This window comes from Viridibacillus sp. KH_047, assembly GCF_057838945.1.
On record NZ_CM174479.1, the window covers coordinates 2,941,247 to 3,171,932 of the forward strand.

The 230,686-nt window shown below is 36.3% G+C and carries 224 protein-coding genes, 1 other RNA gene, 1 pseudogene and 1 riboswitch (2 of these 227 cut by a window edge); of the genes and pseudogenes, 29 read left to right on the top strand and 197 right to left on the bottom strand.

What is annotated here, in order from left to right; all coding sequences use genetic code 11:
* Positions 1 to 1,869 carry the 5' portion of a dynamin family protein gene (locus AC3IS5_RS14510; protein WP_489425061.1) on the bottom strand. 1,752 nt of this gene lie to the left of the window's left edge, so 1,869 of the gene's 3,621 nt are visible here — the first part of the coding sequence; its start codon is at positions 1,867 to 1,869; its stop codon lies beyond the left edge, outside the window.
* A 357-nt stretch (positions 1,870 to 2,226) separates the two neighbouring features.
* On the opposite strand from AC3IS5_RS14510, the gene AC3IS5_RS14515 reads away from it, so the two are divergent.
* The 4 genes from AC3IS5_RS14515 (at position 2,227) to AC3IS5_RS14530 (ending at position 5,259) form a co-directional block, all read left to right on the top strand.
* Positions 2,227 to 2,685, top strand: coding sequence for a chemotaxis protein CheX (locus AC3IS5_RS14515; protein ID WP_489425062.1), 459 nt, complete (start codon positions 2,227 to 2,229; stop codon positions 2,683 to 2,685).
* A gap of 227 nt (positions 2,686 to 2,912) precedes the next feature.
* Complete coding sequence (locus tag AC3IS5_RS14520; RefSeq protein WP_489425063.1) at positions 2,913 to 3,035, top strand: hypothetical protein; 123 nt, start codon at positions 2,913 to 2,915, stop codon at positions 3,033 to 3,035.
* 23 nt (positions 3,036 to 3,058) lie between these two features.
* Positions 3,059 to 3,541: a cytochrome c oxidase subunit II gene (locus AC3IS5_RS14525; protein ID WP_489425064.1), complete on the top strand. Its 483-nt coding sequence runs from the start codon at positions 3,059 to 3,061 to the stop codon at positions 3,539 to 3,541.
* A gap of 83 nt (positions 3,542 to 3,624) precedes the next feature.
* Complete coding sequence (locus AC3IS5_RS14530) at positions 3,625 to 5,259, top strand: b(o/a)3-type cytochrome-c oxidase subunit 1 (RefSeq protein WP_489427903.1); 1,635 nt, start codon at positions 3,625 to 3,627, stop codon at positions 5,257 to 5,259.
* 203 nt (positions 5,260 to 5,462) lie between these two features.
* Here the strand turns inward: AC3IS5_RS14530 and AC3IS5_RS14535 are convergent, their stop codons facing one another.
* From AC3IS5_RS14535 to AC3IS5_RS14545, 3 genes are all read right to left on the bottom strand, one after another.
* The gene (locus tag AC3IS5_RS14535) at positions 5,463 to 6,617 is read right to left on the bottom strand and encodes a PP2C family protein-serine/threonine phosphatase (protein ID WP_489425065.1); all 1,155 of its coding nucleotides are present in this window, start codon (positions 6,615 to 6,617) and stop codon (positions 5,463 to 5,465) included.
* Positions 6,618 to 6,831: 214 nt separating this feature from the next.
* A complete protein-coding gene (locus AC3IS5_RS14540) occupies positions 6,832 to 7,668 on the bottom strand; it encodes a CheR family methyltransferase (protein ID WP_489427904.1) in 837 nt (278 codons plus the stop codon).
* A gap of 26 nt (positions 7,669 to 7,694) precedes the next feature.
* A complete protein-coding gene (locus AC3IS5_RS14545) occupies positions 7,695 to 10,493 on the bottom strand; it encodes a response regulator (protein ID WP_489425066.1) in 2,799 nt (932 codons plus the stop codon).
* A gap of 364 nt (positions 10,494 to 10,857) precedes the next feature.
* Between AC3IS5_RS14545 and AC3IS5_RS14550 the strand changes: the two genes are divergently transcribed.
* Entirely contained in the window at positions 10,858 to 11,448 is a 591-nt protein-coding gene (locus tag AC3IS5_RS14550) for a peroxidase-related enzyme (RefSeq protein ID WP_489425067.1), read from the top strand.
* A gap of 78 nt (positions 11,449 to 11,526) precedes the next feature.
* On the opposite strand, the gene AC3IS5_RS14555 is transcribed toward AC3IS5_RS14550, so the two are convergent.
* From AC3IS5_RS14555 to AC3IS5_RS14600, 10 genes are all read right to left on the bottom strand, one after another.
* A complete protein-coding gene (locus tag AC3IS5_RS14555; RefSeq protein WP_489425068.1) occupies positions 11,527 to 13,026 on the bottom strand; it encodes a carboxypeptidase M32 in 1,500 nt (499 codons plus the stop codon).
* A gap of 290 nt (positions 13,027 to 13,316) precedes the next feature.
* Complete coding sequence (locus AC3IS5_RS14560; RefSeq protein WP_053417210.1) at positions 13,317 to 15,215, bottom strand: ATP-dependent DNA helicase; 1,899 nt, start codon at positions 15,213 to 15,215, stop codon at positions 13,317 to 13,319.
* 641 nt (positions 15,216 to 15,856) lie between these two features.
* Positions 15,857 to 16,993, bottom strand: coding sequence for a THUMP domain-containing class I SAM-dependent RNA methyltransferase (locus tag AC3IS5_RS14565; RefSeq protein WP_489425069.1), 1,137 nt, complete (start codon positions 16,991 to 16,993; stop codon positions 15,857 to 15,859).
* Between the two features lie 2 nt (positions 16,994 to 16,995).
* Positions 16,996 to 18,747, bottom strand: a complete 1,752-nt coding sequence (locus AC3IS5_RS14570; RefSeq protein ID WP_489425070.1) for a putative bifunctional diguanylate cyclase/phosphodiesterase — start codon at positions 18,745 to 18,747, stop codon at positions 16,996 to 16,998.
* A 66-nt stretch (positions 18,748 to 18,813) separates the two neighbouring features.
* Positions 18,814 to 19,203, bottom strand: an RNA gene (gene rnpB / locus AC3IS5_RS14575) — RNase P RNA component class B.
* A gap of 65 nt (positions 19,204 to 19,268) precedes the next feature.
* Complete coding sequence (gene gpsB / locus AC3IS5_RS14580) at positions 19,269 to 19,595, bottom strand: cell division regulator GpsB (protein ID WP_489425071.1); 327 nt, start codon at positions 19,593 to 19,595, stop codon at positions 19,269 to 19,271.
* Positions 19,596 to 19,707: 112 nt separating this feature from the next.
* A complete protein-coding gene (locus AC3IS5_RS14585) occupies positions 19,708 to 20,952 on the bottom strand; it encodes a ribonuclease H-like domain-containing protein (RefSeq protein WP_489425072.1) in 1,245 nt (414 codons plus the stop codon).
* 1 nt (position 20,953) lies between these two features.
* Entirely contained in the window at positions 20,954 to 23,233 is a 2,280-nt protein-coding gene (locus tag AC3IS5_RS14590; RefSeq protein ID WP_489425073.1) for a DEAD/DEAH box helicase, read from the bottom strand.
* Positions 23,211 to 23,591 (bottom strand): YppE family protein, encoded by a 381-nt coding sequence (locus tag AC3IS5_RS14595; RefSeq protein WP_489425074.1) that lies wholly within the window; start codon positions 23,589 to 23,591, stop codon positions 23,211 to 23,213. The genes AC3IS5_RS14590 and AC3IS5_RS14595 overlap by 23 nt, the downstream gene beginning before the upstream one ends.
* A 67-nt stretch (positions 23,592 to 23,658) precedes the next feature.
* Positions 23,659 to 23,838, bottom strand: coding sequence for a hypothetical protein (locus AC3IS5_RS14600; protein WP_489425075.1), 180 nt, complete (start codon positions 23,836 to 23,838; stop codon positions 23,659 to 23,661).
* 160 nt (positions 23,839 to 23,998) lie between these two features.
* Here AC3IS5_RS14600 and recU point away from each other — a divergent pair, with 160 nt between their 5' ends.
* Both recU and AC3IS5_RS14610 read left to right on the top strand, forming a co-directional pair.
* The gene (gene recU / locus AC3IS5_RS14605) at positions 23,999 to 24,601 is read left to right on the top strand and encodes a Holliday junction resolvase RecU (protein ID WP_053417216.1); all 603 of its coding nucleotides are present in this window, start codon (positions 23,999 to 24,001) and stop codon (positions 24,599 to 24,601) included.
* Between the two features lie 35 nt (positions 24,602 to 24,636).
* A complete protein-coding gene (locus AC3IS5_RS14610; protein WP_489425076.1) occupies positions 24,637 to 27,258 on the top strand; it encodes a transglycosylase domain-containing protein in 2,622 nt (873 codons plus the stop codon).
* 62 nt (positions 27,259 to 27,320) lie between these two features.
* Here AC3IS5_RS14610 and AC3IS5_RS14615 read toward each other — a convergent pair whose 3' ends face one another.
* From AC3IS5_RS14615 to AC3IS5_RS14675, 13 genes are all read right to left on the bottom strand, one after another.
* Positions 27,321 to 27,674, bottom strand: a complete 354-nt coding sequence (locus AC3IS5_RS14615; RefSeq protein ID WP_489425077.1) for a YpoC family protein — start codon at positions 27,672 to 27,674, stop codon at positions 27,321 to 27,323.
* On the bottom strand, positions 27,671 to 28,330 hold the full coding sequence (nth, locus tag AC3IS5_RS14620) for an endonuclease III (protein WP_489425078.1): 660 nt from the start codon (positions 28,328 to 28,330) through the stop codon (positions 27,671 to 27,673). Before nth ends, AC3IS5_RS14615 begins: the two co-directional genes overlap by 4 nt.
* Positions 28,331 to 28,340: 10 nt before the next feature.
* Complete coding sequence (locus tag AC3IS5_RS14625; RefSeq protein WP_489425079.1) at positions 28,341 to 29,063, bottom strand: DnaD domain protein; 723 nt, start codon at positions 29,061 to 29,063, stop codon at positions 28,341 to 28,343.
* Positions 29,064 to 29,379: 316 nt separating this feature from the next.
* On the bottom strand, positions 29,380 to 30,675 hold the full coding sequence (gene asnS, locus AC3IS5_RS14630) for an asparagine--tRNA ligase (protein WP_489425080.1): 1,296 nt from the start codon (positions 30,673 to 30,675) through the stop codon (positions 29,380 to 29,382).
* Positions 30,676 to 30,746: 71 nt separating this feature from the next.
* A complete protein-coding gene (locus tag AC3IS5_RS14635) occupies positions 30,747 to 31,940 on the bottom strand; it encodes a pyridoxal phosphate-dependent aminotransferase (RefSeq protein ID WP_489425081.1) in 1,194 nt (397 codons plus the stop codon).
* Positions 31,941 to 31,958: 18 nt separating this feature from the next.
* A complete protein-coding gene (locus AC3IS5_RS14640; protein ID WP_489425082.1) occupies positions 31,959 to 32,441 on the bottom strand; it encodes a cell wall elongation regulator TseB-like domain-containing protein in 483 nt (160 codons plus the stop codon).
* 9 nt (positions 32,442 to 32,450) lie between these two features.
* Positions 32,451 to 32,609 carry a hypothetical protein gene (locus tag AC3IS5_RS14645; RefSeq protein ID WP_489425083.1) on the bottom strand — a complete coding sequence of 53 codons (159 nt, stop codon included), beginning with the start codon at positions 32,607 to 32,609 and terminating at the stop codon, positions 32,451 to 32,453.
* A gap of 22 nt (positions 32,610 to 32,631) precedes the next feature.
* Positions 32,632 to 35,415, bottom strand: a complete 2,784-nt coding sequence (gene dinG / locus AC3IS5_RS14650) for an ATP-dependent DNA helicase DinG (RefSeq protein ID WP_489425084.1) — start codon at positions 35,413 to 35,415, stop codon at positions 32,632 to 32,634.
* A 266-nt stretch (positions 35,416 to 35,681) separates the two neighbouring features.
* Complete coding sequence (gene panD / locus AC3IS5_RS14655) at positions 35,682 to 36,065, bottom strand: aspartate 1-decarboxylase (protein WP_390393423.1); 384 nt, start codon at positions 36,063 to 36,065, stop codon at positions 35,682 to 35,684.
* Positions 36,066 to 36,068: 3 nt separating this feature from the next.
* Positions 36,069 to 36,920 (bottom strand): pantoate--beta-alanine ligase, encoded by an 852-nt coding sequence (gene panC / locus AC3IS5_RS14660; RefSeq protein ID WP_489425085.1) that lies wholly within the window; start codon positions 36,918 to 36,920, stop codon positions 36,069 to 36,071.
* Positions 36,917 to 37,756 (bottom strand): 3-methyl-2-oxobutanoate hydroxymethyltransferase, encoded by an 840-nt coding sequence (panB, locus tag AC3IS5_RS14665; RefSeq protein ID WP_489425086.1) that lies wholly within the window; start codon positions 37,754 to 37,756, stop codon positions 36,917 to 36,919. The genes panC and panB overlap by 4 nt, the downstream gene beginning before the upstream one ends.
* Before the next feature lie 222 nt (positions 37,757 to 37,978).
* Positions 37,979 to 38,962, bottom strand: coding sequence for a biotin--[acetyl-CoA-carboxylase] ligase (locus AC3IS5_RS14670; RefSeq protein WP_489425087.1), 984 nt, complete (start codon positions 38,960 to 38,962; stop codon positions 37,979 to 37,981).
* Between the two features lie 218 nt (positions 38,963 to 39,180).
* Entirely contained in the window at positions 39,181 to 39,318 is a 138-nt protein-coding gene (locus AC3IS5_RS14675) for a hypothetical protein (protein WP_489425088.1), read from the bottom strand.
* 491 nt (positions 39,319 to 39,809) lie between these two features.
* Between AC3IS5_RS14675 and AC3IS5_RS14680 the strand changes: the two genes are divergently transcribed.
* Positions 39,810 to 39,983: a tyrosine-type recombinase/integrase gene (locus AC3IS5_RS14680; RefSeq protein ID WP_489427905.1), complete on the top strand. Its 174-nt coding sequence runs from the start codon at positions 39,810 to 39,812 to the stop codon at positions 39,981 to 39,983.
* 80 nt (positions 39,984 to 40,063) lie between these two features.
* On the opposite strand, the gene AC3IS5_RS14685 is transcribed toward AC3IS5_RS14680, so the two are convergent.
* The 5 genes from AC3IS5_RS14685 to AC3IS5_RS14705 all read right to left on the bottom strand — a co-directional run bounded on the left by AC3IS5_RS14685 (position 40,064) and on the right by AC3IS5_RS14705 (position 44,013).
* Positions 40,064 to 41,254, bottom strand: a complete 1,191-nt coding sequence (locus tag AC3IS5_RS14685) for a CCA tRNA nucleotidyltransferase (protein WP_489425089.1) — start codon at positions 41,252 to 41,254, stop codon at positions 40,064 to 40,066.
* A complete protein-coding gene (gene bshA / locus AC3IS5_RS14690) occupies positions 41,241 to 42,383 on the bottom strand; it encodes an N-acetyl-alpha-D-glucosaminyl L-malate synthase BshA (protein WP_489425090.1) in 1,143 nt (380 codons plus the stop codon). The genes AC3IS5_RS14685 and bshA overlap by 14 nt, the downstream gene beginning before the upstream one ends.
* Before the next feature lie 76 nt (positions 42,384 to 42,459).
* Positions 42,460 to 42,864 (bottom strand): methylglyoxal synthase, encoded by a 405-nt coding sequence (mgsA, locus tag AC3IS5_RS14695; RefSeq protein ID WP_489425091.1) that lies wholly within the window; start codon positions 42,862 to 42,864, stop codon positions 42,460 to 42,462.
* 16 nt (positions 42,865 to 42,880) lie between these two features.
* Positions 42,881 to 43,678, bottom strand: a complete 798-nt coding sequence (gene dapB / locus AC3IS5_RS14700) for a 4-hydroxy-tetrahydrodipicolinate reductase (RefSeq protein ID WP_489425092.1) — start codon at positions 43,676 to 43,678, stop codon at positions 42,881 to 42,883.
* Positions 43,678 to 44,013, bottom strand: a complete 336-nt coding sequence (locus tag AC3IS5_RS14705; RefSeq protein WP_489425093.1) for a nucleotide pyrophosphohydrolase — start codon at positions 44,011 to 44,013, stop codon at positions 43,678 to 43,680. Before AC3IS5_RS14705 ends, dapB begins: the two co-directional genes overlap by 1 nt.
* 245 nt (positions 44,014 to 44,258) lie before the next feature.
* Between AC3IS5_RS14705 and AC3IS5_RS14710 the strand changes: the two genes are divergently transcribed.
* Together AC3IS5_RS14710 and AC3IS5_RS14715 are read left to right on the top strand one after the other, a co-directional pair.
* Positions 44,259 to 45,125, top strand: a complete 867-nt coding sequence (locus AC3IS5_RS14710) for a YitT family protein (RefSeq protein ID WP_489425094.1) — start codon at positions 44,259 to 44,261, stop codon at positions 45,123 to 45,125.
* Between the two features lie 115 nt (positions 45,126 to 45,240).
* A complete protein-coding gene (locus AC3IS5_RS14715) occupies positions 45,241 to 45,582 on the top strand; it encodes a hypothetical protein (RefSeq protein ID WP_489425095.1) in 342 nt (113 codons plus the stop codon).
* Positions 45,583 to 45,790: 208 nt separating this feature from the next.
* On the opposite strand, the gene AC3IS5_RS14720 is transcribed toward AC3IS5_RS14715, so the two are convergent.
* The 35 genes from AC3IS5_RS14720 to prsW all read right to left on the bottom strand — a co-directional run bounded on the left by AC3IS5_RS14720 (position 45,791) and on the right by prsW (position 76,878).
* On the bottom strand, positions 45,791 to 46,564 hold the full coding sequence (locus AC3IS5_RS14720) for a C40 family peptidase (protein WP_489425096.1): 774 nt from the start codon (positions 46,562 to 46,564) through the stop codon (positions 45,791 to 45,793).
* A 287-nt stretch (positions 46,565 to 46,851) separates the two neighbouring features.
* Positions 46,852 to 47,526: a zinc metallopeptidase gene (locus AC3IS5_RS14725; protein ID WP_489427906.1), complete on the bottom strand. Its 675-nt coding sequence runs from the start codon at positions 47,524 to 47,526 to the stop codon at positions 46,852 to 46,854.
* 42 nt (positions 47,527 to 47,568) lie between these two features.
* Positions 47,569 to 48,186 carry a lipoprotein heptaprenylglyceryl N-acetyltransferase LhaT gene (gene lhaT, locus AC3IS5_RS14730; protein ID WP_489425097.1) on the bottom strand — a complete coding sequence of 206 codons (618 nt, stop codon included), beginning with the start codon at positions 48,184 to 48,186 and terminating at the stop codon, positions 47,569 to 47,571.
* Positions 48,187 to 48,383: 197 nt separating this feature from the next.
* Positions 48,384 to 49,151 carry a c-type cytochrome gene (locus AC3IS5_RS14735; RefSeq protein WP_489425098.1) on the bottom strand — a complete coding sequence of 256 codons (768 nt, stop codon included), beginning with the start codon at positions 49,149 to 49,151 and terminating at the stop codon, positions 48,384 to 48,386.
* A 41-nt stretch (positions 49,152 to 49,192) separates the two neighbouring features.
* The gene (gene qcrB, locus AC3IS5_RS14740; RefSeq protein ID WP_053417239.1) at positions 49,193 to 49,867 is read right to left on the bottom strand and encodes a menaquinol-cytochrome c reductase cytochrome b subunit; all 675 of its coding nucleotides are present in this window, start codon (positions 49,865 to 49,867) and stop codon (positions 49,193 to 49,195) included.
* A gap of 21 nt (positions 49,868 to 49,888) precedes the next feature.
* Positions 49,889 to 50,392: a QcrA and Rieske domain-containing protein gene (locus tag AC3IS5_RS14745; RefSeq protein ID WP_489425099.1), complete on the bottom strand. Its 504-nt coding sequence runs from the start codon at positions 50,390 to 50,392 to the stop codon at positions 49,889 to 49,891.
* 155 nt (positions 50,393 to 50,547) lie between these two features.
* On the bottom strand, positions 50,548 to 50,997 hold the full coding sequence (locus AC3IS5_RS14750) for a YpiF family protein (protein ID WP_489425100.1): 450 nt from the start codon (positions 50,995 to 50,997) through the stop codon (positions 50,548 to 50,550).
* A 48-nt stretch (positions 50,998 to 51,045) separates the two neighbouring features.
* Positions 51,046 to 51,597 carry a ReoY family proteolytic degradation factor gene (locus tag AC3IS5_RS14755; protein ID WP_038190650.1) on the bottom strand — a complete coding sequence of 184 codons (552 nt, stop codon included), beginning with the start codon at positions 51,595 to 51,597 and terminating at the stop codon, positions 51,046 to 51,048.
* A gap of 14 nt (positions 51,598 to 51,611) precedes the next feature.
* On the bottom strand, positions 51,612 to 52,847 hold the full coding sequence (locus AC3IS5_RS14760; RefSeq protein ID WP_489427907.1) for a tetratricopeptide repeat protein: 1,236 nt from the start codon (positions 52,845 to 52,847) through the stop codon (positions 51,612 to 51,614).
* Positions 52,848 to 52,972: 125 nt separating this feature from the next.
* A complete protein-coding gene (gene aroA, locus AC3IS5_RS14765; RefSeq protein ID WP_489425101.1) occupies positions 52,973 to 54,265 on the bottom strand; it encodes a 3-phosphoshikimate 1-carboxyvinyltransferase in 1,293 nt (430 codons plus the stop codon).
* A gap of 16 nt (positions 54,266 to 54,281) precedes the next feature.
* Positions 54,282 to 55,382 (bottom strand): prephenate dehydrogenase, encoded by a 1,101-nt coding sequence (locus AC3IS5_RS14770; RefSeq protein ID WP_489425102.1) that lies wholly within the window; start codon positions 55,380 to 55,382, stop codon positions 54,282 to 54,284.
* On the bottom strand, positions 55,379 to 56,479 hold the full coding sequence (hisC, locus tag AC3IS5_RS14775; RefSeq protein ID WP_489425103.1) for a histidinol-phosphate transaminase: 1,101 nt from the start codon (positions 56,477 to 56,479) through the stop codon (positions 55,379 to 55,381). The genes AC3IS5_RS14770 and hisC overlap by 4 nt, the downstream gene beginning before the upstream one ends.
* A gap of 29 nt (positions 56,480 to 56,508) precedes the next feature.
* Positions 56,509 to 56,871: a chorismate mutase gene (gene aroH / locus AC3IS5_RS14780; protein ID WP_489425104.1), complete on the bottom strand. Its 363-nt coding sequence runs from the start codon at positions 56,869 to 56,871 to the stop codon at positions 56,509 to 56,511.
* The gene (gene aroB / locus AC3IS5_RS14785) at positions 56,868 to 57,959 is read right to left on the bottom strand and encodes a 3-dehydroquinate synthase (RefSeq protein WP_489425105.1); all 1,092 of its coding nucleotides are present in this window, start codon (positions 57,957 to 57,959) and stop codon (positions 56,868 to 56,870) included. Before aroB ends, aroH begins: the two co-directional genes overlap by 4 nt.
* A gap of 2 nt (positions 57,960 to 57,961) precedes the next feature.
* Positions 57,962 to 59,143 carry a chorismate synthase gene (aroC, locus tag AC3IS5_RS14790; RefSeq protein WP_489425106.1) on the bottom strand — a complete coding sequence of 394 codons (1,182 nt, stop codon included), beginning with the start codon at positions 59,141 to 59,143 and terminating at the stop codon, positions 57,962 to 57,964.
* Positions 59,144 to 59,329: 186 nt separating this feature from the next.
* Positions 59,330 to 60,100, bottom strand: coding sequence for a CheR family methyltransferase (locus tag AC3IS5_RS14795; RefSeq protein ID WP_489425107.1), 771 nt, complete (start codon positions 60,098 to 60,100; stop codon positions 59,330 to 59,332).
* Between the two features lie 173 nt (positions 60,101 to 60,273).
* Positions 60,274 to 60,693: a nucleoside-diphosphate kinase gene (gene ndk, locus AC3IS5_RS14800; RefSeq protein ID WP_390008754.1), complete on the bottom strand. Its 420-nt coding sequence runs from the start codon at positions 60,691 to 60,693 to the stop codon at positions 60,274 to 60,276.
* 91 nt (positions 60,694 to 60,784) lie between these two features.
* Entirely contained in the window at positions 60,785 to 61,759 is a 975-nt protein-coding gene (gene hepT, locus AC3IS5_RS14805; RefSeq protein WP_489425108.1) for a heptaprenyl diphosphate synthase component II, read from the bottom strand.
* Between the two features lie 20 nt (positions 61,760 to 61,779).
* Positions 61,780 to 62,484, bottom strand: coding sequence for a demethylmenaquinone methyltransferase (locus AC3IS5_RS14810; RefSeq protein WP_489425109.1), 705 nt, complete (start codon positions 62,482 to 62,484; stop codon positions 61,780 to 61,782).
* Between the two features lie 5 nt (positions 62,485 to 62,489).
* On the bottom strand, positions 62,490 to 63,278 hold the full coding sequence (locus AC3IS5_RS14815) for a heptaprenyl diphosphate synthase component 1 (RefSeq protein ID WP_489425110.1): 789 nt from the start codon (positions 63,276 to 63,278) through the stop codon (positions 62,490 to 62,492).
* A gap of 101 nt (positions 63,279 to 63,379) precedes the next feature.
* Positions 63,380 to 63,601, bottom strand: a complete 222-nt coding sequence (gene mtrB / locus AC3IS5_RS14820) for a trp RNA-binding attenuation protein MtrB (RefSeq protein ID WP_053417253.1) — start codon at positions 63,599 to 63,601, stop codon at positions 63,380 to 63,382.
* A 61-nt stretch (positions 63,602 to 63,662) separates the two neighbouring features.
* The gene (gene folE, locus AC3IS5_RS14825; protein WP_053417254.1) at positions 63,663 to 64,235 is read right to left on the bottom strand and encodes a GTP cyclohydrolase I FolE; all 573 of its coding nucleotides are present in this window, start codon (positions 64,233 to 64,235) and stop codon (positions 63,663 to 63,665) included.
* A gap of 551 nt (positions 64,236 to 64,786) precedes the next feature.
* Complete coding sequence (locus AC3IS5_RS14830) at positions 64,787 to 65,059, bottom strand: HU family DNA-binding protein (RefSeq protein WP_038190738.1); 273 nt, start codon at positions 65,057 to 65,059, stop codon at positions 64,787 to 64,789.
* Between the two features lie 191 nt (positions 65,060 to 65,250).
* Positions 65,251 to 66,753 carry a stage IV sporulation protein A gene (spoIVA, locus tag AC3IS5_RS14835; protein WP_489425111.1) on the bottom strand — a complete coding sequence of 501 codons (1,503 nt, stop codon included), beginning with the start codon at positions 66,751 to 66,753 and terminating at the stop codon, positions 65,251 to 65,253.
* Positions 66,754 to 66,810: 57 nt separating this feature from the next.
* The gene (locus tag AC3IS5_RS14840) at positions 66,811 to 67,527 is read right to left on the bottom strand and encodes a hypothetical protein (protein ID WP_489425112.1); all 717 of its coding nucleotides are present in this window, start codon (positions 67,525 to 67,527) and stop codon (positions 66,811 to 66,813) included.
* A 23-nt stretch (positions 67,528 to 67,550) separates the two neighbouring features.
* Complete coding sequence (locus tag AC3IS5_RS14845; protein WP_227752011.1) at positions 67,551 to 67,772, bottom strand: DUF2768 domain-containing protein; 222 nt, start codon at positions 67,770 to 67,772, stop codon at positions 67,551 to 67,553.
* Positions 67,773 to 67,958: 186 nt separating this feature from the next.
* The gene (locus AC3IS5_RS14850) at positions 67,959 to 68,975 is read right to left on the bottom strand and encodes an NAD(P)H-dependent glycerol-3-phosphate dehydrogenase (protein ID WP_489425113.1); all 1,017 of its coding nucleotides are present in this window, start codon (positions 68,973 to 68,975) and stop codon (positions 67,959 to 67,961) included.
* A gap of 29 nt (positions 68,976 to 69,004) precedes the next feature.
* The gene (gene der, locus AC3IS5_RS14855) at positions 69,005 to 70,315 is read right to left on the bottom strand and encodes a ribosome biogenesis GTPase Der (RefSeq protein WP_038190744.1); all 1,311 of its coding nucleotides are present in this window, start codon (positions 70,313 to 70,315) and stop codon (positions 69,005 to 69,007) included.
* 204 nt (positions 70,316 to 70,519) lie between these two features.
* Complete coding sequence (gene rpsA / locus AC3IS5_RS14860) at positions 70,520 to 71,662, bottom strand: 30S ribosomal protein S1 (protein ID WP_489425114.1); 1,143 nt, start codon at positions 71,660 to 71,662, stop codon at positions 70,520 to 70,522.
* 88 nt (positions 71,663 to 71,750) lie between these two features.
* The gene (locus tag AC3IS5_RS14865) at positions 71,751 to 72,341 is read right to left on the bottom strand and encodes a lysophospholipid acyltransferase family protein (RefSeq protein WP_340707526.1); all 591 of its coding nucleotides are present in this window, start codon (positions 72,339 to 72,341) and stop codon (positions 71,751 to 71,753) included.
* A gap of 1 nt (position 72,342) precedes the next feature.
* Positions 72,343 to 73,017, bottom strand: a complete 675-nt coding sequence (gene cmk, locus AC3IS5_RS14870) for a (d)CMP kinase (RefSeq protein WP_489425115.1) — start codon at positions 73,015 to 73,017, stop codon at positions 72,343 to 72,345.
* Positions 73,018 to 73,275: 258 nt separating this feature from the next.
* Positions 73,276 to 73,926, bottom strand: coding sequence for a flagellar brake protein (locus AC3IS5_RS14875; RefSeq protein ID WP_489425116.1), 651 nt, complete (start codon positions 73,924 to 73,926; stop codon positions 73,276 to 73,278).
* Positions 73,927 to 74,022: 96 nt separating this feature from the next.
* Complete coding sequence (locus AC3IS5_RS14880; RefSeq protein ID WP_489425117.1) at positions 74,023 to 75,309, bottom strand: PepSY1/2 domain-containing protein; 1,287 nt, start codon at positions 75,307 to 75,309, stop codon at positions 74,023 to 74,025.
* 11 nt (positions 75,310 to 75,320) lie between these two features.
* Positions 75,321 to 76,103, bottom strand: a complete 783-nt coding sequence (sleB, locus tag AC3IS5_RS14885; RefSeq protein WP_489425118.1) for a spore cortex-lytic enzyme — start codon at positions 76,101 to 76,103, stop codon at positions 75,321 to 75,323.
* 100 nt (positions 76,104 to 76,203) lie between these two features.
* On the bottom strand, positions 76,204 to 76,878 hold the full coding sequence (prsW, locus tag AC3IS5_RS14890) for a glutamic-type intramembrane protease PrsW (protein WP_489425119.1): 675 nt from the start codon (positions 76,876 to 76,878) through the stop codon (positions 76,204 to 76,206).
* A 79-nt stretch (positions 76,879 to 76,957) separates the two neighbouring features.
* Here prsW and AC3IS5_RS14895 point away from each other — a divergent pair, with 79 nt between their 5' ends.
* Positions 76,958 to 77,926, top strand: a complete 969-nt coding sequence (locus AC3IS5_RS14895; protein ID WP_489425120.1) for an asparaginase — start codon at positions 76,958 to 76,960, stop codon at positions 77,924 to 77,926.
* A 241-nt stretch (positions 77,927 to 78,167) separates the two neighbouring features.
* Here the strand turns inward: AC3IS5_RS14895 and AC3IS5_RS14900 are convergent, their stop codons facing one another.
* Positions 78,168 to 78,704 (bottom strand): nucleotidyltransferase domain-containing protein, encoded by a 537-nt coding sequence (locus AC3IS5_RS14900; RefSeq protein ID WP_489425121.1) that lies wholly within the window; start codon positions 78,702 to 78,704, stop codon positions 78,168 to 78,170.
* A gap of 214 nt (positions 78,705 to 78,918) precedes the next feature.
* On the opposite strand from AC3IS5_RS14900, the gene AC3IS5_RS14905 reads away from it, so the two are divergent.
* On the top strand, positions 78,919 to 79,566 hold the full coding sequence (locus AC3IS5_RS14905; RefSeq protein WP_489425122.1) for a LysE family translocator: 648 nt from the start codon (positions 78,919 to 78,921) through the stop codon (positions 79,564 to 79,566).
* A gap of 183 nt (positions 79,567 to 79,749) precedes the next feature.
* On the opposite strand, the gene AC3IS5_RS14910 is transcribed toward AC3IS5_RS14905, so the two are convergent.
* The 5 genes from AC3IS5_RS14910 to AC3IS5_RS14930 form a co-directional block, all read right to left on the bottom strand.
* A complete protein-coding gene (locus AC3IS5_RS14910; RefSeq protein ID WP_489425123.1) occupies positions 79,750 to 80,709 on the bottom strand; it encodes a YpdA family putative bacillithiol disulfide reductase in 960 nt (319 codons plus the stop codon).
* A gap of 295 nt (positions 80,710 to 81,004) precedes the next feature.
* Positions 81,005 to 81,151 (bottom strand): hypothetical protein, encoded by a 147-nt coding sequence (locus AC3IS5_RS14915; protein WP_489425124.1) that lies wholly within the window; start codon positions 81,149 to 81,151, stop codon positions 81,005 to 81,007.
* Positions 81,152 to 81,550: 399 nt separating this feature from the next.
* Positions 81,551 to 82,228, bottom strand: coding sequence for a LysM peptidoglycan-binding domain-containing protein (locus AC3IS5_RS14920; RefSeq protein ID WP_489425125.1), 678 nt, complete (start codon positions 82,226 to 82,228; stop codon positions 81,551 to 81,553).
* Between the two features lie 74 nt (positions 82,229 to 82,302).
* Complete coding sequence (locus AC3IS5_RS14925) at positions 82,303 to 83,745, bottom strand: RecQ family ATP-dependent DNA helicase (RefSeq protein ID WP_489425126.1); 1,443 nt, start codon at positions 83,743 to 83,745, stop codon at positions 82,303 to 82,305.
* 1 nt (position 83,746) lies between these two features.
* Complete coding sequence (locus AC3IS5_RS14930) at positions 83,747 to 84,778, bottom strand: YpbB family protein (protein ID WP_489425127.1); 1,032 nt, start codon at positions 84,776 to 84,778, stop codon at positions 83,747 to 83,749.
* A gap of 105 nt (positions 84,779 to 84,883) precedes the next feature.
* Here AC3IS5_RS14930 and AC3IS5_RS14935 point away from each other — a divergent pair, with 105 nt between their 5' ends.
* Positions 84,884 to 85,132 (top strand): ferredoxin, encoded by a 249-nt coding sequence (locus AC3IS5_RS14935; protein WP_038190800.1) that lies wholly within the window; start codon positions 84,884 to 84,886, stop codon positions 85,130 to 85,132.
* A gap of 232 nt (positions 85,133 to 85,364) precedes the next feature.
* Here the strand turns inward: AC3IS5_RS14935 and AC3IS5_RS14940 are convergent, their stop codons facing one another.
* Both AC3IS5_RS14940 and AC3IS5_RS14945 read right to left on the bottom strand, forming a co-directional pair.
* Entirely contained in the window at positions 85,365 to 86,030 is a 666-nt protein-coding gene (locus AC3IS5_RS14940; RefSeq protein ID WP_489425128.1) for a DUF1129 family protein, read from the bottom strand.
* Positions 86,031 to 86,104: 74 nt separating this feature from the next.
* Positions 86,105 to 86,431: a PadR family transcriptional regulator gene (locus AC3IS5_RS14945; RefSeq protein ID WP_489427908.1), complete on the bottom strand. Its 327-nt coding sequence runs from the start codon at positions 86,429 to 86,431 to the stop codon at positions 86,105 to 86,107.
* 216 nt (positions 86,432 to 86,647) lie between these two features.
* On the opposite strand from AC3IS5_RS14945, the gene fabI reads away from it, so the two are divergent.
* A complete protein-coding gene (gene fabI / locus AC3IS5_RS14950) occupies positions 86,648 to 87,430 on the top strand; it encodes an enoyl-ACP reductase FabI (protein WP_193738891.1) in 783 nt (260 codons plus the stop codon).
* 268 nt (positions 87,431 to 87,698) lie between these two features.
* Here the strand turns inward: fabI and AC3IS5_RS14955 are convergent, their stop codons facing one another.
* The 12 genes from AC3IS5_RS14955 to AC3IS5_RS15010 form a co-directional block, all read right to left on the bottom strand.
* Positions 87,699 to 88,229: a P-loop nucleotide/nucleoside kinase family protein gene (locus AC3IS5_RS14955; protein WP_489425129.1), complete on the bottom strand. Its 531-nt coding sequence runs from the start codon at positions 88,227 to 88,229 to the stop codon at positions 87,699 to 87,701.
* A gap of 19 nt (positions 88,230 to 88,248) precedes the next feature.
* The gene (locus tag AC3IS5_RS14960) at positions 88,249 to 88,728 is read right to left on the bottom strand and encodes a tetratricopeptide repeat protein (protein WP_489425130.1); all 480 of its coding nucleotides are present in this window, start codon (positions 88,726 to 88,728) and stop codon (positions 88,249 to 88,251) included.
* Positions 88,729 to 89,451: 723 nt separating this feature from the next.
* Positions 89,452 to 90,003: a hypothetical protein gene (locus AC3IS5_RS14965; protein WP_489425131.1), complete on the bottom strand. Its 552-nt coding sequence runs from the start codon at positions 90,001 to 90,003 to the stop codon at positions 89,452 to 89,454.
* A 207-nt stretch (positions 90,004 to 90,210) separates the two neighbouring features.
* Entirely contained in the window at positions 90,211 to 90,552 is a 342-nt protein-coding gene (locus tag AC3IS5_RS14970) for a cupin domain-containing protein (RefSeq protein WP_489425132.1), read from the bottom strand.
* A 49-nt stretch (positions 90,553 to 90,601) separates the two neighbouring features.
* On the bottom strand, positions 90,602 to 90,880 hold the full coding sequence (locus tag AC3IS5_RS14975) for a hypothetical protein (RefSeq protein WP_489425133.1): 279 nt from the start codon (positions 90,878 to 90,880) through the stop codon (positions 90,602 to 90,604).
* 49 nt (positions 90,881 to 90,929) lie between these two features.
* Positions 90,930 to 91,715, bottom strand: a complete 786-nt coding sequence (locus AC3IS5_RS14980; protein ID WP_489425134.1) for a class I SAM-dependent methyltransferase — start codon at positions 91,713 to 91,715, stop codon at positions 90,930 to 90,932.
* Positions 91,716 to 92,256: 541 nt separating this feature from the next.
* Complete coding sequence (locus AC3IS5_RS14985) at positions 92,257 to 92,949, bottom strand: AIM24 family protein (RefSeq protein WP_489425135.1); 693 nt, start codon at positions 92,947 to 92,949, stop codon at positions 92,257 to 92,259.
* Positions 92,950 to 93,028: 79 nt separating this feature from the next.
* Complete coding sequence (locus AC3IS5_RS14990; RefSeq protein ID WP_489425136.1) at positions 93,029 to 93,322, bottom strand: DinB family protein; 294 nt, start codon at positions 93,320 to 93,322, stop codon at positions 93,029 to 93,031.
* A gap of 367 nt (positions 93,323 to 93,689) precedes the next feature.
* Positions 93,690 to 95,360, bottom strand: a complete 1,671-nt coding sequence (locus tag AC3IS5_RS14995; RefSeq protein WP_489425137.1) for an acyl-CoA dehydrogenase family protein — start codon at positions 95,358 to 95,360, stop codon at positions 93,690 to 93,692.
* On the bottom strand, positions 95,357 to 96,862 hold the full coding sequence (locus AC3IS5_RS15000; protein ID WP_489425138.1) for a class I adenylate-forming enzyme family protein: 1,506 nt from the start codon (positions 96,860 to 96,862) through the stop codon (positions 95,357 to 95,359). Before AC3IS5_RS15000 ends, AC3IS5_RS14995 begins: the two co-directional genes overlap by 4 nt.
* Positions 96,855 to 97,244, bottom strand: coding sequence for a MerR family transcriptional regulator (locus AC3IS5_RS15005; RefSeq protein ID WP_489425139.1), 390 nt, complete (start codon positions 97,242 to 97,244; stop codon positions 96,855 to 96,857). Before AC3IS5_RS15005 ends, AC3IS5_RS15000 begins: the two co-directional genes overlap by 8 nt.
* 156 nt (positions 97,245 to 97,400) lie before the next feature.
* A complete protein-coding gene (locus AC3IS5_RS15010) occupies positions 97,401 to 98,429 on the bottom strand; it encodes an NAD(P)H-dependent flavin oxidoreductase (RefSeq protein WP_489425140.1) in 1,029 nt (342 codons plus the stop codon).
* A gap of 433 nt (positions 98,430 to 98,862) precedes the next feature.
* Here AC3IS5_RS15010 and AC3IS5_RS15015 point away from each other — a divergent pair, with 433 nt between their 5' ends.
* On the top strand, positions 98,863 to 99,636 hold the full coding sequence (locus tag AC3IS5_RS15015; protein ID WP_489425141.1) for a GNAT family N-acetyltransferase: 774 nt from the start codon (positions 98,863 to 98,865) through the stop codon (positions 99,634 to 99,636).
* A gap of 373 nt (positions 99,637 to 100,009) precedes the next feature.
* Here AC3IS5_RS15015 and AC3IS5_RS15020 read toward each other — a convergent pair whose 3' ends face one another.
* The 6 genes from AC3IS5_RS15020 to AC3IS5_RS15045 all read right to left on the bottom strand — a co-directional run bounded on the left by AC3IS5_RS15020 (position 100,010) and on the right by AC3IS5_RS15045 (position 106,514).
* On the bottom strand, positions 100,010 to 100,978 hold the full coding sequence (locus AC3IS5_RS15020) for an ABC transporter ATP-binding protein (protein WP_489425142.1): 969 nt from the start codon (positions 100,976 to 100,978) through the stop codon (positions 100,010 to 100,012).
* Positions 100,971 to 101,954, bottom strand: coding sequence for an ABC transporter ATP-binding protein (locus AC3IS5_RS15025; protein WP_489425143.1), 984 nt, complete (start codon positions 101,952 to 101,954; stop codon positions 100,971 to 100,973). Before AC3IS5_RS15025 ends, AC3IS5_RS15020 begins: the two co-directional genes overlap by 8 nt.
* Before the next feature lie 15 nt (positions 101,955 to 101,969).
* Positions 101,970 to 102,851, bottom strand: coding sequence for a nickel transporter permease (nikC, locus tag AC3IS5_RS15030; RefSeq protein WP_489427909.1), 882 nt, complete (start codon positions 102,849 to 102,851; stop codon positions 101,970 to 101,972).
* Positions 102,852 to 102,890: 39 nt separating this feature from the next.
* A complete protein-coding gene (gene gsiC / locus AC3IS5_RS15035; protein WP_489425144.1) occupies positions 102,891 to 103,811 on the bottom strand; it encodes a glutathione ABC transporter permease GsiC in 921 nt (306 codons plus the stop codon).
* Positions 103,812 to 103,887: 76 nt separating this feature from the next.
* On the bottom strand, positions 103,888 to 105,471 hold the full coding sequence (locus tag AC3IS5_RS15040; RefSeq protein ID WP_489425145.1) for a glutathione ABC transporter substrate-binding protein: 1,584 nt from the start codon (positions 105,469 to 105,471) through the stop codon (positions 103,888 to 103,890).
* A 17-nt stretch (positions 105,472 to 105,488) separates the two neighbouring features.
* Entirely contained in the window at positions 105,489 to 106,514 is a 1,026-nt protein-coding gene (locus tag AC3IS5_RS15045) for an asparaginase (protein ID WP_489425146.1), read from the bottom strand.
* A 606-nt stretch (positions 106,515 to 107,120) separates the two neighbouring features.
* On the opposite strand from AC3IS5_RS15045, the gene AC3IS5_RS15050 reads away from it, so the two are divergent.
* Entirely contained in the window at positions 107,121 to 108,845 is a 1,725-nt protein-coding gene (locus AC3IS5_RS15050; protein ID WP_489425147.1) for a helix-turn-helix domain-containing protein, read from the top strand.
* A gap of 50 nt (positions 108,846 to 108,895) precedes the next feature.
* Here the strand turns inward: AC3IS5_RS15050 and AC3IS5_RS15055 are convergent, their stop codons facing one another.
* Both AC3IS5_RS15055 and AC3IS5_RS15060 read right to left on the bottom strand, forming a co-directional pair.
* Complete coding sequence (locus AC3IS5_RS15055; protein WP_489425148.1) at positions 108,896 to 110,080, bottom strand: amidohydrolase; 1,185 nt, start codon at positions 110,078 to 110,080, stop codon at positions 108,896 to 108,898.
* Positions 110,081 to 110,090: 10 nt separating this feature from the next.
* Positions 110,091 to 111,620 (bottom strand): AbgT family transporter, encoded by a 1,530-nt coding sequence (locus tag AC3IS5_RS15060; RefSeq protein WP_489425149.1) that lies wholly within the window; start codon positions 111,618 to 111,620, stop codon positions 110,091 to 110,093.
* A gap of 476 nt (positions 111,621 to 112,096) precedes the next feature.
* Between AC3IS5_RS15060 and AC3IS5_RS15065 the strand changes: the two genes are divergently transcribed.
* A complete protein-coding gene (locus tag AC3IS5_RS15065; protein ID WP_489425150.1) occupies positions 112,097 to 112,801 on the top strand; it encodes a class I SAM-dependent methyltransferase in 705 nt (234 codons plus the stop codon).
* Positions 112,802 to 112,857: 56 nt separating this feature from the next.
* Here the strand turns inward: AC3IS5_RS15065 and AC3IS5_RS15070 are convergent, their stop codons facing one another.
* Both AC3IS5_RS15070 and AC3IS5_RS15075 read right to left on the bottom strand, forming a co-directional pair.
* On the bottom strand, positions 112,858 to 113,304 hold the full coding sequence (locus AC3IS5_RS15070; protein ID WP_038190892.1) for an SRPBCC family protein: 447 nt from the start codon (positions 113,302 to 113,304) through the stop codon (positions 112,858 to 112,860).
* A gap of 701 nt (positions 113,305 to 114,005) precedes the next feature.
* Positions 114,006 to 115,169: a C40 family peptidase gene (locus tag AC3IS5_RS15075; RefSeq protein WP_489427910.1), complete on the bottom strand. Its 1,164-nt coding sequence runs from the start codon at positions 115,167 to 115,169 to the stop codon at positions 114,006 to 114,008.
* A gap of 320 nt (positions 115,170 to 115,489) precedes the next feature.
* On the opposite strand from AC3IS5_RS15075, the gene AC3IS5_RS15080 reads away from it, so the two are divergent.
* Complete coding sequence (locus AC3IS5_RS15080; RefSeq protein WP_489425151.1) at positions 115,490 to 116,086, top strand: metallophosphoesterase family protein; 597 nt, start codon at positions 115,490 to 115,492, stop codon at positions 116,084 to 116,086.
* Between the two features lie 37 nt (positions 116,087 to 116,123).
* On the opposite strand, the gene AC3IS5_RS15085 is transcribed toward AC3IS5_RS15080, so the two are convergent.
* Positions 116,124 to 116,876 carry an alpha/beta hydrolase gene (locus AC3IS5_RS15085; RefSeq protein WP_489425152.1) on the bottom strand — a complete coding sequence of 251 codons (753 nt, stop codon included), beginning with the start codon at positions 116,874 to 116,876 and terminating at the stop codon, positions 116,124 to 116,126.
* Between the two features lie 305 nt (positions 116,877 to 117,181).
* Between AC3IS5_RS15085 and AC3IS5_RS15090 the strand changes: the two genes are divergently transcribed.
* Positions 117,182 to 118,087, top strand: a complete 906-nt coding sequence (locus tag AC3IS5_RS15090; protein ID WP_489425153.1) for a LysR family transcriptional regulator — start codon at positions 117,182 to 117,184, stop codon at positions 118,085 to 118,087.
* Positions 118,088 to 118,146: 59 nt separating this feature from the next.
* On the opposite strand, the gene AC3IS5_RS15095 is transcribed toward AC3IS5_RS15090, so the two are convergent.
* The 13 genes from AC3IS5_RS15095 to AC3IS5_RS15155 all read right to left on the bottom strand — a co-directional run bounded on the left by AC3IS5_RS15095 (position 118,147) and on the right by AC3IS5_RS15155 (position 131,189).
* Positions 118,147 to 118,455 carry a hypothetical protein gene (locus AC3IS5_RS15095; RefSeq protein ID WP_489425154.1) on the bottom strand — a complete coding sequence of 103 codons (309 nt, stop codon included), beginning with the start codon at positions 118,453 to 118,455 and terminating at the stop codon, positions 118,147 to 118,149.
* 95 nt (positions 118,456 to 118,550) lie between these two features.
* Positions 118,551 to 119,513 carry an oxygen-dependent tRNA uridine(34) hydroxylase TrhO gene (gene trhO, locus AC3IS5_RS15100; protein WP_489425155.1) on the bottom strand — a complete coding sequence of 321 codons (963 nt, stop codon included), beginning with the start codon at positions 119,511 to 119,513 and terminating at the stop codon, positions 118,551 to 118,553.
* Between the two features lie 489 nt (positions 119,514 to 120,002).
* Positions 120,003 to 120,422 (bottom strand): hypothetical protein, encoded by a 420-nt coding sequence (locus tag AC3IS5_RS15105; RefSeq protein ID WP_489425156.1) that lies wholly within the window; start codon positions 120,420 to 120,422, stop codon positions 120,003 to 120,005.
* Between the two features lie 210 nt (positions 120,423 to 120,632).
* Positions 120,633 to 121,214: an ECF transporter S component gene (locus tag AC3IS5_RS15110; RefSeq protein WP_489425157.1), complete on the bottom strand. Its 582-nt coding sequence runs from the start codon at positions 121,212 to 121,214 to the stop codon at positions 120,633 to 120,635.
* A gap of 159 nt (positions 121,215 to 121,373) precedes the next feature.
* A riboswitch (FMN riboswitch) is annotated at positions 121,374 to 121,511 on the bottom strand.
* Between the two features lie 89 nt (positions 121,512 to 121,600).
* Positions 121,601 to 123,382 carry an ATP-binding protein gene (locus AC3IS5_RS15115; RefSeq protein ID WP_489425158.1) on the bottom strand — a complete coding sequence of 594 codons (1,782 nt, stop codon included), beginning with the start codon at positions 123,380 to 123,382 and terminating at the stop codon, positions 121,601 to 121,603.
* Positions 123,375 to 124,091, bottom strand: a complete 717-nt coding sequence (locus AC3IS5_RS15120) for a response regulator transcription factor (RefSeq protein ID WP_489425159.1) — start codon at positions 124,089 to 124,091, stop codon at positions 123,375 to 123,377. Before AC3IS5_RS15120 ends, AC3IS5_RS15115 begins: the two co-directional genes overlap by 8 nt.
* 119 nt (positions 124,092 to 124,210) lie before the next feature.
* Positions 124,211 to 125,401 (bottom strand): c-type cytochrome biogenesis protein CcsB, encoded by a 1,191-nt coding sequence (ccsB, locus tag AC3IS5_RS15125; RefSeq protein WP_489425160.1) that lies wholly within the window; start codon positions 125,399 to 125,401, stop codon positions 124,211 to 124,213.
* Positions 125,401 to 127,089, bottom strand: coding sequence for a cytochrome c biogenesis protein ResB (resB, locus tag AC3IS5_RS15130; protein ID WP_489425161.1), 1,689 nt, complete (start codon positions 127,087 to 127,089; stop codon positions 125,401 to 125,403). The genes ccsB and resB overlap by 1 nt, the downstream gene beginning before the upstream one ends.
* Before the next feature lie 16 nt (positions 127,090 to 127,105).
* Positions 127,106 to 127,636: a thiol-disulfide oxidoreductase ResA gene (gene resA, locus AC3IS5_RS15135; RefSeq protein ID WP_489425162.1), complete on the bottom strand. Its 531-nt coding sequence runs from the start codon at positions 127,634 to 127,636 to the stop codon at positions 127,106 to 127,108.
* Between the two features lie 255 nt (positions 127,637 to 127,891).
* Positions 127,892 to 128,623 (bottom strand): pseudouridine synthase, encoded by a 732-nt coding sequence (locus AC3IS5_RS15140; protein WP_038190931.1) that lies wholly within the window; start codon positions 128,621 to 128,623, stop codon positions 127,892 to 127,894.
* A 196-nt stretch (positions 128,624 to 128,819) separates the two neighbouring features.
* Complete coding sequence (locus AC3IS5_RS15145; RefSeq protein ID WP_489425163.1) at positions 128,820 to 129,821, bottom strand: D-alanyl-D-alanine carboxypeptidase family protein; 1,002 nt, start codon at positions 129,819 to 129,821, stop codon at positions 128,820 to 128,822.
* A gap of 17 nt (positions 129,822 to 129,838) precedes the next feature.
* Positions 129,839 to 130,438 carry an SMC-Scp complex subunit ScpB gene (gene scpB, locus AC3IS5_RS15150; RefSeq protein ID WP_489425164.1) on the bottom strand — a complete coding sequence of 200 codons (600 nt, stop codon included), beginning with the start codon at positions 130,436 to 130,438 and terminating at the stop codon, positions 129,839 to 129,841.
* The gene (locus tag AC3IS5_RS15155) at positions 130,404 to 131,189 is read right to left on the bottom strand and encodes a segregation/condensation protein A (RefSeq protein ID WP_053417371.1); all 786 of its coding nucleotides are present in this window, start codon (positions 131,187 to 131,189) and stop codon (positions 130,404 to 130,406) included. Before AC3IS5_RS15155 ends, scpB begins: the two co-directional genes overlap by 35 nt.
* 56 nt (positions 131,190 to 131,245) lie before the next feature.
* On the opposite strand from AC3IS5_RS15155, the gene AC3IS5_RS15160 reads away from it, so the two are divergent.
* Positions 131,246 to 131,746 (top strand): DUF309 domain-containing protein, encoded by a 501-nt coding sequence (locus AC3IS5_RS15160; protein ID WP_193741176.1) that lies wholly within the window; start codon positions 131,246 to 131,248, stop codon positions 131,744 to 131,746.
* Here the strand turns inward: AC3IS5_RS15160 and AC3IS5_RS15165 are convergent.
* The 14 genes and pseudogenes from AC3IS5_RS15165 to AC3IS5_RS15230 all read right to left on the bottom strand — a co-directional run bounded on the left by AC3IS5_RS15165 (position 131,743) and on the right by AC3IS5_RS15230 (position 145,688).
* Positions 131,743 to 132,114, bottom strand: a complete 372-nt coding sequence (locus AC3IS5_RS15165) for a GNAT family N-acetyltransferase (protein WP_489425165.1) — start codon at positions 132,112 to 132,114, stop codon at positions 131,743 to 131,745. The two genes, AC3IS5_RS15160 and AC3IS5_RS15165, sit on opposite strands and share 4 nt — an antisense overlap.
* 184 nt (positions 132,115 to 132,298) lie before the next feature.
* Complete coding sequence (gene lysA, locus AC3IS5_RS15170) at positions 132,299 to 133,624, bottom strand: diaminopimelate decarboxylase (RefSeq protein WP_489425166.1); 1,326 nt, start codon at positions 133,622 to 133,624, stop codon at positions 132,299 to 132,301.
* 101 nt (positions 133,625 to 133,725) lie between these two features.
* Positions 133,726 to 135,186 (bottom strand): spore germination protein, encoded by a 1,461-nt coding sequence (locus AC3IS5_RS15175; RefSeq protein WP_489425167.1) that lies wholly within the window; start codon positions 135,184 to 135,186, stop codon positions 133,726 to 133,728.
* On the bottom strand, positions 135,183 to 135,971 hold the full coding sequence (locus tag AC3IS5_RS15180) for a SigF/SigG family RNA polymerase sporulation sigma factor (RefSeq protein ID WP_340708179.1): 789 nt from the start codon (positions 135,969 to 135,971) through the stop codon (positions 135,183 to 135,185). Before AC3IS5_RS15180 ends, AC3IS5_RS15175 begins: the two co-directional genes overlap by 4 nt.
* Before the next feature lie 4 nt (positions 135,972 to 135,975).
* The gene (spoIIAB, locus tag AC3IS5_RS15185) at positions 135,976 to 136,422 is read right to left on the bottom strand and encodes an anti-sigma F factor (protein ID WP_038190956.1); all 447 of its coding nucleotides are present in this window, start codon (positions 136,420 to 136,422) and stop codon (positions 135,976 to 135,978) included.
* Positions 136,415 to 136,768 (bottom strand): STAS domain-containing protein, encoded by a 354-nt coding sequence (locus tag AC3IS5_RS15190; RefSeq protein WP_427732646.1) that lies wholly within the window; start codon positions 136,766 to 136,768, stop codon positions 136,415 to 136,417. The genes spoIIAB and AC3IS5_RS15190 overlap by 8 nt, the downstream gene beginning before the upstream one ends.
* A 483-nt stretch (positions 136,769 to 137,251) precedes the next feature.
* Positions 137,252 to 138,736, bottom strand: coding sequence for an aldehyde dehydrogenase family protein (locus AC3IS5_RS15195; RefSeq protein WP_489425168.1), 1,485 nt, complete (start codon positions 138,734 to 138,736; stop codon positions 137,252 to 137,254).
* A 639-nt stretch (positions 138,737 to 139,375) separates the two neighbouring features.
* Positions 139,376 to 139,968 (bottom strand): annotated as a pseudogene (locus AC3IS5_RS15200) (YdeI/OmpD-associated family protein).
* A 473-nt stretch (positions 139,969 to 140,441) separates the two neighbouring features.
* Positions 140,442 to 141,746 (bottom strand): pyrimidine-nucleoside phosphorylase, encoded by a 1,305-nt coding sequence (locus AC3IS5_RS15205; RefSeq protein WP_489425169.1) that lies wholly within the window; start codon positions 141,744 to 141,746, stop codon positions 140,442 to 140,444.
* Between the two features lie 16 nt (positions 141,747 to 141,762).
* A complete protein-coding gene (gene deoB / locus AC3IS5_RS15210; RefSeq protein ID WP_489425170.1) occupies positions 141,763 to 142,947 on the bottom strand; it encodes a phosphopentomutase in 1,185 nt (394 codons plus the stop codon).
* Positions 142,948 to 143,030: 83 nt separating this feature from the next.
* Positions 143,031 to 143,936 carry a site-specific tyrosine recombinase XerD gene (gene xerD / locus AC3IS5_RS15215; protein WP_053417379.1) on the bottom strand — a complete coding sequence of 302 codons (906 nt, stop codon included), beginning with the start codon at positions 143,934 to 143,936 and terminating at the stop codon, positions 143,031 to 143,033.
* A gap of 75 nt (positions 143,937 to 144,011) precedes the next feature.
* Entirely contained in the window at positions 144,012 to 144,473 is a 462-nt protein-coding gene (gene fur, locus AC3IS5_RS15220; RefSeq protein WP_489425171.1) for a ferric iron uptake transcriptional regulator, read from the bottom strand.
* A gap of 94 nt (positions 144,474 to 144,567) precedes the next feature.
* Entirely contained in the window at positions 144,568 to 145,086 is a 519-nt protein-coding gene (locus AC3IS5_RS15225; protein ID WP_053417381.1) for a hypothetical protein, read from the bottom strand.
* Positions 145,087 to 145,148: 62 nt separating this feature from the next.
* Positions 145,149 to 145,688: an NUDIX domain-containing protein gene (locus tag AC3IS5_RS15230; protein WP_489425172.1), complete on the bottom strand. Its 540-nt coding sequence runs from the start codon at positions 145,686 to 145,688 to the stop codon at positions 145,149 to 145,151.
* Between the two features lie 69 nt (positions 145,689 to 145,757).
* On the opposite strand from AC3IS5_RS15230, the gene AC3IS5_RS15235 reads away from it, so the two are divergent.
* A complete protein-coding gene (locus tag AC3IS5_RS15235) occupies positions 145,758 to 146,654 on the top strand; it encodes an aldo/keto reductase (protein ID WP_489425173.1) in 897 nt (298 codons plus the stop codon).
* Between the two features lie 67 nt (positions 146,655 to 146,721).
* Here AC3IS5_RS15235 and AC3IS5_RS15240 read toward each other — a convergent pair whose 3' ends face one another.
* From AC3IS5_RS15240 to AC3IS5_RS15250, 3 genes are all read right to left on the bottom strand, one after another.
* Positions 146,722 to 147,207, bottom strand: a complete 486-nt coding sequence (locus tag AC3IS5_RS15240) for an HXXEE domain-containing protein (RefSeq protein WP_489425174.1) — start codon at positions 147,205 to 147,207, stop codon at positions 146,722 to 146,724.
* A gap of 253 nt (positions 147,208 to 147,460) precedes the next feature.
* Entirely contained in the window at positions 147,461 to 147,727 is a 267-nt protein-coding gene (locus AC3IS5_RS15245) for a YqkE family protein (RefSeq protein WP_489425175.1), read from the bottom strand.
* Between the two features lie 14 nt (positions 147,728 to 147,741).
* Entirely contained in the window at positions 147,742 to 148,926 is a 1,185-nt protein-coding gene (locus tag AC3IS5_RS15250) for an acetyl-CoA C-acetyltransferase (protein WP_489425176.1), read from the bottom strand.
* A gap of 82 nt (positions 148,927 to 149,008) precedes the next feature.
* Here AC3IS5_RS15250 and AC3IS5_RS15255 point away from each other — a divergent pair, with 82 nt between their 5' ends.
* Positions 149,009 to 149,905 carry a hydroxymethylglutaryl-CoA lyase gene (locus AC3IS5_RS15255; RefSeq protein WP_489425177.1) on the top strand — a complete coding sequence of 299 codons (897 nt, stop codon included), beginning with the start codon at positions 149,009 to 149,011 and terminating at the stop codon, positions 149,903 to 149,905.
* Positions 149,906 to 149,918: 13 nt separating this feature from the next.
* On the top strand, positions 149,919 to 150,869 hold the full coding sequence (locus AC3IS5_RS15260) for an alpha/beta hydrolase (RefSeq protein ID WP_489425178.1): 951 nt from the start codon (positions 149,919 to 149,921) through the stop codon (positions 150,867 to 150,869).
* A 10-nt stretch (positions 150,870 to 150,879) separates the two neighbouring features.
* On the opposite strand, the gene AC3IS5_RS15265 is transcribed toward AC3IS5_RS15260, so the two are convergent.
* The 6 genes from AC3IS5_RS15265 to yneA all read right to left on the bottom strand — a co-directional run bounded on the left by AC3IS5_RS15265 (position 150,880) and on the right by yneA (position 155,144).
* On the bottom strand, positions 150,880 to 151,101 hold the full coding sequence (locus AC3IS5_RS15265) for a YneF family protein (protein WP_038191006.1): 222 nt from the start codon (positions 151,099 to 151,101) through the stop codon (positions 150,880 to 150,882).
* Between the two features lie 93 nt (positions 151,102 to 151,194).
* On the bottom strand, positions 151,195 to 151,635 hold the full coding sequence (gene sirA, locus AC3IS5_RS15270; RefSeq protein WP_340707579.1) for a sporulation inhibitor of replication protein SirA: 441 nt from the start codon (positions 151,633 to 151,635) through the stop codon (positions 151,195 to 151,197).
* A gap of 144 nt (positions 151,636 to 151,779) precedes the next feature.
* A complete protein-coding gene (gene tkt, locus AC3IS5_RS15275; protein ID WP_489425179.1) occupies positions 151,780 to 153,780 on the bottom strand; it encodes a transketolase in 2,001 nt (666 codons plus the stop codon).
* A 93-nt stretch (positions 153,781 to 153,873) separates the two neighbouring features.
* Entirely contained in the window at positions 153,874 to 154,110 is a 237-nt protein-coding gene (locus tag AC3IS5_RS15280) for a DUF896 domain-containing protein (RefSeq protein ID WP_489425180.1), read from the bottom strand.
* A gap of 66 nt (positions 154,111 to 154,176) precedes the next feature.
* Positions 154,177 to 154,833 carry a YneB family resolvase-like protein gene (locus tag AC3IS5_RS15285; RefSeq protein ID WP_489425181.1) on the bottom strand — a complete coding sequence of 219 codons (657 nt, stop codon included), beginning with the start codon at positions 154,831 to 154,833 and terminating at the stop codon, positions 154,177 to 154,179.
* Positions 154,830 to 155,144: a cell division suppressor protein YneA gene (yneA, locus tag AC3IS5_RS15290; protein WP_489425182.1), complete on the bottom strand. Its 315-nt coding sequence runs from the start codon at positions 155,142 to 155,144 to the stop codon at positions 154,830 to 154,832. The genes AC3IS5_RS15285 and yneA overlap by 4 nt, the downstream gene beginning before the upstream one ends.
* A gap of 166 nt (positions 155,145 to 155,310) precedes the next feature.
* Here yneA and lexA point away from each other — a divergent pair, with 166 nt between their 5' ends.
* Together lexA and AC3IS5_RS15300 are read left to right on the top strand one after the other, a co-directional pair.
* Positions 155,311 to 155,931 (top strand): transcriptional repressor LexA, encoded by a 621-nt coding sequence (gene lexA, locus AC3IS5_RS15295; protein ID WP_193738834.1) that lies wholly within the window; start codon positions 155,311 to 155,313, stop codon positions 155,929 to 155,931.
* 433 nt (positions 155,932 to 156,364) lie between these two features.
* The gene (locus tag AC3IS5_RS15300) at positions 156,365 to 156,655 is read left to right on the top strand and encodes a hydrolase (protein WP_489425183.1); all 291 of its coding nucleotides are present in this window, start codon (positions 156,365 to 156,367) and stop codon (positions 156,653 to 156,655) included.
* 178 nt (positions 156,656 to 156,833) lie between these two features.
* On the opposite strand, the gene AC3IS5_RS15305 is transcribed toward AC3IS5_RS15300, so the two are convergent.
* Complete coding sequence (locus tag AC3IS5_RS15305; RefSeq protein WP_489425184.1) at positions 156,834 to 157,034, bottom strand: hypothetical protein; 201 nt, start codon at positions 157,032 to 157,034, stop codon at positions 156,834 to 156,836.
* A gap of 464 nt (positions 157,035 to 157,498) precedes the next feature.
* On the opposite strand from AC3IS5_RS15305, the gene AC3IS5_RS15310 reads away from it, so the two are divergent.
* The 3 genes from AC3IS5_RS15310 (at position 157,499) to AC3IS5_RS15320 (ending at position 159,585) form a co-directional block, all read left to right on the top strand.
* Positions 157,499 to 157,750: a hypothetical protein gene (locus AC3IS5_RS15310; RefSeq protein ID WP_489425185.1), complete on the top strand. Its 252-nt coding sequence runs from the start codon at positions 157,499 to 157,501 to the stop codon at positions 157,748 to 157,750.
* A 431-nt stretch (positions 157,751 to 158,181) separates the two neighbouring features.
* On the top strand, positions 158,182 to 158,319 hold the full coding sequence (locus tag AC3IS5_RS15315; protein ID WP_489425186.1) for a hypothetical protein: 138 nt from the start codon (positions 158,182 to 158,184) through the stop codon (positions 158,317 to 158,319).
* 726 nt (positions 158,320 to 159,045) lie between these two features.
* Entirely contained in the window at positions 159,046 to 159,585 is a 540-nt protein-coding gene (locus AC3IS5_RS15320; RefSeq protein ID WP_489425187.1) for a DUF7010 family protein, read from the top strand.
* 94 nt (positions 159,586 to 159,679) lie between these two features.
* Here the strand turns inward: AC3IS5_RS15320 and glnA are convergent, their stop codons facing one another.
* The 3 genes from glnA to AC3IS5_RS15335 form a co-directional block, all read right to left on the bottom strand.
* Positions 159,680 to 161,014, bottom strand: a complete 1,335-nt coding sequence (gene glnA / locus AC3IS5_RS15325; protein WP_489425188.1) for a type I glutamate--ammonia ligase — start codon at positions 161,012 to 161,014, stop codon at positions 159,680 to 159,682.
* Positions 161,015 to 161,059: 45 nt separating this feature from the next.
* Entirely contained in the window at positions 161,060 to 161,443 is a 384-nt protein-coding gene (locus tag AC3IS5_RS15330) for a MerR family transcriptional regulator (RefSeq protein ID WP_038184365.1), read from the bottom strand.
* Positions 161,444 to 161,616: 173 nt separating this feature from the next.
* Complete coding sequence (locus AC3IS5_RS15335; protein ID WP_489425189.1) at positions 161,617 to 162,867, bottom strand: methionine gamma-lyase family protein; 1,251 nt, start codon at positions 162,865 to 162,867, stop codon at positions 161,617 to 161,619.
* 140 nt (positions 162,868 to 163,007) lie between these two features.
* Here AC3IS5_RS15335 and AC3IS5_RS15340 point away from each other — a divergent pair, with 140 nt between their 5' ends.
* Complete coding sequence (locus tag AC3IS5_RS15340) at positions 163,008 to 163,625, top strand: trimeric intracellular cation channel family protein (RefSeq protein WP_489425190.1); 618 nt, start codon at positions 163,008 to 163,010, stop codon at positions 163,623 to 163,625.
* A 38-nt stretch (positions 163,626 to 163,663) separates the two neighbouring features.
* Here AC3IS5_RS15340 and AC3IS5_RS15345 read toward each other — a convergent pair whose 3' ends face one another.
* The 59 genes from AC3IS5_RS15345 to tsf all read right to left on the bottom strand — a co-directional run.
* Positions 163,664 to 163,963: a rhodanese-like domain-containing protein gene (locus AC3IS5_RS15345; protein ID WP_489425191.1), complete on the bottom strand. Its 300-nt coding sequence runs from the start codon at positions 163,961 to 163,963 to the stop codon at positions 163,664 to 163,666.
* A gap of 98 nt (positions 163,964 to 164,061) precedes the next feature.
* On the bottom strand, positions 164,062 to 164,292 hold the full coding sequence (gene hfq, locus AC3IS5_RS15350; protein ID WP_038184348.1) for an RNA chaperone Hfq: 231 nt from the start codon (positions 164,290 to 164,292) through the stop codon (positions 164,062 to 164,064).
* Between the two features lie 78 nt (positions 164,293 to 164,370).
* A complete protein-coding gene (gene miaA / locus AC3IS5_RS15355) occupies positions 164,371 to 165,285 on the bottom strand; it encodes a tRNA (adenosine(37)-N6)-dimethylallyltransferase MiaA (RefSeq protein WP_489425192.1) in 915 nt (304 codons plus the stop codon).
* Positions 165,282 to 166,202 (bottom strand): alpha/beta hydrolase, encoded by a 921-nt coding sequence (locus tag AC3IS5_RS15360; RefSeq protein ID WP_489425193.1) that lies wholly within the window; start codon positions 166,200 to 166,202, stop codon positions 165,282 to 165,284. Before AC3IS5_RS15360 ends, miaA begins: the two co-directional genes overlap by 4 nt.
* Positions 166,195 to 167,853 (bottom strand): glycerol-3-phosphate dehydrogenase/oxidase, encoded by a 1,659-nt coding sequence (locus tag AC3IS5_RS15365; protein WP_489425194.1) that lies wholly within the window; start codon positions 167,851 to 167,853, stop codon positions 166,195 to 166,197. Before AC3IS5_RS15365 ends, AC3IS5_RS15360 begins: the two co-directional genes overlap by 8 nt.
* 28 nt (positions 167,854 to 167,881) lie before the next feature.
* Entirely contained in the window at positions 167,882 to 169,783 is a 1,902-nt protein-coding gene (gene mutL / locus AC3IS5_RS15370) for a DNA mismatch repair endonuclease MutL (RefSeq protein WP_489425195.1), read from the bottom strand.
* 12 nt (positions 169,784 to 169,795) lie between these two features.
* On the bottom strand, positions 169,796 to 172,426 hold the full coding sequence (mutS, locus tag AC3IS5_RS15375) for a DNA mismatch repair protein MutS (protein WP_489425196.1): 2,631 nt from the start codon (positions 172,424 to 172,426) through the stop codon (positions 169,796 to 169,798).
* Between the two features lie 130 nt (positions 172,427 to 172,556).
* Entirely contained in the window at positions 172,557 to 173,153 is a 597-nt protein-coding gene (gene cotE / locus AC3IS5_RS15380; RefSeq protein ID WP_489427911.1) for an outer spore coat protein CotE, read from the bottom strand.
* Positions 173,154 to 173,283: 130 nt separating this feature from the next.
* Positions 173,284 to 174,798: a hypothetical protein gene (locus AC3IS5_RS15385; protein ID WP_489425197.1), complete on the bottom strand. Its 1,515-nt coding sequence runs from the start codon at positions 174,796 to 174,798 to the stop codon at positions 173,284 to 173,286.
* Between the two features lie 14 nt (positions 174,799 to 174,812).
* Positions 174,813 to 175,616, bottom strand: coding sequence for a cupredoxin domain-containing protein (locus tag AC3IS5_RS15390; RefSeq protein ID WP_489425198.1), 804 nt, complete (start codon positions 175,614 to 175,616; stop codon positions 174,813 to 174,815).
* A 183-nt stretch (positions 175,617 to 175,799) separates the two neighbouring features.
* On the bottom strand, positions 175,800 to 176,234 hold the full coding sequence (locus tag AC3IS5_RS15395) for a YlbF/YmcA family competence regulator (protein WP_390008851.1): 435 nt from the start codon (positions 176,232 to 176,234) through the stop codon (positions 175,800 to 175,802).
* Complete coding sequence (gene miaB / locus AC3IS5_RS15400; RefSeq protein WP_489425199.1) at positions 176,234 to 177,781, bottom strand: tRNA (N6-isopentenyl adenosine(37)-C2)-methylthiotransferase MiaB; 1,548 nt, start codon at positions 177,779 to 177,781, stop codon at positions 176,234 to 176,236. Before miaB ends, AC3IS5_RS15395 begins: the two co-directional genes overlap by 1 nt.
* 380 nt (positions 177,782 to 178,161) lie before the next feature.
* Entirely contained in the window at positions 178,162 to 179,028 is an 867-nt protein-coding gene (locus AC3IS5_RS15405) for a 2-oxoacid:ferredoxin oxidoreductase subunit beta (RefSeq protein ID WP_489425200.1), read from the bottom strand.
* Positions 179,015 to 180,766: a 2-oxoacid:acceptor oxidoreductase subunit alpha gene (locus AC3IS5_RS15410; protein ID WP_489425201.1), complete on the bottom strand. Its 1,752-nt coding sequence runs from the start codon at positions 180,764 to 180,766 to the stop codon at positions 179,015 to 179,017. Before AC3IS5_RS15410 ends, AC3IS5_RS15405 begins: the two co-directional genes overlap by 14 nt.
* Before the next feature lie 335 nt (positions 180,767 to 181,101).
* Positions 181,102 to 181,368, bottom strand: a complete 267-nt coding sequence (locus tag AC3IS5_RS15415) for a stage V sporulation protein S (RefSeq protein WP_489425202.1) — start codon at positions 181,366 to 181,368, stop codon at positions 181,102 to 181,104.
* A gap of 90 nt (positions 181,369 to 181,458) precedes the next feature.
* Positions 181,459 to 182,256 carry a TIGR00282 family metallophosphoesterase gene (locus AC3IS5_RS15420; protein WP_489425203.1) on the bottom strand — a complete coding sequence of 266 codons (798 nt, stop codon included), beginning with the start codon at positions 182,254 to 182,256 and terminating at the stop codon, positions 181,459 to 181,461.
* A gap of 138 nt (positions 182,257 to 182,394) precedes the next feature.
* Entirely contained in the window at positions 182,395 to 183,951 is a 1,557-nt protein-coding gene (rny, locus tag AC3IS5_RS15425) for a ribonuclease Y (protein WP_489425204.1), read from the bottom strand.
* A gap of 212 nt (positions 183,952 to 184,163) precedes the next feature.
* Positions 184,164 to 185,225, bottom strand: a complete 1,062-nt coding sequence (gene recA, locus AC3IS5_RS15430; RefSeq protein ID WP_053417410.1) for a recombinase RecA — start codon at positions 185,223 to 185,225, stop codon at positions 184,164 to 184,166.
* 175 nt (positions 185,226 to 185,400) lie between these two features.
* Positions 185,401 to 186,657, bottom strand: coding sequence for a competence/damage-inducible protein A (locus tag AC3IS5_RS15435; protein ID WP_489427912.1), 1,257 nt, complete (start codon positions 186,655 to 186,657; stop codon positions 185,401 to 185,403).
* A gap of 133 nt (positions 186,658 to 186,790) precedes the next feature.
* Positions 186,791 to 187,369 (bottom strand): CDP-diacylglycerol--glycerol-3-phosphate 3-phosphatidyltransferase, encoded by a 579-nt coding sequence (pgsA, locus tag AC3IS5_RS15440; RefSeq protein ID WP_053417411.1) that lies wholly within the window; start codon positions 187,367 to 187,369, stop codon positions 186,791 to 186,793.
* Positions 187,370 to 187,418: 49 nt separating this feature from the next.
* Positions 187,419 to 188,324, bottom strand: coding sequence for a helix-turn-helix domain-containing protein (locus tag AC3IS5_RS15445; RefSeq protein WP_489425205.1), 906 nt, complete (start codon positions 188,322 to 188,324; stop codon positions 187,419 to 187,421).
* Between the two features lie 7 nt (positions 188,325 to 188,331).
* The gene (locus tag AC3IS5_RS15450) at positions 188,332 to 189,132 is read right to left on the bottom strand and encodes a DUF3388 domain-containing protein (protein ID WP_489425206.1); all 801 of its coding nucleotides are present in this window, start codon (positions 189,130 to 189,132) and stop codon (positions 188,332 to 188,334) included.
* A 115-nt stretch (positions 189,133 to 189,247) separates the two neighbouring features.
* The gene (locus AC3IS5_RS15455; protein ID WP_489425207.1) at positions 189,248 to 189,505 is read right to left on the bottom strand and encodes a DUF3243 domain-containing protein; all 258 of its coding nucleotides are present in this window, start codon (positions 189,503 to 189,505) and stop codon (positions 189,248 to 189,250) included.
* Positions 189,506 to 189,547: 42 nt separating this feature from the next.
* Positions 189,548 to 190,276, bottom strand: coding sequence for an elongation factor P 5-aminopentanone reductase (ymfI, locus tag AC3IS5_RS15460; protein WP_489425208.1), 729 nt, complete (start codon positions 190,274 to 190,276; stop codon positions 189,548 to 189,550).
* Positions 190,276 to 191,607, bottom strand: coding sequence for an EF-P 5-aminopentanol modification-associated protein YfmH (yfmH, locus tag AC3IS5_RS15465; RefSeq protein WP_489425209.1), 1,332 nt, complete (start codon positions 191,605 to 191,607; stop codon positions 190,276 to 190,278). The genes ymfI and yfmH overlap by 1 nt, the downstream gene beginning before the upstream one ends.
* Entirely contained in the window at positions 191,604 to 192,875 is a 1,272-nt protein-coding gene (gene yfmF, locus AC3IS5_RS15470) for an EF-P 5-aminopentanol modification-associated protein YfmF (protein ID WP_489425210.1), read from the bottom strand. The genes yfmH and yfmF overlap by 4 nt, the downstream gene beginning before the upstream one ends.
* A gap of 171 nt (positions 192,876 to 193,046) precedes the next feature.
* A complete protein-coding gene (locus AC3IS5_RS15475) occupies positions 193,047 to 194,006 on the bottom strand; it encodes an ABC transporter permease (RefSeq protein WP_193738759.1) in 960 nt (319 codons plus the stop codon).
* A gap of 1 nt (position 194,007) precedes the next feature.
* Complete coding sequence (locus AC3IS5_RS15480; RefSeq protein ID WP_489425211.1) at positions 194,008 to 195,051, bottom strand: ABC transporter permease; 1,044 nt, start codon at positions 195,049 to 195,051, stop codon at positions 194,008 to 194,010.
* Position 195,052: 1 nt separating this feature from the next.
* Positions 195,053 to 196,600 (bottom strand): ABC transporter ATP-binding protein, encoded by a 1,548-nt coding sequence (locus tag AC3IS5_RS15485; RefSeq protein ID WP_489425212.1) that lies wholly within the window; start codon positions 196,598 to 196,600, stop codon positions 195,053 to 195,055.
* Between the two features lie 192 nt (positions 196,601 to 196,792).
* On the bottom strand, positions 196,793 to 197,854 hold the full coding sequence (locus tag AC3IS5_RS15490; protein ID WP_489425213.1) for a BMP family lipoprotein: 1,062 nt from the start codon (positions 197,852 to 197,854) through the stop codon (positions 196,793 to 196,795).
* A gap of 48 nt (positions 197,855 to 197,902) precedes the next feature.
* Positions 197,903 to 198,631, bottom strand: a complete 729-nt coding sequence (locus AC3IS5_RS15495) for a GntR family transcriptional regulator (protein ID WP_489425214.1) — start codon at positions 198,629 to 198,631, stop codon at positions 197,903 to 197,905.
* Positions 198,632 to 198,811: 180 nt separating this feature from the next.
* Positions 198,812 to 201,061, bottom strand: coding sequence for an FtsK/SpoIIIE family DNA translocase (locus AC3IS5_RS15500; RefSeq protein WP_489427913.1), 2,250 nt, complete (start codon positions 201,059 to 201,061; stop codon positions 198,812 to 198,814).
* Between the two features lie 141 nt (positions 201,062 to 201,202).
* Positions 201,203 to 202,870, bottom strand: a complete 1,668-nt coding sequence (locus AC3IS5_RS15505) for a ribonuclease J (RefSeq protein ID WP_489425215.1) — start codon at positions 202,868 to 202,870, stop codon at positions 201,203 to 201,205.
* A gap of 113 nt (positions 202,871 to 202,983) precedes the next feature.
* Entirely contained in the window at positions 202,984 to 203,877 is an 894-nt protein-coding gene (dapA, locus tag AC3IS5_RS15510) for a 4-hydroxy-tetrahydrodipicolinate synthase (RefSeq protein WP_489425216.1), read from the bottom strand.
* 13 nt (positions 203,878 to 203,890) lie between these two features.
* Positions 203,891 to 204,931 carry an aspartate-semialdehyde dehydrogenase gene (locus tag AC3IS5_RS15515; protein WP_489425217.1) on the bottom strand — a complete coding sequence of 347 codons (1,041 nt, stop codon included), beginning with the start codon at positions 204,929 to 204,931 and terminating at the stop codon, positions 203,891 to 203,893.
* Positions 204,932 to 205,009: 78 nt separating this feature from the next.
* Positions 205,010 to 205,597 (bottom strand): dipicolinate synthase subunit B, encoded by a 588-nt coding sequence (locus AC3IS5_RS15520; protein WP_053417424.1) that lies wholly within the window; start codon positions 205,595 to 205,597, stop codon positions 205,010 to 205,012.
* Complete coding sequence (locus AC3IS5_RS15525; protein ID WP_489425218.1) at positions 205,590 to 206,405, bottom strand: NAD(P)-dependent oxidoreductase; 816 nt, start codon at positions 206,403 to 206,405, stop codon at positions 205,590 to 205,592. Before AC3IS5_RS15525 ends, AC3IS5_RS15520 begins: the two co-directional genes overlap by 8 nt.
* Complete coding sequence (locus AC3IS5_RS15530) at positions 206,402 to 206,671, bottom strand: YlmC/YmxH family sporulation protein (protein ID WP_489425219.1); 270 nt, start codon at positions 206,669 to 206,671, stop codon at positions 206,402 to 206,404. Before AC3IS5_RS15530 ends, AC3IS5_RS15525 begins: the two co-directional genes overlap by 4 nt.
* A 101-nt stretch (positions 206,672 to 206,772) precedes the next feature.
* Positions 206,773 to 208,005, bottom strand: a complete 1,233-nt coding sequence (locus AC3IS5_RS15535) for a M16 family metallopeptidase (protein ID WP_489425220.1) — start codon at positions 208,003 to 208,005, stop codon at positions 206,773 to 206,775.
* Positions 208,006 to 208,154: 149 nt separating this feature from the next.
* Positions 208,155 to 210,266, bottom strand: a complete 2,112-nt coding sequence (gene pnp / locus AC3IS5_RS15540) for a polyribonucleotide nucleotidyltransferase (RefSeq protein WP_489425221.1) — start codon at positions 210,264 to 210,266, stop codon at positions 208,155 to 208,157.
* A 182-nt stretch (positions 210,267 to 210,448) separates the two neighbouring features.
* The gene (gene rpsO / locus AC3IS5_RS15545; protein ID WP_489425222.1) at positions 210,449 to 210,718 is read right to left on the bottom strand and encodes a 30S ribosomal protein S15; all 270 of its coding nucleotides are present in this window, start codon (positions 210,716 to 210,718) and stop codon (positions 210,449 to 210,451) included.
* Positions 210,719 to 210,875: 157 nt separating this feature from the next.
* Positions 210,876 to 211,823, bottom strand: coding sequence for a riboflavin biosynthesis protein RibF (gene ribF, locus AC3IS5_RS15550; protein ID WP_489427914.1), 948 nt, complete (start codon positions 211,821 to 211,823; stop codon positions 210,876 to 210,878).
* A gap of 15 nt (positions 211,824 to 211,838) precedes the next feature.
* Complete coding sequence (gene truB / locus AC3IS5_RS15555) at positions 211,839 to 212,753, bottom strand: tRNA pseudouridine(55) synthase TruB (RefSeq protein WP_489425223.1); 915 nt, start codon at positions 212,751 to 212,753, stop codon at positions 211,839 to 211,841.
* An 86-nt stretch (positions 212,754 to 212,839) separates the two neighbouring features.
* Positions 212,840 to 213,190 (bottom strand): 30S ribosome-binding factor RbfA, encoded by a 351-nt coding sequence (rbfA, locus tag AC3IS5_RS15560; protein WP_053417430.1) that lies wholly within the window; start codon positions 213,188 to 213,190, stop codon positions 212,840 to 212,842.
* Positions 213,191 to 213,209: 19 nt separating this feature from the next.
* Entirely contained in the window at positions 213,210 to 213,488 is a 279-nt protein-coding gene (locus AC3IS5_RS15565; RefSeq protein WP_193738743.1) for a DUF503 domain-containing protein, read from the bottom strand.
* Positions 213,485 to 215,929 carry a translation initiation factor IF-2 gene (gene infB / locus AC3IS5_RS15570; RefSeq protein ID WP_489425224.1) on the bottom strand — a complete coding sequence of 815 codons (2,445 nt, stop codon included), beginning with the start codon at positions 215,927 to 215,929 and terminating at the stop codon, positions 213,485 to 213,487. Before infB ends, AC3IS5_RS15565 begins: the two co-directional genes overlap by 4 nt.
* A 14-nt stretch (positions 215,930 to 215,943) precedes the next feature.
* The gene (locus AC3IS5_RS15575; RefSeq protein WP_489425225.1) at positions 215,944 to 216,255 is read right to left on the bottom strand and encodes a YlxQ family RNA-binding protein; all 312 of its coding nucleotides are present in this window, start codon (positions 216,253 to 216,255) and stop codon (positions 215,944 to 215,946) included.
* Positions 216,252 to 216,530 (bottom strand): RNase P modulator RnpM, encoded by a 279-nt coding sequence (gene rnpM, locus AC3IS5_RS15580; protein WP_038184222.1) that lies wholly within the window; start codon positions 216,528 to 216,530, stop codon positions 216,252 to 216,254. Before rnpM ends, AC3IS5_RS15575 begins: the two co-directional genes overlap by 4 nt.
* An 83-nt stretch (positions 216,531 to 216,613) precedes the next feature.
* Positions 216,614 to 217,756 carry a transcription termination factor NusA gene (gene nusA / locus AC3IS5_RS15585; protein WP_489425226.1) on the bottom strand — a complete coding sequence of 381 codons (1,143 nt, stop codon included), beginning with the start codon at positions 217,754 to 217,756 and terminating at the stop codon, positions 216,614 to 216,616.
* A gap of 20 nt (positions 217,757 to 217,776) precedes the next feature.
* Entirely contained in the window at positions 217,777 to 218,259 is a 483-nt protein-coding gene (rimP, locus tag AC3IS5_RS15590) for a ribosome maturation factor RimP (protein WP_053417436.1), read from the bottom strand.
* A gap of 133 nt (positions 218,260 to 218,392) precedes the next feature.
* Entirely contained in the window at positions 218,393 to 222,727 is a 4,335-nt protein-coding gene (locus AC3IS5_RS15595; protein ID WP_489425227.1) for a PolC-type DNA polymerase III, read from the bottom strand.
* Positions 222,728 to 222,800: 73 nt separating this feature from the next.
* Entirely contained in the window at positions 222,801 to 224,507 is a 1,707-nt protein-coding gene (locus AC3IS5_RS15600; protein ID WP_489425228.1) for a proline--tRNA ligase, read from the bottom strand.
* A 36-nt stretch (positions 224,508 to 224,543) separates the two neighbouring features.
* The gene (gene rseP / locus AC3IS5_RS15605; RefSeq protein ID WP_489425229.1) at positions 224,544 to 225,803 is read right to left on the bottom strand and encodes an RIP metalloprotease RseP; all 1,260 of its coding nucleotides are present in this window, start codon (positions 225,801 to 225,803) and stop codon (positions 224,544 to 224,546) included.
* A 47-nt stretch (positions 225,804 to 225,850) separates the two neighbouring features.
* A complete protein-coding gene (locus AC3IS5_RS15610) occupies positions 225,851 to 226,996 on the bottom strand; it encodes a 1-deoxy-D-xylulose-5-phosphate reductoisomerase (protein ID WP_489425230.1) in 1,146 nt (381 codons plus the stop codon).
* Between the two features lie 17 nt (positions 226,997 to 227,013).
* A complete protein-coding gene (locus AC3IS5_RS15615; protein ID WP_489425231.1) occupies positions 227,014 to 227,808 on the bottom strand; it encodes a phosphatidate cytidylyltransferase in 795 nt (264 codons plus the stop codon).
* A gap of 3 nt (positions 227,809 to 227,811) precedes the next feature.
* The gene (gene uppS / locus AC3IS5_RS15620; RefSeq protein WP_489425232.1) at positions 227,812 to 228,597 is read right to left on the bottom strand and encodes an undecaprenyl pyrophosphate synthase; all 786 of its coding nucleotides are present in this window, start codon (positions 228,595 to 228,597) and stop codon (positions 227,812 to 227,814) included.
* A 140-nt stretch (positions 228,598 to 228,737) separates the two neighbouring features.
* Complete coding sequence (gene frr, locus AC3IS5_RS15625; protein WP_053417443.1) at positions 228,738 to 229,295, bottom strand: ribosome recycling factor; 558 nt, start codon at positions 229,293 to 229,295, stop codon at positions 228,738 to 228,740.
* On the bottom strand, positions 229,295 to 230,020 hold the full coding sequence (pyrH, locus tag AC3IS5_RS15630) for a UMP kinase (protein ID WP_053417444.1): 726 nt from the start codon (positions 230,018 to 230,020) through the stop codon (positions 229,295 to 229,297). Before pyrH ends, frr begins: the two co-directional genes overlap by 1 nt.
* 87 nt (positions 230,021 to 230,107) lie before the next feature.
* Positions 230,108 to 230,686, bottom strand: partial view of a translation elongation factor Ts gene (gene tsf, locus AC3IS5_RS15635; protein WP_489425233.1) — the 3' portion only. It continues 306 nt past the right edge of the window; the window shows 579 of its 885 coding nt (coding positions 307-885); the start codon falls outside the window, past its right edge — the gene reads right to left on this strand; the stop codon is at positions 230,108 to 230,110.

Consider the following 230,686-nt stretch of genomic DNA (forward strand, 5'->3'; position numbering starts at 1 on the left):
AAGACGTTCTACTTTATTTTTGAGATAAGTTGATACCTCTTTAAAACCTTGTACATTCGCCACAGCATTAGCTGTATGTAATGCTTGCTTGACTGCAATAGCAGTTTGGATAGTCTCCACATCAGCAGCATCTTCAGTAGGTTTTTCTTCTATAAGAATATCTTCCTCTTGTTGTAACATAGTAGGGTCGAATAATCGTATTTGCGCAAATGCTTCTGAATGCTCTTTTGTCCACATTGCAACACAATTATCTGCATCCTTATTTAATACCGTTGTAGCTGCCGCTGCTTTTTTCTCATAAAACTGCTCCTGCTCTTCAACATGCTCGATTTCTTTAATAACTGTTACTTTTTCAGAAAGTACCTCTTGTTTTTTCTTCAACGGTTCAACAGAGCCAAAAGATAATTGCTCTACAAAAGTTGCCTTGTCATCTTTCCATTCATCAGTTGTTCTAATAAACCAACGCTTTGTTGCTTCTGATACACGGTTTGCAAAATTCAACAACCCGTCACCAGTTGCTAATGCATCTTTTTTCACTTGATCTTGAATTGTTTCAAAGGGTACGTTGAATTCAATTGTATCAATTTCAAGAGATACATCATCAGTTAGTGCTCCAACATCTTTTAACGAATTTTTCATCAATGACAGCATATGACCTGAGATTTGTGATGTAATAATCGACTGATAAAGTTTGTAAAGCTCTTCTTTACGTAATTCTTTTTCAGCAGCAGTTTTCTTTGCGGAGAAGAACATCCCTACCTTAAAGTCTTCTTGCATACTTTCTAAGTAGAGTTTTAGCTTATCACGTAGCTCATAAGGCATAATACCAGCATTATTGAGTAACTCTTCACGTTGTTGTTCAAAGGATTTTTTCCATTTCTCAACAGAGTAAAGTTCTAATTGACGCTGGATATTGTTGTATTGATCTTTTAACTCTTGGCGATTTTCCCAATCTGAAAAGGGCAGAATTTCTTCATTTGTATCGAAGATTTCTTGTTTTGTGGCTTGTAAATATTCTTCATGCTCTTTATTCAATTGTTGTAAAGTCTTTTTAGCTGTCTCAACTAACTGTTCTTGCCAACCATCCATACTGCTCATGACAATTTCTTTAACTGTTTGGAAATCATTATGTGGATGCTCAAGTTCACGTAGAGAAGTAAAGAAGATGCCTCTTGGAACAACTCCCCAATTTTCAAAAGAAGTATGAACAGACTGCTCAAATTCTGTAAAATCAAGTTCATTTTCTTTGTGTTTATCTATTTGATTGACGATTAGATAAACATTTGGATTGAATTTCATTAATTGTTTTGTAAATTGAAAATTTAATTCAGATTGAACATGGTTATAGTCCATAACGTAAAACACGATATCTGCTAAATGAAGTGCTGATTCAGTTGACATGCGATGAGCGTCATCCGTCGAGTCTACTCCTGGAGTATCCATTACTGTTACTCCATCAGGTAGCACCGATTTTGAATGGCCGATTTCAATTTGCGATACGAGCGCACCATTTTTAGCGAAGGCTTTGACTGTTTTAATATCATAATCTCCAGTGAATTTCACTGGATCTTGTCCTGTTAAATAGGCAATTGCGTAATCGTTTTCAGATTTATGTACTTTAACAACGTTTGCACTCGTTGGTATTGGACTAGATGGTAATAGCTGATCGCCTGTTAATGCGTTAATCATGCTCGATTTCCCTGCAGAGAAATGACCAGCAAAGCCAATCATATATTCTTTATTTAATAGTTTATTGGCAAAAAGCGTCGTTTTTTGCAGACGTTCCTCATCTGCGTTATTTTTGTAAATTAAATATTGCATTGCTGTTTGCTTTAATAATTGTTGAAGTTGCTGATCGAATACTGTCATGAAAGGCTTTAACTCCTTTTATATGTAATAAACTCATTCTAACATGTAGAAGGAAAACGACAAACAAAAAAAATCCTCCCGATTTCAGGAGGATTTTGTCGTTATTTTAAATGTGCGGTTGTTTGAGTGAAAACATATTTACTAACTGCTCCGTAGATTAATAATGTAGCTCCAATAAATGCAAATATCACTTTGACCGCTCCCTTATATTTGATCGTTAAGTATATGTAATGAATATGAAAATCATTCTCATCTACCTTAATGATAATGAAAATCATCCTCTTCGTCAAGTATTAATTCAATTTTTTAAACTCGCATGTTATTATAGAAATAAAGTCACGTAACTGGGGTGTTTAAATGAGTACTTCTATTCAAATACAAGCCGTCTTGAACGGTACTATAAACGCACTAAAATCAGTTATTCCTTATGAAATTCAAGTATCACCTCCAACTATTACATCAGATCCTTACGAACAAAATGAAATTGGCGTGCTAATTGGCATGGTTGGTGATTTAAGAGGGCGGATCATTATTGATTCAACACCTGATACATTTAGTGCAATCGGCGCAGGTATGTATGGCATGACATTAGAAGGCGCCATATTAGAATCCTTTACAGGTGAATTCGGTAATATGATTGCTGGTAACCTATGTACATTTGCAGCAGAAAAAGAATTGGATTTAGATATTACACCTCCAACTGTTATGGTCGGGCATACGAAATTATACGGTTTCCAACATGCTTTTAAACTACATATAACAATTGATAACATTGGCAAACTAATCATCTTATTAACTATAGATACAAATGAATAGTATTTGAGTGTCTTGTTCAATGAATTGAGCTAGACGCTTTTTTTTGCCCCAATATATTAGCATACCCATTTTCCCTTCAAATTTTCTACAATATTTTATGTCTTTTCACACTTCATTCACATTTCACATGCTTTAGTGTGATATTTATCACATCTCACTAAAGCTTATTTTTATATGATGAACACAAGGAATTAAGGATTTATTCAATTGATAAGGGAGGGTTCAATATGGCTAACAAAAATCATTCCGACGGCGACTTAAAAGGGACTTTTTACTTAGTTATGGCACTAGGTGCCTTTATAGTTGTAGTTTGGGGTCTTTGTTTCGGACTATTTCTTGATCGCTTTTAATCTGAAAGAAGGAAGGGAAAATTATGCATCTTCATAAATACGAAAAGTATTGGCTCGCATTCGGTGTTGGCTCACTTATAGTATTCTTATTAATTACTGGTATCATGGCCTTTCATAACGGTAGCCACCCACCAAGTGCAAAAAATACGATTAACTACGAAAAAGTGGATGAAATCGCTCCATTCAATAAACCAGGTGTCCATAAAGTGGCAGGAAAAGATTGGGATTACGAAGCCGTTGTAGTTGCTTCAGCATTTTACTATGATCCTCCAACTTTAGAAGTACCTGTAGGTGCTAAAGTTAAATTCATCGCAACTTCAAAGGATGTTGTTCATGGTTTCGAGGTTGCTGGTACAAATATTAATATGATGTTAGAACCTGGATACATTTCAGAATATGTAACAACAGTTGATAAAGTTGGCGAATATTTAATCGTTTGTAATGAGTATTGTGGTGTAGGTCATGCTCAAATGCATTCTATGCTTAAGGTGGTGGAACCAGAATGAGTCAAGCATTAGCTAATAAATCCAAAGCAGATGTAAATAAACAAAATATTGTTGGGAAGGTTTCCAATAAAGTTAATGATTTAATGCAAGTAGATCGTAAAGATTCCAAAATAGCGATGGCTCATATTTATGTAGCTATGATTGCCCTTTTATTAGGTGGAACTGCAGGTCTTTTACAAGTACTTGTTCGTTCTGGCGAATTTAAATTGCCATGGGGCATTGGTTATTACCAAGTTCTAACTGTCCACGGTGTTTTATTGGGTTTAATTTTAACGACATTCTTCATTTATGGATTCCAAATTGCTGCTGTTAGTCGTACTTCAGGTGCATTATCAGCAAAACAACGTCTACTTTGCTGGATCGGTTTCTGGACTATGACTGCTGGTACTGCAATGGCATCAGCTATGGTGCTATTAAATGAAGCATCCGTTCTTTATACGTTCTATGCACCGTTGCAAGCACACTGGATTTTCTATTTAGGCTTAACACTAGTAGTTGTAGGTTCTTGGATTGGTGGCCTTGGTCAAGCACTACGATGGATGCAATGGAGAAAAGAAAATAAAGGTCAAACTTCTCCTTTATTATCATTTATGGTCGTTTGTAACAATCTTATGTGGTTCGTGGCGACAATCGGTGTAGCTTCAGAAGTCCTATTCCAACTACTTCCATGGTCATTAGGTTTAGTAGAACGTGTTGATATTCTCTTATCTCGCACTCTATTCTGGTCATTTGGTCACGCACTTGTTTACTTCTGGTTATTACCAGCCTATATGATTTGGTATGTAGTTGTTCCTAAAGTAATCGGTGGTAAAATTTTCTCTGATGCATTATCTCGTTTGTCATTTATTATGTTTGTATTGTTCTCAGTTCCGGTAGGTCTTCATCACCAATTAACTGAACCTGGTGTTGACGGGTCATGGAAATTCTTACAAGTAATTTTAACTATGATGGTTGTTATCCCTTCACTATTAACTGCTTTTTCTCTATTCGCTACATTTGAAATACGTGGTAGAGCATTAGGTGGTAAAGGCGTATTCGGTTGGTTGAAACAATTACCTTGGGGAGATGCACGATTCTTTGTACCTTTCCTAGGTATGTTAGTATTCATCCCAGGAGGAGCAGGCGGTATCGTAAATGCTTCTTACCAGATGAACCAGTTAATCCACAATACAATTTGGGTAACAGGTCACTTTCATTTAACAGTTGCTACAGCCGTTGTACTAACTTTCTTTGGCGCTTGTTATTGGTTAGTACCTCACTTAACTGGCCGTACATTAACTAAAGAAATGAATAAGCTAGGTATTATTCAAGCAATCGTTTGGGTAGTTGGTATGGGAATCATGTCAAGTGCAATGCACGTAGCTGGTTTACTTGGCGCACCACGACGTTCTGCATTCTCTGATTACGGCGGTGCTGATATTGCTAGTACATGGGTATCTTATCAAATTGCACAAGCTGTAGGTGGCACTCTTCTATTCATCGGCATTCTGTTATTCCTTTATATTTTTGTGAAGCTTTGCTGGTTCGCACCTAAAGGTCAAGAAGAATTCCCGATAGCTGAAGTTGCGCCAAACGCAGAAAAAACTCCAGCAATTTTAGAAAACTTCAAACTTTGGATAGTGATTCTTGTTGCACTAGTATTAATCGCGTATACCTTCCCAATCTTCGATATTATTACAAATGCTCCATTGGGATCTAAGGGATATAAACTTTGGTAAATATATAAAACCAAATACCCCTTTAAAGATAAAAAGCACCCCCGTAAAGTGGACACTCATAAGGCCACTTTACGGGGGTTTATATGCTTCTTATATAAATAGTTCAGATAAATAGAGCATCTATAAAATCATCTAAATACAAATCTAATTTAACCTAACAAAGATATAAAAACCATTTTCCCTTATATATTACCAAGACCAATTTAACATAACGGACTACCTGCCTGAATTAAAACAACACACATATCATCCGGTTGATCATGTTGTAATGATTGAGGCATTATAATATCAATTGGTTCTATTACTTCACAATCTACCCAGCGCTCCGAAATGGCTTCTTTTATAGCACCCAACCCGTCAGTCTCTTCATTATCAAGAGATTCCATCACACCATCCGTAAAAATCAGAAGTTGAATTCTCTCATTGTAATGAACTATATCTTTACTTATTTTCATTTCATTAAAAAAACCAACTGGACAAGATCCTTTCGAAAGCGATACCACTTTTTCATCATCAACATAGGCAAAGCCAGGTGGGTGGCCTGCGTTAACGTACTCTAGTGTTTTTTCCTTCGTATCAATAATCATATAAATAGCTGTAAAATAATAATGCACAGGGTTTTCTTTTTTATTAAGTATGTTCATCCACCTGTTTAACTCAACAATAATTGCTTCTGGATCAGTATTCTTCCGAATGGCATCTCGCAGAACAGAAGAAATATACATACATACAAGTGAAGCTGAGATACCGTGTCCCATCATATCTAAAATAATTACCCCGTATCGATTTTCATCTATCCGTTGCCAATAATACATATCACCTGCAAGCTTGTTTGCAGGTAGATATGATGCCTTTATCATTAGTTGATCATTGATAATTGGCTCACTTAATAAACTACTTTGTACTTGCATCGATAAATCCAGTTCATCTCTTAGCTTTTTATCTTGTTCTTTATGCCAATCTTTTTCATACTTTAAACGCAGACCTACACGAATTCTAGCAAGTAAGTCAATTTTATTGATGGGCTTCATTATGTAATCTATTCCACCTACACCGAGTGCCTCCGCTACCTTATTCGAGTCTTCCAATGCAGTCACAAAAATAACTGGGATATCCTTCAAATGGGGAATATTCTGCAAGCGTCGGCAAGCTTCAATGCCATCCATTTCCGGCATCATAATATCAAGAAGTATAATGTCTACTCCTGTTTCTTTTGGATATTCTTGATCCGCCCCTAAATAGTCAAACATTTCTTGGGCTGATGAAAGTGAACGGAAATCGTTATACCCTGCGCGTTTTAGTATATTTTCAACTAAGAAAAGGTTTACTTGGTTATCATCCACGATTAAAATCGTCATTCTTTTAGTCCCCTTTAGCTTATGAATCCTACTCCACCCATAAGTACTTAACAATTCATAATATATATCAATCTAAATCTTGCTTTTGTTTGGGGGAGTTTCTATTGTTGTTTACTTATAATCAATTGTTATAACTATAATATCTTTTACCTTTTATACGGCTCCGCTAAACCATTTCTCAACAAACAAGGGCCGCTTTTGCGACCCTGAGTTGTTATATTTTTCGATAAATATTCTCTTGACTTGCTATCTCCTTATATTTTCTGGAGAAAACAGATGAACGTAATGTTTCTTTACTGCCTATACCGATAAAACCATCGTGGCAAAGGCTATCGTAAAACAACTGATTTACACTATTTTGTAGTTCACCTGTAAAATATATCATGACATTACGGCAAATAATAACATGAAATTCATTAAATGAGCCGTCTGTAACCAAATTGTGTTGAAAGAATACAATATTGTTCAATAAAGCTGCATCTAAGTAGGCATTTTGATAATCAGTCGTATAATACTCTGAAAACTCTTGTTTACCACCTGCAGCCAAATAATTTTTGGTATATGATTGCATCTGATTTAATGGTAAAATGCCTTCTTTAGCTTGTAATATCACTTTCTCATTTATGTCTGTTGCATATATTTTCGTACGATCATAAAGCCCTTCCTCTTTTAGCAAAATGGCCATAGAAAAAACTTCTTCACCAGTTGAACAACCTGCATGCCAAATACGTATTGTAGGAATTTCTTTAAGAAGTGGCACAACTTTTAATCGGAAAACCTTGAAAAACTCTGGATCACGAAACATTTCAGTAACATGTATGGAAAAGTCATCTATTAACTTTTCAACAAAGCCTTTTTCATATAAAACTTTTTCTACCAAAGAGCTAATTTTCTCCATTTTCTCTTGTCTCATACGATTGATAATTCTTCTTTTAATCGAAGAACGCATATACTTTTGAAAGTCAAAGCCAGAAACACTATAAACAGCTTGAAGTAACAAATCAATTTCAATATTCTCTTTTTCTTCAATAGTTAATAAGTCTTTCACAATAATCCCTTTCTAGCCTGCTCGATTAATTACTTAGCCAACCATACACGTAGAACAGATAATAACTGATCTATTTTCAATGGCTTACTGATGTAATCTGATGCGCCGGCTTTTAAGCATTTTTCTCTATCGCCTTTCATCGCTTTTGCAGTAAGAGCAATAATTGGAAGCTCTTGATAAACTTCTTGGCTACGAATATTGAGCATAGTTTCATAACCATCCATAACAGGCATCATTATATCCATTAATACAGCATCTACTGAATTATTCTCTTTAAGAATTTCTAAACATTCGAATCCATTTTCAGCTGAAATAATCTCCATCCCTTGAAATTCTAGAGCATTTCTTAGAGCAAAAATATTCCGGTGGTCATCATCCACAATAAGTACCGTCTTATTTGACAACATATTCATGTTAGCTTGTGTTAGTTGCTGTTTTTCCTGATTTATTTGATCTGGTTCTATATTTTCTGTAACCACAGTTTCATTTGTTGCTACAGTTAACACTGAAGAATCGACTTCTTCACCTAAAGGTAAGTCAATGCCACTAGGTAAATTTGGTAATAATAAAGTAAAGACACTTCCTTTGCCTTCTTCACTATCGACAAAAACCCATCCTCCAAGTAATTTAGCGAATTCCTGACTGATAGATAAGCCTAAGCCAGTCCCACCATATTTTCTCTCTGTAGCTCCATCAACTTGTTGAAATGCTTCAAAAATTATTTTTTGTTTTTCATTAGTAATACCTATTCCAGTATCTTTAACACTAATTTCAATCCATTCGTCCGTAATTTCAGTATGTGCCAACTTCTTAATATTTTCTTTTTCAGCATTTTTAATATGAACTGAAATAGCACCTTCATGCGTAAATTTAAAGGCATTGGATAATAAGTTTTTCAGAATCTGTTGAAAACGTTGTTGGTCAGTAAAGAATATATTTGGTACATTTTCATCCTTTTCAACAGTAAAATTTAAACCCTTTTTTAAGGCTACATGATCAAAGTTCTGATGTAGCAACTCTGGAACTTCACTCATATTCATTTCATCAAATTGAACTTTTAATTTTCCTACTTCAACTTTTGATAAATCCAATATGTCATTGATTAATTTCAATAGGTCTTGTCCTGATGAGTGGATGATTCGAGCAAACTCTTGTTTTTCCTCATCCAAGCTGTTATCATCTGGGGTTTCCAACATTTCAGATAGAATTAAAATACTATTTAATGGTGTTCTTAATTCATGCGACATATTAGCCATGAATTCTGATTTATATTTTGAACTCTTTCTTAGTTCTTCAGCTTGTTCCTCGAGGTTGATTTTTGCTTCTTCAAGCTCCCGAGATTTTTCTTCAGCATCATGAGTTCGCTCAGATAACTGTTCATTAATCATTCGCAATTCTTCTGCTTGAGATTGCAATTCTTCTGATTGTGCTTGTAACTCTTCAGACTGCGATTGCAATTCTTCTGACTGAGCCTGAAGCTCCTCTGTTTGAGCTTGTGATTCTTTTAATAGTCGCTCAATTTCCATTCGACCTTGCACACTATTGATAGTTATACCAAGTGTCTCTAAAACACGTTGTAAGAAGTTTTGCTGTAGGTTAGTGAACGGTTCTAGACTTGCCATTTCCAATATACCTACGACTTCATCTTCAAAAATGACTGGCGTTATAATAATACTTTTAGCATTCACATGGCCTAATCCAGTTGTGATGAACTGATAATTATCCGGAATATCAGCGATTATCTGTGATTTCTTTTCTAAGGCACATTGTCCAATTAAGCCTTCACCAATTTGAAACTCATTTCTACCAGCCTCAGTGCCTTCTCCAGCGTACGAAGCATTTTTAACAAAACGTGTATCTTCTCCTTGACCACGGCGGATATAAAATACGCCAAAGGATGCGCCGACCATGGGAGCTAGTCTTGTAATTAGTCGTTTCCCCAACTCTTCAACATCTACAATTCGTTGATACATCGTCGCAATTTCTGCAAGACCAGTTTGTATCCAATTCTGTTCACTCATTTTTTGGGTGAAATCTTTTTCTTTTTGGTTATATTCTTCTAAAGATCCGGCCATTTCATTAAATGAACTTGCAATTTCTCCAATTTCATCTTTCGTCTGGATCTTAATCCTAGGTATAACTGATAGATTTTTAAAATCTATCTTTTTAATCACTTTTGTAATAGATTGAAGCTCGCTTGTCGTACTTCTAATCATCCAACTAAGTATTATTGAAATGATAAGAATACTAAAAAACACAGCAAATATAGAAAATTTAATCATATCATTGTATGTTTGTTGCGAACTTTTTAAAGTATCATTCATAATACCTTCTTGATATTCTTTAAATTCATCAAGTGTAGATAACACTTCTAATCTCTTAGTTCTTTGTTCCTCCATCAATTCATTTAAAATTGTACTCGAACCATTTGCTTTAATCAGTTGAATGATTTTAGATTCTGTATCGGCATATGATGTATATTGCTTATCTAATTTTTTTAATAGTTGCTGTGACCTTGTTTGATTTGCAATAGTGGATAATTTAATAATATTTTCTGATATAGATGCGTGATTATCATTAATCGTTTGCAAACTTGTGTGAATATCCTTCCCATCTGCATTAATTGCTACATATAAGATTTCTCTATCTGATCGTGAAAATAACTGACGGATATCCATCACAGTTTGTACTTTATAATAGCGATCTTCTACAATTTCAGTCATATTTGATTTTAAATTATTTAAGGTAAATACCATTATTGACAATAAAACGATTAAAAAAAGCAAGATTAATCCAAATCCGATAATTTGCCGTTTCTTGAAACTCATATTCTCTTCCCCCTTTTAATCAAATCAAGGAAGCTGGAAGCTACTAGGTAAATAGCTGTCGAATTCTAGCATTGTCCTCAAAATATCTCTACTAATATTTTATCATTCTTAATTGAATGAATAGATTAAAAGTCTATTACAATAGTTTCAAAATTCCTCTTCAAATATTTTCTAATTTAATTGAATGTTAATGCATATAATACCTAATATCTACTACGAGGATTAACTTTTATCGAAAGTATATTTTCCATTTATAGGAGTCTTCAAAAATTGTTTATGTTCTTTTATTTCATCCCGAAAAGTTGTAATGTTATAAATATAGAATAATTTGATTTTTCTAATAAATAAAAGGAGTGTTATTATTATGTCAAAATATACAGAACAACTCTCATATTTACAAAAGCCTAATGAAAAAAATATTCCTGTTGAATTACAAATAGAGTTTGACAAACACGTAGATTTTCAACAAGAGAATTGGGGCTTTATCAATAATTTATTTAAAATACTTCCATTAAACCCACTACAATATAAAGGTTTTTTAGATTTCAAAAATACTATGTTTGATGAAAACACATGCTATTTGAATAATATAGATAAGGAAATGATGGGACTAGTTGTATCCTCTACTAATTGCTGCGCTTATTGTTTAACGACGCACAGTGATGCATTACGTGGTTTAACAGGAGATGCTACTTGGGTTGACCAGCTCACTTATAACTATCGATCTGCAACATTAACAAAGAAACAACGCGCACTATGCGATTATGCATATTTTGTTACTACTTATCCTCAAGAGACTACACAACAACAAGTAGACCTGTTACGTTTAGCTGGCTTTAACGACCACGAAATTTTGGAAGCTTCATTTATTGCTGGATTCTTTAATTTTACAAATCGTTGGGTAAGTACAATTGGTGCTGTACCAAATCCAGGGCATTTTAATCATAATAGATAATCAAAAAGCCAAAGAGTAGCTTATTATGAGCGCTCTTTGGCTTTTTTCAAGATTGAATTAATTGGTATTTAGACCATTTTATAAATTATAAATTCGCGTATACTTTTCTTTTAGATAATCAGCTAAATATTTGGCATTTAAACCTTCGCCAGTAGCTCCATTTAATAGTTCAAAAGGTTTTTTAAGTGCACCATATTGATGTACTCTTTCTGTTAACCATTCACGAATTGGTGTGAGATTACCTTCTGCAAGAAGTTCATCAAAGTTTGGAATGTCTTGATCCATCGCATGTTTAAATTGAGCTGCATACATAAAACCAAGTGCATAAGATGGGAAATATCCGAAACTACCACCAGACCAATGCATATCTTGTAAGATTCCTTCTGCATCATTTTCTGGTGTAATACCTAAATACTCTTTGTATTTAGCATTCCATACTTTTGGTAGGTCCTCTGCTTGTAGGTTTCCATTGAACAATTCTTTTTCAATTTCATATCGAATCATAATATGAAGCGGATATGTTAATTCATCAGCTTCAATTCGAATTAAAGAAGGTTGCGCTGCGTTAATTGCACGTAAAAACTTTTCTAATGAGACATTTTCGAATTGTTTCGGTGAGTGTTTTTTCAACATCTCAAAATTATGAGTCCAAAAGTTTTTATTGCGTCCTACAAAATTTTCGAAAAACAATGACTGAGATTCATGAATACCCATTGAAGTTCCTGTGCTTAGTGGTAAACCATCTAATTCTGGCATAATATTTTGTTCATATAAAGCGTGTCCGCATTCATGTACTGTACCAAGAAGTGCAGATCGGAAATCGTGCTCGTCATATTTTGTAGTTACGCGAATATCACCTCGGTTTAAACCGATCATAAACGGATGAACTGTTTCATCTAAACGACCTGCTTCAAAGTCGTAATCAAGTTGTTGTAAAATTTCTAAACATGCTTCCTTTTGCCCTTCTTTTGGAAAGAAGTCAAAAATGAAGCTCGTATCTGGTTGATTAGGTGATGCGACAATTTTTTGAACTAATGGGACAATGGTTTCCTTCAATTCTCCGAATACGCGGTCCAATATATCCGTTGTCATATCAGGTTCATATTGGTCCAATAACGTGTTGTATGGATTATTGTCCTTGATACCCCAATACGTAACAAACTTTTGTTGCGCTTCAATAATACCTTTTAAATACGGTAAGAAGAGACTGAAGTCTGATTTATCTTTTGCTTTTTCCCATACAGCTTCTGCTTTTGATTGGAGTACAACATATTCTTTGTATTCGTCTGCTGGGATTTTCTTATTTAAATCAAAAGTTTTTTGCGTTTCTTCATATGAACGACGAACAATTTCTGATAGTTCTTCTTTTTTTGTTGAAAGCTCTTGTAGAATTTCAGCTAATTCATCTGATGTTTGCAAACGGAATAGTTCTGACGAGATCGTTCCTACTACTTCTGCTCGTTGCTCTAGCCCCTTTTTTGGTGCTCCAGTACGCATATCCCAATAGATTACTGAAAGAGCTTCTTCATAATTATCAATTTTTTTTATGTAATTTAGAAAGCGTTGTTCTACTGACATTTTATTACCCCCTTATGTTCCTTCTATTTTATCACGAATACCGAAGTAAATCAGTTGAAAGGTATTGTATAGGATTGGTTTGTTGTGTTAACTCGGTTCTTTGTTGCGTTATCTCGGCTCTTTGTTGCTCTAACTCAGCTGTTTGTTGCGCTAACTCGACTGTTTGTTGCGCTAACTCAGTTGTTTGTTATTTAGCAGAATATTTACGTCATAATATCGCAAAAAATGCTAGTAATTCTTTTCACATTCAAAAAAGCCAGCTCATTTTATTCTGAGCTGGCTTTCCCTTATTAAACTTCTGTTGCTTCGACTGCGAAAATAGGTTGTATTTTCTCTTTATGTTTATATTCTTCTTCATTCAATAAAATATGAATGTCTCCGTGGTCTTTTGAAGTACGGATTAATCGACCCATCCCCTGCTGTAGTCTTAACAGCATGAATGGTAAATCAACTTCTTCAAATGCATCAGTAGCAAATGAACGCTTTGCATCAAACAATGGATCATTTGGTGGGAAAGGTAAATCGAAAATTATCACACGCGTTAATGATTCCTCAGGTAAGTCTAAGCCTTCCCATAAATGATATGAGCATAGTACTTTTACTTCGTCCGCTTGGAAATCACGGATAAGAGATGATAGTTCACGATCCCCTTCAAACGCAACATCTGCACGTAGTTCTTCAGCTAATTGACCTTTAAATTTCTGCATCGCTTGTTTTGATTTAAATAAGATTAATGTTTTTTCGTCATCTTGTAATAACTTCTCAACAGACGAAAGTTTCTCTTCTTGAGCTACTTTGTGCAATTGAATCTTCATAACTTCTTCATATTCAAATGGAGAAGAGACAGAGAATGATTGGAATTTGTTAATTCCTAAACTGTTTGCGATATATGAGAAGTCTTTATTGATTGATAGAGTTGCTGAAGAAAATACATAAGGTATTTTTTTCGAGAACAATTTTTCTTCAAGTACTTCTGTAATCAGTCGTGGCATGATGACAAGTGTCTCTTCACCATCTGTTTCCTCTAACCAGTCTACAGCATCTCCTTGCGCGATAAATATACGCATTGCAGCTTCGTATTGCTCTAAGAACTCCTCAACCATACGTAGCTCATATTCAGGAATAACATACATTTCTGATTCGAAAACAAATTCTTCAAGTAAAGATTCTACTGTATCAATTACTTTTTGACCAAGCTTTAGAAGTAGCGGTGATTTGTTAATGCGTTTACGATCTTCATCCGATTCAATGACATCATCACGAAGCTGGTCAAAGAATAATTCATGACCATCTTGTAATTTTTCCATTGTATAAAGCGTTTTTTCTCGTAAACCATCAACCATTAACATATCTAGAAGTTTTACGATTGTATAATCTTGCACTTTGTAAGTCATCGCTTTTTGTGCTGCGTACTCAAGTAAGTGACCTTCATCAAGTACAATCATGGATACTTCAGGTAGGAGTGCTAATTGTCCTTCGCGTTCACGCGATTCTTTTGTAGCAATATGCTCCATCAAGAAATCTTGTGAACAGATGATTAAATCCGTTGCTTGACGGTAATCTGCACGGTGTAGCGTTTGCCCACAGCGATTGCGAAGATCGCAAACCGAGCACTGTTGAATCGAGTTGTAGTTGACCTTCTGCCAATCAGCATCGCTAACATTTGGATAGTCACTACGTTGACCATATAAAGATAATGTTCCCTGGCCAAAGACGCCATCTGGTATCGTTTCTACGATATCATCTATATATTCGCCGTCATGAAACTTTTCAGCCTCTTCAAAGCGTTTTAAACATAAGTATTGATCACGTGATTTTGCTAAACGCACATCAATATTTAAATCAAGATATTGCTGTAATTTATGAATATCGCCACCATCTTTAACGAGCTGGTCGATTAAAGTTTCGTCTGCACATGCAATCAATGCTGGACGTCCAGTATAACGCGCATAAGAAATAGCTGGTAATAAGTATGCGATGGTTTTCCCTGTACCTACACCTGCTTCAGCAAATAGCACTGATTTTTCTCGTAAAACTTTTTCAATTTGATAAGCCATAAAAATTTGCTCATCACGACATTCTAGACCCTTTTCAGGTAATTCATCATAAAGCATATCGCCCATCCAATCACCCAACGAGTCGAAGAATGATTTTTCTTTTGATAGAGCAAATGGTATTGCTTGTCTCATCTTGTTCCCCCTCGTACGTCAACGAAAATAAAATTATATACAACTAAACGGTAATTGAAACCTTTGTTATTATAGCATTATTCTTAACTACCTTGTTAAATGCATGTATATGATTTAATTTTTTTTCAGTTTATGTGTTCAATTTGTGGTCATATCACGGCTATCGTAGTGTTACCCAGAAAAAAGGAAATTAAACACCCGGAAACTGGTGCACTTTATATAATAGAAAAAACTCTGTTAAATGTAGATGAAATGAGTTAACCAAACAGCCTTTTATTTTAATAAAATAAAACATGAGATGATGTTCTTTATTTACTTAACAAAAAAATTATATTGGTTATTGCTAGCAATTATTCTACAATCTAAAATTAAATACTTTTCATATAACTCTTAGGTGTAGAAAGTAATCTTAAATTGGGGGCTAAAAACGTTTTTCATTCTGCCCCCTCTTTCCTATGGGATTTAGCATTACCTTATATTAGTATTATAAGTTTAAAATTATTCGGAGGGAAAAAAGTGAGTAATTCAAGCAATCGAATTGTGTTAATTACTCACATGTACCGATACGAGTTCCAAAATCAAACCTAGAATAATATCTTTTCATAAAAAAATGGAATGGGATATCCCATTCCATTTAATATTTAGTTTCTCGGTGTACGTTGACCCCAGAATTGATAAAAATCTGTTCTGATGAATCCGTTGAATAATTTGCGTTTTTTTGTCGCTTTTCTGCCGTAAAGTGTTTCAAAGTTTTCCATTGATGATAGCATGTAGACTGACCAAGATGGATACTTCGCCATATTGTCGCCCATCTCACGAATCATTTGTTCAACCATTTCTATATCACCAATACGTTCACCATAAGGAGGGTTACCAATCATTACACCATCAGTTGATAATGTAGTAAAGTCCTTAACTTGCATTTGTTTCCAAGTAATCAAGTCCGCAAAACCTGCTTCAACAGCATTATTTTTTGCAATTTGAACCATACGATGGTCAATGTCTGAGCCAATGATTTCTAAAGGCTGATCGTAATTTGCAACATCTTCTGCTTCCAAACGAATATCATCCCAAATTTGTTGTTTCATCCAAGGCCATGCTTCTGAAATGAACTCACGGTTGTAACCAGGAGCCATATTTTGCCCAATCATGGCAGCTTCAAGTGCAATTGTACCTGAACCACAGAAAGGATCTACGAATGGACGATTTGGATTCCATTTAGAGATTTGGACAAGCGCTGCTGCTAGCGTTTCTTTTAAAGGTGCTTCACCTTGATCTAGTCTATACCCACGTTTGTGTAGGCCTGCTCCACTAGTATCAATCGTAAGAGTAGCCACATCTTTTAAAATTGAAATTTCAATTTTAAATTTCGGTCCAGTTTCTTCTAAGAAACCTAGACGTTTATAGTGGTATTTCATACGTTCAACAATTGCCTTTTTTGTAATCGCTTGGCAATCAGGTACACTGAATAATTTAGATTTCACGGATTTACCTGTTACAGGGAATTCTGCATCTACTGGTAAGAATTTCTCCCAATTGATCGCTTTTACTCCCTCAAACAATTCATCAAATGTGCGAGCTGGAAACTCACCTGCAATAATTTTCACTCGGTCCGCTACACGTAACCAAAGATTCGTTTTTGCGATTGCTTTCTCGTCACCTTCAAAGTAAACTTTCCCGTTTTCTGTTGTTGTTTCAAATCCTAGGTCCTGAAGCTCTTGCGCGACAATTCCTTCTAACCCCATTGCTGCGGTTGCTACTAATCGAAATGTTGTCATTGTTATTTCCCTTCTAACTGTTCTAATTCCCAAAATTCTAGGAACTCGATAAATTCATCTAAAGGTAATGGTTTTGAGTAATAGTATCCTTGGATCATATCACAGCCCATTTCACGTAATAGCTGAACCTGTTCCCTTTGCTCTACTCCCTCAGCAATTACCTTCATATGTAAACGATGCGCCATTTGAATAATGGCATCTACTACTGCTTGTTTATCATCTAACGAACATATATGTTGTATAAAACTACGATCAATTTTTAAATAATTTAATGGAAACTGTACTAAATAGCTAAGAGAAGAATAGCCTGTCCCAAAATCATCTATCGAAAGTTTAAATCCTAATTGCTTTAATAGTACTAATTTTCGAATCGTTTCCTTTTCACTGTTCATAACCGTGCGCTCAGTTAGCTCAATTTCAAAATAATGCGCAGGGCAATTATTTCTCTCTAAAATTTGCATTATGGATTCAATGAAATTATCTTGATGAAAGTGAATGCTCGATATATTCAATGCTATTGGCATATTTTTTATATTTTGTGATTTAAGTTTTAAATAGTCCTGGCATGCACGATTAATAATACATTCACTAATCGGAATAATTAAACCTGTTTCCTCCGCATAAGGGATAAATTCCCCTGGTGAGACAAAGCCTAATTTTTCATTTTGCCAGCGTACTAAAGCTTCTACTCCTACAATTGCACCTGTTGTAACGGAAACTTTCGGTTGATAATGTAATTCGAAGCTGTCATTTTCTATTGCTTTTCGTAACTCGTTATCTAGTAGCAACACACGTTTGCTATCTGTTTGTAGTTCGTCAAAGTAAAAAGAAAATTGACCTCTACCATTTTGCTTTGCAAAATACATTGCCTTATCAGCTTTGGTTAATAATACTTCCGTATCATCTCCATCATGCGGATAAATGCTAATTCCTATACTAGTGGACACATATAAATTTTGGTCTTCCACCGCAAAAGGTTGTCCCAATAATTGGATGATCATTTCAGCCAAATGTGCAGCTTCTCTAGGATGATGGATATTTGTTAATGTAATAACAAATTCATCACCGCCGTATCTGGCTAAAATATCTTTATTTTTCAATAGTGATTGTATTCTTTTTACTACTTCCACTAACAAATAGTCACCAACTGCATGACCAAGTGTATCATTTATTTGCTTAAAGCGATCTAAATCTAAAAATAAAACAGCATGTTGATATGAGCGTGTAGAGGATGATTCTAGTAAAACTCTCATTCGCTCATTATAGGCAAATCTATTTGAAACACCCGTTAATGAATCTGTCATTGCGCGTTTTTCAAGCTCATCTTCAACGCCCTTTTGTTCTGTGAGGTCGGAGAAAACACCGCAGTAGTTCGTAACTTCACCTTGCTTATTACGAACTTCCATGATTGATAGCCACTCTGGATAGGCATCACCGGTTTTACGGCGATTCCATATCTCACCTTGCCATTCACCTTTTGAGTACAGCTCGTTCCACATGCTTTTATAAAAATCACTGTCATGAATGCCTGATTGTAAGATAGCCGGGCTATGTCCAACAACTTCTTCTTTTTTGTAGCCCGTAACAAACTCAAAAGCTGGATTCACATTTATTATTTTCTTTTTTGGATCAGTTATCATGATTCCTTCAGAAATTGTTTCAAATACTTTTTGTATTAATTCATCAGAAAAGCTAGAAATAGTGTTTTGGTTAATAATCTCTTTTACAGATATTTCTTCCACATTTTTCACCATATTTCCAAAAGAAAGGCCCTCCAGGAACTGGAGAGCCTGACTGTTCATGTTTAACATCATTGAAAGTTCAATAAGCCATGTTTTGTGCCCGAGTACTCAAGCGATTTACATCTCGTACAACCGGGTAGTAATCATCTATCTACGTGAGATGCAAGCATTCACGTCTCTCCATCCATTCATTTCCTTCAGGAGAGTGCCCCTACCATAATTTGGGTTTCTCACTCGTGGGGTTTACCTCGTTCCACCTGTTACGTTTCCGCACCAGCTTCGTCACTGTGGCACTTTCAGAGAGTTTCAACCATATCTTATAAAAGACTTAGGTTTTCCTCCCGCCGTCAGCCAAAAGACTGCCTTAGCTTATTTATTCACTAAGCACGAACACTACGGTCATCTCAGAACCGTGCGAGCATGGACTTTCCTCGACAATGTCAAGCATTGCAGCGATTACCCGAAAATTCATGATGATGTTTTTTATTATAATATAAAAACATATTTAACCCAATGAGTCTAAAGACCTATATTCAATCGTATAGTTTATCTCCGAAAACATGTTTTTCCAAGTTTGAGATTCTTTTCAAAATATCAAAATTTGTATTAGCAGTATGTTGTGGTTGCTGTGGTTGAACTTGTGCCGGTGAGTGGCGCTTAGCATTTTGCGAAGCTTCAAGTTCTTGTTTCAACATGTTAATCTCTTCTTGCTTCTTAGCTAGAATTTTTTCAAAGTTCTCATAATCTTGAATAATTTCATCTAAAAATTGGTCCACATCATCTTGACTATAACCTCTTAAACCAGTTTTAAAATCTTTATCTAAAATCTTTTTTGCTGTTAATTTTGTATCCATATACATCGCCCTTCCATCGCAACATAAGTGTTCTTAGTATAGCATATTTCTCAAAGACAATGCTTAATTACAGCCATTTCCTAACGTTTTTTGTCGAAAACTGTGATTTCCCAGGAAATTATTTCTTCCTTTCAAGCCGATTTTTCCGTTTTTGTATGTCCGCAAGTCTTGAAGTTTTAGATTCCTTAGTCCACAGTGAGCTTTCGCTTACAAGCTTCAATGCTTGATTTGTCATTTCTATTGCAAACTCATAGTTTTTATCACGGTGTTCAAAAATTTTCGCTAGCTCAATAAGCGCAATAATTTGCTGTCTTCCTTGTAAATACGGCAAAGCTTGCTGAAATGACTTACGTGCTTCTATATAATTCTGTTGTTTTTTTTGCTGAAAGCCTAGATAGAAATAAGCATTGGCTGATTCTTCACTCGTATATTGATGCGTTATTTGCTGTAAAAGTTCCTCACTACGATCTATTTCTCTTAAATCAGCATACCATTTACCAATGTTTGTATATGTTGTAGCCGATTCTTCTGCAATATTTTCACAAAGTAAATTGGTCGCCTGCACATACAACGTCAATAATGATAATAAATCCCATTCATTATGTTGTAGTACTTTTAGTAAGGCATCAGGCTGTCCACTTTTGACTGCGTCCAAATAAATAATCGGCGCTAAATAACCCGGCACATCGTCTTGACGAGTGAAGCCTAATTTTTCTTCTTCTACTTGAGTAAGTTTCATACGTGCAATGTCATTTTTCCAAATACGTTTTGAGCCATGTAATAAATCGAGATGATCGTGCTCTTTTAATGGTGGTAGGTCTTTTTTGTTTAATGTCCAGCGAGTTTGTAACTGTGGCCAATCGAAACTTTTCCCATTATACGTAATAATGGTTTTCCTTCCTTGCCAAAATTTCGATTCAAACAAAAATGCAACCTCATTACTCGGGTCAGCTAGTACATACTGCTTTAATGTAAAGCCTTCCTCAGACTCCTCAAGTAAACCATTCAAGAAAATATGCGTACCTACGCCTTTTAATCCTGTTGTTTCTGTATCGTAGAATATAAGATTATTAGCATCCGTTAAAGATATAGGGTGTGAGTTTTGTGTTTGTTGCCACTTTTCAAAAGCATCATACAACTCTCCTAGATAAATAGCACCGTGCTTATAATCAAGAGGATAATGCTTCTCTAATAAAAAGACTACACCAAAATCATTTTCTATCATTTTTAAACCAGCATCTTGCCATATACCTGCATAATCAGGAACGTCTGGCCTCAAAATTGGTTCTTTTTCTATTACCTGTTGTGTATTATTTTTCTTTAATAGTTTTTTCATTTGAAGTATTTTATTTTCATACGACATATTAATCTTCCAACTCTTCTAATAGAAATGATTTCAAAAAATTCAATACTTGTTTTTTACCTTTATCACTTAAATCTTGTGCGCCTATACAAGAAGGACAACCATTTTGACATGGACACGCATCAACATGTTCAAACACATGCTGAATAAGTGGCTCCCAAATATCATACACCCTTTCGCTCAACCCAATACCACCCGGATAACGATCATAAACAAAGAATGTTGGTTTCTCCGAATGCACCGCCTTCACTTGAGGTATGACATGGACATCGCTGCGGTCACTTTGAATGAATAATGGAATAAAACTGTTCATCGCAAACGCCACACCTGTCATAGCACTTGTTAAATCATCTTCTGTCCAGTTTACAGGCTGCTCAAATGATAACCAAGTAGAACTCGTATGAAGTTCTTCAGGTGGTAGATGAATTGGGCCAGAGCCAATATTATCATGTGAGTCAAATCTAATTTTCTTAAATATAGTTGCAGTGGCCAAAATCATAACATCTCCAAATGCTGCTTCTGCTTGGCCAAGATGCTTTTGCTTATCTTCACTCATAACTTTTAATTCAATAGCTAGATTGGCATCTGTAAAATAATCAACATCCACTTCACGGACATAAGCTTTCTTCTCTTCCCAATCAAGCTTTTCTACCTGAAATTGCACACCTTGATGTAAATATATAGCTTCTTCATGAAGTAGTGTCAGCGCGCTATATCGATCCATTTCCCCAATTACACGAGTATTTGCAGGAATAGACTGATCTATGATGACGACATTTTCTTGCGAAGCTGAACGCAAACTAATTTCGTGTGCTGGGAAACTATCACTCATCCAATGCCACTGCTCGGACGTTTTAATAAGAACGCCTTCTTGCTGTAGATATTCCAGTAACTCTTGAATCTCGAACTCTCCGTACATATCTGTCGTTTTAAAAGGCAACTCAAAAGAAGCACATTTTAAATGATCCATTAAAATGAGCAAATTGTCTGGATAAATACGGGCTTCTTCCGGAGAACTTCCTAGTAAATAATTAGGATGATTTATAATGTATTGATCCAATGCCGTAGATTGTGCCACATAAATAATTAGCGCTGCATCTTGCCTTCTCCCAGCACGCCCTGCTTGTTGCCATGCACTCGCAATATTTCCAGGGTATCCCGTCATAATACAAGCTTGTAATTGACCAATATCAACTCCCAGTTCTAACGCATTCGTACTCACAACTGTTTGAATGGTCCCATCACGTAAACCTTTTTCAATTAACCTTCGCTCTGAAGGTAGATATCCTCCTCGATAACCTCGAATTGATTCATCTTGGATTTTCTTTTTCGTCAATTCCTTCATATACGTCACAAGCATTTCCACTCGCACACGACTTTTAGCAAATATAATTGTTTGAATTTGTGCTTCATATAATTTTCCAGCTAAATCTCTCACTTCTAAAATTGCACTTCTTCGAACACCGAAAGTTGGATGAATAATTGGTGGATTATAAAATAGGAATGTTTTTTTCCCTACAGGTGCTCCATTATCAGAAATTAGTTGGTGTGTTGTGTTCGTTAAATTCTCTGCCAGCTCTTTCGGGTTTTTGATCGTCGCTGAGGTACATATAAAGATTGGATTACTTCCGTAAAAACGGCAAATACGTTGCAAACGTCGAATAACGTGAGCAACATGGCTTCCAAATACTCCTTTATATGTATGCAACTCATCCAGAACAATATACTGTAAATTTTCAAATAGCGAAACCCATTTCGTATGATGAGGTAAAATCCCTGAATGTAACATATCGGGATTAGTCATAACAATATGACCAGCTTTACGAACCTTCTGACGTATACCAGGCGAAGTATCTCCGTCATATGTGTAGCTTAAAACTTCCTCTCCACTTTGCTCTATCAACTCATTCAAATCACTTTTTTGATCTTGTGCTAGAGCTTTAGTCGGGAATAGATACAGGGCACGTGAGGCTTTATTTTCTAAAATAGCTTGTAAAACGGGTAAATGATAGCAGAGGGATTTTCCAGAGGCAGTTGGTGTGACGGCCGTAAAAGATTGCCCAGTAGTCGCATAATCGAATGCTTGTCTTTGATGCGAGTAAAGCTGACTAATACCACGCTTTTGTAAAGCTTTTACTAAAGAAGGGTGTAATTTGTCGGGAAAAGGAACGAGCTTTGCTGGCTTGGCATCAATTGTATGTTGGTGCTCAATTCTCTCCATCATTTCCGGATACTGTTGCCACACTGCTAAAAGTTCATCAATCGTTTTTTTCTGCAACATGTTGTTCACCATCCTTACGCAAATAGCGTAAAAAAGTTTCTAATGTATATTTCACCGATTGTATTGATTGATAAAATCGTTTTTTACTCGTAGTTTTATAAAAAGACTGCACCACAAATTGATCCATCGCATCTAGCGCATTATCAATTTGTGTTTTGTGCATATATTTAGGTTTATTTAATAGTATCCATTTCTCAGACTCTGACTGCCAAGTTACTAATATAGCATGCCAAGCATCAGCATGCGGTTTCACTTCAAGAAAGAAATCCGGAGATGTGTCTTCTTCTCGCATACGTAAAAATCGTTGCCAACATGCATCGCATTCTTCTAATAATTTTTCTGTGGTAGATAATAGCATTTATACACACCTCCATTTTCAGTATTCATATAAATTCAGTGTATCAAAATATCGTAAAAGAAACTACTTATGCACGAACAAATATTCCTTTAGATTGTTTTTCAAGATTGCTTAGGCGGTGTTGAACTGTTGCAATGTCATTCATATGTTTTTGAATTTCGGTGTGACGTTCCACAGACATTTGTGCTTGTAGTAACTGATCGATTAATTCAAGTTGAGTAAGTAAATGAGATATTCTTTGCATCATAATCGCCTCCTAGCGTTATGATTTCCTTATAAATTGAAATAATCCTTTCCACAAGACAAAACAAGTGCGAGTTCGATATAAATAGAAAAAATCTCTGTCATTTCTGCTATAATTTTTGTTCATAAAAATATGTTATTATTATTGTTAACGAGGTGGTTAAATGGCAATTCGCTATCCAAACGGAAAAAAGTATACTCCACCTACTTCTGAAGTGAAAAAAAGGAGTATAAAGGATTATTCCTATAGCAATCGGGGCAAAACTTTAGAAGATGAAATTGATGAAGCAAATGATTTTTATTTACAACGACAAATAGCAGTCATTCATAAGAAACCTGTTCCGATACAAATCGTCAAAGTAGAGTATCCCTCAAGAAGTGCTGCTGTTATACGGGAAGCATATTTTAGAACACCATCTACGACGGACTACAATGGTATATATGAAGGTTACCACATCGACTTTGACGCCAAGGAAACGGAAAGTAAAACATCTTTCCCTTTAAAAAACGTTCATCCGCATCAGGTAGAACATATGACAGTTGTTGCAAAGCAGCGAGGTATTTGTTTTCTATTAATACGTTTCTCTTCCATGGAACGTTATTTTGTAGTACCTTTAGAAATGCTGCAAAATGCTTGGACTAGAATGCTAACAGGTGGTCGCAAATCAATTTCTTTAGTAGAATTTGAGGAACAAGCAATTGAAGTAACACCAACTTATAGTCCACGTATCGATTATTTACAAGCAGTACGTAAGATGCTGCCATAAATTATGAATGTTTGTTAGAAAGTGAGGAGAATTTAATGGGGCAAGAAATTAATTCTCGGGGACAAAGAAGAAAATTACGAGAACAACAAAAAAAGCAAAAAAAACCAATGAAAGTTTGGCTTAAACGTCTTTTAATAGCAATAGTATCTGTAGGTATTGTTCTATTTATTGCAGGAGCTGGCCTATTTGCATATTATGCAGCTACCGCACCTGACTTAGATGAAGAGTTACTAAAGGATCCAGTGTCATCTAAATTCTATGATTCTGACGGAAAAGTATTTTATACGATGGGCTTAGAAAAGCGGGAACATGTAGCTTATGAAGACATCCCTAAAGATATGAGAGATGCTATATTGGCGACGGAAGATGTTCGCTTCTTTAGTCACAACGGAATTGACTTTTATCGCCTTGGCGGTGCTATTATAGCCAATTTAAAACACGGCTTTGGTGCACAAGGTGCTAGTACATTAACACAACAAGTTATTAAAAACTCATTTTTACAAAATGAAAAAACGCTTAAGCGTAAAGCACAAGAAGCTTATTTAGCTATCCAATTAGAGCGTGAGTACACTAAAGAAGAAATTTTCGAAATGTACTTTAACAAAGTATTAATGTCCGGTCGTATTTATGGATATGGTACTGCATCAAAATACTTCTATGGGAAAGAGTTAAAAGATCTAAAACTAGAAGAAATGGCTCTTCTAGCAGGTATGTCACAGCTACCGAACGCGTATAATCCGTTCAAATATCCTGAAAATGCCGAAAAACGTCGTAATACAGTTTTAGATTTAATGTATAAACACAAAAAGATAACAAAAGAACAAATGGAAGAAGCAAAAAAAGTCGATGTTGAAGTTGGACTATTACCTGAAAACAAACGTCAAACAGCATCAACGTCAAAATATGATGCGTTTATCGATGTAGTCTTAAAAGAGCTAGCTGAAAATGGGGATGGGAAGTCCTTAGAAGAAGGTATTAACGTTTATACAACATTAGATTCTTCTGCTCAAAAAATTGTTGAATCTACTATGAATTCAGATATATTCCCTACAAAAGAGATTCAATCAGGGATGGCAGTAGTTGACACTGAAACTGGTGCGATTGTAGCTATCGGAGGTGGCCGTAATTATGGACCTGAACGTGGTTTAAACTATGCAGAGGCTATTAAAAACCAACCCGGTTCGACTATGAAACCATTAATGGACTACGGTCCTGCAATCGAAAATTTAAAATATTCGACAGGACAAACCATTACGGATGAAAAAATGTTCTACACCGGTACTTCTAAACAAATTAATAACTTTGATAAATTATATAAAGGGGATATGACTCTTCGTGAAGCCCTTTATACTTCTCGTAACGTACCTGCTGTAAAACTTTTTAAAGAAGTGGGTGTAGATAAAACGAAGAAATTTATCAATAATCTAGGTATTGAAGCAGACGAAATTTATGAATCTGATGCTATCGGTGGTGGTAAAATTAGCTTATCTCCAATAGAAATGGCAGGAGCATATGCTGCATTTGGGAATAACGGTATTTACACTACACCACACACAATTAAGAAAATTGTCTATCGTGATGGGAAAACTGCAAAATCATATACACCAGATCCAACACCAGCTATGAATGATTACACTGCATATATGGTTACTGATATGCTACGTGATGTAGTTGGTCCAAAATCCGGTGCATCTGGAACTACTGCAGCTATTCCAGGCTTAGATATTGCCGGTAAAACAGGTACAACAAACTACGGTGCAGATGAGTTCCAAAAATATAATCTACCTGAATCGGCAGTTCCAGACTCTTGGTTCGCAGGATATTCAAGTAAGTATTCTATTTCTGTATGGAGTGGCTATACAAACCGAAAAGATCCAATTACTACAAATGAAGAGCGCTTATTACCACAAAGATTATTTAAAACAGTAATGAGCCAAATTTCAGCGAATACAACAACACCTAACTTTAAGAAACCAAATTCAGTAGTTGAAGCTAAAATTGTAAAAGGTTCGAAACCGCTACAATTAGCAAGTTCAAGTACACCAGCAGATAGAACGTCAACTGAATTATTCGTTAAAGGAACAGTCCCTACAAAAACTGCTCCTGTAGAAGAAGTTGAGAAGTTAGAAGCACCTACTGACTTAAAAGCAACATTTGACGAAGAAGCTAATGCAATTAACTTAACTTGGGCACATAAAGAACCTAAGGATAAGAGTGTTACCTTTGAAGTTTCAGTGTCGGTAGATGGTGGTGGTGAACAAAAACTAACTCAAACGAGTGATAAGGCGTACACATATAGCACGCCACAAGATGGTAAAACATATGTCTTCTCAGTAATAGCAATTGCAGATGATGAGAAGAGTGAGGCTGTTTCGACATCTATTCAAATTCAGGCGGCACCTCCTGAAGAGGAAGTTACACCTCCAGAAGAAAATGAACAACCTGAAGTGCCTGAAATACCTGTTGTACCAGAGGAACCTAATGAAGGTGATAATGGTAATAACAATCCTGATAACGGTACAGGTACACCACCTGTAGATAATAACGATGGAATAAAACCTGATGAAGATGAAGAAGAAGTCGATACCAGTGGCACAAACGATGACACTAGTAATGATAATAAACAAGCTACACACAGTAACGATCAACATCAATAATATGAAAAGAGCAGCAATCTCCATTTGAGATTGCTGCTCTTTCTTTTATATTAATTTAATTGTCAATCCTTTTTAAGGCGTAGACGAGCCATTCTCTTTTTCGTTTCAATAAACAATTCATCTAGTTGACGATAACATGCATACTGGCCTGGTCTTCGTTTAATGAATTGCAAACGTTCAGCACCATTTATCGGCAAAGCTTCATATTCATCGGATAGTTGTATACTCTCTAATGAAACATTAGAGGCTATTATGATAAACGTTTCATACAAATCGATTCCCTTTTGCATTATATCTTTCGCTTTGCCATCACGAGCAGCATGTGAACTATGAATTTCCGCTCGTAATATCTCCCAGTTAGCTAGCCATTGGTCAACTTGTTCTTTAGAGATAGCCTCTTTTCGGCATACTATCATCGCTTAACAAGACCTTTCTTTTCGCGTTTTTGCCCTTCTCTACAGACGTCAAAAAGTGGGCATACCTGGCATTGAGGATTCTGTGATTTACAGTGATAACGTCCAAAGAAAATTAACTGATGATGTGTTTTCGACCATTTTTCAATTGGGGTTTTTTTCATTACTGTTTCTTCAACTTGCAATACTGAATCTTTCCAACGACATAAACCTAATCGTTTTGCAACTCTTTCGACATGGGTATCTACTGCTAGGGCTGGGACGTCAAATGCGACAGACAAGACAACGTTCGCTGTTTTTCGCCCTACGCCTGGTAATGTAACAAGTAGCTCCCTATTGGCAGGGATTTCACCGTTAAATTCTGTTAATAGAATATGGCACAGCTTTTGAATATTTTTAGCCTTACTACGGAACAATCCAATAGAACGAATATCTTGCTCTAACTCTTCTAAAGGTACCGCTAAATAATCTTCTGGCGTTTTGTATTTTTGAAACAACTTTGCTGTAACTTTATTAACTAAAACATCCGTGCACTGCGCAGATAGTAATGTGGCTATCGTTAATTCGAAAGGATTATCATGTACTAGCTCACAATGAGCATCTGGAAACATCTTTTCCATTTCCTCTAAACAATAATCCCATTGTTTCTTCGTTAGCATGTGTACCTCCCTATTCGCGTTCTTCTAACCAGTTGTAGAATGGCACTTTTTTTGTTTGTTGTGGTTCAACCTGTGGTGGTTGTGGTCGTGTTGGTAACGTATTTTGACGGAAATTTTGCGCTAGTTTTTCGGCATCTTGAGGTGTTTTGACATTTTTCTTTTTCCATTCGAATAAAATCCGGTCCACATAACGTAAGCTTAGCTTTTGTGATAAGACAGCTTCAATTAATGCTTTGCGAATCACTTCTGGAGAATGACCATCTTGATCTAGCCACATTGAAATTGTTTCAGTTTCCATCGGCGATAAAAATCTTCCAAATTCTTGCTCAAATAAGTTGAACAGCTCGCCTTCTTTTAACTTCGAGGTCACTTCTACCTTTTTGACTTTTTTTTCTGTCATACAGTCGACTAGTCGTGCCCATAATGGCTGTAAATTAAAGGTTTCAAATAATACTCCTAGCTCGTCCACTTTTTGTAAAATTTCTATAAAACCTTTTTGCATTAGCCTTTGTAAACTCGAGGCTATTTCATCCTCAGTTAAATGCATTCTATTCGCTATATCTGTTGGTGTAGGAAACTTATTCCCGTCTTCATGAAATGCAGTTAAATGCATAATAAGCATGGCATCTAAATCTTGGATGCCTAACTCCTTGTAAAACTTAAAAAAAAGCTGAGAAATAGTAACATTTCCCTGCTCTATCCAAATTCGGAGTCGATCAGCTTCGTTCGTCATTACCGAACTCCCCTTTTTTGTCTGAAAATTAACAAGAAGAATCGCAATTAATTGCGGTTCTTCTTGTTAGGTGTTATTAATTGTTTTCATTGCTTGGTCAGGTAAAACTAACCACCTGGGCATACAAGGATATGTTCATGCAACCATTGAGACAGGATGCCTCGGACTTAAGTTGCTTCCTTTGTACTTTAATCATATATCCAGCTTCAGTGGCCAGCCCCTCGAGGTCACTTCAGTCTCTCGGTCAAAGGCAAAGAACGCCTTTGATTCGAGCTCTCCAGTGCTTCAGGGCTAAACGGGCCACACTACCATTTAATCAAGGATATAGTCTATTTAGTAAACGTGGGAATGGAATAGATTCACGTACGTGTTCTGCACCTGTGATCCAAGCTACTGTTCTTTCTAAACCAAGACCGAAACCAGAGTGTGGTACTGATCCTTGTTGACGAAGGTCTAGGTACCAAGCATATGCACTTTCATCTAAATCATGTTCTTTTAAACGTTGTTTCATTAACTCATAGTCATGGACACGTTCAGAGCCACCGATGATTTCACCATAGCCTTCTGGTGCGATTAAATCAGCACATAATACAACGTCATCACGGTCTGGATGTGGTTGCATATAGAACGGTTTAATCCCTACTGGGTAGCATGTGATAAAGACTGGTTTATCATAATGCTCAGCAATTGCTGTTTCGTGAGGGGCACCAAAATCTTCTCCCCACTCGATATCATCGAAACCTTTTTCATGTAAAAGCTTGATGGCATCATCATAAGAAATTCGTGGGAATGGTGCTTGAATATGTTCTAATTTAGATGTATCGCGACCTAAACGTTCTAGTTCAATTTTACAGTTTTTAAGAACCGACTGTACGATGTAAGAAACATATTGTTCTTGTACTTCTAAGCTTTCATCGTGTTCAACAAAAGCCATTTCCGGCTCAATCATCCAGAACTCGATTAAGTGACGACGAGTTTTTGATTTCTCTGCACGGAATGTTGGACCAAATGAGAACACTTTTCCTAATGCCATTGCAGCTGCTTCCATATACAATTGGCCAGATTGAGAAAGGTACGCATCTTGATCGAAATATTTTGTATGGAACAGTTCTGATGTTCCTTCAGGAGCTGAGCCAGTTAAAATCGGTGGGTCTACTTTTGTAAAGCCATTATCGTTAAAGAATTCGTATGTTGCACGGATGATTTCATTACGAACTTTCATAATCGCGTGTTGTTTACGAGAACGTAACCATAAGTGACGGTTGTCCATTAGGAACTCAATACCGTGCTCTTTAGGTGTGATTGGGTAATTATTCGCTTCAGAAATTACTTCAATCTCTTTTACTTGAAGCTCATATCCAAATGCAGAGCGTTCGTCTTTTGTTACTTCACCAACTACATAAAGAGATGATTCTTGATGTAAGCCTTTAGCAGTTACAAATACTTCTTCAGGTACTTCAGCTTTTACTACTACGCCTTGGACAAATCCTGAACCATCACGTAATTGTAAAAATGCAATCTTACCGCTTGAACGTTTATTTGCAAGCCAAACACCTAATTTAACTGTTTCGCCTACGTGATTTGACATGTCTTGAATTCGAATTTTCTTCATATAGACCTCCTGCAATTTAAACAATTTTGCAGACTGCCTATACTTAGACAGTCTGCTTAATTGTTAGAGTATTAATCTTGCCATTTAGATTTCACAAATTTCTCCATGCGCGAAACAGCTTCTTCTAATGCTTCTAAAGAAGTTGCATACGAAAGACGAACTGTTTTTTCAGCGCCAAAGCCAGAACCAGGAATTACAGCAACATTTGCTTCTTCTAATAAAGCTGTAGCAAATGCATCTACAGATTCATAACCTGTTTTAGCTGCCGCCTCTGATACATCTGGTAGTAAATAGAATGCGCCTTCTGGTTTCAACACGTGGAAGCCAGGGATTGCATTTATTTTTGGATAAATTTCTGTTAAACGTGATTCAAATGCTTGACGCATTTCTTCTACTGCATCTTGTGGACCATTGTAAGCTTCAATAGTTGCATATTGTGCTGTAGTCGTTGCATTAGAAGTTGAGTGACTAGCTAAGTCAGTCATTGCTTTAATGATTTCAGCATTACCTGCTGCATAACCAATACGCCATCCTGTCATAGAGTGAGATTTCGCTACACCGTTAATGACCATTGTACGTGCTTTTACACTATCTGAAAGTTGTGCGATTGAGAAATGTTTAACTCCATTATATACAAGTTTTTCATAAATTTCGTCTGACACGATTAGAATGTCTGCTTCTTCACAAACTGCAGCAATTTCAGCTAATTCTTCTTTTGTATAAACCATACCAGTAGGGTTACTTGGTGAGTTTAAAATAAGTGCACGTGTTTTATCAGTAATAGCACCGCGAAGTTGTTCTGCTGTTACTTTGTATTGTTGTTCTGCTGTTGCTTCTAAATGTACAGGTACACCGCCAGCTAACTTCACTTGTTCTGGATAACTTACCCAATATGGAATCGGGATAATTACTTCATCTCCAGGGTTTAATAACACTTGGAACAATGTATAAAGGACATGTTTCGCACCTACACCAACCATAACTTCGTTTGGTGCATAAGTAAGATTATTGTCTCTTTCTAACTTAGCAATAATAGCTTGTTTTAATGCTGGTAGACCGCCAGCAGGTGTATATTTTGTGAAGCCTTTCATCATAGAGTCTGCAGCTGCATCTAAGATGTTTTTTGGCGTGTTAAAATCAGGCTCACCCGCGCCTAATCCAATAACATCAATTCCTTGATCCTTCAATTCTTTTGCTTTAGCTGTAATTGCTAGAGTTGTTGAAGGTGTTAATGTTTTTACACGGTCTGCTAAATGCTGTTTCAAGTTAATCTTCCCCTTTTTTTACAAGTTCAAAATACGCTTCCACCACTGTCCGTTTTCGAACAGAATGTAAACATAATTTAGTTTATCCTCTTGATTAAGATACGTAATTTCCCAAACAACGCCGGGCTCTTCTATACCGAGTTTGGTATGAAGGATTTCTTTCACGTTATCCTTTTTCGACACTACAGAAAGTGCTTCTTTTTCAGAAGTGCCATCCTCCATTAAAACCTCTTCTAGCTTTGTCTTACTATCATCTTTTGGAACAAACACAGCTTTTTTCTTTCCTGCCTTATCTGTTCCTATTACCGTAACATACGGTTTCTTACCGTTATATACATATGTATCGGTGACAGTCACTAGCTTATCTGCATCAAGCACAACTTGCTTAGCGTCTTTCTCCGAACTGTAAAACGGTGAATAAGATTTCCAAGCAACTATAACGACAATTGATAACGACAGGATTAACAAAAATATCGTAAAGAACTTGATCCAATTTTTCATTATATCACCTTACGTTTCATTTATCGTGAAGATAGGCTTCATATCGCTTTCAATTAAATACGCTAGCTCAGACATCGAAATAGTTTTACTTAACGCATTTTCTAGTTGATTGAAGCTCAGCTGAAAACATATCTTACTAGCTGATCGTACTTCAAATCGTCTTTCCATATGATCGACCTGCTTTCTATCTTCATACTTTTTTATTATACCAATGTTCTAATTCTAAGACCATATGTTGTAGGGATACTTTTTTCACCGGAATTGCTGGAAGAGCACGTATGAATTCCTTCCCATACGATTTCGTCTCAATTCTTCGATCTAAAACGATAAAAACACCCTTATCCTGTGACGATCGGATTAGACGACCGAAACCTTGCTTGAAGCGTAAAATGGCCTCAGGTAGTGCTAACTTATAAAATGAATTCAACCCTTGCTCATTTAATGCTTCCGCCCTAGCTCTGAAAATTGGTTCTTCTGGGGCTGAAAATGGTAAACGTACGACAATGACTGCTGACAATGCATCACCTGGCACATCCACACCTTCCCAAAAGCTATTCGTACCAAATAGTACAGAATGATTAAACTTCTGGAATAACTTCAGTAATCGCATTCGACTTCCTGAAGACATACCTTGAGCAAAGAGCATATATTCACTCAATGCTTCCGTTTCTTGAATTAACTCAACCGTTTTTCTGAGCATATCTTGAGACGTAAATAGTACGAAACAACGCCCTTCAGTAACCAGTACAGTTTGAACAATTGCTTCTGCTACTGCTTCCACATATTCCGTTTGTGAAACTTGTTGAATTTCAGGCATATCATCAACAATATAAAGGCTCGCACCATCGTAGTATGATGAAGGTGCCTGGAATTGAAATAGTGGCACCGAACTTTGAAGGCCTAATTGATCCGCGATAAAGCGGCGATTGTTCGGTACAGTTAATGTACCAGATGCCCAAATGATCCCTGCTCGAGTACGGAAACTGTCTAAAACAGCTGTGACAGATTGTGCGACGTGTATAGGGCGTTTATATACATGTAGACTCCCTGGGATACTACGTTGGTCTAACTCAATCCAAGCTGAACAATCTACTTCATGGGATAAAAAGATGGCATCCCATTCAGCCACTTTTATCGTTAATTCACGTAACCAGTAATACCAGTCTGATAATATCGTTTGCTGCGTAGGAGATAAATCATCAGGATTTTGCTGGAATATATCACTTAGTTCCTGAGCAAACTGCACCCATTCCTGTATACTATGACTCACTTTTTCAAATAAAGGTTGCTTAATCATGAGCGAATTTAAAGGATAAGTGCGCTTATTATGACGTGAACCTGACTTTTGAACATTTAATTGATTAATCAGTTGATAAATTGCTTTATCAAAGATTTGTACCATTTCACAGTATTTTATTTCTAATTTTGATAATTGCCTAATCGGGATTTTCCCACTATCAGCCATCAACTTAAAGTAATTATGAATTAACTGATGATCATCAACTGATCCAAGTTGACCAAAAATGTACTTCCATTGTGTATAAGAGAGTGCTTTTTCATCTCTTAGTGTAGCTGCCTGAATAAATTGATGCGCTTCATCTAGTATCCAGCCGTTAACTGATGATAGCACTGGCTCAACTCGCGTCAAATCAGATAGCATCATAGCATGATTTGTAATAATGAGGTCTGCCGTTTTGCTTTTTTTAATCGCATTTTCATAAAAATCAAAGTAACCTTTACCACGTGAAATAGCTGTAGCTGATGAACGTCGTACTTTATCTAAAAGTAATTGACCACCACCGGACAATGTAATTTCATTTAAATCACCTGTCGTTGTATTCGCAAGCCAGACGAGTAGTTGCATCATTGTAAATGATTCATCATAGGAAGCATCTTCAGCAACAAATAGCTCAGCAAAACGATCCACATCGATATAGTGCTCCATTCCTTTTAATAAGGTTACATTAATAGATGTTTGTAGAATCGCTTCTGCTTTTGGTAATTCTTCTGCTAATAACTGATCAAGAAGATGCGAAGTGTATGAGCTAATCCCTACTTTACCATTTGTTTGTTTGGCATAAATAATTGCAGGAATTAAGTACGCTAATGTTTTACCAATTCCAGTCGACGCTTCAGTCAATACTTCCTGTTTTGTTTTCAGGGCATGCCAGACTTGGTCCATCATTTTAAATTGATCTGGACGAGCTTCAAAGTCTTTGAAAGCTCTAGTAAATAATGCTTCTTTTTCAGCAATAGAATGTGGATATGTTAACTTAATCTCTGACTTAGCTTCAATAACTGCTCCCCTTAAAGCTATATTTTTATAATAGAAGTGGAGCTCTGATTGTTTCGATACAGCTCTTTTTATCTGAATCGCATCAAAGAATAATTGCGATAGATCTGATTTTAATCTGAAAGAACGCTGGTGCAATTGTTCAATTGTTGAAAGCGGGAGATTTAGAAGCTCTTCCCAACCGCGTTTTAATAATAGCGCTGTTGCATAAGCATCATCATCTGCACGATGCGCTTGTTTCAATGAAATATTCAATTCCATTGCGATATCCTGTAGCTTATAGCTAAAGGCTGTTGGGAATAGTATTTTCGATAATTCAACTGTATCCATTTGTTTACCAAACCATTTTGGTAAACCTGCTCTTTTAAATTCAGCTTGTAAAAAGGGCAAATCAAAATCAGTGTTGTGCGCTACAAAAACACAATCTTGCAAAATGTTATAAATTTTTTCAGCATGCGCTTCGAATGGTTGCGCATCTTTGACATCATTGTCCGTTATATTCGTCAAGTCTTGAATAAAACGAGGGATTTTCTTCCCTGGGTGAATGAAAGTGGTGAAAGTTGATTGCACTTCCCAATCTTTCATTAAAACAATCGCTATTTGAATGATGCGGTCCCCATTTTGAGAGGAGTGACCTGTCGTTTCTAAATCTACGATTGCATATGTTTGACTATCCATCATTTACTTCACAACTTTCCGATCGGTTTATATTCAAAATTCTATCACATTTTGAGCAGAATAGCTGAAGTCGATGTGCAGAAATGTAGATTTTACAGATTGTTATGGTAAGTTGCATGATTGTTGCGCCAATTATATTGTTTGTTGTGCTAATTTAGCTGTTTGTTGCACTAACTCATTCATTTGTTGCATTAACTAGTTACTTTGTTATTTAGCTGAATATTCACATCTTAAAACAAAAAAGCATCCAATAATGGATGCCTCTATCATTACATTACTGTCGCTTCTGGTTCATACTGAATGAGTTCTTTAATCATGTTACCCTGCTGCATAATTGCTACGGTTGGTTTGTGTTTTTTTGCTTCTTCTTCATTAACATAGGCATAAGACATAATAATGACGACATCACCTTTTTGTACTAAACGTGCTGCAGCACCATTTACACAAATAACACCGCTACCGCGTTCTCCCGCAATAATATATGTTTCAAAGCGTGCTCCGTTATTATTATCAACAACATGAACTTTTTCATTTGGTAGCATACCAACTGCATCGAGTAAATCCTCATCAATGGTAATACTACCTACATAATTTAAGTCTGCTTGTGTAACAACTGCACGGTGGATTTTTGCATTCATCATCATTCTAAACATCATTTATTCCCCGTTTCTTTGAAAAATCATATTGTCGATTAGGCGTGTGTTACCAAAGTAAACAGCTGCAGCAATTAAGACTTTTTTAGTCTGCTCTGTCACTTCAGTAAGATCTGGATAACTTAGCATTTTCAAATAATCAATTTGACCATTTGAATTAGCTTCAATGTGCTCTTTTGCAAAGTTTGTTGCCTCAATATGATTATCAGATTCGTAATAATGGTTTTTTGCAAGAATCAATGCTTGATGAATTACTACCGATTCTTTACGTTGTTGTTCCGTTAAAAATACATTTCGGGAGCTTTTCGCTAGACCATCTTCTTCTCGAACAATTGGCACACTTCTAATTTCTAAAGGAAAATTAAAATCACGCACCAAAGTTTCGATAAGCGCTAGCTGTTGTGCATCTTTTTGTCCAAAATAAGCCCTTGTTGGCTGAGTTATATGGAAAAGCTTTGTCACAACTTTTAAAACCCCATCGAAGTGTCCAGGTCTTGTTGCACCACAAAGAATTTCAGATTGTGGACCAGCCAATATTTGAATACCACCATTAGTCGGGTACATTTCATCGGCAGAAGGAGCGAATAAAAAGTCCACTCCTACTGTTTCTGCAATCTTCGAATCACGCTTTAAATCTCTAGGATAACTTTTATAATCTTCATTGGGTCCAAATTGTTCAGGATTGACGAAAATACTCATGACAACGATGTCATTTTCATTACGTGCAGCCGTTGCTAGTGCCATATGTCCTTCATGTAAATAGCCCATTGTCGGAACGAGACCAATTGTTTTATCAGCTTTTTTTGCTGTTGTGATATGTGCCGTTAATTCTTTAATAGTTGAAACGATTTTCATTTTCTTATTCCTCCGTATAGCTGTTCAAGTTGATGATCTGTCATCGTGAAACGATGCTCTACTTTTGGAAAAGAACCTTGTTTAACTGCTTTTGTATAGCTTTCGATGCCTCTTTGCATCAAATCTCCTGCAGATGCAAACGTTTCAACAAATTTCGGTAAATGGTGAGTTCCATACGCAAGTACATCATGGTAAACGAGTACTTGTCCATCAACATCTGCTCCCGCTCCTATTCCTATTACTGGAATTTTAAGTACTTTTGTAATTTCTGCAGCTAGCTGATATGGAATACATTCAAGCACAAGCGCACAAGCTCCAGCCTCTTCGACTTTTTGTGCATCTTGTAATAATTTTCCTGCTGAAACAGCTGTTTTCCCCTGCACTTTATACCCTCCGAGAACTGCAGCAGATTGTGGAAGTAAACCTAAATGTGCTACTACTGGAATCCCCACATTTACTAAAGATGATATGACATCTACTACTGTGTCTGCGCCTTCAACTTTTAAAGCACTAGCACCAGTCTGTTGGAACATATGAATCGCTGTTTGCAGTGTTTGGTCAATATTTCCGTGATACGAACCAAACGGCATATCAACTACGATAAAAGTATCCTTTGCTCCTCTTTTTACAGCTTTTGTATGATGGATCATATCTACGACTGTCACAGGAACAGTTGAATCATAGCCAAGTACGACCATACCAAGGGAATCGCCTACTAAAATCATATCTACTCCAGCTTCTTCAGCTAGTCTTGCGGATGGGTAATCATATGCTGTAAGCATAACAATTTTGTCGCTTTGTTCTTTCATATTCAAAAAATCAGTCGTTGTTTTCAAAACGCTTCCTCCTCTTTACAGGAAGAAAACAAAAACCCCTCTGTCTATAAATGGACAGAAGGGTTGCGTATTCAATGAAATGCATCGTTTTCTTCCGTCCCTGTCTATTACTAGATCAAGGCGAATCTCTTTAGTTATAGTTTTTATAGCGAGGTACAGTTCAATCAAATTGATACTGTCCTATACGTCAACTATAACAAGTTTGTCGAAACATTCCAATCTTTATTTTTCGAGTGTAATATCAGCAGAATAGATACCTTTTATCGTGCCATCATCTAATTGCAGTTGTAAAACACCATCATTTGTTATTCCGATTGCTTTACCGATGAATACCTCTTGTAACGTTGTCGCTCGAATACGATTTCCAATAGTACAAGAATAACTTTCCCATTGAGACTTAATCGGTTCAAAACCTTCTTTTACATATTGTGCACTGTAAATTTCTAAGTAATAAAGTATTTTAGCGACTAGAGTTGCACGATCTATATGTTTGCCGCTAGCAATTTTCAGGGATGTTGCTATGTCTTTTATTTCTTCCTCAAAATCATTTGGCTGATGATTTACGTTTATGCCCATCCCCATAATAATAGCATTTACGCGGTCTGGATCTGCTTGTAACTCTGTTAATATCCCTGTGCATTTCTTACCTTGAATCAATAAATCATTCGGCCATTTTATTTCTGGTTGTACACCTGTTATATCAGCTATCGCTCTAGTCAATGCCACAGCAGCTACTAAAGTAAATTGAGGTGCTTCATAAGGAGCTATCTCTGGGCGAAGGATAACACTCATCCAAATCCCTTTACCTTTCGTCGACTTCCATTCACGCATCATACGGCCACGGCCTGCTGTCTGTTCCTCACAAATGATAACAGTACCTTCAGGGGCTCCTTCTTGTGCTTTATTATGTGCAATTGCTTGAGTAGAAGTCATTGACTGTTCATATATAATACGGCTGCCGAAATTTTTCGTTTCAAGAGCCATTGAAATATTTGCATCATCGACTGTATCAGGCGTTGCCGTTAAAACATAGCCTCTTTTTTTTACAGTTTCAAAAGCATATCCCTTTTCCTGAAGTTGCTTCATATGCTTCCAAATTGCCGTCCTAGAGATGCCAAATTCATCTGCTAGCTGCTGTCCGGAAATTGGTTCCCCTTTAGCCTCAACTAGTCGCTTTATTATTTCATTTTTCAATGTTGCTTTCATAACTGAACCAATCCTTTATCTGAATTTAGTATCTTAATATAACATATTGTTTCTAATTGTTTATATAAAACTGATGATTAGATTCAATAGTATCATTATTTATTGCAAAATATCTCTAAGTCTTAATCAATCTTAACATTTGGTCACTTTTTGGTCACTCAAGAAATATATTGACAGGTCAATTGAGCGGTCTTTTTTATTTCATAGCCACTCTTTTTTTATGAAAGTACCAATAACAAACTTATCACTCCCACAACAGGCAATAAAGCTATCCACATCCATTCCCCTAATGCTACATCTTCAGGCGCAATATCTTCATCTACAAAACAATAGTAAATACTCAACAAAATCTTCATTGCCATACACCCCTACGGTTTAGATTTCCCAAGCCTCATACATTATTGATTTCACTTTGATACTGCGCGTTAAACGCTTGATAGCTGTATATATAACTGAGTCTAGCATTCTACTTTATCTTTTTTATACGCACTTATAACACTTAATAACGCTTTTCGATATTTACTTTCGTGATGCTCTAAAACTATGTTTCTATCAATAGATGCTTTTGCTATAAAGATTATTCCTGATAATTGATATAGTTCACTAGATTTGAAAAATGGGGACAACACTTTTAATGGAGTTGGCAGCTCTTCCTCTTTTCATTCTTGTTCTCTTAATTCTTGTTCTCTTAATTCCTACTTTGAAGTAAAAGGACAATATTTATTTGGCGAGGTAAATGAAGAATCCGAATTACATAATCCAAAATAGAAACAACTGCTACACATATTGAATTAGGAACAAGAACTACTTACTCTTATTACTTAACAAATGAAATTTGGAAAAGTAAATCCTTGGATTACGTCACTCTTTAGCTTCTTACATGGTAAGTCAAAATGTAAACTTTAAATTCATACAGGAACAATTAGGGCACTCCAATATTCAGGAAACATTAAATATTTATAGTCATTTGACCAAAAAAGACAAAGCAAAAACAGGTGACTTATTAGACGACGTTTTATAATTCGGTCGCTTTTTAGTCACCTGTTCGGAATTCAATAAATTATTTGTACTTAAAATGATTGTATATAAGCTTTTTGAAACCTACCTCGTATACTCATTCATAAACCATTCCTTTATCTGTTGTCGATCATTGACAAGTTTATTTAATAGTATTTCATCGACTATTTTATCGATTACTATTTTTAACCACGGTCCACTTTTTTTACCGCTCCACTCAATCAAGTCTCGGCCATTGACGACAATTTCAGAACGAGATTGCATGGCTAGCGCATTCTTTTTCTGTACAATTTCGGATTGTTTTAAATTGTCATTCGAATGGAAGAATTTTATCGCAAAATCATTTGCAATTTCTAATATTGGTAAGTCAAATTCAAAATAGTCTCTCGCAGTCCATCCAGAAGTAGTCCTAATTTTATAAGCTTGTAATACTTGCTTCACATAATTTTTTTCTTTGTTTGAACAATTAAATGTATTTAAAAGTTGAACAGCATTTTCATCCTGTTGTAATAAAATGAAAAACGCCCAGCCATTAACTGGATTTCCAAAGCTATCGAAAGTACGCCAATACTCTACATGCTTCGAAAAATCTCCCGGTAAATGATCGACAAGCCTCGTATCGTTTACGTAACGAATCGCTTTTTGTACATTTGAACTTGTCCATACTTTGTCAAATTCTACTTTTATCCGTTCTTTCGCAATAAAGCCTATATCCACTGCTTGATTACGGATTGCTTTGAAAGTTTCTTCTTCAATAGCAAAACCGAGCTGTGCACTAAATCTGATTGCGCGAAGCATTCGCAGTGCATCCTCACCAAAACGATTACTAGCATTTCCCACAGCACGTATTATTTGAGATGATAAATCATTCTGTCCACCAAATAGATCTACTATTTCTTTCGACCCACGCATAGCCATAGCATTAATCGTGAAATCACGACGTTTTAAATCTTCTTCTAAGGAACGTACAAATTGCACATCATTAGGCCTACGATGATCTGCATAATCTCCTTCTGTTCGATATGTTGTGACTTCTACGGGACTAAGAGGATGAATCACTAATACTGTTCCATGAGCGATACCGACATCTGCAGTACGTGAAAAAACAGTCTTCACCTCTTCAGGTAAAGCACTCGTTGCAATATCGACGTCATTGGCTAATTGGCCTCGTAAATAATCCCTTACTGCGCCTCCAACAATAACCGCTTCATAACCAAACTTCTCTAAGGATTGTATGATATCAAAAGCGGCTTGCCAATTCTCATCTAACTTCATTTTTCCGTGCCACCTTCTCATAAAGATCCTCATATTGCTCCACTATTTTCGAGGAATGGAAGCAATGATTTGCTCTATAAATTGCCGCTTCACGGAAAGATTGTAATTTGTATTCGTCTTGAAGTAAATCGATAGCATATGTAGCAGCTTGATTTGTATCACCTAACTCTACTATATAACCATTTTGACCATGTTCAATTACTTCTGGTATACCGCCAACATTCGTACCAATTCCAGGTACTCCACAAGCCATTGCCTCTAATAAAACAAGGCCAAACGATTCTTTTTCAGACATAAGTAATTTCAAATCACTTATCGCATAAAGTTCAGATAAATTATCTTGTTTCCCTAAAAACAAAATATCATTTACAAATGGATATTTCTTTATTTCTTCCATAATTCGATGCTTTTCAGGTCCATCTCCAACAAGTAGTAATTTTGCAGGCATTTGCGCTCTCACTTGAATAAACGTTCTGATAATGTCTGGAATATGTTTTACTTTTCGGAAATTTGATACATGTATTAGTACCCTTTCATTATCCAATATGCCAAAATCTCGCTTTAATTGTGTGCCATCTTTTGGTGTATATTCCCGTTCATCAACAAAATTATAAATTGTTTCGATTGGTTTATTTGTTTCGATTAGTTCATAAGTTTGGCGCTTCAAGGAATTCGAAACAGCTGTTACAATATCAGATTTTTCAATACCATAGCGGATTGCGCCAGTAAGTGATGAATCATAGCCTAATACCGTAATATCAGTACCGTGGAGCGTTGTAACTATACCGATATCTTCACCAGCCATATCTCGTCCCAACACCGCACATACTGCGTGTGGAATAGCATAATGCACATGCAGCACATCTAGTTTCTCATTTTTAATTACATCTGCCATTTTACTTGCTAGAGCAATATCATATGGAGAATGTTGAAATACGGAATAACTATTTACTTCAACTTCATGATAAAAAATAGTTGGATAAATTTTATTTAAGCGAAAAGGCATACTAGACGTAATGAAATGAATTTCATGACCTTTCTCAGCCAGCATCTTACCAAGCTCAGTAGCGATAACACCCGAGCCTCCAACAGTCGGATAACAAGTTATACCAATTTTCATTTTACGCACCCGACCACTTCCTTTCTTACTTACATCTATTTTTGTAGAATATTTATCTAAATACTCTCGTCGTTGGTGAAGGGCATTAATTTCTTCGTTCTTCTATTAATCGCCAATCGATGAAACCTTCTTGTAGCCCTTTAAGCAATACCTCAGCAGTGCCCATATTTGTTGCTAAAGGAATTTGGTAGACATCACATAGGCGGATTAATGCCGAAACATCTGGCTCATGTGGTTGTGCTGTTAATGGGTCTCGGAAGAAAATAATCATATCCATGTCATTGTCAGCAATCATTCCACCAATTTGTTGATCTCCTCCAAGAGGTCCTGAACGGAATCTTGTAACTGGTAAACCCGTTTCATCGATAACACGTTGTCCTGTCGTTCCTGTTGCATATAAGCTATGTTCGGCTAAAATATCACGATATGCTGTTACGAATTGGATTAAACTATCCTTTTTATTATCATGCGCGATTAAAGTTATTTTCACAGAGCTCATTCCATTCTTATAAAATATTTTCTAAGCCGTATACTAATTCATCTAGCTGCATTACTTTTTCAATTGAAAACTTTACACCTGACATAAATGAGGTACGGTTAAATGAATCGTGGCGTAGAGTGAGTAATTGTCCTTCTCCACCAAATAGTACTTGCTGATGGGCTACAAGTCCAGGAAGACGTACGCTATGAATACGTAAACCTTCAAAATCAGCACCTCTAGCACCTGGAAGTGTTTCTACTTCGTCTGGATGTCCTTGTTTGTGACTTCTTCTATTTTCTTGTATTAATTGGGCCGTTTTAATCGCCGTACCTGAAGGAGCATCTAATTTTCTATCATGATGCATTTCAATAATTTCAACTTCTGGTAAATATGCCGCTGCCATTTGTGAAAATTTCATCATTAAAACTGCACCTATTGCAAAATTTGGTGCAATGATGGCACCAAGTTGTAAAGTAGCGGCTAGTTCCGCTAATTCTTCTAATTGTTCATCAGTAAAACCAGTTGTACCAATAACTGGGCGCACACCATTTTGCAGTGCTTCTTTCGTATGCTTATACACAGCTTCAGGCGCCGTCAAATCCACAAAAACATCTGGTTTTGACGTTTTAAATAAATCTTCTAAATTTCTAAAAACAGGTACATGATAAGTATTAGGGAATTCTGTATAATTCTCCAGTGAATTTGCGATTTCTCTATGGTCAAGTACCGCTACTAATTCCATTTGATCGTTCTTCATTACTGTATGTACAGCTTCGGATCCCATTTTACCTCTTGGCCCAGCTATTGCAACACGAATTGTCATTAATTTTCTTCCTTTCTAGTCCAGCGATCTTTGTCGCGTGTTTCAAATTTATGTAGTACTCTTTGTAAAGCTTCAGCCATATCAATATTTTCTGCGTTTGCAAAACAGATGAGGACAAATAAAAAGTCTCCAAATTCTTCTTCTAATGATTTGGCTGCTTCTGTAGGCTTTTTCTTTTTCATGCCATAGACATTTTGCACTTCTCTTGATAATTCACCAAGTTCCTCTGTCAATCGTGCTAATAATTCAAATGGTGGAAAGTAACCTTCCTTAAACTGTCCTATATAATCATCTACTTGTTTTTGCATTTGTTGCATTGTAACTTCCTTGCTCATATATACAACTCTCCTCTATCCATCGTAATCAATAATACTTGTTGTTGTCAAAATGTCGAAAATACATGATAATAAATTTCTAAAAAGAAAATATGTAAACTTTTCCATAAGGTTTCGCCAGAACGATTGCCTAAGACTTCACTCTATTGTAAATCAAATAGGTAATGGATTGACTCCTTAAATCAGTTTTTCTTACAGCCCTTTCTATTATACAGTCTACTAACCAAAAATGAGGTGAAAAATTAATGCCAAATATTAAATTTAAAAATGTACTGTTTATTATCCTTGGTGCAGCTATCTTCAGTTTTGGATTTATTAATTTTAACGTTCAAAATGAGCTAGGAGAAGGCGGCTTTACAGGGATCACGTTAATTTTGTACTTCGTTTTCAAATGGGATCCAGCAGTGATGAACTTAGTACTAAATATTCCGATGTTTATACTAGGTTGGAAATTACTAGGGCGTAAAATGTTTGTTTATACATTGATTGGAACAATTTCTGTCTCTGTTTTCATGAAAATATTCCAAATTTATCAGGTTGATATTGGTTTGAAAGACGATATGTTTTTAGTTGCATTATTCGCTGGTGTTTTCCTAGGCGCTGGCCTCGGTATTATTTTCCGGTATGGTGGTACTACTGGAGGCGTTGATATTATTGCACGCCTAGTTAATAAATATATCGGCTGGCCTATGGGAAAAACAATGTTCATGTTTGATGCTGTCGTTATTGTACTGTCATGGACCACTTTTCTTAATTCACGTTCAATGATGTATACACTTGTTGCTGTCTTCGTCAGTGCTCGAGTAATTGACTTCGTTCAAGATGGTGCGTATGCTGCACGAGGAGCAATTATTATTTCCGGTAAACAAGATGAAATTGCCGACCGTATAACTAAACAAATGGAAAGAGGCGTCACAATTTTAAATGGTTATGGTCATTACACTAAAGAAAAGCGTGAAGTTATCTATTGTGTCGTTGCAAAAAACGAATTATTTAAGCTAAAAAGTATTGTACAATCCGTTGACCCTCATGCATTTGTTTCCGTCTCAGAAGTTCACGATGTAATTGGACAGGGTTTTACATTGGACGATAAGAAGCAACCAATCGATTGATTTTTTTTCCAAAGCAGATAGTACAACTCTATCTGCTTTTTTTGTTGCTAAACAGTTATTATATAATCACATTATTTACAATAAATATTACTCTATTATTAAAAGGGGTGATACTTTGTCAGACTTCTTTAGCAAATATACGCCATATGTAGTGCTACTCATTTTTATATTTGAAAAAATTTATTTCGGTATTCCAGATTATATAAAACCCGTGTTTGTTTATGAGTATCTTATTTTAATCGGATTTGGTTATTTGCTTGGTACTCTTCACAATTTTTTTAATCCAAGTAAAAAAACAAATACGTTACTACGTGTAGGCATGATTATTAGTTCTCTCGCATTATTGATTACATCAATCTTCTATAAAGCCATGCTTTCGGTTATTTTCTCTGCGATAATGTTTGTTGCGGTTAGTTTCTCATTATATTTAGAAATCAAGCCAAACAAGAAAAATTAAGTAATAGGACTAATACCCATTTACTAGTTTTCATTTTAATAGCAATACTAATTTAGTAGGTACATCCGAACTATTATATAGGCTTGGATTTAAGGAGGTTGGAGATGTTAAAATTAGTCGAATATTAATAGTATAATTAAACAGTTCATATGATAAAAAAAGCCCGCAACACTGGAATTTCTCCACTGTTGCGGGCTTTAACTTTATATTAACGGAAAGTACCATAACTCATGATACGTGGACCCCAGTAACTGCCTTTTGCAATACTTTGATATTGAACTTTGTTACCTGCAGCATGTAAAACTTGACCATTACCCGCATACAATCCTACGTGTGTAATATAATTTCCACCTGGATTTGCAGAGAAGAAGATTAAATCTCCAACTTGTGGGTTACTTGTATAGGCTGCTGCTGCACGTTGCGCACGACTGTTACGAGGAATTGTACCTTGTCCAGCTTGTTTGTACGCATATTGTGTGAAACCACTGCAATCGAATCCAGAAGGTGAAGTACCTCCCCAAACATAAGGTACGCCTAAGTATTTTTTACCAGCATTAATAATAGCTGATCCAGTTGCACTATTTGAAACTTTGCTTACTTTTTTATATTTTGTTAAATATGCTGAAGACATCCAACCTGTTTTACCGTTATAAGAAACTTTATACCAAGTTGTGCCTTTTACTTTTTTCTTATAAGTTGCTTTTACGACAGCACCTTTTTTAGCTGTTAATAGTACTTTTGAAGTTGTATTAGCACTAGTACGCATATTTAATGCTGCTGTTGTTTTGTATTTCCCACTAATTTTAGTAGCTTTTGAACTAGCTACCATTGTAATAGCAGTTGATTTATGTACTTCTTTGTTCGAAGTAGTTAGTGATTCTGCAGAAGCTGTATTTTGTTGACCATTTGTTAATCCCGTAAATGAAATCGTTAAAGCTAATGTACTTGCTGTAATTGCTGTAAATAGATTTTTCTTTTTCATTGATTTAAACTCTCCAATATATATTCAAACTATTATAAGTTGATTTATTTTTGTAATTTAGTAACTGTTTTTTTCTACAAGACTAACTTTACAGAAATTCTTTGTAATAAACAATGCTATTTCAATTACAGATATATTACAGTTTGACTACAAAGAAACAGAGTTTTATAACATTATTTTGATTTTATCTATTTCTAACCACATATTTTACCATTTTTATATCAAAAAAGACCTTTGACTGATTTCTCAGTTCAAAGGTCTTCCGTTTTGTGGTAGTACAGTTAATTTTAGTCTTCTCTATTCATACCTGTGTAAATTAACACTAAACGAAGTAATTCCATTACAGCAGTCGCTGCCGCTGCAACATAAGTTAATGCTGCTGCACTTAAAACTTTTCTTGCATATGGCTCTTCTTCGTTACGGATAATACCATGTTCAACAATCTGATTCATCGCACGTTTTGAAGCATCAAATTCAACTGGTAATGTAACTAATTGGAATACAACTCCCGCTGCAAGTAAGACGATACCTACTAGTAACAGCGGTTGAATAGTTGCAATTATACCGATCATAATGAAAATCCATGATGCATTTGAAGAAATATTTGCTACAGGAACTAATCGAGAACGCAATGTTAAAAAAGAATATGCTTCTTTATGTTGTATTGCGTGTCCGCATTCATGGGCTGCTACAGCAGTTCCTGCTACAGAAGCTTCATGATAGTTGTGAGTAGATAGAGCAACCGTTTTTGTTTCTGGATTATAGTGGTCAGATAAAAAACCCTGTTGTTCTACTACGCGGACATTACTTAATCCATTCTGATCTAAGATTAATCTTGCAACTTCAGCACCAGTCATACCAGAAGTTGAACGAACTTGTGAGTACCGTTTATACGTTCTTTTTACTTTCATTTGAGCGTAAATCGGTAACAGTAATAATACGATAAAATATACGATGTACATCGCAGTTGACAAACTAACCATCCTCCTAATACTAGCTTACTATTATTTTAAGGTGTCCGATGACCTTTGAGCAAATGAAAAGCTTTTTTTAGCTGTCCAAAATGCCAGTGATATACAACAAATAGACAACCAAAAAGTGAAGTAACCAATAGTTTGCACATAATCCGACAACATATGATAAATTGGCATTTGACCAAAAACATAATCAATGACATCATTATGCAAAGTCCAAATCGCTGCAATCCATACATGGATATATGAGAAGCGGTAAGTTGGTAAATACAAAATCCCTTGAACAGCCATCATGAAATGCGAAAAGATTAACATCCATCCCATCCAGCCAATTGAACCGTCTTCAATTAGTGCCCAAATGTTCATCACAACAGCCCACAGACCATACTTAACAAGCGTTATTAAAGCGAGTGCCTCAATTAATTTCCAATGTCGACCAAGCAACCATCCGACAATTGCTATACTAAAAAAGAGGCTTGCAGTAGGGCTATCTGGCACAAAAATAAGAAATATTGGTTTAGTCATTTCTAATTGCCAGCCATACCAATCATAGCCCCAAATTGTACCGACCACATTGATAATTAATAAAAGCCATAAAAACGAACGATGTGTTAGTATGACCCAACATTTCGAAACAATAGAAGGCATATCATTACTCCCTTTTCAATATGAAATATGTATTATTTAGTATTTACAAGTAAATTTGAATCATTCACTTATATATAAATAGTATAAGTGATATTTACAGTTATGCATATGGGTATCATTTTAAATATAGTTTATGACAATACAACTGAATCTAAAAAAAAAGAGTCAGTTACCTGACTCTTTTAATTGATTAAGTATTATTCAGCTTTTAAGCTTTCAATAAACTCAGCAAGCTTTTGAAGATCTTCATCAGAACCCTCATATTGGCCTGGTGGCATACCACCGATACCGTCATGAGCGATTTTAACTACTTCATCAGCAGTTAAGCCTGTGTTCATTAATGATGGACCTGCACCACCTTCAAGGTTTTCACCATGACAGTTAATACAAGATTGTCCAGCATAAACTTTATAGCCATCAGACTCTTTATCGAATTCGACTGTTTCAACAATCGCACCTTGTTTTGCAGCTGCTTTCCAGTCATGGTTAACTACAGATTCCCAAGTTAAGAATACCATAGAAGCAATTGCTAATAACATGAACGCTACTGGAAGTGGGCGTTTCATTGGGCGACGTTCTGGTCCTCTATCCAAGAATGGTGCTAATAACAGGGCTCCGAAAGCGATACCTGGTATTACCATAGCTCCGATAATGTTATATGGACCTGAAGCGTATTCATATTTAAGTAATTGGTATAAGAATAAGAAATACCAGTCTGGTAAAGGTATATAACCTGTATTTGTTGGATCAGCTTGCGCCTCAAGTGGAGACGGATGAGCAACAGTTAAGATTAAATAACCAATTAGGAATACAGCACCAACCATCCATTCTTTTAGTAAAAAGTCTGGCCAGAATGGTTCTGTTTTTCCCGGATATTCGGAATAGTCTGGTGGAGTTTTAGTTCTGTTTGCCTTATAAGGCACACGAGAATCCCCTACGAATTTCATTCCTTTTCCGCGATGCATTGTGTCCCCTCCTTTAGTAATTCTTCAAGTTCATTAAAATACTATAATGGACCCGAAATACCTTGTCTGCGAATCATTACAAAGTGTGCTGCAAGCAACCCAAGCAAAGCAGCTGGTAAGAAGAATACATGAATCGCAAAGAATCTTGTTAATGTTTGTGCTCCGAGGATAGTTGCATCTCCGGCAAGTAAAACTTTGATTGCTTCACCAATAAATGGTACAGATGCAGCAATTTCAATTCCTACTTTTGTAGCAAATAACGCTTTCATATCCCAAGGAAGTAAGTAACCTGTAAAGCCAAGACCTAACATTACTGCGAAAATTAGAACCCCAACAATCCAGTTAAGTTCACGAGGTTTTTTGTATGAACCTGTGAAGAATACACGTAATGTATGTAAGAACATCATGACAATTACGAGTGAAGCTCCCCAGTGATGCATTCCACGCACAATCTCACCGAATGCTACTTCATTTTGAAGGTAGTAAACAGATTTCCATGCATTTTCAATATCCGGAACATAGTACATTGTTAAAAACATACCTGAAAGGATTTGAATAACTGTAACGAAGAACGTTAAGCCCCCAAAACAATATACGAATGCAGAAAAATGATGTGCAGGGTTAACGTGCTCTGGAACTTCGTGGTCAGCTATATCGCGCCAAATTGGTGTGATATCTAAGCGTTCATCGACCCAATCATAGATTTTATTTAGCACTGATGTCGTACCCCCTTACATTTAAACTAAAGTATTTGGTCTTGTTTTCCCGATCATTAATAGACCGTCTTTTTCTTTTACTTCGAACTCATCTAATGGCCCAAGTGGTGGTGTACCTTTGATGTTCTGACCATTTTTTTCGTATCGGCCAGCGTGACATGGGCAGAAGAATTGGTTTTTGTGTGCTGGGTCACCTTCCCAGTTTACAGTACATCCTAAATGCTTACATACAGGTGAAAGAGCGATAACTTTGTCGCCTTCTTTGTAAACCCACGCTGTACTTGTAACATCAGATTTGTACCAAGCGTCAACTTGTTCAAAAGTAAAGTCAACTTTAACAGGAGTTTCTGTTAATTCAGAGATTTTTTGCTTAGTTAATACGAAATCTCCGCCTTCTTTTTTCTGTAATACCGGGTCAACTGCAAAGCGAACCATTGGCATTAACATACCAGCAGCCATGAAGCCACCAACACCTGTTAGTGTGTAGTTTAGAAATTGACGTCTTGTTACACGATTGTTACTCATACTTTTCCCCCCTCTAACTTTAAAGGTAAGTCCAACGGACAAACTTATACAAAATAGTAATACTAGGACATATCTATGATATATCAATCAAAATGGAAGGTCAATAACGCATTCGACACTTTTGTCATGATTTGTGAACATTTCATGAAAGAAACTTATAGCTCTGACCATTTAGATGATAGCATTGGTACTACTTGTCGAATTTGATCACTTAATACTGACTGTTTTACTGATTGATCCATATCACCAAGTGGAATAGATGGTAGCCACAACAAAGAAAGCTCAGGCACTTCGCTTGTCCAACTATGATCTGAAGTCATATAAAAGATATATTTAAAACCAGCCAACTTTAATTCTTGGTCTATTGATTGAATATAATCCTTCTTTACCATGCTATTTGTATAGGTAAATGGTGGCATTACCATAACTCGTCCTTTAAATTGCTGTTCAACAAAAGCTGTCAACGACATTAAAAATTCTGCTGCTGATGCGCTCTGCTTCATTCCTGTTGGCGAGCCATCAATAACTGTTAGTGGCACGATTGCTGTGTCTATAAATTCCTTTTGTGCTGCGAATACTTCTACATCTTTGCCAATCCAAAACATTTTTATTTCCTCCCGAGAAAAAACTTCATCTAAAGGATGAAGTTTTTTCTATTCATTCACATTTTTTAAGACATTAAGTAATGCCGATAATTCATAAAACTTTTCTTTATCATTATTATCTAAGGCTTCATCAATTTGCTTTAAAATCGTTTCTTCTCTAAAAGACTTCATACTATCGTTCAATATTTCCTCCGCTAACATGCGGTCCTTTTCACTAATGTGCAAATACTTTGGCATATGAGGGTTCTCTTCAAGAACCGCTAAGTATTCGCTACTTGGTGGTAGTTTAGGGAAATTAAGTTGAATATACATTTCTTCTTCTGGGTGCATCCTCAAATCGTGGAATGATTTCTCAGCGTCTGCTGTCATTATATTACCTTTATAAAATCGAAATGGAATACCCGATGATTCAGTCGTTGACATGACCATTGCTCGTGGACAATAATGTGCCTCCTCAACAAAATGTACATGCTCTAGTAATTCATCGTGTCCAAGTAAATAATTTAAAATCCAGACACATTCACGTCGCTTTAACTGATAACGCTTTAGAAACCAATGAACGAAAACCTTTTTATCCATCACAGAAACGGAAGCGGTCATACCGATTCCCCCTCTCACTCGAAAGTTTGTAAGAGATCCAACCAAGTCGGCTCATCAGGCTGTAGTGCTACTAATCGTTTTACGACTTCGTGAGCTTCCCCACGTTTGCCATCTTCGATTAAGAAATACGCGTACTTTTCTAAAAATGCTGGATCTTCCATATGGTCATTATATGCCAAAGTATAAAATTCGTATGCACGATTATAATCTTCTAGGCGGTCATAAGATTGTGCCGCAAAAGCAGATAATGTAGACCAATCAAAGTCATCATTACGTAATGTTTCGATTAATTCAACAACCTCTTCATCACGTTCATCTTGCGCTAACAGTGAAACGAGCGTTAAAATAGCTTCCATATATTCTTCATCAAGTGCAACCGCTTCGCGTAAATATTGTTCAGCTTCTTTTGGTAAACTATTTTTCAAAGCCATCTTTCCGGCAAATAAATATAATTCTTTGTCATATTCATCACGTTTAATGCCTTCTTGAATTATTTCCAATGCTTTTTTATTTTCTTCTTGCATCGCGTAACTTTCTGCTAATAATAAATAAGCTGCAAAATAATCCGGATCTAATTCTTTTAACTCTTCTAAATGTTTTATTGCAGTTTCATACATTTGTGTTTGGAATGCTGAATATGCTGCTCCAAATAAAAGATCAGGTGCAACATGATGATCAAGAGCTTTCAAATAATATGTTAACGCTTCTTCAAACGCTGCACCCGTGCGATGTACTTCTGCAAGACGTTCGACTAATCGAATACCAGCAATCTCTTCATGTTCCTCGTAAAGCTCACCATAAAGACGTGCTGCTTCCGCTAAACGACCTAGCTCTAAAAGAAGCTCTGCCTTCGCAAAACGCAATAAAGGTTCAGTAGGCAATAATTCTAATGCCTCGTTAATACGTTGCTCAGCGACCTCATATAGTCCTTGCATTTGATAATAATCCGCCAATGCTAATAAAACTTGAGGATATTCTGGTTCTTCAGGACGAACAGACATGAACATTTCTAATGCCTCGTCCTCATTTCCAATGTCCATTAGCAACACTGCTCGGTCAATTTTTAATTGTGTTTCTTCGGGGAACAAAAATTGTAAATGTTCAAATAATTGATCTGCTTCCGCTAAAAAACCGTAATTCACTAACAGTTCTGCAATTTCATACTGTACATTTGGGTCAGCCTGTATTTTCAGCTGTTCCATTAAATCTTGTATACCTTCTAAATTTCCTTGCTCAATTACTTCTATCATTTTGTTTTGAATATCCAAATGCTTCACCTATTCTCATTAATTTCAATCATTATGCTACATGACAAATTCTTTATGTACAAGGAAAAACCCTCCTATTTTGCGGAGAGTTTTCACTTTTAATCTATTCAATTACTAACAGCTTGTACATCTTCAAAGAATGTTGGGTAAGAGACTGCAATACAGTCAGCATCATCTAATTCGACTGCACCTTCAGTAATAAGTGCGGCAATGGCTCCCATCATGCCAATACGGTGATCTCCATATGTTCGAATAGTACTACCAGTTAATGGTGTTGGTCCATTAATAATCATGCCATCATCTGTCGCTACAATATCTGCACCAAGCTTTTTCAATTCATCCACAACCGCTGTAATACGGTCTGTTTCTTTTACCTTCAGCTCTTCAGCATCTTTAATAACGGTTTGTCCATTTGCCTGTGTTGCTAATAATGCAAGAATTGGGATTTCGTCGATAAGTCGAGGAATAACGTCGCCACCAATTGTCGTACCTTGTAATTCCGATGTCGAAATAGTGATAGTTCCAGTTGGTTCAGCAGCTGATTCATCATCAATTTCAATCGACATTTTGGCATTCATTTCCTGCAAGACATCAATAATACCTGTTCGTGTAGGATTTAAACCCACGTTTTCTAACGTTATTTCACTATTTTCAGCAACCGCTCCCGCAACAAGGAAAAAAGCTGCTGAAGAAATATCTCCAGGTACCGCTACATGAGTAGCCGTCAATTGTTGACCACCTTGTAGTGATACAATGCCATCTTCAGTAGTAATTTCCGCACCAAATTGGCGAAGCATACGTTCTGTATGATCACGCGAAACTTCCTTCTCGCGAATAACTGTCGTTCCTTCTGCATTAATACCCGCTAATAAAATTGCCGACTTCACTTGTGCACTTGCAACTGGCATTGTATAGTCAATGGCCTGTAGTTTTGTACCCTGAATGGCAAGAGGGGTAAATTGCCCATCCATTCGCCCTGTTATTTTAGCTCTCATTTCTCGTAATGGGTTTATGACGCGTTTCATAGGACGCTTAGCAATAGACTCATCGCCGTTTAAAACTGTATGGACATTAGAGCCCGCTAGCAAACCAAGCATTAAGCGTGTTGTTGTACCAGAATTCCCGGTATATAAAACATCAGTTGGTTCCTGCCAAGTCTCCATGCCATTACTCTCGATAACGACATTTGTACCATCCAGTTCAATCTGTACGCCTAATTTTCGGAAACAAGCAATTGTATTTAAACAATCATCTCCAAGTAAAAAACCACTTACTGTCGTGCGTCCTTTTGCTATTCCGCCGAACATAATAGAACGATGAGATACTGACTTATCACCTGGAACCGTTATTTTCCCACGTAATGTTGGCTTATTGTAATCTAAAGATTTACTCTTCACCATTCTATTCACCTACCCTTTATGAAATATAAATTTCGTATGGACTGCGCTTTTGTATACAAGCAGCAGCACGTTCACGATCATCTGCATTTTGGAAACTAACAACTAAAATACCGAAGACATCTTCTCGCGTTTCCACGATACGAATATTCGTAATACTTATTTGTTCTCCAGCTAGATAAGCTGTAATTTCAGCAATACTACCAGGATAATCAGGTACATCTACATATAAATCATAGGTCATGTACATTGCACCTTGTGAACTAATCGGTAACTCATCACGCACCGATTTAGCTTTTGCAAAATAATCCTCAATCTGAGTTGCCTCTCCTGTCATCAGAAGGCCCTCTACACGTTTCATTTCAGCTTGCCACTCAGCCAATTGTCCTGCAATTTGCTCGCGATTTTGCATCGTTATATCGCGCCATAAAATAGGATTAGAAGACGCAACCCGTGTCAAATCTCGAAAGCCCCCTGCTGCTAACATTTTTGTTATAGGGTTATCAGCTCCCTCAGCATGTAATTGATGCACTAAAGAGGCTGCCACGATGTGTGGAAAATGACTTACTACGGATGTCATATGATCATGTTCAGAAGCTGAAACACGCATTAATTTAGCACTAGTATACTGCAGTAAATTCTGCAGTGTATTAATCTTTTCTTCGTCCTCACCGTCTAAAGGCGTGAGCATATAGTACGCATTTTCAAAAAGATAGGGTTTGGCTGCTAATACACCACTTTTATGGGAACCTGCCATAGGATGGCCTCCGATAAAAGTAATGCAATTTTCACGAAGTTCATATGCTTTTTCCATAATCAAGGACTTCGTACTGCCTGTATCTGTCACAATTGTAGCAGTTGGAAGTTCCCAAGATTTAAGAGACTCCATCCATTCTAGCGTTGCATTTACAGGTGTTGCAAAAATAATAACATCTACTTTATTTGCTGTTTCCTCAGGATTTTTCGTTATATCTTGGACGACGCCAAGTACTTTTGCACTTTGTAACGTGTCTGAATTGGTATCAAAGCCAATTACTCTAACATTCGGTGACTTTTGGAGAGCTAATGCAATCGATCCGCCGATTAGGCCCAGCCCTACAACAAGAATGGTTTGTTTCATGAAAAAACTCCTTGCTCCTGTAATACTGCATCTAATTGTGTTAAGAAAGCCTCATTTTGGGCTTGTGTACCGATTGTCACACGAATATAGCCAGGTGTACCTAGTGCATTACCACTACGGATTATAAATCCACGCTTCATTAATTCTTGGAAAACAACATCGCTATCAACTTTCACTTCCATTAGGATGAAATTTGTATCAGTTGTATAGTAGTGTAAATTATTTTTTTCACAAAATTCTTCGATTTGTTTTTTACCTTTATTATTTTCCTCGCGACATTTTTGGATATAAGCATCATCTTCTAATGCAACTTGAGCGATTGCTTGGCTTAAAACTGTATTATTAAAAGGTCCACGAACTGGATCCAATTTTGCAATTAACTCTTTATTGGCTATACCATATCCTACACGGAAAGCAGCAAGACCATATGCTTTAGAGAACGTTCTTAAAATGATGATATTTGGATAGTCTTGTATATACGGGATTGTATCTTGATGTCTAGCGTTTGTAACATACTCAAAATACGCTTCATCTAACACAACCAATACATCAGATGGAACTTTCTTCAGGAATGATTGTAATGGCGCATCTTCTATTACTACACCTGTTGGATTATTCGGGCTACAAACCCACACAACAGCTGTATTGTCATCAATTGCTTCAATCATTGCATCCAAATCATGATTACCATCTACTAAAGGTACTTCACGAATTTCAGCACCTTCGATTTTTGCATTATGGCTGTATTGTGAAAATGTTGGTTTTGCCATGACAGTATTAACACCTGGATATAATAATGCACGTGTAATAATACTGATTAATTCGTCAGAACCGTTACCAAAAATTAATTCATTTTCTTCTACGCCTAGTTTAGTAGCCACTGCTGCACGTAAGTTCGTTGCATAACCATCAGGATACAACGCGAAGTTAAATGATTCATTTGCTAAAAATTCATGTACTTTTGGTGAGCTACCAAATGGATTTTCATTTGACGCTAATTTAACAATTTCATCTAAGCCAAATTCTTTTTTCACTGCATCAATTGATTTTCCAGGTTGATATGCTTTCATACCTGTAATTTGTTCTTTCCATTTCATCGAACGTTCGCCTCTTCCTCAGTAGTTAATTACTTTGCTAAATCGGGTCTTAATTTCACAGCGTCATTTAAATAAATATGACGAATCGCTTGCTGACTTATTTCCGTATTCACGTGCATTAGGACTCGAATACATAAGGGCAACGCATCAGGAACATTCATCTCATGCATACACATTACCGGAACATAACTCCAGCCTTCCATAGTACGCACTGCTTTTGCCGGGAAAGCTGAAACAATATCGGGTGTCGTAGAAATGACAACAGATGCAACATCCTCTGCAACTATATTATTAGCTTTCACGATTTCTTCTATTAGTTTCTCTGTCTCTGCTAAAACGATTGCCGCCTGATCAGACTGCACCGTTATGGCTCCACGTATTCCACGAATCACGCGAGCACCTCCCTTATTAACACACGAAGAAGTCCATCAATTTCTTGACATTCTTCTATAGATATTTGTTGAACAAACGGCTCACCAATTTTCTTTAATAAAACAAATTGTAAGATGCCGTATTCTGCTTTTTTATCTTTCATTAAATAGTCTAGTAGTTGTTCAAAATTAAACTGATTAACTGCATCAAATGAGTAGCCATTACGTACTGCAAATTCGATGAAAGATCGTGTAACTGTTGCAGATATTGTACCGTATCGCTCACTTAAAATAAGTGCATAGACCATCCCGATCATAACTGCTTCACCATGTGCTAATTTGCCAAAACCTGAAGCAGCCTCAATAGCATGACCATAAGTATGTCCAAAGTTTAAAAACTTTCGAACAGAATGCTCTTCCTCATCTTCTGCAACAATACCAGCCTTCACGCGAATACCTTGCTCAAGGTGCTTAGCAAGCTCTGTTTGACTGAAATCCAAAATAGAGTTTGTAGCCATTAATTCTGCTAACCACTTTTCATCTGAAATAAGTGCATGTTTAATCACTTCAGCCATCCCAGAACGTACTTCTTTTTCTGGTAAAGTTGTTAAATATGAAATATCATATATCACTCCTTGTGGCTGATAAAATGCCCCAATCATATTCTTCCCTAGCGGATGGTTAATGGCTGTTTTACCACCAACTGCACTATCATGCGCTAATATCGTCGTAGGAATTTGAATAAATGGAATACCACGCATAAACGTGGATGCAACAAAACCCGTTAAGTCACCGACTGCTCCCCCACCAAATGCGAAAACTGATGTTTTTCGGGTGCATTTTTGTTCCAATAAAAATGACTGCGCTGCAAAGAAGCTTTCAAATGTTTTACAATCTTCTCCCGCTGCTAATACATTCACTTTAAATGGGTATGGAAATTCCGCTGTAAAGCGTTCACTATGTAATTGCCATACATTTTCATCTGTAAAGATAATAATTTTATCCGCCTTAGAGAGTTGTTGATCGAATGATTTAACTGCTTCAGTTAAACTATTTGCACTTATTTGTACTTCATACGCATGGGATTTCGCTTTAACTGGAATGTTCATTGTTAAAACTCCTTCGTATATTGTTTATGCGCTGCAAGCTGTTCCTTTAGCTGTGGTAATTGATCACTATGGAAATGCTCCATTACTGCATTTGCTATTTCCCAGGCAATAACATGCTCTGCTACAACAGAAGCCGCAGGGACTGCACAACTATCAGAGCGCTCAACACTCGCTTTAAATGGTTCTTTCGTTTCAATATCAACACTTTGTAACGGTTTATATAAAGTAGGGATAGGCTTCATAACTCCACGGACAACAATTGGCATACCTGTTGTCATACCACCCTCTAAACCGCCTAGGCGATTTGAACTTCTAGTATAACCATCTTCCTCAGACCAAATAATTTCATCATGCACTTCGCTACCTTTGCGATGAGCCATCTCAAAGCCTAGACCGAACTCTACCCCTTTAAATGCATTGATGCTTAACATAGCAGATGCTAATTTCGCATCTAACTTACGATCATAATGTACGTATGATCCTATACCGGCTGGCAAACCTTCTACGATTACTTCTACAACTCCACCAATTGAATCACCCGCTTTTTTAGCCTCATCAATTGCTTCAACCATTTTTAGCGATGCTTCTGCATCTGCACAATAGCATGCGTCTTCTTCGATTATTGCGCGGATTTCAGCGACTGATTTGCCAGCAGTAGATTCAGGTTTTGCAATAATTCCACCAATTTCAGTAACATGAGAAACAATTGAAATTCCTAACTCTGCTAAAAGGGCTTTTGCTACAGCACCAACCGCTACTCGAACAGTTGTTTCACGAGCTGAAGAACGCTCTAATACATTTCGTAAATCACGATGGCCATATTTCATACCACCTACTAAATCAGCATGTCCAGGGCGAGGGCGGGAAATTTGACGTTTAATTTCCTCTGGATTAACATCCTCTGCTAATGGCTCTGCCCCCATGATTTTCGTCCAGTGCTTCCAATCATCATTTGTAACAACTAATGCTACTGGAGAGCCTAACGTACTACCATGACGAACGCCTGATAAGATTTCAACTGTATCCGTTTCAATCTGCATACGGCGACCTCGCCCATGTCCTCCTTGGCGTCTTTTTAATTCTTTATTTATTAACTCTGCCGTAATTGGCAATTGAGATGGTAACCCTTCAATGATTGTTGTTAATTGTGGTCCATGAGATTCTCCTGCTGTTAAGTATCGCATAACACTTTCTCCCTTCAACTCGCTAAAGTATATGTTTTTCACTATAACATAATTCAATCAAAAAAACAGTGAATAAACAGAACTTTTGCAAACTCCTATAAATTTAGATTATCTATTTATTTTAGAAAAAATCGCCTTTCGCGTTCATGCGAAAAGCGTCCTTTCGTTGACCTATACATATAACAATTACAGCTTTCTATAAAAGAACGTATCCTCAATATCCAATTGATATCTAGAAGGATTAAAAATTTGTTCCGTTGAACCTACAAATAATACGCCACCCGAACGAAGTGACTTACTAAAGTTATCGTAAATTTGATCCTTTGCTTCTTCAGTGAAATATATCATTACATTACGGCAAACGATTAAGTCATAGTTTTGATCATATGTATCTTTTAATAGGTTATGTTTTTTAAATGTGACTGTTTTTTTTATTTCGTTTTTCACCTTATAAAAAGAGCCATCATTTTCAAAATATCGCTCTTTTATATCGCTTGGTACTTCTGCTAAAGAACGTTCAGGATAAACACCCGCTTTTGCTTTTGCAATGGCATTTTCATCTAAATCTGTTGCTGTAATAGAAATTTGGGATAATGGCACATGATTTGATAACGTCATCGCTAAAGAATACGGTTCTTCACCTGTAGAACAAGCGGCACTCCAAATTTTCAATTTCTTCTTTTGTTGTAATAGACGAGGGAATATTTTGTTTTGAAGAACTTCCCATCTTTTGCCGTTACGATAAAATTCAGAAACATTAATAGTCATTCGATCCAAAAATTCATCTAGTAGTGCACGATCTTTGTCTAATGCATTAAAAAAATCGATGAAGCTTTTATAGCCTTTTTTTTCATACAAAGATGTTAAACGTCTTTTCATTTGAGCCTCTTTGTATAAAGCTAGGTCAATATTTGTTTTTCTCTTGATTTTTTCTACAAATTGTTCGTAATCCGTCATAAGCGTCTCTTCCCTCTCCTTCAACCTAGTTCTATTATATCGGATATAGGTAATTTCTTAAATAGTAGATATGCAGACTTGTTTGACAATTTAAACAAATCTATTTAAACATTTATATTAATAAAATTAAAAAAAGCCGTCCGCAAAATTGCGAACAGCTTTGAAAATATGAATTATACTAATTCGTTTTCGTTGAAGAATAAACCGATTTCACGTTCAGCTGCAGCTAAAGAATCTGAACCGTGAATAACGTTGTGAGAAAGAGTTGTAGAGTAATCTCCACGGATTGTTCCTGGTGCTGATTCAGCAGGGTTTGTAGCGCCCATCATTAAACGTGCTACAGAGATTACGTTTTCGCCTTCCCATACCATTGCGAATACAGGACCAGAAGTGATGAATTCTACTAATTCACCGAAGAATGGACGTTCAGCATGTTCTGCGTAGTGTTTTTTTGCAAGCTCTTCAGTAACTTGCATTAATTTAGCGCCTTTAAGTTCGAAACCTTTACGTTCGAAACGATCTACGATTTCACCTACTAATTGACGTTTAACGCCATCAGGTTTAACCATTAGAAATGTTGTTTGAATAGCCATTGTTAAAATACAACTCCTTAAGAAATGTTTACAGGTTTTATACCCACCGTAAAATATTATCATTGTACGACAGATAGTTCAACATATAGTATTAAAATTTGCGTTTACCCATATATAATGCGATATCACGCAAAGACTTTTTGATCGAATTTTGTGGAAGAGCTTCAACTTCACGTAATGCTTTTTGCAAATATGTGTCGCTTATCTTCTTCGCCTTCTTAATTGCTTCTGATGCACGAATCTTTCCGAGAAACTCTTGTCTTTCATCTTCGGTCATTGTCCCAGCCAACGCCTTTTCAATAAGAGGACGTATAGCAGGATCATCTTTCACTAACAAAACAGGCAAAGTAATATTACCTTGTAGTAAATCACTTCCTGCAGGCTTACCAAGTTGTTTGTCAGTTGATGTCAAATCAAGAATATCGTCGATTATTTGGAAAGACATCCCGACAAAATAACCGAATCTCTTTAATTGGGTTGCAACGCGTTCGTCTGCACCCGCAACAACTGCACCTAGATGGCAACTAGATGCTATAAGTAATGCGGTTTTGCGTTTAATCCTTCTAAAATAGTCTCGCATATTTTGATCGAGTTGCATTTTATCCTCTATTTGGATAACCTCGCCTATACAAATCTCTACCATTGTTTCTGACAAAATTTGATGTGCTTTCGGATTATCGATATCAGTAACATACTGCAATGCTCGTGCAAAAATAAAGTCGCCCGTGTACATTGCAACTCTGTTATTCCATTGAGATTTAACTGTAGGTCTTCCTCTTCTCATTTCCGAATCATCAATAACATCATCATGAACGAGTGAAGCCATATGAATCAATTCCAATGATACTGCTACTTTTTTTATCAGTTCAATATCATACTGACCAAATTTAGCTGCAAGTAAAACGAAAACGGGGCGAATTCTTTTCCCTCCAGCTTTTAGCAAGTGAAGAGAAGCATCATTCAAGAAGTGAGAAGACGAATTCAACGCTGTTTCTAATTCTTTTTCGATGATTTCTATATCTGATTTCAAATCAGAATAGAGTAGTTTTAACTTCATCTTTTCCACGTGAATAAACCTTCTCCCACCTAGTTTTCTTTTTTAAAGCCCATATGCATAGCGGTTGCTCCACCGTTGTATGCTTTATAATTCACATTTTCGAAGCCTACTTGCTCGAACATCTTCTTCAATTGCTTCATACCCGGGAATTCATCTGCAGATTCTTGTAACCATGAATACTCTTTATAGCTTTTAGCAAATAGCTTACCAAAAATCGGCATAATATATTTGAAATATAATCTAAATAATTGACGATATCCAGGAATTTCTGATTGTGATGTTTCTAAACAAACTGCCATGCCACCTGGCTTCAACACACGGTTTATCTCACTCAACACTTGCATATAATCTGGTACATTGCGAAGTCCAAAACCAATTGTTACATAATCAAATGAATTATCTGAGAAAGGTAATTCCATGGCATTCCCTTGTATAAGATTTATTTGAGGGTAAGTTTTTGTTTTCTCGATGCCTACATTTAGCATGTTTTGACTAAAATCAAGACCAGTTACTTGTCCTGTCTCTCCAACGGCTTCTGCCATAGTAATTGTCCAGTCTGCTGTACCACAGCAAACGTCTAAAGCTTTAGAGCCTGGCTTAACTTGCATACGATTCATCGTATCTTTACGCCATTTTTTGTGTAATTGAAAGCTAATGACAGAGTTCATTTTATCGTAGCTATCAGAGATATTCTCAAACACTTCATGTACGCGTTCTTCTTTAGATTGCGACACTGTTTTCAACCTTCTCTCGTCGTTTGATGTGCACATGCAATTCGTGGCATGCGATTTACAATGAGCGTTTTCACTTCATCTTGAAGAAATGGAGAAGTTGAAATACTTCGAGTAAATGTAGATGAAAGCTCTGATACTAATTCTTCTAAAATTCTCTCTGCTGATCTCTTCGTAGAAGTAAATTGCTCACTTTTCTCAATGGCTGCCACAATGCGAGTCTTCATATGTGTTTCTTGTAAGTTTCGCAATTCATAAGCCAGTCTATTTAATAATAAGCCTTGCTGCACCAGTGGAATATATTGGTCTAAATGATAATGTTTCATAAATTGTTCAATAGACTTCGTTTCGATGACAGTTAATGCATCCAACCATTCTGCTATAGGTCGAATAGTTGGTTCATAGATAGCCGTCTTTTTCTCACTAATATCAACGATACCATTCGATAATGAGCGAATCAAAGCGATATTAGGTATCTTAGACAATAGTTGATAATACATGCCACTATAAAAGTCTCCTGCTAACACAGTTAATTGTTGGTTTTTCGAAGTAGCGTCTACTTCATCGATTTGGTCATGCGCATGAAGTGCAGTGTAAATAATACCAATTGTTGTAGATACTTCATCTTGCTCGTTTGTCCATATTTCACCATTCAGGAATGGCAACAATAGATAAAACAATGTCTCATTTTCAACGATGGGCTGACCTGTATATTTGAGGAGCGTTCTATGATGCAATTGCATTAAAATATCGGCTTGTAATTCTTGTATTTTGTTTTCAATGATAGTTGCATTCATAAACTTTTCTCCATTTCAGTTCATTTCCTGTTGTCATATACTTTACGAACATATATATAATTTTCGTGCCATACTAGTTTTTTAAAAATTTAAGTTTATGATTATTTTTTTGCTTCACTATTTACGACGCCATAAGCTGTATGAATTTCTGCTTTACCGCGAATTTTCATAGCTGATGTATGCTCTGTAAATTGTGCAATCATAATTTCTCCACTATCTAACTTTTCGGAGTGATGAAACTTTGTATCTGTACCGCGAGTTAAACCGATCACGTGAACGCCATCTTCTTCCGCACGGATTACTATATAGTCACTCTGAGACATATCAACATTCTCCTTGCTACATTATTTCCTTTGTTCATCATATCACAAATAAAGGGCTATTTTAAGACATTTGAATGAATGATAGTATTTCTGAACGTTTTACGTCGTCTTCTTCAAAGATTCCTTTTGCTACAGATGTGATAGTCTTTGCTCCAGGCTTTTTAATTCCTCGCATTGTCATGCACATATGCTCTGCTTCAACAACCACATAAACACCTTGTGGATTCAGCATTTCCATCAACGTATCAGCAATTGTTGCAGTAATTCGTTCTTGTAATTGCGGACGATGCGACACTGTTTCGACAGTTCTTGCTAATTTACTTAAACCTGCAACAACGCCATCTTTTGGTATGTATGCAATATGCGCTTTACCATAAAATGGTACTAGATGATGTTCACACATTGAGAAGAATGGGATATCCTTCACTAGGACAACCTCATCATGACCTTCATGGAAAACTGTTTCAAAATATTTTTTTGGATCTTCATGCAATCCTGAGAACATTTCTTGATACATTTTTGCAACACGCTTTGGTGTATCTAAAAGTCCTTCACGATTCGGATCTTCTCCAACTGCTTCAAGAATCATTTTAATCGCTTGTTCTATTTTATTTAAATCCGTAGTAGTCAACATTAATCCCCCATTATATCTGCATTACTAGTTACCTTGTGATGTTAGCACAATCAAAGCAAAATGCAAAATGCCTTGCCTAATATTAGAGCGGGTATTTTTGGTGATTTATCCATTGCCTTTTTTCTCAAAAGTATATTGGTTTTATATTTTTTTATTTACTCAACTCAATAGGCCATTTCATATGTATTCACTTTTCGTTATAAACCCTACCCTATCCATTCTAGATGGCAGATTTTATAGAAAATATCTCTGTACTTATAAGTACCCACTAAATTCAATAACTTATTTATTTTCCGTCTTACAATTAAAAGCTATATAACTATATAACATACGAAACTAAAAAAGTGAATAATTCTAAAACAAATAGTATCTTAACTGCTAAATAACAACAGGAATTATTACATTTCCCTGCTCCTCACACTAGAAATAAACAAGAATTACAAATTTCTTGTTCATTTCTAGTGTGCTAATTCATCAAAAAACAAAATAGCTAAGAGCAAACAAAAAGAACAGCCTTCCGAAGAAAGCTGTTCTATGTACCCTAGATACTATTATTTGACAGCATCTTTAAGCGCTTTACCTGGTTTGAAAGCAGGCACTTTGCTAGCAGCGATTTCGATTTCTTCACCTGATTGTGGGTTACGACCTTTACGAGCCGCACGTTCACGTACTTCAAAGTTACCAAAACCGATTAATTGTACTTTATCACCCGTTGTAAGAGCTTCTTGAATTGTATCAAATACTGCTTCAACTGCTTTAGAAGCGTCTTTTTTAGAAAGACCTGCAGCTTCAGCAACAGAGTTAACTAATTCTGTTTTATTCACACCATTCACCTCCTCTCAAGGGGCATTGACTCAATCATGTAAAAAGATTATCACAACCGAAAACCCTATGCAACAATATTTATACTCCTTTTACCTAGTTTAAGCAAATATAATCCCTGTAAAACGCAAAAAAACCTTTTTGCACGGTCACAAAAAGGCTTTTTTTGTTTTATTTATAGGTTATTTGGTAATTATAAAATAAAAGTTACCATACCACGATCACCTTGGTTTACCATTCGTTCAATCGTTTGACGCATTCTCGTTTTCGCATGAGCTGGAACAGCATTTGTTTTATAAGCTATACTTTCCTTCATTACCTCATAAAGCGGTGTACCAAATAATTGGGTATTCCAAAGTGCATCTCTATCATGATAATATCCATGTTTCAAATCTTTTAATAGCTGCTGACTATGAAACTCAGACCCTATTAACGGAGCAAACTCTGCTTCCATATCGATACGTATAATATGATAAGACGGCGCATTTGCCTTCATGCGTACACCGAAGAAATTATTTTGTTTAATGATTTCTGGTGGTGATGGCTCAAGTTCTTGCGTATTAGGTAGAGTAACTCCATAACCGTCTTTTTTAGCTTTTTCGATAGCTTCATGGAAGCGTTTATGAGCCTGTCTAGCTTCCTGTGATTCTTTAATAAATAACAGCCATTCTTTTTTGGTAACCACCGGTTCATCCAAAAATTGTTCACAAATAGCTTGATATATATCATTTTTTACTTGAAGAGTAATTCTTGCACTACCCATGCCTGGATTGACATCGGTCACTTCTGCATTAGAAATATAATCTTCTTCACTTAATTTTGTTGCAATATGTTTTACATCTCTTATTTTCGTCACGGAATCACTCCATGTAGCGATAACATCATTTAAAGAGACGTTAATTGGATTCGTTTCTCCAATGACCTCCATCCAATCAGGGCGTTCCACTTCGATCGATGTAATTGGAAATTCGTAAAGTGCTTCTTTCAAAATTTCATTTACTTCTTGCACACTCATTTGATCCGCAGAAGTACTAATTACTGGTACCTGATAGCGATCCGATAGCTCTTTTTTCAGGGCCACAGTATCTTTATGCGCAGGCATTTTACTATTTATTACCACAACAAATGGCTTACCTATTGCCTGAAGTTGCTCAATTATTTCGATTTCTGCTTTTTCAGCTGCCTGCCTTGGAATACCATTAACAGAGCCATCTGTAGTGACAACAATACCAATATTTGAATGATCACGGATGACTTTATCTGTTCCAATTCTAGCTGCTTCCTGGAAAGGAATTGGCTCATTATGCCATGGCGTGTGTACTAATTTCGGACCATTTTCATCCTCATATCCCTTCACACCATCAATAATATAACCCACACAATCAGCCAGCCTAATTTGCATCGTAAGAGGCCCTTCTCCTACTGCAATTTGTGTTCCTTTAGCTGGGACGAATTTAGGTTCAGATGTCATTATTACAGGGCCTGGAGAGCTTTGAGGCAGCTCGTCCTGTGCTCGTAATCGTTCTGCTTCATCTGTAATGTTTGGCAATACCATAACTTCCATTACACGCTTTGTAAACGTTGATTTCCCTACTCGTACCGGCCCTACTACCCCAATATATACATCACCGTTTGTGCGCTCCACAATTTGCTCATATAATTGTTCTGAAATGTGAATCCCTCCTATTCTACGCAATCTATTCTATGCACGAAAAAAACGTTTCATGCTAAAAGCATCAAACGTTTTAGAAGGTTATTTTTTATCGGTTAAGAAAATGACTTCATTCTTATCATTTACTGTATACGGCAAAGAATAGGCTGGTAGAATAGCGTATTTATCCGATAATAAATAACGGATGTCATCGCCTGATTTTACTTTTGGATTATCTTCATCTAAGATTCGTTGTAATTCAATAGAATAATCAATACAAATTTCTCCACTACCTTTTACAACTAAAGGTAGATTTACACTCGAATAAGGACTTGGTACTGAAGGTGATTTTTTGTAACCCATCTTCACATAATCCATTTGATAAATATCACCAATAATTTTATCAGAGATTGGTACGAAACCATTCACACCTTTTTTTATGTTCAATTCACGAATTATTTCTGCACCTCGTAAGTCTACTAGTTTAACAAGTGGTTTTTTACTCTCTGCATCCCAAATGACATATTGATAAATCCCACCCTTTTCATAAGCATTTCCAGGAATCTTGTCTAAATGACCATTTAGTAATTTTTCGAATTGAATAGGGTACTTAATATATTGATCTACATTTTCTTCACGATTTTGGATAGGTAGCAATCCGCCTGAAGTCTTTCTAAAAGAATCTATCGCCTTTTGGACTACTATTAGTTGTGCCTCATCTGGAACTTGATTTTCAGCTCGTTCTGATTGCGGGTACATACAGCCAGATAACAGAGTAGCTATTACAGCCACCAACAATAATATTCTCGTTTTTTTCATATACTTACCTCATTTTCTTAGGATTACCATGTGAAGACGACAAACATCATCGTCAAGAAACCTATGAATAAAAATAAATATGAGATCAACGCTATAATTGAACTCACTATTGCATTTTTGATTTTATGACGACTTAAGTAAATTAACCCCATCGCTACTAACATAAAACCAATAGAATAGAAAGATATCCACATCATATCCATTGGAGAAAAAGGAGTACCATTTAGTAGGACTAAGCTTGACAACAGACCAACCACCTTTCTTAACTAGAAACCGTTTCCATTCTCACAGATGAAATTATATCACAAAAAAACAAGAGGTGAGGAAGCATCACCTCTTGTCCATATTAATAATAGAGCTTGATATCACTGCATTTTAAACAGTTTTATAACGGTTTTGTTTATCGTACAATTTTGTGACAAATATCACAATTATTCAAAGAACCCTGCCATTTCGTGTGTTTTCATACGTTGCATTAGCTTCTCTACACCTTCAGTAGCATTTTGTTCTTCAAATAGCACCTCATATAGCGCTGATGTGATTGGCATAATTACATCGTATTTCTCAGCTAGCTGATGTGCCCCTTTTGTTGTACGGACACCTTCTACAACCATGCCCATTTGGTCCAGTACTTCCTGCAATGTCATACCTTTACCAAGCATATTCCCCGCACGCCAGTTACGTGAGTGAACACTTGTACATGTGACGATTAAATCACCCATACCAGCAAGTCCTGAGAATGTTAAAGGCTCTGCACCCATTTTCACACCTAAGCGTGACATTTCTGCTAAACCTCTTGTAATAAGGGCTGCCTTAGCATTATCCCCATATCCTAAACCATCAGTTACCCCTGCAGCTAAAGCAATAACGTTTTTCAACGCACCACCCATTTCTACTCCAATAACATCTGTATTCGTATAAATACGGAAATACTGATTCATAAACAAATCTTGGACGCGCTCGGCAGATGCTAAGTTTTCACACGCTGCTGCCACAGTAGTAGGATGATGCAACACTACTTCTTCAGCATGACTTGGACCAGAAAGAACAACAATGTCTTCAATTAAAGCTTCATCTATTTCTTCTCTCATAATCTCAGAAATGCGTAATAATGAATCAGGTTCAATTCCTTTTGAAACATGGACAAATAAAATTTTACGATCTAAAGTCTTCATCATTTTTTGACAAGTTTCGCGAATACCCTTTGTAGGGACAGCCATGACAATCACGTCTGCATGTGCAACTGCATCTGCTAATATATGTGTTGCTTTTAATGTAGTTGGTAGTTGTACACCTGGTAAATACTTCGCATTTGTGTGTTGCTCATTAATTTCGTTAGCTTGTTCTTCACGATGTGACCAAAGTAGGCAATCATGACCATTTTCAGCTAATACTATTGCTAGTGACGTGCCCCATGAGCCCGCACCTAAAACTGTTACTTTATCCATGTTTGGATCCCCCCACCTAGATTTAACTATTATCCTCGGGCACGTGTAATCAAACGAATAGGCGTGCCTTCGAAATCGAATGTTTCACGAATACGATTTTCTAAGAAACGTTCATAAGAGAAGTGCATAAGTTCTGGTTCATTTACAAAGACAACAAATGTTGGTGGCTTAATTGCAACTTGAGTAACGTAGTAAATACGTAATCTGCGACCTTTATCAGTAGGAGCAGGGTTTCTTGCAACAGCATCTGCGATAACTTCATTTAAAATACTTGATTGAATACGCATAGAGTGATTTTCATTTGCTCGGTTAACAACTGGCAATAATGAATGCACACGTTTTTTCGTTTTCGCTGATACGAATACGATTGGCGCATAATCAAGGTATTGGAATTGCTCACGAATCACTTTTGTTGTATGATTCATTGTCTTTTCATCTTTTTCAACAGCATCCCATTTATTTACGACGATAATAACTGCTTTACCCGCTTCATGAGCGTAACCAGCAATTTTTTTATCTTGTTCTTGGATACCTTCTTCGCCGTTTAAAACGACTAAGACAACGTCTGAGCGTTCAATAGCTCTTAGTGCTCTAAGTACACTGTATTTTTCAGTAGTTTCGTACACTTTCCCTTTTTTACGCATACCCGCTGTATCAATGATTACGTATTCTTGTCCATCAAATTCATAAGGTGAGTCAATTGCATCACGTGTTGTACCAGCAATATCACTTACGATGACACGTTCATCACCTAAAAATGCATTTACTAACGAAGATTTACCGACATTCGGACGGCCGATTAAAGAGAATTTTATGACATCGTCACCATATTGCTCTTCATCATCTTCTGGGAAGTGTTTTGCCACTTCATCAAGTAAGTCCCCTAATCCAAGGCCATGTGAACCTGAGATTGGGAATGGTTCGCCAAATCCTAATGAATAGAAATCATACATCATTTCACGCATATCTGGATTATCAATTTTATTAACAGCTAAAACAACAGGTTTCTTTGTTTTATATAAAATTCTCGCAACGTGTTCATCAGCTAGTGTTACGCCTTCACGACCATTTGTCATAAGAATAATAACATCCGCTTCATCCATGGCAATCTCTGCTTGGTGACGAATTTGGTCTAAGAAAGGCTCTTCTCCAATATCAATTCCGCCAGTATCAATAATATTAAATTCATGTGTTAACCAATCCGCAGAACTATATATACGGTCACGTGTTACTCCCGGAATATCTTCCACGATAGATACACGTTCACCTACGATTCTGTTAAAAATAGTCGATTTACCGACATTCGGACGGCCTACGATCGCTACGACCGGTTTCGTCATAATTTATTCATCCTTCCAACTTCTAATAGTACATATTATACAACAAAAAAGGCGATGGTACCTTATAAGTTCCCCATCACCAACAATTCAAGTCATCATATATGTATATATTACAATGATACACAGGGCATTACAAGAAAAAAACAGGCGGATGTGAGAAGAACCCGCCTGCTCCATATAGTTTTTTGTTGCATTTAACGTTTTTTATTCAGAGAAATTTTTTAATTTGTCACCAATAACATCTGCAAAAGAGAAGCCTGATGTTTCTTCAGGTAGTTCGTAGTCAGTAAAATCTTCCTCTTCAGCATTTTCAAGCAACGCTTTAATACTCAACGATAAGCGGCTTTCGTCTTTATTGACATCTAGCACTTTCACTTCTACTTCTTGACCTTCTTTTAGTACTTCATGTGGTGTTGTAATGTGCTTATGTGCAATTTGAGATATATGCACTAAGCCTTCAACACCCGGGAACACTTCAACAAAAGCTCCGAAGTTTACTAATCGTTTAACAGTACCTGTTAATACAGCGCCTTTTGGTGCTTTCTCTTCTACTTCTTCCCATGGTCCAGGCAAAGTTTCTTTAATAGAAAGTGAAATACGTTCGTTGTCTTTGTCTACAGACAATACTTTTACAGTTACCTTTTGACCTTCCGAAAGAACGTCTGACACATTTTCCACATGCCCATGAGATACCTGTGAAATATGGACTAAACCATCTACACCACCAAGATCGATGAATGCACCAAATGAAGCCAATCGTTGAACGGTTCCTTCTAATACGTCACCTTCATGAATACCGCCTAATAATTGCTCTTTTTTAGAAGCTTTTTCACCTTCTACGATTGCTCGATGAGATAAGATTAGTCGGTTTTTCTGTTGATCCATTTCAACAATTTTAAAGGCCATAGTTCTACCTTTGTAATCTTCAAATGATTCAACAAAATGATCTTCTACAAGAGACGCTGGTACGAAACCGCGGACACCTAAATCTATCACTAGGCCGCCCTTCACGACATCTTTTACTTCTGATTCAATTACTTCACCATTTTCAAACTTGGTTGTTAACACTTTCCACGCATGAATAGCATCTACTCTACGTTTTGAAAGCACATAGTTCTCTTCTTCTACTTTTGTAATGATTAATTCAAATTCATCGCCGACTGAGACTGCGTCGGAAGCTTTATCAACATGCAAGCTTGATAGCTCACTGATTGGTACGACACCATCAAATGGTGCACCTTCAATTGATACGGTTACTGCCTTTTCTTCAACTTGAGCAACGATACCTTTGACGATATCTCCCTCACGGAATTCTTGACCTTGATTCAAGTTCATTTCTTCAGACATATGTAATCCTCCTTCACAACGTTCCATCTCTATTTTATTCCAATTCTCTTACAAAAACAAAAATTAACTCTTTTTTATTGGAAGTTTTTTAATTTTTCTTATAATGTTCATCGAGTAACTCTTGAATACTCGCCATAATGACCTCTGTTACTTCTTCTGCTTTTGCTCGACGTTCTCTATAAGGTGCGATATCAATTGGTTTACCATAGACCACTTTTAAGCGTCTGAATGGCTTGTAAGGCCCAATAATGGCACATGGCATTACATTTGCTTCGCCTTTTAATGCGAAAAATCCTGCACCTGAAAAACCTTTACCAAGAGTACCTGTTTTGTTTCTTGTACCTTCAGGGAAAATACCAACTACTTGACCTTGTTTCAATAAATCAAGAGCAGTGCGCAACGCTTGGCGGTCGCTTAACCCACGTTTAACTGGAAATGCATGAACACTTGGTAAAATACTTTTCAAAATAGGTAATTTAAAAAGCTCTTCCTTTGCCATAAAATTCACCGGTCTAGGAGAAGTAATTCCTACAACAGGTGGATCAAGTGCATCTATATGATTGGAACAAAGTAAAATGCCTCCCTCTTTCGGGAAGTTCTCAAGGCCAATCACTTCCATACGGTAAATCGGTTTTAAAGCGGTAAAGACAACAGATTTAGCAAATTGGTAAAAGTCCATCTTATGCCATCCTTTCACGCACTAGTTTTAAAATAGCATCTGCTGCTTGTTGAATAGACAGCTCAGTAGTATCTAAGAAAATGGCATCTTGTGCTTGCACTAGTGGAGAAGCTTCTCTTTCACTATCTAATTTATCACGTAGTGCAATCTCTTCTTGTAATTGCTCAATAGTAGAAACAATACCGCGTTGTTTATTATCTTCAAAACGACGACGTGCACGTTCTTCAACAGTTGCAGACATGTATAATTTCAATTCGGCATCTGTTAAAACAGCTGTTCCGATATCACGACCGTCCATAACAACTCCGCCTAATTTCGCCATTTCTTGTTGGCGATGAACCATAATTTCACGCATAGCCGCATGTGCGGCTACTTTAGAAACATTACTCGTTACTTCATTTGAACGAATTTCTTGAGAAACATCTTGACCATCTAAAAATACTAGCTGTCCATTTTCTGAAGGTTTTAACGTAATGTCAGTCTTACCTAATAAGTTTGTTACACTTTCCGCATCTTCTAAATTTATATTTTCTTTCAATGCTTTTAATGTAAGAGCTCGATACATAGCACCTGTGTCAATGTATGTATAACCTAGAGCTTCTGCTGCAATTTTAGCAATTGTACTTTTACCTGCTCCAGCAGGGCCGTCAATTGCGATTTGAATATTCTTTTTCACGGTTTCAACCCCTTCTTTCCGTAATATTGTATCACAACCGAAATGCTGAGGCGACACGTTTGACTACGAATCGTGTAGTGCTTAAAAACCAAAATCTTGCTATAACTTTCGTCACTTAAAATAATCACTATCATTACTCTATAGCTGCTATTTAAAATATTAGCAAAAATAGTGTAGCGGTTATACTTTAAATCCACTACTTCACATATTCCCCATTAAAATAAAAAGTCCTCTAAAATTCAGAGGACTCTTTGATAATTAAAAAGCTGTTTCTTTTTTTCGCATTAATAGCTGTCGTTCAAAACAGAAGCGCACTAAATATTGACGATCCAACTCATCTGTATCAGTAAAGTGCAACGGTGCAATAACACTGTCTTCTCTTTCAATAATTCGAATAACTGATGCTCTCGTTTGAATATATTTAACATCCTTATTAGAAAAAGGTAAAGCAATCGTCATATCAAATTCATCATTTTCTTTAAATGCCACTTTTTGATTTAAAATGATCGCTAAACCTCCAGCACTAATGTCTTCTGTGACAAATTGATAATATTCATCATTGAAGCGTACTGCGACATCCACAGGTGTTAAGACACGAACGAACTCTCTGCGTTGTATTTTATAAATTTCTTCGTCAGTTGGAAAGGACAACGTAATCATCGGAATATTCGCTTTTACCCTTCCAAGTACTTCTGTTTTGAAAGCATGGGCTATTTTCTCTTCATCAATAAAAGATGCACGGAATTGACTGCCCCTAGATAAAAAGGAAGTCCTATTAGTAGTTGTACTTACTGGATAGTCAATATAAATATTACCATCCTTCTGTTCCACAACTTTACATTTAAAACGTTCCATAGATTCTGAATTGATGGGTTCTAACGTGATTAATGTACCAATTTTAAGTTCCATGTCAATCTCCCTTTATGCCACTTTAGTAGTGGTTTAATTATGACATGGATTGTTAAATTATGCTAGAGACAATACAATATACCCCTTGCACTTGGTCTATAATTTTTCATTCTTGATGATTTCGCCCGTTTCTGTATCTACCAGTACTCTAAACGTATGTGGAACATTCTTATTGTAATAAACAACTGTCAACTCGTAGCACAAACGTTCTTCCATTTTATCGTTTTCACTATAAGATAACGCTTCTTCTACGATTTCAACATTTTTATCGAAAAACGTTTTCCAATCAATTTTTTTCATTGGTTGATCTTTTAATGTTTCTTTTTGAATATATTCCATACCATTAATCCCAATGATTTCACCGTTGTCTTTTGCAATTTTCACTTGTACGCCATCGGCATATACTTTCGCTTTATTAGATGGATTAATACGTACATAATTTAAATGCCATGCCATTGTATTTTCTCTAGATGCTTCAATTTTAAGATCATCGAAGCCTAGTTCTTTCATCTGTTTATTAGCCTTGTTAATAAGTTCTTCTTGGCTTAATGTACTTTTATCTACTGGTCGTTCCACTAAAAACGATAATAAGTGTCCGCCTTTTTTCGTAATATCTGCATAACCTAACCTAATTCCTTCATGGAAAGTAATATGATAGAACGGATATGGAGCTGTTTTTGCACTTTTTTCAATACGAATTGTTGCTTTTTCATATTGCGGGAACATTTCTTTAAAACGTGCTAAAGCTTCTTTTTCTGTAATAACTTTATCATTTAATGCTATTAAATCTTTTTTCTTTTGATTATCCGTTTCACTTGATGTTAACGGAAAATCACTTTCTGCATATGATTTTACCGTTGCAGATAAGTTCGTAAAATTATTTTTTACATCCATATTGGATAGTTGATCTAGCCATTTATTATAATGCTTATCTTCTTGTAATAAATGCGCTGTAGCAACGTCCCACTCACTTGAGAAGGAACTTAAATTTGAAGCTACATTGGAAATACTTTTATTCCAATTTGCTTTCGATTCTTCAGAAGTCATTGTTAATTTCGCTTGATTACCTAAACGCCCTAAATAATTCATCCATTGCGTTGTAAAGTCACGATCTAGCGGTAAACCTCCAATTGTTTGACGAATATCTGAAGATAAACGCCAAACATCTTGTAATGAATCATTTAATGCAGTAGGGTCACTAAAAAGAAGGGATTGCTGCACTGCTTTTTGTAGCTCATTTAGTTGGCTAGAAGCATCTGACATCTGATTCGTATATTGAGCATGTAATAACTGTTTTAAATTTGTTTTTTCCTTTGCAGACGTGTAACTAAATACCGAAAGAACTATAACAGCATAAACAAGAAAGAATGTTAACTTTTTCAATCAAGCACCTCCTATAAGCAAAAAATATGCTGGCCTATTGTTTTGATTTGTGGTCTTGTCCAAATCCATTCACTAGTAGCTGTTTTTGGATTAAAATAATAGAGCGCATTTTCAGTAGGATCCCAACCGTTCATCGCATCAATTACTGCTTCCATTGCACGATCATTAGGTGTTAGCCAAATCTGACCATCTGCAACTGCAGTAAAAGCTCTAGGTTGGAAAATAATACCCGAAATCGTATTTGGAAATTCAGGACTATCTAATCGATTTAAAATAACAGCTGCTACAGCAACTTGGCCTTCGTATGGCTCACCTCTGGCTTCACCGTAAACCGCATTGGCCATTAATCTCAAATCTTGATCTGAAAATTTAGTTGGTAGTTGTGTATTAGATTGTGCACCTGTTCCCTGTTGAACTTGCTGTTCTAATGGTTTACCACCATAATGCGTAAATCGATTACCCTTTTTTAACTGCTCCATTACAAATTCTTTATTATAATTTGAAGCATTAGTTAATTTTTTCTTCGTCGTTGTACCAGCCATTCCATCAACTTTCAAACCGTATTTTTCTTGGAAGTTTCTTAGGGCCCAATACGTGCCATAACCAAACTTACCATCAATTTTCCCGGTATAAAAACCGATATATTGCAATCTTGCTTGCAATTCAATTACATCATCGCCATTGGCTCCCCTTGCAATCACTTGATTAGAAAATGCTTCTCCGCGATGCACATCGTTCATTGCGAAAATAGTGAAAGTCATAAGTATGATGAGAAGTACTTTAAAAAGTCTCATTGATTGTGAGCCTCCTTTTTCGTAGAATGTCTCAATCTACGTTTTTTATACAAAACCACATAAAAAAATGCCAAGAGAAGTAGATTATTTCTCTCGGCACTTATATTTTTTTTTGAGCATATAGATGTTGAATTAAGTGATTGTGGGCTTGTTTTACTTTTCTTAGCCCAAACCACCATAAAAACAACATAAAAGGAATCATTAAATATGACCAATGATCTTGAAAAAAGAAGATTAAATTGTATGCGTTGTGAAGTAGAATAGGTGCAAATAATGCAACTGCGATATATTCATTTACTTGTTCTTTCTTAGAAAATTTCGATTTCCCTAAATAATAACCCATGACGACACCAAATAACGCATGGCTGGAAACCGGCATTAACGCACGTAAAAATGCAGTGTTTACACCGTATGAAAGTAAGTATAAAATATTTTCTACTGTCGCAAAACCTAATGAAATGGCGACACCATATAAAATCCCATCATATGGATCATCAAACTCAACATGATGGTAAATGGCAATCATTAAGATCAACCATTTAAAAAATTCTTCAACGACTCCAGTAAAGACGACATTTTCCAAGATTGGGTTTGAAAAAATCTGCTCTTCTTGAAAAACGTACTGTAAAAATAGAATAGGGAACGTTAAGATTGCACCATATATAAATGTATGGAACAATGTTCTCCGAGGCTCCGTAGCCATTTGATTTCGTAGGTAAAAAAAGCTAAACAGCGCGAGGCCAGGAGCAATCGCCACTGTTAATAGGATAAACATGTAGTTGCTCCTTTCAATCGATGTCTATTTATTATACCATTCATAACATCTAGCAAAAGTAATCCAAGGAGGATTTGTCATGAAAAAAACAATTTTATTAATACATACAGGTGGAACGATATCAATGCATGTAAATGAGGAGTCAGGTGCTGTTGTTCCAAAAGAAACTAATCCATTAATCGTAGAAAGTAAAAAACTAAGTCAGTATGCTGATATTATAGAATTAGATGCTTTTAATTTACCTTCTCCTCATATGACACCTATTGAAATGCTCAAATTGAAAAATTTTATTTTAGAAGCAGTCAGTAAGCAAGTAATTGATGGTGTTGTCATCACTCACGGTACTGATACTCTAGAGGAAACAGCTTATTTCCTTGATTTAACAATGAATTTGGAAATCCCTATTGTCTTAACAGGAGCTATGCGCTCTTCTAATGAATTAGGGGCTGACGGGGTTTATAATTTAGTTGAAGCAATGAGAGTTGCTATTTCAGAAGATGCAAAAAATAAGGGTGTACTAGTTGTTATGAATGACGAAATTCATGCAGCTGCTAACGTTACAAAAACTTCAACTTCAAATGTTGGCACTTTCCAAAGTCCACAGTATGGACCACTCGGACTTATTACTAAAACAATGATTCATTTTCACCACGCTCCTTTGCAAAAACAATATGTAGAAGTTTCTACAATTGAAAAAAAGGTCGCCTTATTCAAAGTATATGCAGGAATGGAAGCTGACCTTTTATTGTCGGCAATAGATAGTGGTTACCATGGTGTGGTATTAGAAGGTTTAGGCCAAGGTAACGTCCCACCAGCTGTCGTATCTGGCATTAAAGCACTGCTCGATCATCAAATCCCAGTCGTTTTAGTTTCACGCTGTTTTAACGGTATTGCACAAGGCGTTTACGGTTATGAAGGTGGCGGCAAAATGCTTGAGGATATGGGTGTCATTTATGCTCCAGGAATTAGTGGCCAAAAAGCTCGTCTAAAACTTTTAATCGGCTTAAATCAAGTACATTCCCCTATTGAAGTTGCACATTTCTTTTAATAATTTTTCTACTTTCATCATTATCAATAATATTTAAATAAAAAGGGATGTCTACCAAGTCTGATTTCGACTCATTGACGACCCTTTTTGAAAATCAAGAATGTTGATTGAACAGCATTCTTGATTTTTTATTTAGTTCTTTCTGGATGAATTAACCGCTTTGGAAAGGCCATTTATAATCTTTAAAAAGCTCTCTCAATATCATTAGTGCTTATTTGGATGCTTTAACTTTCAATTCCATTTAATTTACTTCATTTATAATCTGTTGAATTATTTTCATACTCTCTATATCTTTTTGTCTAAGTTTTCTTCCTGTTCCTAATTTATGATCCTTCTTTTCTTCAAGTAATTGGTGTGGACTTAACACACAAACTGACACACCCTGTAAATTATAAAATTTCGTAGATAAAGCATCAGACCTCCATATCCATTCTGGAAAACCATTTGCTATAATGTCCCCCTCTTCTGAACGCTTTACGAAAACTATACTCACATCAACATCATTTTTAATAAAATCAGTTTGAAACTCGCTAACTGGAAATATCTGAAAGCCCGCATGCTCAAGTGCTTTTTCCAACTGTTCTCGATATTGTATCCAAGTAACAAAATCAATATCAGAGTGTGGCCGAATAATCCTTCCAAGTAAAAAGTCTATAGCCCATCCCCCTCTTAACCATAAATTATTATTAAGAGCTAAACTAATTCCATTTATCTCATGAATTATTCTTAACTGGGACTGTGTTTTATCAAACTCTTGAACAATGTTTTTGCTTTCCACCTTTATACACATCCTTTTATTTTTTTACCTACTTAAATATATTCTCTTAATTTTTTATATTTTGCGGATGACATTGTGTAAAAATATATTAATAGAGATTTTGAAAACGCTTTTAATGTAGACTTACTTGAGAACTAGTTGCCCTAAACGATACTTAGTTTTTGGCTTTTAATGCTTCATGAAATATATTGCATATATGTAAAAGGGGGTTCATATGGAAAACATTTTCATGTTCGTTCTTATATCAGCTTTATTAGTAATGGTCCCTGGGGTAGATTTATTATTGGTTATCAAAAACACTATCTTATACGGTAAAAAAGCAGGTCATTTTACGACTTTAAGTATTGTAGCAGCTTTATTTGTTTGGACACTAATCGCTGTTTTAGGCTTAGCTGCTATTGTAGCGAAATCATTATTTTTATTTAATTTAATTAAGTATTTAGGGGCTGCTTATTTAGTATGGATGGGAATTAAACCTTGGCTATCAAAAGGTTCCTCTCCAATTGGGTTATCTGATAAAAAACACGAAATTGGAACTACTGAGTATTCCACAAAGGCACATAAATCATGTTTTTACCAAGGAATACTAACTGATTTACTCAATCCAAAAACCTTAATTGTATATATGACACTGATGCCACAATTTATAAATACGAATGGTAATATTATTTTTCAATTATGCATTCTTGCAGCAATACTAATGGCTTTAGCAATTGTATGGTTTATCATTGTTGTCTATGTACTAAATATTATTCGAAAATGGTTTATGAAACCGGGCGTTCAAAATATATTTAACAAAACGACAGGAGTAATGCTTGTCTTCATTGGTGTAAGATTAGCTCTAGAGGAAAAAGCCATATAAAAAGAGCCAGTCACCTTCTATAATAGGTTGACTGGCTCTTTTCCGGAGTAATCATTGTAATAACTACATTGTTTTGCTCGATTGCTTAAGGAATTGGTTAATACCTTACCTGTTTATGACTGCCTTATCCTATTTATAGTAAAAGCTGTCTCTTAGTCAAAAAGACTAGTGAGACAGCTTTTTTTATTTCTCTTGAATGTAGTTGGCAATGAGATTACCGTGGAAACGGCCATTTTCAATGAAAATTTCATTAGCATTATTTCCTGCTGCAATTACACCCGCGATAAATAAGCCTGGAACATTCGTTTCCATTGTTTCAGGATTATAAGTTGGGCGTCCTGTTTCACTGTCTACTGTAACGCCCATAGCACGGATGAAATCATGATCTGGATGGTAACCTGTCATAGCAAAGACAAAATCATTTTTCACTATAAATTCCTTACCTTCTTTTGATAAAATAACTTCATCTTCTTTGAAGGCAATAACATTTGTCTCAAACATCATTTCTATTTCACCGTTACGCACAAGGGCATCGAAGTCTGGCAGTACCCACGGTTTAATACTTGGTGAGTATTCTGCACCTCTATAAACAACTGTTACACGAGCACCTGCTTTATGAAGGGCTAATGCAGCATCAATTGAAGAATTCTTCCCACCAACTACTAATACATCTGTATCAAAATAGGGGTGAGCTTCTTTAAAATAGTGATGGACTTTAGGTAGTTCTTCCCCTTCAATCCCCATGTAATTTGGATGATCATAATAACCCGTTGCGATAATGACATATGGAGTTATATATTGATCTTTATCTGTTTTAACTTCGAATGTACCGTTCTTTGGCGTTACATTAAGAACCGTTTCAAAGCGATTAATTTGAATGTTTTTACGTTTTACTACTTCACGGTAGTATACTAAAGCCTGATTTCGTTTCGGTTTAGGCTGTTCAATGATAAATGGTACATCTCCAATGGCTAACTTTTCACTTGAACTAAAGAATGTTTGATGTGTTGGATAATTGTAAATGGCATTTACAATATTTCCTTTTTCAATCACTATTGGTTGTAACCCAATTTCTTGTAATGAAATCGCTGCTGCTAAACCACATGGCCCGCCACCTACGATAATTGCATCTATTTGACGCATGAACCTTCACTCCTCATAAATAAACATCTCCTATAAACAAGGAGATGTGACACTGTATACTCTATTAACATCTCTATTATACGCCCATCCATAAAAATTTTCTTGGTTCTTGCACTTTTTTTCGACAACGTAATGTAAAATTTAACTGTTTTTTCTACAGAAATAGAACTGGCTCTACAAATATGTAGAATCAGCTCAGTTTTACTGTTGGTTTTTCGAGAGCGAAATATAACAATAGCCACCATTATTTGAAATAAGAAAAATCGTATCCCTTTGATCATAGAAAAGCAACCGGTTATTGAAACCATTCAAATGCTAGTGCAATTAAATAAAGCGGAACTCCAACAATAAACATCCCCGCAAAAAGGTAAGAAATACTTGTGAAAATAAATTTAATAAAATCATAAATAGCACCAGCTAAGTCATCAATAAGCCTTAACATCTCTAGCCTCCTTATTAAGAACATGTCTAGATGAAAATAAAGTAAATCGATATGAGGAAACAATAGCTTAATAAATTGATTCGGCATGCTCCCCAATATACCTGCTTTAATAAAATTTGGCGTATTTTCCAAACAGCTATTCAGCATGATGTTCATTCTTTTATTATGAATTTGCTCCTATCCTTAAAAGGATAGATATATCAAAAAATACAAATATAACTTTCGACAAAAAAAGCAGACAATGACTAAAATGTCACTGTCTGCAATAGAACTTCTCCCTGAATGTTGGTGAATAATGAAACAACCACAATGTTAGGAAGATGAGAGTACTAGGTATTCTTTAGAATCATTTCACTTTACCAATCATTATCAGATATCTATTCAATTTTATAACTATAGTTATTGAGGGATCGCCAAGCTCGTTCCAACTACAACATTATCACTAGTTAAGCCATTTGCTTGTTTAATCTTCGCAATGCCATCTACACTACCGTAATACTTCATGGCTATGTTATAAAGTGTATCCCCTGTTTGAACAGTATGTAAACGACCACTCGCCTGCGCTTGTTGATAAGCTTCTGAAGGAGAGGTTGTATTGGTTTTAGTAGTCTGTCCGTTATTATTTGGATTTGTTATAACAGAATCCTTTGGAGGTTCTACCACTGTATTGTCATCCTTCTTTGTGGGTCCATCCACTTTGTCTTTGATTGCTTTCTTTTCTTCTTTAGCTTTTTCTTTTTCCTTCTTGTCTTCCGCTTTTTCTTCAGCTTTTGCTTGTGTATTTGCTTTTGTATTGGTTTCAAATTTCACATGGTCTTTTTCTAATTCCGTTTCTTCATTACCACCCTTGTCATAGAAAAAACCTACATAAATAAGGATAGATATTGGAATTGATATAAAGATAACGGCTAAAATCGTTGGTAATGGATTAATACGTCGTTTCTTTTTCTTTTTATTATTACCATGAAGCTGACTACGGGTCATTCTCGAAGGGTTTTCGTTATTCTCGGAATCGAGCTTTAACTTAATGGTTTGACGATGCTCTTCTATCTTTTCGCGATAATCCTTTTGAGCCATCTTAACCCCTCCTTTTTCACTAGTACTATTCTATATTATGACGAAATACAACATAAAAGTAAATGTACGTTCTGTTAAAGATTCGGCAATAAAGCAGTCAATCTCTCTTCCCATGAAGTTATTCCCTGCATTTCTAAATGCTTTCTCTCCTTCAAAATTGCACCAACTTCTATACCGCAATGATGGCAACAATGAGCAGGTTTTTCTTCTAATGACTGCCCGAAATAATGTAGTAACTGCTCTCGTATACATTTCTCTGCTGTTACAAGTTCTTTCATTTCATCTACTTGATGCACTTTACTAAAACGAATTGCAGTAAGCTTTTGCTGCACTTCTTCTGGCTTCAAACTTTGCATCCAATAAGAAAGTACACGAAATCCAGTTTCACTTATTTGATGTTGATCTAGCATAATTGCTGGGTTTTCACCTTGTTGCATGTAAGCTGCATACTGTTCCACATGGCGTTGCTGAGGTAAATCTTCTGTGACGATAAATTTCGTCATATCCTCATCATTTGGAACATAAAGCAATATTGACAGTGCGTCCTGTCCATCACGTCCTGCACGCCCTACCTCTTGCATATAGTTGGCTACAGTAGATGGTATATGATCGTGAATGATTTGACGAACATTATCTTTGTGAACCCCCATACCAAAAGCGTTAGTTGCACAAATCCATTCGAGCTGCCCAGCCAAAAATTGTTGTTGGATAAATTGTCGATCTTCTGCCTCCATCCCCGCATGATATGCTGCTGCTCGAATACCATTAGCTAAAAGTTGCTCCGCATAGATACCCGTTTTTTTACGGGACTGTGTATATATGATCCCTGGACCACAAGTTTTTAAGACATGATCCACTATCCATGGGGCTTTTTCAACGGCGTTTTCAAGTTGTACTACATCATAATGTAAATTTAAACGGTCCACAGAATGAATATATTCAAAAGGTTCTTTCATATGCAAATAATTCTTCATATCTTTTACAACTTGCTCTGTTGCAGTGGCACTTAATGCTAAAATTGGTGGGCGTTTTGTATTATCTAACCAGTCCGTAATTTTCAAATAATCTGGTCTAAAATCAAACCCCCATTGAGAAATACAATGCGCTTCATCTACAACAATTAACCCTAACTGCAATTCTCTAAGTGCACCCTGTACTTGTGGATTCATCAACATTTCCGGTGAAGTAAAAATGAATCGATATTGCTGTAAATGCTGCAATACATTTCGTTTCTCAGACATTTGCAAAAATGAATTTAATGCTACAACACGCTTTTCACCAAATCGTTTTAATTGCTCTACTTGATCTTGCATTAACGATAACAATGGAGAAATGATTAATATCGGCTTATTTAATATATATCCCGGTAATTGATAACAAAGTGACTTTCCCATTCCAGTAGGTAATAGAGCAATCACATCTTGATTTTCAATGACTGCTTCTATTACTTCCTTTTGACCAGAGCGAAATGTTGAATAACCAAAATATTGTTGTAACAGCTGCTCCAAATTTGTCATTTCACATTTCTCCTTTCGCCGCAAGAATGAGCCTGATTTGGAAATAAGAAAGTTCAGGAACGGCATCACGTAATACTTTTAATTTTTTACTATTTGTATGTTTTACAGCATGTACAATTGCCTCAACATCTTGAGATGCCACAAATTGTCCAAGTGGAAACTGCGACATTGACATCGCCATCTCTACGAAATGATCTTCAATCGTACTTTCTTTCAAATGACGTATCATAGCAATTTGTTCTAACGTAAAACCTTGTTGAAATAAGTTTGCAGTTTTTTGAGATGACTCTGTTAATAGTTGTTCAATACGCACTCCTTCAGCCAGTTGTGACAAATAGCGCTTGGGCTCTTCATATAAAGCATCTAACCACATATGCAGTGCTTCTATATAAGCTAGTTGAACATCTAACAAAGAACGATTTTGTTCCCTAGCAAGCTGTTGCCAAGTCCAGCCAGGTGTATTAAATCCACTTAAACGATAGAGTAAAAGACTTAGTGAGGAATCTTCAACATCCAACTTATTAAGAGAATCTGAGATTTCAACTCTTATAGCCTGATAAAACGTGTCTGATTTATATTTATTTTTTACTAAAAATTTTTTTACCCATAATTGAATATCTTCATCTTTCTGGATAGGAGCAAACGATTTTATTTCCTGTACTGAATATGACAATGATTGTATGACTAATGATAATCTTTTAAAAAAGATATGCTCATTTCCGCGATAATACCATCCATTAAAATGCATAGATTTACTTTTTTCAAGTACCTCTAAACCGGTATTTGTTAGTATAAAATACTGTTCATCTCTATATGTAGCATAGCCTAATTCAATTAGTTGCTCTGCATGCTCCATATATTTTTCTTTTGTGAGTTTAGGTGTTAAGCCGAAAAAGGAATGGAGATTAAAATTCCCTACATCTTGAATTGTTTGTCCTGAACGTTTTCCTTTTAGCAAATGAAAACCCGCTGAAACGGAGCGTTCACCTCCAAATTTATGAAAAATCTGCAACAAAATTTGTTGTATGTACAATGCGATTTCCCCCATGAATAAGTAATTTTGGTTGAAATGTGTTGAAAAGCACTTTAGAATGAAAAGGAAGCTAATTAGGAGCGATTGTATAAAGGAGAGAGAAGCATGGCGAAATTTACCATTGTTGATAAAGATACATGTATTGCATGTGGTGCTTGCGGCGCTGCTGCACCAGATATTTATGATTATGACGACGAGGGTATTGCCTTCGTTATTCTAGATGATAACATGGGAACTGAAGAAGTTCCAGATGATCTAATGGAAGATATGCAAGATGCTTTCGAAGGATGTCCTACTGATTCAATTAAAGTAGCTGACGAGTCATTCGAAGGCGATGCATTGAAATACGAATAGTATTACTGTACAGTGGCTATTTTCACTTTTTGTGGAAATAGTCTTTTTTATCTTTTTATATATTAAATTATTTTCAAAAGCTGGTCCTCTAATGTCATTTGATTACGAAGTGAGCGAAATTATTTTTATCTTTATAGCTATTATGTTAGGTATGGTATCAGCTGAATTGCTTATAAATGTCTTCCGTTTCGAATAGAGAGAGAAAAAACTGCAGAATTGCTTCTGCAGCTTTTTAATAACTTTTCGTCCGATCACGTTTCATTAAATAACTAATAAGTAATAATGCAGATCCTGCACCTAGCTGAGTAAACCAAGTAATATTAACAAGTGGGCCTAGCTCATCAGTAAAGTAAAGAATAGCTATAAACAAGCCGAACGTTACTAGTCCCAAAACTCCTGATTTAACGATAGTTCTTTTCGACATTTTTTCTTCAAAGGCACCTTGTTTTAACTGCTTCAATATTACATAAAGTAAGCCCGAACCTATTGCAACAACTGCAATGACATTTATAATAGACGAATATAGATAAATCTGATCTGATTTTGTGAAATAGCGACCAATCGCTCCAATAATAATGAACCAACCGATTATGTCACATAAAATTTCCGCACCAAAAGTAACAAGACTTCCCTTCTTTTCTTTCGGCAATGCATCCACTATTTCTTCGGCATACACTTTCGGATTAGTACCAAAAACATCACTCGCTGTTTTCCCTTCCGCTTGAGCTAATAATAAATGGTCGAGGATCTCTGTTAATACTTCCTCTGATTGACGTTCAGAGAGTAATAAATGCGCTCTAATATAGACGAGTAATTTATCAAAATAGATTTCATTTTCTTTCGTTAATAACTTACGTTTTTCATTATTATCTGATATTAACTTCTTCACTATAACCATTTTCACCAATCCCTTTTCAATAGTCGTTCACACTACTTAGAATTTTATAAGATATAGAATTAATTATCTGCATATTAACCATTTTCTTTCATTAGCTTTCCTACAGCATCAGCAATACCGAGCCATTCCGAGCGAATATCATTTAATGCTTCTTTGCCCGCTGTTGTAAGTTTATAATATTTACGATTCGGACCTGAATCTGAAGGTCTCATTTCACCTGTAATTAAATCATTCTTTTGAAGTCGTAGTAGTACCGGATAAATTGTCCCTTCACTGACATCAGATAGACCTACCGTTTGTAGCTTTTTTGATAGCTCGTAGCCATAGACAACTTCATTTTCAATCACTGCCAATATACAGCCATCTAATATGCCCTTTAGCAGTTGACTTCTAATTGTCACCATATTCAACTCCTCTCAGTACATTGCAAGACAAGGTACTAAGTAAATAAAATACTACTTTGCATAACAAAGTAGCTACATTGACTATATATTGTTATGGTTTGATTGTCAACTACATGGTTATACAAAGTAGTTAAATCATTAGTTGCATTAAGCACTAATTTAGGGTAGAATTTTAGTATCAGGTACTAATAGTAACTATATAAGGAGGCTATTATGGAGAACTTATTACAATTAAAAGATAAAAATATCGTCGTAATGGGCGTGGCAAATGATCGTAGCATTGCATGGGGAATCGCAAAATCTCTTTTCGAAGTCGGCGCTAACGTCATCTTTACATATCGAAAAGAACGATCTTTAATGAAATTGGAAAAGTTAATGGCAGGTTATGAAGACCAAGAAGCTACTTTCATCCAATGTGATGTGAATAGCGATGAAAGTATTAAAGCTGCTTTCGATACAATTGGTGCTAAAGTTGGTACAATTCATGGTATCGTACATTCAGTGGCATTTGCAAACGCAGAGGATTTAAAAAACCGTTTCCTTGAAACTTCACGTGATGGCTATGCTTTTGCACAAGACACAAGTGCCTATTCACTAATTGCAGCTGCAAAAGCTGCACATCCTTATATGACTGAAGGCGGTTCAATTGTAACAATGAGTTATCTTGGTGCTGAACGTGTCTTAGAAGGATACAATGTAATGGGTGTTGCTAAAGCAGCTCTTGAAGCATCTGTAAGATATTTAGCAGCGGATATCGGTGCTGATAATATTCGTGTTAATGCGATTTCAGCTGGTGCAATTAAAACATTAGCAGCAAAAGGTGTACCTTCATTCAACAAAATTTTAAACCGAATTGAAGAAAGCGCACCATTAAAACGGAATGTTACACAAGCTGAAGTAGCTGATATGACAATCGTTATGCTGAGTCATTTATCTCGTGGTGTCACTGGAGAAACGATTTATATTGATGGTGGCTATAACATTATGGGGATTTAATTTTAAAACGCACTCATAAGAGTGCGTTTTTTTGTATGTCTTACTAGTCTATTAAGTTACAACTTCTCAGAAATATATCATGGCCAAAACCGTGAATGAAAACTAATACAATAATTAAAACATAACCAATCACAACAATTGAAATAGTACCCATGCCAAAATACTTTACAGGTCCATTTTCTTTGGATTTTACTCCTTTAATTCCAAACCAAAAACTTGCGATCCAAGAAGCAATCCCCCATTTAAAATCATTTAGACCTCCTAAGATTTAATAATGATCATTCTGGATATAATCGATTACCTCGTCAATGTAAGATTCTATAGGCTGAAAGGTATCTATCTTTAAACATTTTATCTCTTCGGGTTTTTTACTATTTTGCATCGTATATAAAAAATCCTCTTCTGAATTTATAGAGGCGATCTGGCTCAGCTTGCGATTTCTTGAAGCTAACCGATGATTAATTTCTCCAAAATCATTTAGAAAGCACTCCACATATTTATAAGTTACATTATGCTTCTTCTGTAGTGATAGTCCTCTTTCAATTAATTCATCATACAAGCATGGACTATCAAGAATCACATTATTGCCTAGTCCAAGATAATAATCGATTAACTGCCAATCGATTTCATAAGAAATAGAGCCCGTTGTTTTTCTATCTAAAGTTACAGTGCTACTCGTTAATAAGGCAGATTTAATGATGTCATGATCAACTATAATCGCTCCTGTACGCTTTGCAATAGCTTGCGCAAGTGTGGATTTACCTGAACCAGGAAATCCAGACATTTGAATGAAAAACACTGTTCCATAACCCCTTACTCTACCAAACTAGGTGAAGTTTATCTTTATAAAAATGAATAGCACGCTCGTATTCTTTAATACTTTCATCTTTTGTAGACGTTATAATCACATCAAGTAGTTGTCCAATAGAATCTTCGTGCTTTTTTAAATTAAATAAGGTCATTGCGTAGAACACTTGAAGCGCTTTGAAATCCGGATATTTTGTGATACCTTCTTGAAATACTTTTTCCGACTTCTGATATTCTCCAATTGTTCGAAAAGTACTTCCTAAGCCAAGATAAGCGTTAGGCTCATCTTGATTATCTAATCCAAGTAAGATAGCTTTTTCATAGTAAGGTATGGCTTCATTTTCAAGACCTAGAACATCAAAGCTCCATGCAGTTTGATAATTAACATATGCATCTTCTGGAAAATCATGTTGTATATTCATCATTAATTGATTGGAGTCTTTTAATAAATTATTGGCTCGTAGTTTCAAAACCTTCTCTAGTCTTTGCATATATCGGCTCACTCCCTAATATATAATGGGCTAATAACCCATTTATTCTAACTCTACAAAGATTACATATATTAGTACCTCTTCCGTTTCGCCACATGCTCTAATTTCTTTGTACAACTTACACAATGAAAGTTTTTTGCTTTTCTCTCTTTATATAGCTTGTAATGCTTCGTGCCTTCTATCAATTTATAAGGTTCTTTACACAAACCACAGATTACTTCATAGTAAATAACCATCGTTTATTGCCCCTCTCCATATAAATTTTTTTGATTCCTTCGCCTAACTATCAATTTAATATGCAACCAAAGATCATCATCTCTTCCTATAACTGACCAGTTCTAATCCAATAAATTATTCGATATGTTCCCAATACCGAAAAACCAAGTATTAGGATAATCATGAATAAAAATATATCTAATCTATTTATAGATTCTAGGCCATCTTTATTAATTGCTACCCATATACTTAAAAAGATTACAATTAAACAGAAGCATATATTAGGAATTATCCACAGAATCCTTCTCAGTTTTTTATTCACATGGAAACACCTCGCTCCAACTCTGCAATGCGCATATGTAATTATCCTATATATTCAAAAAAATTACATTATAATATGTAAAAAGACTAAAAATATTTAGTTGTTGTAGTATTAGATATAGAAGAGTTAACTTTATTACAAAGAGACATCTATTGCTTTTTTTTGTTTGCTTAACAATACCATTATCAAATCATCACAAAAAATGAACTGATTGCAAAGATCATCACACCAATTCCAAAAAACATCAACTTAAAAGCATAATTTTTCAAATAACTTGATTCACTTTCTTTTCGAAGCTCTTTATAATATTTGATAGTTATAGTTATTCCACTCAACCAAAATAAGAAACAAACAGTATATGAAACGATATTTCCGCCTTCCTCTTTTCCGATTTCGATGACAATTAGTAGGATAAGTAAAATGACAAAGGCAATTAACATGATGATATTTTCTTTTCTTCTACTTTTTTTTACTTTTTTTCGCCACTCATCACGTTCATTGATAGTTGCATGCTGTGTAATAATTGCTTCTACTAGTGCAACATCCTCCTTATGAACTTCAATCGTGAAAAAGAGTTCATATTCCTCATTACTTTCATTCAACTGCGATTCCTCAGATGACTGCTTTATTGCATCCTCGACATCAAGATTATATGGAATATTAGAATGTTCAATCTGTTTAATCATCGATAATACTTTCTCTTCAGTATTTCCGACCAATATTTTCTTTTTTACCAATTTAACACCTCTTACGATCTAAATAATAGTTTACTAGTCAATATTCAAGAAAAACTGACTAATAAATAAAAAAGCTTTAAAGTTTATGTACAAATTAGTGTCTACCTTAGAAGTAGACGCTAATTTACTTTTCCGTTTAAATATTAGTTCTAATCTTTATAGAGCTTGATCCAAACATAAATTACTTTGATTTGCTATCCAGGTATTCTATTTCGATATCAACAACTGAGATGGTCTTAATTCTTCACTCTCTATAACCATCACTTGCATACCAAATTCACTAGTAGTTTCATGCCATTCACCCTTGTCCCAAAACACGACATCACCGGGACCTACTGCTTTTCTGCCTTCTTTACCAACAACATTGCCAGTTCCGTTTAATACTATGAGTAATTGATTGGTTACTGTTTGATGGTTACCAATCACTCCATTCTCTTCTAGAGTCATTAAACTAATATTCGTTGCTGTTGAAGTTTGGCAAATATGCGATAGTTGGAAATCCGAATCAAACACATTCATCTGCCTTTTAGATATGTTAAATATTTGCAATTACTTTCACCCCTAAACGTTTAAAACTATCTATTATTTCAATTGAACTTTACAATTCCAAATTCTTTTCCTGGCTACTCAAAAAACCTCTTTTCAATTGTAATACAACTAATGAAAGAACTACCGCATTAATAGCATAAAAAATAGCATATATAATGGCCTCTTTCTTTTCATAAACTTCGAAAATCGGCAAAATATTAGGAACTACTAATAAAATAATTGTAACGACAGATGAATAAAAGATACTTTTATGTTTAAAAACCCCAATAAAACTTGAAATGAACACAATTAATAGAGCCAAATAATGATAATAAGGAATAACGGACACTTACTCTCTCCTCTACAATGTTATTTGTAATTGATAAATTATTAACACATCATTTACATGTTTCACTAACTTTCTTACATACAAAATTCATTGAATAGCTATCATTTGTAATTAGGTTTTCTTGCCAATCTTCATATATTTGAATAACTTCAAACCCATGATTAGCAAGCATTCGTTCCATCTCCTTTGGGTAAACATATCTTAATGTAATATTAGTACTCACTTCATTTACTATATGATTAGTTTCATCCTTATATTTTCGAATTGTTGTATAATATTGCAATTGATTGAGAGCGTCATATTTTGCAATTGTAGATACATCTACTTTATATTGTGTTTCACTATCAATATATGTATACCAGAATTCTTCTGTTTCAGGCTGTAGTAATTCTTCAGCACTAGGAAATCTCGTATTAAAGATGAAAATGCCGTTCTGAAAAAGATGTCTATTAACAGATGATAATAAACCATCTTGATCTTCATTCTTTAGAAAATGTTGAAAAGAATTCCCAACAGAGAATGCAAAGTCGGTTTTAAAATTTAATTCTAACTTCGTACAGTCTTGCTTTATCAATTCTATTGGTAAGTTCAGTTTACTGGCTTTCTTCTTCGCTTCATTTAGCATACCTTCATGCGAATCTATCCCTACTATCTTGTGACCACTTTTTGCTATAGGAATCGTTGCCCTACCAGTTCCACATGCAATATCAAGAATTGTCCCTTCAGCCTTTAACGCCCATTTTTGTAGAAAAGGAATATCATCTGTGTAACGGTTATTTTCCTTATCGTATAACACTGGATTATCATATTCTTCTGTATTGTGTTTTATTGACATATGTAAATTCCCCCTATCATTTTGATTGTCCCATATTTTCAAAATGATTACATTAATATCCAGAAAATACTGCTGCTACTTTTCTATTTGATGCACTTTGTTCCAGTATGATTGATGTAAATCTCAACATGAATAAATAAACTGTGAGAGTAACCCTCACAGTTTTCATAGACTCATTTATTACTCTTAGAGACTATGCCTCATCCCGGCTTTCATATATCATAAGCACAAAAAAACGGAGTCCATAGACTCCGTTTTTTCAATATAGCTATTGTTGTTTTGTTGCCATGAGTTTAATACCTAGCCCTATAAATACATGGCCTGTACTTTGTTCATCACTGTATGTAATAGTTTGCTGACTTTTACGCTTTTTTTACATATGAAGCACTATATAAAACAAAAACATACCAGATAAGTACAAATAATGAGAAGGTAGCGCCTAAGATTACGAATGGAAGTGAACCGTAACTATTGTTTGCTGAAATGAATTGTGTCAAAAAAGATAAGTAGAATGAAAGAATATTTATTTACTTGAAAGCCTTTAGCTCTGTGTTTGCATATAAACTTCTTCATACGGCTGAACTATGACAAAACCGTCTCCTTCAAACCTCATTTGAATCGATTCTCCACTACCTCTTCCAATAAAGGTTTTTAGTGAAATATCCGTCTGAAATTCAGGTTGTAGGTTTCCCGACCACGCTACAGTTGCATTTGGATCTGTAATAACTGGTTTTCCTGGGGTTACACGTAATGTGAGTGGTTCATAATGGGTTGTAATGGCAATCATACCCGTTCCTTCACATCGAACATTAAACAAACCACCTGCCATCATACCTGCTACTTTTCTCATAAGCTTGATATTGTGATTGATAGATGGTTCGAATGCAAGTAGGTCATTTCCATTTACATAAATTGCTTCGTTCTGTAAAGATACAATAATGATTTTTTTCCCACTGTCAGCAAGATATAACTTTCCTTGCCCATTTGCTTTCATGAGCGAAGCACCTTCACCAGTCAAAGCTTTTTTGAACATAGCCCCGATGCCATGTTCTAAAATACCCTCTCGCTCAAATTTAATCCTTCCATGATAAGCGACCATAGAACCTGCCTTGGCCCAAACTAGTCCATCAAGATTCACTTCTAGCAAACGCGGTGTCTCTAATTCAAAAAAACCTTCTCCTTTATCCTCTTGCTCTGTATTTTTAATAAACTCAGTTATCGAATATTTATTCATTCTATACACCCTTTCATATTTAAAAATACATATGCTTCCTATATAAACTAGATGTTGAACAAGACTAATCTGAAAACATCTATCTCACAAATGTAATAAAGTCAATATTAATTGGCTCAATACCCTTTGCTCGATGTAGTGAGTTAATCTGTCCTCGATGATACTGCCCATGCAATACGACATGTGTCAAAATATCCCTTACTGAATTCTTAAATTCTTTTCCTTTACTATTTTTGTAGGAAATTAATTTATCTAGGTCAGTATTTGCTAGATTAGTAAGAAACGTAGTTAAGGTCTCTTCATTTTGCATAACAAGTTCTGCACAGACTTCTATATCGACATCTGACCAGATAGGCAGTCGTGAACTGTCCAATCCAAACTATTCAACACTCATTTCTTTTCCTCCTACAATAATTCACTTTTAACAAATCAATATATAGTCCCGCTAAGGAGAATATGAATGCATTTGTAAGTTATTAATTTTTAAATGCTGTTATTAACTGTTTAATTAGTATTGTTAGTGAAATCAGACTTAATTTTGAGAGTAGCCCTATCTCTTCAAACTTAAATACAAAAAAATCTCCTTTCTCGTAAAAAGAAGTAAATGACTAAGTTCGGCATTGTGACAATTGCCCACAATTTAATGAAAATAGAGAAAACCGAAAAAATCCCCAAAGAAAAACAGTACGTTTTTCTTTGGGGATTTTATTTTAGGGCAATATTAGACAGACCTACTTCCTTTATACAATCTCTTCAAAATATTGCACTGTTTTCATTGGGTCTCCTATTTCCCTTAAAGACCACACCTCATCTAAATACACTTCAGCAAGTTTCTCATATCGTCCACCATGTTTTTCTGCCCATTCGATCACTACTACACTTTCATAAACATGCGCCATTTTCTTAGCTAATTTTTTCGCCTCAAAACTTTGTAAATCGGCATCTAAATTCGCGAATTTAGAAAGTTCTTCTGTTAATATTTTTAGCTGATTAACGACAATTTGTTTTTGCTCATTGTTTGAAATTTGCTGTAGGCGTTTTTGCATATCATCCGTGAACACAATATGTGCTGAGTATTTATTTACTAGACGGATTAATTCTAATCCTAGAATATTCGCAGTCCCTTCCCAAACCGTAAGAACTTGGGCATCACGTAATAACCTTGGTGCCACAAAATCCTCAATATAGCCATTTCCACCATGCATTTCAATTGCTTCGTGCGCAAAATGAATTGCTTGCTCTGCTGTTTCCTTTTTCATAATAGCGATATACAAGCGATTCAATATCACTTCTTGTTCCGAAGCTTCACCCGCTGTCACTTTTTCATAAAGTCCAATTAAATCAAACACGGTTGCTACTTCCACATGAAGTGTTGCTGCAAGCTTACTTAATGTATCTCGCACCATTGGAAAATCGGCCAATCTCTTGCCAATTGCATTTCTACGAGTCGCATAGTCTTTTGCCTCGAGTAATGATCTGCGCATAATGCCAATAGATGCAACCGCATTACAAATCCGTGAGAGATTTAAAGCTTCCATCATATAGTAAAATCCTCTAGTAGGATCTCCAACAACAAAAGCTTCAGCTCCTTCAAATTCTACTTCACCTGAAGGTACTGCCCTAACACCTAGTTTATCTTTCAGACGGCGCACACGTAAATGATTGACTTCGCCGTTGTCCTTACGCCAAGGTACTGCAAATAATGTTAATCCTTTCGAACCTCCTGGTGCCCCTTCAATACGTGCAAGCACCATAGCAACTCCACACATTCCTGCATTCGATGCGAAATATTTTTCACCATATAATCGGTAGTTGTTGCCTTCTTTTATTGCTTTTACAACATTTGCACCAACGTCTGAACCACCTTGTCTTTCTGTTAAAAACGTAGCCCCTTCGAATAATGGACCTTCTCCTGTAGAACAAACAGGTGTTAAAAAACGCTCTTTTAATAATTCATCTGCATAATGGTCTAATAAATAAGCTGTTGCCATAGTTAAAGTTACAGGACAATAAAAACCCGGCTCAGCATGGGATAATAAATAGCCTTGTGCAAAGCTATATGTGTAATTCCCTTTCACTCCAAGCGTTGGAATCTCCTTATGCACATAACCTACAATCCCCGTATCATAAGTTTCCTGTATAGTTTTTTTATAGCCATCATTAACCCATACTTCAGAAACCTCTTCACCATATTTATCATAGCGTTTCAATTTTGGTTCGCCTTCACGATCAGTATGTTTTGCACGTAAGTCGATGTCGTTAGCACATAATTCACCAAAAACAGATAATTCTCGGTTTGCATAATCTAAAAAATCTGCATCTAATGTTTTTTCTAGTATAAGTTGTAAAGTTTGATTATCATGAAAGAAGTTTCGTGCTGTTTGCTCAGTTACACCTTGTAATACTTTCATTGAACTACACCTACATTTCTTAAAGGCTGTTTCAATATTTTTCCTGAAGCATTTCTTGGTAATGCTTCGACTTGTTCAAATAGCTTCGGCACTTTAAATTTCGCTAAATGCTCAGTTAAATAAGACTTCAACGCCTCTACATCAACATGTTCAGATGAAGCAAATACAACTTTTACAGTTTCCCCCCATTCAGGATGAGGAACTCCTACTACTGCAACTTCTTGAATACCAGCATATTGCAATATTTGTTCTTCTATCTCTTTTGGATAAATATTAACCCCACCAGAAATAATTACATCTTTTTTTCTATCAACAACCCAAATGTACCCGTCTTCATCAAATTTAGCTAAGTCACCAGTTTTCAACCACTCACCTATAAATGCTGCTTTAGTTGCCTCTTCATTTTTATAGTAACCTAGCATATTACCTTCACCTAATAGAACAATTTCACCTACTTCTCCTACTGCTACATCCTCACCGTTATCGTTAACTATGCGCAGTTCTGTATGGAGTGGTGCACGGCGCCCTATGCTCCCCGCCTTATTTTCATGTTCATGTGCCAATAAAATCGTACCACTTGGCCCTGCTTCTGTTAAACCATATACACATACCAAATTGTCAGTTTTAAAAACGCGTTGTATGAATTCCACTTCTTTTTTAGATAATGGTGCACCGCCATATACCCACCATTTCATTGAAGAAAGGTCAGCATCACTTAACTTTGGATTTTGTGCTGTTAATAGATATGCAACCGGTGCTCCAAAGAAATGCGTCGTCTTCTCTTTAACAACCGTATCGATGAAAAGATCTGGTGTGAAAGTTGGAGTTAATACCGCTGTTGCTCCAACAATCATTCCAGCCATTAAAAATAAGTGTAAGGGAGCAGAGTGACTAAGTGGCATCATAAGGAGTAACCTGCTCTCTGGCTTCATCTCCATTTCTACACAAATCATCTGGGCAACTGTTAATATATTTCGATAACTGAATAGCACACCCTTTGGATTACCAGTCGTACCAGAAGTATAGAAAATAGTTGATTCATCATCTTCTTTTAAAGAACAATTTATTTCGTTATTTTTACTAGTAGCTACTAATTGCTCGAAGCTTAACCATCCATCTTCTTCAGCACCTGTTTTAATTAGTAAACCTGGATTTTGTAGTTTTTCGACTACAGGAAATAAAAGCTCATGAGCAATGAAAGCAGTTGCATCTGAATGTTCTACAATATATTCCACTTCTTTTGTTGAAAATTTTGCATTGATTGGTACAATTACAGCTCCTAGACGCTGTACTGCAAAATAGCTAATCATAAATTCCACAACATTCGGCATAAATAAGACGACTTTATCTCCCTGTTTAATTTGCTTTTCTTGTAAAGCATTAGCAAATTTATTAACTAGTTGATTTAACTCTTTGAAATTGACTCGATTGCCTTGGCTTACAATAGCTTCCACAAGTGGATACTTTCTTGCATTGCGCGTTAATAATTGTGAACTATTCAATATAACTGCCCCCTTTTAAACTATTTAATTTTTCAGTAAAATCAAGATGCATAGCTTCCAATTCATCTCGAATTTCCTGTAACTCCCTCATTTTCTCATCAATTTCAGCCATTTTTAATTTTCCATATGCAACTGTTTTTTCAAGTTGTTTCTTCCCTGTTCGATCCTTGTCAAATAGTAAAACCATTTCTTTGATTTCGTCGAGTGAAAACCCGTATCTCTTACCTCTGAAAATCAGCTTTAGCTTTGCATAATCCGAATTTGTGTAAATTCTTTTTTTGGCGTCTGCCCGTTGTGGGGACAATAAACCGAGTTCCTCATAATAGCGAATTGTCCGTGTCGTTACATCGAATTCTTTTGCAATATCTGTTATTGTCCTCAATAGCGCCACCATCCTAACAAGAACTTAGAAGCAGTATATCATTGACGTTAACGTAAATTTCAACCATTAACTGCTCTAGTTTTCTATAAAAATACAACAATTCATTAAACGAAAGGCGCACTACAAAAATGTAGTACGCCTAATAATTATTCTAAATCAATAGTCTTCACTTATAAAATGATGCACAATATCCTCTACCATCCCTGGCTTGGTCAAATTCAGATTTTCCCCAGCCCACATAGATAGATAATCTGCTTTCCCTTGCTCACCTGCTACTTTACGTAATTCCTTAGTTAAATCATTTTGAAATGGATATGGAGCAATCGGTTGGTCAGCCATGTAAGTTATAAAGTCATTTACGATTCCTCTTGCGGCTTTCCCTGAAAAAGCGGTTGTCAAAGCTGTAACATCTTTTTCTGATTGTAAAATCGCTTCTTTATGTAGAGGATGTGCGCCACTTTCTTTAGTTGCTAGTAGCGCGGTACCAATCTGAATCGCTGCTGCTCCTTCATCAAGAAAATCAAGCATCTGCTGTTTTGTCATAATTCCCCCAGCAGTAATAATGGGTATCTTTATTTTGCCGATTGTATTTTTAAGTAACTCCATTGTTGGAATTAAAGTAAGGGGCTCTAAAAACGTCCCACGATGGCCACCTGCTTCGCCACCTTGTAAAACGATAGCGTCTAATCCAGCTTGTTCCACCGCAATTGCTTCCTCTTCAGTCGTAGCAGTACCAATGCAATAAGTCTCATGTTTGTGTAAAAAGGATATTGTTTCTTGATCTGGTATTCCAAAAGTAAAAGAGCAAATTTTCACACCCTCATCAACGACAACTTTTACCTGCTCCTCAAACTCGCTGGAAGATAACACTACCTTTTCTCCCAACAGCCCAAGTTCTTGTTGAAATGGCTTTAATGCCTCGTACGCTTGTGCAATCTGTTCTTCAGTAGTATCAACCTGTTCAGGTACAAACAAATTTACTGAGAAAGATTTGTCAGTCAAAGATTTTACTTCTCGAATACAATTTCTAGTCGCTTCCGCAGTCAAATATCCAGCACCTATAGAACCTAAAATACCTGCATTTGCACTTGCTGCTACAAATTCAGGCGTCGTCACTCCGGCCATCGGTGCTTGCACGATTGGTTTATCTATCCCTAAAATATTTTGAACAAACAAAGATTCCATTACTGACTCCCCTTTTTCTCACTTATTACTAACGCACCTAATATCGTCAGCGCTAATCCCCCCCAAGATAACGCTTCACTATACTCAAAACTACGAAAGAAAAATTTCCCTGCTATAGTTATTATACCAAGGAATAATATAATGGACCCTACTATTTTGCGATTCATATTATCACATTCTTTCTATATGGCGTTCCATTAAAATTATTATAACGAACTGCCAATACTTTATCATTTATATATCCTTTACAATTCTCTGCTAAAATTACATTGTATTATTCATTTTCTCTACAATTTGAGTTAAAAATGTAATACGAAATATATTTATTTTTCTAAAATGCGAAAAAATAAATTAGTTATAACAAATGGAAAAATAATGTTAATATTGATAAAAAGGGATATTTGCAATATTTTGTAGAGAAAGTAGGAATTGAATGATTTATGAAGCTGATATCAATGTAAGAAAAAAGTTAGTACCAATGTTCGAAAATATGGATAGTACTATTATTCTTTCATGTCTGCAAGGACATATGGGTACTGCTTGGGTAGACGACCTTGAAAATCCAAAAGTAGCACAAATAACGGTGGGGATTTTTGTATTTTATGCTGGAAATCCTCATACAAAGGAAGCTGAAGAACTATTATTTAATCTGCCTGATTATACACTTGCAATTGTTAATTCTGATGAGTGGAAAATACTAATTGAAAAAGTACATAATGGATCTATAGAAAAATTCCAACGATATAGATTTGAAAAGGTTCCTGAACATCTAGATGTGAGCTATATAAAGAACTTATTATCTGTACTACCTGAAGGTTATGAGCTTAAAAAAATAGATGAGGCCATAGTGAATGAACCATCTCTTCATGGACTCTCTGAAGACTTTATAAGTCAGTTTAATTCTATAGAAGACTTTATAGATAGAGGCGTAGGTTTTGCTATTTTATATGAAGGACAAGCTGTGTGTGGGGCCACATCCTATAGTATTTATGATGACGGGATTGAGATTGAAGTTGCTACACATCCTGATCATACAAGAAAAGGCTTAGCAACAATAACAGCTTCTGCCTTGATATTAGATTGTCTTAACAGAGGAATATATCCTAGTTGGGATGGTGCTAATATAGAATCTGTTAAATTAGCTCAAAAACTCGGATACATTTTTAAAGAGTCTTATGATACTTACTTTATCGATTATCAAAAATAAGCCTAAAAGTTATTTTGTTTGATTTTACTCTATTTTAAAGGAGTGACTCAACACAAAGAAAGGGATCATTGATCGTTTTGAAGGGGACTTGCTGTTGTTGAATTTCAAAATGGCTGATTTGATGGATGAGTTGTTTGAGGATTAATCCAAACTTCAATTCTAAAAAATTCATTTGCTACAATAGTTCTCAATAATATTTTGTCTTTTCAAGAGTATAGCAAGTCCCCATTTTCTAATATTTTTAATTGGTATGTCGTTTCTTTTCCTTGATTTTTTATACAATATAATAGGGAAAAATAATAACCCCTATTTGAACTGACCAAATAAAATAGTGGGTTATTATTTATCCATTTTCGTTATTTAGTTATAATATTTATTTGTTATACAAGTGACAGGCAACAAAATGATTGCTTTCTACCTCTTTAAGTTGTGGTTTTATAGTTTTGCATGATTCCATTACAAGTGGACATCTTGTATGGAACACACAACCTTTAGGTGGATTTGCTGGGCTAGGAATATCACCCTTTAATATAATTCTTTCTTTTTTCACTTTTGGATTTGGAACAGGTATAGCTGATAATAGAGCTTGTGTATAAGGGTGTAATGGTTCCTTATATAAGCTTTTTTTATCTGCTAATTCTACTATATTCCCTAAATACATTACCGCAATACGGTCACTTATATGTTCTACAACACTTAAATCATGTGCAATAAAAAGATACGTCAGGTTAAAACTCTTTTGTAAATCTTTCATTAAGTTTAATATTTGTGATTGAATCGATACATCCAGAGCTGAAACAGGTTCATCTGCTACAATTAGCTTTGGGTTGAGTGCAAGTGCCCTAGCTATACCAATCCTTTGTCTCTGTCCTCCACTAAATTCATGTGGGTATCTGTCAGCATGATAAGTATTTAATCCAACAACTTTTAATAACTCAGTTACTTTAGCATCTATGTCTTTTCTGTTATAGCCATGAATGATGAAAGGTTCACGTAAAATTTCTCTAACTTTCATGCCTGGATTTAATGAGGCATAAGGATCTTGAAATATCATTTGAAATTCTTTTCGTAAATTACGAATTTCACTTGGTGGCATATTCACAATATCTGTGCCTTCGAAGAATACTTCCCCCTCCGTAGGTTCCAATAATTGCATAATCATCTTACCTGTTGTAGATTTTCCACAACCACTCTCTCCTACTATGCCTAAAGTCTCACCTTTAAATATAAAGAAATCAACACCATCTACTGCTTTTACAACACTTTTTTTCCCTTTCAGAAAACCTTTGTTTTGTACAAAGTGCTTTTTAAGATTCTTTACTTCTAATAAAATGTCAGTCATTCTTATTCACCTCGCTTAACCAGCAACGACAAGAATGATTTTCTTGAACTACATTTAGCATTGGGGCATCCGTTAAACACCGTTTCATTACAAAACTGCATCGCGGGGCAAATCTACATCCTGTTGGCATATTTTCAGGAGTTGGTACATTACCAGGAATAGAATCTAGCTTTTCAGTATAGTTTCCTAGCTTGGGTATGGAATTAATCAATCCCTGAGTATAGGGGTGTTGTGGATTTTCAAATAATTCAAAAACACTTGCCTCTTCTACAATTTGTCCAGCATACATTACAATGACTCGATCGCACATTTCAGCAACAACACCTAAATCATGTGTAATCATTAAAATCGATGTATCACTGTTTTTTCTTAAGTCTCGCATTAAATCTAAAATTTGTGCTTGGATTGTCACATCAAGCGCTGTTGTAGGTTCATCAGCGATTAAAAGCTTGGGTACACAAGACATCGCCATTGCAATCATAACCCTTTGCCTCATACCACCTGAAAGTTGATAAGGGTATTCATTTAAAATGTCTTTTGCCCTTGGTATGCCTACTAACTCTAACATTTCCAAAGCACGTGCTTTTGCAGATGCCTTATCCAACTTCAAGTGAAGACGAATACCTTCTTCTATTTGTCGACCGATTTTGTATACTGGATTTAATGAGGTCATAGGTTCTTGGAATATCATTGCGATTTGGTTTCCTCGTACCGCTCTCATTTCTTTCTCTGATAAATCCAACAAATTTTGATCTAAAAATGTAATTTCACCCCCAACAATCTTCCCTGGGGTATTTTTTAGTAAACGCATAATAGATAAGGATGTCACACTTTTACCACAGCCAGATTCGCCTACAATACCAAGTGTTTCAGCATTATTTATATAAAAAGAAACATTATCAACAGCTTTAACAGTTGCATCGTCGCTGATAAAATGAGTTTCTAAATCTGTAACCTCAAGTAATTTACTAACCATCAAGGTAACTCCTTTCTAATCTTTGATTTTCGGATCTAACGCATCACGTAAACCATCACCAAATAGATTAAAGGCAAGTACAGTTAACATAATTGCCATCCCTGGAAAGATTGTAATATGTGGTGCAGAACCTAAGTAATCTCGACCTGCACTTAACATAGCCCCCCACTCTGGTGAAGGCGGTTGTGCACCAAGTCCTAAAAAGCTTAAACTTGCTGCTGTTAAAATGGAGGTACCTAAGCGCATTGTAAAATATACAATAATGCTAGAAATAGCACCCGGGAATATGTGACGCCAAATGATTCTAAAGTTTTTTGCCCCTAATGATTTGGTAGCCTCAACATACAGTGATGATTTGAGCATTAAAGTATTACTTCGAACGATCCTAGCAAACATTGGTATTGTGAAAATTGCTACAGCAACAACAACATTTTCTAAACCAGGTCCTAAAATAGCGATAATACCAATCGCCAAAAGGATTCCAGGAAATGCAAAGAGTACATCACAAAATCTCATAATGATGCTATCTATCCACTTCCCATAAAAACCACTAATAAGACCTAAAATAGTTCCTATTACTGCTCCAGCGAATACAGAAGTAAATCCTACTAGTAATGAAATTCTTGTACCTACAATAATCCTGCTAAATATATCTCGTCCAAATGCATCAGTTCCAGCCCAATGATTCCAAGATGGTCCTTGCAAAGTCTGCTTATAATCAGCTTTTGCAAAATCAAATGGTGCTATAAAAGGGCCAATAATCGAAATAACTATTAAAAAAATAATAAATACACCTGCAATAAGTGCTAACTTTTGCTTTTTGAATTTTTTCCAAAACTCTTTTGCAGGCGATTTCCCAACTGTCTTTTCAGATGATTGCGGTAATACTTCTTCCATAATTTCTAATTCTTTTGTTTTTTGCATTTTTTCGCCTCCTTAAGAGTAACGAATTTGTGGGTTTAAAAATCCATACATTAAGTCCACAACTAAGTTAATAAGTATAAACTCTACCGAAAATAATAAGATTTCAGCTTGGATAATAGGATAATCCCGTGTTGCAATTGCATCGATTAATAATCGACCTAAGCCTGGGAAACTGAATACGGTTTCTGTAACAACTGAGCCCCCCAGTAAAAATCCAAATTGTAATCCAGTCATTGTTATGACAGGTATCATCGCATTTTTTAAAGCATGCCTTTTTACAAGGCTATTTTCTGCAAATCCTTTAGCTCGTCCTGTTCTAATATAGTCTTCTTTTAGTACATCCATTAATGAAGACCTAGAGAATCGGGCAATTATAGCGGCAACCCCAGTTCCAAGCGTAATAGAAGGAAGAATATATCCACGCCAATCTTCTAAACCACCTGTTGGTAACCAACCCAATTTAACAGAGAATAACTGCATTAAAAGTAATCCTAGCCAAAAAGAAGGAATTGAGATCCCTACAACAGCTATCAACATGCCAGTATAATCTTGCCACTTGTTTCTTTTAACTGCAGATACTATTCCTATCAGAATACCTACAATACATGCCCATAACATGCTCCAAAACGTTAACCAAAAAGTAGGTATAAATCTGCCTGCTAATTCATCAAAAACGGGTTTATGTGTCTTTAATGAAGTTCCGAGATCACCCTTCATTAAATTACTGATAAATGTAAAATATTGTTCGTGCATTGGCTTATCTAAACCTAAATCCTTTCGAACCAATTCAATTGTTTCTTTATTTGCATCAGGTCCTGCTACTAAACGAGCGGCATCTCCAGGAATCAAATGTACAAATAAAAAAACGATGATCGTAACAATAAACAATATAGGTATCATTCCTAACAACCTTCGAAGCAAATATTGAAGCATTAATGATCATCTCCTCTAACAGCAAATTGAATAATTAAGCGCTATATAAACTGAATATAGCGCTTAATTTGACTAATTATTCGATTGTTAATTGATCGATAGATAATGAACCATCTGGTAGTAATACCATTCCGTCAATATTCTTTTTCTTCGCAAAAATCGTATCTGGATTAGATACTGCTACCCAAGGAACTTCATTCCATATTGTGCTTTGAATTTCGTTGTAAGCTTTTGTACGTGCTCCCTCATCAGATGTTGCTAGAGCATCTTTTAGTAATTTATTAACCTTCTCATTTGAATAGTAAGAAATATTATAAGAATTCGGAGGGAATGAAGCTCCTCCTAACAATGGGCGAATTCCCCAATCAGCTTCACCTGTTGATGGTGACCATCCGCCGAAGTATAATTCCACCTTAGAATCCTCCGGTTTATCTACTGACCAAAGTGAACTGTCTAAAGTACCGCTTTCCATAGGCACTACTTCTAGATCGATTTTCAATTCAGCTAAAGATTGCTGGATAAATTCCATTGCTTTAATATAATTTGATGAATTAGTCGCCCAAACTTTTGTTTTAAAACCTTTTTCTAATCCTGCCTCTTTTAGTAAAGCTTTTGCTTTTTCTAAATCATATGCAAATGGCTTTTGCTCTGAGTAGAATTTTACTTGCTTGCCGATTACAGACGTAGCCTGGCTTGCATAACCGTTATATACAACCTTGATCAACGCTTCTTTATCAATAGCATAGTTTAATGCTTGTCGAACTCGAATATCATCGAATGGTTTTTTCATCACGTTCATAGATAAGTAATTCACAACAATGGAAGGGTTATTTTCAACAGCCACGTCAGAATTCTTAAGTGACTCAATTTGCTCTGTTGGAACTGGATATACAAAATCTGCCTCTCCTGTTTGAATCATAGCTGTTCTTGCTCCATTTTCAGGAACTGGCTTAAATGTTATAGAGTCTGCCTTTGGACCATCTGCATTCCAATACCCATCGAATTTTTTCACTTTAATAATATCGCTAGAGTCCCAAGATACAAATTCATAGGGTCCCGTTCCTACAGGTCCCTTGCTAACTTCTTTTTTCTTTTCTTCCAGGGATTTCGGACTATGAATCATTGCCGATGGGTGTGCAAAATTATTAATCATTGCAGCAAAAGATTCCTTTAAAGTAAATTTAACAGTGTAATCATCTATAACAGTAGTTTCTTTAATATTAGAAAACAGACTGTATCTTTTTAGAGCGTTGTCTGGATTAGAAATACGGTCAAAATTCACTTTTACAGCATCTGCATTGAAATCCGTACCATCTTGGAATTTAACACCTTTTCTAATCTTAAATGTAAATTCTGTAGCATCATCATTTGCCTCATAACTTTCTGCTAACTTAGGAATCACTTTCATATCCTTGTCAAAACCTAATAACCCTTCCATCATTGTTTTTTGGACAGAGTTATCAAGTGTATTATTAGAATCATGCGGATCTAATGTTACAAAGTTAGAGCCTACAGCTACAACTAAATCTTTTTTTGCACCTGCACCTGAATTGCCTTTTGATGAAGATCCTTCCGATGATTTTTCTCCTGAACAAGCTACTAAAATTAGCGATAAAACCAACAACATACTTAGTAAAATATATGACCTTCTTTTAAACATTAAACGCACTCCCCTTATCATTTTGATGTTATATCATTGGTACGATGAAGCATAAATTTAGGTATCACTGAACCAACTACCTGTTTTCTTACATTTTTTAATGGTGCTTCATGAAATGATTTCAATGATTCTATTTCTTCTTTAGAAACTAGATTTAATTGTTTCAGTACTTCCACGGCTACAGGATAAACTGCCCGACTATTACCATCATCAATCTTAATCGCTATACCAATACCCGTTTCCATATGACCAATGCAATATACTGCCTCAGCACCCGCTTTTCCAAACAATTTGCCTTTTGTTAAGGTCATTAGGCTCGTACAAAATGTATCTGTCCCGCCTACCATCTCAGGAGCTGAAGTCATCGCTTGAATAATTTTTTGACTAGCATGTTGTTTACTTTGAGAGAGCTTCTGCGGGTTTGACATTCGGGCATATCCTAACGCTATGTTATAAAGGGGTAAGCCATGTACTGGTACACCACAACCATCTATACCAATATCAATTTGCTCCCTTGGATATTCACAAACTTCACTAATTGTATCGAGAATTCTTTGCTGGACAGGGTGTTCGAGAAGGAAGTAGTTTTCCAAGTCCTCCCCCATCACTTTTGCTGTTAGGAGCATTCCCGTATGTTTGCCAGAGCAATTATTATATATTGCAGTAATTGGTTTACCTTCCTGCAATAACTTTTTATATTCTTCTTCTATTCTAGGAGGATGCGCACCACACTTTAGGTTGGTAACGCCCATTAAAGCTGTTTCAAGTAAATTTTGTACTCTTTCTGTATGCATTGGTTCCCCTATATGCGATGCACAACAAAGGGAGAGATCTGCATCTTCAAATAAATACGTTTCATCCACTTTTTGTTCAACAATCGGTATAGCTTGTATAGGTTTCATAGATGATCTGGCATATACTTTTTTGTAAGGATCCCCCACCTCATAAAGAAGTTCACCGTGAGAATTTACAATTGCAATATGTCCACTATGTACACTCTCAATAAGCCCACCTCGGATAACATTAACTAATTCTTCACCCATAAAATTACCCCCTTAATAAAAAAATGTATATTGTTCAAAGATTAAATATACATTTTATGTATAATAAAACAAATTTCCCTAGAAGTATATATTTTCGACAAAACCAATGTTTAAATTCCAAAATAATACACTTTTTTTGCAGAATATTCTCACTATTAAGAGGGGTAATTTTATTATTAAAAATAATGGGAGTCTATAAAGCGATGGAAATAAATAAAATGTTGGAATCGTACGTAATGGTAAAACTGAAGGTACAGGGGGCGACATGGAAAGTGTATGGAAGGATTAAATCTAATTTAAAGATAGTTCTTGCTTGTTTGTTTTTTGATGGAATCACTACCTTAGTTATTTATCAGTATCCTTGTCATTATTTTTCTAAATTATCGGAATAGTTATGATAGAATAATAAATACAGGATATATTCTCTGACATACCAGGTATTGATATTAAAATAAAGTACACATCTAGTTGTAAGTCAATATTCTTAAACAGTCTTTTAGTTTAAAATATCTTAGAGAAATCTCATTTCATTCATAAGATGTTGCTACTTTTAAATCTATTTCAGCATCTTATAGATAAACCTACTAAATAAACGGAGTTCATTATATGCAAATTAGAGAATCAGGTTTAGTAAAGCAATGGCAAGCCTTTATAGAAATTACCAAAAACATAGAAAACACTACCGATGTTCAGAAAATAATTGAAGTCGTTATCGATACAATCGATAAAGTAGACGGTGGATTCCTACTTTTATGGGATGCAACACAAGAATCTCTCATTATTGAAGCAGCTGTTAATTTTAAAGAAGAATATTATATTCAGAGTAGGATCGCTCCTGGAGAAGGAATATCCGGCACTGTGTTTAAAACTGGAAAGACATTAGTTATCCATGGTGAAAGCGCAGTAAAGAAAGCAATGAGTAACATGAAAGAACCTAACTATCAATATTACTTAAAGTCTTCCGTGCAGCAAGTTCCAGCGAAAAGCTGCCTTTCAGTACCTATTACTTATAAGGATAAAAAAATAGGTGTCTTAACTTTAGATAATTTCTTCTCAAATGAAGATTTCACTGAAGAAGAAATAGGATTTGTTGAAGCAATTGCTACACAAATTGCAATAGTCTTCATCCTTAGTCAGAATCTTGAGGAAAAAGAAAAACGAGCACAAACTTTGAGCTCAACTTTAGCAACTCACCATAGCTTAAATGAAATTATTTTAAATGCACGTGATACAAAACAGATTATATTATCATTATCTAGTATGATTGAAAAAGAAATTCTGTATTTTGATGCAGATGGTCACTATTTGTTTGGTAGCCATAGTAGTACTAATATGAATCTCCCAACGATAATAGATTGGATAGAACTATCACTTTATCAATTCCCATCAAAAAAACAGTATTTTCAAGTTTCTTTGCCCAATAAAATGGCTGGATATATTTTTAAAATATCCTCTTTATATGGTATAACCGGTTATCTTTTAGTTATTTGCCCAGCAAATTCTTTAGATATCTATTCAAAATTAACACTATCCCATGGCACTGCAATAATGGCTATTGAACAAATGAAAGAGCAAAAATTTTTAGAGTCGAAAGTCCAAGAAAGAATGGCACTCTTTCAACAATTACTGATTGGTCAATCAGATCAATCATTTAACACAATGCTTGATGATACATACTTTCAGGCATACTGCTTACTTTCTTATAAACAGGAAGATTTTAACGAGACGAATTATGCAAACCTACTAAATCTAGAGACACAATATCAAAATAAATTTCAACCAATCGGGAACTGCATATTTTTCCCACATAAAGATTCTTTAATTATTTTAATTGCTTTAAGAGATCGACATGAGAACATCGAAAATTCCCTTAATAAATATATTACTCTACAAAATAATGAACGAATTTTAATTGGTCGAATTATCACTAATATTGGAGGGATATTATCATCTTATCAGGATCTAGAACTTTTACAGAATACTCAACACTTAGTAGATGGAACAATTATTTCATATAAAAAACTTGGAATATATCGTTATCTACTATCCATGTCTTCTATTGAAAAACAATATTTTATCGAGGAAATTTTAAATCCTATTTTACCCGCTCAAGATAACAAACTTAATAAGAACGACTTATTAGAGACACTTATTAATTATTTTCATTGTCATAAAAATGTCGCTCAAACTGCAGAACGAATGCATATGCATCAAAACACAGTCTACTATAGAATCCAACAAATAGAAGAAAAACTTCAACTTGATTTAAACGATAGTCAACATTCTATGAATATACAAGCTGCTTTATTTTTATATAAACAGCAACCATAAAAAATCCACGAGACTATAACTCTCGTGGATTTTCATTTTTATACATTGTATTAGTTGTTCTTGTTTTCAACCATATATTTCAATGTTGCAGCTCCTAAAGTATTTGCAGCTATTAACATAGAACGCTCATCAATATTAAATTTAGGATGATGATGAGGGAAAACCTCTTCCCAATTCGGATCTTTCGCACCTGTAAAGAAGAAGGTACCAGGGACATGATTTAGATAATAGGCAAAGTCTTCACCACCCATTACCGGCTCACAAACACGAAGTTCATCCACACCTGGAACTTGTGGTGCTAAGTCCATAATGAATTCCGTTTCTTTCGTATGATTCACAACAGCAGGATACCCTCGTACAAAATTATATTCATAATCGGCTTTTGTTAAATAACATGAAGCTTTTAATACTTCTTCAATTTCTTTTTCCAATAAATCGCGTGTATCCTCATCAAATGTACGAACAGTACCTTTCATGTAAACAGAATCTGCGATTACATTAAAAGGATTTAGTGCTTCAATATGTCCTATTGAAACTACTGCTGGTTTAATCGGATCTACACGGCGAGCCACTAGTTGCTGTAGATTTGTGATAAATTGAGCAGCAATAACGATTGAATCTTTTGTATTACTTGGATCAGAGCCATGTCCGCCCTTTCCTTTTATAGTAATATAGATGCCATCAGCCGCTGCCATTAAAGGACCATCTTTTATCATAATATTCCCTAATGGTTCAGGAGCCCATAAATGTGTACCGAATATAACGTCTACTCCGTCTAAACAACCATCTTCTATCATTGCAATTGCCCCACCAGGAGCAAGTTCTTCAGCGTGTTGGTGGATAAATACGATCGTTCCTTCCAACTCAGCTTGAAGCTTATTTAATACTTTGGCTAATACTAAAAGTGTTGCCGTATGTCCGTCATGTCCACATGCATGCATAACGCCATCTACTTTAGATTTATAAGGGACATCATTTAGTTCTTGAATCGCTAAAGCATCAAAGTCTGCTCGAAGTGCGACAGTTTTACCTGGTTTTGCACCATGCAATTTTGCAACTACACCTCGACCGCCTACACCTTCAGTTACTTCATGTCCAAGGTTACGATGATATTCAGCAATATATTTTGGCGTATTTACTTCTTCGAAAGATAATTCCGGATTTTCATGTAGGAAACGTCTAATCTCTATCATTTCACCATAATTCTCTTTCAATAAATCATATAATTTTTCCATTTAAATTCCCTCACTTTAAGTAAATTGAATCACCAGGTCCTAGTGGCAATCCTAATAAGAACCAAATACTAAATAATATAATCCAGCCAATAGCAAAGATAACTGAGTATGGTAATAAAGCAGAAATCAATGTTCCCATACCGATATTCTTGTCATATCTTTTGGCAAATGCTAATAATATTGCAAAATAAGCAAGCATTGGTGTGATTGGATTTGTAATAGAATCTCCTACACGATAAACTACTTGTGTTAAAGCTGGACTATAATCTAAATACATGAACATTGGAACAAAAATTGGTGCTAATAATGCCCATTTAGCAGAAGCACTTGCAATTAACATATTTATACTTGCGCATATTACTATAAAACCAACTATCATTGGTAAACCTGTAAAATTCATCGATTGTAATGTTTCTGCGCCTTTAATTGCCATTATCGGACCAATATTACTCCAACCAAAATAAGCAATCATTTGAGCAGCTACAAAAGCTAGTACGATAAAGGAAGCCATATCTGCAACTGACTTAACCATTTTTTCTGCAACATCTTTGTCACTCTTAATATTCTTTGTGACAATCCCATAAGCTAATGCCGGTAACAAGAAAAAGAATAACATTATTGGTACAAGCCCAGTCATAAATGGCGATGATAAGAATCCACCTGTTTCAGGGTCACGTAAAATACCATTAGATGGTACAACAGTAATTAATAGAATAATAACATATATTGCTGTGACAATACCTGCCCATTTCAAACCTTTATTTTCAATAGGTGTAATGGGATCTAGTTTTTCTGTCTTACCTTTAAATTCACCAAATCGTGGAATCGTAAATTTATGTGCTACAAATGTTCCTAAACCTACTAAAACAAATGTTGAAGCAATTAGGAAATAATAGTTCATCGTTGCACGACCACTATAGCCAGGATCCACTAGCTGTGCTGCCGTTTCTGTTATTCCAAGTAACAAAACATCAATTGAACTAATTAATAAGTTAGCACTGTAGCCTCCTGCAATCGAAGCATATGTAAGAATTAACCCTGCTAGTGGATTACGTCCTATACTCATGAAAATTAAAGCAGCAATTGGTGGTAGTACTATAAATGCAGCATCAGCTGCAATATTCCCAACCAAGCCTGTTAATATTAAAAATGGAATAATTAATTTTTGCGGAGCACTCATAACAGATTTTTTCATCAATGCGGCGATTAATCCTGATTGCTCTGCTAGACCAATACCGAGCATTGAAACTATAACCATTCCTAGAGGAGGAAATGATGTAAAGTTTGATTGCATTTCATTTAATATACGGATTAATCCTTCTTGGTTAAGTAAATTAATAACTGCAATTTTCTCATCTGTTCCGGGTTTCACAGCCGAAACATTGAACTTCGCCAATACCCATGACATTCCTAATATTAATAATGACATAATAGCAAAGAGTGTCACAGGATCGGGTAATTTATTTCCTGCTTTCTCTACTCCATCTAAAAATCGTTCAATTATCTTCTTTTTTGGCTTTTCGCTCATCGTTTTCGTCATCGGGAACCCCCTTTTCTGAATATTTAAATGATAATGAATAATTAATGATATTGATATAGTGTAAAATATGAAATTTACTTATTGTTTTTGGAGATTTCTACAAAAGGTTAATAAAATATACCTTCATTCATAATTTTGAACATCTAAATAAGAAATAGATAACAATAAATTGTGATTTTTTACTAATAAAATTAATGAAAATCCAAAATCATCTATTAACTTCCATCAAACTTGTGCATTTTAGGTCTTCCACTGAAATCCTAGGTGTTTCATAAACTCTTAATACCATTTCAATATTTTTCGATTAAGTAACATTTAAGAGCTTTTATGGCAGTTTAATTAGCTTGTATATATACTGTCTCCTTTTAATCACTCTAACATTACATACATACATAATTAATGTATTTGTAACCATAAAATTACTAATTAGTGATAAGCTAAATTAGCAACATAAATCAATAAAAAGGGGCGAAAGCATGGAGATTATTAATAATTATGAGGATTTAAAAAATATGTTAGATAGTTTACTACGCGAACCCGAACAATTTTGGGATGAGTTTTATTCAGATCGTGAAAAGAGGATTCCCTTTTTTGAAAACAAACCTGATGAAAACCTAGTCAGTTATTTTGACCGACAACTTTTAAACTCTGGAAATGCATTAGAGTTGGGATGTGGACCAGGTAGAAATGCAATATACCTAACTGAAAAAGGATATAAAGTAGATGCAGTAGACTTATCTATTGAATCGTTAAAATGGGCTAAGGACAGAACGATTGAAAAAAATATTACAATCAATTTTATAAATCAAAATATTTTCGATTTAAATATCAAAGATTCAGAATATGATCTAGTTTATGATTCAGGTTGTTTTCATCATATTGCACCACATAGGAGAATGGATTACATAGATTTAATTAAAAAATCGCTTAAGCATAACGGTTACTTTGCTATTTCCTGTTTTATCGAAGATGGACCAATAGGAGGTTCTAGTATTTCAGATTGGGAAGTGTATAGGATAAAAAGTTTACAAGGCGGTTTAGGATTTACAGAAGAAAAGCTAAGAAGGATTTTCCATGACTTTGAGTGTATTGAAGTACGAAATATGAAAGTTGCTGAATCAAATGAACCCGTTTTTGGTGTTGCTGGATTACTCACTGCTATCTTTCAGAAAAAGGTCTGAAATCAAAAAATAAAAAAGTCTCTCCTTTTAGAGAGACTTTTTGACGATTTTCGCTATTAAACTTGTACTAATCTGATCTTATTTGCTACACGCTCAGTTAGCATAGTTGTTGCTTTTGGTAATACCGCTTTGAATACTGGATTTAAAACGGGTGCAACTAAACCACCAGCGTTTACTTCTAAGAAACCGACCATTTCAGTTTTTTCTGCTTCTAATGCTGTCGCTTCAAAATATCCATTTCCTGTAAATTTATCTGTTAAACCAATGAGGTTAAATGTAATTTTAGTTGGTTCTATCCAATCAATAATATCTATTTGTACTTTTACAGTTTTTTTCAAGACACCGACATTTCCAGCAAATGTCCAAGTAGATTGACGATCATTAATGATTTCATGTTCTCTATATCCAGGCACAAGTGTTGCCCATTTCTCCATATTGCTTACAAAATCCCAAACTTCCGTCGCTGGCAATGGAATTTCTACTGCGTGTGATGCTGTTGCCATAATCGTTCACTACTTTCTCTATTCAATATTTACAATTACTAGTATAGCGAAAATCTCTCAAATAATCGACAAATTAATACATATCCAAAGTACTTTTTATCCTTATTTTTGATTAATAAGTAAAATAACATTATAGCTACAATAGCATATTTATAAGTTTTTCAACAATAAAATCCTCATCCTTCATGACTTAATACCTAAAAACTTAAATCGTCATCAAATATTAATTGACGATGAATTAACACACGATAGCCAATTGCCACCTAACACTATTTATCTTGAATCAAAAAGATAATGTTTTAATGTACTCCAATATAATATTTGCCTATTAATCTCTATAATCATTTCGCTGCTAGAATTCTATTCTCCCTAGTCATTTACCCTATTATTTTATAAATAAACCAAAAATCTCAACGTTTTGCGTCAAGGTCTTTTTTCAAGTGTAAAGGTTAAGTCAAAATCAATAAGAAACATAAAGCCCCATTGCCTGTTTGAAAACCGTCTTTCCACCCTTCCAAAAGTGTACATTTTGTAATTAAGTCGTATCCACACCTGGACTCATAATACCAAAAAGAGTCCTTGGATATGTAAGTACGATTAGTGAGGACTATTTTACATATCTAAATAAAAGAAAAATCGTTTTATTGTATTATTTTTCTAATAAAAAAGCTCTTTAATGATCTAAGAGCTTTTAGGCTTGTTTAATTTACACCCGAGACACGGCCAAATCCCACTAAATATTGGTTCCACCAATCTAAGGATTCAACAACGACACCGTTATTTTGTGCATCTAGCATTCTATTATTCCCTAAGTATATTCCAACGTGTGCAACGCCTGAACCGTAACTGAAGAATACTAAATCCCCAGCTTTCGCACTACTACGGTCAATTTTTTTAGTTGCTAAATATTGCTGTGCAGCTGTTCTTGGAAGTGAGTATCCTGCTTGCTTGAATGACCATTGTGTCAAACCTGAACAATCAAACCCTGAAGATGGATTGCTCCCACCCCATACGTAAGAAGTACCTAAATATTTACTAGCTTCTGCAATAGCAGCTGTTGCAGCTTGTGAACCTGAAACATTCGGTGCGGATTGATTTCCATCGTCTGGACTACCACCATTATTACCATTTCCAGCATTATTTCCATTATCAACATTACTATCATCGCTAACAAATTGTGTATTCTGAAGGTCTTTTAACTTCTGAGCTTCTTTTTCCTTTTCTTTCAACTCTTTTGCAATACGTTCTTCCTCTTTTTTAGAGGCAATTTGTTTTTTAAGCTCTAATGATTTTACTTTATTTTCAGCCTTTTTTGTTTCAAGTGCATTTTCTTCCTCTTGCATTTGTTGGAATTGTTTTTGCAATTTTGCTTTTGTTTTTTCTAAATCATCTTTTTGATCAGCCAATTTTTGTTTATCATCTTCTTGTTCTTCTAACAAGTTTTGATCTGCATCAATAATTGTTTTAACACTCATTGCTCTACTAACTAAATCTGTAATACTGTCAGAACCAAGCACTGCCTCTATGTATGGGCTAACTGTGCTATCATTTTTTTGATAGGCTTTAAGCCGATCATCGATAATTTCAGAACGATTTTCGATTCGCTTTTCAGTTTCTACAATAGATGCATTAACTTTTTTTAAGTCTTTTTGTGTTACTTTGTAGTCTTCCATCTTTTTTTGTAATTTCTTTTTTAAATCTTTAATCTCATTATCTAACTTTTTGATTTTCTTATCTATCTTAACTTTTTTTTGTGTCATTTCTTGTGATGTTGCTGCATCTGCTTGTAGAGGTTGCGCGATGTACATAAAACCGCTTGTTAACGCTAATGTCATAACCGCTGTGCGGCCCCATTTCGTATTCATCTTCAAACTTAGTCAACTCATTTCTCTAATCATTATTTCATACTCCAAATTTCTCACTCGTTTATTCTACCATGCCTTGTAAAAAATGGGCGCTGAATATCCTAACCTTAATAAAAGCGTAATTCGTGTCATGTTTTTGTAACAATTAGATAATTTTGTCACCTTAGTCGATACCCTACACATCTATTTAATAAATGCTTTATAAAGTGATTACATTTATCGACAAGTAGCTATACTGTTTTTAACTATTAATGGTTATTTTACCGAGAATTTGATGTATGCTATTATTTCTAATATATTTTGAAAGGATGATTACCTAAATGAAGTATGCATTGATTGGAGATTTGCACTCGTGTTTTGAAGATACTAACGCAGTTTTAAAACATATAAATGAAACGGCTGAAGATGCCACAATCATTGGTTTAGGTGATTTATTTGAATGTAAAATAGGAAAAAAAAGAGCAAAAAACATTAGGGGTCTAGCATTTGAAGACGCTGCTGAGCATTCAGAGCACTTTAGCAATTTGTTACAGTTTCCTTCTGTACGAGGAAATCAGGAAGAACGTATTATGCAAGTAACGGGACTTCACACTTTCCAAGAGCTTCCAGAGACACTTAATATCGATGGTGCACACATTATACATGGACATCAATTTAAGTGGTCGTTAGATTGGAAGCCCCTGTTTACAGAAGCTAAACAATCCGTCTTCTTTTTTGGTCATAGCCATGATTCCGCATTTTATAAAAAAGGGAAAAGAAAATCGTTTACTTATGGTAAACCTATTCAATTGAAAGAAAAAAAATATGGTGTTAATGTTGGTGCTGTAATAGAGTCCAGAGAATGGTGTTTATATGATTCAACAGCACGAACTGTTACATTTATGAAGGCACAACAAATGAAAAAGCACTCAAGTTAGTATATTAACTTGGGTGCTTCTCTTATGCCAGAAATTATTAGTTAGCGATTGACCAATCAATTTGATCAAGGAAATCCGTTACATCTTCACACACTTTATCGCGTTCTTTACCTGTTGTAATGATGTGCCCAGATTCTTTATACCAGATGATATCTTTTTCTTCTGCATCAACTTGTTCATAGATAAATGGTGCACTTTCCTGGTAAATCGGTGCATCTAAAGCACCTTGCATAACTAATGTCGGTGCTGTGATTTCATGTAAGTCTTCACAAGTTTCTTCTGTGATTTTTTGAATATCATTTAATGAGCCTTTTGGAGTTGCTTTTAAACTTTCAAGTTCAGCAATGATTTGTTCTCTTGTTTTTCCTTCAAATGATTTATATATTTTAGCATAGTCATATAGACGATCAAAAAGCCCATCAGTATTTTCACGTTTGATTGGTGCGCACATTGATACTACGCCTTTTACAGGGAACTCTTCACCTACGCGTAATGAGAATACTGCACCAAGCGAAATTCCAACTACTGCAATTTCTTCGTATCCCTGGTCTTTTAAATGGTTATAGCCTGCAACAACATCATTCCACCAGTCTTCAGGACCTGTCTCAAGCAATTCTTCAGGTGATCCACCATGTCCTTTATACATTGGTGCATGAACTGTATATCCTCGATCTTGCAAATGTTTTCCTAATCTCTTTACATCCTTTGTACTTCCTGTAAAGCCATGAAGTAATAATACTGCTTTACTTCCTCCTTCAAGTGTAAAAGATTTAGGTGCGACTAGTTTCATTTTGACTATCTCCTTTGTAATCGACAAGTAATTAATTTCTGGCTTTCGCCATTCCGTTTATGTAAAACATACTTAATTTAATTTTCTTTTAAAAATTCTTTAAGACATTAGAAATGTTTGCATTTCTATGTAAAGACTGATTTCTTCAACAAAATATCCCCTTAAAAATGTCAATATTTTTGTTGTGTCTATTTTATGTCTACCTCATATTAACATTGACGATTAATAATGTATAATTTATAATTCTTATCATTATCATGCATAAAAGGTATCAATTGATTTATTATAAAAAAGGTGGTCTATTTATGGAATGGCAACAACTCGAATACTTCCAAAAACTAGCTAATATCCAACATATGACCCGTGCAGCTGAGCTTTTATCTATATCACAACCTGCACTTAGTCGCTCAATCGCACGTCTTGAAGATGAGTTAGGAGTACCATTATTTGAAAGACAAGGACGTTCTATTATTTTAAATCGTTACGGTGCTATGTTTTTAAAACGTGTAAATAATATTATGCAGGAATATCAGGATGGCTTACATGAAATTCAAGAGCTCGTCGACCCTAATCAAGGTGAAGTTTCACTAGGCTTCTTACATACACTAGGTACAAATGTAGTACCTGATTTAATACGTCTATTCCGCAAAGAATTCCCTGATATCCATTTTCAACTTATTCAAAATCATACACATACACAATTGAAGCAATTAAAATCAGGTGAGCTTGATCTGTCCTTACTAGCAGCGATGGAAGTCGAAAAACCTATTCAATGGACTGAATTATGGCGAGATGAGTTGTATCTGATTGTGCCGATTTATCATCCACTAGCTATGAAAAAGAGTATTACACTTAAAGAACTAGCTGATGAATCATTTATTTTGTTAAAAAAAGGGTACGCTTTACGCATTACGGTTGATGAAATTTTCGAGAAGGTCGGGATTACACCTAAAATCACCTTTGTAGGTGATGAGGTAGGGACTGTTGCAGGGTTTGTTGCAAATGGACTTGGCTTTTCATTGTTACCGGACGGTGAGGAAATTAATCCTAGGAAAATCGCTAAAATTCATATCAGTGATGTGAAATGTGAACGTATTATTGGCATGGCCTGGGCAGAGGGGCGCTATTTATCTCCTGCAGCAAAGCAATTTCAAAAATTCATACTCGATTTCTTTGAGGTACGAAAAAAAGCAGTAAAAGAGCATAAATAGGCTCTTTTGCTGCTTTTACTTTGGTATAAAAATAGATTCAACTTCAATAATCTCTATTATTATATTAACTCAACTATTAGTTCTACTATTTCTCCTTCATGTTCTTCTAATAATTCCAAGATATCTTGATCCTCTATATAAAAATCATTGGCAAATTTATTGCCACCATAACCATCTTTCCCTTCAAAATAGAAGATTTCAGCTGTACCTCTATATTCTTGTGATTGAGACTTTTGCAGATGTAGGTTCATTTGAACGTCTTCCCCATCAAAATCAATAAAGTATTTTGCAAGCGCAGTTTTATCTATGTAAAGGATATTCGGTCCTTTCATTTTTTGAATAATAATTGTTCCTTTTAAAGTCGACATCTTAAATTCCTTTCTGCTTCCTTGGCATATTAAACGGATAAAAGGCTGCCATTGTATGGGAGATCCCCACATTTGGCAGCCTTCTATAAATTTGTTTAAGCGAATACTTCGCCGATTTTTGCTAAACGTTCTTTTACTTCTACCTCAGTTAAACCATTACGAGGGATATAGCGGTTACGAGGATGTACACGGCATTCATGAGTACAGCCACCTAAATGCTTATCTTCATTTTCTTTTGAAGCGATAATTTGCTTGTTACATTCAGGGTTTGAACAATTAATATAACGTTCACAAGGTTCGCCATCAAAATGATCACGACCTACGATTACATGCTCAACTTGATTCACGGGAACAGTTAAACGCTCGTCGAAAACGTAACATTGACCGTCCCAAAGCTGACCTTTAGCTACAGGGTCTTTTCCGTAAGTAACGATACCACCGTGTAATTGACTCACATCTTCAAAACCTTCACGTTTTAACCAACCTGAGAATTTCTCACAACGGATACCACCAGTACAGTAAGTTAAAATTTGCTTACCTTCTAGTAGTTCTTTATTGTCGCGAATCCAGTCTGGTAAATCGCGGAACGTTTCGATATCTGGGCGAATCGCACCTTTGAAGTGGCCTACATCAAATTCGTACGTATTACGTGCATCAACGATTACTGTATTCTCTTCTTGCATCTTCTCTAAGAATTCTGCAGGCTCTAAATAATTACCTGTAATTTCATGTGGGTTAACATCGTCTTCTAGGCTTAAATTTACAAGCTCAGGTCTTGGACGTACATGCATTTTCTTGAAAGCATGTTGTTCTGATTCATCAATTTTGAAAACGATACCGTCAAAGCGAGGATCAGCTTTCATATGAGCCATATAAGCATCTGTTTGTTCCACATTTCCTGAGACTGTTCCGTTAATACCTTCTGAAGCGACTAAAATACGACCTTTTAACTCAATTGATTTACAGTATGCTAAATGCTCTGCAGCAAATGCTTCTGGGTCTTTAATCGTTGTGTAAAAATAATAAAGTAAAACGCGGTAATTCAATGTTGTTTCCACCTATCGTGTATATTTGCAAGATATAGTTATAGGGTTTTAATGTATAGCATTATTCTTGCATTTGTTGTTTTATAGTACTTTTCAAAAAAAAGCACTTTTATCATTATACATCATTATTTCATTTTATGCTGTGGGAACAATTGAAGAAATCACATTGGATTAGATAATAATTAATTTCAAATCATTAAACAAAAGTTCTGCTACAGTTTTTCATCATATAATTTATTTTCTTTGTCCTTTAGAATTTAAATTTTTTACGTTCTTTCATTATTAGTTTACATGGTATTCACCATACTATTCCTTATCTTTATGCACTGTATTCATAGCATGATTTGATCATTCGTCTTTACTTTTATAAGCCTTTTATCTGCTAAAATTTCTACCATTACAGCATTATCTATATAATTACATCGGCTTTCTTTTTTACAATTTATTATTATCATAAAAAAGCAATGAGGTACAGGACCCCATTGCTAATTGATATTACATTCAAATATTCTGCTCTTCATAAGAATATTGCGTCAAACGAATAGCGACTTTACGTAACATTAAATCTACGAAAAAGAAAACGCTCCCTAAAATAAAGCCAGCAGTAGCAGCTGTTATTATTTGAAGATACCAAACTCCACCTTGTGAGTAATAAGCAAATGTAATCGGAATGACTATACCTGTTCCGAAAGCCATATGCAATAACAGCGAGTAACCTCTCACATTCATTTTACGTTCCGCTATTCTATCTGCTATATATGAAGCCAATAAACCGTACGTAAATATAATCGGAACAACATATACGGTTAATGCAAATGCACTGTGTAGAAAATGTTCATCTGCTTGCATAAATAAAAAAGGTATTATAAAGAAGGAAATAATCGATGTAAAAAAAGCGCTTAATAGTTTTCTTTCAGCCATTCACATACATCCTTTCTTTTCTTGGAAGTTGGTAACGATATATCGAAGATAATATATAACATCGTAAAACCTTAAGTTATGCATTCTCGTTTATTCACCATTTTACTACTTAATGTACTGAATATTCTTTTATTAACAGTATTATACAATCATTCATCTTTTTATACAATTATAAAAGCCGATGTTTTATTACAAACATCGGCTGAAGCTTTAATTTAAATAATGCATCCTTTGTTTTTCAATCCATTTTTTCATGCTATTAAACAATATCATGAATATTATCATAACGATGATTCCTTTTATAATATTAAAAGGTAATACACCAAGTACAATCATTTTGGTTAATGCTGTTCCAGTTGTAGCTGGAACATTTAAAAAGTACGTATACATAGGTAAGAATAGCAGATAGTTCAGTACACTCATACCTACTGCCATTGTTAAGGTGCCAACGACAAATCCAGTAGTTAAGCCTTTCGTACTTGAAAGACGTTTATAGACAAAATATACTGGCATGATAAATAATACGCCTGTTGTAAAGTTTGCAATATGACCAACTGGCATACCTGTTGGACTCCCTGAGAAAATCCAATCTAACACATTCTTAAATAACTCTACTAGAATACCTGCTAGAGGCCCCATTGTGATTGCTGCGATTAAGGCTGGCACATCACTAAAGTCCACTTCCAAAAATGCCGGAAACGGTGGTAGTGGGAAGTTAAATAGCATTAATACAAAAGAAATACTACTTAACATTGCAATTGCAATCCTCTTCTGCAATTTCATGTTCTTCATAATACTTTTCTCTCCTTTTGTAGATCCACTTCAAAAAGAGGAAAGGTATAGTCGTTGCTATGCAAAAAAATACCCTTAAGCACATAGTGTACTTAAGGGAGAATTTAGGCATAGTCAAATAAGCGTCTTATTGATACTCAAATTGAAAGACGACCGTACCTTCACCTTCTCCCATCCAGACTATACTGTCGGCTTTGGAATTTAACCAAATCCTGCCTTGCGGCTCGCGGGCTTAAGAGTATTGCTTAGTTCTCTAATACCGCCGATCGGGAATTTCACCCTGCCCCGAAGATGAACCATAATTTAATTGTAATACACTATAACTATATGCAAAAAAAAACGAATTGTAAAGTCTTCTAACTTACAATTCGTTTTTTGATATTAATTTACATTTTATCAATTGGTAAATAGAATGTGAATGTAGTTCCTTTATCAACTTCACTTTCCACTGTAATTCTACCCTTATGTGCTTCAACAATATTTTTGGCAATGGCCAGACCTAGACCAGTACCACCCTTACCACGTGTTCTTGCTTTATCAGCTTTATAGAAACGCTCAAATACATAATGCAGATCGTCTGCTGGTATCCCTGCACCATTATCTTTTACTTGAATGCGTGCAAAGGATAGCTGACGATCTACAATAACTTCTACGCTTCCTTCGACTGGTGTATGGCGTATGGCATTGTCAATTAAGTTTGTTAATACTTGTTCTATACGGTCTTCATCCATTTCTAAGTGATGTGTATCTTCAATAGTTGTATTAAATGTCAGATTTACTCGTTTCTCTCTTGCTACTTGAACAAATTTTTGTGTAATTCTTTCAATAACAAGTGATATTGGAACAGAATCTTTATATAAGCGCATATGCCCTGATTCCATACGAGCTAAGTCAAGCAAGTCTGTGACTAAACGACCCATTCGTTGCGACTCATCATAGATGATTTTAATCATTTCTTTACGTTCTTCTTCACTTGATACGACCTCATCCATAATAGCTTCACTATAGCCTTGAAGCATGGCTATTGGAGTTCGTAATTCATGTGAGACATTCGCTATAAAATCTGAACGTAATTTATCTAAACGATGCTCTTCCGTTTTATCTCTTAACACAGCTACAGCACCGCGTACAGAATTTCCGCTATATAACGGGCTAATTGAAATCGCATAATAGGACCTTTCAATTTCGAGCTCAACTTCCAGCTCTTCTTCCAAATCTAAAACGTGGTCAAGCATATGGTAAATCTCAGCTGGAATAGGTTTATCACTATTGGCACTATTATTGATAAACCATTTTTGTAGTAAAAGTTCCGCAGGTGGATTGCTGACCAATATGGTACGATCTCGATTAAACGTAATTACAGCGTCTGTCATCGATGTTAATATACTTGATAGCTGTTCTTTCTCTTGGTTAATTACTTCTAAGTGGTGTTTAAGTTGTTTGCCCATTTGATTGAAAGCCGTCGCTAATTGACCAATTTCATCATTTTGTAAAACAGGTACTTTTGTTTCAAAATTACCTTTTGCTAATTCAAATGCTGCTTCTCTCATTTTACGAAGAGGAGACGTAATTCGGGTTGATAAGAAAAACGCAAAGAACGTTGTTAACATCAAAGCAATTGCCGCCGCTAGAAAGACAATTTTAGTCGTTTCTTCTGTCGTCCTATGTATAGCATCCGGGCTTTGATAAATAAATATGGCTCCGTGTAGTTCGCTTTCAACATTTATCGGGAAAGCTAAAACGATGTAAGACTCCATATGCTCTTTTTTCGTTGTTGAAGGTAGCATCATTTCCTTTACAACAGGTGCATTCGATGTAAATACTTTATCAAATGCTTTTTCATTAAGAATTTGTTGTTTAATTCCCTCTTGATTAAGTCCCTCTTGTAATGAAAAAGTAACTTTACCTGGTTTCTCGGCGATTAATGCATTTGTTTCATCACTTAGAACATCTGAAATAATAGCTTTTGTAGAATCCGTTGTTTCACGGTCATTGATAATACGTGCTATTGTAGAAGCTTCTTGACGTAATGATGATTCTGTTTGTTTAGTATGGTAGTTTGATAAAAATTCAAGCATTAGTACAGTGAAAACAAACAATACAAAAGAAACGAGAAGCAATATGGTTACCCATAGCTTCCCGACAACGCTGTTCCACATTCTATTCATTGACTACCTCAAATTTATAGCCAACACCCCATACTGTAACAATCATTTTCGCCGCATTTTCAGAAACTCGGTTTAGTTTTTCACGTAAACGTTTCACATGTGTATCAACTGTACGTAAATCCCCAAAGAAATCATAATGCCATACTTCTTTTAACAATTGCTCTCTATCGAATACTTTATCTGGTGATTTTGCTAAAAAGTACAATAATTCGTATTCTTTCGGTGTTAAATTGACTTCTACACCATCAGCAGAAACTCGGTGTGCGTCATGATCAATTGTTAAATGCGGGAAGACAACTAAATCTTTTGATGCAGAAGTTGTTGTAATTGGTGAGAATGCTGCTGAACGACGTAATATAGCTTTTACGCGTAAAACCACTTCACGTGGGCTAAATGGTTTTACAATATAATCATCTGCGCCTAGTTCGAAACCTGATACACGGTTTGCCTCTTCACCTTTTGCCGTTAATAGAATAATTGGCGTTGTTTTTTTATCACGAATTTCTTCGCATACTTGTAAGCCATCTTTTTCAGGCATCATTATATCAAGGAGAATACAATGAAAGTCATTTGCTAATGCCTTTTCCACTGCTTCTTCTCCGTCTTCAGCTTCTTCTACTACATATCCTTCACGTTCTAAATACATTCTTAATAAACGGCGGATTCTATCCTCATCGTCTACTACTAAAATTGAAATTTGTTCATTCACAACTATTCCTCCCAAAACCATCTATATGTCTATTGTACAATCAGCCTATCGAAATGAAAAGAAAAGCCTTTCCCTATAAAGGAAAAGGCTTTAGCTTTGCTACAATCCTTAGCTGATTATTAACCAGCGTATGAATGAAGACCTGCTATGATTAAATTAACAGCAACTAGGTTGAACATAATGATAACGAAACCAATTACTGCTAACCAAGCTGACTTCTCACCTTGCCACCCTTTTGAAAGGCGTAAGTGTAAGAATGCCGCGTAGAATAACCATGTGATAAGTGCCCAAACCTCTTTAGGATCCCAGCCCCAGAAACGAGACCATGCTTCTTGCGCCCAAATCATCGCGAAGATTAATGCACCAAGCGTAAACACTGGGAATCCGATTAATACAGAACGATAACCAATTTCATCCATCAATTGTGAGTTTGCACGTTTTGCGAACGGTTGCATGATAACCGCAATTGGTTTACGAATGATTAAACGAATTAAACCGTATAAAACTGTACCAATTAAGATTGACCAAACAACTGTTGTCAATTTTTTTGCATTGACGATTGCTGGTACGTTTGCAATTGGTTGCATTTTATCAGCGGTTAACATTTCAGATTGATGCATTCCGAACAACGCCGGTGTGTTATACGTAATTTCTTTAGTATTACCATCTTTATCTATGTAGCTAAATTCCGCTTCATAACCTGTTACATTAAATGTCGTTGTAACTGCTACGAATCCTAGTACTAGTACTAAGGCGTACATAACCACTTCTATCCAGAAACTTTGTTTAGATCTTTTTGTTAAGTCGATATTTTTTAGTAAGTAAATTAAACCTGCAACAGCACTTATTGCTAGAATAGATTCTCCAATTGCTGCTGTAATTACGTGAATGTATAACCAGTAACTTTTTAACGCTGGAATTAATGGGTTCACTTCACGAGGGAACATACTAGCGTAAGCAATAATAATAATTGCGATTGGTAAGGCAAAGAGTCCAAGTGCCGGCACTTTATAAATAAAGTAAATTAATATAAATGCGCCTACAACAAACATGCCGAATGCTGTCGTAAATTCAAACATATTACTAACAGGTGCATGTCCAGCATACACCCATCTAGTAATGAAATAACCTAGATTTGCTATGAATCCAACAAGCGTAATGATAATTGCTAATGAACCCCATTTTTTCCCTGCATCAGCTGATTCATCTTTTGAACCACCCTTGACTGCACCACCAAAAAGCAAAGTAGCTATTAGGTATGAGACAAACGCTACAAATAGTAGATTTCCGCTTAAGTCAATTAAACTCATTAGATGTTGTCACCTTCCTTTTCTTTGTCTTTCAATTTCTTCTCAGCATCCTCTGCTTTTTGATCTTCATCATGTTGATCTACATAAACCGGAAGATGAGCGTACTCCGTAACTGCATCTAAATCTTTTTTCATACTAAACCAGTTCTTGTTTGTATGCGATGCCATTAATAAACGACCATCTTTTGTTTTTAATAGCCATAAGCGACGATGGCTCCAATAAGAACCGATTGTTACACCTAACATAAAGATTATGCCACCTAACATTAGTATCATAAGTGTTTTATCTTTACGGACTGTTAAACCTGATACGTTACGTGTATCAACAGCACTAAATTTCATTTTATACTTAGTATCACCTAATGGTTCAAGTGTTTGTTTAATAGCTACAAAGCTTGTTTCGCCTTTTGGTGTTTCAGGTGTATACATTTCAAAAATAAATGCTGGATTATTTGGTAATGGTGAAGCTGTTTGTGGTTCTCCGTCTTCAAAGCCTGCAAAGTCTGGGAAGTATTTTTTCAAGACAACTTTACTATCTTTCCCAACTTTGTATTCTTTTTTAGGATTAGTTAAATCGATTGCTACTGCTCCCAGGGATTTCTCTGATTTTTTATCAATTAAATCAAAGTGCATCGTCTTTAACTCATTCAAGCGGAAATCCATTTGATAAAGTGCATAACCATCATATTTCAATGGCTTATTTACAATAATCGGCATCTCTTTCACTAGAGTTAAATTAGATGTATCACCAGGAACTGCGTCATCTGGTGCTTTATATAACTTAACATCTGTTTGATAGTTTTTCGCAACAGCGTTAACCGCTTTTTTAGATTCATTAAATTCTTCTTTTTGTTCATCTTTTGAATACGTTTCAAAAGTAAATTTTTCACTTTCTAAATAAAAGCCTTCCATTCCGGGAATAGCCATTGTTTCGCCTTCACGGATCCAAAGTGTTTTATCAATATAAAAACCTGGCATTAAGCGAAGCATAACACCAAATAGGAAAATGATTAACCCCACATGGTTGATATATGGACCCCATCTCGCAAAACGACCTTTTTCAGCTAATAATGCGCCCTCTTCACGACGAACATTGTATTTCATTTCTTTCATTTTCGCTTCTGTTAGATCAAATGCTTTATCAACTTCTTCTGCTGACATTTCACCTGAAGCAAAAATGCGTTGGCGCTTCAAGAAGTTTTCGTGACGTTTTACTCGTTGATTTTTTAGAGATTTATATAATGGAATACCTCGGTCTAGACTGGCAACAATAATTGAAATACCAAGCATGCCAATTAATGTTTGGAACCACCACGAACTATAAATATCCGCTAATCCTAATTTATAGTAAATTGATCCAAATGTACCGTAAGCGGCTTTATATGCTGCTGCTGCGTCTTGATATTCAGTAAGAGATACATAAATAACTTGAGGTAGAAATGTACCAATACCTGCGGCAACTAACGTAATAATAATAATTGCAACGCCAACTTTTACACTTGAAAAGAAGTTCCAAATTTTATCAATAATCGTTTTGTTATACGTTTTTGAACGAATTGCGGTTCCCTCATAACGCATATCAGCTAACTTTCTACTCTTTTCCTCTACAGTTAGAGGATTACCACATTTTTCACATAGAGTTGTGCCTTCTGGGTTCTCGTGACCGCATTCACAAATAATTTTTTTCATCCTTTAGAACTCCTTACTATGGCTGGATATCTGAAAAGAATTCAGCTAACATTTCTCTCGTCATTTCACCTTCATAAACTCGAACAACTTTTCCTTTCGGATCAATAAAGACAGATGCAGGTAATTTATTTACATTATAAGCTCTTGTAACACTTTTTGTTTTATCAATTACAACCGGGAACTCTAAATTGAAATCAGAAATGAAATTTTCCACTTCAAAAACGGTTTGAGCTTGGTTGATTGATATCACTTCAATCCCCTGTTCTCTAAACACCTTATATTGGTCGTTGATTGCAGGCATTTCTTTTTTACAAGGTTTGCACCAAGTACCCCAGAAATTCAACATGACGCCTTTTCCTTTATAGTCAGCTAAGCGATGAGTTTGACCATCTAAATCAACTAGAGAAAAATCCGGTGCCTTTGCTCCAACTTTCAATAACGGAATCTCATCCTTAGTAGCTGTTGTATAAATCGTATATCCAATTGCTGCTACAAGAATTACTAAAATCAGTGTTCTTACATAAAATCTTTTTTTCTTTTTATCCATACTCGAAGTAGGCCTCCTAAAAAAACATCCGAAACAATCTACCTAATTATAGCAAAGTTTTGAATGACGGAATTTTGTATATTTGAAGTGTTTGTGAACGTTTCCATTCCAATCATAGTGTTTTTTATATCACTTTTTCGTAGGTTGCCTCGTGCTGTTTTATGCTATGTAAAATTGGTTAAGACGTTTAGAAAATACTAACTAAACGTCTTGTACCTATTTTGGAATATTAACGATTATTGACATACTTAAGGTTTAACCTATTTTTCCTGTCTCAGCTAACACTCTTAATTGTTTTACTTCATGATGTGTCAATTCTCTTGACTCACCTGCATTCAATCCATGCAATGTTAAAAAAGCAAATTGTTCACGTTTTAATTTTTGTACTGGGTAACCTACTGCTTCAAACATACGTCGCACTTGACGATTACGGCCTTCATGAATTGTGATTGCCACAATCGCCTTGCCTGATTTGCTATCTGAAGACATTAGTCTCACACGAGCTGGTGCAGTCTTTCCATCCTCAAGCATAACGCCACGTTCTAATTGTCTTAAAGCCTCTCTTGTAGGAATTCCTTTTACACGTGCTACATATGTTTTATCAATTTTGAATTTTGGATGTGTAAGTTGGTAAGAAAATTCACCGTCATTTGTTAAAAGTAGCAAGCCTGAAGTTTCATAATCTAAACGACCAACAGGGAAAATGCGTTGTTCAACTTCGGGGAATAAATCTGTTACTGTTTTACGACCTTTATCGTCTGTTACAGCTGAAATAATACCTCTTGGTTTATATAGAAGATGATATACTTTACGTTCTTTTTCTAATTTAACTCCTTCTACCTCTACTGAATCAGAAGGAGAGACTTTTGTGCCAAGCTCTCTAACTACCTGTCCATTGACTTTAACTAAGCCTTGCTTAATCATTTCTTCTGCTTTTCTACGTGATGCAATCCCTGCATACGCTATTACTTTTTGTAGTCTTTCCATTCGTTCACCTCATAAGTTAAATACTATTAGCCTGTCCAAAATTATGGCACACTTTCTACTATAAGAAAAGTATTAGAACCTTAATTAAGTCCTTAACTAATATGTTTGTAAACAGTTTATCTGCTTTTTATATCACTTTTTTATCTAAAATCGAAAAAGGCCGCTAATATAAGCAGCCTTTTCTCTACTCAACTATTTATTTCCACTTTACATCAACAATAGCATCCTTAACTGGTTGGTCATCTATATAAAATGACCATCTACCTATCGAGTCTTTGGTTTTGGACCTAGGTAACTGTAAGATATGTTTCACTTTTTTTACTTCTTTTTTCGTCAGAAGCAAGTGCTGTGGCTCTGTTAATTTTATATCAATATCTGATTGTACAGAATACGTACCGGCTTTTGCTATTACTTCATTCTTATAATGTTTAAACACGTAATCAGCAAAATTACTCTGGACAACCCAATCATTACCCTCATTGATCGTTACTACAATTACCTTTTTGCCATCCTTTTCAAAATAAGTAGCAAGTGTTCGTCCTGCTACTTTCGTATAGCCCGTTTTACCAGCTATCGCAAATTTGTTATTACGAACGAGCTTATGCTTATTTTCCCATAATGTCCCGTTCTCTGTAGTACCTTTAAAATATTTTGTAGAGGCTATCTTCTCGAATTTTTTATTTTGCAGGGCAATCCGTAACATTTGAGCTGTGTCATATGCGGAAGCTAAGTGCTTTTCATCGTGGAGACCTGATGGATTTTCAAAATGCGTATTTTCCAAACCATAAAAGAGTGCGGTATCATTCATCATTTTAGAAAAACCTTCTAGAGATCCACCTGCAGCTTCTGCTATTGCTGCAGCTGCATCATTACCTGAACGTAACAATAGTCCATAAAGTAAGGTTTCTAACGTTGTTTCTTCTCCTGCAGTTAAATAAATAGAAGACCCTTCACTCGTTGCTGCTCTTTGAGATATGGTAACTGGTGTTTTTAAATCCAAATTCTCTATCGCAACAAGCGCAGTCCACATTTTCGTCAAACTAGCAATTGGTAAGGGTACATTTTCGTTAGACCCCGCTAGTAATCTCCCTGTCTCTGCATCAATGACTGCATATGAACTTGATGCAGCGGAACTCGGCGTCGTAGTAATTAGTAGTAAAACCACCATCAATAATCCGATTATATATCGGCGAAGCAATCGCCCACACCTTTCTTCTATTCTGAATCTGAATCTTGGAAAGCTTCTTGGAACTTAGACATGAATAAATCCGGGTTTTCATCAGTTGAATCAGTTTCACCCATAGGTAAATCTGGTAATTCGTTTAAGTCCTTCAAGCCAAAGTAGTTTAAGAACTCCTTTGTTGTGCCGTATAAAATTGCTCGGCCTGTTCCTTCAGCTCGACCTACTTCCTGTACTAAACCTTTTGAGCTTAAAGTATGTAGCGGTCGTTCACTTTTCACACCACGTAAATCTTCAATTTCTACTCTAGTAATGGGTTGTTTGTATGCAACAATGGCAAGGACTTCTAGTGAGGCTTGTGATAATGATTGACTAGGCGGGTTTTCAACAAGTCGCTGAATCGTATCTGCAAGGGCAGGTTTTGAAGTAAGCTGGTAAGTACCAGCTAATTCTTTCAATGTAATGCCACGCCCTTCTTCTGTGTTGTAATGATGAGCTAATTGTTCTATAGCTTGTGCTACCTTCTCTTCTTGCTCTTCTGTTAAGAAACTCAGTTGTCTAACAGTTAAACCATCTTCACCAATTACGAAAAGTAAGCTTTCAATTTTGCTCATCAATTGATTCAAGTTGTTCATCGTTCAAATCTTCCTTCCGTAATATTACAGTTAAATCTTCAAAGTTATTATTCTGCTCTACTGCTATTATTTGGCGTTTCATCAATTCTAGTAATGATAAAAAAGTAATAACCAAAGTTGATCTATCCTCATAAGGGAATAGATCGAAAAAGCTTGAGCGTCCACCTGCTAATTTTAGCACACCCATCATAGTTTTCATTTGATCTTTTATGGAAACATCGTGCCTAGTAATTTTAGTTGTTAATGGCGCCTTTAGATGTTTTCGTCTAAGCATTTTCTGAAAAGCACCGACCATATCAAACACATTTACAGACGTTTCAAATAATGCTAGTTGTTCGGCTGGTGCGAATGCTGAAAGATCCGCTGGTGGCCTTGTAAAATATTGCGCACGAGACGATTCTAAGTCTTTTAAATTCACTGCAGCATCTTTAAATTTTCTATATTCAATTAATCGGGCAACGAGCTCTTCACGTGGATCGGGCTCATCCATGTCGAATTCCGTTTCATCTAACTCCCCTTCATGGATTGGTAAGAGCATTTTACTCTTAATCGCTAGTAAAGATGCTGCCATAACTAAATATTCACTTGCTTCATTCAATTCAAGTACTTGCATTGCACGAATATGCTCCATATACTGAGCCGTAAGCTCCGCCATTGGAATATCATATATATCGATTTCCAAGCGATGAATTAAATGTAATAATAGATCGAGAGGTCCTTCAAAGGCCTCTAGTTTTACTTCATATGACATAGTCAACCACCTGACAGTTTATGTTCAAAATACAGTATAGAGGAATGGTGTTCGAAATGCATCCGATGTACCACCCATTATTTGTCCAGTTTCTAACATATTTCAATGGCAATCAAGATTACTTTGAATGTCACGAAGTGTTAGAGGAGTATTGGAAAGAAATAGCTCCTAGAGATAAAACTCACCCCTTAACGGGATGGATTCAACTAGCGACTGGCCTATACCATTGGCGCCGAGAAAATTTTAGTGGCGCCAAAACAATCTTAAAAAAAGCATATATTACTTTAGAGCAGTCCGTCAATTCTTCATTTATGGAAGAAGTGGACGGTATTGCAATTTTACACTCTATGCAACAAGTTCAACATGCAGTAGAAAAAAAAGAGCCTTTCCAAAAATTTATTCTACCAATTACCTCAGAGACCTTAGAGAAGCAAGTTCTCACATCAATTGCTTTATTGAAAGAAACAGATGCTCATTACCTACAACATAAGCATATGCTACGTGACCGCTCGGATATTCTCCTAGCAAGAGACGAAAAAAGAAGAAGCAGACATTAAATTTCTTTGTCTGCTTCTTCTAGCAACGCTTTACATTTCTGTATGAACGGTGCAGTTTGATCACAAGCCGCAATCACACAATCCATATCCATTTTAGAAAGCTGTTTAACCATCTCTTTACCGAGTCCCTCACCTCTACGTGAAGGGTCAACCGATATATGTCTAACAATCCATTCGTCATCAGCAATCTCTACGCCAACTAAACCAATAAAGTCGTCCTCTTGTTTCCATAAAAACAGTTGCCAGTTTGGATCTGTATCGTATTGTCGAATCGTTTCTTGTAGTAATTTCAGATCTTTTTGATCTGGCATAAATGACAAGAGCCCCATCGCAATTTTTTCGAATGCTTTCTTATAACGACATAACATTTATATGATCCCTCTTTTTGCCTTTAAGTATCTTTCAACATCCTACACGAAAAGCAAAAATTACGCAAATAGATTCACATTATTTACCTATACTTGATGGAGCAATATAAAGCCAATAAATAACGCCCCATGCAGTTGTTAATATTAGGAATAACAGAAGTAATAAAATATTACTTTTCTTCAATTAACGATTTACCTCCTTCCCAATCGTTAGAGGAAGGTCAAGCTTTACAAGATCTTCATAACTTTCGCGCTTCACAACTAATTGGTGCGCACCTTTTTCCGCAAAAACGACAGCCGGCCTTGGTATACGATTATAGTTACTCGCCATTGAATAACCGTACGCCCCTGTACAGAACACAGCCAAAATGTCCCCTGATTCTGCCTTCGGCAACATAATATCCTCAATTAGTTTATCACCAGACTCGCATAACTTACCAGCAATCGTATATGTGTTTACTAATTTGTCATTCATTTTATTGGCAATGACAGCCTCGTATTTTGCGTTGTATAGAGCTGGACGTATATTATCAGACATCCCACCATCAACCGCAAGATAATTTCTCGTATTAGGAACTTCCTTTTGAGAACCGACTGAATAAAGTGTAGTACCAGCGTCTCCAACTAACGAACGACCTGGTTCAATCCAAATTTCAGGCATCGGCATTGAAAAAGCAGCCATCTCTTGTTGTACTGCTTTAATCATATCATCTACATAAACTGCTGGTTGAAGTGGTGTGTCCTCTTCTGTATAACGAATTCCGAATCCTCCACCTAAATTTAATACTTGGCTAATGAAGCCGGATTCTTTATACCATTCGCCCATTTTATCGCTTATTTTTTTTGCTGCTAAGCTGAAAGCCGCTGTATCAAAGATTTGTGAGCCAATATGACAATGCATTCCTTGTAAATCTAAATATGTGTGATTTTGCAATAGCGTAAATGCACGGTCCGCTTGTCCATTATTTAAGTCAAAACCAAATTTAGAATCTGCTTGACCTGTTGTTATAAAGTCATGTGTATGCGCCTCTACTCCTGGCGTCACACGTATTAGGACGTGCATTTTTTGTTGACGTGCTTCAGATAGTTGTTTCAAGGCATCAATTTCATCAAAATTATCAATTACAATACATCCAATTTTCGAATCGAAAGCAAGGTTTAATTCATCGTAGCTTTTATTATTACCATGGAAATGGATGCGTTCGCTTGGGAAACCTGCTTTTAAAGCGGTATATAGCTCACCACCAGAAACAACATCGACTGATAGTCCTTCTTCAGCCGCTAATTGATAGATCGCAACGCTTGAAAACGCCTTACTAGCATAAGCAACTTGTGATTGCACACCTGCATTTTTAAAAGTATTAATAAACCCTTGCGCTCGCTCACGGAAAAGTGCTGTATCGTAAACGAATAAAGGTGTACCATATGTTTTTGTTAAATCTATAGCATCTACTTCTCCAATTGCTAAATGACCATTTTCAGTTACGTTTTGAGTCCCATATAAATGCATTCAAATCTCTCCCTTTACCCGTATCTCCCAAAAGAATTCACGGAATTTTTCTATAACTAATTGAACTTTATCATAGAAAGAGAAATGTATGCAATGGCAAATCATGAACGTTTTCGCTGTTTTGCACCAACAATATACGGTCTTAAAGCATCGCTCGTCATAGGGAATCGTATGAATATACGTAAAAATGCTTGTGGGAAGAACGGAACAACTGGCCACATATAAGGTACTTTCATTGGTCGTAAAGAGCAAATATATAAGAAAAGCCCTAATATACCAAGGAAGAATCCATTAACTCCGAGCCATGCGGTCATGAGTAACAAAAAGATCCTAAATACTTTAATGGTGATACTCAATTCATACGAAGGAACTACAAATGTGAATATGGCAGTAATTGCGGTATATAACACAACTTCAGGTGAAAATAGTCCAACATCAATTGCAATCTGACCGATAATGACACCTGCAATTAATCCCATCGCAGTGGATAGTGGAGTTGGTGTATGAATGGAGGCAAGCCGCAAGTATTCTATCCCTGCATCTGCTAATAATATTTGGAGTAATATCGGTATGGCGGACTTTTTATCTATTCCGACGAAATCTAAAAAAGTAGGAATCAATTCATGATGCTTGATTAATAAATACCAAAGAGGCAATAATATGAGGCTTAAAAAAGTCCCGAAGAAGCGCAAGAACCGGACTGCTGTCCCAATAAAAGGGGCCTGACGATATTCCTCTGCATGTTGTAAATGATGAAAAAAAGTCACGGGTACTAAAATAACAGAAGGTGACGTATCGACAATTATTGCGATGTGACCTTCCAATAAGTGAGCAGCGGTAATATCAGGTCGCTCAGTGTAGCGTACGAAAGGTAGTGGATGGAAACCTTGTTTAAATAACCATTCCTCTAATGATTTATCCGCCATTGTTAAACCATCATGTTTAATCTTCTTCATACGTTGGCGTATATAATTGAGATGATCCTCATTGGCAATGCCCTTCATGAAGACGATTGCTGTATCTGTCTTGCCTTTATCAGAGATTTGATGCAATTCAAAACGCAATGTGTCATCTCTAATTCGCCTTCTTATAAGCCCTGAGTTTTGTACAATATTTTCTGTAAATCCATCACGTGATCCCCTAATAACTTTCTCATTATCAGGTTCATCAGGTTGTCTACCAGGATAAGCTCTCAAATCTGCTATAAAAGCATAGCCAGATGGAGTAATAAACGCCACCTGGCCCCCTAATATCGCAGTTAATAGCTGTTCCTGACTCTTCATCGGTTCCCAAGCAAAATATGGGAAGCAAAATTGGAAAAATTCCGGCTCAGTTTCTGGTGTATATCCTTCTACCTCTTGAGTCGGTTGAATATTGACAAGAATTTCTGTGAAGTTGGCACTATCAATAAGCCCATTAATATAAATGGTAAACACCGGCATTTTGTATAAATGCAAATGCTTCATCCCTATATCAAAGCTTTCGCTTTCACCGAATTTTGAAATCATAAACTTTTCTGCTTCTTCTATACTTGCGAAAATAGGTTTTTGTTCTTCAGTCATTTTTTTGCCGCCTTTTCTAATCCTTTCAATTGACCTGGTGCTAGCCAAACTTTCAACTGTGATAAGATTCGTTTTTCTAGTCGCGATACTTGTACTTGTGAAATGCCAAGTCTCTCAGCAATTTCACTTTGAGTACAATCTAAGTAATAGCGTAAATAAATTACAGATTGTTCCCTTTTACCAAGTCTCGTTAAAATGTCTCGAAGTGGTATATGCTCAAAAGGCCTTTCAGAGGTAGCATCTCTCATTTGATCCATTAACGTAATTGGATCACCATCACTTTCAAATAACTGCTCATGCAGTGATGCAGGGTCCCTTAAAGCATCCGAAGCCATTGCTATTTCATCAGTTGTGACTTCCAACAAATCGGCCAATTCCTTCATGGTTGGGGGTCTCTCATTGATTTTAAGAAAATCATCAGTGGCATGGCGGATTTTATAGTTAAGCTCTCTAATAGATCGGCTTACTTTAACCATACCGTCATCCCGTAAAAAACGCTGAATTTCACCGATTATCATAGGTACTGCGTAAGTTGAAAATTTCACTTGGTATGACAGATCAAATTTATCAATTGACTTCATCAAACCAATACAACCAATTTGAAAAAGATCTTCTAAATCTGCCCCACGTGAAGCAAAACGTTGTACGATTGACCAGACAAGACGCGTATTCCCCTCCACCATCTCCTTTCTAGCGTTAGCATCGCCAGCTTGAGACTGCAGTATGAGCTCTCGCATTTTCTCCTGTGTCAGCAATATGGAAGAGGCTTGTGGCTTAGATGTCATTTTCTCACCTAGCGGCAAACGGTGAACCTACTGGTTGAAATTGCTTCTTGAAGGTGACCGTTGTCCCTTTCCCGCGTTCGGATTTAACAGATAACTGATCCGTGAAGCTTTCCATAATTGTAAAGCCCATGCCAGAGCGATCCATTTGCTGCTTTGTAGTATATAATGGTTCCATTGCTTGCTGTACGTCTTCAATTCCACATCCTTGATCAGAAATCGTCACAGTCACTTCGCGATCAACACGAGTAGCATAAACAGTTACAATGCCTGTACGATTTTCCTCATAGCCATGAATAATAGCGTTTGTAACTGCTTCTGAAATGACAGTTTTCACCTCGGACAATTCCTCAATCGTTGGATCTAGCACTGTCATGAAACTCGTCATCGCCATACGCGCTAGTGCTTCATTTTCACTGACCGCTAAAAACGATAAAGTCATTTCATTATCCATTCAAAATCCCCCCTAAAGTTCGAATTACTTCATCTTCTGTACCTTGCCAAATATATTTGGACAACCCTGAAAACTGGAATATTTTCTGCATCGTAGCAGACGGATTTAAGATGACGGTTTGTCCATTGATTGGCGCTAAATCACGCATTCTTCCTAAGATCAAACCAATGCCAGCGCTATCCATAAACTGTAGGTCACCTAAGTTCCAAATAATTGCGTGAACGCTACCTTGGTATATTGCTTGTGAAATATCTTCTCGGATACGGTTTGCAGCGTGATGGTCTAAATCACCTTTTAAACGAATAACGGCAATGCCATCCACTGTCAGTTGAATTAGTTGTTGCATAGTCATACCTCCTTTTCACAAGCATATTCCACATTTGCTTTGCATTATCCTTTCGCATGACAATTTAAGAAGAAACCTTCTAAAATTAGAACTAAATCGACAGTAAATGGATGACATCTTTATCTACAAGTATTGGAGATTCGAGGGAATTTTAATCAAAAAAAATCTCTATTCAAAAAAAAACAAAATTGTATGATGGAAGATGTGGAATTTTAAATAATTAGGACAACAAAAATTCTCCTTATTCGAATAAAGATCTCCATTTCACTGCATTTTAGTTTTTGTCTGTTTTCTAAAAGATTGTTACTTCTGTTAAAACATAAAAAAGCTAATTTACAAGATGATTATATTTTGGTTAGTTGATATTAAAAGGGCTACACATATAGATATATCTATATGTGTAGCCCTAATTTAATATTGTTGTTGCACTAAAGCCCTGTTATTTTTGCAAGGAATCTAATGTTCTTATCTAACATTTGTTATTTAGTACAATCCATCTGCATCTTCTTTAGTGTTAATGAAAATGTTTTTAGTTTGTGTGTATGCATCTAAAATTGATTTGTAAGTTTCACGGCCAATACCGGATTTTTTATATCCTCCAAATGGAGCACCAGCAGAGAAGTTTGTATATTGATTCACCCACATGCGACCAGTTTCAATACTACGTGCTACACGGAGTGCTGTGTTTAAGTTGCTAGTCCAGACACCGCCACCAAGGCCAAACTCAGAATCATTCGCCATTGCGATGACTTCTTCCTCTGTTTCAAACTTGATTACTGTTGCAACTGGCCCAAAAATTTCCTCTTGTGCGATGCGCATATCATTTGTACCTGCTAAAATCGTTGGCGCCATGAATACACCGTTCTCAAGACCTTGATCTTGTAATTGGTAACCACCTGTTATGAGTGTTGCACCTTCTTCTTGACCAATTTTCACGTATTCTAAAATTTTATCTAATTGGCGTTGGTTAATTTGCGCCCCCATCTGTGTTCCTTCTTCCCATGGCAAACCAACTTTTACGCTTTCGAATTTCTCTTTTATTGCTGTTAAAAATTCATCGTAAATGCCGGCTTGTACGAATATACGAGATCCTGCAGAACATACTTGCCCTTGGTTGAATAAAATACCGTTTGTTGCACCTTCAACCGCACGTTCCCAGTTTGCATCGTTGAAGAAGATGTTAGCTGATTTCCCACCAAGCTCTAATGTTGCAGGGATTAAGCGATCAGCTGCAGCTTTGGCAACTAAGTAACCAACATCTGTTGAACCTGTGAATGCTAATTTTGCAAAGCCTTCGTGGTGTAGCATATAGTCACCAGAGTTTGACCCGCGCCCAGTTATAACGTTTACAACACCTGCTGGTAAAACTTGATCTAAAATTTTCGCCAGTTCCAAAATGCTCAGTGAAGTTGTTGACGATGAAGAGATTACAACTGTGTTACCTGCTGCGATAGCAGGTGCAATTTTCCACGCTGCCATAAGTAGCGGGAAGTTCCAAGGAATAATTTGACCGACAACACCAATTGGTTCTTTCAGTGTTAATGTTAGATTATTTTCATCTAATTGTTGAGCAGTACCTTCTTCAGATCGGATAACACCTGCGAAGTAACGGAAGTGATCCGCACTCAGCGGCACGTCAGCACTCATCGTTTCACGTAAAGGTTTTCCGTTATCTAAAGTTTCAACCATTGCTAGATGCTCACGGTTTGCGTCGATTAAGTCTGCAATTTGAAGAAGTAATTTGCTACGTTCTTCAATGCTCACCTCTTTCCACGTTTTAAATGCATTTTGAGCTGCTTCAACGGCTGCATCTACATCTGCATGACTAGCATCGATGAAATCTGCCAATTTTTCGCCATTACTTGGGTTGTATGCGGCAATTGTGTTCCCTTCAGAACCTTCAGTCCACTCCCCATTAATATATAATTTGTACTGTGAATCTATTATATTTGCTATATCTTTATTCATTAATTTGACACCTCTAAAATTTATTCTAGTAAAGTTACTCTAAACTAGTTAATGCTAGTATATAGCCGATATAATTGAATTTCAAAACATGCGCTTGTGAATTATTGAACATATTAGAATAGTATTTCGAGAAAATGATTTGATATCTTAATAACAAAACTGAAAATGTACAGTTAGGAATATTGAAAAACAGGAGCAAAGATGTCACAGTGAAAATGAGATGGCTCACCTGTACTTTTTAAAAAAATTCACCGTATGTAATGTTCATTATTTTTCAAGGTTCACTTATTCGAAACATATGAAATTCTAACCAAATTTAATAATTTTAGAGTTAGATTAACCTTTAGTCGAAGGACTCTTGATAAGAAAAAAGAGCTGCCTAAGCAACACCTTAATATCTCACTAAAGAACCTGTTAATCCAAGAAATGCGTACCTTTCAGCAAAAAGCCAATAGGTACACTTTTGTAAGCAGTATTTTTCTTTTTTTCACTAGTTTGCTTATACTTTACGTATCACCTTTTTGTTTTTATCTTTAAAAATATTTGAATGAGTGCTACTTGTAATCTAAAAGGAGTTCGAATTAACGTAAAGTGAGGTTATATCATAAAGAATGATTAATTTATTCCTAATCGAATATACTAATCATTTAATCCCTTTCCATCGAGAATGTGCTGCATACTTTTTTCAACCCTCGACACTCGAGTTTTGGATTGTATTGGTGCAGAAAAATAAAGAACATATGCTCTTTGCCGTCCTGGAGTTAATGCTTCAAAAGCAGTTTTCAAGGCTGGGATTTCATCGAATTTATCTTGAAGTTCTACAGGAATTATTATTTCTGTATTCTTTTTAAAATTCACTTCCAAACCGGCTTTTTCAACTTCAATGGCTTCATAAATATAGGCTTTCAAGATTGGTTCCATTTCAACTATTTCTTGAACATTGGTGAACCGAATCTGGCGCGCCGCCTGTACATTCTCTGTTTGTTGAATTAGAATCCCATGGGCATCCTTTAGCAAGACACCTTTGTGAAACAGAAGCGCACAATATTCCTTAAATCCATGTATTAAAACTATGTTTTTTTCTCAAACATGTAACAAGGATGCATCCACTTAAATTCTTCTGTCAGCTCACAGTCAAGAACGATATTTCTCAACTTCTCATATTCTTCCTTCCACTTTTTAGATTTACTTATAAATTCATCAACCTTAAGATTCATTTTATTCTCTGTCATAAAGGAACACCCCTATTTAATTTTTCAATCAGTTGACAGTCAAAAATGATCATTTTGATTTCTCAAATTTTTTCTGTCACTTTTTGGCTTTACTTTAATATTCATAAACCTTGAATCATTTTCCATTACCGACTAAGCAAGCTAGCTAGCTTGAATCCATTAAGGTGGACCAAACCTTCTCTTTCGATATCGTGAACTAAAAATTCAAGGCATCCTTCATTTTTTTGTATCGGTAAAAAAATCACCGTTACCTTACTTTCGCATATTGAAAAAATTCCGATTGGTATCCGATTTATGATAGGACAATAATTGGTGTAGTGTCAAACAGACCTGGCGCGGAAAGTATAGGGAGATTAATTCGATAATCTGCCCCTTTTGTGCAATAAGATGTTTTTCTTCAATTGAGTTTTTTTCCAACATTTAATCAACAAAAAAGCTGTTACTCATTTAAATGAGCAACAGCTTTTTTAATATTATTTTGTAATGATAGCCTCGATTAATTTCGGTGCTTGAGGTGCTTCATTGGCAATTTTAATATGCGAGTAGATTTTATCAATCACTGATGAAACATCTTCTTGGTTTGCGTAAATTGTCACAAGAGACTCACCTTTTGTTACTTTATCGCCAACTTTTTTACGCAGCATTAGACCTACAGCTAAGTCGATAGTAGACTCTTTTGTAGCACGACCAGCGCCTAAAAGCATAGCCGCAGTTCCAACTTCATCAGCTTCGATGAATGATACAAAGCCATCTTCTTTTGCCGGTACTTCGAAAGTATATTGAGCTTGAGGTAATAATGAAGTATCATCCACTACTGCCGGGTTACCACCTTGTCCTTCAATAAATTGTTTGAAGATTTCTAATGCGCTACCGTTTTTGATAACTTCAAGTAATTGTTCACGCGCTTCTTCGATTGTTTTCGCGTGACCACCTAGAACCACCATTTGACTACCAAGAGTTAAGCAAAGCTCCGTTAAATCTTCCGGACCCTCTCCTCTTAAAGTATCAATTGCTTCTTTTACTTCTAATGCATTACCAATCGCAAAACCAAGCGGTTGGCTCATATCAGAAATAATAGCCATTGTGTTACGACCGACATTATTGCCGATTTGGACCATTGCATGCGCTAAATTTTTTGCATCTTCAACAGTCTTCATGAAGGCACCTTCACCTGTTTTTACATCAAGTACAATAGCATCTGCACCTGCGGCAATTTTTTTACTCATAATTGAGCTCGCGATTAAAGGGATGCTACTTACTGTCGCTGTCACATCTCTTAGAGCGTATAATTTTTTGTCTGCAGGTGTTAAGTTACCTGTTTGACCGATAACAGCTAATTTAATGTCATTAACTTGCTCAATAAATTGCTCTGTCGTCAATTCAACATGGAAGCCTTCAATAGCCTCTAATTTGTCAATAGTGCCTCCTGTATGCCCTAAACCTCGTCCACTCATCTTCGCAACAGGAACACCGACAGCAGCTACTAGAGGGCCTAAAACTAATGTTGTTGTGTCACCAACGCCACCTGTCGAATGCTTATCAACTTTAATACCTTCGATTTCTGAAAGGTCAATCTGATCTCCAGATTCAACCATTGCCATTGTTAAATCTGCTCGTTCTCGATCGTTCATATCTTTGAAATATATAGCCATTAATAAACTACTTGCTTGATAATCTGGAATAGAACCATTTGTATAACCTTCTACGAAAAAGCGAATCTCTTCTGTAGTTAATTCTCCACCATCACGTTTTTTTTCAATAATATCAACTATTCGCATTTAATTACTCCCTTACTTATTTTAAATTGGATAAGAAGCTTGTGCCGAATTCAGGTAATTTCACATTGAAGTTTTCTGCAACTGTAGCACCTATATCAGCAAATGTAAGTCGTAATGGTAATTCATGACCTTCATTAAAGCGTGGTGAGTAAGCGATTAATGGCACATATTCACGTGTATGATCACTTCCATGGAAAGTTGGATCATTTCCATGGTCAGCTGTTATTATTAATAGATCATCTTCCGTCAACGCTTCCAAAACTTCTGGTAAACGACGGTCAAATTCTTCTAACGCTTCACCATATCCAATTGGATCTCTGCGGTGACCATAAGCTGCATCAAAATCAACTAAGTTTAAGAATGATAAGCCATGGAAATCCTTACGTACAGCTTGTGATATCTGGTCCATACCATCTGTATTATCTTTTGTACGGATTGCTTCTGTTACGCCTTCATTGTTAAAGATATCTGAAATTTTACCTAATGCAATGACATCAAAATTAGCATCTTTTAATTCATTCATCACTGTACGTCCAAATGGTTTTAACGCATAATCATGACGATTCGATGTGCGTTCAAAGTTACCTGGAGTCCCGATGAAAGGACGAGCAATTACACGGCCTACTAAATATTCAGGTTGTAAAGTCAATTCACGAGCAATTTCACAAATTTTATATAGTTCATCTAATGGAACAATTTCTTCATGTGCTGCGATTTGCAATACTGGATCAGCAGATGTATAGACGATAATAGCTCCTGTCTTCATATGCTCTTCACCGTAATCGTCAATCACTTGCGTACCACTTGCTGGCTTGTTACAAAGTACTTTACGACCAGTGCGTTCTTCTAATTGCTCGATTAAAGTTTGTGGGAAGCCTTCAGGATACACTTTGAACGGTTTATCAATATTTAAACCCATAATTTCCCAGTGACCTGTCATTGTATCTTTCCCCACTGAAGCTTCTTGCATTTTACCGAAATAAGCTGCAGGTTTCTCTACTGGAGTAATACCAGGTAACTCACGGATATTTGATAAACCTAATCTTCCCATATTGGGCATAGTTAAGCCATTCATTTTTTCTGCAATATGACCTAATGTATCTGCACCTACATCACCGAACTTTTCAGCATCAGGTGCTTCTCCAATACCTACTGAATCCATAACGATTAAGTGAATGCGTTTAAATGGTTTTGTGTTCATTTGTGTTCCTCCTTTATCTTTACTTTCATTTTACCAAACTATACGAAAAAATAAATGTCAGACCTCTGACATTTGAATTTTTTTTATGCACGTGGGTGGAACTGCTTGTATACTTCTGATAATCGCGTCTTACTAATATGTGTATAAATTTGAGTTGTTGAAATATCAGCATGTCCAAGCAGTTCTTGAACTGCACGTAAATCAGCACCATTTTCAATTAAATGCGTCGCAAAAGAATGACGTAAAATATGTGGTGTGATTTCTTTATCTATACCTGCTTTCTCTGCATAATCCTTCATTAATTTCCAACAAAATTGTCGTGTTAAGCGATCTCCCCTTTGGCTTATAAAAAAAGCCTCTGATTTATGTAGCTTATCTTCTAGTATTGGTCTTCCCTTTTCTAAATATGCCATGCACGCTTCTAAAGCTTTTCGTCCAAGTGGAATAATACGTTCTTTACCACCTTTACCAAAAACTCTTACGAAGCCCATCGTAGTATGAACATCTTCTAAATTCAGTGCGATACACTCACTTATCCGCATACCGCTTGCATATAACAACTCAAGCATCGTTTGATCTCGAATTCCTTGGGGTTTTGCAAGATTTGGCATGGCAATTAAGTTATCAATTTCTTCAATCGATAAAATTTTAGGTAACTTTTTCTCTAACTTCGGCATTTCTAAATGCACTGTCGGATCCCCACTAGCTCTTTTTTCTCTTAACAAAAATTGGTGAAATGATCGAATTGATGATATATGTCTTGAAATAGTTCGTGCAGACTTCCCAGATGTTTTCAGCATCTGTAAATGATGTAATATATTCACTCTGTCTATGTCGTCAAAATATTGTACACCTTGACTTACGAAAATATTCTTAGTATATGCAGTAATATCTCTTTTATAAGATTGCAATGTATTGTCAGAAAGCTGGCGTTCAACGCGTAAAAAGTGTAAATAATCTTGGATTGCATCTAGTACATCTTGGTTCATTTTGATTCCCTCCTTAAAAATAGGTAAATAAAAAAGGACAGCACCTCCGCCATCCTTTGTTTGTAAGCTATAAACTTATGATTGATTGCTATCTGACTCTTTATCATGACAACGCCAGCAAATACCGTGAAATGTTAATCTGTGGTCTTTAATAATAAAATTCCATCTTTTTTCAACGACTGCTTCTACGTCTTCAAGTAAATCCTCTTGAATTTCATCAACAGCACCACATTCGATACAAACGAGGTGATGATGGAAGTGAGCAGCTCCTTCTTGACGTAAATCATAACGAGATACGCCATCGCCGAAATTGATTTTATCGACGATCTTAAGCTCGGTTAAAAGCTCCAATGTTCGATACACAGTTGCAAGTCCAATTTCTGGTGCTTTTTCTTTAACAAGTAAATAAACATCCTCAGCACTAAGGTGATCTTCCTCATTCTCTAAAAGCACTCTTACTGTCGCTTCACGCTGCGGCGTCAGTTTGTAGCTCGCACCATGTAATTGTTTTTTTATTCGATCAATACGGCTTTCCATACGACGCCCCCCTAAACTTCTTTTATTATACCAAAAAGTCAATTCTCATTACAAGATTGAATTAATTATAATTATAATAATTATTATTTGATAGTTATTTTAATTTATAAATAAAATGAATTGCAAGTAATTCGCCACACAAAATTACTAGAGTAGCGACGAGTACTACTATTACACGCGGTAAAATCGGTAACTTCTTCCTGACAGCATAAACTGGTTCAGGTACAAGTACTATGCAAAACACCATTAATACTATACTGTAAAGCAATTGAAAAGGAAACCACCATGCAGCATATGACCAAAATGCGTTTTGTGTGTCTATTAAATAACCTGCACTGTAGCCAAAAAACGCTGATTTTAGTACAACAACAATCCTTGCCACATGTCTTAAATAATTATGAGATGCGAGCAACGAAACAATGGCAAACGGAATGACAACTGGCAATAAAGATTGCCAAATTGACGGCTTCCCTTGTAGGAGTACCCTACTATCCATTTTTCGAATGAGCCATTCTGCTTGTTCAACAGTAGAAAGTTGCAACAGTAAAATTCCTCCGATAAAGCCAATTGCAATAATTAAGAAAAAGTAAATAATTTGAAATGATCGGTTCATATAGGTCACCTTCCTTTACTTCGTACAACCTATGCTCGTCCCGACCTATTTCATAACTTATTTTAAAAGATATTTTTCATCCACATAATTGCAAACACTGTTTTAGCATCATAAATTCTTTCTTCACGAATCATTTGTTCAGCTTCTTCTAACGTAACTTCTAATAATTCGACAAATTCATCCTCATCTAGACCAGCTGGATTCTCAATTCTATATAAATCTCTCGCCGCATATATATGAATAACTTCATCTGCAAAGCCTGGAGATGTGGCAAAAGATTGAACAAACGTGAAATTTTTCGAGCCATACCCTGTTTCTTCTTCTAACTCGCGGATAGCTGTATACTCAGGCTTCTCACCTTTTTCTAATTTACCCGCGGGAATTTCGATAATACTACGCTCTAAAGGTTTACGATATTGCTCCACAAGAACAATTTTACCTTCGTTTGTTATAGGGATAATCGCTACTGCTCCTGGATGAGTTACTAATTCTCTAGTTGATGTGTTGCCATTTGGTAATGTGACTTCATCTACTTTGACTGAAATAACGCGACCCTCAAAAATTTTTTTAGAATTTATCGTCTTTTCTTCAAATTTTTTCATGATTATAACCCTCTCCGTTGTGCTTTTGTTATTAATCATTGTACCATTATCATATGAGGAGTGATATTTTTGAAGAGTAGAAAGTTAGGTAATAGCGATTTAATTATTTCAGAAATTGGCCTTGGTTGCATGTCTCTACCAACTGATGAAAAGACTGCGAAATGGATAGTAGATGCAGCTGTAGATCATGGTATTACCTATTTTGATACCGCGGATCTATATGATAAGGGCATCAATGAGGAACTTGTCGGTAAGGCACTAAATGGGAAACGACAAGATATTATATTAGCCACTAAAGTGGGCAATGTTTGGAACAAGGACGGAGAAGGTTGGCACTGGGACCCTTCTAAGAAAAATATCGAACATCAAGTAAAAGAAAGTTTGCGTCGCTTACAAACAGACTATATTGATTTATATCAACTACACGGTGGAACAATTGAAGACCCTTGGGATGAAATAACCGAAGCATTTAATCACTTAAAAAAAGAAGGTATCATTCGGGCATACGGTATTTCATCAATCCGCCCAAATGTCATTAAGGAGTTTTTACCAAACAGCGATGCAGTATCTGTCATGATGCAATATAGCTTGCTAGACCGCAGACCCGAAGAATGGTTTGATGTGCTAGAAGAAACTAATGCATCTATTGTGACACGTGGCTCTTTAGCAAAAGGTTTATTAACAAATGAATGGTCAAAACGTTTAGCAAAAGCAGATGGCTACCAAACTTATAGCCAAGATGAGCTTCAAGCTACTCTCGAAGAATTGGCAAACAACACACAAGATGTACATGCAGCAGCACTTGCTTATGTATTACAATCACCTATTGTAGCCTCTGCAGTGATTGGTGCAAGTTCAAAACAACAATTGGAAGCAACAATATCAGCTTACAATAATGCACCATCAATTGATGCTAAAGAACTTGAGAAACTAACAAAAATAGATACGTATAATGCACATCGTTAAATTTGCTAGAAGGATTCGTATCACGGATCCTTCTTTTTAAAAATCATAATACATAATCCTTATAAACTTATAATATGAATTTTGCAATTAGTAGCGCCATTAAAGCAAAGGGAGTCTGTAATATGAACCCTACTAGAAAGTACACACCTACCTGCTTAGGCGTGATTAAATTCTCTATTACTAGCTTTCTACTACTAAACAGACAAAATGGTATCAAGATAACAACGGCGGTAATGACACCAGGTACATATTTTTTAAAGATTACACTTTGCACAACATGCCCTATTCCGTTCGCAAGAAATACTCCAGCGACTAATAAGGCAAAGAATTTTATGGGTAGTATTCCGATAAACCGTTTATTATTAGCAGCTGTCACACAGCCAATCACTACGATAATCCATAATAAAATAAATGCGATAATAAATTCCTCAGTAGAAACGGAAAAAGGTAATTTCATAGTGAAATTTTCAACGGTTACGATTTCCTCCAAATCATGAATTAAAAAAACAATAGGGAAAATCAATAAAAGTGATTTAACTTTAGAAAATTCCATACTTCACCCCTGTTATTTTCAAGCTATTTAAAAGTTATCAATGTGAAAAAGGAAAGTATTATACTAAAACAATTAACATAAATTTTCACCCTCGCTTGATAAGAAATAAAAGGTAGCTCCGAAAGAAATCTTTCAAAACTACCTTCTATATCACACTACTATGACCTTTTCATATAGTTAAACTACTAAATTTATGAAACTTTCCTAATTCATAGATTCAATGCCGATTTAAGCAATCCAACCATGTATTTTGTTAACTATTAAATTTTGAGCCCTTATCTCCGTACTCATTCAATAATTCTTCAAACGATTTGTTCTTCTCACGTTGTTTTCGTTCAAATGCTAACTTTGCCTCGCGTTCATCTTGTGCTGCTTGTTCTTTTGCAACAAGGTCTTTTTTAGCAAGCTTTAATTTCTCTAACACATCACCATTAAGTTGGTCTTTTAATGTTAGTGCCTCACTTTTTGCGGATTGTTGTTGTGCTGGTTGTTGTCTTTGTTGTTTTTTCTTTTTACCCATGGTCAATCTCCTTCTTACGTTCTTTTTACAATTGTTGCAACACCTTGCCCTCCACCTATACAGAGTGTAGCAAGACCCGTTTTAACATCTCGCCTCTCCATTTCGTGAAGTAGTGTTACTAATATTCTAGCACCACTTGCGCCAATTGGGTGACCTAAAGCAATTGCACCACCATTAACATTTAACTTTTCATGGTCAAAATGCAATTCTCGATCAACTGCAATTGATTGTGCTGCGAATGCTTCATTTGCTTCAATTAAGTCAATTTGCTCTAATTCTAGTTGCCCTTTTGTTAAGGCTTTTTGTACTGCCCTCACAGGACCACTTCCCATTACAGCTGGATCTACACCTACACTTGCGTTTGATACAACTGTTGCAATTGACTTAATGCCCAACTCATCGGCTTTAGCTTTTGACATTACTACAAGTGCGGCTGCGCCGTCATTAATACCCGAAGCATTTCCCGCTGTCACAGATCCTTCTTTTTTAAACGCAGGTCGTAGCTTCCCTAACTTTTCTGCTGAAGTTCCCGGCTTTACATACTCATCTGTATCAAATACGACTGGTTCTCCCTTGCGTTGAGGAATTTCTACTGCTACAATTTCTTCTTTAAATTTCCCCGCTTCTATTGCTGTTGTTGCCCTTTCTTGGGAACGCGCTGAAAAGCGATCTTGCTCTTCACGAGAAATTGCATATTGGTCACATAAATTTTCAGCTGTAACACCCATATGATAGTCATTAAATGCACACCATAAGCCATCAGTAATCATACTATCAATTACCTTCTGATCGCCCATACGGAAGCCCTCACGTGCGTTATTCAATAAATACGGTGCCTGGCTCATATTTTCCATCCCGCCTGCGACGATGATTTCTGCATCGCCTGCAATGATGGCTTGTGTTGCTAAATGAACAGCTTTAAGACCTGACCCACAAACTTTATTTATAGTTAAGGCAGGTACCTCTTTTGGAAGTCCTGCAAATATAGCTGCTTGACGCGCTGGATTTTGACCTAGACCAGCTTGTAATACATTACCCATGATTACTTCATCTACTTTTTCAAAAGGCACCCCTACTTTTGACAACGCTTCTTTTATAACAATTGCACCAAGTTTTGTTGCAGGTACATCCTTTAACGCTCCTTGGAAGCCCCCAATTGCTGTACGTACAGCACTTACAATCACAACTTCAGTTGTCATAATTATTCCCCCTTGTTTAAGTACGAATTTATTTGCTAATATGTACATCCCTTCCTTACAATGGAATATAGGAGGGGATGTTATGTTCAGTTTACCAAATAATGCGACAATTATCGAGGTAGGTCCAAGAGATGGATTACAAAATGAAAAAAACTTAATTGAGACTAATGTGAAGCTTGAATTCATTAAATGCTTGCAGGATGCCGGCATTACAGAAATGGAGTTAACTTCTTTTGTCTCACCAAAATGGGTGCCACAAATGGCTGATGCAGAAAAAATTGTTAAAAGTACTGCTAAAGTGGGTAGACAATTTGTCTTAGCACCGAATGCTACAGGGGTGGAGCGTGCGATGGAGAACGGTGCAGATGCCATTGCCGTTTTTGTTGGAGTTAGTCATACATTTAATAAAAAAAATATTAATAAAAATACTGACGAAGCTATGGATAGTTTAGCACCTGTAGTGGCAAAACTGAAAGAGCAAGGGAAATTTGTACGCGCTTGTATTTCAACAGCTTTTTATTGTCCATATGAAGGGGCAATTGAAGTTGAAGATACAATTTCTTTATGTAAAGTATTTGCGAGTTGGGGTGTGGATGAGTTAAGTGTCGCTGATACAATTGGCATGGCTAATCCGGTAGAAAGTTATACACTATTTAAGCGTTTGAAAGAAGAATTACCTAACTTACTTTTGACTGCCCATTTTCACGATACACGAAAAATGGCGCTAGCAAATATATATGCTGCATTACAAGCTGGTGTAGACCGATTTGATACATCAGCGGGTGGTCTTGGAGGTTGTCCTTTTGCTAAAGGTGCTACTGGAAATGTTGCAACAGAAGATGTTGTACATATGCTAGAAAGTATAGGAGTTCACACAGGGATTGATGTCGAAAAAGTTTGCGAAGCGGCAAAAATTGTCGAACCTTTAATATCCGGAACAATTGACAGTGGTCAGTTCCGGCTCTTTAAGCAAAAGTAGAGGAGTGATGATCATGAAAAAACGTTTGCTTTGGATTTTCGGGCTTATTTCGGGTACTCTTGGTGCCATTACAGCCATTCTCGGATACTTATTTTCAAGTAGTATTATGTATATGAAGAACAAAGATGCAGACTTCATATTGCAACGAGAAAAGGAAGCAAAGCGTTTTGACGAAGTTTGGTTTGAGCATGTAAATAAGGAAGAGATGTGGGTTGATTCCCCGAATGGCTATTCAATTAAAGCCATCCACTTCCAACCTTTGCAAACAAATAACACGATTATTATTTGCCATGGTGTTACGGAAAATAAGATTAATTCCGTTAAATATGCTCGTCTTTTCGAGCGCTTAGGCTTTAACTCAGTCGTTTATGATCATCGTAGACATGGTGACTCTGGTGGCAAAACAACAAGCTATGGGCATTACGAAAAATATGATTTACAAGCAGTTATGAAAACTTTAAAGCAAAAGCTAGGTGGTAAAGGTATTATTGGTGTACAAGGAGAATCTATGGGTGCTGCAACAACATTATTATACGCAGGTACATTAGAGGACGAAGCCGACTTCTACATTTCTGATTGCGCCTTTTCCGATTTTTCAGAGCAATTATACTACTTGATGATGAAACAAACACCACTCCGTAACAGTTTAGCCATAAAACTTGCTGGTATCTTCTTAAGGATGCGTGATGGATACTCTTTAAAAAGTATTTCACCTAAAGAGGCTGTAACTAAAATTGAAAAGCCAGTCCTGTTTATTCACAGTCTTCCAGATGACTTCATCCTACCTGAAATGACAATTGAAATGTATAGCTTAAAGCCTGGTCCTAAAAAGTTAAAGCTTTTTGATGTAGGCCCTCATGCACAATCCTTTAATATGAACCCTGAAGCCTATGAACTGTTGGTCGCAGATTTTTTAAAAGAGTTTGTCTTCAAAGACAATGACAAAAAAATAGCACTCAATTGAGTGCTATTTTTTATTTACCGCTTAATTTATTCATTGAGTTCATCATTTGTTTGATTTGTTTTTCAGACGGTTTACGTCCCATTTGAGACATCATTACTCGTAGCATCTGTTCGTTAATAGGTGGGTTGTCTTTTAAGTATTTCATCATATATTGACGGGCAACAAAGAAACCGATAGCTACTCCTGCTATTAATGCCACGATAACAAGTATAATCCATAACGTAGTATTCACTGGTTTTCCTCCTCCAAGTTTCTTATGCGAGAAAACTATCTCCAACAAGGATTATACAATAAAAAACCACTACATACTACTGTTTGCCAAGATTTATCGTCTTTCGTGCGAATGGAATTTAAGCGGTTTTAACCAACCACATTCCATTTCATCTTTATTAAATCCAATAAAGCAATCACTTAATTTTGATAATGTTGCAAATAAGTCTAATTCTAGCATGCGTGACCCAACACAGACAACAGCTATGTAATAAGGAAAAATATCAATTTGGATTTCCCCTTTAAATTCATTCATTAAAAAGATTTGATGATCCTTCGTTTGAATGCCTGAAAAGCTATTACCTAATTGTTGTTGAATGATTAGTTCAATTTCCATCATATCCAAAGGCTCACATAAATAGGAGATCTCTTGCGTCGGATGTATTGCATGCTCATACGTATTTGAGGATTGAATTAAATCGAATAGTAAACGTTCTCTACCATAAACAAAAGCCTGATGTTTCTTTTTCACATGAAAGATTGAGTATATTCGCAAGATTACCACTCCCCTCTTGTAAACAGTATAGCAAAGGTTGCAAGAACATTTTGTCAATTGACGTCCGATTTAAAGCACTTTATTTGTCAAAAAAGAAAAAGTAGAGGAAAAAATCCTCTACTTTTCAATATTATCGCTATTTTTTTAAGCAAATAATGCTTTTACTTTTGAAACAACATTTTCTACAGTGAAACCATATTCTTTCATAACAATTTCACCTGGCGCACTTGCACCAAATTTATCAATTGCTAGAACATCACCTTCAAAGCCAGTATATTTATGCCAGCCGAATGATGAACCCATTTCAATTGCTAAACGTTTTGTAATTGTTTTTGGTAATACTGCTTCTTTATATGCTGCATCTTGAGCTTCAAAACGATCGAATGATGGCATAGAAACAACCGATACATCAATACCTTCAGCTGCTAGTTGTTTTTGAGCTTCTATAGCAAGGCTAACTTCTGAACCAGTTGCTAAAATTAGTGCATCCGCTACTTCTTTAGTTGCTTTTGAAACAACATAAGCTCCTTTAGCTACACCTTCAGCTGCAAGTGAAGCTGAGTTTTCAGACACAGGTAAATTTTGACGAGAAAGTACTAATACTGTTGGTTGGTTTTTAGATGATACGGCCAATTTCCAAGCTTCAGCAGATTCGTTTGCATCAGCAGGACGAATAACAGAAAGATTAGGCATTGCGCGTAATGCAGCTAAATGTTCAACAGGTTCATGTGTTGGACCATCTTCACCAACAGCAATACTGTCATGCGTAAATACGTAAGTTACAGGTAGTCCCATTAAAGCAGATAGACGAATTGCTGGACGTACATAGTCACTGAAGACGAAGAATGTACCACCAAAGACGTTTACACCACCATGTAGTGCCATACCATTTAGAGCTGCACCCATAGCAAATTCACGAACACCGAACCAAATATTTCGGCCTTCAGGAGTTTCTGCTGTGAAATCGCCAGCATCTTTCATGTATGTTTTATTTGATCCAGCTAAATCCGCACTTCCTCCAAAGAAAGAAGGTGTGTTTTTTGCAAGGGCATTGATTACTTCACCAGAAGACGAACGTGTAGCAATAGATTTACCAGCTTCATAAACAGGTACTGCAGATGCGAAATCTTCAGGAAGTTCCCCATTCATCGCATTTACAAACTGTTCTGCAAGAGCAGGATATGCTTTTTTATAAGCTTCAAATTGTTCATTCCAAGTAGCTTCAGCAAGAGTTCCTTGAACTTCAGCCGCTTGTTTGAATGTTGCATATACTTCTTCAGGTACATGGAATGGTTCATGAGGCCATGAGTAGTGTTCTTTAGTAAGTTTCACTTCATCAGCACCTAGTGGAGAACCGTGAGAGTCTGCTTTACCTGATTTGTTTGGAGACCCGTAGCCAATAACTGTTTTTACTTCAATAATAGTAGGTTGGCCTTTATGAGCTTTTGCTTGTTCAATGGCCTTATTTATCGCTTCAATATCATTACCATCAGCTACACGAATGTAGTTCCAGTTATATGATCCAAAACGTTTTTGAATGTTTTCAGAGAATGATTTATTTAGATCGCCATCTAAAGAAATATCATTGCTATCATATAGCACTATCAGTTTTTCAAGTTGTAAGTGACCCGCTAAAGAAATTGCCTCAGCAGCAACACCTTCCATCAAATCCCCATCACCACAAAGTGCAAATGTATAATGATCTACTACTTTATGTTCAGGCTTGTTATAAACGCCTGCAAGATGACTTTCCGCCATTGCCATACCGACAGCCATTGCAATACCTTGTCCTAATGGTCCAGTTGTTGCTTCGACTCCAGCTGTATGACCATATTCTGGGTGACCAGGTGTTTTTGAATCCCATTGACGGAAGTTTTTGATTTCTTCCATTGGTAAATCATATCCACCTAAGTGTAATAGGCTATACAAAAGCATCGAGCCATGACCTGCTGATAAAATAAAGCGATCGCGGTTAAACCATTTAGGGTTTGAAGGATTGTGACGAAGTTGTTTTGTCCAAAGAGTATAAGCCATTGGAGCAGCCCCCATTGGTAATCCTGGGTGACCTGAGTTAGCCTTTTCAATAGCATCAATTGACAAAGTTCGAATAGTGTTAATTGCAAGCTGATCTGCTTGTTGAGTCATTTTAATAGACATCCTTTCTTAAGCTAAATAGTGTACTAATATATTTTAGTCAAAAATCTAATATAAAACAATGTTTTCTCTATAAATATGTGTTTAATTTAACCGATTATTCTTATTTTGTTTTTGACGTAACTTCTCAGGCGTTACTTCATTTCCCTCTGGATCGAAAACACGGACATTTTCAATCGTCTCACGCATTGAAGATCGAAATGTGTCTAAGTACTCTTTACGAAGTGCTGTTTGTTCTTTTGCTTCTTCTACAGTTAAACCTTGTGACTTTGATTTTTTAGAAAGTACACTTATACGTTGTAATTTTTCTTTTGATAACATTTATTTCTCACCTTTCATACAGACCTTAATACAAAGGTATGCAAAAAAGACCGCAAGCGCAAGCTTTTAGTCTTTATTTTTCTCTTTAAATTCCATAAATCTTCGATGAATTGTCGCTTTACTTACTTGGAAGCCCAATCCTCTCAAAGTGTCTGCAATTTCTTCAAATGTCATACCCTTCTGTCTAAGTTGAATGATTTGTTCAATTGGAACATCTATGCGATCTCTACCCTCAGGATTTCCTCGATCTTTTAAATTTTTTTCTGGCCTGTATCCGTTCTGTACAGCTCGTCTCATCCCTCTACGGATTTTCGCATTATGTAATTTACGTTGATACTCTTCGACTATCGCTAGAATTTCTAGCAACATAGCGTCCATCTCATTTAGCCGGGCGTGACCTGCGTCACTTAATGTGAAAATATCTGTATTCGTTTTTTGCAGTAAATGAAGTACCGCCATTCGGCCATTGCCACGTCCTAAACGTGTCTCATCTTGAACAAATAGTGCTGGTTGTTCATATTCCTTCACACTCTCAAGTAAATCAAGTAATCCTTCCCGATCAATATCATATCCACTATGTCGATCTGTAAAGACTTGTGCAACTTCATAGCCTTTACTCGTTGCAAATTCCCTTAACTCAATCTCTTGCCTTTCAAGCGAAGTATCTTGTGTATCTTTTTCAGTACTTACACGACAATAGAGTATTGCTATTTTTTGTTTCATTTATTATCACTCGCCACTTCTACTCCTATATTTGGAACTTTAAAATTATCATGTTCCGGAACTATTAGAGTATGCCCCGCATAAATAGTATCGTCAATTAAATTATTTTCATTTTTAACCTTTGCTATCCATTCATGGTCAGCCATTTTACCTTTATATCTATCTGCAAGAGAAATTAAAGTATCTCCGTCATGAACTTTAATTTCTTTATATGATGTTTTCCCACTATTTGCAACCACTAATATTGTTGTAAATATTACGCAAAATCCAAAAAGTAATGTAATATATTGATTTTTTTTGAACCAACTCACACTTATTCTCCCCTTTTTCGAATACCCGTTCGGAATGTATGTTCTCAATATAAACCGAACATTTGTTTTTGTCAACGGCTTTTTCGAACTTATGTTTGCACTGTTTGTTCGCTAATGCTATACTATTAATAACTTTTACATAGTATGAGATAAAGAGGTGATTGGATTGAAAAAAGTATCGAAAAGACAAGAAGATATATTGTCTTTCATCAAAGAGGAAGTTCGCACTAAAGGATACCCACCTTCCGTCCGTGAAATTGGTGAAGCAGTTGGTCTTGCATCAAGTTCTACAGTCCACGGACATCTTGCTAGACTTGAGAGCAAAGGGCTGATTCGACGAGATCCAACGAAACCTCGTGCAATCGAAATTTTAGATCAACAAGATTCTACAATCGCAAAACAAGGTGTTGTACATGTACCACTAGTTGGTAAAGTTACTGCAGGCCTTCCTATTACGGCAATTGAGAATATTGAAGAATACTTCCCTATTCCAGATTCTTATGGAACAACTGAAGATCAAATTTTCATGCTTGAAATTATGGGCGAATCTATGATCGAAGCTGGTATATTAGATGGAGACTATGTAATCGTGAAACAACAAGCAACCGCAAGTAATGGTGAAATTGTTGTAGCGATGACAGAGGATAATGAAGCAACTGTAAAACGATTTTTTAAAGAGGAATCTTATTTCCGCTTACAGCCAGAAAACTCTTCAATGGAGCCAATTATCGTAGATCAAGTTTCCATTTTAGGAAAAGTAGTTGGTTTGTATCGTAACGTATTATAAGGTACAACTATATCGGATTGTAGGAATCAGTGAAATATGGATTCTTGCAATCTTTTTTTATACATAACCAAAATATATTATTCATATATTCGCACATTTTATATAACGCAGGCCACATATATCGTTATCGTGATTTATTCTCTATTTTAGTTACTTTAAGTATTATTCGGTTACACAAAAAGAGAAATCGAAAAACAAGTAAAGAAAATCAGCAAAATAACGAATCGTAAAATTGATCCACCCCCTATTATACCTCTCATAAATGCAGACTTCGTATGACAAAGAATTAATCCAACAGTTTTCGTAAATACCACTAGGATACTTCCCAAAAACAACTATTTTTTTTATTGTTGGACAAATTGCACAACCTCTTTTCATTTTAAACCATATGTTATCAATGTAAGTCATTCGAATCGGAAAGGAGGTCTTGAAAATGAGTATTAATAGAGATGGTTGTAAGTGTGATAAGTGTGATAAGCAACATCACCATGAAAAAGAAGAACATCGTTGTAATGGTTGCGCATGTGATCAATTAAGACGATTGCAAACACAGACTGAAGTTGATGTTTTCTTAAAAGGTGGTTCGGTGTTAGAAGATGTCGTTTTTATTACCTTAGATCAGAAAAATTGTTGCGCATTCTTTAATGATCCAGAAACTGAACCTGGTTCAACACTTATCGTAGACTGCCAAGAAATTCAAGCTATTCGTATTGAAGCAAATTAATAAGTAATAACGGGTCTCTTTCTTTATGGAAGAGGCCTTTCTGATCAGCAAGAGAATCATCGGAATTTATTTAAGCGTAGGCTATCAACCGTACATAGAAAGTATTTGCCATTCGTGCATGTTGTCACCTGGACAATAAAACGTATTCACCTTCCTAAATGATTCCCCATCACGCCACTCACCCCTTCCCCTGCATATTTAACCGTCCAGCAACTTTTATGGCGTAATCTGTCGCCTTATCTCTACAAAGCCCTTTGTGGCTCATGCTTGTGTTTAGGTGTGATTCAAATTGTTGTTCCAACCTATCTGTATAACCGAAACGTTTAATAGTTCCAATGGCTATTTCTATATGATTTACTGCTCTTTCAATCTCGCTCATCTTCCATTATCTCCAATCCATTTAGCCGCTGTGTCCATTCGGCTATTTTCAACGATAATTTTGCAAATTGTTCATAACTTAGCTTTCCGTTTTCATGCTTGCATTCCATACTTGTGAAATATTCGTCTTGCTGGGCGACAATAAATTCTTACTCTTCATGTGTCATACGCTACACTCCTAATAGATTGAATCGTTTAGCTAATTAATATCTATTTTCTCCAATTGACGGTTAGTAATTCCTTTTGTAGCGATAAGTATTAACACTAAGATGCCCACGTTTACTTATTTGCGTTTTCCACCATTCGTCCGCGGCCTCTTTGCAAGCCTTCACTATCACGCTCATTTCCTAATATCTCCAATGTATTTAAAATGTCCTATGGCTTAACAAGAAGTCCAAGCAGAGAGTTTTTCACTTTATGCTAGCGTGCCCACATTTCTACTTGAGCCTTTTTAGGCATCTTAGTATGTGGTTACATTATAATAGTTCAGTAAGCACTTCTGGTAGATCCGTTACAAACGGAACTTCTGGTATGCCTGCAAGCGGAAAACCATCTCGAACAGCAACTGGTTTAGGACTAACTTTTTCTTTAACGCCAAGTCCTGCATTTGCTTTTGTTAATACTAATACAACATATTATATTGGTATGAATAGTAATGTAACCCTTAAAAGAGGTACGTCTAGTTGGAAACTTCAATTAGTTAATAATATGCCTTAAGGAAGTAAGTTAATCTTAAGATCATGTAAATACAAAAGCGATTCACTCACCAACAGAGTGAATCGCTTTTTTTAGATTAAGAGTCTTTTTACAGCTCTCTTTTTGTTAAGAACTTTTTCTGCTTTGTTTTTACAACAAAAGAAAAATTTACATATTTTATTTATTAATATAGAAGAAACATTGCATGAGATCATTCGAGATATTGTTTTATGGGTAGTTATCCAACTCGAATCGTCTGACAGACTATACTTTTTCTACATATTCCTTCTTTGCTGTGATGTACAGACCACTTTTGGTTTTGCACCATTTCCTAAATCCACACTATACAATGCATACAAATCCGCAATGGAACATATAGATCATGAATTACTACCAACTCACTCTACAAGACATACTCACGCTGTTATGTTTCTTGAAGCTGGGGTATACCTATGAAAGAGGTCCAGGAAAGATTAGGTCACGGATCTATACAAATTACATCAGACATTTATTCACACGTTACAAGAAAGATGGAAAATAAATCGATTGAGAAATTCGATGAATATATGCAGAAAAAATCAGCGAAATGATACATCGTAAAAATTTCGTGGTATAAATGTGGTAACTTTTCAAATGCGTTACCACGAGATGTGAATCGTGGTAAATAAAAAAACCGTTGAAGTCTAGAGCCTCAACGGTTTTAACTATTAATACATTTTCAAGTAGTCTCGTTACTTGCCCTTACTGACTTTCAGCTTATCAGCAATCTTTTGAAAACTTTTTTCTGAACTTCATGTGCAATTTAGCAAACTCTCTCTTTATGACTCCAAGTAGCAAATATCTTAGCAAGTGTTTTTTTCTCATCTGTTGTCATATACAACTACTTAGAATCGATATCATAAAGCTCGTCCGTTATATCTGGAATCACATCGATACCCTCAAAGAACCGTCTCTGATAAATAGATCGTTTATCAGCACCTATCAATTTCAAATGTAATTTGGTTCAAACCACTACCCCCACTGTTTCGTTATATTCCTCTGTCAAACGCTCATCACAAAAGTTTTCGTAAACACCACGAGGATACTTTCCAAAAACTTCGAGCGCATCAATTATTCCTTCACGTTCGTCGTGCGTTAATTTAATATTAATCCCCCAAAGTTTTCATTGCTTAATTACTTGGTAATTACCCCAAATTGGTGACATAGGTAAACGATAATCCCTAAAACAATACCGTTTAACAATCAGCTATAGTAAAGCGAGTGAAACACTGGTATATTATAGAAATGTTATACCAATTTTATGAAGGGGTGTATTTATGAGTAAAATTTTTGACGAATTACAAAAAGAAATCATATTTGAAGCAAAAAAAGGATTCCCTATATTGCTGTCTGGCGCGATTGTCTTCTTAATTTTCACACTAATGCCCTTAGTTTTCCCAATAGAAGCTGTACGTTTAATTTGGATATTTGGCTTAGGTGCCGTTTTTCCTATTGGAATTCTTATTAGTAAAATCCTTGGTGTTAATTTACATACTACTAACAACCCTTTAGGTACTTTAGGTGGAATAGTTGCAGCTCCCCAGGCTTTTTATATACCTGTATATATAATTGTGTATATGAAAATTCCAGAATACCTTCCCTTCACAATCGGTTTACTTGCAGGATCTCATTTTCTGCCTTACATGTGGATTTATAAAAGCAAAGCTTATTTATTTGTTACTTTAGGCACCTGTCTTTCCGCTCTATTCATAGGTGGCTTCCTTGTTGATCAAGCTTTCACACTTGTACCTTTAGCAATTTCTATTGTGTATGGAATTGGTGTTCTTTTAATTCTAAGAGAACTTAAAGCAAGTTAAAAATGCGGTAACTTTTCAAATGTGTTACCACAAGAGTGTGAATCGTGGTAAATAAAAAACCCGTTGAAGCTCAGAGCCTCAACGGTTTTAACTATTAATACATTTTTAAATATTGGTCACGTTCCCATTGGTGAACTTGAGTGCGGAACATGTCAAACTCAATTTCTTTTGCTTCACGGAAGTTTTCATAAATATGAGTTCCTAGTGCTTCTTGAATTACTTTATCTTTAGCTAATGCTTGTAGTGCGTCATCAAGGTTAACTGGTAAGTTACCGATACCAGCTTCTTCACGTTCTTCAGCACTCATTACATAAATGTTACGATCAACTGCTGGTGGTGGTGTTAATTGTTGTTCTATACCGTTAAGTCCTGATTCTAGAATAACAGCCATAGCTAAGTACGGATTAGCAGCTGGGTCAACTGAGCGAACTTCAATACGAGTTGATAAGCCACGAGAAGCTGGAATACGTACTAATGGTGAGCGGTTTTGTCCTGACCAAGCAATGTAGCATGGTGCTTCGTATCCTGGTACTAAACGTTTGTAAGAATTTACAGTAGGGTTTGTAACTGCTGTAAAACCTTCAACATGTTTTAAAACGCCAGCCATAAATTGCATAGCAGTTTCAGATAATTGCATTTCAGCTTTTTCATCGAAGAACATGTTTTGTTTTCCGTTAAATAGAGAAACGTTACAGTGCATACCTGAACCACTTAAACCGAAGATTGGTTTTGGCATGAATGTCGCATGTAAGCCGTGTTTACGAGCAATTGTTTTAACAACCAATTTGAATGTTTGGATATTATCACATGCAGTAATTGCATCAGCGTATTTGAAGTCAATTTCGTGTTGACCTGGAGCAACTTCATGGTGAGAAGCTTCGATTTCAAAGCCCATTTCTTCAAGTTCTAATACAATATCTCGACGGCAATTTTCACCAAGGTCTGTTGGCGCTAAGTCGAAGTAACCACCGTGGTCATTTAATTCTAATGTAGGTTCGCCTTTTTCATCTAATTTGAATAAGAAGAATTCGGGCTCAGGTCCTAAGTTGAAGCTTGTGTAACCCATTTTTTCCATGCGGGCTAAGATACGACGTAAATTGTTACGTGGGTCTCCTGCGAATGGAGTACCATTAGAATTGTATACGTCACAGATGAAGCGACATACTGTCCCTTTACCAGTAGTCCATGGGAATACCATGAAAGTACTTAAGTCAGGATATAAGTACATATCTGATTCCTCAATACGAACGAAACCTTCAATAGAAGAACCATCGAACATCATTTTGTTATCTAATGCTTTATCTAATTGACTTACAGGAATTTCAACATTTTTAATTGTCCCTAAAATGTCAGTAAATTGTAAACGGATAAACTTTACTTCTTTTTCAGCTACTAATCTCTTAATATCTTCTTTTGTAAATTTCCCCACTCGATTCACTCTCCATGTAATAAATTTTATATTTTACTCAGTTTCTTATTGAAAGAAACGTGATAAATCCCCTTGACGGATAGATGTTTTTTGAAGACGTTGTGCTTGCTGCATCTCTTCTCTTAGAATGCGACGTAAATCTGCATCCGTAATGTCTTTTTTACCTAAATTTGCGATTGCTGGTTCATTTTTTAAAGCAAATACTTTTTTGATACCTGCCATATTAATTCCTTGTTCCAACAAGTCTTTAATTTCAAGCAATGAATCGACATCATTTAAGGAGAACATCCGACGATTGCCTTCTGTTCTTGCAGGTTCGATTAAATTATGTTCTTCATAATATCGAATCTGACGAGCCGTTAAGTCTGTCAGTTGCATGACTATACTAATTGGAAGTAATGGCATTGATCTTCGTATTTCACGACTCATATCATTCACCTTCCCCTTTACAATTCAAATAATACATCATGTCAGGTTTCCTGTCAATACCATGTTATATAACCTAACGTGGTTGTTCAAATAAAGAAAAAGCTTAGAGCCATCTAGTTTTCTAAGCCTTTTCCTTGTTTTAGTTATGTGTTTTTCACATTATTTTCAGAAAATTATTTTTGTAATTTTTGTACAGCACTTAAAGCTGCATACTTAACATGTTCGTAAGTTAAACCACCTTGAATATACGCAGTGTATGGTGGACGAATTGGTCCATCAGCTGATAGTTCAATGCTTGCACCTTGTATAAATGTTCCAGCTGCCATAATGACATCATCTTCATAACCAGGCATATAAGCTGGTTCAGGTGCAAAATGAGCGTTTATTGGCGAACTAGCTTGGATTGCTTGGCAAAATGCAATCATTTGATCAGCCGTTTTGAATGATACGGATTGGATTAAATCAGTTCTTGATGCCGAATAATGTGGCGAAGTCGTCATGCCAATTGATTCAAGCATTGCAGATGTGAATATCGCACCTTTTAAAGCTTGCGCAACAACATGTGGCGCTAAGAAGAAACCTTGATAAAAGTCTGCCAAAGCATTTAAAGTTGGTCCAGCTTCAGCACCAATTCCTGGTGAAGTCATACGGAATGCACATTGTTCAACTAAATCTGTTCGCCCAGCAATGTATCCACCTATTTTAGCTAAGCCACCACCCGGGTTTTTAATTAATGAACCCGCCATTAAATCTGCTCCAACATCAGTTGGTTCAATCTCTTGAACAAATTCACCGTAGCAGTTATCTACGAATATAATAGCTGATGGTTGTATTTCACGAATTCTTTTAATCATGTCAGCGATTTGTTCTACTGTGAAGGAAGGTCGTGATGCGTAGCCTTTTGAACGTTGAATTGCGATTACTTTTGTTTTTTCAGAAACAGCTTTTGTTACGCTCTCCCAGTCAATGTCTTTATCGTTCACTAAATCAATATGTTGATAGCTAATATTAAAGTCTTTTAATGAACCTGTATCTTTGTCACCACCATCAACAATTGATTGTAAAGTGTCATAAGGTTGTCCTGTAATATACATAAGCTCGTCTCCCGGACGTAATACACCGAAGAGGCTTATAGTAATGGCGTGAGTGCCAGAAATAATTTGTGGACGAACGATACAAGCTTCTGCACCGAACACTTCTGCATAAACGCGTTCTAAATTATTGCGTCCTTCATCATCATAGCCATAGCCATTTGATGGGTGTAGATGGAAATCACTAACTTGATGATTACGAAAAGCTGCTAAAACTTTTTGTTGATTGAAGAAAGCCACTTCATCGACGTTATCATGGTACGGTTTAACTTGCGCTTCAATTTCTTTTGCTTTCATTAATAATTCATTACTAAATGTTGTAGAATACGTCATTTTTTACGGCTCCCTTTTTATTTTTCCATTACTATATTACCAATAACAACCAAAGAGTCAATCATTCAATCAGTAGACCTTGTAATTATTACTGTTTTTGGTACAATTCAAGGACGTTGTTAGAAAGTTGAGGATCTATTATGGCGTGGGATGTATTTAGTATAGTCGGCACAATTGCCTTTGCTATTTCTGGAGCAATTGTGGCGATGGAAGAAGAATATGATTTGTTTGGTGTTTATTTACTCGGTATCGTGACTGCATTTGGTGGTGGAGCCATTCGAAATACACTAATTGGTGTACCGATCTCTGCTCTTTGGGAGCAAGAGACATTGTTTCAAATTGCACTTATATCTATTACTATTGTTTTTATCTTCCCGCAAAAGTTATTGAAACATTGGCATAAATGTGGAAATTTCTTTGATGCTATCGGCCTATCAGCATTCGCGATTCAAGGTGCACTTTTTGCTGTAAAGTTAGATTTGCCTGTTAGCGCTGCGATTGTAGCTGCAGTATTAACTGGTTCAGGCGGCGGTATTATTCGCGATGTACTTGCCGGTCGTAAGCCGCTTGTATTACGCAAGGAAGTATATGCTGTTTGGGCAGCACTTGCCGGTATAATTGTTGGCCTAGGTATCTTTAAACAAGATTTATGGTTATACATGTTATTTGTTAGTATGACCGCTCTTCGTGTATTATCATACATGAAACATTGGCGACTACCCTTTAAATCTTTACGAGGGCAAAATTCAGTCAAATAAAAAAGACGAATCAATATATGATTCGTCTTTTTATTACCTTAGAATTCTAACTCGCCTTCCCAAGCAAGCATACCGCCTTCCATATTCGTAACGTCATAACCTAAACCAGAAAGATAAGAACATGCGTTACCGCTACGCCCACCTGCATGGCAGATAAAGATATAAGGTTTCGTTTTATCTAATTCATCAATTCTTTCAGGTAGTGACCCAAGTGGAATATGGATAGCCCCTGGAATCATACCATTTGCTACTTCTTCATCTTCACGTACATCTACTAAGAATAAATCTTCATTTGCGTCAACTTTTTCTAAAAGTTCAGTTGTTGTAATAGTTTTCATTATTATAATCCTCCATTATCAATTAAACATATCAAATATCTCTATAAGTATAGCTAGAAATAAAAAATTCGGCTAGTCTTTATACTAGCCGAATACATTTACTCTTCGTTATCTTGAGAAATATTAATGGATTTTGAAGGGGCGAATGTCGAAATGGCATGTTTATAAATCAAATGCTGTTTCCCATCAGATTCCAATAGTACCGTGAAATTATCATAAGATTTAATAAGACCTTTTAATTGAAAACCATTTAGCAAGAAAACGGTAACGAAAACCCCATTTTTACGCATTTGATTTAGAAACGCATCTTGTAAGTTAATAGATTTCATGCAAAGCCACTCCCTCTTCTAATTTAAATAATTCTCCTCAATACCATGTATTCGATTTCATTTACGAAAAACCCTTTATTATTCCAATATTTCTCTAATTATTTTTTCTGTTCCATCTAAACTATTGAACCATTTAACGTCCATTTTATTACGGAAATAAGTTAATTGACGTTTTGCATAGCGTCTTGAATTTTGTTTTAACTGTTCTATCGCACCCTCTAGTGATTGTTTACCATCAAAATATGCATAAAGCTCTTTATATCCAATAGCTTGTACCGATTGTACACCTCGGATATCCTTTTGCCAAAGCGCTTCTACTTCAGCAAGTAGTCCTTGTTCAATCATTATATCCACACGCTTATTTATTCTTTCATACAACAGCTCGCGATCCATATTTAGACCAATGATAATATGTTTATAAAGTGGCTTATCACCCATGTTTTGCTCATCTGAAGATTTAGCTACACCACCATGCTGAATCATCTCAAGAGCCCGGATCACGCGACGAGTATTATTTGGATGAATCGTTTCAGCTGTTTTAGGGTCAAGCTCTACTAATTTTGCATGCATTGCCTCAGGCCCAATTTCATTAAGTTCTTTATAATAGGCCTCGCGCGCTGCTTCATCAACCTTTTCTTCTGTGAAGCGATAATCAAATAGTACAGCTTGAATATAAAGACCAGTTCCTCCAACAATGATTGGGAATTTTCCTTTCGCACGAATAAAGTCTATACGTTCACGCACGAGTTGCTGATATTCAGCGACTGAAAAGGATTCAGTTGGTTCTTTGATGCTTAAGAGATGATGTGGTATCCCATCCATTTCATCTTCAGTAATCTTAGCAGTCCCTATATTCAGTTCTCTATAGATCTGCATGGAGTCACCATTTATAATCTCTCCATTTAACCTTTTTGCTAGCTCTATACTTAAAGCAGTTTTGCCTGAAGCTGTAGGGCCCACAATGGCAATTACCTCTATATCTTGTTGTCTCATTCTTTTTCTAACCACCATATGATTTTGTTATAAACCTCTTGTCGGTTTACTTCATTTAATATTTCATGTCGTTTTCCTTCAAATAACTGTACGGTAACATTTGTTAAACCGCAACTTTGATAGCTTTTTGCAACTTTCCAGATACCTTTACTAAAATCACCAACAGGATCTTCTGCACCACTAATTAAGAGAATAGGTAAATCTTTTCGAATTTTATTTATTTCTTCTTCCTTCGATAAAGTTAGAATACCACCTGTTAAATCAACATAAAACTGATTAGTCGCTAAAAATCCGCAATCTTCATCTTCAAGATATTTAGCAACTTCAGATGAATCAGATGATAACCAATCAAAATCAGTTTGGGTATTTGAAAATGCACGATTGAAATTACCGAACGACAATTTATCCAATAATGGACTTTCCTTCGTTTTCCCCTGTAATTTCACTAGACTTTTAGCAAGTACATGGCCAGCTTGATGTGTCACACTTGCAGCACCTGTTCCGCAGAAAATTGCTTTGGATAGCATTTCACTATGAAGCTCTGTATAACGTCGTGCTATAAACGAACCCATGCTATGACCAAATAAAATAACAGGTGGTAAATGTTGTTCAGCCCGAACAAAGTCAAGCACTTCATGTACGTCTAATACAACTCTATCAAAGCCTTGCTGTTCTGCAAAAAAACCTTTAGGTGACTCGTTAATAGATGCCGTTTGCCCATGACCACGATGGTCGTGCATAGAAACTACATAACCACGGTCTATAAGGAATTTAGCAAAATCTTCATATCGTCCACTATGCTCTGCCATACCATGAAGAATGTGAATATGTCCCTTCGGATCTTCACTAGGGGAATAGACAGTCACCGCAATACGGTGACCATCTGAAGTTTTAACTGAATGTGTATTTTTATTCATAAATGCCCTCTTTAGCAAAATGCGACGCTTCGAATAGAATTTGATCTAATTCCAAACGATATTGCTCTTCCTGCGCTGTTGAATAGGACAAGTATTTTTTCATTAGTTTTATTACTGCTTCCTTATGATTATAGACACTATCGATATCAAATAATAATCGACTTGAGCGACGAACAAAGAAATCTGCTGGTGTTTGAGCCATTTCATATTGAATAGCATAAAGTAACTGTGCATGTATAGCGATTGGTAAATCTTCTACTGAATTATTAACTTTCAGTGTATGAATAATGTTGAATATGGCTTGAATATTCGTACCATATTTAGATACGAGCATATGCGCCTCTTCTTTAGTTAAACCTAATTTCGTTCCTTCATATGTTTTATTTTTTACATAAGGGCCAAAATTAATAGGATTTATACCTTTAGCTCCTGAAAGGGACAAATGTTCTGTAACACAAGGTCCAGACTTTTTAAATTGTTTTTTTTCTACTATTTTGTCGACGATATTTTCAGCCATTTTACGGTAACCTGTTAATTTTCCGCCTGCAATTGTCAACAATCCACTTGGGGATTCCCAAATCTCGTCTTTACGAGAAATTTCTGAAGGGTCTTTACCCTCTTTGAAAATAAGTGGACGAACTCCAGCCCAGCTCGATTCAACGTCTTTTTGAGTAATTTGGACTTCCGGGAAAATATCGTGAATTGTATCCATTAAATAAGCAATATCTTCATCAGTTGCAACTGGATTTATTGGGTTTTCCTCGTAAAATGTATCAGTGGTACCGACATACGTTTTTCCATCTCGAGGTATTGCAAAGACCATGCGGCCATCAGGTGTATCAAAGTAAACAGATTGTTGAAGCGGGAAACGGGATTGATCAATCACAATATGTACACCTTTTGTAAGACGTAATTGTTTATTATTACTAATTTGATCTTTTTTACGTACTTCATCTACCCATGGTCCTGTAGCATTTACAACTGAATTCGATTGAATTGTCCAAGTACGAGATGAGATTTGATCGCGAACGACTACTCCTGTAATTTTCTCGTTTTCATACTTAAATTCTTCTGCTTTTACATAATTTAAGCAAACAGCACCAAGTTCAACAGCTTTCTTAATAACCTCAATCGTAAGACGTGCATCATCAGTACGGTATTCTACATAATAACCACCGCCCAATAAGCCCTCTTTTTTGAGTAAAGGTTCTTTTTGTAAAGTCTCTTTGGCATTTAGCATTTTACGTCGCTCAGATTTGTTAACTTGAGCTAATTTATCATACACTTTTAAACCCAATGAAGTTGAATAAGGCCCAAATGATCCTCCTTTGTAAAAAGGAAGTAGCATCCACTGCGGAGTTGTAATATGTACTCCATTCTCATATACAATGGCACGTTCCTTTCCAACTTCAGCAACAACACCTACTTGTAGTTGTTTTAAATAACGCAAGCCACCATGTACTAGCTTAGTTGAGCGACTAGAAGTACCAGCAGCAAAATCCTGCATATCGATAAGGGCAACAGATAAACCTCTAGAAACAGCATCTAGTGCAATACCTGCACCTGTAATTCCACCACCAATTACCAACACATCAAAAGAATAAGCATCGAGTGTTTCAATAAAACTTTCACGTTGTGCAGATGAAAACATACTATCTTCCTCCTTTATTTCGTAAAAATCACATAACTCGCTTAAACATTTTTTCAATTTCATACGTTTTAAAATGGACGATAACAGGTCTTCCATGTGGACATGTGAACGGATTGACCATTTTTTTTAAGTCTTGTATTAATACTTCCATTTGTTGTGTATTTAAGTAGTGATTTGCTTTAATCGAACGTTTACAACTCATCATTATAGCTGCGTCTTCACGTAATTTTCGTATATCTGTTTTACGTTCACGTAGCACCTGTTCAATTAATTCTTCAATGATTTCCTCTTCAAAATCTTTTGGGAACCAAGCAGGATGTTCTCTTACTACAAATGAGTTTGTGCCAAATTCCTCAAGAATAACACCTACATCTATTAAATGGGTCATATTTTCTCTTAGCACTAATGCTTCATCAGCTGAGTAATGAAAAGTTAGCGGAAATAGTAGGGTTTGTCGTTCATTTGGATCGACCTCTCCTACTTTTTCTTTGAAAAACTCATATTTAATTCGTTCTTGTGCAGCATGCTGGTCAATTAAATAAAAACCATCCTCACTTTGTGCCACAATATACGTCCCATGTATTTGACCTACAACTTCAAGTTCAGGAAATGGTTCTTTCGTTTCTTTCTCTTCAGATTCTTCTATTGGCATTGTATACTCTTCATCGTTTATATCTTGTTCTGCGGGTAATTTTGATTCCGCCGCCAAATTGTCTGTACTATTTACTTGTTCCCATGTTTCTTCCTTTACAAAACCTGAATTGGATGATGAATTTAAAACATCTTGTGGATATGGTCCTGAAAATAGAGTTGACTCTTCTTCTTGCTTAGGTTTTTCATTAAATTGAGGCATACTCGTGTTATTATAATTCATCGATTTCCAGAAATTGATTTGCTCCCCGGTTTGCGGAACTTTTTTCTTTTTCTCTGCAATTTCAGGTGCTTGCATGGACTGACGAATTACCTTATGCAACGTCTTTTCAATTAAGTCCATCAATTCAGCTTCTTTACTTAAACGAATTTGTTGCTTTGACGGATGTACATTAACATCTGTTAAAAATGGATCGCCTTCAATGTTAATAACTGAAATCGGAAAACGCCCAATCGGCAAGAATGTATGATATGCATCAATCATTGCTTTTTGTACAGTAAAATGACGCACCCATCGACCATTGACGAAAATGGACATATAGTTCTTAGATGCTCTTGTAATTTCAGGAATTGTTGCAAATCCTGAAATTTTATAATCTCGTGATTCTCCTTCAAATGGCACCATTTTTTTTGCATTGGAAACACCATAAATTGCCGCTAATACTTGGCGTAAATCACCTCGTCCATTCGTTTGTAATAATACATGGTCATGGTGGCGTAATTTGAACGCGATATCTGGGTAACAAAGAGCCAAGCGATTCATCAAATCAATTGTGTGACCTAATTCAGTTTGAATCGTCTTCATATATTTTAAGCGAGCTGGTGTATTATAAAAAAGTTGGGATACCTTCATATCAGTCCCTTTTCGTAATGGTGCTGGTTTTTTGTCAATAACATGACCGCCTTCCAGTTGCACCTCAATACCCACTTCTCCATTTGATGTGACGAGGGTAATTTTTGAAACTGAAGCAATACTGGCTAATGCCTCTCCACGAAAACCTAGTGTACGAATACGGAATAAATCATGTTCATTTTCAATTTTACTTGTTGCATGACGTTGAAAAGATTTCAGTGCATCAGCTTCGTCCATCCCACTACCATTATCAATTACTTGAATGGAAGTTAGTCCGGCTTCTTCTAAAATTACTTCAATCGAGGTACTTCCTGCATCAATGGCATTTTCAACTAGTTCTTTCACAACAGATGAAGGTCGCTCGACTACTTCACCTGCTGCGATTTTATTGGATAGAAATTCATCCATTATATGAATATGACCCATCTGTTGCACCTCCTACTTTTTTATTAATGATTGTTGCAATGTATAAACAAGTTGCAATGCATCCATCGGCGTTGTGCCAGATACATTGACTGATCGGATTTGTTCAAGTACATCTTGTTCTAATTTAGAAACGGCTAATTGAATAATTTCTTTCGGCTCTTCTTCTGCAAATAGAGAAAGTTGTGCTGGTTCGTCCTTCATAATAACAACTGCTTCATCCTTCACAATAGGTGTTGCTTCTGCTTTTGTAACGGTTGCAGCTGAGACTGCATTAGTTGTCTCAAATTCTTCAAGTAAAATACGAGCTCTAGAAATAATATCAGCTGGTAATTCTGCTAACTCTGCTACATGAATTCCGTAACTTTTATCAGCCGGGCCTTTTTTAACTTTGTGTAAAAAGACTACCTTCCCGTCTTGCTCCATTGCTGAAACATGAACATTTTGCAAGCGACTTAAGTCATTTTCTAAATCTGTTAATTCATGATAATGAGTAGAAAATAATGTATTAGCGCCTATTTTATTGTGAATATACTCCATCATAGATTGTGCTAATGCCATACCATCATAAGTTGATGTACCACGACCAATTTCATCAAAGAGCAATAAGCTTTTCTCGGTAGCATTAGTAATGGCATGTTGTGATTCTAACATCTCCACCATAAACGTACTTTGTCCAGCTGCTAAATCATCTGCTGCACCAATACGTGTGAAAATTTGATCGGTTATAGGTAATTCCGCTTCATCTGCTGGTACATAGCAGCCCATTTGCGCAAGAATTGTAATAAGCGCCACTTGTCTCATATACGTACTTTTACCAGACATATTCGGCCCTGTAATTAGCATCATATTGCGATCATCAGTCAAAACACAGTCATTTGGCACATATAATTGCTGATTCATCATTTTCTCAACAACCGGATGACGACCATTTACAATTTTAAGTGAACGGCCTTCATGGAAGACTGGTTTTGTGAAACGATACTTTTCTGTAACAGTTGCAAAACCCACGTAGACATCTAATTCACTAATAGCAGAAGCAAGTGCTTGTAATCTCGGGATATATTGCTTTAATTCTTCACGAATTTGTGTGAATAAAGTATATTCGAGTGCCAAACTTTCTTCTTCAGCATTTAAAATAATGGCTTCTTTCTCCTTTAGTTCATCTGTAATGTAGCGCTCTGCATTAGCTAGCGTCTGTTTACGTTCATATCTTTCTAAATCAGCTAAATGAATATACGATTTCGTGATTTCGATGTAATATCCAAACACTCGGTTATAACCAATTTTCAAATTCTTAATTCCTGTTTTTTCACGCTCTTGTTGTTCAAGTGCTGCAATCCAGTCTTTACCGTTGCGAGAGGCATAACGAAGCTCGTCTAATTTTGCATCATAGCCACCACGGATAACATCGCCTTCTTTAATCGAGATTGGTGGGTGATCTGTAATCGCATGACTTAAATAACTTTCTACATCACTACATAGATCAAGTGCTTTCCCTAAGTTTTGTAGGTTTGCTTTTGAAGAGTTTTGTAGTTGCTCTTGAATGACAGGCACTTGGCGTAACGATTCTCTTAATTGCGCTAAATCACGTCCTCCAACATTTCCAAATGCAACACGTCCTGCTAGGCGTTCCAAGTCATACACTTGTTTAAATAATTCTTGTAATTCTGCTCGAACAAAATATTCTTCCAACAAATCTGTCACGATGCTCAAGCGATTTTCAATATGTTGACGGTTTGCTAACGGTTGATGTAACCACTGTTTTAATTTTCGACCACCCATTGCAGTAACAGTTTCGTCTAGCAACCATAATAGTGTTCCTTTTTGATCCCCACCACGTAGTGAATGAATGAGTTCTAAATTTCGTTTTGAGTTCGTATCTATATTAAGATAATTTTTGTTTTCATTGTATTGGAATGGTTGAATATGAGAAAGTGAACGCATTTGAGTACGTTCAATATAGTGTAGAAGCTTACGTCCAGCACCATGTAAATTACTTGGAGCCCCTTCTAAATACTGTGTACTTTTCACTTCATCCATTGCCTCTTCTTCAATTGATAAGACTATAGATAATGCTTCTGCCTGTTCAGTCAGTTCTGCAAATAATTGCTCAGCAACAACCATTTCTCGAATACCAAATGATTGAAGTTGTTGTAATAAGACCAGACCATCGCCTTCTACATAAGTAACAGTCGCCTCACCAGTTGATAAATCTAAATAACAAAAAGCATACTCCGTGGTATTTATTTGCTCAGCAGCTGCGATGAAGTGATTTGTTTTTCCATCTAGTGCTTTGCCTTCCATAATTGTTCCAGGTGTAATCAGCTGAACAACTTCACGTTTTACAACACCTTTTGCTTGTTTGACATCTTCTGTTTGTTCACAAACTGCTACTTTATAACCTTTTTGAACAAGTGTCTCGATATAATTTTTAGCGGAATGATGAGGCACACCACACATAGGAATGCGTTCTTTCATACCTGCATCTCGGCTTGTTAATGTAATTTCTAAAATTTGAGAAGCTTTTATAGCATCATCAAAGAACATTTCATAAAAATCACCTAATCGGAAAAATAAAAAAGCATCTTTATAATCTGCTTTTACTTGTAGATATTGTTGAATCATCGGTGTATATGTTGTCATTTTAAAACCTCTCTTGTGTAGCTAAATCTTATTTCTATTATAACAAAATAAGCATTGAAATGCGTTTCATACCTTTTAGACAATTTACTCAAAAAAAATAAGCCGGCGTCGACTCCGGCTTTAAAATTACTTATTGAAATGATGATGATTCAAATGATGGTCCTGATGTTGGTCCTGATGATGAAGACGATGACGATGATGATGAAGAGCTTGATGATGAACTAGAAGATGAGCTTGATGATGAACTTTCATCTTCGAAATCCCACTCTTCTTCAAAATCTAATGGATGTACTGAGATACAAATTGTTGTCTCACCTACGACTTCCGCAAGCAATTCTCGCTCAATTGTGACTTGGAATTGCTCACCGCAAGGCGTAATAATAGCTTCTGTACAGTTCGGGTGTTGAATTACCTTTACTTGAACCTCTTCTTTACCAGTTGTTTCGTTATCTCTATAATGTAGTTTGATACGGTCTCTATACAGTACCGTCTCAGAGAATACTGCTGTTTTTGAATGATTATGATAAGCGTACCAAACATTGACATCAAATTTGCCTGATACTTCAACAAAATTACCATGTTTTTTCGCTGAATGCGTATGGTTTATGACCCAGCACCCTAAAATACTTGATGGTTTATTCGGTGGTTTTAAATTTTCACATACTTCTGTTCTTTTTTTACCCTTCGCGACGACCGCCTTTGTGACAATTTGACGCAACTCTTTCAGCGCGATTCCTCCTTTGCTTCTCTTAATTTCATCTTATGCGGCATGTGCCTATTGGGTGATTAGATTAATTTTTAAAAATAAAAAAACTACTGAATAGCCGTTCTTTCTTTGGCTACACAGTAGTCTGTAATTATTCCGTTACTTTGAATGCTAGACGTATAGCAGGCATCGCTGAACCCGGATGATCCGTACTATAAGTTAATTGTGGAATTAATGTCATGTCCGTATCTAATACTTTCTGTTTATAAATTCCCGGATAAAGATCAATTAGATGATATCCTTTATCCCCAGTAGCGATTACATCGAAGGTTAAATCCCCTTGGCTATTAAAGGCGCATAAGTAACCTGTATAGGCATTGTCATAAGTTAAATAGTATGCATTATCAAACTCAGTCCATCCGCCTCCTTTAATCGTCACATTAATCTTCGTACCAACAGGACCCGATTTTGGTGAGAAATTAACGATTGATGGTAAGATGCTTAAATACCCTTGCCCATATACCTTGTCGCCAATTTTTAAATCAATTCGGTGGGGAATGCCCCCAAGGTCATCAGGCACTTTAAAATCATAATCCAGTTGACCCTTATCATTTGTTTTAACTGTACTTAATGTAGAAACTTCTCCAGCAAAGCCTAAACCACTTACTCGGCTTCCCTTCATTGTGTTCCAGACAAGCTCAACTTTTTCATTACTTGGTAAACCTGTTGCCGAAAGATTAATCGCTTCACCAACAATACCTTCATTTTTATTCAATGAAACTTCTACACCTTTTTCATTTTCAAGTGCAGGCATCTCTACCCCTCCACCTGCTGCTATAGGTGCTTTTTCAACATGATCTTCTAAAACTGTTTTTTCATCTGTAATTTCAAAAAGAAAATCAGGTGCTGGCTTATCAGGATAAGGGGATTGTTTATAATTTATATACTGCATCCCCAAATATCCTGTACGTAAACGAATCGCGTGCTGACCTGGTGTTCCAGCAGCTCGGATTTTCACTTCAGCTGTTCCTTTAGTAGAAATAGCGGTAACTAATCCCGTATATTTATTATCATAGGTTAATTGCCAATTACGCATATACGTACTCCAGCCTAACCCCTCTACTTTTATCGAGATATCAGTACCGACCGGACCGGATTTAGGTGACATTTCAAACGTCGGATCAACCGTATAAGCCGTTTGGCCAACTTTTTCACCTTGTTGCTTTACAAAGACGGTAAAGTCTCCACCAAAGCCTTCCGGTACATTAAAAGAACCTTTCCATTTTCCATTATTATCACTTTTACCTTTTGCTAAAATAATCTCATTTTCTGAAAACTCCGGACCAATTACTGCATATAAATCTTCAATTACATATTTCCCAGATACGTCATTCCAAGCAATTTGAACGTCCTTGTTTGCCTCTAAATCATCTACTTGAAAATCAACTTTATCTCGTACAAATCCACGCTCACTGGATAAAGTAATATTATTTTTCAATTTTGGTTGTTCCTTTTTTTGTTCTTTTGTTCCTTCCTTAGAAACATCCTCTTTATTATCATCTCCCTTGGCATTGCTATCTGCTGAACAAGCAACCAATGCCATCATAGATAATAGAGCGATTAATAGAAGAAATAGTTTTGTTGTTTTTGTTTTGTATTTTTTCACCAATGTTCTCACCTCTAGTCTACAACCACTAATTTAACTGACATATCTCCATGACCTGCACCACAGAAGACACTACAAACTATTTGGTATTCCCCTGCTTTTTCAGGTGTGAATTTTACTGTTCCATTTGCTTCTTTTAAATTTACATCTAATCCTTCAATTGCTAAACCATGCGCACCTTCATCTGATTTAAGTGTCATTGTCACTTCTTTACCTGCTTTTACGTGAAATTCTTTTTCCCCTTTAGGACCAAAAAATTCAAAATTCTTTGCAGTAATATCAACATTTTGATTTACTTCTACTTTTTTCGCACTTACTTCCTTCTTTTCTTCTTTTTTATTTTCTTTTTTTACTTCTGCAGAAACTACCGTAATTAACGAAGGTTGAACGTTAAACGGTTTAAATTCTCCTTTTTTGTTGCCATCTTCTGCAGTAACTGTATACTCTAGAGCACCCGTAGGCGTATCTTGTGTTACCGGGTAAGCAACAACCCAGAAGTTATCATCTCCATGCTTACCATATGTCATATCTAAGTTTTCCCCAGTTGATAAATGGACTTGTAGTTTGGCATTTTTAGCTTGCTCATTTGTTTCAGGATCAATTGCATTGATACGAAATACAATTTTATCTCCCGCTGCGTAACGACTCGATAAAACACAGCCACCTTTTTCTGAAACAGTGTCACCAGACAATACTAGCAATTCGTTGTTCACTTTACTTCCTTCTTCTGATTTGGTTACTTCTTTATCCCCATTACAGGCACCTAATACCATTGCACTTGCTAATAGCAACCCTATCCATACTTGTTTCTTTTTCATTTAACTTGCTCCCCCCAACATTGTATTCATTTTCGAATTAAAATTTTTCCGAAAATTGTAAACCTGCATTACTATAATACTACTTTTTGATAAATATTTCTAATTAAATAAATATTATTAACTAATAAATAAAAAAAACCTCTTAAAGAATAAATATCTTTAAGAGGTTTTAAAATTATTTTATTAAGAACAGCTACCTGGTTTAGAGTTTTGTACTTTTGAACCTGTTTCACCGCGCAACACGTCTCCACCAGTTGATTCAACGATTTCATCTGTCACACTGTTCGCAATTGTATTTGATACTAATTGTAATAAATCATTTACATCGCCTTGAGATTGTTTAAATTCTTCAACGATTGGTAAAGAATCAATTTCTTCTTCGATTTTTGCAATTTTATCTTCAATTAATCGAAGTGCTTTTTCTTTACCATAATGTTGGAAGTTTACTGCTTGTTTTTGTAAACTTTTTAGACTAGCGATTTTTTCACGTACCATTTGGTTTTCGTTAATTTGTGCTTCTGCACGTTTGAAGAAATCTACTTCTTCCGTGTTCGCTACCATATGGGCAATTTCCATTGCTTTTGCGATGATTTGATCTTTAGTATATATTTCTGCCATTATAATTCCACCTTTTGGTCCGTTACAACTTCAATAAAATCTCCTTGTAATGACCAAGTTTTTGCTTCAGTAACTTGTACTTTAACAATTTGACCGATTACTTCTTTAGGAGCTACAAAGTTTACGAGTTTATTTTTTCTTGTATAACCTGCTAGTACATTCGGGTTACGCTTACTTTCCCCTTCAACTAACACTTCGACGATTTGACCGTCATATTGTTTAATTGCTTCTCCACATAGTTGGTTCACTACGTCATTTAAACGCTGTAGACGTTCTTTTTTCACTTCCATTGGTACATTATCTTGCATTTTCGCTGCAGGAGTACCTTCACGTGGTGAATAAATGTACGTGAATGCCATTTCGAAGCCAACTTCTTTATATAAAGATAGCGTTTCTTCAAATTGCTCGTCTGTTTCATTTGGGAAGCCGACGATAATATCTGTTGTTAACGCCACATCTGGAATTGCTTTTCTAATTTTGCGTACAAGTTCTAGATAGCTTTCGCGCGTATATTTACGAGCCATAATCTTCAACATGTCGCTTGAACCTGATTGCACAGGTAAATGGATGTGCTCAACTAAGTTTCCTTTTTTCGCTAATACTTCTATTAAATAATCGTCAAAATCACGTGGGTGACTTGTAGTAAAACGAATACGTGGAATATCAATTGTACGTAATTCATTCATTAAATCGCCAAGACCATATTTTAGATCCTCAAAGTCTTTTCCGTAAGCGTTTACGTTTTGACCAAGTAATGTCACTTCTTTATAGCCCTGTGCAGCTAGTTGGCGTACTTCTTGAATAATATCATCTGGTCGTCGACTACGTTCTTTTCCGCGTGTATAAGGTACGATACAATATGTACAGAATTTATCACATCCGTACATGATATTAACCCAAGCCTTCGTATTCCCTTTGCGAACTTTCGGAAGGTTTTCAATAACGTCCCCTTCTTTAGACCACACTTCGATAACCATTTCTTTCGACATATAAGCTTCATTTAAAATATCTGGTAAACGATGAATATTATGCGTCCCGAAAATCATATCAACTTGGTCATACGTTTTCAAGATTTTCTTAACTACTGCCTCTTCTTGTGACATACAGCCACATACACCAATTAATAAATCAGGATTTTTTTGCTTTAACGGCTTAAAGTGACCAAGTTCACCAAACACTTTATTCTCCGCATTTTCGCGAATTGCACAAGTATTCATTAAAATGACATTCGCATCTTCTACGTTATTTGTTGCTTCATAACCAAGCTGCAGAAAAATCCCAGCCATTACTTCTGTATCGTGTTCATTCATTTGGCAACCGTACGTACGAATGTAGAATTTACGACCATGTCCCATACCCATGTATTTTTCATCAATCGCGAAGTCTTTGTGGTATTGAACTTCCTCTTTACCACGTTTCTTTGCATCTTTTAAAGATGGCGCTGTATATACAGATTGAAAATATTTACTATAGTCCTTCTCGGATTTTTTGTCCGATGGTTCTGGATGTTTCACTTGTTGACTAGCAAGTCGCTGTTCTTCGTTCATCAGTAAACTCCTTCCGCTCGTATTCGCACACTCGAATACCCATTTTCTTATTATACTTAATGGAGTATGGTTCCTACAAGAAAAGAACGTTAATTGTCGGTGTTTCGACATATAGCTTGTTTTATTGGGGGTGGAGGGCCAGGTAGGCTTACTTTTGCATTGCTAGAGCTCTTGGTGCTACTCGCAATTCCTTTAGCGCTACTCGTATTCCCTTTTGCGCTACTCACTCAATCTTTAGCGCTACCTATTTTAAATCTTCTTTAATCCTTCCTATTATAAATATTTGCATATTAACTGTAACTATCAGTCTCTTATTAACAATAAAAAAGCTAATCCTTTAGTCAGATAAACGACTTGAGGATTAGCCTTTAAATTATTTATTACATGAACTCTTTCATTAACTCTTGAAGATCTTTTTCTTCAATCATCATGTCTTGCTGGTTTAGAGGTTCTTCACTATATCCATTTACTAAGTTTTGATACGAAGGTGTTTCTTCGTCTTGATAAATGATACCTGTTACTAGACCTTCATGTTCCATTACAGTTGCCATTGCTTGGGCACGGTTTGTTGAATCGTATCCTTCAATGCTTGATAATTTTGTAATGTTTTCTTTGAACCAGTCATAAGTATTGATTTTATTATAAGTTACACAAGGGCTGAATACATTAATAAATGCGAAGCCGTTGTGATTCATACCTGCTTCAATGATCGAAGTTAGCTCTTTTAAATCTGTCGAAAAGCTTTGTGCTACGAATGTTGCGCCAGCAGATAATGCTACTTCTAATGGTTTTAATGACGGTTCGATTGCTCCACCTGGTGTTGATTTTGTGACAAAACCAGCAGCTGAGCGTGGTGATGTTTGTCCTTTAGTTAAACCATAGATTTGGTTATCCATAACGATATACGTGATATCAACGTTACGACGGATTGAGTGAATTGTATGACCCATACCGATTGCGAAACCGTCACCGTCACCGCCAGAAGCGATTACTTTTAAATTACGGTTAGCCATTTTCAATCCTTGTGCAATAGGTAATGCACGTCCGTGAATACCGTGTAAACCATATGAATTGATATATCCCGAGATACGACCTGAACAGCCAATTCCTGAAACAACTGCTAGTTCATGCGGTTGAACTTCTAGGTTTGCTGCAGCACGTTGGATTGCAGCTTGCACTGAAAAGTCACCACATCCAGGACACCAGTTAGGTTTAACATTATTTCGGAAATCCTTAAATGTTACCATCTGTTAGCAACTCCTTCACGCGGCCTAACAATTCTTTTGGCAAGAATGGTGTGCCGTCATATTTCACTAAGCTAATAATTTTATCATGTGCGCCAATATTCATTTTCATTACATTAGCTAATTGACCAGTAGCGTTATTCTCAACGACAATTACTTTTTTCGCATTGTCGATTAATTCTTTCATTTCCGCTGCTGGGAATGGGTGAATTAGTCGAATATGTGCGTGGTTTGTTTTGATGCCTTCTTCGTTTAGTATCGGTTGAATTTCTTCTATTGCACCCTTAGTCGAGTTAAAGCCAACTAATAGAATATCCGCTTCTTCGTGTGGTGTGTTTTTAAATACAGGCATATTAAAGTTTACGTGATCTAATTTACGGAAACGTTTGTCCATTTGCGCTTTACGGTTACCCGCTGCTTCAGATGGTTTACCTGTCTCATCATGTTCAACACCTGTAACGTGGTGAATACCGTGTTTTTGACCAGGTACGACACGAGTTGACACGCCATCTTCTGTTACTTCAAAGCGTTTAAAGTATGCTTTATCCTCTGCTTCAGGTAATTCGCCAAGTTCTAATTTACCACGACGAATTTCGATTTTAGAGTAATCAAATGGTTCAACAGTTTGTTTACCAAGTGATAATTGAAGATCCGATAATAAGATAACTGGTAATTGCAGTTCTTCTGCAATGTTAAACGCTTGAATTGTATCGTAGAATGCTTCTTCACCAGTACTTGGTGCGATAACAACTTTCGGAATTTCACCATGTGTTCCGTATAGCATTGCCATCAAATCAGATTGTTCTTGTTTTGTTGGTAAACCCGTAGATGGGCCACCTCGTTGTGTATCAACAATAACAAGAGGTTGTTCTGTCATACCAGAAAGGCCAATTGCTTCCATCATTAATGATAAGCCTGGACCTGCAGATGCAGTAAATGAACGAACGCCACCATAGTTAGCGCCGATTGCCATTGTTGCAGCCGCGATTTCATCTTCTGTTTGGATAACAGTACCACCGAATTTCGGCAATTTTTTGATTAAATATTCCATTATTTCTGAAGCTGGAGTGATCGGATATGCTGCCATAATACGAGTGCCTGCAGCTAATGCACCTAGTGCGATAGCTTCGTTTCCGATCATAAATAGACGGTGTTTACCATCAGCTGGCTCTAATTCGAATTTACCAATATTATCACCAAGCATACCGTTCATTAGTTCGTGTCCTTGTGCAATGGCTGTCATATTTTTTTGGACAACTGTTTCACCTTTACGGCCGAAGATTTCATCAACGACACTTTGGAAAACTTCATCTTCAAGATTTAATAATGCAGCAGTTGCACCGATTGCCACCATATTTTTCATCAAAGTAGTACCTAATTCAGCAGCGACTTCAGTGAATGGTACAACATACAGTGTTGCAGGACAATCTTCTGGTTTTACTGGTTTAAATTTAGCATCTGCTAAAATAACACCTTCTGAAGTTAATTCTTTATAATTGACATCGATTGTTTCTTGGTCAAATGCAACCAATATATCTAAATCATCTGGAATCGTGTGTACGACAGATGTGCGTACGGTAATTTTATTGTTCGTATGGCCACCTTTAATACGGGAAGAGAAGTGACGGTATCCATATAAATGGTATCCAAGACGGTTCATAGCCGTAGAGAAAATTTCTCCTGTACTCTCAATACCTTCCCCTTGTTGCCCACCGACTTTCCATGAAAGCTGATGTAACATCTATAACATCTCCTTAATTACAGGTTTTTAGCTTTTTATCCTTCATCAGTTTATCACGAAGACCCGATGTAAACTATTATTTATAAGCGAATTCTTTGAAATTCAGACCTTTGACGGAAAAGCTCGTTCAATAAGTTGTAATAATAATCACTGACAATACTCACTATGTTAACATACTTTTTTATGTATAGTAATAAAAGCTTAATGTGCTCCTTTCATTTTACAAAATGTACTAGTTTCCAACTTAAAATTTCATTTCAATTGAGCAAAATGCAAAGCTTCACTATTTTCTCCATAAAAAAAATACCGGTTTCCCGGTATTTTAGTTTTTTTATTTATCTCGTACGCTTTTCAATTAAAAGCTTAATAGCCGTTCGATCTTCACCTGCAATTAAGATATCCGTAAATGCAGGCGAACAAGTCAAGTCCGTTCCACTTGGTGCAACAAATCCTCTTGCAATTGCAACTGCTTTAACAGCTTGATTTAGTGCACCTGCTCCAACTGCTTGCATCTCTGCATAGCCTTGCTCTCTAATGACCGCTACTAATGCGCCAGCTACTGAGTTCGGGTTTGAGCGAGAAGATACTTTCAATGAATCCACAACAATTCCTCCCTTAATTTGAAAAAATGTGGGACATCTCTCTTGTCCATGGATTATTGTATGCAGCGAGTTTTGGGAATAGACTTACAATTATCCTTTGAAAGGATAATCTGCGTTAATATATATGCGCTCAAATGATTTTGCTAAGCCCGTTTTATCATCAAGATCAACAAAGAAGCCACTTAGTACTTCTCGACCTTGTTTTGGTACTTCAAAACGTGTTGGCATATTTGTTTTAAATCGATAGATTACACTTTCTTTATTCATTCCAAGTACTTCATCATAAGGTCCAGTCATTCCAACATCAGTAATATACGCTGTACCACCAGGGTAAATGCGTGCATCCGCCGTTTGTACATGAGTATGCGTCCCTACAAGCGTTGATACTCGTCCATCTAAATACCATCCCATTGCAATTTTTTCACTCGTTGTTTCAGCATGGAAATCTACGAAAATAAGTGGAGAAACTTTTTTTGCTTCTTCTATTAATTCATCTGCTTTAGCAAATGGATCGCCATGTGGTGGTAAGAAAGTACGTCCATGTAAATTGATTACAGATAAAGTATGACCATTTTTTGAAATAGTCGTCATCCCTTTGCCGGGCGCTTCGTCTGAGAAGTTTGCAGGTCTGATTAAAAATTCTGCATCGTCAATGAAATCGAAAATTTCTTTTTGATCCCATGTGTGGTTACCCATTGTAATAACATCTACGCCCGTCATTAATAATTCTTGATAAATGGCTCTTGTAATTCCACGTCCAGCAGCGGCGTTCTCCCCGTTCGCAATGACAACATCTGGTGCATATTTTCTCTTTAATCTTGGTAAATATGTTTCAACAGCTGTACGGCCAATTGAGCCTACAATGTCTCCGATAAATAGTACTTTCATTATTGATTCACTCTTTTCCAACAAAAAAGGCTTCTCGACCGAGGTTCTAAGAAGCCTTCTTTATAAAATATTTGAATTTTTCAATTCAATTTTCTTACTTTACATTTGGCATATACTAATTTCTTATTCTGAATTTAACTATTTCGCATATTCGACTGAGCGTGTTTCACGGATAACCGTCACTTTAATATGCCCTGGATAATCCAGTTCATCCTCAATGCGTTTGCGAATATCACGTGCTAAACGATGTGAAGCTAAATCATCAATTTGATCAGGACGTACGATAATACGTATTTCACGACCTGCTTGAATAGCGAATGATTTCTCAACGCCTTCATATGATTCAGAGATTTCTTCTAGTTTTTCTAGTCGACGAATATAGTTTTCAAGTGTTTCACTTCGTGCACCTGGGCGCGCTGCAGATAAAGCATCAGCAGCAGCTACTAATACTGCAATTACTGAAGTTGGTTCAGTATCACCATGGTGAGAGGCAATACTATTAATAACAACAGGATGTTCTTTGTATTTTGTAGCTAATTCTACGCCTATTTCTACGTGACTTCCTTCTACTTCATGATCAATTGCTTTACCAATATCATGCAGTAACCCTGCACGTTTTGCTAACAGTACATCTTCGCCCAATTCTGCTGCTAGTAAGCCCGCTAAGTGAGCTACCTCTACAGAGTGTTTCAAGACGTTTTGACCATAGCTTGTACGATATTTCATACGGCCTAAAATTTTCATTAGATCCGGATGTAAATTGTGGATACCCACTTCGAATGTAGTTTGTTCACCTGTTTCACGAATTTGCTCGTCCACTTCACGGCGAGATTTCTCAACCATCTCTTCGATACGAGCTGGATGGATACGACCGTCTTGTACTAATTTTTCAAGTGCTAGACGAGCTGTTTCACGGCGAATTGGATCGAATCCTGATAAAATAACTGCTTCAGGAGTGTCATCAATAATTAAATCGATACCTGTAAGCGTTTCAAGTGTTCGAATGTTACGGCCCTCACGTCCAATAATACGACCTTTCATCTCGTCATTTGGTAAAGTGACGACAGAGACAGTCGTTTCTGCAACGTGATCAGCTGCAAAGCGCTGAAGGGCTAGTGATAAAATTTCTCGTGCTTTTTTGTCAGATTCTTCTTTCGCTCGCATTTCAGATTCTTTCGTCATAACTGCTATATCAGTTGATAACTCGTTTTCTACTTGTTTTAGAATAATGACTTTTGCTTCTTCACGAGTTAATGCTGAGATACGTTCGATTTCAGATTGCTGTTTAGCTACGAGTTCTTCCACTTTGCTTTCCATCTGTTCAATATGCTGTTGTCTGTCGTTTAGAGCGTCTTCTTTGCGCTCTAAACCTGCTTCCCTCTTATTCAGAGCTTCATCCTTGCGATCAAGATTTTCTTCTCTTTGCAATAACCGGTTTTCTTGTTTCTGAAGCTCAGACCGGCGTTCACGGATGTCGTTTTCTGCTTCAGTTCGAAGTGTGTGAGTTTCATCTTTTGCTTCAAGAAGTGCTTCTTTCTTTAGAGCTTCCGCTTCTCTTTTACCTTCATCTATGATGAGCTCTGCGGAACTCTTTGCACCTGTCACTTTTGAATCATTCACTCTTTTATTGACGTAATAGATAACAGCGGCACCGACGATGAGTCCAAGCAAAGCGGAGATGATGTTTCCAGTCATTCGAACACCTCCTCTTGCTGTATTGTTTTCATTTTTAGTCGGCTATACATTAAGTATTTCTATGAGCCCTCAATATACTGCCTATTTCATTTCAATTTTAGAAATTATACAAGTTTAATTGTATAGTTGAAAAAAAACAATGTCAAGGATTCACAGTTATAGTTATAGTCAAAAGGGCCCTTCAATTGACATTGAAAGACCCTTAGAAAATCTTACTCTTCATTTAATAATGATGATAATTCTGCATCCATTGCTTCGTCTTCTTCAGTTTCAACTGTATATGAATCAGTTGCAATCCCAGAAGCTACGCGGATTTTATGTGCAATTTCATTGCTGATTTCAGGGTTTTCTTTTAAGAATTGTTTTGCATTTTCGCGTCCTTGGCCTAAACGCTCTTCTTCATAAGCATACCAAGAACCACTTTTTTGCACGATTTCTTTTTCTACACCGATATCGATGATTTCGCCTTCTTTTGAAATCCCTTCACCATACATAATATCCACTTCAGCTGTTTTGAATGGCGGTGCCACTTTGTTTTTAACGACTTTAATTTTAGTTCTGTTACCTACCATATCATTACCTTGTTTGATTGTTTCTGCACGGCGTACTTCTAAACGTACAGAACTGTAGAATTTTAGTGCACGTCCACCTGGTGTTGTTTCTGGATTACCGAACATAACACCAATCTTCTCACGAATTTGGTTAATGAAAATAGCAATTGTATTAGATTTGTTAATAATTCCTGATAGTTTACGTAATGCTTGCGACATTAAACGTGCTTGTAGACCAACATGTGAATCACCCATGTCACCTTCGATTTCAGCTTTTGGTACAAGAGCTGCTACAGAATCGATGATAATGATATCGATTGCACCACTACGTACAAGAGCTTCAGCAATTTCTAAAGCTTGCTCCCCTGTATCAGGTTGTGATAGTAATAATTCATCAATATTAACACCTAGTTTTTGTGCATAGACCGGATCAAGTGCATGTTCTGCATCAATAAACGCTGCTGTACCACCGTTAGCTTGTACTTCTGCAATCGCATGAAGCGCTACAGTTGTTTTACCAGAACTCTCTGGTCCATATATTTCAATAACACGACCTCGTGGATATCCACCAACTCCAAGTGCTGTATCAAGTGCTAAAGAGCCACTTGAAGAAGTCATAATTTCGATGTCTGTTTTTTCGCCTAATTTCATAACTGAACCTTTACCAAATTGCTTTTCAATTTGTTTAAGGGCCATGTCTAATGCTGCTTTACGATCGCTCAATCTTGTTCCTCCTTCGAAAACATTATCTCTTTTATATCTGTATCTACTATACTTCTTTTTTGAGAAATACACAAGAAAAAAGCGAACATTTATTCGGAAAAATTTAACCAAAATCGAAAAGTATGCCCCACTTTTTGCTCAAAAGCTGATTTTAATCCACTTCGAATGGACAAATTTATATTTTACGATAACCTTGTTCGGTTAATAATTGAATAATAAAAGCAAAAGTACGCTTCACTACGCGTAAACGATTTGTATTGCGTTGCCCTGTTAGATGTAATTGATACGTTTGAGGTTCATTATCACCGATAACTACAGCTATCCACACTGTACCAGCTGGTTGATTATCATGCCCTTCAGGACCTGCTGCCCCAGTTAAACCTATCCCTATATCTGTACCGAACTTTTCTTTTACTTTACTAGCCATTGCTACAGCACATTGGGAACTTACAACTCCGTAATTTTCTAATAAGTCAGCTGAAATTCCTAGTTGCTCACGTTTTGCTTGTTCTGTATAAGTAACAACTCCACCAATTAACGATTGACTTATACCAGGATTTTCTGCTAATTCAGATTGAAATAGTCCAGCAGTTAAACTTTCCGCAGCGGCAATGGTTAAATCGTTTTCAATAAGAATTTCAGCTGTTTTAGAAGAAAGAGAATCATCATTCACACCGTACATAAACTGCCCAACTCTACGTAATATTTCATCCTTTGCTCCAGCTATTAGCTGTTCAGCTTGTTCTAAACTAAATGCCTTTGCTGTAATGCGTAGAGTTACTTCCCCATCTGATGCTAGCGGCGCTATAGTAGGGTTTGTTTGGTTTTCTAGTAAGTCTTGTACCTTTACCTCTAACTCTGCCTCACCGATGCCATAGAAGCGTAGTACGTGAGATACAATCTGAGCTCCATCATTTACTCTTGCAGCTAATTTTGGCTTCGCTTCAAATTGGAACATAGGCTCCAATTCCTTCGGCGGTCCTGGCAACAACATATATATACGGTTATTTTTTTCTAACAGCATGCCAGGAGCCATACCATGACGATTTATAAGTACTTCACAATCTTTTAATACGAGTGCCTGTTTACGATTATTATCTGTCATAATACGATTTTGAAGAGTGAAAAATTCTTCAATCGATTGCATAGCATAATTATCTATTTCCAGTACAGTCCCTAAATGTCGCGCGATTGTTTCCTTTGTTAAATCATCTTTCGTTGGCCCTAAGCCGCCTGAGAAAATAATGAGATCTGCACGGGTCTCAGCTACTTTAATCGCGTTTACTAAACGATCTACATTATCTCCGACGACAGTGTGATAATACACATTAATACCTAGCTCAGATAATTGACCAGATATAAAACGTGCGTTTGTATTCGTAATTTGACCTAGTAAAAGCTCTGATCCAACTGCAATGATTTCTGCATTCATCTCTAACAATCCCTTCCTCTACCTTATAATATGTATGGTGCTCAAAAAGTGCAAAGTTACAAAAGGCGAGGTATATAATGTAGGAGAAAATCCTCCATACTTACATCCTCGCCTACTAAAATTCATATTTTAATTATTTTGAATCTAATAATACACGACGATTCAAGTAGAAATAATCTGCACCAGACCAAACAGTAAAGAATAGAGCTACATATAATGCAATATCAGCAAAAGGAATGCTAAACATAGTAAAGAAAATATTATTTAGCAATAACGCAGAAATCGCAACAATTTGTGCCCATGTTTTAATTTTACCTAGTTGGTTAGCAGCGACTACCTCGCCACCACCCGCTAAAATTAGTCGTAAACCAGTTACTGCAAATTCACGGCTGATAATGATAATAACCACCCATGCTGGAGCAGTTCCTAATTCAACAAGTAGGATAAATGCAGCAGAAACTAACAATTTATCTGCTAATGGGTCTAAAAATTTCCCCATATTCGTTACTAAATTATATTTGCGTGCGTAGTAGCCATCTACCCAATCTGTGATAGAAGCTATGATGAAAATCATCGCACCAACAAAGTGCTCGATAGGCATTGTTGCACCAAGCACCGTCATTTGCCCCCATCCAAAGTCCACTAACATTAAAAGCACGAATACTGGGATTAGCAAAACCCTTGAAACTGTAATTCTATTTGGTATATTCACGATTTCCTCACCCTTCTTTCAAAGAAAATAGCCATCTTTCTCTAGATGACTATTCTTTCTCTGAAAAATTAATGACGATATTTTGAGTACTTCGCTCGCTTGGAGAAGCCGCAAGTTTCAATTTCTCATCATTGACAAAAACTTTTGCATTTGCAGCTGCACCTAATCGAATACGAACGCTTTGTTTACCCTTCGCATCGACTTCAACTACATCAGCAGCATGGTATACATCTGCTCTATCAGAGATTTCTGTACGATTTTCATCTTGTACACCAACCCATGTATCACCAGAAACTTCCACACGGATTTTAAACTCTTCTGTACCAGTTAAAGTATAATTAGTTGTCTCATTATCATTTACTAGTGTACCTTTAGAAAGTTCTTGTTGTTTTTCTTCTTTTTTAGTTGTTTCTTCATCATTCTTATCTTGATCTGTTGAACCAGCTACTTCATTGTCTTTATTCTTGCCAGTTGTAGGTGGAGTTTTTGTATCCACAGTTACTGGTGTTGTTTCTGTATTAATATCTGGTTTAGAATTATCAGCTTTATTTTGGAACAATACCCAGATTACTACAATTGCAATTATGATAAATAAAGCAACAACAAGTTTCGGCATTAAGTCCACAAAACCTTTTGACGGCATTTTAGACAAGCTTCTACGCGATTGAGGTTGTTGAATTGTTGCTGTCGTTGTACTTTCAACTGTTTTGTTTGCAGGCACTTCAGATTTATACGTCTCAAGTAATTCATCGGCACTTAAATCCACCGCTTCTGCATACTGTTTAATAAATGCTCGAACATAAAACGTTCCAGGCATTATGCTATAATTTCCCTCTTCAATTGCAGAAAGATAGCGTTTTTGAATTTTCGTAATTTCTTGTAAGTCATCCAGACTATACCCTTTTGACAATCTCGCTTCTTTTAAACGAGCTCCTAGTTCTGTCAACTGTAACACCTACCTGTTAAAAATTAAATCCTCCAAAGCCACCGAAACCACTCGAATCTTGAAGTAAGCTGTTATGTTTCTCCATGATTTCGTATGTAATTTCTTCATCTGGATGATGTCTTAATTCGATAATATAATCAAAGTCTTCAATTGTATATTCAGAATGTTGCACGAACATATCAGGATGCTCTACTACCTTAATAGATGGCATACTCATCATTTCACGTACGAGTTGTTGATGTTTTTCATCAGAAGATCTCCTTGTGACAATTCCATCCAGAATGAATATATTATTGCTATTAAATTCGTCTCCAAGCAGCTTGTTGCGTGCAGTTTGTTTAATCATAGTCGATGATAAAAATAACCATCTCTTATTTGCACAAACACTAGCCGCTACGACTGACTCCGTCTTTCCGACACGAGGCATTCCTCGAACTCCAATAAGTTTATGACCGTCCTTTTTAAAAATTTCTGCCATAAAGTCTACTAAAATACCTAGTTCATCTCGTACAAAGCGAAACGTCTTTTTTTCATCTGCTTCTCTTTGTATATAACGACCATGTCGAATCGCTAGACGATCACGTGTTGTTGGCTCGCGAAATTTTGTTACACTTATCATTTCCATAGTCGAAACGATGTTCTCAAATCGTTCAATCTGTTCGTCCTTTTCAGCTCGTAAAAGCATTCCTCTTCGAACTTGATCGACACCGTTGATTGTCACAATATTCACACGAAGCATACCTAATAAGGAAGCAATATCTCCTAATAAGCCGGGGCGATTGATTTGTATTTCATATTCAAAATACCATTCTCTCACATACAACGATCCCTTCTATTATACGACGCTTAAAACATTTCTAAGTTCCATAATAGCCGATTTTTGTACATATGGAAAGAAAAAAAGGAAAAGAGGGGCTATTACCCCATTTTTCCTATTGTACCTTCCTATTCTGCACTAATTTTACAACACAATTAGCTAGAGATTGCTTTTCTTCATCGGTTGCCACCGACCAAAGCTCAGAAAGCACTCTCTCTTGTTCATTTTTGGGATCAACATTATTTGCCAAGTACTCACCAATTTGCACTGCAGCTTCTTGTATTACCTTTTGTGACATTCCCGCAGATTCCGCTTTTGCAACATTTTGCCCCAAAAAGCTCGTCCACTTTTGCCAGTTTTCAATGATATCCATATAATCACTCCTTTTCACATTAAGTATGTGTAAGAAGGAAATTTATATGTACCATCCACCATTAATTCGTAGAATTTGACCCGTAATATAATTGGCACGTCCTGATAATAAGAACGATACTAAATGACCAACTTCAGCTGGTTCTCCTGCTCTTGCTAATGGAATTTCGTCAATTAGCTCCTGCTCTTCTATATCCGTCAAATGCCCATTCATTTTAGTATTAATTAAGCCTGGCGCTACTGCATTAACAAGAACACCATTTCCCGCTGCTTCTTGTGCGTACGATTTTACAAAAGCATGAAGTGCACCTTTCACAGTAGCGTACAAAGCCTCTCCTGATGCCCCTGCTTCGCCCCAAACCGAACCAATCATAATAATATGACTTATATTGTTTTGGCGTAATTTTGAAGCTAAGAGGCTTATAAGTCTAATTGGCGTTTGCACATGAACTTTCCAAAGTGCATCCATTTCATCAGCAGTAGTATCTTCCACAAGTTTGTAAAGTGCTTGTCCACTAGCCACTACAATCGCTTGTAGTGAAAATATAGAACTCGAAATATTTTCTGCTGCAAGAGAATCTGTTAAATCAGCTTGAATCATCATAAATTCTTGCTCTGGGTATTCAGCTGACAGTACACTTACAAGCTCGAAAGCGGCCTCTTCGCCCTGATTATACTGCAAATATAAAGACCAGCCATCTTTAGCAAGCTGCTCACTTATGGCACGTCCAATTGCACCGGACGCGCCAAGTACTAAGCAAAACTGTTTCATTATCGCTCTTGACCTTCTTTGTCATTACTTGTTTTCGCTTTATTTCCTACAGGTAAAATCTTAAATACTGTTTGCTGTGATTCTCCTTGTAGTGAAGCGAAAGCTTGTTGCACGTCCGCTAACGTCAATTCTTCAATGACAGGAACCGCGTCAAATAAATTCATATCATTAAAAGCATATCTCGTGAATTGATTTGCGATAAATTCAATTGAATTTAATGCTCTTAAATAAAAGCCGATCTTACGACGTTTTACTCTCTCTAATTCATCATCACCAAATGGCCATTTTTCTTGTGTATTTTGTAATACATTTTGAATAGCTTCAACTAACTCATCTGTTTGATTCGTATCCGAACCAATTAAGGCAAAACCAAAGCCTTTTTCTAAAGAGAAGTCATAAGAATACGATTCATCAATCAGTCCTTTTTCATATACACTTGTATAAAAGTCTGAAGAACGACCAAATAATACATCCAGCGCTAATTGGATAGACAGCTCATGCTTTAACATAGCTTTGCCAGAAAGGCTTGTTTCTTTGGCTTTTATACCTACAATTACTTTTGGTTTTAAAACATCCATTTCTAACGTACTACTTTTTACTGCTACATCTGTAGGTTCAGTCACTTCAATTCGCTGAATAGGTGTTGGTTCCTCAAATGTCTTATCTGCTTGATCAGCACGAATAAAATCCATCATCTTCTCTGGTTCAACAGCACCGATGACAAATAGAAGCATATTAGATGGATGATAAAACGTATTATAACAAGTGTATAAATGATCTGCGGTAATATCATCAATCGACTCAATAGTACCTGCTATATCAATTTTCACTGGATGCTCATGGAACATATTTTCAATCGTTCCAAAGTATAAACGCCAATCTGGTTGGTCATCATACATTGTAATTTCTTGACCTATAATACCTTTTTCCTTCTCCACAGTTTGTTCCGTGAAATATGGTTGTTGTACGAAATCAAGTAAAGTTTTCGTACTCTCATATAAATGATCTGTTGCAGAGAATAAATACGCTGTTCTTGTGAAAGATGTGAAAGCATTTGCTGAAGCACCTTTTTCACCGAACTTTTGGAATACATCGCCATCTTCTTTTTCAAACATTTTATGCTCTAAAAAATGTGCAATACCATCTGGAACTGTAATAGCTTCAGTTTCACCAAGCGGGATGAATGAACGATCGATGGAACCATATTTTGTAGTAAAAGTGACAAATGTTTTAGAGAAGCCTTTTTTCGGCAAAATATAAACATCTAATCCATTATCTAACTTCTCGTAGTAAAGCGTTTCGTCTAATTGATCGAATTGGATTGTTTTCATTCTGCAGCATCCTCCTTACCCCTTAAGAAATATACTGTTTCTTTTTCTACTAGTTTTGCCATATTAACTACATCTTCCTTCGTTACTGCTTGCCATTTCGCTGCCATATTTTCTACCGAGAACTCTGTTGGCAAGTCTTTATATTGATCATATATTTCGATTTGCCCTCTTGCTGAATCAAGTGCTTCTTTTATTTGATTTGTTAACATCGCTTTTGTTTGCGCTAATTCTAAATCCGTAATGTCGCCTTTTTGAATCGCAACTAGTTGTTCGTCGATTAATGAAATTGCCTTTTTCTCTTTGTTGGCATCAATTCCTGATATGACAAATACTAACCCATATTGGGCAGAATATGAGCTTGAGCAGTAATAAGCCATACTTTCTTTTTCACGTACATTCATAAATAATTTTGCATGTGGATATCCACCAAAAACGCCATTAAAAATTTGCATTTTAGGAAAATCAGGGTGCGTGAAAGTGACAGGTGTATGATAGCCGATATGTAATTTACCTTGCTTCATATCTTGCTGTTCACTGACAAACGTTTCAGTTGGTTTACTTTCTACAGTTGGATGAGTAGCATGGTCCATTGTACGATCAGCAAATGGTAACGCTTTTTTCAAGCTTTCAACTATTGTTTTTTCATCAATATCCCCAACTACGTAGATATCGATTAAATCATTAGCTAACATCTCTTCGTACGTTTTAACTAATGATGTTGGCGTAACTTTTTTAACATCTTCAATTGTGCCGTTAGCTGAGATAGATGCGGGATGATTTGGGCGCATAATATTCAATAATTTCTGTTGGGCATAACGTGATTTATCATCAAAAACAGATTGAATTCGCTCAATCACCATTTCTTTTTCACGAGCAACAATATTTTCACGGAATACACCGTTATCGAAGTTAGGCTCAAATAGCACTGTATGCATAAGTTCGAGCACTTCACCTAAAACTTCCCCATTTTTTAAATATTGATCATTAACTGTTTCAACATTTAATAATACGGTATGTTCATCACCACGTTTTGTAGTATCAAAATATAAAACCGTACCGTATAAATCGTCGAAATACATACGCATTGCAGCAGTAGTTGGATATTTTGCGCTACTATGTTGTAGTACGTTTGTTAATACTGTTCTTTCTGAAGCATCCTCGACAGTTAAAGGTCTTTTAAATTTCACTGAAAAATTGACAGTTTTAAATTGATCAGTTGTTCTTGTATGAATATTGACACCTTTTGCTACTTGAATAGTTTCAAACATGTAGACCCCTCCTATCTCTTTAATATAACAAACCATTACACTCACTATACATGCCTTTTAAATAAAAAAGCAACTTCAGGCAAAGTAAGTATATAGACTTGCTATTAAAGAGTCTTTATTCATAAAGAAAAAGACCGAGCGAATGCCCAGTCCTTCCTTTTATATGAAAAATTAACGCTTACCTTTAATATATGGTTGGCCAACTGCTTTAGGTGCATTTGCCTTACCAATAAAGCCAGCTACAGCGAAAATTGTTAATACATAAGGTAAAATATGCAAGTAAACAGCTGGAATATCTTGAATATATGGAATCGAGTTCCCTGCTATACTTAATGATTGAGCAAATCCGAAGAAAATTGCCGCTCCTAAAGCACCAAGTGGATGCCATTTACCAAAAATCATTGCCGCAAGAGCCATGAAACCTTGTCCATTAATTGTTCCGTGGCCAAAGTCTCCAGAAATTGTTTGCGAATAGATCGCACCACCAATTCCACCTAAAACACCTGAAATGATAACGGCGATGTAACGCATTTTAGTTACATTTATACCCATTGTATCTGCCGCAGTTGGATGCTCTCCAACAGCACGTAAACGTAAACCAAATGGTGTCTTATATATAATCACCCAAGCAAGAATCGCTACCGCAATTGCTAGAATTGAAGTTCCATAAACATCCTTAAAGAACATAGGTCCGATTAATGGGATATCCTCTAAATAAGGAATATTAAAGCGAGGGAAACGAACTTTGATCATATCTGTTTGCCCTTTATCATAAAGCATTTTCACAGAAAATAATGCCACTGCAAGACCAAGTAAGTTGATTGCTACACCTGAAACCGTTTGATCGGCACGGAATGAAATAGCTGCTACTGCGTGTAATATTGAGAATATACCCGCAACAAGACCTCCTACTATTAATGCAATCCAAGGTGTCCAAGCACCAAATGTATCGACATATGTTAAGTTAAACACGATTCCTGCAAATGCACCTACAACCATTAAACCTTCAAGTCCAATATTAACTACGCCCGAACGTTCAGAGAACACACCACCGATAGCTGTTAAAATTAGAGGCGCCGCATAAAAAATTGCAGTAGGAACTAGGAAATATAACACTTCCAAAAAGCTCATGTTATTTCGCCTCCTTTTTCTTGCTCAATCTTTCAAGGAATACTCTAATGATATAACCTGAAGCTACAAAGAAAATAACTAACGCTATTACAATGGAAACGATTTCTAAAGGAATTCCTACGTTCGGCATATTTAATGATCCGAATTTTAAGGCCCCGAATAATATTGCACCTAATAATACGCCAAACGGTGCATTTGCACCGAGTAAAGCGACTGCGATACCGTCAAAGCCGATACCTGTAAATCCAGCTTGAACTGTAATATTACCGAATGTTCCAAGTGCTTCCATTGCACCTGCAAGACCTGCAAATGCACCTGAAATAACCATAGCAAGAATTATATTATTTTTAACATTCATACCTGCATACTCAGATGCATTTTGGTTAAAACCAACTGCTTTAAGTTCAAAACCACGTTTTGTTTTCTCTAAAATAAACCACATAATAACAACCATTACTAAAGCGATTACAAAACCGTAGTGCATACGTGAATAATCTGTTAAATTATCTAAAAAAGTCGAACGTAATGATGCCGATTCATGAATCATCGGTGTTTTTTCTCCATTATCAGAGAGTGTTTTAATCACTGCGTTGGCGACATGTAGTGCAATATAGTTCATCATAATTGTAACGATAACTTCATGCACTTGTAATTTCGCTTTTAATAAACCTGGGATAAACGCCCAAAGTGCTCCTGCTACTGCAGCAGCTAATATAGCTAACGGAAGGTGAATAATAGCTGGTAATTCAAAAGCATAACCTACATAAGCAGCTGCTAACCAACCCATAATTAATTGACCTTCAACACCGATATTAAATAAACCAGTGCGGAACGCAAATGCTACTGCCAGACCTGCCAAAATATAAGGTGTAATTTGTCGGACAGTTCCACCAAGCGTAAACATATCCCCAAAGATACCTTCCCAAAGAGCAATATAGCCTTGTACAGGGTCATAACCACTTACAAGCATAACAATTGCGCCGACAAGTAATCCAAGTATTACCGATATCACAGGGACGAGGATATTAGTCAACTTCTTCGACATGTTATTCGTCACCATCCTTTACTTGTCTTTTGTTTAATTGTCGACCTTGACCCGCCATTAACAGACCTAACTCTTGCTCAGTCGTTTCATTTGGCGTCACAGTATCGATAATTTGACCATCATATATAACTGCAATTCTATCAGAAACATTCATAACTTCGTCTAATTCAAATGAAATTAATAGAACTGCCTTTCCATTATCACGTTGTTCAATTAAACGTTGGTGTATGAACTCAATTGCACCGACATCTAAACCACGTGTTGGTAATGCAGCAATTAGTAAATCTGGATTTCGATCTACTTCACGTCCAATAATTGCTTTTTGTTGGTTACCACCTGATAATGCACGAGCAGGTGTAACTTCGCCTTGACCTGAACGAACATCATATTCTTTTATAATTCTTTGCGCAAGTTCAGAGATTTTGCTATAATCTATAACTCCAGCTTTTGCAATTGGAGACTGATAATATGTTTGTAGCGCAATATTGTGCCCGATTGGGAAATCTAATACTAAACCGTGTTTATGACGATCTTGTGGGATATGACCAACACCAGATTCCGTAATATCACGTGGTTTTAGATTTGTGATGTTTTGATTGTTTAACGAAACTGTGCCTGACTTAACTTTACGGAGTCCTGTTATCGCTTCGATTAATTCGGACTGTCCGTTACCATCAATACCAGCAATACCGACAATTTCACCGCTACGTATCGAAAGGTTTAAACCTTTCACTTTTTCAATATTTCTGTAGTCAGTTACGACTAAGTTTTCAATTTTTAAAATTTCTTCTTTTGGATTAGCCTTTGCTTTTTTAGTTTTAAATTCAACTTGGCGTCCAACCATTAACTCTGCTAATTGATCCGGAGATGTTTCTGAAGTTGTTACAGTTCCAATGCCTTGTCCTTTACGGATAACAGTGACCCTATCTGAAACTTCCATAATTTCTTGCAATTTATGAGTGATTAAGATAATAGATTTACCTTCTGCAATTAATCGTTTCATAATTTGAATCAATTCTGATATTTCTTGTGGTGTTAATGATGCTGTAGGCTCATCAAAAATAATGTTTTCTGCCCCACGATATAACGTTTTAATAATTTCTACACGTTGTTGCATGCCAACTGAAATATCTTCGATTTTTGCATATGGATCCACATTTAATCCATACTTTTCAGACAGTGCTTTAACTTTTTTCGCTGCATCTTTGATATTAACAATGCCATTTTTAGTAGGTTCACTACCTAAAATAATATTTTCTGTTACTGTAAAGTTTTCAACTAACATGAAGTGTTGATGAACCATTCCAATACCTAAGTCATTCGCAACGTTTGGGTCAGAAATTTTAACTTTCTTTCCATTTATACGAATTTCCCCAGCTTCAGGTTGATAAAGTCCGAAAAGCACGTTCATTAAAGTCGATTTTCCTGCACCATTTTCTCCAAGCAATGCATGAATTTCGCCTTTTTTCAGCTGAAGGGTGATATTATCATTTGCTACAAAAGATCCGAATTGTTTTCGAATACCTAGCATTTCTATCACATATTCCAATGTGTTCACTCCCTTGGACACTGTAAATTATATTTGTTGTTATTAATAAATTAACATAGGTTAAAAAAATTAATACAGGAAAGATTTTGAAAATCCAAAAATTCAAAACCTTTTATCTATTAATTTTTGCAGATAAAAATCATCATAAAGACTAATAGTTAACTAGCCTTTATGATGACGACTTAACTTAAATTATTTCTTTTTTTCTACTTTTTCTGGAACTTTAATTTTACCGTCAGCGATTTGTTTAGCATAATCATCAATTTTTTTCATCGTTTCATCTGAAATAGCACCATGAGAATCTGCTAATGCCATACCATTGTCTGATAAACCGTAAACTAAAGTTTCTCCACCTGGGAATTTACCTTCTTTAGCTTGTTTCGCAACGTCTTGTACCGCAACATCTACACGTTTCAAAACAGAAGTTAAAGTAACGTTTGTTTTATCGTTAACTTGTCCTTCTTTGTATTGGTCAGCATCTACACCGATTACCCAGATATTTGCATTAGGGTCTTTTGTTTTACGTTCTTTAGCTTCAGTGAATACACCATTACCTGTTGCACCAGCAGCGTGGAAAATTACATCTACGCCTGTTGTAAACATACGGTTAGCAGTTGTTTTTCCAAGTTCTGCTTTATCAAAAGCACCTGTATATTGAACATCAACTTTAATATCAGGATTTACAGCTTTAACACCTTCAACGAATCCAGCATGGAAGCGGTTAATTACAGGAATATCAACACCACCTACAAAACCAATTTTGTTTGATTTTGTAGCACTAGCTGCAGCTACTCCTGCAAGGAATGCACCTTCTTGCTCTTTGAACAAGATAGAAGTTACGTTTGGAGCATCAACTTTAGCATCAATAATTGAGAATTGAGAATCTGGTTTTTGGTCAGCAACCTCTTTGATAGAATCAGCCATCAAGAAACCAACACCGAATACAAGATCAAAGTTTCGACGAACCATACTAGTTAAGTTCGTGTTGTAATCTGAAGAAGACGTAGATTGTGCGTAGTCATAACCACCGTCACCTTTTTTCAAATCATTGTCTTTACCGAACTTTTGGATACCTTCCCAAGCTGATTGGTTGAATGATTTGTCATCCACACCACCAAGGTCAGTAACCATTGCAAGTGAGAAGTTGCTTTCTTTGTCACCTTTAGAAGTATCATCTTTAGAACCACAAGCACCTAATAAAGTACCAGCAGCTAGTACTACTGAAAGTGCTAAGCCAAATTTACGTTTTTTCAATTGGAGTCCCCCCAAAAGTGTTTGATGTTAGCAGGAATGCATACAGTTTTACACACGTTTTCGAACTACATGGAAGCTAAATTTATCAGCTCTAAAATAGTTTTTAGAATATAACACCACTCGATCGTTATCATCATAGTGGAGCTGTTTTAGAACGAGGAGAGCTGTTTCAGGCTCACACTCTAAAATTGGAGATGCTTGGTTATGATAACCAACCGGATCGATATATGTAATTGCATACGCGACATGAATATCACCAGATTCCTCTATCGCAGAAAAAATTGAAGAATCTTCACGATTTGAAAAATCATTAGGCAAATACTTTGAAGGTACTTGGTCTACACAATAGACTACGGGCTCTCCGTTTGCAGTACGAACTCTTTCAATTGATATGATAGTTTCATCTTCTTCGTAATGAAAGCGCTTTACATCATCCTCAGAAGCTGGCAACCCGAATGAACTTAAATAGTTTGTTCCGGGTTCCATTCCAGCATTTATGATCATAGAAGAAATACTTGATAAATGTTCAATTCCTGATGTAAACACAGGTTTTGGATTCACAAATGTTCCTACTCCATGTCGACGAACAATGATGTTTTCTTCTTCCAACAGTCTTAGTGCCTCACGTAGAGTGGCACGACTGACTCCAAGTGTCTTGGATAATTCGAATTCAGATGGGAGTTTTTCTTTTTCTTTAAAAACTCCTTTTTCGATATCTTCTTTCAAACGATCGATTACTTGGAGATACAAATGCCGACTATCTGTTTTAATCGTCATACATACCACCACCTAGAGAGATCTGACATCTGACGTAAAACATTCCTACTAATTCGTTACTATACCATTATTATTTAGGTAAATAAATAGGTTTTTAAAAAAACTGTGCTAAAACAGTTTTTTTTTTTTACATCTGTAGTTATTTTAGTATTTTTTTGATACTGAAAAATTTCACCATTATCATTTTCCGATAAGGACTTGACGTGGCTTACTTTTTTCAGCAGGTCCTACAATTCCTCTTTCTTCCATCTGATCCATTATACGAGCCGCTCTAGCATACCCCACTTTTAACTTTCTTTGTAAATATGATACCGATGCCGTTTCTTGATCCATTACTAATTGTACTGCTTCTTCATACAAATCATCTGTGTCATCTAAGTTCTTTAAATCATCCTCTTCTGTCGGTATCATCTCTTCTTGGTATTGTGCTTTTTGTTGACTAATAACAAAATCAACAACATCCTGTACTTCATTATCTGATAAAAAGGCCCCTTGGACTCGAACAGGTTTCGATTGTCCTGCTGGTAAAAATAGCATATCCCCTCTTCCAAGAAGACGTTCTGCTCCGCCCATATCTAAAATGGTACGAGAATCAATTGAAGAGGATACTGCAAAAGCAATTCGAGATGGAATATTTGCCTTAATGACACCCGTAATGACATCGACACTTGGTCTTTGTGTCGCGATAATTAAATGAATACCTGCCGCTCGTGCCATTTGGGCAAGTCTAGTAATGGAATCTTCTACATCACTTGAGGCAACCATCATTAAATCCGCTAGCTCATCAACAATGACGACAATAAATGGTAATTTGGGATGCTTCTCATCATTTTCGGCATTAAACGCATCAACATGTCCATTGTAGCCTTCAATATTACGTGTTCCTGTATGTGAAAACAGGTCATAACGGCGCTCCATTTCAGATACAACCTTTTTCAAAGCTTGAGAAGCTTTACGTGCATCTGTAACAACTGGTGCTAACAGATGCGGAATGCCATTATAAACATTTAACTCAACCATTTTCGGGTCAATCATCATGAGTTTCACTTCATGAGGTTTTGCACGCATTAATATACTTACTATGATGCCATTAATACAAACACTTTTACCGCTACCTGTTGAACCAGCTACCAATAAATGTGGCATCTTATTTAACTGGGCCAACTTCGCTTCACCCGTAATGTCTCTACCTAAACCAATTAGTAGTTTGGCATTAGGTTGATTATTTTCTTTTGCTTCTAACACTTCACGTAAACTAACAATTGCCACTTCTTTGTTTGGTACTTCGATACCAACAGCCGATTTCCCCGGAATAGGTGCTTCAATACGTATATCTTCAGCTGCTAATGCTAAAGCTAAATCGTCTTGCAAACCGACAATTTTACTTACTTTAACCCCTTTATCTGGAAGCACTTCATACTCTGTAACAGCTGGGCCTAAATGGACTTCTGTCACAGTTGCTTTCACACCAAACGATTGAAAAGTTTGCTCAAGCTTTCGTGCATTTGCTTGAATCAATGTAAATTCTCCACTTTGATCAACATGTGGTGGTGCTTTTAATAAAGACATTGCCGGTAATTGGTAATTGATATTTTCAATAACCTCATCACCCGCCATTGGTTGAATCTCTATTTCTTCTTCTGGTTCTATATCCTGTGGTATTACTTCAGGTTCTACAATACGTTGTGTAAAAGCTGAAATAATCGGTTCCTTATGGACAGGAAGCTCTACGTCTGTGGCAGCTTCAAGATTTTCTTCAATTTGTTGCGTCGCTTCATCTTTTGCAGATTTACGAGCGCGACGTGATGAAGCTTTTGGTGCCTCTTGTTTTTGCGGAGACCTTCTTGCTTGTTTCGCACTTTTCGCTTGGGTACGACGTTCTCTCCATTTTGTTTGCCATTCAGGTATCTTTTGCATTAAGTATGGAACTAATGCCTTCCCAGTTAATAAAATCATCCCTATAAATAGCATTAACCAACTAGCAATAGACGCTCCGGCAGAGTCAAATAAAACAAAGAAGCATGCAAATAATAAAGCGCCGACCATCCCACCACCAAATGATTGACTACGTTCTTCAATACCACCACTCGTTATGAGTATTCTCCATGTTTCTTTTAATACGGAATTACTTCCAATTCCATTTCCATTTAGTAATTGTTCAAACAGTGCAATATGACTAAATAAAGTTAGACTCCCTAGTATAAATGCACAACCTAGAATCGTTCGGTTCTTCATATTCGGAATGGTTCTACGAATCATTAATATAAGGGCACTAAGAATAAGCATAAATGGTACAGCAATTGACCAATTACCAAATAAAAACAAAGCAGCTGTTTGAAAGAATCGGCCAACTAAGCCATATTCAAAGAATGTTATGATGGCAATTCCCACCAATAGGAGGCCAATGATTTCATACATCAGAGGATGCATCGTTAGTTTTTGTTCTGGCTTTTTAGGTTTTGTTTCTTTTTTCTTTTTTGTAGCCAATTTCCTGACCTGCCTTTCTCTTTTAAAGGAAAAAAGGATTTCCCACCATAAATCGGCTAGGAAATCCTTTGTATCCGCTACGCATTAATATTCCATAATAATCGGGATGATCATTGGGCGGCGCTTCGTTTTTTGGAATAAATAGGAATTTAGCGTATCACGGATTTCTTGTTTAATGTTTGTCCATTCATACGTACCTTTATTCACATACTTTTCGACAACATTCTTCACTAGTGCTGCAGACTCTTCCATTAGTTCTTCTGATTCACGAACATATACGAATCCTCTAGATAAAATTTCCGGACCTGAAGCAATTTTCTTGTGTTGACGGTCAATAGTAACAACAACAATAAAGATACCATCTTGACTTAATAATTTACGATCGCGTAAAACGATGTTACCTACATCACCAACACCGATGCCGTCTATTAAAACATTACCAGCAGTTACACGGCCGCTCATACGCATTTTTCCGTTTTTGTATTCTACAATATCACCTTTATCAGCGATGAAAATTTGCGCTTTCGATAGACCTGTTTCTTGTGCAAGTTTAGAGTGTGCTATTAACATACGATATTCCCCTTGAATAGGAATAAAGTACTTTGGTTTCATAAGATTAAGCATTAATTTAAGGTCTTCTTGCGAACCATGTCCAGATACATGTACCTTTTTATCGGCTGACATTACTTTCGCTCCTGCTTTAGCAAGGCTATTCATTGTTTCAGCAATTTGTACTTCCATACCTGGAGAAGGTGTGAAAGTAATCAAAACAGTATCAGTAGGTTTAATTCGAATATCACGATGATGCTTACGAATAATTTTCTCAAGACCTTCTAAAGGCTCGCCTTGATTACCCGTTACAATTGCGACAATTTCATTTTCAGGGTAATCATTGATTTTACTTACTGGAATAATTCTTTCTGGATCTACAGAAAGATAACCCAAACGCATACCAACTTCAAAAACATTTTCTAAACTACGACCTACAACAGCAATTTTACGATTTGATGCTGCCGCTTGATCGAATACTTGTTGAATACGTATGAAATTTGATGCATAAAGTGCTACAAGGATTCTTCCTTCAGCACGATGGAATGTTTTTGATAATCTTTCACGGATAATTGATTCTGAGATTGTATATCCTGGGCGTTCTGCTTCTGTTGAATCAGACATTAAGATGAAGACACCCTCTTCACCAAGTCCAGCCATTTTAGCGATATCTGGCTTGTACTTACCTTGTGCTGATTGGTCAAATTTAAATTCGCCAGTGTGTACGATTGCACCTTCCGATGTATGGAATGCAACTCCAAGTGAATCTGGAATACTATGCGTTGTATGGAAAAATGTCACATACGTCGTTTGGAAATTCATACGACTTTTGCTTGTCACTTCAAAGAATTTTACTTGTTGTGGAGCGGGCAATTCTTTTAAATGTTCTTTCGCTAAAGCAATTGTAAGTTTTGAACCATACACTGGTGCATTGACTTTTTGTAATAGGTACGCAATTGAGCCAATTGCATCTTCATGACCATGCGTTAAGAAGATTCCTTTTACTCTTGTTTTGTTTTCTTCTAAATATGAAATGTCTGGAATAACAAAATCAATTCCTAGCATTTCATCCTCTGGGAACATTAGTCCACTATCGACTACAAATATCTCGTCATCAATTTCTACGACATACATTGCTTTGCCGATTTCACTAACCCCACCTAGAGGTATTACTCGTATTACTTCATTTTTTGTTTTAACCACTTGTTTTCCTCCTAAAAATAATCCCGAACAGCATCCACTTGTTTTTATTATATCGGTAGTAGACCGTTTTCACAAACAAAAAAAGAATGGGTTTTATCACCCATTCCATTTTTTTATTGGAACTGTTTTTGTTTTGCTAGATAATGTTCCCAAACTATATCAAAATGTGCTTTTTCTTGTTCAGTCAGCTCCACTAACGGCAACCTAACTGTTTCAGATGAAATATTTAATTTACTAAGAGCATATTTAACTGCCGTTGGATTCGGAGTTGCGAACAAAGCACGAATTAAAGGTAGTAACGCTTGATGTATAAACGCTGCATCTTCATGGCGCCCGTCTTTAAATGCTCGGATCATTTTCTGCATATCTTCACCAACAACATGTGCTGCTACAGAAATGATACCAGAACCCCCAACTGCTAAAAGTGGTAAAGTTAAACCATCATCACCCGAGTAAACTTTGAAACCAGTAGGTGCACCTGCTAGAATTTCTGTCATTTGATCAAGACTACCACTTGCTTCTTTCACAATTTGAATATTTGATATTTTACTCAATTCTAGAATCGTTTCAGGTAGTAGATTTACTATTGAACGTCCTGGAATATTGTAAAGCATAACCGGTAACGTTGTTTCTTTAGCAATCGCTACAAAGTGAGCATACATACCGCGTTGGCTAGGCTTATTATAATATGGTGTCACAAGCATAACGCCATCAACACCAGCTGCCTCTGCTTCTTTTGTTGCTTGAATCGATTCCGCCGTATTATTACTTCCTGTACCAGCAATTACTGGAACACGTTTACGTACTGTTTCAACAACAAACTGGATAAGATGCATTTTCTCTTCATGTGTTAATGTTGGTGATTCTCCAGTTGTACCACAAACAACAATTGAATCAGTCCCTGTTGCAATTAGATGTTCGACTACTTTTGCCACCATTTCATAATGGATAGAGCCATCTTCGTGAAATGGTGTAATCAATGCTGTTGCTACATTCCCTATGTTCATAAGTGACGCCCCCTTAGATTATGCCTTCATCAATCAAAGCTTCTGCGATTTGGATAGAATTAAGTGCCGCACCTTTTAATAGGTTGTCAGCAACAATCCATAAATGGAAGCCATTATCCTTCGCTAAATCTTTGCGAATACGGCCCACAAATACTTCATCTTCGCCTTCTGCATAGATTGGCATTGGATAACCTTGCGCTGTAATATCGTCAACTAGTAAAATACCAGATGCGTTTTCAAGTACCTTCTTTACATCTTCGACTGACACATTATCTTTTTCTACTTCAATATAAACAGATTCAGAGTGTCCTGATACAACTGGTACACGAACACAAGTTGCTGCGACTGGAAGCTCTGGCATATGCATAATTTTCTTCGTTTCATTAATCATTTTCATCTCTTCGTATGTGAAGCCATTTTCAGTGAAGACATCAATTTGTGGAATAACGTTTCTAGCGATTGGATAATGTTTTTTATCGCTTTTAACTGGTAATACATTTGCTTCTACTTCTTTACCTTTTTCCCACTCACCACTTTGTGTTTTAAGCTCTTCAATGGCATTTATACCTGAACCAGATACTGCTTGATATGTAGATACGATTACATTTGATAAACCAAATGCTTTTTTAATTGGTTCTAATGCTGCGACCATTTGAATTGTTGAACAGTTTGGATTGGCAATAATCCCTTTGTGTTTAGACAAATCACCCGGGTTTACTTCAGGTACAACAAGCGGTACTTCTGGATCCATTCGGAAAGCGCTTGTGTTATCAATTGCAACAGCACCACGTTTTGCTGCTTCTGGTGCTAACACTTTTGATACAGCACCACCTGCACTGAATAGCGCAATATCTACACCTTCAAATGCTTCAGGTGTTGCTTCCTCAATCGTGTATGACTGACCGTTAAATGTAATATCTTTTCCAGCAGATTTTTTGGAAGCTAATAATTTAATCTTACCAATCGGAAACTTACGCTTAGCAAGCTGCTCCATCATTTTTGTCCCTACTGCTCCTGTAGCACCTACGACAGCTACTGTATATTGCTTAGTCATCATACATCTCTCCTCAACTCAACATTGATAATGGCGCTATTGTATCATAATTCTTCATAATTGTGTATAAAAATTAAATTATTTAGTATATTGAATCAATAATGGTTGAAATTGTTTCTTTTCTAACGCATTTATTACTGTTTCATTTATTTTAGTAAAATCGGAAATTAATGAATTTGGCTTCTTATATGGGTCGTCTTGCCCAAATGGTATAAAGAAAATATTCTTCGTATTTAGGAGTTTCATGAGATTCATTCCATTTAACCCCAAAGCGTCATTCGTAGAAACGCCGATGACAACTGGGCTACCGTTACGTAGTGTCGCTTTCGCTGCCATTAGAACTGGTGATTCTGTTGCCGCATTAGCAAATTTACTGAGTGAGTTCCCTGTCATCGGTGCAATCACCATACAATCTAGTGGATTCCTCGGACCAAGTGGCTCTGCATCCGCCATTGTCTTAATCACTTCATGACCTGCAACTTCCTCTATTTTCGCAATCCACTCTTCCCCTGTACCAAATCTGGTTGCCGCATGCAATACTGAGTGGGTAATAATAGGCACCACTGTTGCGCCTTCATCTCTGAGATGTTTGATTTTCGGTACAACTTCTTCATACGTACAATGTGATGCAGTTATGCCAAAGCCGATGCGCTTCCCATCAAGCATGATGTTCCTCCTTATATTTTGCATTATGCAGTTCAATCGTTTGAATTAGTAAATCTGCAGCATCTTGGGGGAAAAATTTCCCGGGCAATGCTGGTAATTGTATATAGTCAAAATCAGGTTGTTCTTCAAACGCCAGACATCCTGGAGCTGATGCTAAATCAAACACAGTAGTAGATGATTGTAACTTCTCGCTAAAAGCGCTTGTAAGCCACTTTACGGGGATTGTGTTAATGATATAGTCGGATTTACTTTCAAAAGCCTCAGGCGCCAAAACAGAAGCTTTATAACCAAAAGCTTCGGCTTCATATATTTGAGTTGCTGACCGTGCCATAACATGGATTGTAGCACCTAGGTCTCTACATAATGCAGCAGTCATCTTTGCGACTCTTCCAAATCCTGTAATAACTAAATATTGCCCATCCATTGATCTTTGTTCATGATCGTAGAATGATCTGAGCATCCCTTCTGCAGTGAGCTTCGCATTTTGCCATATAAATTGTTCGTCTTCTAGGTAGTAAACAGTTTGGGTAGTAGATAACTGTTGTTTAAAGTCTGGAGTCGTTCTTCCAACAAACAACATTGCATTCTCTGCCACACTAAAAAAACTATTCATATCTGCTGACCATTTAGGTGGGTGAATAGGTAAAACAATGCGATTTGGTTGAAGCTTTTTGCTCAACATTAAAAGCTCTTCATTCCACTCATCAGTATATTTGTACACAACGGTTCGATTAGGTTTTGAAAGTTGTACTGCAAGCTTTTTAAAACGTGCGTCCGTTCCTATAAGTAGCCATCTTTCATCGGTCATTCTGTTAACCCCGAATTCATTGGCTTTACTTGATTAAATAGAATTCGATCTTCCCCAATGAGAACAATTTCATCCCATGGGATATATTCTTGCATTTTTGGTGATTTTGCTTTAAATGGAATTCGAGGCCCTCTATGAATCATTTCAAAACCAAAAATTTGACCTGTTTTTGGGTCAAGTAAACACTCGGTCTCAGCCAAAATACCAAAACGTATGCCATCATTCATTTGAATTAATTCTTTTTCAGCTAACTCTGATAAGAGCATGCTTCCCCTCCTTTTCGCATGTATATTATGTATATGCTTTTGCCCTGTTTTTAGTGATTTTTTGCTTCAAGGAAAAAAGAACAAAAGAAAAGCTAAGGGCGTTAGTTGCTTCCCTTAGCTGGTGTAATGATGGAACTTGCAAATGGTTGTTTTAAATGGTCATTAATAATTTGATTTACTGATTGTACAGTTACTTGTTTGAGTTCTGCTAGTGCTTTTTCAATTGTACGATCATAACCAAATACAAGTTCGTTTTTAGCATTGCGACTCATAAAATCATATGCTGTTTCTAATCCAAGAAGTAAATTACTTTCAAGTTGTTCTTTTGCAAATAGTAATTCTTTTTCAGTAATACCTTCTCGGCATATCGTATCGATGGAATGAGTAATTGTTTGCTGCAACACAGGTAGCTGATGTGGCGAAGTGCCAGCATAAATCACAAATGCACCGGCATCTTGATACGCAGAATAATAGGAGTAGACGGAATAAGCAAGTGCTTTTTCCTCTCTTACTTCTTGAAATAAACGAGAAGACATAGAATCACCCAGCACACTATTTAATACAACTAAGCTTAATAGATTAGGTGCTTGCATACTTAACCCCGGATAGCCCAATGCCAAATGTGACTGTTCTACTTGACTCTTCTTTTCGATTTTCGCTGGAACAAATGTTGGTGAAGTGAAAATTGTAGGCTCATATGATGTTGTTGTTGGGAATTGATTGAATAATCTCTCAATCGTTTGAATTAACGTTGGTGACAAATGACCCGCAATTGAAACTACTACTTGTTCGGGACGATAATGCTTGTGCATATATGCCAGAAGATTTTCACGATTAAACGTTTGTAATGTTTCTGTTGTTCCTAGTATCGGCGAACCTAATGCGTTATTTGGAAACATTGCCTGCCATAATCTTTCATCTACATCATCGTCAGGTGCATCTTCAGTCATTGCAATTTCTTCTAATATCACTTGTCTTTCCTTGTCAATATCTTCAGGACTAAATTTGGAATGAAAGAACATATCAGACAGTATCTCAATTGCTTTTTCTGCATGATGATCTAAAACAACTGCATAATAACATGTATTCTCCTTTGAAGTGAAGGCATTGAGTTGCCCTCCAATACGATCAAATTGTTCAGCTATATCTTTTGCCGAACGTTTTTCTGTCCCTTTAAAAAGCATATGCTCAATGAAGTGTGTCATTCCATTTTCATGCGGTTGTTCGTATCGAGAACCTACATTTACCCAAATCCCCATTGCTACTGAACGTACATGCGGTATATCTTCCGCAACGATGCGTACTCCATTAGCACAAATATGTTTTGTAACCAAATAGTTTCCTCCTTATAATACAAGCAAAAGAGGTCGCCGTTTTGCTGGAAACGGACGACCTCAATAATTTTAACATTTATGATGTTTAGACACTTAAGTTGTGAGCGAAAAGTATTGAATTGGAATTCCCTATTTCGGACGTCCTCAGATTACTTTTGCTCTGCGCGTTCTTTTTCTTCTTTCAATACTACTTTACGAGAAAGGTTCACGCGACCTTGGTTATCGATTTCGATGACTTTAACAAGTAGTTCATCTTCTAATTTAAGAACATCTTCTACCGCTTTAGTACGCTCTTCTTGAATTTCAGAAATGTGTAGTAAACCGTCTTTACCTGGGAAGATTTGAACAAATGCACCGAATTTTTCGATACGTTTTACTTTACCCATGTAATACTCGCCTACAACTGCTTCACGTACGATATTTTCAATGATTTCTTTTGCACGTGCGTTCATTGCTTCATCAACTGAAGAGATGTAAATTGTACCGTCTTGTTCGGTATCAATTTTCACGCCAGTTTCTTCGATAATTTTATTGATTTGTTTACCACCAGGTCCGATAACGTCGCGAATTTTATCTGGGTTAATTTTAACCATGATAATTTTCGGAGCATATTTTGAAAGGTGGTCACGTCTTTCTGGCATAGTTGCAAGCATAGACTCAAGTATATGCATACGACCAATTTTCGCTTGTGTTAACGCTTCTTCTAAAATCTGGTTAGATAGACCATCAATTTTAATATCCATTTGAAGTGCAGTAACACCTTTTGCAGTACCTGCTACTTTGAAGTCCATATCGCCAAGGTGATCTTCCATTCCTTGAATATCAGTTAAAATTGAATAATGTTCATCTTTTTTAATAAGACCCATCGCAATACCTGCAACCGGTGCTTTAAGAGGAACACCTGCATCCATCATTGCTAGAGTTGAAGCGCAAATACTTGCTTGTGAAGTAGAACCATTAGATTCTAAAACTTCTGATACGCAACGGATTGTGTATGGGAAGTCTTTTTCATTTGGAATTACTGCTTCTAAAGCACGTTCTCCTAATGCACCATGTCCGATTTCACGACGGCCTGGTCCACGAATCGGTCCAGTTTCCCCTACTGAGAATTGAGGGAAATTATAATGATGCATGAAGCGTTTAGACTCTTCAACACCTAAGCCATCAATAATTTGAACATCGCCTAGTGCGCCTAAAGTACAAACTGAAAGTGCTTGAGTTTGTCCACGTGTGAACAAACCAGAGCCATGTGCTCTTGGAAGTAAACTTACTTCTGAAGATAAAGGACGAATTTCATCTAATTTACGACCATCTGGACGAATTTTATCTTCTGTGATTAAACGGCGTACTTCTTCTTTCACCATTTTATCTAGAATTTCGCCAACTTGTTTTAAAGTTGCTTCATCGGCTTCAGCTTCTTCGTATTTAGCAACAACATCAGCTTTTACAGCATTAATTGCTTCTTCACGAGCATGCTTTTCATAAGTTTGGATAGCAGCAACCATCTTAGTTCCGAATTCTGCATTAATTTCAGCGTATAATTCTTCATTAATGCCATGTAATATAACTTCCATTTTTTCCTTGCCAACTTCAGCAGCAATTGTTTCTTGGAAAGCAATAATTTTTTTAATTTCTTCGTGACCGAACATAATAGCTTCTAACATTTTTTCTTCAGGAACTTCCAAAGCGCCTGCTTCAACCATGTTAATCGCATCTTTTGTACCAGCAACTATTAAATTAATTGTTGATTTTTCCCATTGTGCAACTGTTGGGTTTACGATAAATTCATCATCAACAAGCCCAACTTGGACACCAGCGATTGGTCCGTCAAATGGAATATCAGAAACCATTAGTGCAAGTGATGATCCGAGCATAGCTGCCATTTCTGAAGGGCAATCTTGATCTGCAGACATAACCATAGAGATTACTTGTACTTCATTACGGAAGCCATCTGGGAATAATGGACGGATTGGACGGTCGATTAAACGAGATGTTAATACCGCTTTTTCAGAAGGACGTCCTTCACGTTTGATAAACCCTCCAGGGATCTTACCAACTGCATATAATTTTTCTTCATAGTTAACTGTTAATGGGAAGAAGTCTAATGGTTTTGGGTGTTTTGAAGCTGTTGCATTTGATAGTACAACCGTTTCTCCATAACGTACTAATACCGATCCATTAGCTTGCTTTGCGAGCTGACCTACTTCGATTTGTAAAGGTCGTCCGGCCCATTCATAGGTATAAACCTTTTTTTCGTTCATTTATTTGAACTCCTCTCTCAAAGAAAACATCTATTCATGTATTTATGTAGTACTATTAGTTTATCAAAAAAGGGAGGCTTATGCGAAACATTTCAATTCTTTATATTCAAATTGTTGTAGGAGGTTAGTTTATTGAAGCATAAAGAAAAAGCGGGACAAGCCCGCTTTCACAAAATTGCATGTTATCGACGTAAGCCGAGTTTAGTAATGATTTCACGGTAGCGTGGTACGTCATTTTCACGTAAATATTTTAATAAGTTACGACGACGTCCAACCATTTTGAATAAACCGCGACGAGAATGGTGGTCTTTTTTATGAGTACGTAAGTGCTCATTTAAGCTGTTAATCTCTTCCGTAAGGATAGCGATTTGAACTTCTGGTGAACCAGTATCACTTTCGTGTATACGGTATTCAGCAATGATTTCGTTTTTGCGTTCTTGTGTTAGTGCCATCCTATTCACCTCCTAAATTGAAATATCCCCAAATGCTGAGCAAACGTTGGTGATTCGCAAGCCAAGCAATGGTTCAGTGGTTGCAAATGAAATACTTCATTTAGAGCAACTCACTTATGAAATAGTAACATAAGCGCCTAATAGAATCAACTATTATCTAACGTTCACGTAAATATTTCATTGCAGTTGCCTTATCTATTTCGATTTGCCTTTTTAGCGCATCGATCCCATCAAACTTTTGTTCTGATCTTAAATACTTATACCAATCTATTTGTACTTCCTCAGCATAAATATTTTTGTCGAAGTCCATAATATGTACTTCTATTGATAAGTTTTTTTCATCCGGGTTTTTGAATGTTGGTTTATATCCCACGTTACAAACACCATCAAACCATTCATTTTGAACTTGCATTCTTACAGCATAAACACCATTCGCAGGTATGAACGTTCCTTCATGCGCTTGAATATTTGCTGTTGGAAAACCAATCTGACGTCCGCGTTTATCACCATGTACGACAATACCTGGAATTTGGAATGGTCTTCCTAGTAGACTATGAACAACTTCCATTTCACCCATTTGTAACAACTTGCGAATTCTAGTAGAGCTAATTTTCTCCTCTTCTTGAACTTGCTTTTCAATTACAGTAACTCCAAAGTCTTCATTGCTGAGTGACTCCATATCTTCCATCGTTCCTTTACCAAATGCACCAAATGTAAAGTCGAAGCCTGCTGTCACATGTTTTACATTTAAATTACGAATAAATATATCTACAAATTTACTAGGGCTAAGCTTAGCAAAATCCGAAGTGAAGCGTACGACGAATACCGTATCAACTCCCATACTTTCAAGGATATCTAGCTTTTGCTTTATTGGTGTAATATAAAATACTTGTTCTTTACTTTGGCCTAATACAATCGAAGGGTGAGGATCAAACGTCATAACAGCTGTTTTCAAGTTTTTATCGTGTGCTTGCTTTTTCGCATGCCCAATCACCGCTTGATGACCTCGATGCACTCCATCAAAAAAGCCGATTGCAAGCGAATATGGTCCTTCAATATTTGGATGACTAATTTGGTGAGGGTACATTAATTGAATTACTTTCATCATAAAGACTGCCTCCTAATCAACTGCTGGGAACATTTTTTCTGGCTTCATAAGCCCATCTTTTGTTGGATGCTTAATATAAATAGCAACCGCTCTCCCATTTTCTACAAATACTATTTTATCATGTTCTTCTAGTGATGGGTGCATAGGAAGTACTTGTCCATTTGTAATTTGCTTATGATTCTCTTCAGTAATTTGGAAAGTTGGATAATTAGTTAATGCTTGCTCAATTGGCATTATTACTTTTTCCAATTCCCCCGCCTCAGCGATTTCACGTAATTCAGAAATTGTGACACAATCTTCTTTCTTGAAATTCCCAGAAGCTGTACGAACTAGTGAGGCCATATGCGCAGGATACCCTAACTCTTCACCTATTTGTACTGCTAAAGTGCGAATATACGTCCCTTTACTACATGCAATGCGAACTGGGAAAGTGATTGTAGCTCCTTCATAAACCAATTCATCATCTAATAGTTCCAAGCTATAGATCATAACATTACGAGATGGACGTTCTATGATCTGACCTTGTCTAGCATATTCATATAATTTCCTGCCGTTTACTTTTACTGCAGAATACATCGGAGGTGTTTGTGAGATTTCTCCAGTAAGGTTAGCAAGTACCTGTAATAATTGTTCACGGGAGATGGTTTTAACACTACTATCTTCCGCAACTATCTCCCCTTCAGCATCTTCAGTTGTTGTAGAAGTACCAATTGAAATAACGGCCTCATACGTTTTACCTGCGTCTGTCAAATATTCCGCTAGACGTGTTGCATTGCCAATACAAATCGGCAAAACACCTTCTACACCCGGGTCTAGTGTACCTGTATGCCCTACTTTTTTCGTTTGCAATATTTTGCGTAATTTAAATACGCAATCGTGAGAAGTCATTCCCGGTTCTTTCCATAGAGGAAGAATGCCATGTTGCATTCGTGTCAACTCCTTTTTAGTATAAAAAATTTTATTTTAAAGACAGAAAAAGCCTGCAAATAATAAGGTTTGCAGGCTTGTTTCAATTATTGATCTTTTGATTCATGTAGTTGACGTAAAAGCGTGTCAATTTTATTACCATATTCTGCTGATGAGTCGAACTCAAAGAATAATTCTGGTGTAATTCTTAAACGAATACGTTGACCAATTTCAGAACGAATAAAGCCTTTTGCTTTTTCAAGTCCTTTTAATGTGTCCTGACGCTCTCTCTCAGTACCTAAGCAAGTAATATAAATTGTCGCTTGTTGTAGGTCACCTGTTACTTCAACATCTGTTACAGTAACAAATCCGACACGAGGGTCTTTTAGTTTACGAACGATAATATCGCCGAGTTCCTTTTTCATTTGTTCTGCAACACGGTTCGCGCGCATACTCATAATCGTTTCACCTCAATTTTTATAAGTACTCTCTTTGTATGTTTAGTCGTTCCCATTCGGGATTTGACTCTAGAAGTTGAAGAGCACGGGTGAGCTCACGATCTGCTGCATCCTTAGAAGAAGCTACAGTAACAATCGCGAGCAATGCTCTTTGCCAAACATCTTGATGGTCAATTTCTGCAATGGAAACATTGTACCGCTGTTTTGTGCGGGTAATCATACGTTGCAAGACAGCACGTTTTTCTTTTAATGAATGGGCCGCAGGGATGAAGAATTCACACTCTGCGTAGACAATCATTTGCGTACAATTTCTTCCATGATGAATGCTTCAATTACATCTTCTGTTTTAATGTCATTGAAGTTTTTCACTGTAAATCCACATTCATAACCTTTAGCTACTTCTTTAGCATCGTCTTTGAAACGTTTTAAAGAGTCTAATTCGCCTTCGAAAATAACGATACCCTCACGGATAACACGAACGCCACTATCGCGCGTAATCTTACCTTCAAGTACGTATCCACCAGCAATTGTGCCGACTTTAGATACTTTGAATGTTTCACGAACTTCTGCTGAACCGATTATTTTTTCTTGGAATTCAGGATCTAATAATCCTTTCATTGCAGCTTCGATTTCTTCAATTACTTTATAAATAACACGGTGTAGACGGATATCTACGCCTTCAGCTTCAGCTGCGCGTTTTGCATTAGTATCTGGACGTACATTGAAACCAATGACAATCGCATTTGATGCAGCTGCTAATGAAATATCAGATTCCGTAATTGCACCAGCACCTGTGTGGATGATACGTACATTTACACCTTCTACATCGATCTTCATTAGTGAAGCTGCCATTGCTTCTACTGTACCTTGAACGTCAGCTTTAACGATTAAGTTTAATTCTTTCATTTCGCCTTGGCTCATTTGTTCAAATAAATTATCAAGAGTTACTCGTTGTTTTTCAGAGCGTTGTGCTTGAATAGCAGTCGTTGCACGTGCTTCCCCTACTTGACGAGCCGTTTTTTCATCTTCGAATACTACAAAACGATCGCCAGCTTGAGGAACTTCACTTAATCCAGTAATTTCAACTGGTGTAGAAGGACCTGCAGTTTTCACACGACGTCCAATATCATTTACCATTGCACGAACACGACCATAAGCGTGGCCAACTACAATTGGATCACCGATATTAAGAGTACCATTTTGTACTAATAAAGTAGCAACAGAACCGCGACCTTTATCAAGTTGCGCTTCGATTACAGTACCAATAGCTTTACGTTTTGGATCAGCTGTTAATTCGCCTACTTCTGATACTAACAATACCATTTCAAGTAATGAATCAATGCCATCTCCTTTTAATGCTGAGATTGGAACAAAGATTGTTTCGCCGCCCCAAGCTTCTGGTACTAGACCATGCTCAGTTAGCTCTTGCATTACACGATCAGGGTTTGCTGTTGGTTTATCCATTTTGTTTACAGCAACAATAATTGGAACTTCCGCAGCTTTTGCATGGTTGATTGCTTCAACTGTTTGAGGCATTACACCATCATCAGCAGCAACTACTAAAATTGTTAAGTCAGTAATTCTAGCACCACGCGCACGCATTGTTGTGAAGGCTGCGTGTCCAGGTGTATCTAGGAATGTAATTTTCTTGTCGTTTACGACTACTTGGTAAGCACCAATATGTTGAGTAATACCGCCAGCTTCTCCAGCTGTTACTTTTGTATTACGAATTGAATCTAGTAATGTTGTTTTACCATGGTCAACGTGACCCATAATTGTTACAACTGGTGGACGTTCTGTTATGTCATTTGTATTTACTTCTTCCTGGTCACCCTCGAAGTAAGTTTCTAGGTCTGTTACGTCGATACGAATTTCTTCTTCAACTTCCACACCATAATCAGCACAGATTAGTTCGATAGCATCTTGTTCAAGCTCTTGGTTAATTGTCGCCATAACGCCAAGCATGAATAATTTTTTGATGATTTCAGATGGTTCACGGCCTAATTTTTTCGCTAATTCGCCTACAGATAATGATTCGAAGAAAGTGATTTTTTCTGGTAATTCTTTTTTCACTGCAGGTACAACTGGTTGTGGTCTGTGTTTACGACGTTGCCCACCATTAATACCTGGTTTTTTTCTTTGGTTAAAGTTACGGTTTCCACCTTGTTGGTTGGATTGACCACCTGGGCCGCGATTTGTATTACGATTTTGGCTTGAGTTTGTATTCGAGCCAGTTCTTGTGTTCGAATTCGTATTTGGTTTATTGTTTGAAGCTGTATTTGGTCTTGAGTTTGTGTTTGTATTTGAATTCGAATTTGGTCTTGAACTTGTGTTTGAGTTCGGTCTTGAATTAGTATTTGGTCTTGCATTTGAGTTAGAACGATTGTTTGAATTTGAGTTTGAGTTGTTTTTTGAAGTGGAATTGTTATTCATAGTACTTCCTTGATTAGTATTTTGTTTTGGTTGAGCAGCGCTAGTTTGTGGTGCTTTTTCTTCTTTTCTAGCGTTCGGACGATTCCCTTGTTGTCCTCTGTTTTGGTGCTCAGTTTTTTTTGGTCCTTGAGATGATTGTGCGTTAATTTTCATTTTAAATACACCATCTAGTTTGCTAACTGCATCTTTTTCTAACGTAGACATATGGTTTGTGACGTTTATTTGTAGCTTTGAAAGCTGATCAATAACTTCTTTACTTGACTTATTTACTTGTTTCGCATATTCATGGACGCGTAATTTTGTCATGTATTCACCCCCGGTTAGATTTCGTTGAGAAGCTCGGACAGTTTTTTTGCAAAACCGTGATCCACGATGGCTAATGAGACCCGTGCGTCTTTCCCCGTGGCATGTCCGAGATCATATCTAGTCCCGAACTCCTGCAACTCAACGTTGAAAGAATGACATTTATCTTGCATTTTTTTGCGCGTATTGGCCGATGCATCCGTTGCTAAAATAACAAGCTTCGCACCATTATTGCGCACTTCTTTAATAACTTGTTCTTCGCCTGAAACGATTTTACGAGCCCTGGCAGCCAATCCAAGTAAATTTAAAATAGATTGCTGTGGCGTCATGTTAACGTCTCCTTGCGAATGACTTTTAAAAGGTCTTCATATACTTGTTCAGGAATTTCCACTTCTAACTGATGTTTCAGGACATTTTTCTTTTTCGCTTCTGCAACAGCTGTTTCGGATTTTGAAACATATGCGCCGCGACCTGATTTCTTGCCTGTAACATCCACGGAAACTTCGCCTTCTTTAGAACGAACAACACGGATCATCTCTTTTTTAGGGAACATTTCACCAGTTGCTACACATTTTCTTAAAGGAATTTTTCTGTTTATCGACATAAGAACACACCTTCCTTTTAGCGTAAGAACTTTTGGCCATATTGGTTCTATTAGAAGACTTTTCATATGACCAAATGCTTTACTTATTCTTCGTCGTCTTTATATAAATCAACCTCAACGTCATAATCTACATCTTCTTCGTCTTGAGCTTCCTCATAAACAACAGTTGAAGATTGACTTGGGTAGATTCCTAATTCTCTTGCATCTGTTTCACTCTTAATATCAATCTTCCAGCCTGTCAATTTCGCAGCAAGGCGAGCATTTTGACCACGTTTACCAATAGCTAAAGATAATTGATAATCAGGAACTACTACTGTAGTTGATTTTTCTTCTTCGTCAACTTGCACATCAAGAACTTTTGAAGGACTTAGTGCGTTTGCCACAAATACGACAGGATCTTCTGACCATTCAACGATATCGATTTTCTCACCGTTTAGTTCGTTAACAATTGTTTGTACACGGGCACCTTTTGTACCTACGCATGAACCAACTGGATCCACTTCTTCATTATGTGCAAAGACAGAAATTTTAGAGCGATCGCCAGCTTCGCGAGCGATTGATTTAATTTCTACTGTACCTTGGAAGATTTCAGGAACTTCTAATTCAAATAAACGACGAAGTAAACCTGGGTGAGTACGTGATACGTATACTTGTGGTCCACGCGAAGTACGTTCTACTTTCGTGATATACACTTTGATACGATCGTGAGGTGCATAAGACTCGCCTTGAATTTGTTCATTTTGTGGTAATACCGCTTCGACTTTACCTAAACCAACATAAATATTACGTGGGTCTAAACGCTCTACAACACCATTTACGATATCATCTTCGCGATCCACATATTCTTCATAGACAATGCCACGTTCTGCTTCACGGAATCGTTGAGTAACGATTTGTTTCGCTGTAGTTGCAGCGATACGTCCGAAATTACGTGGTGTTTCTTCCTGTTCCACGATATCACCGATCTCATAGGCAGGGTTGATAACTTGCGCATCTTCTACAGAGATTTGTAAGCGATCGTCTTCTACTACCTCTACTACATCTTTTCTTGAATACAAGTGCATTGTACCGCGGTCAAGGTTTAAATCAACACGTACGTTTTGCGCTTGGTTGTAATTCTTTTTATATGCATTAATAAGTGCCGCCTCGATTGCTTCAATAATGATATCACGAGAGATACCTTTTGCTTCAAGTGCATTTAACGCACCAACCAATTCTTTACTCATTGTCTATTTCACTCCTACTATTAACTTTCTGCAGAAAAATCGATTGCTAAACGAGCTAATGCTATTTTATCTTTATCGATAACGACCTTAATTTTTCTTGTTTTAATCTTAACGTCAAGTTCTACACCTGCGTCTGTATAAGATCTTAAGTAACCTTCAAATACTTTCATACCGTTAATGGCTTCATATGATTTAATATGCACGAATTGACCGATAGCTTTTTCAAAATCAGCTTCTTTTTTTAATGGTCGTTCTGCTCCTGGAGATGACACTTCAAGGAAATAATTTTGTTCAATTGGATCAGATTCATCCAATTTTAAACTTAATAATTCACTTACTTGAGCACATTGTTCAATGTCAATGCTTCCTTCAGGAGTATCAATGTAAACGCGCAAAAACCAATCGCGACCCTCTTTAACGAATTCAACTTCGACTAATTCAAGGTTTAACCCTTCTACTATAGGCGTTGCAAGTTGTTCCACTGCTGAGATAACTTTGCTCATACAATCCTCCTGACTCACTTCATGTTGTCATAACAACAGAAAAGAGCGGGAAATCCCACTCTTTTGCTGGCGTTCTATCAACAAATTAATTAAACAAATGATAGCACAGTATAGCCCGAAATGCAAATAAACCCTAGAACAGAGAGAGTTGGTTAGCATCTGGCATACCTTCTAAACAACCGAGTTTATCCATATATTCGATCAATGTTTTTGAAACACGTCCACGTTGTTGTAAATCTTCTTTTGATAAAAATTCGCCATCTTCTCGTGCTTTAACAATGGCAAACGCAACGTTGTTACCAAGACCCGGAATTGCATTGAAAGGAGGGATTAAACTATCCCCATCAATCACAAATTCCGTTGCTTTAGAACGATACAAATCTACCTTTTGGAAATGATAACCACGTTCGCACATTTCCAAAGAAAGCTCAAGGACAGTTAGCAAGCTTTTTTCTTTCGTAGAAGCTTCTAAACCTTTTGCATCAATTTCATCAATTTTTGACTTAATCATCTGCGAACCATTCACCATCGCGATAAGATCGAAGTCTGAAGCACGCACACTAAAGTATGCACAATAATAAAGAATTGGTAAATGTACTTTAAAATATGCAATACGTACTGCCATTAATACATATGCAGCGGCATGGGCTTTTGGGAACATGTATTTAATTTTCTTACACGAATCAATGTACCACCCAGGCACTTTATTAGCTTTCATTTCTGCTTCAAATTCCTCTGATAATCCTTTACCTTTACGCACTGACTCCATAATTTTAAAGGCCAATGATGGCTCCAATCCTTGATAGATTAAATACACCATAATATCATCACGACAGCCTATAACTTCAGATAATACACATGTACCATTTTGGATCAATTCACTAGCATTCCCTAACCAAACATCGGTACCATGAGATAGTCCAGAAATTTGGACAAGCTCTGAAAAAGTCGATGGTTTCGTTTCTTCTAACATTTGACGAACAAATCGTGTACCAAACTCTGGGATACCCAAAGTACCTGTTTTGCAATTGATTTGCTCAGCTGTTACACCTAATGACTCTGGACCATTGAAAATTTGCATAACCTCTACGTCATCAGTAGGAATTGTTTTGGGATCGATTCCTGATAAGTCTTGTAGCATACGAATAACAGTCGGATCATCATGTCCAAGTATATCTAGTTTTAAAACGTTATCATGAATTGAGTGGAAGTCGAAATGGGTTGTTTTCCATTCAGAATCCTGTGCGTCTGCTGGAAATTGAATTGGAGAGAAATCGTAAATATCCATATAATCAGGTACTACGATAATACCGCCCGGATGTTGCCCTGTTGTTCGTTTAACACCGGTACAACCTTGTACAAGCCTGTCTACTTCTGCACCACGAAAATTCAAGTTATTGTCACTTGCATAACCTTTTACATAGCCATATGCAGTTTTCTCTGCGACCGTACCTATTGTTCCCGCTCGATACACATACTCTTCACCAAATAACACTTTCGTATAGTTGTGGGCTTGTGGTTGATATTCACCACTAAAGTTAAGGTCGATATCAGGAACTTTATCTCCTTTAAATCCAAGGAAAGTTTCGAATGGAATGTCGTGGCCGTCTTTTTGATAAGGCGTACCACATTCAGAACAATCCTTATTAGGAAGGTCAAAGCCTGACCCAACAGAACCGTCATCGAAAAATTCTGCATGCTGGCAATTGGGGCATACATAGTGTGGTGGTAGAGGGTTTACTTCGGTAATTTCCATCATTGTTGCAACAAGTGACGAACCTACCGACCCCCTCGAACCTACCAAGTAACCATCATTTAATGATTTCTTCACAAGTTTATGTGAAATTAAATAAATAACAGCGAATCCATGGCCAATTATCGATTTTAACTCTTTTTCAAGACGTGCTTCTACAACCTCAGGTAAGTTGGGGCCGTAAATAGAATGAGCCATATCATAACTCATATTACGTACTTCCTCATCTGCACCCTCAATTTTAGGTGTATATAGATCATCTTTTACCGGCTTCACATCACCAATCATATTAGCAATTTTCTGAGGGTTTGTAACAACAAGCTCTTTTGCAATGTCGTCACCTAAAAAAGCAAATGCATCTAGCATTTCGTTAGTCGTACGGAAATGTACTTTTGGTAATGCATGACGATTCAATGGGTTTGCCCCACCTTGTGAACGGATTAAAATTTGACGGAATATAGCATCATTTTCATTTAAATAATGCACATTCCCTGTCGCCACAACAGGCTTGTCTAATTTTTTTCCTAACTTGACAATTTTACGGATTATATCTTCTAAATTCCATTCATCACGTACAAGTTCACTATCAATCAAATGTGAATATACAGCTTTTGGATGCACTTCTAAATAATCATAGAATTTTGCAACTTGCTCTGCTTCTTCCATTGATTTTTGCATAACTGTTGTGAAAACTTCACCTTTATCACAAGCTGAACCGATAATTAATCCTTCTCGGTACTTCGTCAACATTGAGCGTGTAAGGCGAGGGACACGGTAAAAAGTTTGCGTATGTGAAAAGCTAATAAGTTTAAAGAGATTCTTCAGACCGACATTATCAGTTGCTAAAATTGTGCAGTGGGTAGGTCTAGCACGTTTGTATGAGTCTCCTCCACCGATATTTTTGTTGAAATCATCGTGATATTTAATGCCCTTTTCATCTGCTTCTTTTAAGAGATGTAAAAGTAGGAATCCCGTAGCTTCCGTATCATAAATGGCACGGTGATGTTGTGTTAATTCTATATTGAACTTTTTACATAAAGAATTTAATCTGTGATTCTTCATTTCTGGGTGTAAGAAACGTGCTAGCTCCAATGTATCTATAACTGGATGATTTTTTTCATCAATTCCTGCTTTTTTATAAGCTTCATATAAGAAACCTATATCAAATGAAGCATTGTGAGCGACAACAATTCCATCGCCAATAAATTCATGGAATTTTTTTATCATATCCACAACTTCTGGTGCATTTCTAACCATATCATCAGTAATACCTGTGAGTTCGATCGTTGTTGCAGAAAGAGGATGATGAGGATTTGCAAAACTCTCAAATTTATCGACAACTTCACCATTAACAATCCTAACGGCAGCGAGCTCGATAATAGTGTCGTATGCAGCTGATAATCCAGTTGTTTCTACGTCAAAGACAACAAATGTATCCGTTTCAAGTAGGCGATGCTGTTCATCATATGCGATCGGTACACCGTCATCTACTAGATTTGCTTCTAATCCGTATAAAATTTTTATTCCATGCTTCTTACCCGCATTATAGGCATCCGGAAATGATTGAGCAACAGCATGATCAGTAATTGCAATTGCTGGATGTCCCCATTTAGCTGCTTGAGCAACAAGGTCACCAACAGATGTAACAGCGTCCATTTGACTCATTGGAGTATGCAGATGTAGTTCGACACGCTTTTCCCCTTCTGGAGCGGTATCTTTACGTAAGACTGGTTTTATCTCCATAATATCTTGTGCCATAACAATTAGATCACGAACAAAAGTATCATTTTGAACCGAGCCACGCGCCTTCACCCACATACCCTTTTTAGCCTGCTGCATAAGTGCAGCGTCCTCTTTATCTCGTGAGAACATTTTCACTAATATGGAATCAGTATAGTCGGTAATTTTCAAAGTCAGAAGCGATCGACCACTACGTAACTCTTTTACTTCTGCAGCGAAGACAAATCCTTCAATCGTGATGCGGCGTTCTTCATCTTGAATTTGTTGAATCTCCATCATAGCTTCATCGGGTTTTATAGGGATCCCAAGTTGGAATGGACGGTCCGAGACGTCTACACCACTTGGATTATCGTTGCGTTCTTTTTCACGCTTTTGCATATCTTCGACGGCTTTTTTTGCAAAAGCTTCCTCTTCTAGACGGCGTTGTTCTAAAAAGGCAAGTTGTGCTTCTGCTAATGCTTCAGTTGATTCATTTAGTTGGAAATCAATTGGCATATGCGGGAATCCATAGGTTTTATAAGCGTCCGCTATAATCTCTGTATACTTTTTCTTAAGTGTCATCATCTCTAGCTCTTGTTGACAAGTGATCATCATTTTTTGACCATTCCACTCAGGCAGCTGTTTCACTAATACTTCTCGCAATGGTGGGGATAGTTCATCGATGTCTTCAATCACTTTTAGCCAATAATCTGTTACTAATTCCTTTAAAATTGTTTGTTGCGGAGCTTCAATATTCAATTCAATTTGTGCAATTTGCGAAAATGCCTTTGTTAAGCGTGTTTCAAATTCGCGATATACACCAAATGGTAAGATCGCAGGTAATTTGAGAGAAAATCGCCAAACGCGTTCTTTTTTGTGTACGGTCATTCTAGCTAATTCTGCAGCATTGAAATAAGGCATATAAACGTCTTCTGTTAAATCAATTTGTTGGAGCAGTAGTTGAAATTTCAACTTTGCGTCTTGCTCGTTTGTCATTATCCCACCTACCTTCTGTAAAAAAAGAAAAGAAGTACAATAAAGTACTTCCCCCCTTTTGACTCATTCGACATTACTCAGCCTGAAAAAAGTTATTCAAACGATCGACTAACTCTTCTTTAGCCCATTCGAAAGTTTCGCCAGACTGTCTAAATTTCACTTCTAAAATACCTTCTGAAGCTTTTTTACCAATTGTAACACGTACTGGTAAACCGATTAAATCTGCATCTGCGAATTTAACGCCCGCACGCTCTTTACGATCATCATAAAGCACATCATAGCGATATGATTGTAACAATTTGTACGTTTCCTCAGTTAAATTCTTTTGTGCTTCATCTTTTTCGTTCACTGAAATCAAGTGTATATCATATGGCGCAATTTGTTTTGGCCATACAAAGCCATAGCTATCTTGGAATTGTTCTGCAACCGCAGCTACAAGGCGAGACACACCGATACCATAACAACCCATGATAAATGATTGAGCTCGTCCATTCTCATCCAGGAAAGTTGCTTTCATAGAGTCACTGTATGTTGTACCTAGTTTGAATACATGCCCAACTTCAATACCCTCAGCAAATTTAATTGTGCCCTTTCCGTCTGGAGATGGGTCACCCACTTGAATAAAACGTAAATCTTCAAAACGATCAATTGCAAAGTCACGGCCTGGATTTACATTAATATAGTGGAATCCGTCTTCATTTGCACCACATACACCGTTACGGATAGATTTGATTGCATTATCCGCAATTACTTTTACATTAATCGGAAGTTTTACAGGTCCTAAAGAACCAACATGACTACCTAATAAATCAAAGATAACTTTGTCATCTGCTAATTCAACAGATTGTGCATCAAGTGCGTTTTTTAATTTAATATCGTTGATTTCATGATCTCCACGAGCTAGTACAACAACTAGTTCATCATCTACATTAAATACTAATGATTTAATACAAGATTCAGGTGATACTTTTAAGAATTCAACAATTTCATCAATTGACTTCTGGTCAGGTGTAGAAACTTTTTCAAGTTCTTTCATATCTTCATTTGAATGACTATACTCTACGTTTACTTCAGCCATTTCAATATTAGCAGCAAAACTTGATTCATCAGAGAAAGCAATTGTATCTTCTCCAATTTCAGATAACACCATAAATTCATGTGTATCTTTACCGCCTATTGAACCTGAATCTGCGATAACCGCACGGAAGTTCAAGCCAAGTCGAGTGAAAATATTCGTATATGCTTTTACCATATCATTATATGTTTCATCTAAACTTTCACGTGTAGCATGGAATGAATATGCATCTTTCATAACAAATTCACGACCACGTAATAAACCAAAACGAGGACGCTTTTCATCACGGAATTTATTTTGAATTTGATAAAGTGTTAATGGTAATTTTTTGTAAGATTTTACTTCGTCACGCACTAAAGAAGTAATAACTTCTTCGTGTGTAGCTCCCAATGCAAAATCACGGTTATGACGGTCTTTCAATCGCATTAACTCTGGACCATATGCTTCCCAACGTCCTGTTTCTTGCCAAAGCTCAGCTTGCTGTAAAGCAGGCATTAACAATTCGACAGCATCGATTGCTTCCATTTCCTCACGAACAATTTGTTCTATTTTTTTAAGTACTTTTGTAGCTAGTGGTAAGTATGAATAGACACCACTTGTATTTTGACGAATAAAACCTGCACGTAATAATAGCTGGTGAGACTTAACGTCAGCATCAGCAGGTATTTCACGTAAGGTTGGGATAAATGTTTTGCTTTGTTTCATAAAAACCACACCTTTTGCGTTATTTATAATTATTTATTAAAAGAAAAATCTTTGAATATCGTTCCAAGTAACGACAATCATTAAAATCATTAACAACATAATACCAACAAAATGTACCATGCCTTCTTTTTGACGATCAATCGGTTTGCCACGTATAGCTTCAAAACCAAAGAATAATAGACGTCCACCATCTAAAGCTGGTAGTGGTAATAAATTCATGATTCCTAAGTTGATACTTAAAATAGCTGCCCAGTTCATGACATTTGTCCAACCGTATTTAGCTACCTCTTCAGTTGCTTTGTAAATACCAACAGGACCAGATAATGCATCTAGTGTAAATTTACCAGTTACAAGCATACCTAATAGTTCAAAGATTTTCATTGTCCATGTATACGTTTGTTCCACACCATACGAGAATGCTTTTAGTGGATTTTTTTCCATCGGACTTGAATATTGTACACCTATTTGTCCCATTTTTTGTTCATTTACTACAACTTCTTTAGGTGTTAATATAATTCGCTCTTTTGCCTCACCACGTTGTACATCCAAAGTCATTTCTTTTTTTGGGCTATTTTGAATAGCTTCAGATAATTCTTGCCAACTGTCAATCGCTTTGCCATTTATAGCAGTAACGACATCCCCTTTAACTATACCTGCCGCTTGAGCCGGACTACCTTTTACTACATCAGCAATAACTGGCTCATTCGTTGGAATTCCCTGAACTAGTCCAATAACAATGAATATTATGCATGAAAGGATAAAGTTAAATAATGGACCTGCAAAAATCGTCATTGCACGCTTACCTAATGATTTTGAATTAAACTGACGATCATAAGGTGCAATAATTGTTTCAGTACCATTTTCATTAATAACTGCATCACGCGCTACATCATAACGTACAAGATGCTCATCTTCGTCATAGCCTTCAATCCACAATTCTTTTTGTAGATCAGCTTTTTCAACTTCCAAAAATAACATGTCCGGTAGTTGCTTATTTTGATTTAAAACAATTTTTTCGATTTCATCTTTGTCATTCAGTTGCATACCGATTCTATAACCAGGTTGTAGCTCGATATTGTCCATATCGTCTCCAGCCATTCGTACATAACCACCAAGTGGCAGTAATCGAATAGTATACAGTGTTTCACCTTTTGTAATCCCTAAAATTTTAGGTCCAAAGCCGATTGCAAATTCTCTAACTAAAATACCTGAACGTTTCGCAAAAATAAAGTGACCAAGCTCATGAAAGAATACAATTGAGCCGAACACTACTATGAATGCAATGATTGATTGCATGGAATCCCACCTTCTTCAGCTTGAAAAAATATCATTCAACCCTGTAGTTATTTTATCATGCTTTGAACTGATTTTCTCGTTTCTTTGTCTACGTGTAAAATAGTTTCTAAATCAGGTTGTAAAATGTTCACGTGTTTGTCCATAATTCGTTCAATAAGATCTTCAATTTCCAAGAATTTAATCTTTTCTTGCAAAAATGCTCCAACAGCTGCTTCGTTTGCCGCATTCATGGCTGTAAGAATTGTCCCTCCCATTCGACCTGCTTGATATGCGAAATCAAGGCAGCGGAAACGTTGTAAATCTACATTTTCAAAATGTAATTGAGATATCTTCGCCAAATCAAGACGTTCTGCGGTTGAACGTGGTAAACGCTCTGGATAACTAAGTGCATATTGAATTGGTGTTCGCATATCAGGTGTCCCTAGTTGAGCCATAATACTAGTATCATGATATTCAACCATTGAGTGAATAATACTTTCTCTATGTATTAACACGTCAATATTATCATAATCCACATCATATAACACTGCCGCTTCAATGACTTCAAGCCCTTTATTCATCAATGTTGCTGAATCAATTGTAATTTTAGCTCCCATGGACCAGTTCGGATGATTTAACGCCTCTTTTATAGTAACGTTTTTCAAATCTTCACGCGTTTGGTCGCGGAAACTACCACCTGAAGCAGTTAAAATTAATCGCGAAATGTCTTTTCGGTTCTCGCCGTGCATCGATTGCCATAAAGCTGAATGTTCACTATCTACTGGTAGAATTGCCACACCATGTTTTTTAGCTTCCGACATTACTATATGACCGGCAGTAACTAATGTTTCTTTATTAGCAATGGCGATATTCTTCTTAGCTTTAATCGCAGCTAATGTTGGTTCTAATCCAACACTACCTAATACAGCGTTGACTAACACATCAGCTTCAGGGCAAGTAGCTACGTCTATTAAGCCTTGTGCACCAAAAACAAAATCCGTTTTAGGAAACTCTTTTTGCAATGCAACTGCATCTTCCTCAAATTGAACTGATACGATAAGAGGTTTAAATTCCTTAACAATTTCACGTGTTTTCTCGATATTCTTCCCTGCTGAGAAGGCTACAAGTTGAAACGAATCTTTATGGTCCTTCACAATATCCAACGTTTGAATACCAATAGATCCTGTTGCGCCTAGTAAACTAATTGATTTCATCAAAATAATCTCCTTCTTCATCCAACAAAGTGCAAGAAATGCAACAATGGTAATACAAATAATAAACTATCAAAGCGGTCTAAAATACCGCCATGCCCAGGTAATATTTTACCTGAGTCTTTCACATCATAATGACGTTTAATCGCTGATTCTACTAAATCGCCCATTTGACCGAAAATAGAAGCAATAACCGATACAATAATTAAAGTGACATATGTTGTTTCTATACCAACAATCAGTTGGAATAGTATTGCAAAGACAATAGCGGTAACAATCCCGCCTATAAATCCTTCAATTGTTTTATTTGGTGAAATTTCTGGCCATAATTTATTTTTACCAAGCTTGCGCCCTACAAAATAAGCACCTGAATCAGTTGTCCACACGATAACTAAGGCATAGATAACATATTCTAACCCTTCCATTCGTGTTTCAATCAAATAGTGGAAACCCATTCCAACATAAAGCACACTAATAATAACAAATCCTACTTCATCAAAAGTGAACTTGTTTTTAATTAGCACTGTATAAATCAGTAATAGAATAGCACCTAAAAACAGAAATTCCATTTTCGAATAAGATGTTACTTCTAAAACTTTTGCTTCCCAATCATTTGGCATTAGCAAAATAAACATTGTTAGCAATGTTAAAATGCCTTGTACTGAAAATAGCGAAATGCCCTTCATTCGTAAAATTTCATACAGACCAACTGCTGCCATCGCATATACTAATAACGAAAATGGAAGTCCTCCCAAAACAACAAATGGTATAAATAACGCAGCAGCAATAACGCCTGTAATAATACGCTGTTTCACGTTTTATTCCCCTTTCAATCCTCCGTATCGACGATTACGCTTTTGATAATCGCCCACCGCATCTAAAAGTGAATGTTCGTCAAAATCCGGCCAGAGCGTGTCAGTAAACCAAAATTCAGTATATGCTAGCTGCCAAAGCATAAAATTACTCAAACGAATCTCTCCGCTTGTACGAATTAATAAATCAGGTTCTGGTAACTCACTGGTCATTAAATGTGTTGAAATACTATCTTCTGTAATATCTTCCACGGTAATTTCACCATCTTGAGCTTTCTTAACTAATTGTTGTACCGCTGATACTATCTCAGATCGACTACCATAATTAAGTGCAAAATTTAATACCATCCCTGTATTTTTTTCCGTTTCTTTCATCGCTTTTTTTACAGCATTTTGTGTATGTTCAGGAAGAGAGCCCATTTCTCCAATCATAGCGATTCGAATATTCAGTTCCATGAGTTCGGGTAAAAATGAAGTTAAAAATTCTTCAGGTAAGCGCATTAAAAATTCTACTTCCATTTTAGGACGCTTCCAATTTTCAGTTGAGAATGCATACAAAGTAAGAGCCTGCACGCCAATCTTATTCGCAGCCCTTGTAATTTTACGGACATTTTTCATACCTTCATGGTGACCAGCTACACGTGGCATTGCACGTTTTTTTGCCCAACGACCATTACCATCCATAATAATAGCAATGTGCTTGGGCACAATTTCTCCAGTCATATCTGAAATTCGTTCCTGTAAATTTCGATTTTGTTTATCTGATTTTCTCCATACGAGTTTATTCAACATTTAGAATCCTCCACTAGCTTACAAATCGGAACGTATACTTCATCTATCATATCAAAAATACGAATTCTTTTCCTTAATCTTGTTTAAAAAAAAGACGTCCCCTTAGTTAGGACGTCTTTTAGAAAACAAGGTTCTTGAAATTAAACTGCCATGATTTCTTTCTCTTTTTCTTTAGCAAGTTCATCAACTTTTACAATGCTTTCGTCTGTAGCCTTTTGGACATCATCAGCATAGCCGCGTAAATCGTCTTCTGTAATATCGCCATTTTTTTCGAGTTTTTTGAAATCCTCATTTGCATCACGACGCACGTTGCGGATTGCAACTTTTGCATCTTCAGCAGACTTTTTAACGACTTTTACAAGTTCTTTACGACGTTCTTCAGTTAAAGCAGGGATTGCTAAGCGAATCACATTCCCATCATTAGTTGGTGTAATACCAATATCTGATTTCATAAGTGCTTTTTCGATGTCACCTAGAACTGTTTTGTCATATGGTTGAATAACTAAAAGACGAGCTTCAGGAACAGATACACCCGCTAATTGATTAATCGGTGTTGGTGCACCATAATATTCAACTGAAATTCGGTCTAATAATGAAGCGTTCGCACGACCAGCACGAATTGAAGCTAGTTCGCGAGAGTACGCGTTAATTGTTTTGACCATTTTCTCATTAGCTTGAGCCATCACTTCTTTAGGCATTACGAATTCCTCCTAACAACTGTGCCAATAGTTTCACCTTGAACGGCACGTTTAATATTTCCATTCTCCATTATTGAGAATACTATGAGTGGGATATCATTGTCCATACAAAGCGTTGAAGCAGTAGAATCCATTACCTGTAATCCTTGTTGAATAACTTCTAAGTATGTCAAATTATCATATTTAACTGCATCAGCATTTGTTTTTGGATCAGCTGAATATACGCCATCTACATTGTTTTTCGCCATTAAAATTACATCCGCATTAATTTCAGCGGCACGTAATGCAGCTGTTGTATCTGTCGAGAAGTAAGGATTACCTGTACCCGCCGCAAAAATAACTACGCGTTTTTTCTCTAAATGGCGTACTGCTTTACGACGAATATAAGGTTCCGCTACTTGTGTCATAACTATTGAAGACTGTACACGTGTTGCAACATCAAGATTTTCTAATGAATCTTGTAGTGCTAAAGCGTTCATCACTGTAGCTAACATACCCATATAGTCCGCATTTGCACGTTCCATACCCATTTCGCTACCGATTTTACCTCTCCAAATATTACCGCCGCCAACAACAAGGGCAACTTCTACTCCTAGGTCCACAACTTCTTTAATTTGTTCTGCTACTGATTTTACGATATTAGGAACAAGTCCGAAGCCTTGATCCCCTGCTAAAGCCTCACCGCTTAATTTGATGACGACTCTTTTGTATTGTGGCACACTCATTGGAAACCTCCGTCATACTTTTTTCTTGAAAAATAGGGAACACGAAAAGCTGTGCTCCCTAGTCTGTTTATATTAAATGTGTACTAATTAGTTACCTTTAACTTGGTTCATTACTTCTTCAGCAAAGTTGTCTTCGCGTTTTTCAATACCTTCGCCCACTTCATAGCGTACGAATGATTTTAAAGTACCGCCAGCAGCTTTAACGAAATCGCCAACTTTTTGGTCTGGGTTTTTAACGAATGATTGGTCAAGAACACAGATTTCTTCGAAGTATTTACGTAGACGGCCTTCAACCATTTTAGCTACGATGTTTTCTGGTTTACCTTCGTTAAGAGCTTGTTCAGTTAATACTTTACGCTCGTGATCGATTTCTTCTTGAGAAATTTGGTCATGAGTAATGTATTTAGGGTTTAAAGCTGCAACGTGCATAGCTACGTCTTTAGCAATTGAAGAATCAGTTGTTCCTTCAACTACAGTTAATACGCCGATACGACCGCCCATGTGTAGGTATGGTCCGAATGAGTCAGCGTCAGTTTTTGTAGCAATTTCAAAACGACGAAGAGTGATTTTTTCACCGATTTTAGCAATCGCGTTTGAAATGTGATCTGCTACTGTTAAACCATTTTCCATAGTAGATTCTAAAGCCACTTCAACTGAAGCAGGTTT

Bases quoted from the DNA above. Each gene is read 5' to 3' on its own strand.
- AC3IS5_RS14535 (WP_489425065.1), bottom strand. From the start codon at position 6,617: ATGACGATTTTAATCGTGGATGATAACCAAGTAAACCTTTTCTTAGTT.
- xerD (WP_053417379.1), bottom strand. From the start codon at position 143,936: ATGAACCAAGATGTACTAGATGCAATCCAAGATTATTTACACTTTTTA.
- AC3IS5_RS14935 (WP_038190800.1), top strand. From the start codon at position 84,884: ATGGCGAAATTTACCATTGTTGATAAAGATACATGTATTGCATGTGGT.
- panC (WP_489425085.1), bottom strand. From the start codon at position 36,920: ATGAAAATCGTTTCAACTATTAAAGAATTAACGGCACATATCACAACA.
- deoB (WP_489425170.1), bottom strand. From the start codon at position 142,947: ATGAACACAAAACCATTTAAACGCATTCACTTAATCGTTATGGATTCA.
- AC3IS5_RS14915 (WP_489425124.1), bottom strand. From the start codon at position 81,151: ATGTTAAGGCTTATTGATGACTTAGCTGGTGCTATTTATGATTTTATT.
- AC3IS5_RS15305 (WP_489425184.1), bottom strand. From the start codon at position 157,034: ATGAGCGAGATTGAAAGAGCAGTAAATCATATAGAAATAGCCATTGGA.
- gsiC (WP_489425144.1), bottom strand. From the start codon at position 103,811: ATGCTTCAATATTTGCTTCGAAGGTTGTTAGGAATGATACCTATATTG.
- AC3IS5_RS15050 (WP_489425147.1), top strand. From the start codon at position 107,121: ATGCAAATTAGAGAATCAGGTTTAGTAAAGCAATGGCAAGCCTTTATA.
- AC3IS5_RS15190 (WP_427732646.1), bottom strand. From the start codon at position 136,768: ATGCAACAACTAATTCAACTGACAGTGGATGGCATTGCCGTTATTCGT.
- AC3IS5_RS15455 (WP_489425207.1), bottom strand. From the start codon at position 189,505: ATGGATATCATTGAAAACTGGCAAAAGTGGACGAGCTTTTTGGGGCAA.
- AC3IS5_RS15095 (WP_489425154.1), bottom strand. From the start codon at position 118,455: ATGTCGACTTTAAAAGGAACAATTATTATTCAAAAAATGAAAGGACCG.
- truB (WP_489425223.1), bottom strand. From the start codon at position 212,753: ATGCAACATGGCATTCTTCCTCTATGGAAAGAACCGGGAATGACTTCT.
- AC3IS5_RS15045 (WP_489425146.1), bottom strand. From the start codon at position 106,514: ATGGGTGAAGAATTAGTTAATGTTATCCGAGGTGGGCTTATTGAGAGT.
- AC3IS5_RS15335 (WP_489425189.1), bottom strand. From the start codon at position 162,867: ATGACGTATTCTACAACATTTAGTAATGAATTATTAATGAAAGCAAAA.
- resA (WP_489425162.1), bottom strand. From the start codon at position 127,636: ATGGATAAAAAGAAAAAAAGATTTTATGTAAGAACACTGATTTTAGTA.
- hfq (WP_038184348.1), bottom strand. From the start codon at position 164,292: ATGAAATCTATTAACTTACAAGATGCGTTTCTAAATCAAATGCGTAAA.
- AC3IS5_RS14985 (WP_489425135.1), bottom strand. From the start codon at position 92,949: ATGAATAAATATTCGATAACTGAGTTTATTAAAAATACAGAGCAAGAG.
- AC3IS5_RS14710 (WP_489425094.1), top strand. From the start codon at position 44,259: ATGCCAAATATTAAATTTAAAAATGTACTGTTTATTATCCTTGGTGCA.
- ribF (WP_489427914.1), bottom strand. From the start codon at position 211,823: ATGAAAGTAATTCAATTAATGTACCCTCACCAAATTAGTCATCCAAAT.
- AC3IS5_RS15085 (WP_489425152.1), bottom strand. From the start codon at position 116,876: ATGAAACTAGTCGCACCTAAATCTTTTACACTTGAAGGAGGAAGTAAA.
- AC3IS5_RS15365 (WP_489425194.1), bottom strand. From the start codon at position 167,853: ATGTTTTCATCTGCACAACGTGAAAGTTTTATTGAAACACTCGATGCT.
- rpsO (WP_489425222.1), bottom strand. From the start codon at position 210,718: ATGGCACTAACACAAGAACGCAAAAACGAAATCATTGCTGAATACCGT.
- AC3IS5_RS15610 (WP_489425230.1), bottom strand. From the start codon at position 226,996: ATGAAATCAATTAGTTTACTAGGCGCAACAGGATCTATTGGTATTCAA.
- rimP (WP_053417436.1), bottom strand. From the start codon at position 218,259: ATGAGCAAAGTTATCTCAGCAGTGGAACAACTTGCAACGCCTATAGTA.
- AC3IS5_RS15155 (WP_053417371.1), bottom strand. From the start codon at position 131,189: ATGTCATATGAAGTAAAACTAGAGGCCTTTGAAGGACCTCTCGATCTA.
- AC3IS5_RS15090 (WP_489425153.1), top strand. From the start codon at position 117,182: ATGGAATGGCAACAACTCGAATACTTCCAAAAACTAGCTAATATCCAA.
- rseP (WP_489425229.1), bottom strand. From the start codon at position 225,803: ATGCAATCAATCATTGCATTCATAGTAGTGTTCGGCTCAATTGTATTC.
- AC3IS5_RS14585 (WP_489425072.1), bottom strand. From the start codon at position 20,952: ATGTCGTATGAAAATAAAATACTTCAAATGAAAAAACTATTAAAGAAA.
- mutL (WP_489425195.1), bottom strand. From the start codon at position 169,783: ATGGGTCATATTCATATAATGGATGAATTTCTATCCAATAAAATCGCA.
- hisC (WP_489425103.1), bottom strand. From the start codon at position 56,479: ATGAAATGGAAAGAACAAATTACAGGTATGAAAGCATATCAACCTGGA.
- rbfA (WP_053417430.1), bottom strand. From the start codon at position 213,190: ATGAGTATGCGCGCGAACCGTGTTGCAGAACAAATGAAAAAGGAACTC.
- AC3IS5_RS14615 (WP_489425077.1), bottom strand. From the start codon at position 27,674: ATGATAGTATGCCGAAAAGAGGCTATCTCTAAAGAACAAGTTGACCAA.
- AC3IS5_RS15025 (WP_489425143.1), bottom strand. From the start codon at position 101,954: ATGGTTAGTAAATTACTTGAGGTTACAGATTTAGAAACTCATTTTATC.
- AC3IS5_RS15105 (WP_489425156.1), bottom strand. From the start codon at position 120,422: ATGGCTGAAAGAAAACTATTAAGCGCTTTTTTTACATCGATTATTTCC.
- AC3IS5_RS15080 (WP_489425151.1), top strand. From the start codon at position 115,490: ATGAAGTATGCATTGATTGGAGATTTGCACTCGTGTTTTGAAGATACT.
- AC3IS5_RS15500 (WP_489427913.1), bottom strand. From the start codon at position 201,061: ATGCATCCTCTGATGTATGAAATCATTGGCCTCCTATTGGTGGGAATT.
- AC3IS5_RS14865 (WP_340707526.1), bottom strand. From the start codon at position 72,341: ATGGACTTTTACCAATTTGCTAAATCTGTTGTCTTTACCGCTTTAAAA.
- AC3IS5_RS14555 (WP_489425068.1), bottom strand. From the start codon at position 13,026: ATGTCAGTAGAACAACGCTTTCTAAATTACATAAAAAAAATTGATAAT.
- AC3IS5_RS14725 (WP_489427906.1), bottom strand. From the start codon at position 47,526: ATGTACATCGTATATTTTATCGTATTATTACTGTTACCGATTTACGCT.
- dapB (WP_489425092.1), bottom strand. From the start codon at position 43,678: ATGACAATTCGTGTTGCAATAGCTGGGCCAAGAGGTAAAATGGGATCC.
- AC3IS5_RS15435 (WP_489427912.1), bottom strand. From the start codon at position 186,657: ATGAATGCAGAAATCATTGCAGTTGGATCAGAGCTTTTACTAGGTCAA.
- AC3IS5_RS14920 (WP_489425125.1), bottom strand. From the start codon at position 82,228: ATGGCTCAAAAGGATTATCGCGAAAAGATAGAAGAGCATCGTCAAACC.
- AC3IS5_RS14550 (WP_489425067.1), top strand. From the start codon at position 10,858: ATGTCAAAATATACAGAACAACTCTCATATTTACAAAAGCCTAATGAA.
- AC3IS5_RS14735 (WP_489425098.1), bottom strand. From the start codon at position 49,151: ATGCATCGCGGAAAAGGAATGAAATTCGTAGGGGATTCTCGTGTGCCT.
- AC3IS5_RS14815 (WP_489425110.1), bottom strand. From the start codon at position 63,278: ATGAATGCAACTATCATTGAAAACAAAATACAAGAATTACAAGCCGAT.
- AC3IS5_RS15345 (WP_489425191.1), bottom strand. From the start codon at position 163,963: ATGAAAACTATTACAACAACTGAACTTTTAGAAAAAGTTGACGCAAAT.
- AC3IS5_RS15525 (WP_489425218.1), bottom strand. From the start codon at position 206,405: ATGACCGATGAAAGATGGCTACTTATAGGAACGGACGCACGTTTTAAA.
- AC3IS5_RS15300 (WP_489425183.1), top strand. From the start codon at position 156,365: ATGAGTATTAATAGAGATGGTTGTAAGTGTGATAAGTGTGATAAGCAA.
- AC3IS5_RS15575 (WP_489425225.1), bottom strand. From the start codon at position 216,255: ATGACGCCACAGCAATCTATTTTAAATTTACTTGGATTGGCTGCCAGG.
- AC3IS5_RS14750 (WP_489425100.1), bottom strand. From the start codon at position 50,997: ATGTTTTGGATTGGCAAAGATGTAGAAGTATTCGCAGCACAAAAGGAA.
- AC3IS5_RS15250 (WP_489425176.1), bottom strand. From the start codon at position 148,926: ATGACAACTGAAGTTGTGATTGTAAGTGCTGTACGTACAGCAATTGGG.
- AC3IS5_RS14720 (WP_489425096.1), bottom strand. From the start codon at position 46,564: ATGAAAAAGAAAAATCTATTTACAGCAATTACAGCAAGTACATTAGCT.
- rpsA (WP_489425114.1), bottom strand. From the start codon at position 71,662: ATGTCTGAAGAAATGAACTTGAATCAAGGTCAAGAATTCCGTGAGGGA.
- AC3IS5_RS15600 (WP_489425228.1), bottom strand. From the start codon at position 224,507: ATGAAACAAAGCAAAACATTTATCCCAACCTTACGTGAAATACCTGCT.
- AC3IS5_RS15115 (WP_489425158.1), bottom strand. From the start codon at position 123,382: ATGAATAGAATGTGGAACAGCGTTGTCGGGAAGCTATGGGTAACCATA.
- AC3IS5_RS14795 (WP_489425107.1), bottom strand. From the start codon at position 60,100: ATGACGGATTACGAACAATTTGTAGAAAAAATCAAGAGAAAAACAAAT.
- AC3IS5_RS15255 (WP_489425177.1), top strand. From the start codon at position 149,009: ATGTTCAGTTTACCAAATAATGCGACAATTATCGAGGTAGGTCCAAGA.
- AC3IS5_RS15595 (WP_489425227.1), bottom strand. From the start codon at position 222,727: ATGACAAACGAGCAAGACGCAAAGTTGAAATTTCAACTACTGCTCCAA.
- asnS (WP_489425080.1), bottom strand. From the start codon at position 30,675: ATGAAGAAAATTCGAATTCAAGACATGTCAAATCACGTAGGCGAAACA.
- AC3IS5_RS14925 (WP_489425126.1), bottom strand. From the start codon at position 83,745: ATGACAAATTTGGAGCAGCTGTTACAACAATATTTTGGTTATTCAACA.
- AC3IS5_RS15285 (WP_489425181.1), bottom strand. From the start codon at position 154,833: ATGAAACAAAAAATAGCAATACTCTATTGTCGTGTAAGTACTGAAAAA.
- AC3IS5_RS14590 (WP_489425073.1), bottom strand. From the start codon at position 23,233: ATGTTGCAGAAAAAAACGATTGATGAACTTTTAGCAGTGTGGCAACAG.
- AC3IS5_RS15140 (WP_038190931.1), bottom strand. From the start codon at position 128,623: ATGGAAAGACTACAAAAAGTAATAGCGTATGCAGGGATTGCATCACGT.
- frr (WP_053417443.1), bottom strand. From the start codon at position 229,295: ATGCCTAAAGAAGTGATGGCTCAAGCTAATGAGAAAATGGTCAAAACA.
- AC3IS5_RS15310 (WP_489425185.1), top strand. From the start codon at position 157,499: ATGTGGTTACATTATAATAGTTCAGTAAGCACTTCTGGTAGATCCGTT.
- AC3IS5_RS14675 (WP_489425088.1), bottom strand. From the start codon at position 39,318: ATGAAGATTTTGTTGAGTATTTACTATTGTTTTGTAGATGAAGATATT.
- fur (WP_489425171.1), bottom strand. From the start codon at position 144,473: ATGGAAAGCCGTATTGATCGAATAAAAAAACAATTACATGGTGCGAGC.
- AC3IS5_RS15240 (WP_489425174.1), bottom strand. From the start codon at position 147,207: ATGGAATTTTCTAAAGTTAAATCACTTTTATTGATTTTCCCTATTGTT.
- AC3IS5_RS14910 (WP_489425123.1), bottom strand. From the start codon at position 80,709: ATGCGTCAAATAGATGCAATTATCGTAGGTGGCGGGCCATGTGGTTTA.
- pyrH (WP_053417444.1), bottom strand. From the start codon at position 230,020: ATGAGTGTGCCACAATACAAAAGAGTCGTCATCAAATTAAGCGGTGAG.
- dapA (WP_489425216.1), bottom strand. From the start codon at position 203,877: ATGAACATAGGGAATGTAGCAACAGCATTGATTACACCATTTCACGAA.
- AC3IS5_RS15175 (WP_489425167.1), bottom strand. From the start codon at position 135,186: ATGACTGAAGAACAAAAACCTATTTTCGCAAGTATAGAAGAAGCAGAA.
- AC3IS5_RS14545 (WP_489425066.1), bottom strand. From the start codon at position 10,493: ATGAGTTTCAAGAAACGGCAAATTATCGGATTTGGATTAATCTTGCTT.
- AC3IS5_RS15195 (WP_489425168.1), bottom strand. From the start codon at position 138,736: ATGAATAAAGATATAGCAAATATAATAGATTCACAGTACAAATTATAT.
- AC3IS5_RS14685 (WP_489425089.1), bottom strand. From the start codon at position 41,254: ATGAAGTTAGATGAGAATTGGCAAGCCGCTTTTGATATCATACAATCC.
- AC3IS5_RS14745 (WP_489425099.1), bottom strand. From the start codon at position 50,392: ATGAGTAACAATCGTGTAACAAGACGTCAATTTCTAAACTACACACTA.
- AC3IS5_RS15020 (WP_489425142.1), bottom strand. From the start codon at position 100,978: ATGACTGACATTTTATTAGAAGTAAAGAATCTTAAAAAGCACTTTGTA.
- AC3IS5_RS14905 (WP_489425122.1), top strand. From the start codon at position 78,919: ATGGAAAACATTTTCATGTTCGTTCTTATATCAGCTTTATTAGTAATG.
- AC3IS5_RS15280 (WP_489425180.1), bottom strand. From the start codon at position 154,110: ATGTTATCAAAAGAAAAATTACAACGTATAAGTGTACTTTCTAAAAAA.
- recU (WP_053417216.1), top strand. From the start codon at position 23,999: ATGGCAATTCGCTATCCAAACGGAAAAAAGTATACTCCACCTACTTCT.
- AC3IS5_RS14525 (WP_489425064.1), top strand. From the start codon at position 3,059: ATGCATCTTCATAAATACGAAAAGTATTGGCTCGCATTCGGTGTTGGC.
- rnpM (WP_038184222.1), bottom strand. From the start codon at position 216,530: ATGTCGATAAACAGAAAAATTCCTTTAAGAAAATGTGTAGCAACTGGT.
- yfmF (WP_489425210.1), bottom strand. From the start codon at position 192,875: ATGTTTGAAACTATTCAAGTAGCAAAAGGTGTCAATATTCATACAAGA.
- AC3IS5_RS15420 (WP_489425203.1), bottom strand. From the start codon at position 182,256: ATGAAAGTACTATTTATCGGAGACATTGTAGGCTCAATTGGCCGTACA.
- AC3IS5_RS15010 (WP_489425140.1), bottom strand. From the start codon at position 98,429: ATGGAATCTTTGTTTGTTCAAAATATTTTAGGGATAGATAAACCAATC.
- lysA (WP_489425166.1), bottom strand. From the start codon at position 133,624: ATGCATTTATATGGGACTCAAAACGTAACTGAAAATGGTCATTTAGCA.
- panD (WP_390393423.1), bottom strand. From the start codon at position 36,065: ATGTTTAGAATGATGATGAATGCAAAAATCCACCGTGCAGTTGTTACA.
- pnp (WP_489425221.1), bottom strand. From the start codon at position 210,266: ATGAACGAAAAAAAGGTTTATACCTATGAATGGGCCGGACGACCTTTA.
- AC3IS5_RS14520 (WP_489425063.1), top strand. From the start codon at position 2,913: ATGGCTAACAAAAATCATTCCGACGGCGACTTAAAAGGGACTTTTTAC.
- dinG (WP_489425084.1), bottom strand. From the start codon at position 35,415: ATGATGGATAGTCAAACATATGCAATCGTAGATTTAGAAACGACAGGT.
- AC3IS5_RS14995 (WP_489425137.1), bottom strand. From the start codon at position 95,360: ATGAAAGTATTACAAGGTGTAACTGAGCAAACAGCACGAAACTTCTTT.
- nth (WP_489425078.1), bottom strand. From the start codon at position 28,330: ATGCTAACGAAGAAACAATGGGATTATTGTTTAGAGGAAATGGAAAAG.
- AC3IS5_RS14960 (WP_489425130.1), bottom strand. From the start codon at position 88,728: ATGCAAAGACTAGAGAAGGTTTTGAAACTACGAGCCAATAATTTATTA.
- AC3IS5_RS14565 (WP_489425069.1), bottom strand. From the start codon at position 16,993: ATGACAACATTTCGATTAGTAGCAACCGCAGCAATGGGGTTAGAAGGA.
- AC3IS5_RS15180 (WP_340708179.1), bottom strand. From the start codon at position 135,971: ATGACATCTAAGCCACAAGCCTCTTCCATATTGCTGACACAGGAGAAA.
- AC3IS5_RS15205 (WP_489425169.1), bottom strand. From the start codon at position 141,746: ATGCGAATAGTTGATATTATTGAAAAAAAACGTGATGGTGGAGAATTA.
- miaB (WP_489425199.1), bottom strand. From the start codon at position 177,781: ATGAACGAAGAACAGCGACTTGCTAGTCAACAAGTGAAACATCCAGAA.
- AC3IS5_RS15065 (WP_489425150.1), top strand. From the start codon at position 112,097: ATGGAGATTATTAATAATTATGAGGATTTAAAAAATATGTTAGATAGT.
- AC3IS5_RS15055 (WP_489425148.1), bottom strand. From the start codon at position 110,080: ATGGAAAAATTATATGATTTATTGAAAGAGAATTATGGTGAAATGATA.
- nikC (WP_489427909.1), bottom strand. From the start codon at position 102,851: ATGGAAGAAGTATTACCGCAATCATCTGAAAAGACAGTTGGGAAATCG.
- AC3IS5_RS14560 (WP_053417210.1), bottom strand. From the start codon at position 15,215: ATGAGACAAGCAATACCATTTGCTCTATCAAAAGAAAAATCATTCTTC.
- ccsB (WP_489425160.1), bottom strand. From the start codon at position 125,401: ATGAGTTTAATTGACTTAAGCGGAAATCTACTATTTGTAGCGTTTGTC.
- AC3IS5_RS15530 (WP_489425219.1), bottom strand. From the start codon at position 206,671: ATGCTCTTATCAGAGTTAGCTGAAAAAGAATTAATTCAAATGAATGAT.
- AC3IS5_RS15070 (WP_038190892.1), bottom strand. From the start codon at position 113,304: ATGGCAACAGCATCACACGCAGTAGAAATTCCATTGCCAGCGACGGAA.
- AC3IS5_RS15410 (WP_489425201.1), bottom strand. From the start codon at position 180,766: ATGTTACATCAGCTTTCATGGAAAGTCGGTGGGCAACAAGGGGAAGGT.
- AC3IS5_RS15475 (WP_193738759.1), bottom strand. From the start codon at position 194,006: ATGAGCTTTTTGGAAGTGTTATATTTCCTAGTTCCTACTGCAATTTTT.
- AC3IS5_RS14640 (WP_489425082.1), bottom strand. From the start codon at position 32,441: ATGAAAAATTGGATCAAGTTCTTTACGATATTTTTGTTAATCCTGTCG.
- ndk (WP_390008754.1), bottom strand. From the start codon at position 60,693: ATGGCTATTCAAACAACATTTCTAATGGTTAAACCTGATGGCGTTAAA.
- AC3IS5_RS15245 (WP_489425175.1), bottom strand. From the start codon at position 147,727: ATGGGTAAAAAGAAAAAACAACAAAGACAACAACCAGCACAACAACAA.
- AC3IS5_RS15495 (WP_489425214.1), bottom strand. From the start codon at position 198,631: ATGACGATTAAAACAGATAGTCGGCATTTGTATCTCCAAGTAATCGAT.
- folE (WP_053417254.1), bottom strand. From the start codon at position 64,235: ATGTTGACTACTACGGATTTAAATAAAATAGAACAAGCGATTAAAATG.
- aroA (WP_489425101.1), bottom strand. From the start codon at position 54,265: ATGGTGAAGAGTAAATCTTTAGATTACAATAAGCCAACATTACGTGGG.
- AC3IS5_RS14530 (WP_489427903.1), top strand. From the start codon at position 3,625: ATGCAAGTAGATCGTAAAGATTCCAAAATAGCGATGGCTCATATTTAT.
- AC3IS5_RS15390 (WP_489425198.1), bottom strand. From the start codon at position 175,616: ATGAAAAAGAAACAAGTATGGATAGGGTTGCTATTAGCAAGTGCAATG.
- aroB (WP_489425105.1), bottom strand. From the start codon at position 57,959: ATGAACATTCCAGTTAAAGCGAAATCCCATGCGTATGAAGTACAAATA.
- AC3IS5_RS15040 (WP_489425145.1), bottom strand. From the start codon at position 105,471: ATGTTTAAAAGAAGGTCATATATTTTACTAAGTATGTTGTTGGTTTTA.
- miaA (WP_489425192.1), bottom strand. From the start codon at position 165,285: ATGAGACAACAAGATATAGAGGTAATTGCCATTGTGGGCCCTACAGCT.
- AC3IS5_RS14670 (WP_489425087.1), bottom strand. From the start codon at position 38,962: ATGAAAGCAACATTGAAAAATGAAATAATAAAGCGACTAGTTGAGGCT.
- resB (WP_489425161.1), bottom strand. From the start codon at position 127,089: ATGAAAAAAATTATTTGTGAATGCGGTCACGAGAACCCAGAAGGCACA.
- yfmH (WP_489425209.1), bottom strand. From the start codon at position 191,607: ATGAAAACAATCCAATTCGATCAATTAGACGAAACGCTTTACTACGAG.
- AC3IS5_RS14600 (WP_489425075.1), bottom strand. From the start codon at position 23,838: ATGATGCAAAGAATATCTCATTTACTTACTCAACTTGAATTAATCGAT.
- AC3IS5_RS15110 (WP_489425157.1), bottom strand. From the start codon at position 121,214: ATGAAGAACATGAAATTGCAGAAGAGGATTGCAATTGCAATGTTAAGT.
- AC3IS5_RS15315 (WP_489425186.1), top strand. From the start codon at position 158,182: ATGAAAGAGGTCCAGGAAAGATTAGGTCACGGATCTATACAAATTACA.
- rny (WP_489425204.1), bottom strand. From the start codon at position 183,951: ATGACTGGAAACATCATCTCCGCTTTGCTTGGACTCATCGTCGGTGCC.
- AC3IS5_RS15230 (WP_489425172.1), bottom strand. From the start codon at position 145,688: ATGAAAAAATTTGAAGAAAAGACGATAAATTCTAAAAAAATTTTTGAG.
- AC3IS5_RS14755 (WP_038190650.1), bottom strand. From the start codon at position 51,597: ATGACCGCTTCCGTTTCTGTGATGGATAAAAAGGTTTTCGTTCATTGG.
- AC3IS5_RS15520 (WP_053417424.1), bottom strand. From the start codon at position 205,597: ATGCTTGATGGGAAGCGCATCGGCTTTGGCATAACTGCATCACATTGT.
- AC3IS5_RS15340 (WP_489425190.1), top strand. From the start codon at position 163,008: ATGGCGTGGGATGTATTTAGTATAGTCGGCACAATTGCCTTTGCTATT.
- AC3IS5_RS14875 (WP_489425116.1), bottom strand. From the start codon at position 73,926: ATGGAACTTAAAATTGGTACATTAATCACGTTAGAACCCATCAATTCA.
- AC3IS5_RS15015 (WP_489425141.1), top strand. From the start codon at position 98,863: ATGATTTATGAAGCTGATATCAATGTAAGAAAAAAGTTAGTACCAATG.
- AC3IS5_RS14515 (WP_489425062.1), top strand. From the start codon at position 2,227: ATGAGTACTTCTATTCAAATACAAGCCGTCTTGAACGGTACTATAAAC.
- AC3IS5_RS15515 (WP_489425217.1), bottom strand. From the start codon at position 204,931: ATGACTAAGCAATATACAGTAGCTGTCGTAGGTGCTACAGGAGCAGTA.
- AC3IS5_RS14980 (WP_489425134.1), bottom strand. From the start codon at position 91,715: ATGTCAATAAAACACAATACAGAAGAATATGATAATCCAGTGTTATAC.
- AC3IS5_RS15260 (WP_489425178.1), top strand. From the start codon at position 149,919: ATGAAAAAACGTTTGCTTTGGATTTTCGGGCTTATTTCGGGTACTCTT.
- lhaT (WP_489425097.1), bottom strand. From the start codon at position 48,186: ATGCCTTCTATTGTTTCGAAATGTTGGGTCATACTAACACATCGTTCG.
- AC3IS5_RS14645 (WP_489425083.1), bottom strand. From the start codon at position 32,609: ATGGAAAGACGATTTGAAGTACGATCAGCTAGTAAGATATGTTTTCAG.
- mtrB (WP_053417253.1), bottom strand. From the start codon at position 63,601: ATGTCTCAGAGTGACTATATAGTAATCCGTGCGGAAGAAGATGGCGTT.
- sleB (WP_489425118.1), bottom strand. From the start codon at position 76,103: ATGAGACTTTTTAAAGTACTTCTCATCATACTTATGACTTTCACTATT.
- uppS (WP_489425232.1), bottom strand. From the start codon at position 228,597: ATGTTGAATAAACTCGTATGGAGAAAATCAGATAAACAAAATCGAAAT.
- AC3IS5_RS15480 (WP_489425211.1), bottom strand. From the start codon at position 195,051: ATGTCGAAGAAGTTGACTAATATCCTCGTCCCTGTGATATCGGTAATA.
- der (WP_038190744.1), bottom strand. From the start codon at position 70,315: ATGACGAAACCGGTCGTAGCGATCGTAGGCCGTCCGAATGTCGGTAAA.
- AC3IS5_RS14570 (WP_489425070.1), bottom strand. From the start codon at position 18,747: ATGGTGAAAAATGTGGAAGAAATATCTGTAAAAGAGATTATTAACCAA.
- AC3IS5_RS14625 (WP_489425079.1), bottom strand. From the start codon at position 29,063: ATGACGAACGAAGCTGATCGACTCCGAATTTGGATAGAGCAGGGAAAT.
- scpB (WP_489425164.1), bottom strand. From the start codon at position 130,438: ATGAACAACTTGAATCAATTGATGAGCAAAATTGAAAGCTTACTTTTC.
- AC3IS5_RS15160 (WP_193741176.1), top strand. From the start codon at position 131,246: ATGCATCCGATGTACCACCCATTATTTGTCCAGTTTCTAACATATTTC.
- AC3IS5_RS14940 (WP_489425128.1), bottom strand. From the start codon at position 86,030: ATGGTTATAGTGAAGAAGTTAATATCAGATAATAATGAAAAACGTAAG.
- AC3IS5_RS15320 (WP_489425187.1), top strand. From the start codon at position 159,046: ATGAGTAAAATTTTTGACGAATTACAAAAAGAAATCATATTTGAAGCA.
- nusA (WP_489425226.1), bottom strand. From the start codon at position 217,756: ATGAGTAAAGAATTGGTTGGTGCGTTAAATGCACTTGAAGCAAAAGGT.
- AC3IS5_RS14895 (WP_489425120.1), top strand. From the start codon at position 76,958: ATGAAAAAAACAATTTTATTAATACATACAGGTGGAACGATATCAATG.
- AC3IS5_RS15395 (WP_390008851.1), bottom strand. From the start codon at position 176,234: ATGGCAGAAATATATACTAAAGATCAAATCATCGCAAAAGCAATGGAA.
- AC3IS5_RS15075 (WP_489427910.1), bottom strand. From the start codon at position 115,169: ATGAATACGAAATGGGGCCGCACAGCGGTTATGACATTAGCGTTAACA.
- gpsB (WP_489425071.1), bottom strand. From the start codon at position 19,595: ATGTATATGGATACAAAATTAACAGCAAAAAAGATTTTAGATAAAGAT.
- AC3IS5_RS14595 (WP_489425074.1), bottom strand. From the start codon at position 23,591: ATGCTATTATCTACCACAGAAAAATTATTAGAAGAATGCGATGCATGT.
- AC3IS5_RS15330 (WP_038184365.1), bottom strand. From the start codon at position 161,443: ATGAGTCGTGAAATACGAAGATCAATGCCATTACTTCCAATTAGTATA.
- mutS (WP_489425196.1), bottom strand. From the start codon at position 172,426: ATGACAACATATACACCGATGATTCAACAATATCTACAAGTAAAAGCA.
- AC3IS5_RS14770 (WP_489425102.1), bottom strand. From the start codon at position 55,382: ATGAAACAAACCATTCTTGTTGTAGGGCTGGGCCTAATCGGCGGATCG.
- AC3IS5_RS15165 (WP_489425165.1), bottom strand. From the start codon at position 132,114: ATGTTATGTCGTTATAAGAAAGCATTCGAAAAAATTGCGATGGGGCTC.
- AC3IS5_RS14610 (WP_489425076.1), top strand. From the start codon at position 24,637: ATGGGGCAAGAAATTAATTCTCGGGGACAAAGAAGAAAATTACGAGAA.
- infB (WP_489425224.1), bottom strand. From the start codon at position 215,929: ATGACAAAATTACGCGTCCATGAATATGCGAAACAAGTAAATAAGTCA.
- AC3IS5_RS15565 (WP_193738743.1), bottom strand. From the start codon at position 213,488: ATGATTGTCTACGCAGAGTGTGAATTCTTCATCCCTGCGGCCCATTCA.
- AC3IS5_RS14840 (WP_489425112.1), bottom strand. From the start codon at position 67,527: ATGAAAAAAACGAGAATATTATTGTTGGTGGCTGTAATAGCTACTCTG.
- AC3IS5_RS14850 (WP_489425113.1), bottom strand. From the start codon at position 68,975: ATGGATAAAGTAACAGTTTTAGGTGCGGGCTCATGGGGCACGTCACTA.
- AC3IS5_RS15225 (WP_053417381.1), bottom strand. From the start codon at position 145,086: ATGAACCGATCATTTCAAATTATTTACTTTTTCTTAATTATTGCAATT.
- aroC (WP_489425106.1), bottom strand. From the start codon at position 59,143: ATGCGATACTTAACAGCAGGAGAATCTCATGGACCACAATTAACAACA.
- AC3IS5_RS14705 (WP_489425093.1), bottom strand. From the start codon at position 44,013: ATGAGCAAGGAAGTTACAATGCAACAAATGCAAAAACAAGTAGATGAT.
- AC3IS5_RS15405 (WP_489425200.1), bottom strand. From the start codon at position 179,028: ATGGTAACATTTAAGGATTTCCGAAATAATGTTAAACCTAACTGGTGT.
- spoIIAB (WP_038190956.1), bottom strand. From the start codon at position 136,422: ATGGATAATGAAATGACTTTATCGTTTTTAGCGGTCAGTGAAAATGAA.
- fabI (WP_193738891.1), top strand. From the start codon at position 86,648: ATGGAGAACTTATTACAATTAAAAGATAAAAATATCGTCGTAATGGGC.
- AC3IS5_RS14760 (WP_489427907.1), bottom strand. From the start codon at position 52,847: ATGATAGAAGTAATTGAGCAAGGAAATTTAGAAGGTATACAAGATTTA.
- tkt (WP_489425179.1), bottom strand. From the start codon at position 153,780: ATGACTCAACAAGCAGATCAGCTTGCAATTAACACTATTCGAACTTTG.
- AC3IS5_RS15060 (WP_489425149.1), bottom strand. From the start codon at position 111,620: ATGACGAAAACGATGAGCGAAAAGCCAAAAAAGAAGATAATTGAACGA.
- AC3IS5_RS15360 (WP_489425193.1), bottom strand. From the start codon at position 166,202: ATGAATAAAAATACACATTCAGTTAAAACTTCAGATGGTCACCGTATT.
- ymfI (WP_489425208.1), bottom strand. From the start codon at position 190,276: ATGAAACAGTTTTGCTTAGTACTTGGCGCGTCCGGTGCAATTGGACGT.
- prsW (WP_489425119.1), bottom strand. From the start codon at position 76,878: ATGTTTATCCTATTAACAGTGGCGATTGCTCCTGGCCTCGCGCTGTTT.